Here is a 230,686-nt window from a genome sequence, read left to right on the forward strand (position 1 = left end):
AAATGAATAGGATGCAAAACAAAATGGTTCGAATGAACCCTACAACAGTACCGTCACCCGTAGGAAATTACTCCCATGTGACGATCATTCCTCCTGGAGCGACCTTCTATACTTTTTCGGGACAAATTGGCATTAACGAAGCCGGTGTTATTCCTGCGGATTTTAATGCACAGGTTGCGCTCACTTTTGATAATATTCAAGCAGTATTAACCAGTCAAGGCTTAACAGCTGATGAGGTTATTAAGGTGAATATTTGGTCTACACAACCTATTGATTGGATATATTTTGACCACGTATGGAAGGCCTTTTTTGGACCTGTAAACCCATCCATGACGATTGCCTATATTTCAGCCTTGGGACTTCCTGATATTGCCATCGAAATAGAAATCTGGGCTGCAAGCTAGAGGTTTATAGGTGAAAAAGGGTCTAAAAACGTTACCTAAAAATCATACAAGTAGATACGGCATGGGCATACACGACCCCGTGAGCATCAACGAGTCTTGCTTCAAGATAAGCTGTAGTACGCCCTTGGTGGATAATCGTGGTCGCAGTATGTAGGACTGGACTGTCTTTGGTTATTTTTTTCAAGAAGTTTACTTTTAAGTCTAAAGAAGTGAAACTTTCACCTGCTGCTAGCGTCGTAAGTAAGGTACAGCCGATAGCGGTATCTAAGACGGTACTAATCATCCCGCCGTGAATGGTGCCAATTAAATTGTACAAGAATTCTGAGGGTTGTAAGTTAAAAACGGCTTGTCCTTTTTCAACTGAAATTAAGGTACTTGCAATGGTATCCAATGTGGGGGCTTGGGGTAATGTACCTTCGAGAACACGTAAGAGAATTTCATATCCACTGAGATTTTTTGCTTCTTCTAAAACAGCTGTGGGGGCTTCCCAGGTATAGGTACGGGTATTTTTTGACATAATAATAGAGCTTTAGTAATCGAATTTAGTTGTGGCGTAATATAATCAATTTCGAATTTCCCTTCAAAGTTAAGGCGTTAAAATGAGTGTATGCAATAAAAATTAGTTGTAGCTTTACTTTGCAGTTTAGATTTTTTTACTTGAATACAATCAAGAAAAGAGCAAGAGAAGGCCTGTAAAGCATAAAATTAAGGAAGATGAAAAAGATGTTTTTCGTAGTTTTGCTTGTAGCAAGTGGTTTGGTACTAGCAAATACTACTTTGTTTCGACCAGGAGCGGATAGCGTTAAAAAAGAAGAAGTAATGGAACGAAAAAAAGATAAAAATAGTAAGGTTATCTATTTTGCTGGGGGCTGTTTTTGGGGAACAGAGCATTTCTTTCAGCAAGTACGAGGCGTCACTAAAACAGAAGTGGGCTACGCCAATGGAATGATTAAAAATCCAACGTATAAACAAGTGACTACGGGAGATACGGGATTTGCTGAAGCTGTAAAAGTAACCTATGACTCACAGGAGGTTGATTTGGAACTATTACTTGATTTGTTTTTTCAAACCATTGATCCCACAACCTTAAATCGACAAGCAAATGACGTAGGAACACAATATCGTTCGGGGGTCTATTATGTAGAGGAGGAAGATACGTTTAAGATAACACAGAAAATACATGCTTTAGCGGCACAATATAGCCAAGACATTGTAGTAGAAGTAGCGCCTTTGGACAACTTTTATACGGCGGAAACCTATCATCAAAAATACTTAGATAAAAATCCTGGTGGCTATTGTCATATTGGAGCTGATTTATTTGAGGTAGCGCGAAAAGCTAATCCGAAAAAAAAGCAAAACTATCAACGTCAAGATAAATCGGTGTTAAAGGAAAAACTAACACCCATTCAATATGAAGTAACGCAGCATAACGGAACGGAACGCGCGTATAGCAATGAGTTGTGGAAGGAGTTTCGCGAGGGAATTTATGTAGATATTACCACAGGTGAACCTTTGTTTGTTTCTACAGCTAAATATGATGCGGGATGTGGATGGCCGAGTTTTTCAAAACCCATTGCCCCCAACTTAATGGAAGAAAAAATAGATAGAAGTCACGGTATGACACGAGTTGAAGTGAGAAGCAAGACAGGAGATGCTCATTTGGGACATGTGTTTGATGATGGGCCAGCAGAAACAGGTGGTTTGCGGTATTGCATCAATGGAGCTGCTTTGCGCTTTATTCCTAAAGAAGAAATGCAAGCAGCAGGTTATGGGAGTTATCTCCATTTATTAGATAAAAAAATCAAAGAATAAATAGAAAAAAGTTCGCTATGACTTAGAAATGAGCGTATAACGAACTTTTTTATTTGAAAGACTAGTTAAATGATATCGTTTTCTACTTCTTTAATGATATGAGTTAGAATTTCTTTTATTGACGCTCCAGAATAAGGACCTCGCGATTGTCCCGTCCACAAGCTTAAAAAGGCTGTGTTTTCTTTCTGTTTGGCTATTTTTCGCAGCTCTAGTGTCAGTTTGTTTTGGAAGGGGTAGGGAAGAATATAGTCCGAATGATCGAGTTGTTGGGTGAACGTATTGCGCAATCCTCTTGCATAGCGTCCAGAAAAGCTTTTGGTTAAGACTAAATCACTTTCTTGGGCTTGTCTTAGGGCTTCTTTTTCAAATTCAGCCAGATTACTTTCCTGGGATCCCATTAATATGCTACCAAAGGCAAAGCCTTGAGCGCCTAGCGTTCTAGCGGCTAGAACTGTTTTCGCATTATACAGTCCACCCGCATAAATTAAGGGAACTTGTACAGCTTCGTATACTCGGGCCAATAAGGATAATCCTCCAATTTCAGGAAGTGTTTCAGTTAAAAAGGTCCCCTGATGACCACCTGCTTCAATACCTTGTACACAGATGATGTCAATGCCTTTTTCTTCTAATGCCTGAGCCTCCGCAACAGAAGTGCAGGTACCAATGAGCGTAATGTCCTTTTGTTTCATTTTGGCTATAGTCGCGTTATCAAATACTCCAAAAGTAAAACTGACAATTTTGCACCCTTCGGCAATAATAGCGTCTACTTGCTCGCGATAATCGGTATAGTGAACTTCTTCATATTCCGCTAAAGCAACCTCTAGATTGTATTGTTTCGCTAGATGCTCCACATAAGTTTTGCAACGCGCATAGCGTTGTTTTAGCTCCTCCGTTCGTTCAGGTAATGGATTTAAAAAGATATTGACTGCAAAGGGTTTATTTGTTAACTGTTTGGTTGTTTGAATGAGTTTTACGCATATAGCGGGGGGTAAATCTCCTAAAGGCAACGTACCTAAAACGCCAATTTCTCCTGCTGCAGCTACCATCTGTGGCGTAACTACACCAAACATAGGGGCTTGGATTATCGGGTATTGGGTGTGTAAATGTTGTGTAATTTGATTGTTCCAGGTAAAATTTTCGATACGCATTTTCCTTCGTTTTTGGGTTAAGACTCAAAAGTACAAGTAATTTGAAAAGGATAAGATGATAAATAACAGTCTTTTGAATAGAAGGAAATAAAAAAAGCCCAAGTGCATTCGCACTTGGGCTTCCTGATTTTTATAAGATTAAATTATCTTCTGCTTTTTTTCGCAGCATCAAATTTTTTGCCTTTGCTAGGCGATTTCTTTACCATTTTTGTTTGGTTTGCAGCTGCTCTACTTGCGTTATTTACCAAAGGTAATTGACCGGTATAGCTCGCTGTGATTTTGTTTTCTCTATCATCAATCGCATTTAATTCAATATGATAAGTATTGCCTGTTTTCTCGATTTTTACTGTACCTGTACGTGTAGGTGCGAAGTTTGTTGTTTCATCATCATCCATATTGAAATACCATGTTCCCCAGTCTAAACCCGGTTCAGAACCTCCTCCTAAACCAATATTTCCAACGTTTTCATCACCGATTGGAAACGTTCCAACAGGAATATCTGTTGTATGAGCTAAATCCGTATAAAGGGTTATACGCATCCAGTCTCCTGAACCTTCTGCCCAAAAGTATTCTCCAGGGTGAGGCGTTAAGGTTTCGCTGTATAAATACATATTCCAACGGTTTAATTCTTTACCCGTAATCGGAGATTTTCCCTTATACTCTAAGAATCCTTGCGTTAAAGGTTGTACTTCTTTATCTGCACGTAAGGTTGAAATCGTATATTGATCGCCTTGTTTTACTTTTCCAACATATTTTCCTAAATGTCTTGTTCCGTCTTCTAATAAAATATTGAAGCGGATTTCTTGTCCTTTTTGATGTTCCATTACTTTGATAGAACCATCTAGAATATACAATTCTTCTTTAATTCCATTCGCTTTGTCGTTGTGTTGGAAAGAAGCAAACGAATAATCGTAGTTTCCATTTTCTAAATCCTCTTTAGAACCTACTCTAAAAGCTCCAACTTCAAATTCCGTAGAAGCTTTGAACGTTTTATTAGGTACTTGAGCTTCCCAGGCTTTTGGAGCCATTTGGTCAAAGAAAGACAGAGAAATATGATGACCATCTCCTTCTAATTCTCCAAAACTATTGGCATCTCCTTGTGTAAAATACGTCATATATTCTGCTACATTGGGATGGTCAAATACATTATCTCCCCAATACCAACCATTTTGAACCTCATAAGTGGTATCATAAATAGGTTCCACATCAATTGCTTCCGTATAGTCAATGACATATTGTTCCCCTTCTTCATCTTGTAAACTACCTTTTAGGGTATAAATTCCATTGCTACTTGAAACTGTTAATTCTCCTTCGGTAATTTTGGAAGTAATTTCTTCCTGTGTTAAGGTGCTTTCCGCTGAAATCGTATATAGATCTCCCGTGTCAGCCACGGTGTATTTTTCAGCTTTTAGGACTGCTTCTAATAAAAGCTCATCTTTTACCACATCAGAGATAAACGTTAGATTGAATTCTCCTTTATTGGTTTGTAAAACGATGGCATAATTTCCTTTATCTTCCACTTTTCCTAAATAAGTACCTGTAGAATTATCAACAACAAGAGTGGTTGGAGTTGTCGGATCCGTAGGATCAGGTGGGTCTGTCGGTATCAAATAGTTGTGGTCATCACTACTACATGAGGTAATTGCTACACTACTAAGCAATACAAAGCTTATTACATACGATAGTCTTTTCATAATTGAATCGAATTAGTTTACAAATGCACAAAGGTGCTTGTGTTATTTTTGTTTAGGGAAGAATTCTATGATTTGATTTTTAGTCTTTTAGCTGTTTTATATTTGAAATTCATAAAATTCTTCTTAACGCAATTTAGATTTTATTTCGAATAAAAAAATAAAATCTAAATAAATTAACATAATTAGAAAAGATTGTTTCGCATAATGAGAATAATGTAATTGTTATAGTAAGTTAATAATTTGAATTAAATATATTTATGGTTGGATATTGTATTTATTTTTTCAAGTGGATTTGTGAAAATTAATACATGAAAAAGAATTGTCTTAAAATTTGCTTGCTTGTGACCTACAAAAAAAGTCCAATTTCAACTGAAATTAGACTTTTATCTCAAGATTATTTTTTATTTATTACATGCTTTCCACACAAAGGATGGCGCATTTTTCTCCGTCAATAGCAGCAGAAATAATTCCTCCCGCATAACCCGCTCCTTCTCCACAAGGATAAAGTCCTTTGATTTGTGGGTGTTCCAAGGATTTATCATCTCGGGGAATTCGCACAGGAGAAGAGGTTCTACTTTCTGGTGCATGCAGAATGGCTTCATTGGTGAAATATCCCTTCATAGATTGTCCAAAGACTTGAAATCCTTCGCGCATAATTTGCGTTAAGAATTCCGGAAATACGCTTCCGAGTTCGACGGAAGTTGTTCCTGGTAGGTAGGAGGTTTTGGGTATTGTAGTAGATACCTTTTTTTGGGCAAAGTCCACCATGCGTTGGGCTGGTACACGTTGGGTTTCACCTGCTAAGACAAAGGCCTTTTGTTCAATTGATTTTTGGAATTCCATTCCAGCTAAAGCGCCAAACTTTTCAAAGGGTTTGAAATCTTCCATGCGCAATTCAACGACAATACCCGAATTGGCGGTTGCCTGATCGCGTTTGGATGGAGACCAACCATTGGTTACGACCTCACCGGGTGCTGTAGCACAAGGGGCAATTACACCTCCAGGGCACATACAAAAAGAGTACATACCTCTTCCATTCACTTGTTTGACAATTGAATAGGGCGCAGGAGGAAGAAATTCACCTCTATAGTCGCACGAATATTGAATTTGATCAATGAGCGATTGGGGATGTTCTGCACGAACTCCCAAAGCAAAGGGTTTGGCCTCAATCAATATGTTTTTTCGATCGAGTAATTCATAGATATCACGAGCAGAATGTCCTGTAGCTAGAATTACTTTACTTGCTTCTACGGTATCTCCATTTTCCAAGAGTACACCTTGTATTTCATTACCCTGTAAGACAAAATCTACTACGCGCTTTTCAAATAGCACTTCTCCGCCAAATTCCTCAATCTTGTGGCGCATATCCTGCATAATTTTCGGTAATTTATTGGTGCCAATATGGGGATGTGCTTCCACTAAAATGTCGTGAGGAGCGCCAAAAGCAACTAAAAGTTCTAAAATGCGATTGATATCGCCGCGTTTTTTGGAACGCGTATATAATTTACCATCCGAATAGGTTCCTGCACCACCTTCGCCAAAACAGTAGTTGGAATCGGGGTTCACAACGTGCTCAATATTAATCGCTTTTAAGTCTCTTCGACGGCCACGAACATCTTTACCTCTTTCAATCACGATGGGTTTTACGCCTAACTCAATGAGCTGTAAAGCCGCAAAATATCCTGCAGGGCCCGCTCCAACCACAATCACGCGTTTGGCGTCTTTTACATTTTGGTAAGCAGGGAAATCAATGGGACGGTGCACTACTTCTTCGTCGGCAAAAAACACTTGCACTTTTAGGTTGATTTTTACCGCGCGCTGTCTGGCATCAATAGACCTTTTGAGGATAGTAATGTGCTGAATATCAGAAACAGTACTTCGGATATGTTGAGCAATATGTTGGGTTAATAATTCAACTGAAGCAGCAACTTCAGGAAGTACTTGTAACTGTAATTCTTGTGGCATTTTTCTATAAAGCAATAAAAATTAAAGCGCAAAAATACACTAAAAAATGTAAAAGTAAAGGTGGAATCAAACAGGGCAAAAAAAGAAAATAACGTTATTTTTTTGCGAATTGATGTATAGTTGACAAGCAGCTGTCATCAAGATGCCTTACATTTGTTCTAAAGTGTTTGTAAACAAGGTTGAGATACTCCTTTTTTTAGTAATTGATTAAATTTAGATACGATGTCCTATTGCGATACAATTGAACAATTGACGGGCGAGCGAAAAGCGCTCCACAAAAACTACCACGACAACCACTATGGATTTCCCATTCACGATGACAATGAATTGTTTGGAAGGCTAGTAATGGAGATTAATCAAGCTGGATTAAGTTGGGAAACGATACTAAAAAAAGAAGAAGCTTTCCGAGCGGCCTATAGTCAATTTGATATAAACACCGTTGCTGCCTATACCGAAGACGATCGCGCGCGATTGATGCAAGATGCAGGAATTATTCGAAATCGACTAAAAATCAATGCTGCCATTGAAAATGCTAAAGTAATTGTAACCTTGCAAAGTGAGTATGGATCCTTTGAAGCTTGGTTGAAGCATCATCATCCAAAGACCAAAGAAGAATGGGTGAAATTATTCAAAAAGCACTTTCGCTTTACAGGAGGAGAAATTGTCAATGAGTTTCTAATGAGTACAGGTTATCTAAAAGGAGCACATGCAGAAACTTGCCCTATGTATGAAGTAGTTTTACAGCATAAACCTCTTTGGATGGATGAGGAGTAAAATAGTTTTTTTAATAGCTATGTAGTTGATTTTTAGCAATATCGTTTGTATTTGTCTGTTAAGTTTTTCCTTATTCTTCTCTAGCTTCCTTGTGATTGCCATCTTTTTTCGCTATTTTTATAGAATCCTTAAAATCGAAAAGCGATGATTCTTACCAAAACGCGAATGATTTTAAGGTTTAGTATTCAATTAAACCAAAACATAACAGATGGAATTTAGAAAATTAGGAGCTTCTGCTATAGAAGTTTCCGCAATTACCTTTGGCGCATGGGCAGCGGGGGGATGGATGTGGGGAAGTACGGATAGAAAAGATGCTGTAGAAGCAATTGTTGCCGCACATCGAGAAGGAATGACCACAATTGACACGGCACCTATTTACGGACAAGGTGTAAGTGAAGAAATCGTTGGGGAAGCGATTAAGGGAATCGCGCGAGATCAAGTACAGCTTTTAACGAAGTTCGGTATGCGTTGGGACTTGGATCAACCGCAAGGTACTTTTGTCATGAATAGCCAAGACAACAAGGGAAAAGATATTGCTATTTATAAATATGCGAGTAAAGCAAGTGTAATACAAGAAGTAGAAGACAGCTTAAAACGCCTAGGAACCGATTATATTGATCTATTACAACTGCATTGGCCCGACGTGACAACGCCAATTGCTGAAACTATGGAAGCAATGGATTTATTGATTCAACAAGGAAAAATTCGCGCAGCAGGAGTAAGTAATTATACCGTAGAACAGGTGAAAGAAGCGAGAAATACACTTGGTATTGTAAGCAATCAAGTGCCTTATAGCATGCTTAATCGCGGTATTGAAACTGATTTAGTTCCCTATGCCTTAGACAATGATTTGAGTATTATCGCTTATAGTCCGATGGAAAGAGGACTTCTGACGGGTAAATACTTTAAAGCTAATGCCTTTGAATCAGGCGATCATCGTTCAGAATATTTTGAGCAGTTTGACTTGAAAAAAGTGGAGAACTTTTTAGAGGAAATCCGACCGTTAGCAGAAGAAAAAAGAGCGACATTTGCGCAATTGGTTTTGCGCTGGACCACTTTGCAACCCGCAATTACGGTTACGTTGGCAGGTGCGCGAAATGCTCAACAGGCCATCGCGAATGCACAAGCCATGCATATTGCTTTAAATCTAGATGAAATTGATTTTATTAATCGCGCTTTAGCGAAACTAACATAAAAAAGAGGGAAAGATTAGACAATCTTTCCCTCTTTTTTATTCCTTTTTTTTCCAGCGAATTAGTAAGTAAGAGGCTTGATTAAAAGGTGACATCACTCGTTCTTCACTAATTTCAAATCCCCAAACTTGAAAATAAGGCAACAAGGGATCATCTTGTAAAACCTCCAACCAAATCGCATCGTATTGACGAGTTAAGGATAGGGTTTTGTTCCACAGCGAAGCGCGTACGTCTTCTTCGTTGTGGTTGGGTAAAAGGTAAAATGAAGCGAGATTAATCACTTTTTTGTCTGCCAATGCGGGCTGATCCACCTGTTTAATCATCACATAACCAGCGGGAATGTCCGCTTGGTACACCGTCAACATTTGTGTACTCAAATCGTTGAGTTCTAAAATAGTTTCTTTGTGATCTAGCTGCTGGGTTAGGTACTTGTTTACCTGGGTTTCTTCTACTTTTGATGCGTACATGCCTTTTATTTGGGCTTCTCTTAATTGAAAAAGAATGCGCAATCCTTCTTCTGTAGCTATCGTAAATTTTGTTATAATGCTCATGCTTACTCGTGTTTATACACAAAGATAGCAGAACAAATGAAATACTTTTCGATACAGTAGGGGAGAAAGTTATCGGTACATTGTTATTTTCAATTGATCGCCTAATGCTTTAATCAACGCTAGATCGGCAGGAGTAATACGCTGAGCATAGACCGCTCTGAAGTTGGATTCGTAGGCGGTAGTAAAGGAAAATGTTTCGCCCGGGGTTAGGCTAATCCCTAGGGCTTTACAATGGTCATAGAAAGCATCCTTGTCTGTTGTAGCAGGTAATTGCCCCCAAATGCTATATCCGCCTTCTGGGGCTTGTGTAGTCAGCGCTTGAGGATAAGGAGAGGGAAAGGCAGCGTTGAATTGACGCACCAATTGCACAGCTTGTCGCTCTAGGTTTTTTCGAAAAATACGCAAGTGTTTATCATAGCTGGGAAGCTGTAATAATTTAATCATAACCTCTTGATTGATGGGAGATACTGATCGACCTAAGGTAAATTTTAGACGTTCTGCTTGGGCAAAGTATTTTCCTGCAGCGAGCCATCCTAAGCGCAAACCAGGCGCAACTGTTTTGGAATAGGAAGAAAAGGTTAGTACCAATCCACGGGTGTCAAAATTCTTAATATTAATCGGGCGTTCTCCTTGAAAATACAGGTCGCCGTAAATGTCGTTTTCCAAGATAGCCATCTGATGTCGTACCGCTAGTTGGTAGAGTTCTTCTTTTTTTTCGTCTCGCAAGAGAATCCCTGTCGGATTGTGGAAATTAGGTGTGAGTACAAGGGCCTTAACGGGGTGTTGCAGGCACATTTTTTTTAAGTAAGCTACATCCAACCCCTCTTTTGGTCGAACGGGAATTTCTAGTGCACGTAGACGCAAATTAGCAATGACTTCCAAAACGGAAAACACACACGGACTTTCAACGGCGATAATGTCTTGGGGAGAGGTCACGGCAGCTAAACCAATGTACAATGCTTGTAGAGCACCATCTGTTACGATTAGTTCGTCCGATTGCAATTGGGCTCCATGTAAAGCCGCTCTTTTGACAATAAGTGATTGGAGTTCTTCCGATCCTGTATTGGGGTAGTAGTGAAGCAAGGCGGTACTTTTGTCGCGAATCACCTTTTGCATGGTTTTTAGTACCAAGGCATGGGGAATAAACGTGGTTGCAGGTGCGGCCATATGCAAAGACGATTGTTCTGAATGTTCTAAACGAGAGGAGGTTTGCATCATCTTTTGAGTGAAAATGGCATCTCTTGGAATAGTCGGTAAATCAGGTGTTTGAATTTGATTTCTCTCCTCCAAAGCCGTGGCGACAACATAACCCGAACGAGGAATACTTGTTACTAACCCTTTGAATACAAGGTAATCATAACCACTCTGAACGGAACTTGTACTGAGTTGATATGCCGCTTTAATCGCTCGTACAGAGGGCAGAACATCTCCCGCTTGTAATTGCCCGCGTTGTATTGCTTCCTCTATTTTGACTGTGAAGATTTCATATTTATATTTTTTCACGAAAACTATAAGATTAGCTGTACAGAACAAATATAGTTTTTTTTGAAAAAATAAACAGTACAGTTGCGTTTAAAGTCAGGAAATAGAAGTAAATCCAGATAGGAATAGGAATAGGAATAGGAATAGGAATAAAAGAGGGCAACCTAGAAGTCACCCTCTTTTTTACTTTGTAGATACTTCTTCTGTTACTTCTGACGGAGCATCTGACACTTTTTGTTTAGGAGCTGCGGTATTCGCATTAGTTTCTCGTGTAGCTTCTTTGAACTCCCTAATTCCTGTTCCAAGTCCCTTCATTAATTCAGGTATTTTTTTTCCGCCGAATAATAATAAAGCTATTGCAACAACAACTATTAGCTCAGATGGAGCTACTCCTCCTAAAGGTAAGGTAGTCATCAACATGGTTAAAATGGTATTGGTTGAGGAAAACAAATGTAAATCAGAGGAAAGGTGTGATAATATGATTTAACATAACTTTATTATTGAATAATGTGGTTTATTTGTGTTTTATTTTGGTAATAATTTAAAAAAAAAATAAATATCTGTTAGAAATAAAATGGTTTTGAGAAAAACTCCTTAAGTGTTGAGGTTGTTTGGTTTAAAACCGTAACAATATCAAAAAAATAAAAAAAGTATGAGGTAGACTAAAATGCGAATAATTATCGAGTTCTATCGGATAAAAAGAGAATGAATGAGGAAAGAAGGTAACAGTAGAAAGTAAAAAAGCCGACATAGTTTCGGCTTTTTTTTTATTTTTTAGGTGCTTGATCGAGAAATAGTTGCTTCACTTTATCGAAGCTATACCCTTTACCTTCTTCTAATTCACCAGAAGATAGGATATTAGTTACGTTTCCATCGCCATCGAGTACAAAAAAGAACGGATACCCTAAATTACGTGCATTGGGAACATAGGCATTGAATACTGCTTTGTTTTTGTTCTTTTGGGAATAATTTAAGTGGTAATACACAAAGTTTTGGTCTACGATTTGTTTTAGTTCTGGTGTTTGCTGTACAAAGTCGTTAAAACGCAAGCACCAGATACACCAGTTTCCTCCCGCTTGGACAAAGACGTATTTTCCTTCTTTCTTTGCTTGAGCAATACGTTGATTTAACGCTGCTTGGGCGTCTTCTTCTTCGTTATAAGGTTTGCTCAAGGTTTCTTTTTCTTGTTGGATCTGTTTTTTTAAAGCTATTGTATCAACTTCCGTTTGAGATTGTGGGATAGCAGTTTGTTCCGTTGAAGGAACAACAGTATCGGTTTTTTTCTCCTGTTTGCAACTCATTAAAGATAGGGTTGTAAGCAGGATTGAACCAAGGAGCGCTTTTCTTTTCATGGTACTTCTATATTTGCTTTTGCACTACAAAGTAATGAAAATATAATTACATAGCTGTTGTTATCAACGGTTATTTACATCAAAGGGAATGCGATGCAGCTGATGGATCTACCATCAATTTCACCTAAGTAGAGAACAATATTTCAGTAATGTAAAGCGAATGTTTAGGCATAAGATATGGATTTATGAAATTGTTAAGGAATTGATTGACGGTATTTTATCTCCTTTTTTGATTGTATTTTCGATGAGTGAAATAGAAAAAGGAAGTCAAAAAACAAAGGTTACAACATACAAGAGCCAAAAGAGACCGATGCTGTCTTGAGCGATTTTGAGAAAACGGAAGACTACGGGTGTTCTTATTTTTTTCAAACTAAAGTTTATCTATTTATTGATCCCAATTTGTTACTATTTAAGGTCTGATGGGGATTGTTGTTGTAACTTTTTCATTTGTTTGGCCACTTCGTGTTAAAAGTAAAATAAGGATACTATGAAACCAGTACACAAACACATTATTGCGTTAGGTTTACAAGAAAACCATCAAAATCCCGTTGTTCGATCTTTGGGAAAAAAGAGAAGGGGACTGGAAATGATGCAAACGCCCAAAGCCTTTCCGCGTCCGAAAGGACATTGTATAAGTGATACGTTGTCTTTTGCCGCATTGCTTGTCGCTTTAACTTTAGTGGGTGCTATTATTTTGAATTTTGAACGTTTTGATTGGACGCCTCGTCAAGTGGCCTATTTTTTCTTGAATATGGTATTGAGTATACTACCACTTGTTTGGGTGTTTCACTTGCTTTATCCTTCTTTTGATCGCAAACGGGTACAAAAAGCAAAACGAAAAGCACAAGGACGCGTAATAGCCACGGACTATGCGGGGCAAATGATACAGAATGATGCGCAACAACGCGCTTTGGTGGAGGTTATCCATCAAAATAGACGCTATCTATTTGTTGCCAATCAAACGGGGCTCGCTGTAGCTTCTGATGAAACAGTAGAAGTGAGTTGGAGTAGCGTTTCTCAGTTGTGTTGGATTCACAACGCAAGTTGAAACTTTATCTTATACTGGCTCACAAATTAAAAATACCTTTTGATTGGATAGGGTTGTAGTGAAGAAGATATAGACCTCACCACCCTCTTTAATCTTCCATTTTTTGCGTAATTCTTCTACTTTTAGAGGGAAATTGCGCACGGTAATATTCGCTTTTTGTTGTTGTAAATATTCTTTGGCTGTAGCTTTATTATAAGGCAAATGTTGCTTTATTTTAAAGCGCCTGCCCGAGAAGTCTAGTAATTCTTCACTGGTATATAGTTGGCTGTGTTGGTGGAGTTTATCTACCTTAAAATGGGCGCTTATTGCATTGAATTTTCCCGTTTTTAACAAAGCACTAGTAGGTTCGTATAAGTAAGTTTTCGGTTCTGCGTACGTTGCTTCGGTTTCATCGGATAGGTTGATACGAGTAACTTGTTGATGATTTTTAGTCAAATTTACAGCCACTAATTCAATAGCTCCGCTATAGTCTTTTTCTACTATCCACAGCAATTCTTTAACCTCATTTTGTAGGGCAACAATATGAATTTCTTTAACAAATTTCAACTCATTCAGTCCCGCTTGAATATCTAAAAGCGGTGCTGTTTTAATCAACACAGTAGAAGTATGGGTTAATAGTACATCCAGGTGCTCGACAATATTTGGCGTACAGTCGCGTAAAAAGAATACTTTCTCTTTTTGTTGATTTCGTCGTGCAGGATCCAAATAAATATAGTCGAAGTGTTGATTGCTTTGAGCCAAATAGTCTAAACTATCCCCAGTAATACACTCGATGTTGGTTTGCCCAAGCTGATGGTAATTGTGTTGTACAAGGACACTAAGTTCTGGTTGTATTTCACAGTGGGTAACCGTTTGCATGTGTTGTGCAAAATAGTAGCAGTCAATACCAAATCCGCCCGTTAGATCAATTAAACTAGTGCCTTCCACCAAAGAAGCTTTGTAAGCCGCACAGGCTTCCGAGGACGTCTGTTCGATGGATAATTTGGCTGGAAATACAATATTCGCTGTTGAATACCATTTCGACAACTTGTGTTTGGCCTTTTGTTTACTCTCAATTTGCGTGAGTAATTCCGACATCGATACATCAGGAAAAGGGCTCTTTTTAAAGGCCAAATCTGCTATTGAATCTTCGAGGTGATCTTGTATATAGGCTTGAACGTCCGGCTGGAGGAGGAGTTGAATATCCACTTATAATTTTTTGGTGAGTACTTGTATAAATCGAACATTGGGAAAAAATTCCTTGCCAATTACTTTGAGGCAAGTATAGAGTGGAACTGCAGCAATCATCCCAAAAATACCACCAAACATTCCACTGGCTAAAATTACCACAAATATTTCCAACGGATGAGATTTCACACTGTTGGAGAAGATTAACGGTTGATTAACCACATTATCAATCAATTGCACCACTAAAAAGCCAATCATAACAGATAGCGCTTTTGGTAGGGTTACGCCGATAAAATCATCACCAATATAGGTGAGCATGGTAAATACAACGGCTAGGATGTTTCCAATTAATGGACCAATATAAGGGATAATGTTGAGGATTGCACATAAAAAGGCAATGGTTGCAGCTCCCTTTACTCCAAAGATTAACAAGACAGCCAGGCAAAGAATATAGATGACAAACATCTGTATACAAAGCCCTAAAAAATAACGTGAAAGCAAGTTGTTAATCTTATTGATAGAGTTCAATACTTTGTTTTCATGTCTCTTAGAAAACAATTTTTTAAACTGATATTCTAGGACGATTTGATCTTTCAGAAAGAAAAAGGCGATAAAAAGCACAGAGAATAGTCCGATACCAATATCACTCAACATTCCAATAAGTGTATTGAGTAAATTAGGTACAAAATCGAGGTTAAACTGTGATTTTAAGTGAGATTCTTCTACGATTTTATCCAAACTAATTCCTTTAGCATCGAGATAGAGGTCTATTTTTTGAATTAAACCATTAAAATCTTCTTGTAGATGTGCGGTATTTAACACCGATAAGTTTTGTGCTTGGGTAGTAAATAGCGGCACAAACATAAAAGAGAACCCAATAAAAATCGCAATGAAAAAGCCCATGGTGAGGCTGATGGCAAACATCTTTTTTAACCTGCATTTTTTATAGAGAAAATCAACCAAAGGCTTGCCAATTAAGGCTAAAACAAAAGCTAAGGCGATATAGATAAACAAGGTTCGGATTTGATATAATAACCCGGCACTCAACGCAATTCCACTCAAAATAAGGACCGCGCGAACAATACCTTTGGAAATTTCTTTAGATTTCAACATGTAATACGTTATTCGTTAGCGAATACAAAACTATGGCAAGCAACAAGAGCAGCCGTTTCTGTTCTCAATCTTGTATGACCTAAAGATACAGGTTTAAAACCTTTTTCTAAAGCTATTTTTATTTCTGTGGGAGAAAAATCACCTTCAGGGCCGACCAATAAAAGGTAATGTTGTGCTGGTTGAATGCTGTTTTTAAGGAGTTTTTTTTCTTTATCTTCTTCACAATGTGCAATATACAAGGCCCCTTGATGGTCTTGTTTTAAAAATTCTCTTAAGGTAATAGGATCATTTAACTTCGGTAAATGAAATTGAAGCGATTGCTTCATAGCTGATTGAATGATCTTTTCAAATCGTTCAATTTTCACCACTTTTCGCTCTGAATGATCACAGATAATAGGCGTAATTTCGTGAATACCAATTTCCGTTGCTTTTTCCAAGAACCACTCATAACGCTCATTCATTTTGGTTGGTGCCACAGCTAAATGCAAGCGAAATGGCGTTTGACTTTGATCGGTATAATTGACAATTTCAGTTGAACAATGACGATCAGACGCTAAGGTAATTCTCGTTTCAAATAAGGTACCACAGCCATTGGTTACAAAGAGAATATCTCCTTCTTTTTTGCGTAATACACGTATAATGTGCTTGCTTTCCTCTTTGTCAAAAGTGAAAGTTGTGTGTTCTTTTTCTAGGGTGGGGGAGTAAAATAACTGCATACAGTAAGACTTAAAATTCAATTCGAGCTTTAGATACTACGGAAGAATCAACAAATAGCGATTCTTTGAAGCGGTAGTATCCCACAATACCAATCATAGCTGCATTATCTGTGGTATACTCAAATTTGGGAATATAGGTTTTCCATTTATATTTTTGTTCTGCTTCTTGGAGTGTAGTGCGAATCCCTGAGTTTGCTGATACTCCGCCGCCAATGGCAATTTGGGTGATTCCTGTCATTTCTACCGCTAGTTTGAGCTTATCCATTAATATCTTAATGATGGTATGTTGAATGGAAGCACAAATATCGGCCTTGTTTTCTGCAATAAAGTTTGGGTTTTCAGCTACTTGTTTTTGGATAAAATACAAAAACTGAGTTTTTAATCCACTGAAACTGAAGTTTAATCCATCTACTTTAGGTTTGGTAAACGGGTAAGCTTTCGGATTTCCTTCCTTGGCGTATTTGTCAATTAGCGGACCTCCAGGATAAGGAAAACCGAGAATTTTAGCTGATTTATCAAAAGCTTCCCCCACAGCATCATCCGTTGTTTCTCCCAATACTTTTAAGTCAAAGAAACTATTGACTTGTACAATTTGCGTATGTCCTCCAGAGATAGTCAGCGCTAAAAAAGGAAATGTAGGCTGATCATAGCCATTTTCTTCAATAAAATGGCAAAGGATATGGGCGTGCATGTGATTTACTGCAATCAAGGGGATATTTAAGGCCAAGGCCAAGGATTTTGCAAAAGATCCGCCCACTAAAAGAGAACCCATTAACCCTGGCCCTTGTGTAAAGGCGATTCCATCCAATTGCTCCTTGGTAATTCCCGCTTTCTTTAAAGCAATATCAACCACAGGAACGATATTCTGTTGATGGGCACGAGAAGCCAGTTCAGGAACAACACCGCCGTATTCTTCGTGTATTTCCTGGCGAGCCACTACATTAGACAATACTTTGTTATCCGCTAAAACAGCGGCAGCAGTATCGTCACAAGAACTTTCAATGGCTAATATATGGATGGGTTTTGTGGACATGTATAATGAAATTTAAGGCTAATTTATATCTTCTTTTTTTTGGTCCATCACTCCTAAAAATTAATTAAATTTGTTGATTGTACCTCGGTATGAAAAAAAAGAAATTGTAAGGGCAAATTTAAAACATTAATAGTTATCAAAAAATTTAAAAAAATAGTTTTTCGCCTGTTTTTGGCGGTGTTCTGCTTGGTTGTTTTCCTTGTGGGATCCATGATGTTGCCCCCTGTCCAAAGCTTCTTAGCCCGCTATGCTACTGAAAAAGTAAATAAAAAATTTGGTACCGATTTCTATATCGATCGCTTGTCCATTGACATTTTTGGAGTAATTCACCTCAAAGGAGTAGAAGCGAGAGATAACCATGAAAATATCTTAATCAGTATCGATCATCTCCAAACGCGTTTGTCTGATTTAAAAGCGCTACAACAAGGAAAAGTGTATTTAGGAACGACGCGAATCAACGGCTTATACATGAATATTCACAAGTATGAGGGAGCTGAACTGACAAATTTAGATGAGCTCATCGCGGTTTTTGACGATGGACAACCTGGAGAAGGTAAATTTCGAATGAAAGTCTCGCGTATTTTTATAAAAAAATCACAACTTATTATCTCGGATGATAATACCAAAGCGAAAGTAGCCGTTGACTTTAGAAATATTCAAGGACGAGTAGATAATTTCTTCATCAAGGGACCCGATATTTACGGTTTAGTGAAGGAGGTAAGCTTTCAGGATCACTGGGGCATGAATGTACAAAATTTAACCGCCGATTTTTCTCATACGAAAACCAGTATTGGATTGAAAGATCTCAAATTGGTTACGGATCAATCGGATATCGAAGGCCAATTGAAATTGATCTTTGAGCCTGGAGATATGAAGTATTTTGTCGATAAGGTACAGTGGGATTTCAATATCGAAAAGGCGAAGATAAATTCTTCGGATATCAATGTATTTGCGCATGAGTTTGCTTCGAATAAAGAAGTGTTTTTTAAGGGATATATGAAAGGAGTCATGAATGACTTTCAACTCGAAGGGGCTAATTTAGTAGATGAAAATAATTCACAGATTATAGGGCATTTTGCCTTCCGCAATGTCTTTGATGATCACGAACCATTCTGGATGAGTGCAAATCTGTCCCGTTTGCAAACCACCCGCTACAATTTAACCGCTTTAATGCCAAACTTATTAGGAAAACTATTGCCCCTAGAATTAGAAGACTTAGGGTTGGTCAATATTGTGGGAAATATTGAATTGACCAAGCGAACCCTAGATACAGATATTGAACTCGTAACGTCTATTGGAAAAGGAAATGCTAAAATAGCCATTCAGCAGTTGAATGATCCCGACCATGCAACCTATAAGGGAAATATAAAGTTGGATCATTTCGATTTAGGGCATTTTATCAAAAATCAACAATTTGGATTGACATCTTTTGATTTGTATGTAGATGGACATGGGTTTAATCAAAAATCGTTAAATACATCTGTTAAAGGAGACATCTTCTCCTTTGTTTTTGGCAAGTATACGTATACCCAATTAGCAGTAGATGGATGGATGAAAATGCCGTACTATCGCGGGTTATTACACAGTGCAGATCCCAATGCAAAACTCGATTTTAACGGTACGATCGACTTGAGCACCAAAGAAAAAAATTACGACTTTGTTGCGCAAATTGACTATGCAGATTTATATGCACTGGGCTTTGTTAATGATACCTTATCTAAATTTACAGGAGATTTTGAATTTAAAGCCAAAGGAAATAATATCGAAGACCTCGAAGGGGTTTTTAAAGTACATAATGCGGTTTACGACAACAGTAAAGATCACTATGTTTTTGAGGAATTTTCTATTGAATCTAGTTTTACAGAAGATGGAGAACGCTTATTAAAATTAAATTCTCAAGAAGCAATTCAAGGATACATCAAAGGAAAATTCTTGTTTGGAGAGTCTAAGTTTTTGTTTACGAACGCATTGGGTAGTTTGTATACCAACTATTCGCCTTATAAAACGAAAAAAGGACAGTATGTTGATTTTGATATTACGGTACACAACCGCTTGATTGAGGTTTTCTTACCTCAATTGACGTTAAATGAACGCACCCATGTCGATGGGGAAATTGACAGTGATGAGAATTTGTTTAAACTCAATTTCGATTCACCGAGTATTGCCGTTAGTGGAGTGGAATTCTTTAATATCTTATTGAATGTCAATAATTCCAACCCTATTTATAATACCTATGTATCTATCGATAGTGTACATACTAATTTCTATGATATTTCGGATTTCAACCTGTTGAATTTAACGCATAATGATACCTTATTTGTGCGTTCAGAATTTAAAGGAGGAAAAAACCTCAAGGATAAGTATGAGCTAAACTTATATCACACCATTAACGAAGAAAAACTCTCTGTGGTTGGGTTCAAGAAATCGGATGTGTTTTTTAAGGATTTTCAATGGAGCATCAACGAGAATGATGATAAAGCGAATAAATTAGTCTTCAATAAAAAATTGATGGACTTTACCATTGATTCACTAGCTATTTCACACAACAAACAAATGGTGAATCTAAGTGGGGTGATGCGCGATTCGACCTATAAGAAATTGAATTTATCTTTCGGAAATGTAGATTTAAATAAGATTACGCCTGATATTGAAAATCTTTCTTTTGGTGGTAAAATTGACGGAGACGTTAAGTTTTCACAAATGAAAGATGTCTATCACCCGCAAGCGAATATTGCTATTGACTCCTTGTTGATTAATAAAGTGTATTTAGGAGATATGTTTTTCAAAGTAGATGGGGATAAGAAATTAGAAAAATTTACCGTTCAATCGAGCTTAATGGATGATGAGGATAAGGAGCGATTTTATTTGAATGGAGATATCAATGTGATCAATAGACAAACACATTTTAACTTAGAATCGGGATTAACGGATTTTCCGTTGAGTACGATTGCCCCTTTCTTGAATAGTGTGGCCAGTGATATGACAGGAACGGCTTTGGGGAAAATCTCCTTCCTAGGGACGGCTAAGAATCCAGATGTTAACGGGCGTTTGTATTTGAATGATACGAAATTCAAGTCGAAGTTTACGGGGGTTAGTTATGCCTTTGATCAGGAAACGCCGTTGGATATTACAACAAGACAGTTTATCCTGCGCAAGGCGGGTTTAATGGATACCAAATACAAAACCAGAGGATTGGTGGATGGGACGGTTTCTCATAAGATATTCAAAGATTGGGTGATGAATTTATCACTCTCTTCTACCAATTTATTGGCGTTGGATACCCAGTATGCGGAGGGAAGTCTATACTACGGAACGGCGTATATCAATGGAAAGGCAGACATCGTTGGACCAATTGAAATGTTGAGTATTAATATTAATGCTACATCGAATAGAGGAACCTCCATTAAAATTCCACTGAAAGAGGCCCAAAGCACAGGGGAAAATAATTTTATTCACTTCTTGTCTCCTCAAGAAAAGAAACTGCGCTTAACGGGAATGGATTACGATCCATACAAATACCGCAACAGTGGAATTGAATTGGATTTTGAGTTTTATGTTACTCCAGAGGCAGAAATTGAAATTATTCTCGATAGAGAATCTGGTCATGCGATGCGTGGAAAAGGAGCTGGATTTATTACGATGGAAATCAATACGCTAGGGAAATTTAATATGTGGGGGGATTTCCAGGCCTATGAAGGGGAATATAATTTCAAATACGGTGGATTAATCGACAAGAAGTTTGTGGTGAAGAAATATGGAACCATTCGCTGGGATGGCAATCCGATGAATGCTATCTTGGACTTACAGGCGATCTACCATACGGAAGCTAATCCAAGTGTCATTATTGATAACTCTATCATCAACCGAAAAGTACCTACGGATGTGGCCATTGTATTAAATGGAAGTTTGAGTAATCCCGAAGTGGATTTCGATATTAATTTCCCAACGGTGAGTTCGGTAGTTAAATCAGAGCTTGATTATAAATTGAGTGATCGAGATACACGTGAACGACAAGCGATGGCTTTATTAGCGACGGGATCCTTCTTCTCTTCGGACAACTCCTCTTCGGCTTTAGCAGGAAGTTTGTTTGAACGGGCGAGTAGTATTTTTGATGACCTATTCTCTGATGTGGATGATAAGTTTAAAGTGGGACTCAACTACGCGCAAGGAGAGCGAAATCCGTATACACAAACGGAAGGGCGACTAGGGGTAACCTTTACTACCAAAGTCAACGACCGCATTTCGGTAAACGGAAAACTTGGAGTACCTGTTGGGGGCGTAGAGCAATCGGTGATTGTAGGTGATGTAGAGGTGCTATTGCGCATTAATGAAGAGGGGACGCTAAATGCACGCTTCTTTAACCGAGAGAATGACATCAACTATATTGGAGAAGGAATTGGGTACACCCAAGGGGTAGGACTCACCTATGAGGTGGATTTTGATACCATGAAGGAGCTTATCGCTAAATTCTTGAACCAATCCGAGAAAAAGAAGAAGAAAAAAGAAGAAAAAGAATCGCAAAATAACCGAGCAGAAGATTTACCGGATTCCGATTATAGCCAAGAATTTATTCGCTTTTACGAAACAAGACGCAAGAGCGGAGGTGGGAATGGATGATAATGGCAAAGCGTGATGTGAAAACCCGATCGCGCGGATTTGCAATCCGTGCGTTAGATTACCCCCGATGCTTTGGCTGAACTGAACGAAGTTAAGTCTGTGTTATTGAATAGTATTTTAGGTTTATCAAGCATACAGGGACAGATATTGAATAAATAGTAAACATTATTCCTTTTGATAAGATGATTGTGCGGATTTTTAATCGTGATGAGATTGAAGTTGAGGTATTGTTTATGGGATAGATAAAGGGACGGATTGCAAACCCCGATCGCGCGGATTTGCAATCCGTGCGTTAGATTACCCCCGATGCTTTGGCTGAACTGAACGAAGTTAAGTCTGTGTTATTGAATAGTATTTTAGATTTATCAAGCATACAGGGACAGATATTGAATAAATAGTAAACATTATTCCTTTTGATAAGATGATTGTGCGGATTTTTAATCGTGATGAGATTGAAGTTGAGGTATTGTTTATGGGATAGATAAAGGCACGGATTGCAAATCCGCGCCATCGGATTCATTGCATACTTCATTCGATGTGGGAGGATTATCTGGGAACAAATATAATTATGATGGGTTTAATCGTTTGAAATCGGCTTCTGTTTATTGGGAAGGAAAGCGAGAGATTCATCGATCTAATGTAGAAATGAACTATAATAACACCCATGGAATTGTTTCTAAAAATCAAGAACACAATGTATTTAATGTGTATACAACTGATTCTCAAAATACAGATAATCAGTATGATGCTCTTTATCGATACAATACGGCTACACATCAAATTGAATCCATTTTCTACCAAAATTTTGGAAGTGAAAATCTTGTAGGTAGACAGGATCTACGCTATGATGCGAATGGAAATTTGATCAAGAGCAGAAAAATCTTTGGAAATGAGAATCAAGTGAGAGAGGAAAGAAACTTATATTGGGATGCTAAAGATCAATTACAAGCTGTTATTGTAGGCAACCAAGTATCCTATTATGATTATGATTATACCGGAAATCGAGTGATAAAAAGTTTAGGTGAAAGTCAAAGTTTTGCTGTGAACGGTGCTTTTAATGCTAATCTTTCTGTTGTGGATAGTTATATTTTATATCCAAATCAATACATCACCATAGAGCAATCGGGTAATTTTACCAAGCACTATTATTCAGGCAGTGAGAAGATAGCTAGTGCAATAGGGGCAGGAATTAGGTTTGATAGAGGTGATAGTGCGTATCGAACACAATTTGAACGAAATGTAAGAGGATTATTCGCCAATGTAAACTACGATGCACCACAATTCTTTGATAGAGCAAATCCAGATGAGCAATGTCAAAGAACGTTGTATTATTTGATAGAAAAGTATGAACGAGAGCGAAATAGAGAATGTATAAAGCAATTAGATAAGTTGAAAAATTCAGATTTAACTCCTTGTGAAATTCTTTTTGAATTAGAGAAGATTGGTTGTTATCGAAATTGCGACAAAGATTTAGAGGCTATTAAATACGATTTTGAGAAACAAAAAAATGAAGAATGTTTAAAATTAATTCAGGAGTTAGAAAAAAATGGGGTTCTATCTTGTGAAATTATAGACATTTTGTATGAAAAGGGTTGTTTAAAACAGGAGTGTTTGGAAGAATATAGGGGTTGGATTAATTTTTTAGAAGAACATAGACGTTATGATTGTTTGGGAATGCTATTAGATTATGTTCAAAAAAGTGGAATGGGGATGTGTGAAGCTGTTAAATACATGGAAGAACACAGTGATTGTTTTGACGTAGAAGTGATTGAAGATTGTTACAAAGAATTTCTATCTGCTTATCAGGATTGTCTTGAAATGTATGGTAGAGCGTGTGCGGAGTCTTTTGAAAAATACTATTTAGAAGCAATAGCAGCAGCAGAAATAACAGGAAGCATTGATTATTGTGACTTGATTAAGGTTATAATTCGACCACCAGTACGACCTACTCCTCCAGTTGTGTTACCTGAACCACCGACACCAGATGAAGGAAGTGCTGACTCAGAAATTGATCCAGTTGTTCCAGATCCACCTGTTATCCCAGAACTTCCGTATCGTCCAGGGAAAATTTGGTGGTACCATAGCGACCACTTGGGAAGTTCTTCTTACCTTACCGACATCAATGGAATACCAACGCATTACTATGGTTACCTACCATTCGGAGAACTGATGGTGGAACACAACAATAGTAATTATGACAATGTGTATAAGTTTAACGGTAAAGAAATAGATCCGCAAACGGGTTACTATTACTATGGTGCGCGTTATTACGATCCGACGATGAGTATATTTTTAAGTGTGGACCCGTTGGCGGAGAAAATGCCAAATTATAATCCTTATGTATATACTTTAAATAATCCAATTAATTACACAGATCCTGATGGAAGAGCACCTGAAAGTATTAAAATAACTAATATAAAAGGTAAAGATGGTAGTCAAACAATGAATGTTGTTATAACGGGAAAAATAATTGATTTGACTGCATCAGGAAATGTGCATTTACCGTCATATTCTAATAAAATTAAATCGAATTTAGAGAAATCTTTGAGTGGCGGTTTTACAGCAAATGATGGGGTGAAAATAAACGTTAATGTACAAATGGATTTGTCTATAGCTAATAAAGTATCTGATATAGGAGATAATGATCATGTTATTGGAATTGTTGATTCTTTCACACCAACCAATAGCGGAGGAATAATCTCTAATAAAGCAGGTATAGCCGAAATGGATGGGAATGTAACTCTATTAAAAAGTAGTTATTTGAATGGATTTAATACTGTAGAAGAACATGAGTTTGGACACTTAATGGGATTAGATCACAAAGGATCAACTTTTATGTCAGAAACTGTTTCTCAAAATAAGACTAAAACAGACGAACAACAATCTCAAATGTTTAGTAGGTATCGTTATTTAGAAAATGGTAATTTTAGAAATGCGAATAGAGATAAATTAAATTCTGATAGTAGCAAAAGTGGATTAAAAGATTTATTAAGAGTATCAAAAGCTAAGTATGATAATGGAAAATTATAGAATTATTGGACTTATAATATTATTTGTTGTGAGTTCATGTGGAACTCATAACCAAATTTATAAAGTTGATTATGTAGATATTAAAGATTATTTACTATTTAATGAATGCTTAATAGAGAAAGAAACAGTAGTTACTTTAAAAAAAGATAGTTTGGTTTTAAAAAATGGAGAAGAAGATTGTAAGTATGGTTTTTTCTATAAACAGAATAAAATAAGTGTAATTAATAATGATATGGTGATTCATTTTTATTTAAAAAAGGAAGATGATGGAAGTTTAACTCTTATTACAAAATGGTTGCCAAAAGATTATATGATTAATTGGAAAGAAGAATATATGAAGTATAAAGAAGATGGTGTTAAAATAAAGCTTACCAAATTCAAATAACACCACCCCAACCTTCCCAAACGGATCGTTGGGGTTTGTTTTTTAGTTGACAGTTTACTGTTAACGGTTTACGGAAGATTATTCGATACAAAGGGAATTAAAACTGTAAGCAGTAAACCGTCCACCGTAAACTAAATAAAACACCCTACCACCGTTACACTATTAAAAAAGGTTTCGACTATACAACGACAATGGTAAAGTGTTTCAAAAGGTAAAGTACAGCCTAAGACTACAAAAAAGCAACAGTGAAATTAGTTGACAGTTTACTGTTAACGGTTTACGGAAGATTATTCGATTAAAAGAGAAGTAAAACTGTTCGCTGTAAACTGTCCACCGTAAACTAAAAAGTAGTTGGGTTTTGGATAACTATTTACAATAAAAGAGAATTAAAACTGTTCGCTGTAAACTGTCCACAGTAAACTATTTTATCGTCGGTGGAGTAGTAAAGAGGAACGCAGTGAGTCGAAGGCTACGACATTGAGGATAAACAATAGTGTTTTTACAAAGACTACTTTTTTGCTTTGAAGACAAAGACTGCTACTACAAAGAAGAAAACAGTCAAATGAAAATAAAAAGATTGTATGCATTTATTTTTACAACATAGCAATTGGATCGTTCAATACTGAATATGTTTCAGATTTAATCTATTTTGCGAATGATTTATCTTTAAATCTTAGATATAAAGAAGTTTTAGCGCTAATCAATAGGTACGCTTCTGATGAGAATTATTTAGTATTAGCAGCTATTGTTTATGTCTCAAATAATATCAAATATTATTATATAGAAGATATTGTTAGTTCATTTACTAAAGTTGTAAATTCAAAGAATTATTTTCAATCAGAACAAATTGTAGCAAGCCTTACTTTGTATAGAATAACAAGAAAGAAACACTACTTAGACTTGATAGCTGAATTAATAGATTATGATAAAGAAAATTTAGTTTTTCTAACTAATTTATTAGGAGAAGAAAGCTACCAAGAAGCGTACTTTGATTTAACTGAAATAAATAGTAAAATTCTCAATGTAAAAATAGAAAAAAAAGACATCAGTGAAGGGCTGTAGGAACGAAAGACTATAAGCAGTAAAGTGTCAAAAATAAATGTTAATTTTTTTAGAAATAATAGTATCTTTCACTGAAGTAAAGATGACGTGCCTTCCCAATGAAAGAAGAAGGCTCGTTCTAAAAGGAGACATAATGAAACATAGTTTACTGCCTTTTTTACTGCTGGTGGTTTTTCTTCCGATAGGATGCGGAAAAGGAAAAGAACTAGTAGAAGCCTATCGATTTACAGCAAGAGAAACAATAGATACGCTTGCCGAAAAGAAAGGGATAGAGCGATATAAACAATATATCGAATCAGTAAAAGAGCGTATGCAAATGCTCGAATATGATCACTTTGATACAGCAGAAGGAGGCCGAACGAAATCCTATTATAACGGAAAGGATACAGTAAAAAAAGAAATAAAGTACTATGGGGAAATGGGGAGAAAACACCTGGATTGTTACTTGAAAAACAATAGTCCCCTGTTAATTGAAGAACAAACGTTTTTGTATGAAAAACCTTTAGGTAGCACAGAACCAGTGATGATACGAGACAGTATCTTACATATTTTCTATTTTAATGCACCGCTAAAACTCATCTATTGGCTGGAAGATGATAAAAAAGTTAACCCTTTATATTACGAAGAAAAAGAAGCAGAATGGAGGAGTTATTTCTAAAACAAGTCAAAAAGAACAGCATAGTACTCGTTGTTGGTTTTTATTCATTGCTTAGTTTTGCGCAAAAAGAGAAGCTGAATCTAGCAGAAACAAAATGGCAATGTGAAATAGAAAAAGATTGCATCAATACATACTATTTCAAACTTGATCATACGTATGTGTTTTATAGCTGTGAAATGGATACGACCTATTATGGAACGTATAAGCAGGAAGATGGTTTTTTGATGATACACGAAACAAATAGTATGGATACTCCTTCTACGTCTTTCGAACAAGCTTTATATAAAATGAAGAACGTAGACACCTGTCTGATTCATATCGAGCGAAGTGAATGGAATGCAGGGAAGTGGATTCCCTCTACCTTTGTTTTTGATGAACAATATAGATACTGTAAGGTAGAAAGCGTGAACGAAAGAGCAAGGGAATGAAAGAAATACAAAGTCGTAAATGAAAAGTAAGTATGAAACAGTGGGTTGTACTTTGTACGGTAGTTGTTTTATTCAGCTGTACCTCGAGCAAAAGAGTAGATCAAAAAGCCTGTCTTGATTTTGAACAGCGCTATGAGCGAATAGTCCATTATTACAAGGGTAAGAGCTCTCTAGAGGAAGATGAAATCACGAAAATGGTTCGGTTGACAGGTATTGAAGTGGACCATGAATTTTCCATTACTATAGATTACTATTTGACCAAGCGAAATATAAAAGATTGGAAAAGATGGTACCGTAAAAATAAACATCGTTTATATTGGGATGAAATAGATAAGGAAGTCAAAGTAAAAAATAGAGCGGATGTAGATCACAAAGAAACCAAGAAGATATCCCGTGATGGTTCAAGCCCTTCATTTGGGCGTAAAAAAGAACTTTTTTCTTATGCGTACCAGTTTCATCAGATGGAGATAGAAGTAATGGATATCAACAAAAGAAAAGGATATTATCTCATTCAGGGACGAAGTGAAGGAGATACGCTTTCGCTACTTTCAAAAAACACAAAAGTTTTGGTTCGAGTTAATAAAGGAAAAAGAAAATGGGAAGAGTTGAAGGTTAACGAAAAGTATGAATTTGATCTCTTAGCAATCTATAAAACCCGTGATTTTGGCGGAATTATTGATCCAGAAGAAGTAGATTCCTTAACGAAGGAGGGGTACAGTGTGAAAAAGGGGTGGGGACCTAAATATTATAGAATTCTAGGTCGATATGGTTTCGAAAAGTGAACGATAGGTAAGCGTGAGTATTGAAAAAGTTTGATCTAGTACAAGGAAAGAAAACGGACATTGTAATAATAAAGAAAGAGATGAAAAAAATAGTGTTTGTTTTTTGTTTAGTTCTTGTATTTGTGGGATGTCATAATCGAGAAAATATAGTGGATAAACAAGAATTGTTAGCAAGAGATTTTAGATTATTTCAACATACTCCTGCTTGGGAATTAGCCAAAGCAGTGCAAGATGAAGAGGTTGATGCTATAGAGGAAGAGGTCACAAAACAGGCCGTTGATCCTAATTTTCGAGAACCAAAATATGGAGGAACCTTATTGATGTTGGCTATTTATAATGCTAAATACCGAAGTACAAAAACACTCTTAGCATTAGGAGCAGACCCAAATCTTGGCGATACCTATAAAGGTGAAAGTGCAATGATAGATGCTGCAGAAAACAAAGATATTCGTTATCTACGATTACTTTTAGCGTATAAAGGAAATCCAAATGCAGTAGAAAACGCTTATAGTACAGGCAAAAACAGCGTTAGAAGTACGCCGTTAAATGCAGCTATTTCGAGTTTATCTTGTGATGGATTAGAAAAAGTTAGGTTATTAGTGGAGGCAGGAGCAAATGTAAATTATGCTAGGGATGATGATGAAGGTTTTACGCGTTTACCATTGGCAGAAGCATTACTTTTAAAAAGAATGGAGATCGTACTCTATTTGTTGGAAAATGGAGCAGATTATACTTCCGTTCTTTATACAACGGTAAATAATAAAAAGGTATATATCTTAGAAGACTTAAGAAAATGTAGGTTTGAGCTAGATTCAAAGGAACATACAACAAAAAAGAAAATAATCCTCTTTTTAAAAACAAGAAAACTATCCTATGAAAATGAACCTATCCCGGATTACATTTTAAAGGAAATACAACGAGAATACCCATTGGATTGGAAAGATTATATAAAAAAATATTAGTATTTACGTGAAAATGAGCTATAAAATTGGGATCTATGGCCTTGGATTACTCCTGTGTATGTCTTGTCAAAAAAACGTTTTTCAAGCGGATATTCTGGGTATTTTGAATACAAAGGAAACAGAAGTAAAGGTACTAGATACCTATAAGCAGTTTGGAGGATTTGGGGAGGGATTTGCATGGGAAGAATACAGTGTCTCTCCAGAGGTTGTTGCGGATTTTTTGTATCCAACAGCTAAAATTTTACCCAGTAAAAATACAACCAACTCAAACCGATGGCAAAAAGTAAATTGGATGCAAGGACCGCCAAGTGAAAGCTTAGAGGAACTGTTCCTATTGTGTTTAAGTTATGAAGATGGAAATGAAAAAATAGCAAAGAAGATAAAGGAGTTACGCGAACTTGTAACCAAGCAATGGGTGTACTATTCTTTTTACTATGTACCTTCCCTAGAGCGTCCTGAAGTAGTTCAAATGTTTATCTTGGATGCAAGAACAAAAAAAATATATGCCATAGAAAGTAGTGTTTAAGTAGTGTAATTCATAACTATATAGTAAAAGAGCAAACTGCAAACGATTCGTTTAAAAAATGAGAAATCAAATGTATATATCTTGTAGCTTTGCTTTACGCTAAATCTCATCAAACCTGCATCAAAAAATGAACATACAAAAACTACTAAAAAAACTGACAACCAAAGAGAAATCCCAAATAAAAGCCTTGCAAGTGCGCGAACTAGATGAAGAAGAGCCAGGGCATTTTGTAGCATTTGTCGATGAAGGAGAAGAAACCTATGATGTCCATATTCAGATAAAGGAAGAAAATGTAGTACAGATGACCTGTGATTGTGAACAAACTACTGCATACTGTACACATCAAGCAGCGGTATTGGTACAACTCACCCAAAAAGGAAGCAAAGTAGCTCCTACTCAAGAAGTTAAAAAAAGAAGAACCAAGGCCAAACAATCCATTAGCGGGGCATTGCTAGACGAACAGAGCAAAGAAACAATCGTCCAATGGCTAACTGAAGTGTTTAAAAAAAATAAAGCCTTAGAGCAACAGTTTGTCGTTACTTTTTCCCAAGAGAAAATTGATTATACTCCCGAATACGTCGCAGATATCCTCCAACAAACCTTCAAGGCGGTGGCAGGGAAACGCAAAACCCTAGAAGGGGTTAAGATTAAGAAAATACTAGATACGCTGGCGATTGCCTTTGAACCGGTTAATGATTTTATCACGGTCAATATTGATAAACCCATTGCTTACCAACTCTTTTCGAAGATTATGATGGAAATGCAAGCCTTTGATAAGCGTATTTCTCATCACAGTAAGAAATTTGCCGATTTCTATCAAGAATATAGCACTTGGTTTGCCTTGACCTTGAACAATATGCAGAACCAACAGCGTTGGCAAGTCCAATTACAACAAATAATGAAAGGAATATTTTTAGATGATAGTGCGACAAAAACCATTGATTGTGTATTGCTTAAGGCTAGTTATGACCATGCAAATACCGTTCAACAGCAAGTCTTTGCTCAGACTTTATCAGATTATATACTCAAAACATCCCATACCCGTTACGATTTTAAAATGGATTTTGTGAGTTTTGTTCGCGATGTCACGTTAACGCACGATTGCTATGACGAACTATATTCTTTTTTTAAAGTGAGCGCTTACGAATAGCAAAAACTGTAACCTTAGTTACTGTAGGATTGCAAGAGGGAGTTTATCTTCGCTTACAAAATAGAATAAAATGATACAGTGGTTCAAACGCCTTTTCGGTTCATTTGAAAACAAACCCTCTTTAACAGCGTTAATGCAAGAAGGAGCCATCCTCCTTGACGTACGCACTCCAGGCGAATACGCCAACGGTAGTGTGCCTAAAGCAGTAAATATACCCCTAGATCAATTGGTGAGCAAATGTGGTAGATATAGCAAGCAAACGCCCATCATCGTCTTCTGCAGAAGTGGCTGGCGAAGTCAACAAGCTAGAAGAATACTAGAACAGTTGGGGTATGAACGGATTTATAATGGAGGAGGGGTTCACACCGTACGCAAACAATTGAAAAAATAAAATAAAAACCCCAACAGGAAACTACTTCCTGTTGGGGTTTTTATTATTCCTCTTTCTCATCGGAGAAATATTGGTTGTAAATTTTGATACTGTCAATGGGATCTGGCATCCCCATGGGAGCGTTGTCTCGCTCATATTTTTCTATTAGAATTTGCAATACCTCTAGTTCATCTACAGTATCTTTGTTGGCTTGACTACCTTCTAATAGTTGTACTTTGATCATAGCCATGTGGTAATCTTCTTCCGTACGAATAGGTCTTAATTTCATAATACTACAATTTTGTGCACTTTTTTGGTTTATAAATAGGTCTGAATAGACAGACAATTACCCTAAAACTACGCCTTTTTTTTGATTAAAGCACTTGATTGCTTGCTAATTACTGTTAAGAACCATAAAAAAAGCCCTCATAAGGAGGGCTTTTTAGTATTGATATCGTGTATTATTTACTATTCGCTTCAATCCATTGACGGGCATTGACAAAAGCCTCCATCCATGGAGAAACTTCGTCTTGACGTCCTTCTGGGTAATTAGCCCAGTGCCATTGGAATAAAGAACGCTCAATATGTGGCATCATGACCAAGTGGCGACCCGTTGTATCACATAACATAGCGGTGTTGTAATCGGAACCATTTGGATTTGCTGGGTAGCTATCATAGGCATATTTCGCTACAATATGGTAGTTACTTTCTGCTTCTGGTAAGTTGAATTTACCCTCACCATGTGAGATCCAAACCCCTAAGGTACTACCTGCTAACGAAGATAACATAATCGAGTTGTTTTCTTGGATGGTCACAGAAGTAAAGTTACTTTCGTGTTTTTGAGAATCGTTGTGTAACATTTTTCCGTGAACGGCATGTTCTGGATTAATTAATTCTAATTCCATAAACAATTGACAACCATTACAAATACCAACAGATAAAGTATCTTGACGAGCAAAGAAATTTTTCAAGGCTGTATTGGCTTTCTCGTTGTACATAAAAGCACCCGCCCATCCTTTAGCTGATCCTAAAACGTCTGAGTTCGAGAAACCTCCAACTGCACCAATGAACTGAATATCTTCTAGGGTTTCTCTACCTGAGATTAAATCCGTCATGTGAACGTCTTTTACGTCAAATCCTGCTAAGAACATTGCATTGGCTACCTCGCGTTCTGAGTTACTTCCTTTTTCACGGATAATCGCTGCTTTTGGACGAGGTTTAGACGCGTCAAGCGCAGGTTTCTTACCGTCAAACTGTGCTGGGAAAGCAAATTGTAACGGTTGTTTTTTATAGTTGTTAAAACGATCGGTCGCTTTGTTGTTTTTTGTTTGTTTTTGATCCAATAAATACGAAGTTTTATACCACGTATCGCGGATAGCAGGAACACTGTATGCAAAAGCATCCGCTCCATTGGTAAAGGAAACTTGTTCTGTTGTAGTTACTGTACCAATTTTAGTAGCTTCTACACCTTGTGCGTTCAAAGCAGCTTCAAAACTAGCATCTTCTTTTGCTTGGATGACTAAACCGATGTTCTCATTGAACAATACTTTTACTGTATCTTTTTCATTCAAAGCAGTTAAGTCATAGTTCGCACCTAAGTTTATATCCGCAAACGTCATTTCTAATAAAGTGGTGATTAAACCTCCACTTCCAATATCGTGACCTGCTGCAATTTGTCCCTGCTCAACTAAGGTTTGAACCGCATTAAATGCCTTTTTGAAGTAAGCAGCATCTTGAATCGTCGGTACTTCCTGTCCAATTTTGTTTAAAATCTGAGCAAAAGAAGAACCACCTAACTTAAAGTTGTCTTGTGATAAATTGATATAGTAAATAGAACCTGCGCCTTTTTTCAACGTTGGTTCTACGATTTTCGTAATATCAGTACAGTTTGCAGCCGCAGAAATAATAACAGTACCAGGAGCAATTACCTCGTCATTCGGGTATTTTTGTTTCATGGATAGGGAGTCTTTTCCAGTTGGAATATTGATGCCCAATTCGATAGCGAAATCAGAACACGCTTGTACCGCTTCGTATAAACGAGCATCTTCACCAGGGTTATTACACGCCCACATCCAGTTGGCAGAAAGGGAAATTCCCTTCATTTGGTCTTTTAAGGGTGCCCAAACAATATTCGATAAGGCTTCAGCAATTGCATTTCTACTTCCAGCTGTTGGATTAACCAAAGCCACTACAGGTGCATGCCCTACAGTAGTTGCAATCCCTTCTTTTCCTTTGAAATCAAGAGCCATAGCCCCTAAGTTATTCAAGGGTAATTGCAATGGACCTGTACATTGTTGTTTAGCCACACGACCTCCCACACAACGGTCTACCTTATTTGTTAACCAATCCTTAGCAGCAACCGCTTCTAATTGTAAAACTTGGTTTAAATAATCGTCTACTTTTTCCACGCTATAAGCTAAATCAGCGTATACACGGTTAATCGTTTGATCATCCATGATGGTTTTTGGAGAACTACCAAACATTTCTTCAATTGCGAAATCCATTGGTTTTGCACCAGTTTTAGCTGATTCAATCGTAAAGCGGTGGTCATTAGTAATCTCTCCAACCGCATACATAGGTGCACGTTCTCTCTCTGCAATACGCGCTAAGGTATCCATGTCTTTTTGACCAATCACCAAGCCCATACGTTCTTGCGATTCGTTTCCAATGGTTTCTTTAGCAGAGAGTGTTGGATCTCCAATAGGCAATTGATCTAAATTGATGTGTCCTCCTGTTTCTTCTACTAATTCAGATAAACAGTTCAAGTGTCCACCAGCTCCGTGATCGTGAATCGATACAATTGGGTTGTGATCTGCTTCAACTAAACCGCGAATCGCATTAGCCGCGCGTTTTTGCATCTCTGGATTGGAACGCTGAATGGCGTTTAACTCAATACCAGAACCAAAAGCTCCTGTATTGGCAGAAGAAACCGCAGCTCCTCCCATACCAATGCGGTAGTTTTCACCACCCAAGATCACCACTTGGTCTCCTTGTTCCGGCTTGTGTTTTTTGGCTTGATCTAATTTTCCGTATCCGATACCACCCGCTTGCATAATCACTTTATCAAAACCAAGTTTGCGTGCGTCTTCTTCGTGTTCAAACGTTAAAATAGATCCCGTAATTAACGGTTGACCGAATTTATTTCCAAAATCAGATGCTCCATTCGAAGCTTTGATTAAAATATCAATAGGGGTTTGGTATAACCAGGCTCTTTCATCCATCGCTTGTTCCCAAGGACGGTTCTCTTCTAAACGAGAGTACGAAGTCATGTAAATTGCTGTTCCCGCTAAAGGTAAAGATCCTTGTCCACCCGCTAAACGGTCGCGAATTTCTCCTCCTGATCCTGTAGCTGCTCCATTAAAGGGCTCTACCGTAGTCGGGAAGTTGTGTGTCTCTGCTTTTAAGGAAATAACAGAATCAAATTCTTTTTCCGCGTAAAAATCAGGTTTGTCTGCAGATAAAGGTGCAAATTGAGTCACGCGTGGCCCTTTTACAAAGGCAACGTTATCTTTATAGGCAGATACAATAGCATTGGGGTGGGTTTCGGAAGTCTTTTTAATCAATTTGAATAATGAAGTCGGTTTTTCTTCTCCATCAATGACGAAAGTTCCATTAAATATTTTATGACGACAGTGTTCAGAGTTTACTTGAGAAAAACCAAATACTTCTGAATCGGTTAGTTTACGTCCTATTTTTTGAGCTAAGTTTTCTAAATACGCAATTTCTTCTTCGTTTAGCGCTAATCCTTCTTCTTGGTTGTATTTCGCAATATCCTCAATGTATAGGATTGGTTCCGGTTGAATGTGAATCGCGAAAATGTCTTGGTGAAGTGTTTCAAATACTTGAGACAACATCGGATCAAAGGCTTCTCCATTTGCTTCGAAAAATTCTTCAATGCGAACAATTCCATTGATGCCCATGTTTTGTGTGATTTCAACCGCATTGGTACTCCAAGGCGTAATCATCGTTGCACGTGGTCCAATAAAAGAACGGTCGATTATTTGTTGATCCAGGTGTTTAGCATTGCCAAAAAGCCAGTTTAGTTTTTGAATATCTTCAATAGATAAAGCGTTCTCCACCTGTACAGCGTAGAACTTTTTCGAAGGGTTTTCGAAGAAATAAATCATTGCGATAAGATTATTTTAGTTGTTGTTGTAAGATGCAAAAATATACTAAAAAAAGACAATTAAAAAATTATTCTTTTGTCGTTTCAATATGTTGATAGGCCCCTAAATCGGCAGCATTTCTGCGGTCTTTTCCAGCGATATCTAGTGGAATATGGTTTGCAATTGCTGGGGCTCCTTTGCCAATTAAGTGCGTCATCTCACTAGAATAGGTCCATATATTCTTTTTAGGATCTTGAAAATCTATAGTAGCTAATGCAGACGTATTTAGAACAATGGGTTGACTATACCTTGATGCATCGGCATAATTGTATAGGGGAGTAGAGCTGCTGCGCTTGCTCGTATCTTTGAATGCCGTGGATTCAAAGCGAATCGGTGCGCTTTCGTCATCGGATAGTATAAAACTCTGTGCGATAGCGCTATGTAAAAGACTATTCTGAATCGTCAGACGTCTCAAAGGAGTTTCCGTTGTATTGATTAGCAGTAAAGCGGCTTGGTCTGGACGTAGGCCCGAGTTGACAAAAGTGCAGTGCTGAAACAAATAGTCCCCACCTTGACGCAAAACAACAGTTGCATTTTGGGTCTGGGCAGCCACTACATTCTGTCCAACAACCGTAGAGTTTATCACAAATAGAGCTGAGTATAAATGATTGAATAATTGAGTGTTACGCAAGGTGAAATCCGAAGCATGGTCCAAGTATAAACCAATCTTAGCCTGGGTAATAGTCACGTAATCCAATACACTAGGTCCTGGTTCTTGCATGCGAATGCCTGACCATTGTCCTGCTGTGTAAGCATAGTCGGATTCTAAACGATCATTGCGCAAGAGAATCGGTTCTTCTATCGTACCTTTTGCTTGTATAGCACTACCAGGTAAACCAATGATTCCAGAATTTTGGTGAAAGTAAATTTCAGTTCCTGCTTCTAGGGTTAAGGTTTGGTTTTCAGGAATAATGGCATAGCCATAGACAACATAAGGCTTGGTATTATCCAAGGTTAGGGAATTCTTGGCGTGTACATTTGTGTCTCCAAGATAAAAGCCTTCTACAGTGGTTTGATTGTCCAATTGAACCGTTTGCAAGACCTGTTGTTCTGCCCGACCAGGATGTAAAAAATACGCATCCTTAATCACCGTGATAAGTTCAATGTGTTGAGGTTGAGCAGGGCCGAGTAGGCGGATCTGATCGGTATAAATAAATTCTTTGGCTTGAGGATCTGCTTTGCCCATTGTATGAACGAAAACATATAGACTATCTTTTGCTAAAAGTTCCACATTGGAAAACTGCTTTCCTGATACGCCTTCAATCAGTAAATTGAAATAGGACTGTTCGCCTTTACCCAACGTTAGTTGGGGAATCTTGATATTTTTATTGCTCGTGTTGTAGATTTTAACCAAGTAAGAACTCGACTGGGTTTCCGTAAAAACGGGATCTAAATACACGGTGTCAGTTGAAAGGAGCAAAGGTTGTGTATTAGGCTCAAAATCCATATCGGTTCGACAACTAATGACGCTGAATAAGACGATAAAGAATAGAGTAAACCGAAGTGTATTCATAAATGACGTTTAAGCGTAAAGATACTAAAAAAATACCTCGTTTTTACAGTTAATTTGGAATGTTGTTTCTTAACATCCAGAGCTTTACATAGCGTAAAAAGGTAGCATACGCATTGAGAGAGGATAAAATAACACCGGGAATACCATCTCGGAAACCTTGTTTGATAAAATAGTGTTTGATAAAACGCCATCCTGGTTTAAAAATAAAGTGATAGGCTGTTAATTTACCCGTTTTCTTGTTGTAATCTTCGGCTTGTAAGGTGGCGTAACTACTTAATTTTGCTAGGTGAAAATCGAAACCACGATAGGTATTATGGTATAGTTTGTTTTTTAAAAAACCAACCGTTCCGTTCACTTGTAAAGATTCGTGTACGCGATTGGTATAGCGACAGACGTCTTTTTTAAATAAGCGAATAACTTTATCGCCTTGATAACCCGAGTATCGAATCTCTTTGCCAAAAAATATATTATTTCGATAAACCCAATAGGCTTGGTGGTCCTCTAACGTATTACTCTCTAGTAAATAAACAATTTCTTGTCTTAGCTCTGCTGTTAATTGCTCATCTGCGTCAAGTAGGAGAATCCAATCGCCAGGAAGCTGATCAATCGCCCAGTTTTTTTGGTCAGAGTAGTTGTCAAATTTACGAGATATAATTTGAGCCCCGAGTTCTTGTGCAATTTGAACCGTATTATCTGTGCTATACGAGTCAACTACATAAACATGATCCACAAGATCTATAGCAGATTGAATGCAATCTTTTATATTAGATTCCTCATTTTTGGTCGGGACTAAAAGCGTAAGTTCTATCTTCATAACGGTACTAATTCAAGTTGATCGAAAGGGTCTTTTGAAAAAATAGTTTTAAATTTCACCTAGGTTGGTGGGGTAAAAACAAGCCTTAACTCAAAACTAGGTGATACAAAAGTAAGGTATCTACCGCATTAAAAATACCTTTTTTGAAAAATAAGAGGCAATTGAGGAGGTAGTTGGGGTGAAAATAGTGAAAAATAAACCATATATCTTGTTTTTTATACGGCGGTTAAAGCAAAAGTCCCTCTTTTATAAGGAAATCAAGGACGTATCAAAGGAGGACAAGCATTTTGATAAAGCGTATTTCTAGATTTAATTCCTTCTCTAAGAGGAGATAGAATACTATTTTAGGGGAATAGATAGTTAGATACTCACTTCTTTATCTCATGAAGGGGAAGAATGGGAGATATTGTTTTAGTTTTATTAAAAAAATAAAATTATTTTTATCAAAAAATAAGAACATGAATATTATATATCTTGTATTTGGTCAAGACATAAGTTATTACCAACAAGTATTTTTCTCTATTTATACAGCGTTGATTAATAAAAGTGAAGCGGATCGAATTATTGTTGTGGCTGAAAACCCTTCTTATTTTAAACAAATTGAACATTTGATTACGATCATTCCCTTAGATGCACAACGAGTAGAAGAATGGAAAGGAGGCTATGGTTACTTTTGGAGATTAAAAATAAAAGCCTTAGAGCATATTGCTAAAGAATACCCGAATGAGGATATTTTATACCTCGACGGGGACACTTTTATTTATAAACCTTTGCATGTATTGAAAGCTGAATTAGATCAAGGGTTCAATATTATGCATGTGAATGAGGGGCCTCTGCCAACCTTGAAGACAAAGTCGGAAAAGAAGATGTGGAGTAGCCTAAGAAATAAAAAGTTTGCAAACATACTAGTCGATGAGCAAACTTGTATGTGGAATTCTGGAGTTATTGGAATTTCAACCCAACATTTTGCGACTATAGAATTAGCTTTACAGGTTTGTGATGCGATGTGTGTAGCTCAAATTGCTTATTTTACAAAAGAGCAATTGGCCTTTGGTATAGCAGGTAGTCAGATTACAACTATTAAACCTTCTGACCATGTGGTTGGACATTATTGGGCTAATAAAGACCAATGGAATGAAGTTATTTCCGTATGGATGAAAAAGTCGTTGATGCGTAATTATTCCATAGAAGAAATGAAGGAAGAAGTCAAAAATATCCCTTTTGAAAAGATTCCATACTATTATAAACATTCCAATACATACAAGCGTCTTTCAAAGCGCTTAAAGCATATGTTTCCTCCCAAGTATCCACAGTATAGTAAAGAATAATAGAAAAGCCAAAATCAAGAGTGATTTTGGCTTTTCTTTTGTATTGAAATAAACAAAGTTAAGCTTCTGAAAGGAAAAGAGATTATAAGAACCTCCACTTGCTATTGTTCTTTCTTAATGGTTAATTGATTGTTTTTTACTCGAGCGTTAAAGGTTTGGATATAGGCTTTTAAAAAGCGTTCCATTTCTTCCAATTTCTTTGGTTCTTTTGTCAAAAGGTTGTCTTTTAATTCAGGATCCTTGTGCCAATTGTAAAGCCCTAAACTCTTATTTCCATCAAAGGCAAGGTAATATGCTCCTTCTTCGTAATTATAGATTGTATTCAAATAGCTAATAGCAAAATCCTGTTCCGATTGGTAGGATTTTCCAAAGGAAATTACTTGGGTGTTAATTTGTAAATAATCCATTAAACTTGGTAGAATATCAATTTGTTGGAAATTGCGTTCCACTTTAGTCGGAGGAAAGGCTTCTTCATCTCCAGGAGCAAAGAACAAAATGGGAATTCTGAATTTACCTACATTTGTTTTCCATTGTTCTGTTTGTGGTTCTGAAGAGGTATGATCTGCTACAATAACAAAGACCGTATTCTTGTACCAAGATTTGGTTTTTGCTGTTTTGAAGAATTGTTGAAGCGAATAGTCCGCATAGGCGATGGACTCGTGTATATCTGCAGTTCCTTTAGGAAATTTTCCCTTGTATTTTTCTGGAATTGTATAGGGATTGTGAGAAGAAATCGTAAAGAGGGTAGAGAAGAATGGGGCTTGAAAACCATCTAATTTACGCGCAAAAAATTGTAAAAACTCTTCGTCAAAAATTCCCCAAGCACCATCAAAAGCTTCAGGACCTTCGTATTCGTTCTTTCCATAATATTCTTTGAATCCCGCTACATTGGCATATTGGTCGAAATTCTGACTTCCGTTAAACGCACCGTGAAAAAAAGCAGTGTGGTATCCGTTGTCATTGAGGATTTTGGGTAAGGGGTAAACATCGTTGAGGGCATAGCTCGACGTAATATAGGTGCGATCCATTAGGCTGGGAATACTTGAAATAGAAGAAGGAACCGCATCAATCGATACCTTTCCATTAGCAAACCCATGCTCAAAGAAGTAACTTTTCTCAGCCAAAGAATCCATAAAAGGAGTTAACCCTAGCTGCATATTCTCTCGGCCAAAGCTCTCAAGAATCAATAAAATCACATTCTTTTTGTTGATGGAATCGTAGTTGAAAACCTGTACAGGATTGAAGATTTTTACCAATTCTTCTTCACTGTAGAAATTATAATCGGGTAAAGTTTCCTTTTTTCCCATGGTTTTCAGCACTGAAAAAGGAGTATTTAAAACCAAAGCTGTATTTTTTAATCCGCCATATCCCGCAGCATCTACTAAGCGAATGGGTTTGCGCTGAAAACCACCACGTCCAAGAATGAGTAATATACCCACAACCAAGACAGCAACAAGAGCCTGAGGGAAATTAAAACGAGAATCATATACTTTGGTATCTATTTTTCGGTAAATCAGCCAAAAAAGTACAAAAGAACCCAGCATAAATAGAGGAATCCACCAGTAGTCTACAATAAAGTTTTTCAGTAGTCCTGGTAGTTCTTGCTCCATACCCGAAGCAGTAATAAAGGCATAGGAACTGCGTCTGCCAATAAAGCGGAAGTATTCATAGTCCACAAAGTTTAAACACAGGATGAAAATATTGACCAGATAAAAACTGTAGAATAAAAACGTCTGATAACCTTTTTTCGTTTGAAATTTCCCAGGCCAAAGGTGCAAAAGAGCAAATAGTAAATTGATAAAGCCTAAAGCCGCTAAGTCAAAGCGAATACCTCCGATTAGGACCTCGGAATTAAAAGAATCTAGTAGGTGACCGTTATACCAATAAAAACCGACTCTACACAATTGATAGAAGGCAAAAATTAGCAAGAAGCGCAACGTAAAGATTTGAATGTTTTTAGAAAATAGTCGAGTCATAAAATAATCATGTGATTTTAAACGTAAATTACCACAGTCGATAAAGAGCTGTGGTAATTGTATGAGGAGTATAGCGGGAATTAAACCGCAACATTATATTCTCTTAACGCATCGTTTAACGAGGTTTTTAAATCTGTAGAAGGTTTGCGTTTTCCAATAATTAAAGCACAGGGCACTTGATAATCACCCGCTGGAAATTGCTTGGTATAGGAACCAGGAATAACAACAGAACGCTCAGGTACATATCCTTTGATTTCCACTGGAGTTTCTCCTGTTACGTCAATGATTTTAGTCGAAGCTGTCAGTACCACATTCGCACCTAAAACTGCTTCTTTGCCCACGCGAACACCCTCAACTACAATACAACGAGACCCTATAAAAGCATGGTCCTCAATTACAACAGGTGCTGCTTGCAGTGGTTCTAAAACCCCGCCTATACCAACACCCCCTGATAGGTGCACGTGTTTGCCTATTTGTGCACAAGAACCCACAGTAGCCCACGTATCAACCATTGTTCCTTCATCCACATAGGCACCAATATTCACGTAGGAAGGCATTAAAATTACCCCAGAAGAGATGTAAGCCCCATGACGAGCAACTGCATTGGGAACTACGCGAATTCCTTTGGCTGCGTAATTTTGCTTTAAGGGCATCTTATCGTGATACTCGAAAATACCCATTTCAAAGGTTTCCATCTTTTGAATGGGAAAATATAAAACAACCGCTTTTTTTACCCATTCATTAACCTGCCATCCTCCAGCTACGGGTTCTGCAACACGTAATTTTCCTTGATCAATCGCTTCGATAACTTCGCGAATGGCGTCTTGTGTTTCTTGTTGCTGGAGCAGGGAACGATCCTGCCATGCAGTTTCAATTAAGGGTTGTAAATGATTCATTATACGCTTGTTTTGAAATTAAAATTAGGGTGGAAAGCTCGAAATAGATACGCCAAGTCAATCCTTTGTTTTCCTATTACCTGCGCCTTGTTCAATAACGAAAGGTAATGACCTCACAACATGAAGATTGTATTCATGCGTAAGCCTTACTTTTACTATAAAAGTAGCTACAAATATACGTATAAATGTTTAGAAAAGAGGAGGGGAAATGGTGGAAATAAGGGGTACAAACGATAAAAAATAGCCCTACAATTAATACTAAATCTCCAATTGTTTTAAGGTATATGTGGTAAAAAAAGACAATTTAGCTTTTAAACTTGTACTTTTACAGCGATTAACTGAAATAGAAAACCACAAATGCAAATAAAAAAAATAGGTTGGACCATAAGCGCATTAGTGTTACTTAGTTATGGTTTTGTCTGGTGTAAATACCATTGGATGTACGAAGAATACAATCCCGAAAAAGTAGCACTGCTTTTTGAAAACAACCAACAAAGAGCGCCTATTTATGATACAATTGTAGTGAACAATTTTAAAATTGGCTATCTAAGTAATAAGCGATATGTTTATCTCGACGATTATAATTATCTAGGTGGTGTGAGAAATCCTTACTTAGTTTTGATTCCCCAAAATGGCGATAACGTTACTAGCCTATTGCCCTACTTCTTAGATAAGGAATTAAATGAGAAATTCCACTTGATTGCAATTGATCGTATCGGATTTGGGGGTAGTAAAGTCGGAAAGAACAGTCAAGGTGAACCTTACGGATACTATGATTCCAAAGAGGCTTTCGAAGAAAATGCCGTTTATGCCTTTCTATCGATGCTCGAACGAATTGCGGATCGCGAGGGGAAATACTTAGATGAAGGGCGATTTGTTTTAAGTGGACCCACTGCTGCAATGGGATTAGGGGCTGCTTATTCGACCTATTTATCGTCTGATAAATACTTGCTGATTGACGCCAATTTAACAGAGCGATTCAAAGGGAGTCAATGGTATAGCAAAGCCGTAGTGAGTAAAATTGGACGGCTTGTTTTTCCTGAAAATTACGTGAATAAACAAGGCGATTTACTGCTGAATGACCGCGTATTAGCCCGTTATAGAGACCCGTGGTTGGCTGGTGTCCAACAGACAGAAGAGAAGGAAAATACCAATGAGTACAGCATGTACAAAGGAGCTTCAGAAGCTGGTATGGGGAAACTCTTATTCTTTACTGGGCTAAACCAGGCAGATAAGGAAAAAATCAGCCACTTAACGAATGAAAAAGCATGGGAAAGTAAGGATTATCCTGTTGATCCTTATATTCCTCAAGAAGTCATGAAGGTATTGAAAAATATGGATGCCTATACGTTGGATTTTAATCGAATCAAATGAGGTGGAAATGGGAAAAGGGAGATGAGAGAAGAGAAAATTTTTCTGATTTGGATTATTACAACAAAAACGCAAAAAATCAACCAACAAAAAAAGCAAAGAACAAAAAAAGAACTTCCAATAATCAGAAGTTCTTTTTTTATTACTCAAAATATTCTATTTAGAAAATCTACTCATTTCCCATCTCCCTTTTCCCATAACTATCTCCCTGTTACGTTATCCTTATACACTTTACCATCTTTGATAATCAAAAGTAAATGAGTGTTAGGATCTCCAATTACTTCGATGTGCTCTAGTGGACTTTGGTCAAACAACAGAATATCCGCATAAGCCCCTTCTGTAAGGGTTCCTAATTCAGCAGGGTAGGGATTTCTAGGACCACTCATTTTCAATAATTGAGCATTGTCATAGGTAATCATTTTAAGAATCTCAAAATTGCTAAACCATTGTTTGAGGTTCACGACTAATTCATTTTGTCTCAATGGATTTTTTGGTGGAGCTACTAAATCGGTTCCAAAAGCTAGTTTTACCTTGTGTTTTTTTGCCCAAGTGTATACATTTTCTGTTCCCATTCCCACCGCTTTTTTATTCGCTGCTTGCTCTGGGTTTGTATAGGCGCTAGCATCTAAATCAAAAGGCTGCATACTGAGCCAAATGTCTTTTTCACCCAATAATTTAACTGTAGCTTCATCGAGTAAATGGCCATGATCGACACATTTAACCCCTGCATCCACAGCTTGTCTTACCGCTTTAGGAGTATAGGCATGTACGGTTACATAGGTTCCCCAATTCTCCGCAGCCTCAACAGCCGCTTTGATTTCTTTGGTAGTATATTGTGTTGCATCTAACGGATCGTAAATCGTCGCAACACCACCGCCAGCCATTACTTTGAGTTGAGAAGCACCTTTTCTCAATTGTTCCCTTGCGGCAACAGTTACTTCTTGTTCGCCATCGGCAATGATACTACCTCCTAAAACTTGGAAACGAGGCGGAGTATGATCTACCATTCTCGGTTCTGACCAAGGAAAGCTTGCGTCTCCATGTCCACCTGTCTGGGAAATCATCGCCTCACTGGGGTAAATACGAGGTCCTTTGTTGATACCATAGTCATTCGCCTGCTTAATTCCCATGACGTGTCCTCCCAAATCTCGAACTGTCGTGAAACCACGTTGTAGGGTTTTTTCTGATTCTTTGGCTGCATTAATGAATAAGAAACTCTCGTCTCCTAGCATAATCGCCTGATTGGAATTGGCCGCTAAAAAGGAATGCCAATGTGCATCAATCATCCCTGGCATCGCAAACTTCCCTTGGCCATCAATCACCTGAGCGTTTTCTAAATCTGTCGATGCAAGATCTCCCTCAACAATTTTTACAATTTTATTTTTCTCTACAACAATAGCTCCTGTGGTGGTTCGATTGTCTTTACCGTTAAAGATTTCTACGTTTTTCAGTACTAATTTGTTCTGTGCAACACTCAACGTCCCAACACAAAAAGCACCTAAAAGTAGACTAACTTTTAAAAAATAATGTATCATCTTAAATTTTTAAAGTAAATATACAGGTATTAAATTCTATTTTCGTTTAATTATGAATAAAAAATCAAATTTTTAAGTATATGTTGCGGATAATTTAATTCTTTCCTGAAAAGAGAGTATGTATTAAAAACTCCACTAGTTTTGTGGGTAAATTAAGAAGAAGATGACTAAAAAATATTTAATATACGGTTGTAGTAAAGGGTTAGGACGGGCAATTGCACAAGCCATTCCACAAGAACAAGATATAGTATTCGGGGTTTCCCGATCGAAGCCATTTGATGCCAAGAGTAATTTGGTGTGGATTCAGGCCGACTTATCCCAACCTACGGTTGCAGTGACTGCGGTCCAAGATCTACTCCAAGATACTCCCTTGGATTATATTATTTACAATGTTGGGATTTGGGAACAAGAAGCCTTCGAAGCTACCTACGATTTTGAACAATCGTCTACAGAAGAAATAATCCAAATCATTCAAACGAATATTACCTCTTGTGCGCTAGCCTTACATGCCTTTATGAAGAACGTAAAAGGCAGTGACAATGCCAAAATTATCCTCATTGGATCGACCTGGGGATTGGAAAATCACAAGGGGAAAGAGGTGGCTTTCTCTGCGTCTAAATTTGCATTGAGAGGAATAGTACATGCACTACGCGAAACCTTACGCGAACATCGTATCGGAATTAGTGTGCTGAATTTAGGGTACCTGGCCACAGAGTATGCGCATACTTTACCCGTAGAGGAGGTGCTGGAGCAAACGGAAGGAGCATTGATTCCCTTAACGGATGTGTTAGCCGCTATTCGATTTATTTTATCAACAACTAATGCCACTTGTGTCAAAGAAATTGATATGCCAGCGATGCAAGATTGTAATGTGTGATGGTGGTTAACGGTTCACAGTTCAGTTGATCAGTTGATGCGTGCAAACGCACAAATAACAAATAACAAAGCACAAAAGCCAAAGAACAAATAACAAAGAACAAATAACAAAGAAAGTTACCTTTTTTTTCGCTTTCTTTTTAATCCAATGCGTGTACTTCTGATTTGATCTACTGTATGATGGCGCAAATATTCGTGATGCAAGAGCCATCCGCCAAGTCCGCCAAGTAAACTACCAATGACAATATCGGTTAGTCGCGCTTGAATGAGTTCATTAGGCGAATGAATCAAGGGACTCCCTGCCTCTGCAAGTAGGACAGTTAAAGTGGTGATAAAAATGACCGCAAGGGCGTAGTTTCGCGAGATAAAAATTTCAATAATAAATTGCAAAAGCATAATACAAATACACAAGTATAGGGGATCTTGAGAGAAAGAAATTAAGACCCAACACAGTCCAATACCAATAAATGTGCCCGCAATACGATGCAAGACGCGTTGCCAAACATGGTAGAGTGAAATTCCCTGCATAATAGCTAAACAAGAAATGGGAATCCAATAGGGGTTATTGAAGTTCAATAGATTACCAATTAATAGCGATAATGACATAAAAGCGCCTACAATTACGGCACGAATGAAGTAATCGACTTGTGTTTTTAGGGGTACAGGTAGAATAATACGGACGGGTGTTTTTGAAATGTATTTTCGTCCCACAACAAAGCTATAGACTAAGGCTAGGGTACAAGCGAATACGGTTCCCAAGACGAAGTATCCGATTCGCGTGGCAATCGTATCAAAATCAAAAGGCGTATTGCTGGCCATCGAAGCAATCATAATAAAGAAAAAACTCCCAGGAGGCGGCATGGAAAAATACAAGGATAACCAATGGATGGCTGTCGCAAATAAACCAAAGACCACAGCAGAAACCACAAAGTTAAAGCTGAAAATAACCCCAACGACATAAGAAAACATAAAGCCGAAGGAACAGACTAGCATAATAAACATCCGTTGAGGAGTCGGCAGATTAGAAGGAAGGTAGAGGATAACCAAACCTGCTAAACAGGCCAATAATCCTGCTTGTAGATTATCAAAATACCAACCCACCAGTAAAGGAACTCCAATGGCAAACATCGCCATGAAAGGAATATGCCATAAGCGGTTACTCTCTTTGAGTTGAAATAAATTTTTACTTTCTTGTTTCAGGAGTTGAACAAAAAAATTATTTCTCATGATTCGTCCGGATGTTTTGCGACAGTTTATAAAAACTAAACCGTTTCATAAGCTACTACTTGTTGAAAGGAGAAAGAGCTAAATCTCCGTTAGATTAAGTGGTGCAAAGATACAAAAAATGCAAATGGTTAGGAGCTCTTTATAGAAAGAAATTAAGTAGAAAGTGAGGTATGAGAATCAAGGAGTAAAAGCAAAAAGGCTACCCGTTTTAGATAGCCTCTCTGTGTTGAAAAAGTAGGGTTAGTTTTGATGAAGAATCGATTTAAAATCGTTTATTTTCGCTTCAAATTCAAGCTGTAAAGCGTCATTGACAATCATTCCATCTTTAAAATTATCTTGAAAATTGGGCAATGAAAAATGGGCTTGAATGTTTCCTCCAAAAAAGGGAAAGATATTTTTTGCGGACTCCATAACGAATTGTCCTCCTCGAGGACCTGGAGAGGTTGAAAGCAAGAACATAGGCTTTTGCTGAAACAAAGCTTTATCAGCACGAGATCCCCAGTCAAAAATATTTTTAAAAGCCGTACTAAAAGTTCCGTTGTGCTCGGCTAAACCAATAATTAAGGCATCACTGTCTTTTAGTATCTGATTGAAGGTGAGCGCTTGTTCAGGAATACCGGCTTGGTTCCGTTCTGGAGAATAGATGGGCATTTCGTAATCGTTGAGATCTAAAATTTGTATGTCGTGTCCTTCTAAATTAGGTAAGACGCTTTTAACCAAAGTTAAGTTGATGGACTGTGTGCTATTGCTAGCAGCAAAGGCTGTAATTTTCATGGTTGAATTTTGTTTTGTTTTGTTACAAAGGTAGGAAGGGGAGGAAAAAAAAGACTTAATCTAGAATAAGAAAAGGAGGTATTGGAAAAGAGACTATTCAAACTGATAGCGAAATGCTCGAGCTAAAGAGAATAAAAAAAGGCCACAAAACATTGTTTTGTAGCCTTTGTATTGTAAAATAAGATTTATTTGTCAATGGACCCTAATACACGTTGCATAAAGTTGTTTAATGCTTCTTTTTGCGTAGCTCCTTCTTTCATTAATTTCTGAACTTCCAGTGCTCCGTACATATTGGAGATTAATTCACCAATAACGTCCAATTCTTCGTCTTTTAACGAGGGAACTTCCGTTAGGTTTTCCAATACTTCTAGGGTTTCAATGATATAATCTTGGTCATTTTGCTCAATAAATTGAGTTAAATGTTTAATTACAGGTAATTTCATGCGAGGTCGTATTTAAGATTAAGCGATTTCACCAACTAAATCGTGTAAAACTTCCGTTTTATTCGTTTGAGTTTGGTTCACTAATTTTCCATTTACGAAAGTAGCGAAGGTTGGTAGATTACTCACGTCAGCTAGTTTTCTAGATTCAGGGAATTTCTCCGCATCTGCAATAACAAAGGTGATATTCTCTTTTTCTGTTGAAAGCTTTTTAAACTTTGGCTTCATAATTCTACAGTTCCCACACCAAGTAGCTGAAAATTGAACAACTACTTTTTCATTTTGACCTACAATTTCTTGTAAATTATCTTGATCTAATTCTAAAAGCATTTTTTAAATTTTTTTTACGTTAGTATTTAATTAGTGTTTGCTTAAGTAATCAGCAACACCTTTTCTGTCTGCATTCATTGCATCTTTTCCTTCTTCCCAGTTTGCAGGACATACTTCACCATGTGTTTGAACGTGTGTGTAAGCGTCGATTAAACGAACATACTCGTTTACGTTTCTTCCTAATGGCATATCGTTTACAGACTCGTGGAAAATTTTTCCTGTCTCATCAATTAAGTAAGTAGCACGGTACGTTACGTTTGATCCTTCAATTTGAACTGAATCTAACTCTTCGTTGTATACTTCATTCTCTACGTCTAAGATACCTAATACAGAAGATAAGTTTCTTTGCGTATCAGCGATGATAGGGTATGTAACTCCTTCAATACCTCCGTTGTCTTTGGCTGTGTTTAACCAAGCAAAGTGTACTTCATTTGTATCACAAGATGCTCCAATTACCATCGTATTTCTTTTTTCAAATTCAGGAAGAGCCTCTTGGAAAGCATGTAATTCCGTAGGACATACGAAAGTGAAATCTTTTGGATACCAGAATAATAATACTTTTTTGTTATTTTTTGTTGCTTCTTCAAAAATGTTGATTCTTAAATTATCACCCATTTCTGAAATTGCATCTACTGTAATGTTTGGAAACTTTTTACCTACTAAAGACATAATGTTTATTTTTTTAAAAGTTAATATTTGTTTTTTCCTTTCTTATTTCTAGTACAAAAATAGCCCACAAAAGGGACTTGTACTATTATTTCTGATTATTGTTTTTTATTTTAGTATAAGTTTTATTTATACTTAGTATCAAATCAAACAATTGGGGTTGTCAGTAAAAACTTATTTCGACGAGTCTAAATATACGAATAAAAAATGAGTGTAGGTGTGAAGGTTTTGTTATAAAATGGTGGTGCGTGATGCATAAAGCGTAATGCGTTTTGAGATTTAGATTATTACAACAAAAAAGAAACCCACAACAAAAAGCCAAACTTACAATCAAGTTTGGCTTTTTGTTGAATTATAGTACATGAAAAATTGTTTCACTTAGCTATGGGAAATTTCATTCATCTCCCATTTCCAATCACCTAAATATGATACAACTGACTCAATGGTAACGATTGAGACGGTTGAATAGAAACGGGTTTTTGATCAATGAGAATTTCATAGGTTTGATGATTCATATCAATATGCGGTTGACTCGCATTGTGAAGCAAATCGGATTTTTTCACCTGGCGCGTATTTTTCACGGGTTTGAGTGCTTTTTGAACGCCTAATTCTTGTAAACCTCCGTGATCAATGGCTTGTTGCGCAACAAATAGAGCCGAAGTTTCGCCTACTACCTTGCCGAAGGTTCCCCACATTGGGCGGTACATATACGGTTGTGGGGTTGAAATCGAAGCGTTGGGATCTCCCATTCCAGCATAAGCAATCACCCCTCCCTTAAGCACCATTTCAGGTTTACTTCCAAAAGTAGCAGGGCGATAGAACACTAAATCTGCCATTTTTCCAACTTCAACAGAACCTACGTAGTCCGAAATTCCGTGCGTAATTGCAGGGTTGATGGTGTATTTTGCTACATAGCGTTTCGCTCTGAAGTTGTCATTTGTCGTATCCGGATGTAATGGACCAAAATCTTTTTTCATCTTATCCGCAATTTGCCATGTACGGGTAACAACCTCCCCAATTCGACCCATCGCTTGGGAGTCCGAACTCATCATGGAAATAGCGCCCATATCGTGTAAAATACCTTCTGCGGCAATAGTTTGCTCGCGGATACGCGATTTAGCAAAAGCAATATCTTCAGGAATATTCTTGTCTAAGTGATGGCAAATCATCATCATATCCAAGTGTTCATCAATGGTATTGATTGTAAAAGGATTGGTTGGTGTGGTAGAAGAAGGCAAGATATTGTCATATTCAACTACTTTTAATAAATCTGGAGCATGTCCACCACCAGCACCTTCCGTGTGATAGGTATGGATAGAGCGTCCGTTAAAAGATGCTAAGGAATCTTCCACAAACCCTGCTTCGTTTAAGGTATCCGTGTGAATACATACTTGAATATCAGCTTCATCCGCTACTTCCAAGCATTTATTTAGCACATAAGGCGTGCTTCCCCAATCTTCGTGAATCTTCATTCCTCCCGCACCCGCTGTTACAATTTCGTGCAAGGCAGTTGCACTTGAACTATTCCCTTTTGCTAAGAAGATAAAGTTCACTGGAATTTTATCGGTAGCTAAGGCCATGCGTTGTAAGTGCCAAGCCCCAGAAGTACAGTTGGTTGCTAGGGTGCCAGCTGCAGGACCTGTTCCTCCACCAACTACCGTGGTAGTACCCGATTGTAGGGCAACATCAAATTGCTGCGGGCAAATATAATGCACATGGGTATCAATTGTTCCCGCTGTAACAATCAAGTTTTCTCCTGCAATGTATTCCGTTCCTACACCCACAATCATATGAGGGGATACACCATCCATCGTGAAGGGATTTCCCGCTTTTCCAATGCCGACAATAATTCCATTTTTGATTCCAATATCGGCTTTTACAATCCCCCAATGGTCCAAAATAATTGCATTGGAAATGACTGTATCCAAGACTTGATCTTTCGTTGCTAACGGGTGTTGTCCCATTCCATCGCGGACTACTTTTCCTCCTCCAAAGATTAATTCATCTCCATAGGTCGTAAAGTCTTTTTCAATTTGAATCCATAAATCTGTGTCTGCTAAGCGTATTTTGTCTCCCGTTGTTGGACCAAAATAGCTCGCATATTCTTGACGTGATATTTTTTTCATTTTATTTCTCAATCGTAAAAATTAAATAGAACCGTTTATTTTTCCAGTAAAACCGTGGATAATCTGCTCACCTCCATAAGATACGAGGTCAATGGTTTCTTCTACACCAGGCATAAAGCGAACAGATAAACCCGAGGCAATATCCAAGTGATAGCCTTTGGTTGACTCTCGGTCAAAGGCCAACGCTGGGTTAGTTTCATAGAAGTGGAAGTGTGAGCCTACTTGTACGGGGCGATCAGCGGTATTGGTGACCGTAATAGTCAGGCGTTTTCTTCCTTCAGATAAAATAATATCGTCTTCAGCATAAGCGTATGCTCCTGGAATTAAGGAGGCTTCTGTAGCCCTTATCGGATTATTAAGGGATACTAACTTTGTTCCATCAACAAACATGGCTTCAACTTGCACCTGTTCTACTAATTGGGGAACACCAGGCATTACATCTTCACTTGTGAGTAATTGGTTGCATTCTTCGATTAGTGTTTGCACCGTTTTTCCCTCTCTCGCTCCCTCTATAATATGTCCAGATAGATAAGCAATGGTTTCCGGATAACTTAGTTTTAATCCTTTTTCCTTTCTATTTTTTGCAATAATAGCTGCAAATAAAAGAAGCATTTTCTCCTTTTCTTGATGCGTTAAATACATAGTTCTTAAAGTTTTGCACAAAAGTAACCTTCCAAAGTATAGGAGAACATAGCCATAACATGCCAATACTATCCCTTTTCGTGCTAGCGTAAAGTCTTGCTTTTTTGTTTACCTTTAACCGTATTTTTTATTGTAGTTTATATGAACGAAGTTTCTACGATTTTATCTAGTTACGATTATAAAAAGAGATATCTACCTTATCTTGATTTTACAATATTAAGCAACACGAATTCACTACAAGTGTATAAGATTGAGGAGTATCTCACGGGAATTATAAAGCCCGTAAGCCCTTACCGTACAGCCTTTAGCTTTATTATTTATCTAGTTCAGGGAGAATTTGAGCAGTTGATTAACTTTCAAAACTATCGCATCATAGCTGGAGAGTGCCTACACGTTAAACAAGGCGTGTGGACGGCCACTCAATATCTATCGGAAGATATTAGGGGATTTATTGTTTTTTACGAATCTGATATTTTTACCCAATATTTGTTGATGCACGACAAAAAAGAGGAGGTGAAATACGTGCCCTATTACAAACTTGATTATTATGATGAACAGGCAATAACGGCGAGTTTGCTGTTATTGTATGGCGAATTGGGCTTGGCTGAAAATAGGCCCGCTATTTATGTGCCTATTTTTTATTCAATTTTATCTCGATTAAACTATTATACGGATCATTATACTTTTAATTCCCGTGATTTAGAGGTGGCATTTAAATTTAAGGAATTGGTGATTGAAGCACATATTCGAGAAAAATCCGTACAGTATTATGCCAGTCAATTGTGCTTATCGGAAAATTACTTAAACCGATGCATTAAAAAAGTAATTGGACGTTCTGCTAAACAGTTTATTAATGAGGTCAATGTTGAATATGCCAAGCTTTTGTTGGTGAATACCACCCAAGATATAGCCGAGATTGCCTATGAATTGGGCTATCCATCGCCGAGTTATTTCTCAAAATTCTTTCGAAAAGAAATGGGAGTTTCGCCAAATGAGTATCGTATGAGAGAGCGATTGGCCATTGATAATCGCTTACATTAAACAATACAGGCTCTTCCAATTGGAAGAGCCTGTATTGTTTAATGTAAACTGTTACTTTTAGCATCATGACTGTATTGTGTCTCCATTATCAGTCTATAGAAAAGTCCTGTTTTACTGGACACACTATGGACGCACTATGGAGTCACTATGGACACATCACAAGGAAATGTGGTCTCGTCTTTAGTTTTGCTCTTTTACTAGGTGGTCTATTTGTTTTTCTTTGTTAACTAAACGTCTGATTTTGATGTCAAAAGCGGCATAAAGTAAAGTCACAAACGGACTGAGATAGTTGAAAAAAGCATAAGGTAAATAGGTGAGGGTAGGAATACCCAATACTCCTGCATGATAAGCTCCGCAGGTATTCCATGGGATTAGTACCGAGGTTACCGTTCCTGAATCTTCTAGTGTTCGACTTAAATTCTCTGGTGCAAGCCCTTTTTGTTTATAGGCTTCAGCAAACATTTTTCCAGGTACGACAATAGATAAATACTGATCAGATGTGGTGATATTAACGGCTAAACAGCTGGCAACCGTACTGGCAAATAGTCCAAATAAACTACTAGCAACGGATAGTAAAGCCGCTGATATTTTCTGTAATGCACCAATAGCTTCCATTGTTCCACCGAAAAACATGGCACATAGAATCAACCATACAGTATTTAGCATACTCGCCATTCCCCCAGCTTCAAAGAGTCCATTGAGACTTTCTAAAGGAGATAGGATACGAATATCCGTAGTCAAGGCTAACATTATTCCTTTATAGGCATAATAAAAATTAAAGGTTTCTCCACCCGCTACCGCTACTACAATATCGGGTTGAAAGATTAAGGCAAATACTGCACCTAATAAAGTTCCGATTAATAAAGCGGCAATAGGTTGTACTTTTTTTACAATCAATAGAATAACTACAATAGGGACAATAAATAAGAGCGGCGTAATGTGAAAGGTTTGACGAATTGCGTCCAGCGTTTCTGTTGTATTAACTTGACCTTCTGTACTATAAACAAAGCCCAAAATAATGAAAAGAATAAGGGTTACAATATAGGTGGGTACGGTGGTATACAACATATAGCGAATATGCGTAAATAAATCAGTACCTGCCATGACCGGAGCTAAGTTGGTTGTATCGGATAGGGGAGATAATTTATCCCCAAAATAAGCCCCTGATACGACAGCGCCACCAATGACACCAAGGGGCATACCCAAAGCATTTCCAATTCCCACTAAAGCAATCCCTACGGTTGCAGAAGTAGTCCAAGAGCTCCCTGTTGCAATGGAAATAATCGAAGTGATAATCACACAAGCAGGCAAATAAATGGAGGGATGTAGAATTTCCAACCCATAGTAAATCATACTGGGAATAATACCACTCAACAACCAAGTACCTGACAAGGCTCCCACAAGCAACAAAATATAGATTGCATTGGAGGTATCACGTACATTATTGACAATCTGCTGAAGAATGGTATCATAAGAAACGCGATTGTATAATCCTACGATTATAGCAATGGCTCCACCCAGTAGTAAGATAAATTGATTGGTGCCCGATAAAGCATCATCCCGGAATACATAAACATTGATAGCCAATAATACCACGAGTAATACGACAGGAATTAACGATTGTGTTAGTGAAATAGGCTTCTCTTGTTGTTTCTGCATTTCAAGATGGGTTTTAAAAGTGAATATAAAAAGTAAAAGTACTTAATTTAGCCGATTACTGTTCTTTTATGCACATAAACTGTACCAAAAATGGAAGAAATTTGTTTTTTTGTTTTTCGCTGTTTGTTCTTTGTTGTTTGTTGTTTGGCTTTTGATAAAACCATCAGTAGTAAAAACACCCCTCACCAAATCCTCACCAAATCCTCACCAAACCCTCACCAAATCCTCACCAAATCCTCACCAAATCCTCACCAAACCCTCACCAAACCCTCACCAAACCCTCACCAAACCCTCACCAAATCCTCACCAAACCCTCACCAAACCCTCACCAAACTCTCACCAAACCCTCACCAAACCCTCACTAAACTCTCACCAAACCCTCACCAAATCCTCAACAAATCTCCCCCAAAAAAATAAATCAACTACCACAAGACAAACACTCTGGATCATCCAAAGAGCAAGAAGGAGTGAGAGATACAGCTGAATCCAGTAGTGTGGAATCGACGGTGAATTTAATCGCATCCACAGCGGGTCTAGTTCTCAGGTAGTACATTCCAGTTTTCAATCCTTTTTTCCAGGCGTAAAAATGCATGGAAGTGAGTTTACTCGGAGTTGGTTCTGCCAAGAAGAGGTTGAGCGATTGGGATTGACAAATAAAGGCCCCGCGATCTGCAGCCATATCGATGAGGTTTTTCTGCTTGATTTCCCAAGCGGTTTTATATAAATCTTTTAATTCTTGTGGAATTCCCGTTAGTTGTTGAATCGAACCATTGGCCGCAATGAGTTGATTTTTCAAGGCTGGATTCCATAGGTTGAGCTGAATCAAATCTTGTAAGAGATGCTTGTTTACCACCACAAATTCTCCAGAGAGTACACGTCGGTTGTAAATATTACTTGTATAAGGTTCAAAACATTCATTATTTCCCAAAATTTGAGAGGTAGAAGCGGTGGGCATGGGAGCAAGTAAGAGTGAGTTTCGAACGCCGTGTTCTATAATAGCTGTTCGCAAGGTTGACCAATCCCAGCGGTCAGAAGGAGTAACCCCCCATAAATCAAATTGAAAGATTCCTTCTGATAAAGGAGATCCCGCAAAGGTTTCATAGCTTCCCTCTTGTTTTGCAAGTTCCATCGAAGCTTCTAGAGCTGCGAAGTAGATGGTTTCAAAGATCGCTCGGTTTAGCGCTTTGGCTTCTTCACTTTCAAAAGGAAGACGCAGTAACATAAAAACATCGGCTAGCCCTTGTACTCCTATACCAATGGGACGATTTTGTTTATTAGACGTTTGTGTTTCAGGCAAGGGATAATAATTACCATCAATAATTTTATTGAGATTGAGGGTGATAATTTTAGTAACCGCATAGAGCTTTTGAAAATCAAACTGATGCTCTACCACATAACGAGGCAGTGCTATAGAGGCTAAGTTGCAGACAGCTATTTCGGTGGGACTTGTGTACTCCATAATCTCCGTGCATAGATTTGAGCTGCGAATCGTACCTAAGTTTTTTTGATTGGATTTTTGATTCACGGCATCTTTGTAGCACATAAAAGGAGTTCCTGTTTCAATTTGTGTTTCCAAGATGGCCGTCCAGAGCGCTCGAGCCTGTATGGTTTTTCGGGCTTTTTTTTCTTGTTCATACTGGATATACTGCTCTTCAAAGGCAGCACCATACAAATCGCATAAGCCTTGTACTTCATTCGGATCAAAGAGAGACCAAGTGCTGTCTTCTTCCACGCGTTTCATAAATAAATCAGGAATCCACAAGGCAGGAAATAAATCCCTTGCTCGCATTTCTTCCTTCCCGTGATTCTTTCGTACATCGAGAAAATCGAAGATATCCGCATGCCAAGGCTCTAAATACACAGCAATCGCACCTTTTCGCTTACCACCGCCTTGATCTACATAACGGGCCGTTTCATTAAATACTTTGAGCATGGGTAAAATACCATTGGAAACCCCTCCAGTGCCTTTGATGTAGCTTCCCGTTGCGCGAATTGGGTGAATGCTCACGCCAATGCCTCCTGCTGATTGGGAAATTAAGGCACAGTCTTTCAATGTGTCGTATATCCCATTAATACTGTCTTCTTTTACTGTTAGTAAAAAGCAAGACGACATCTGAGGTTTGGGAGTACCTGCATTAAATAGAGTAGGTGTGGCGTGGATAAACCATTTGTTACTCATTAAATTATATGTTTCTATGGCGGCTTCAATATCGGTTTTGTGAATGCCTAAAGCCACCCGCATAAAGAGATGTTGAGGTCGCTCAACTACTTTATTATTGGTGCGTAATAAGTAGGATTTTTCCAAGGTCTTAAAACCAAAATAATCAAAAGTATAATCGCGCTCATAGATGATACTACTGTTTAGTCGATCCGCGTTTTTTTGAATAATTTCATACACATCTTCTGCCAGTAAAGGAGCGTGTGTTTGTGTAACGGGGTCAAGGTAATGGTAGAGTTTTTTGGCTGTTTCTGAAAAGGATTTAATCGTATTTTTATGGAGGTTACTTACTGAAATTCGGGCAGCCAGAATAGCAAAATCTGGATGTGTAGTAGTATAAGCCGCTACAGTCTCTGCCGCGAGGTTGTCGAGTTCTGTCGTTGTAACCTGATCGTATATGCCTTGAATTACTTTTTTGCTGATGTCTATGATGTGATTTTCTGTGATTTCTAGTCCATAGACTAATTTATGCAGTCGAGCAGTAATCTTATCAAAATGTACAGCTTCTTTTTTACCATTTCGTTTAATTACATACATGTTTTTGTGTTTTTATAAGTGAAAAGTAAGGACTAATGATGTTAAAAATCTTCATTTAAGGAGAAAGTAGTTGTGGTTCTATCTTGTTGTTTAACTCCTGTTTTTTGGTATTCCCCTACGCGTCGCTCAAAGAAATTCGTTTTGCCTTGAAGGGAGATTAATTCCATAAAGTCAAAAGGATTCGTAGCATTCCAAATTTTAGCACATCCTAAAGTAAGTAGCAAGCGATCCGCAACAAATTCAATGTATTGACACATGAGATCCGCGTTCATCCCGATGAGGCGAACAGGAAGTGCATCAGTGACAAATTCTTTTTCAATGGCTACTGCATCTTGAATAATGGCCTGAACGGTTGCTTCGGTTAATTTGTTTTTTAGATGATTGACATAAAGTAAACAGGCAAAATCACAGTGTAAACCCTCATCTCGGCTGATGAGCTCATTAGAGAAGGTTAATCCAGGCATTAATCCTCGTTTTTTCAACCAAAAAATAGAGCAAAAACTACCTGAAAAGAAAATACCTTCTACTGCGGCAAAGGCTACTAAGCGCTCTGCGAAATTCTCACTTTCAATCCAACGCAAAGCCCAATGTGCTTTTTTTTGGACACAGTCAATGGTGTCAATGGCACGTAATAGGTGGTCTTTTTCCTTGGGATCTTTGATGTAGGTATCAATGAGTAGGGAGTACATTTCGGAGTGAATATTCTCAATCATAATTTGAAAGCCGTAGAAACAGCGCGCTTCGGCATATTGTACTTCTTGAATGAAATTAAGGGCTAAGTTTTCATTGACAATTCCATCACTAGCCGCGAAAAAAGCCAAAACATGGGAGATGAAAAATCGTTCATTTTCGTTGAGTTTATGGGCCCAATCGTGTAGATCAGAAGAGAGGTCAACCTCTTCAGCTGTCCAAAAACTAGCTTCTGCCTTTTTGTAAAATTCCCAGATATCATAATGTTCAATGGGAAAGATAACAAAACGGTCCTTGTTTTCTCTTAAAATAGGTTCAGTGGTCATAGCATTTTTAGTGGTTAAGATTGGATAACGGTATTTACCAAATCATTGAATGTGGTATCTCGAGGAGTAGTGAATTGCGTGCGTTTTGTAAAATCAACATAGGTTAGTAGGGCTCGTTTTAACTCCCCTTGGATGTTCTGCCCAAGCAGTTGATCTTCTTCAATGAGGTGAATTAAAAAGTAAATGGCCCGTTTTAAAAACGCTTGTGCTTTTTCTAAATCTCCTAATTCTTCATAGGTATAAGCTACATTGTTACAAGAAATAAGGTATACCTGTATGACGGGAATTTTCAATCGAGAACATTGCTCCCAATGTTTGTTTAACACCTCCGCTCTATACAGTGCTTCTTTGTATCCTTCTAAAGCTTCCAAATAGTTTTGTTGGTTAAATTGTTCATTGCTAGACGTTGTTAATGTTTTCCAATAACGTTCCAGGTGGTTCATACAGGTATCACTCATTTTATTTTAAATTTTGATTAGCAAAATCCCAGTTTACGATTTCCCAAAAGTTTTCAATAAACTTCGGTCTCGCATTTCTATAGTCAATGTAGTAGGCATGTTCCCATACATCAAGAGTCAGAATTGGCTTTTTGTCAAGAGTTAAAGGCGTATTAGCCTCTTTCATCGGGATAATTTCCAATACCCCCGCTTCGTTTTGTGCCAACCAAGCCCAGCCACAACCAAATAGCTTTGCTGCGGTAGTTGAAAACTGCTGTTTAAACTGCTCGAAACTCCCAAAATCACGACGAATTAAATCAGCAATAGTCCCTTGAGGTGCTTTTCCTCCATTTGGAGATAAACAATGCCAAAAAAAGGTGTGATTCCAATGTTGTGCTGCATTGTTGAATAAACCCGCATCAGCCGTTTCATAACCATACAATAGAATCTCTTCAATCGATTGGCTAGATAGGTTCGTATCCTTTACTAGGTCATTGAGATTGTTGACATAAGAGGCATGGTGTTTACCATAGTGATAATCAAATGTTTCTTCCGTGATTAAAGGTGTTAACGCATCTTTAGCATACGGCAATTCAGGTAGTTGTAAGTTAATTTTCATTTTGTATAATTTAGTTTACTATTCATGTTTTACGGATTACACTTCACGCTTCACGTTTTACTGTCCCACAAAGGTAAAAGTTATTTAGTATTATAAAAATATAATTTTAGATAAGTCTAAAATTATAGTTAGATTTGTTTCGATTTACTTTTAAATCTTCCTTTAATCAAGGAATTAAAGAAAGTTATTTTGAATTAAGTTTTAGAATCAGTGGTTATTCTAGGGTTATCTCGTAATTTTGTAGGGATTTAAATCGTAAGCATATGATAGTTAGAGACAAAAAGCATATTGTTCAGATGCTTTTTATTTGGAAGGGGTCTGTACTAAAAAAAATCGCCCCAACCTTACTTGCCATATTTTTCTTTTCGTGGTTAGTGTACTGGAGTCATTATTTTTTCCCAGATGTGATTATTCCGTTGAACGTGGGCGCTTTTGCTTTAGTGGGGATTTCTTTGGCTATTTTCTTAGGATTTTGCAATAGTGCGGCGTATGATCGGTATTGGGAAGGTCGAAAACAATGGGGGAGTTTGGTTATCCACAGCCGTTCTTTGGCTTTTCAGCTGTTGCATTTCATCAAAGAGGAGGAAAATTTTACCCTTAAAGACAAGCAAAAGGGAATTCAATTGATTATTGCTTTTTGTTATGCCTTGAATAAACAATTGAGAAATAAAACGGATCTAGAAGTTATTCGTTCCTATGTATCAGAGGAGGTCTACCAAGAGATGTTAACCAAGCGATTTAAACCTGCTTTTTTGTTGAGTGAATTAACGAAGTGGGTCAGTGAACAGCAACAAGCAGGACGGTTGGATACGATCACCCTGGCGAGAATAGATCAGAATATCGAACAGCTGTCCATTGTACTAGGCGCTTGTGAACGCATTGTGCATACAAAGATTCCCTTTGTCTATTTTGTGATTCTACATCGCACCGTCTACGTATATAGTTTTTTGCTTCCTTTCGGTTTGATTGATTTGATTGTATGGACGATGCCATTTTTTGTGACTTTCGTCGCGTATACCTTTATTGCTTTAGATGCGGTAGTCGCAGAAATTGCGGAGCCGTTCGGAGAAGAAGAGAATGACTTGGCTCTGGATCAAATGTGTGGGAATATCGCATATTCCTTATCGGAAATCTCTGGATTAGCCCTTCCTGAATTAGTGGTTCCTGATGAAAATTATATTGTGAGATAAAAAAAATCATTTGATTCTATACAAGAAACACGCGAATTCAGCGTGTTTTTTTATATCTATAAGTCTTATTTATTAAGAAAAATTTAACGCAATAAGACCTAAAAAAAAGTGCCTTTATCACATTATTTTTTTTGTATTGTAAATTATTTTTGCTTAGTTTTTATCTAATGATATATGGGTGACTTTACGTTAAATTCATTTTATGAGTTAATAATACATGATTTAGTGAATCAAGGTTATGCGGTGGTTGATTGTTTTTTTACTGAAAGGGAAATCGACGTATTGCGTGCGAATTTTTTTATGAAGCAAGATTTACAAGTCTTTAAAAAAGCGGCGATCGGTCAAGCCAATGAAGAGCAAATAGTGGAAGAGGTTAGGGGGGATTTTATTCTGTGGCTCAATGAACAAACTCCAGATGAGGTAGAAGCCATGTACTTTCAAAAGATGAATGAGTTTATTGCCTATGTTAACCGCACTTGTTTTCTAGGTATTAAAGAGGGAGAGTTTCACTATGCGAGTTATCCTATAGGAACAGGCTATCAACGCCATTTGGATGTGTTTCACAAAGATACCCGTCGCACCTTATCTGTGGTTTTGTACCTGAATGAGAAAGATTGGACTCCTGCTAATGGAGGGGAATTAGTCCTATTCTTACCCGATGAAGAGGGGAACGAACGAGAGGAAATTGTCTATGCTTTACCAGGTCGATTGGTTATTTTTGACAGTAAATCCATTGAACATGAAGTGCGTACGGTACACAAACCCCGCTATAGTATTACGGGCTGGTTGAAAACGAGATAGGTTGGTGAGGTTGGTGAGGTTGGTGAGGTTGGTGAGGTTGGTGAGGTTGGTGAGGTTGGTGAGGTTGGTGAGATTGGTGAGGTTGGTGAGATTGGTGAGGTTGGTGAGGTTAGTGAGGTTGGTGAGATTGGTGAGATTGGTCTTGCTTTTTTGCTCTTTTGTGAAAACCATCGTTACTAATAGCAATTTTCTTATAAAAAAAGAGTAAAAAAACCACACCAAATCCTCAACAAATCCTCAACAAACCCAAACCAAACACCAAAAGCCAAACCCCAAAAGCCAAACCCCAATTATTTTCAGTATTTTTGTTTTTCCAATAGATAGTTCTATTCCAAGGAAATGTCTGCTAATTGAGGGAACTATGTTTGATTTTCGGTTGAAAGTTTTTTATACGGTGGCAAAAAGAGAAAGCTTTACAAAAGCGGCCAAAGAACTGTTGATTTCTCAACCAGCTGTATCTAAGCATATTCGAGAGATAGAGTCGCACTATCAAACCAAATTGTTTATGCGCGATGGAATTAACATCCGTCTGACGGAATCAGGTCAGTTGCTGTACACCTATGCAGAAGAAATTTTTTCTACCTACCGCAATTTGGAGTTTGATATGCATGCCCTCAATGCTAAAATGGATGGTAATCTGCGCATCGGAGCGAGTACAACGGTTTCTCAATACGTTTTACCGCCACTTTTAGCTGAATTTAGAGGTAAAGTACACGATATTCATCTCGATATTCTTTCAGAAAATTCAGCAGTTATTGAACAATTGCTACTCAGTAAAAACATAGATGTCGGCATTGTAGAAGGCTGTTCTAAAAATCCGCAAATTAAGTACATCGACTTTATTGATGATGAAATTGTCTTGGTTTGTCGTGCCGATAATCCTAAATTTAAAACTGGTATTATTGAACCACAAGAATTAAAAACGTATTCTTTCCTCTTGAGAGAGGCAGGTTCGGGAACCTTAGATGTGATCGAAAGAAATTTAAATCACGTGGGAATCTCCCTCAACCAATTGCGCAATGAGATGAATTTTTCTAGTACCGAAAGCATTAAGATGTACCTGAAACACTCCGATAGTTTTGCCTTTCTGTCTATTCACGCTATTCTCAAAGAATTAAAATACAATGAATTAGTGGTAGTTGATATCAATGGGTTAGATATTCGCCGAAAATTCAGTATTGTCCAACGCCAAGGACAAGAAAGTGCCTTAGTCGAATTATTTATCCGCTTTATTAAATCGTATAACCTAAAGTTATAGTCGATAACTATTATGTATTTTTTTCGCCTACTTGGATGATTGACCTTTGTAGGGTTGAAAATATAGATGTTATGACTACACACAATAGCAATACTGCCTTAGGAAGTAAAATTATCTTGATTGGCTTAGCTGTATTGAGTTTATTTCCTTTTATCTCCTCTGCAACCGCCTTGGTCTTGGGAATTATATACGCGCAAATTTTTGAAAATCCCTATAGCAGACAAACGAAGAAAGCTACGGGATTACTGCTCAAAGTAGCCGTTGTTGGTTTAGGGTTCGGCATGAATGTTTACAGTGCCTTAGCTGCGGGAAAAGAGGGTTTTGTGTTAACTGTTTTTTCCATTTTTTTGACGCTAGTTTTGGGATTTGGAATTGGTAAAATATTCAAAATAGATAAAAAAATATCCTATTTGATTTCGTCAGGAACAGCCATTTGTGGAGGAAGTGCCATTGCTGCAGTATCCCCTGTGATTGCAGCAGATGAAAAGCAAATCTCTGTGGCTTTGGGAATTGTATTTATCCTCAATTCAGTAGCCCTACTTATTTTTCCACCCATTGGCCATGCATTAGGGTTGAGTCAAGTGGACTTTGGACTCTGGTCAGCCATTGCGATTCACGATACGAGCTCTGTGGTAGGAGCTGCTGCTAAGTATGGAGATGAAGCCTTAGAGGTAGCTACAACAGTTAAATTAGCACGTGCTTTATGGGTAATTCCCATCGCATTCTTATCTACCATACTCTTTAAGAACAAAGGATCGAAAGTGAAAATCCCTTATTTTATTGGGTTGTTTGTCTTGGCCATGCTCGCTAATTCCTATATTCCTTTTATTCAGCCTTTAGAGCCTTATATTGTTGAATTATCTAAAGCTGCTTTGACGCTAACACTCTTTTTAATAGGAACTTCGCTATCTTTTAGAACGGTCAAAAATGTAGGTGCTAAACCGTTTATTGAAGGGGTATTGCTCTGGATCTTTATTTCGGTGAGTTCGTTGGCGTATATTTTGTATTTGTAAGTGGTAAGTGGTGATTGGTTAAAAGGAAAGAACAAAAGCAAAAAATGTGTGAAGGGTGATGAGTGAATAGAAATTTTTTTAAATAGATTAAGTCCTCAGAAAAACAACTCACAAAAAAGCACAAAAAAAAACGGCGATTTTACATCGCCGTTTTTTTTATAAGTTATACTTGAATAACGCCTAAGTTAAATGGTTTCTCGATTGGTGCATGGTTTGCGGCTTCGATTCCCATAGAAATCCATTTTCTGGTATCTAATGGATCAATAATAGCATCCGTCCAAATACGAGCAGCAGCGTAATAAGGCGACACTTGTTTGTCATATCTCGCTTTGATTTTATCGTATAATTTTTGTTCCTCTTCAGCAGATAAGGCTTCACCTTTTGCTTTTAAAGAAGAAGCTTCAATTTGCAAGAGTACTTTAGCTGCTTGCGCACCTCCCATAACGGCAAGTTCAGCACTTGGCCAAGCAAAGATTAAGCGAGGATCATACGCTTTTCCACACATAGCGTAGTTTCCAGCTCCATACGAGTTTCCAACTACAACCGTAAATTTAGGTACAACCGAATTGGATACGGCATTTACCATTTTTGCTCCATCTTTGATGATTCCACCATGTTCGGATTTAGAACCTACCATGAATCCTGTTACATCTTGTAAGAAGACCAAAGGAATTTTCTTTTGGTTACAGTTGGCAATAAAACGAGTGGCTTTATCTGCAGAATCTGAATAGATAACTCCTCCAAATTGCATTTCACCTTTTTTCGTTTTTACTACTTTACGTTGGTTAGCTACAATTCCAACCGCCCAACCATCAATACGCGCATAGCCCGTAATTAACGATTGACCATAACCTGCTTTATATTCTTCAAATTCAGATTCATCAACCAAACGCTTGATGATTTCCATCATATCATATTGCTCTGCACGTGATTTTGGCAAAATACCATAAATGTCATTTGGATCAGCCGCGGGTTTTTTAGCTGCAATTCGGTTATACCCCGCTTTGTCAAAATCGCCAATCTTATCCACAATGTTCTTAATGGTATCTAAGGCATCTTTATCGTCCTTTGCTTTGTAGTCTGTAACTCCTGAAATCTCACAGTGAGTCGTAGCACCACCTAAGGTTTCATTATCGATACTTTCTCCAATCGCCGCTTTTACTAAATAACTTCCCGCTAAGAAAATACTGCCTGTTTTATCCACGATTAAAGCTTCATCGCTCATAATGGGTAGGTAAGCACCTCCAGCCACACAGCTACCCATGACAGCTGCAATTTGCGTGATACCCATGCTACTCATGATGGCATTATTTCGAAAGATTCTTCCAAAGTGTTCTTTGTCTGGGAAAATCTCATCTTGTAGTGGTAAGTAAACACCAGCACTATCTACTAAATAAATAATAGGAAGTTTATTCTCAATCGCAATCTCTTGTGCGCGTAAATTTTTCTTTCCCGTAATCGGAAACCAAGCACCTGCTTTTACCGTAGCATCATTTGCTACGACGATACACTGTTTTCCTTTGATATAACCTATTTTGACTACAACACCCGCAGAAGGACATCCTCCGTGTTCTTCATACATCTCATCTCCAGCAAAAGCACCAATCTCAATACTATTTGTTTTTGGGTCTAATAGATAATCAATGCGTTCTCTGGCCGTCATTTTTCCTTGTTGGTGTAATTTTTCAATTCTTTTTTCACCTCCACCAAGTTTAACTTTTGCTAGTTTTCGTTTTAAATCTGAAAGCAATAACTTGTTGTGATCTTCGTTTTTATTGAAGTTAATATCCATAGTTATCTAGGTTGTTGTATAATATTATTAGTTTTCGCTAAAGTACAAAATAAAAATTTATAGGAATAGCAATCCAATTAATATTCACGAATGCTTAAATTTAAAGGGATTTGCAATAGAAAGTAAAGATTCCTAAAACACAGAACCTAGGAAATTGCTGTGATTTTGTTAAATTAGTTCGTTCATATAAAAAGTGAAGATATGCAAGTTCGAGATTTATTTGTGACTAATGCCCATCGGATAGCCCATGGGATGGTCAAGGGGCAAAATGAAAATTTAATTAATAAATAGTTGATATTCAGTTTGTTCTATTTATATGTAAGCATATGCGTTCCATGTATATTATTTTAATGTTACCTAATTGTTAAGTAGAAGTTGGGATATTTATCGTATGTTATATTTATAAGTTGTTGTTTATCAATATATAGAGGTGTAACTAGTAGGTAAAACAGGAGGAAAGGAGATTTTGACATAAAAATTAACGTTAAGGAAACATTAGCTTCATTTTATTGCGTAATTTTGTCGCTGTTTATAACATATATTTTATATAATGTCATTGAATAACATTTTTCAATTTTTAGTTCCCAAGGACAAAACATTTTATCCTTTATTTGAACAAGCAGCTGTAAAGCTTAAAAAATTATCAGAAACGCTGAATGAGGCTGTCCATACACCAGCCAAGGAAAGAGAGAAATTACTAAAAGATGTTGAGGTAATTAAGGTAGAAATCGAAGCGATTGCACAAAAAACAAGAATTGAATTAGGAAAGAACTTTATCACTCCTTTTGATAGAGAAGATATTCACAATTTGATTACAGCAGTTGATGACGTAGCGGATCATTTATCCGATGCGGCATCTCGTATGAGATTGTATCAAATTGATAAAATTACCAAACCTTTGCGTAAATTGACAGAAGCGAATTTAGAGGCTTGTAGTGAAGTGCACAAAGGACTATTGCATTTGAAAGATTTAAAAAAGCTAGAAGAGTTAGCAACTGTATGTAAAAATATTTCGCGCTTGGAACGAAAAGCGGATAAGGTTTTTGATAAGGCCGTAGCCGATATTTTCGAAAATGAAAATAACGCGATCGAAATTATAAAATACAAAGAGGTAATGGTGGCTTTAGAAACGGCTACAGATAGCTGTAGAGACGTAGCTAATGTTTTAGAAACTGTTATCGTTAAATACTCTTAATGATCTAGCGCACGTATATGGAATTTTTTACAGAAATATTGAGTAATCAGAGTGGGATATTGCTAATTGTCATTATTGTATTAGCCCTTGGATTTGATTATATCAATGGTTTTCACGATGCCGCAAACTCGATTGCTACGATTGTAACAACTCGAGTATTGACACCTTTTCAAGCGGTTTTGTGGGCAGCAGCATTTAACTTCGTGGCCTATTTTATTTCCCTCTATATCATTGGTGAATTTAAAATTGGTAATACTATTGCCAAATCTGTCAATGAGAACTTCATTACCTTAGAAGTTATTTTTGCTGGATTAATTGCTGCAATTATCTGGAATTTAGCTACCTGGAAATTAGGTATTCCTTCTTCTTCGTCTCATACCTTAATTGGAGGATTCATCGGTGCAGCGGTTGCGCATGCAGGTGGTTTCTCAATCGAAGGCGTGGATGTAGTGGTGTATTCAAAAGTAATCCCGATTTTCCTATTTATTTTTGGTGCTCCTTTACTTGGTTTACTATTGGCTTACTTTATTACAATAGGCATTATGTGGATTTGTAGAAACCAAAATCACTACAAATGTGAGAAGTGGTTTAAACGACTACAATTAGTTTCTTCAGCTCTATTTTCTTTGGGACATGGAGGAAATGATGCACAAAAAGTGATGGGTATTATCGGAGCAGCTGTAATTTTTTATCACATTAATGTAGATATGGATCCAGATTATCTAGTAGAAGGGGTAGATACGTTCAAAGTATTCGTAGAGCATTGGTGGTGGGTACCTTTAGCGTCTTTCTTATTCATTGGTTTAGGAACACTATCAGGAGGATGGAAAATTGTTAAAACCATGGGGAGTAAGATTACAAAAGTAACACCTTTAGAAGGTGTTGCAGCTGAAACTGCTGGGGCTGTTGCCTTATATGTAACGGAACATTTAGGAATCCCAGTTTCAACTACACATACAATTACTGGTTCAATTATTGGAGTAGGTGTAACTAAGCGAGTATCTGCCGTACGTTGGGGGGTTACGATTAACTTGTTATGGGCTTGGGTGTTAACCATACCTGTGTCAGCCATGATTGCCATGATTGTTTATTACATTGTATCAGCAGTGATTTAATTAGAAACAACTTTTATTATATAGTAAAAAGGAATGATTGAACGATCATTCCTTTTTTTTGTGCCAATCGGATTTTTTTTGACTCTTATTTTTGATAAATTTTTGCTGTGAAATACTAGGTTTAATAGAAGTAAATGGGGTGTTTTTGAAAAGTAAAAAACACTTGTTTTTTAAAAAAATGTACCTTTTTTACCTTGTAAAAACGTAAATCTAAATTTACTTTTATGTTTTTACGTTTTGTTATTCCCTACTTTCTTTTCTGTATTTATTTTGTATAAGGAAAATAAAGATATAGTGCGGTTGGTTTGTTGAGAACAATGAATGAAACAGCAGAGACTTATCTTTACTTTTCCACATATTATTAGCAATAAAAAATGAAAGAATGAGAACAAAGAGAATGGCTTTATTTCTACTATTCGGTTCGGTTGGTTTAGTTCAAGCCCAGCAAAATCTAGGTATTGGAACAGCGGAACCGCATGAAGCTACAATGTTAGAAATTAGGTCAATAAATAGAGGCGTGTTAATTCCGAGAATAGCGTTAAATGAAAATACGGTCCTAAAAGGAGGAAGAAATCCTTTAAGTGCCCTAGTTTTTAACAATGGATTAGGTGATATAAAGAAAAGGGGATTTTATTTTTGGACAGCTAGTCAGTGGGAATTATTAGCTTTAAATTCTGATGTTACTGCTGAGATTAGCAGAGTAGATCAGCGTATAGATGAGATTAAAATGCCTTCCTTAATTGTCAGCGAAGTAGCGGTACCTACAAACGAAGTAATCGATAATAAGCGAGTATATATTGGACGATATGCCATTGAAGTTGTATCACCTCAGCATACATCTTTACCCTATAATACTACATTCAAAGAGCCAATAGTGATTAACAATCTTTCAAAAGTGATTCAGGCCGATATTTACGATGTTACAGGAGAGTTAGTGTTGCAAAATATTACTGCTATTTCTACAACTTCCCAAGGGGTTTCTTTTTATTTCGGAATGAAACATATGTATACCACACTTCCTACGGGAAGGTATCAAGTTCAATTGAAATATCTCTCTACCATAGCTGCGAATTAAAAAAATCATAGTCATATAAGATGAAGAAAATTATAGTACTCGCTATGTTGTTTATAGTAACTGCACTTAGCGAAATTCATGGACAAACCGTAATTGGAGGGGCAACTTATCCAGTAGAAGGGGCTTTGTTGGATTTAAAAGAATATCAAGCAAATACAGAGAATACAACAGCGAATAAAGGATTGTTACTCCCTCGTGTCAAGTTGACAAGTTTAACTAGTTTAGTGCCGTTGATACAAACAGAGACTGTAGCAAATAAGAAGGAGCATATTGGTTTACAGGTGTATCATATTGGAAATGATGATATTCCAGCAGGAGTAAAAGTGTGGAATGGTGTGATGTGGACAGGAGGAGCTAGTAATGAGCCAGCTCCTTGGATTTATATGCCAGCGTTTCCTATTCAAATGCACCATACAACAGAACAAAAGATTGATCTCTATGCCGAATATAAAAGACAAATTGGAGATATCAGTGCCATGACGATTTGGGAAGAAAATGAAGTGAAGTTTGTAGTCACAGCCTATGACTCGTTGGCCTTTAGTACAGCTCCTATCATTAAAATAGAGAACGAAAAACAGTATTTGGTCTATAAAGCAGCTCCGAATAGACTGACAGCATCTAGTTATTTGAACATAATCATTGTGAAAATCTAATGAAAAAGAAAATCTGTATTTTGTTGTGCTCCCTGACTTTTTTTTCTGCATTCAACTTAGTGCATGCACAGTTGCCTTATACTAATACCGCTTTTTCCATCGATGAGTTTGGTCTGTTTTTATCTTCTGGAGAGGTTAAATTTCAAGGAAAAGGAGCTGAATTAACAACAAAGGCAAATGAAACCAATGGTATATTCCTCAGTGATTTAGTGTTGGTTTCTGAACGAGGGTTTATTCTTGGATTTGATTATTTAATGACAGGATCTGGAGGAAGCATGGTGGACAAGGGAGCTAATGGCCTTGCTCTGGTTGTTTTTGATGCAACAGAAGTTAACCCAACTATAGGATCCAAAACATCAGGTCTTGGGTATAGTTATAGCCAATCCTATTCCTCAAAATTTTCTGTTCTTGGATTATCTAAGGGGTTTTTGAGTGTGGGATTTGATTTATATGGAGATTCAAAAGAACGTTTAACGCTTGATCATGAGTTTAGAAACGGAATTTATACCCAAGGTAGACAACAAAATCACGTCACAGTTCGAGGCCAAGGAAATCGATTAGAAGGATATCCTGTTTATTTATCCCAAAGCGTAACGAATATAAATGAGCGCTACAAACTCAATATAGAAACAGGGGAATATTTAACTGCTTTTGAAGCTCCAGATCCTAAAGGTTTTTCTTTTAAATTAAGAGAAAATAATGCAAATAATGAAGTAGATAGTAATGCTGGTTTTGGACACCCTTCCTATCGAAGGGTCGTTGTGAGTTTATTACCCAGTAGTAAATTACGAGAAAACGGATTTTATTTAAATGTTGATATCACGCATGGTAGTGAAACAAGTCGAGTGGTGAATTCGCTTTTTATTCCTTCAAAGGGAAATATCACCTACAAGGAAGTAAGGTCAACAACAGGAGATGTATTAAAAACGTACAGAATAAATTGTCCCACACAATTTAAGATTGGATTTACAGCCACTACTGGAGCGATATATCAAAAGCATATTGTGAGAAATATATATTTAAGCCTCCCTTTTGCTCCTTTGGTAAAGGATGTACGGGTGTCAGCCGCTTGTAAAGATCATACCACAACTTTTGATGCCTTAATTAATAGTGTAGGGTTTGATACCAATAAATATGTGAGCGGACAGCAAATGGAGTCCTTGGGGGGCAAAGAACATTTAGACCTCTATAGTTTTCAATTTTTAACGCAAATAGATAATAAACAGATCAATACGTTAGAACCTTATGTTGCGACTACTGCTGCGGGACGATATGAGTATAATCCCAAAACAGGGGAAGTCGTTTTTACTCCTGTAAAAGGAATGCTAGCGACTAGTGATAAGGTATATTTTAGTATAAAAAACAAAAAGAAAGTAGTGGGCACGACAAATTTAGGTGGGGAACAATATCGTTCTGAAATAGCAGCGATTGAATTGGACTTTACGCTGAATTGCAATGATGTCCTTATGGTCAATGGAGGTGCCTTTTAAAAAGCAGAATATGAAAATAAATCGAAGAACCAAAATATACTTTTTACTAGGGCTGGTAGTAGGATTGAATAGCACATTGTTTTATGCTCAATATCCTTATTCTAATTCGGGACAGAAAGGAGACGATTTTAAGTTAATAGGGGAGAGTAGTCCTGGATTAATTACTTATACCTCAAAGGGAATAAAACTAGTAGATGGACAACATCAGTTTGTTGGTATCTATTTAGATCAATTGAGTTTTACTACAGAAAAAGGTTTTATTTTAGAATTTGAATTTGGGTTGGATCAAGGAAGGTTAGAAGGAAATAAGTATGGAGATGGTATCTCTGTGGTGTTGTTTGATGCCAATGAAATGCATCCTCAAACGGGAGATAAGGGAGGAGCTTTGGGATATGCCCATACACAGCGAAAAAATGGAAACCATACTGCAGGTTTTTCCAAAGGTATGTTTGGACTTGGTTTAGACCTTTATGGAAGTTATAAGCGAACGATGAATTACAATGATGAAGTAAGAAATGGAGTAGGAAATGCTAGAGAAAATGATGGGAACTTTGTTGTACTCAGAGGCCCCCATAATCCCAATAATTTATATGAAGGATACCCAGTTCTATTTGCTGTAAATACAGTACAAAACCTAAACTATTACCTAAATATAGATAATGGAAAGTTTATCAGTACACAAAGTGGAGTTGTTGGGAAACGCTTTTCGATTCGCAGTGGTCGGGAAGTGGCGAACCCCGGGGAAGAAGGCTATCGAAAAATAAGAGTTGCTTTTATTCCAGGATTTGATGAGGCTAGTAGAAAACAAGGTTTTTTTATCTCTGTTAATATTGTGAATGGAAGTTATGATTCTTCTATTGTTCGAAATTTCTTTGTACCCAAAACAGGAATAATTAAATATGGGGAGCAATTAGCAAATGAGACATTTCCTGATAGAAGATTGAATATCGCTATGCCTGCTTCAATGAAACTAGGGTTTACAGGTGGTACTGGAGCGGCTTCTATTCGGGCACATATTCGAAATATAGTACTCGTTTTGCCATTTTCGCCCGTGGTACAAGATATCAGTATCCCCAATGTTATTCGAACTAGGCCTTTTGTTTGTGAACCATTATATAGTGCCTTTGGATATGATACCAATGTATTTAAGCTTTTTGATCCACCAAGTCCGTCAACGGTGTTTTTAGATTTTGCATCTTTTCGCTTTAAAATTTTGGATGAAGCAACAAAAACCTATGTGGTGAATAGTGATCCTCACCAATTAGTGGTACCAAATGTGGGAACTTATAGTTATAACGTAAATAATGGAGAAGTAACCTTCAGCCCTGTGCCCAACTTTCAAGGAGATAGTCATACCTTTTACTATGATATTAAGAATAAAAAGCCAGCAGAAGGGGTAGATATTAGCACGGAGGAATACCGCTCAACAACTGCTTCGGTAACGTTGAGTTTTACCGATGATATTCCACTCTATCGCAATCCGCCTTTGATTGTAAATAAAGGAGTGAAGAAGATAAGAGAGGATTAGTATGGATCTCTCGGGGTGTAGAAACGACGCTTTGGTGTCTAATATGGAATAAGGTAGTTATAAAAAAAGCCAATCACTGCAGTGATTGGCTTTTTTTATGACTATTTATTGAAAAGGCTTACAAATGGAAGGCCTTTTTGATGTCTTCTACACGATCTAATTTCTCCCAAGTAAATAATTCTACTTCTACTTGTTTGGTCTCTCCACCAGGTCTTGTAAACGTTTTAGTAACTAGTTGTGGTTTGCGTCCCATATGCCCGTAAGCAGCAGTTTCACTGTAGATTGGATTACGTAATTTTAAACTTGTTTCAATAAAATAAGGACGTAAATCAAATAGTTCACTGACTTTTTTAGCAATTTCTCCATCTGTAAGATTTACTTTAGATGTTCCATAGGTGTTTACATAAATACCTGTTGGTTTTGCAATACCAATGGCATAAGAAACTTGTACTAATACTTCTTCTGCAACACCAGCAGCAACTAAGTTTTTTGCTATGTGACGCGTAGCATAAGCTGCACTGCGGTCTACTTTACTTGGGTCTTTTCCAGAAAAAGCCCCTCCACCATGTGCTCCTTTTCCTCCATAGGTATCAACAATAATTTTTCTTCCTGTTAATCCCGTATCTCCGTGAGGCCCTCCAATGATGAATACACCTGTCGGATTGATTAAGAATTCAATCTCTTCCTTTGATGCAAATAAGTACTGATATTGTGGGTATTTTGCTAATACTCGTGGAATTAAAATCTCAATAATATCCTTTTTAATTTGCGCTTGCATCGCTTGTTCTGCCGCTGCTTTTGCTTCTGCTGTATCATTTGCCGCTTGAATGAAATCATCGTGTTGGGTAGATAATACAATCGTTACAATACGAACTGGCTTATTATCGTCATTGTATTCTAATGTCACCTGACTTTTTGCATCTGGACGTAGATACGTTACTTCGCTATTTTCTCTGCGGATTACCGCTAATTCTTGTAGTAATTTATGCGATAAATCTAAAGCCAAAGGCATATAATCCTCCGTCTCCGTCGAGGCATAACCAAACATCATTCCTTGATCTCCCGCTCCTTGATCTTCTTTACTCGCGCGCTCAACTCCTTGGCTGATTTCCGCAGATTGCTCATGAATCGCAGATAAAATACCACATGAATTACCATCAAACATATACTCACTCTTCGTGTAACCAATCTTGTTGATTACATCACGAGCAATTTGCTGTACATCTAAATAGGTTTTTGATTTTACTTCTCCAGCAAGGATTACCTGTCCTGTAGTAACTAAGGTCTCACAAGCTACTTTCGATTCTAAATCAAAAGCTAAGAAATTGTCAATTAAAGCATCTGAAATTTGATCTGCAATTTTATCAGGATGTCCTTCACTTACAGATTCGGATGTGAAGTAATACGCCATATTATTTGTTTTTTTAATGTTTTAAAAAAAGAGGAAATGGCTAAAGTGAAGATACAATATATTCTGCTTTAGCATTTTTTACCGAGGTTGCAATCAGTACAAATTTTTCCTCCCGTGAAATTCACTGCAAATGTATTAACTATTTTTTAATCTAGACAAATTTTATCCTTTTTTATATTCCTCTTAACGATTATATGATTTTTATTAATCCCAGACAAATACCCCTTGATATGAATTAGATATGAAACAGTTAGGACTATAAAATCCTTAAAAAATGTTAGGTTTTTTTTAAATTGATAAAAATATAGAGGTTTATTGCTTTATTTACATTTTAAAAGCCATTTTTGGTTACATTTGTTTCGAATTATTATCGTATTAATCGCGTAAAAATGAGACTACATAATATAGACGATCAAAAGTCCATGACTCCGCAAATGGCGCTGTCTTTTTTAAAAGAAGGAAACAAACGATTTGTTGAAAACTTAAAAGCCCATGCGAATTTACTAGAACAAGTAAATGAAACCAAAGAAAGCCAATTCCCTTTTGCTATTGTATTGAGCTGTATTGATAGCCGTACTTCTGCTGAACTAATCTTTGACCAAGGATTGGGGGATGTGTTCAGCACGCGTATTGCCGGAAATGTATTGAACGAAGATATCATTGGATCCATGGAATTTGCCTGTAAATTAGCAGGTTCTAAATTAATTGTGGTACTTGGACATTCCCACTGTGGTGCAATTACGGGTGCTTGTAAAGAGGTCAAATTAGGACATTTGAGCAATTTGTTAGCAAAAGTAGAACCTGCAGTAGATCACGTAAAAAGATATTATCCCGACTTAGATATTAAATCGAAAGAAGGAGTGGATATGGTTGCTTTTTACAATGTAGAATACACCATCAATCATATCCTAACCAAGAGTAGCGTACTTTGTGAAATGTACGAAAAAGGAGAAATTGGTATTGTAGGCGCTTTCTATAAAGTGGAAACAGGAGAAGTAGATTTCGTGAAGGAAATGTTTGTTGAATAAAAGAAGAGGTTTTGAAACACAACGAATTTTACAAAAAAATACTGGAGAATAACAAAGCTTGGGTAGAAGAAAAACTAGCAATCAATCCAGAATATTTTAAACGCCTTTGTCACAGACAAACACCGCCTGTTTTATGGATTGGATGTTCAGATAGTCGAGTGCCAGCTAACGAAATTATTGGAGCTGAACCAGGTGATGTATTTGTACATCGAAATATCGCCAATATGGTAATTCACTCTGACATGAATATGCTCAGCGTACTCGATTATGCGGTGAATATTCTAAAAGTAACCAACATTATTGTATGTGGACATTACGGATGTGGAGGAGTGGAAGCAGCCATGAAGAACGAATCATATGGGTTAATCGACAATTGGATCAGACACATCAAAACTGTATATCGCTTGCACAACGTTGAATTAGACGGTATTGACGATACCACCGAACGATTTAATCGATTCGTGGAATTAAATGTACAAGAACAAGTATATGATTTAGCTAAAACCTCAATTGTACAAGGAGCTTGGGCTAGAAATCAAGACTTGAGTATTCACGGTTGGGTATATGGTTTAAACTCGGGTTATGTTACAGATCTTGAAGTAAATGTAACAAGTAACCAGGATTTAGATGAAGTATACCAACTTCGTTTTAAAAAAATTTAATCCTCTGAATCCAAATTCTCATTAAAGGAAGAGGGAAGAAGTGAAGGGATAAATTTTAATATAATAGGAAGTAAAATTGTACCGCCAGGTAATAAAAATATTGCAAGAGAAGGAATTGTTTTAATAACCTCTAAGGTTTGTTTCTTAATCAATTTCTTTTCTTGTATATCTAAATTTCGATGCGTCGAATCCATCAACAATTGCATTAATTGTTTGTTCTTTTGAATTTCTTTTATAATACGTCCTTTATTTCGCCCTACTAAAAACTCGACATAATTTGTCGAATTATTAATCATATTATTGAATAAGTTCGATGATTTTAAGTAGAAGTAATGGTAGTTGTTTTGCTGTAAAAATAACATAAAACAGCTGCGACTATCGTTAATTTGTTCTGGTGTAAAAGCTAATCTAGTAAAGGGCTCATCAGTAAAATCTGGCAAATCAAGAGTTTTTAGCTCATTGTTCCAAGAACTACACATAACAATATCCAGCAGTAAACTTGATTCCAAATAGGAAGATTGTACTTCCATAATTTCGTCAATCGAAAAATCGTTAGGGTTATCTAGGAAGTGAACTTCCGTATTTTTATGCCCTTGGGTGTGATTTAAGATAGACTGAATTAAATCCTCTAAATATACATGGTAGAGATTGGGATGAATCTTTTCTGTCAAATAGGTTTCAAAGGTCAACAGATAGATAGACAAAACCAGTAAATTCAATACAATGGTATTGCTTTTGGACTGCGAAAAGAAATGCTCTTTCCACTTGATAGCGAAGAGATGCTCTAAACGCGCATAGGTATTTTTATCTTCAAATAAACTGGAGAAAAAATTAGTTTTATGTGGAACAAATAGCTGATAAAAATCAAGCAAACGACTGATAAACTCATCCGTAGTATGTGTAGGATATTGGAAGAAATAGATTTTCTCTAACAGCTGTAAGAAACAAATCTTAGCAAACTCTTCTTGGGTATAATCAAAAGTTGTGTAAATCGCTGGAAATCCGCTGGGATTGATTTGACCAAAACTAAAACCAGTCGCTCTAATCTCATGGGCTAATTCCGTCGTATTAGTAGCCTTAAAAATAGCATATTTATCTTGCTCGGCGAAGTATTTTTTTATCCAGCCACTTGTTGATGGGTTCATAAATACAAAATGCGTTTATCGAAAAGGTTGGAAATAGCCTTATCGCTATTTCCTTACCATTTTACTTGTTTTTCAATTGCTTTAATCATCTCCATAGCAATATCTTTATTTGTTGCTCCTTCGATGCCCTCTAATCCAGGAGAAGAGTTTACTTCTAGTAGTAAAGGACCTTTGGCAGAGCGAATGATATCCACTCCTGCCACTTTTAAATTCATAGCCTTCGCAGCGCGAATTGCAATGCGCTTTTCCTCTGGAGTCACTTTAATAATTGAAGCAGTACCTCCTAAGTGGATATTGGCTCTAAATTCGCCTGGAACTGCTTCTCGTTGAATCGCTGCAACGACCTTGCCATCCACCACAAAACAACGAATGTCTTTTCCATTGGCTTCTTTGATGAATTCTTGAACTAAGATATTGGCATTAAGGCTCTTGAATGCGTTAATTACACTTTCTGCAGCTTTCTTCGTCTCTGCTAAAACGACGCCTTTTCCTTGGGTACCTTCTAATAGCTTAACAATCAACGGACTTCCACCAACCATTTTAATTAAATCATTCGTATCCAAAGGAGAATTGGCAAATCCCGTAGTAGGTATATCAATGCCATGATTGAGTAGTAATTGCAACGAAAATAATTTATCTCGTGATTGTGCAATAGCGGCAGCACTATTTAAGCTGTACACTTTTAAAGATTCAAAATGACGCGTTAAAGCACAACCATAATAGGTCATACTAGGGCGAATACGCGGAATAACAGCGTCAAAATCATTCAATACACGACCCCCTCTATAGTGAATTTCGGGTTGATTGGCGTCTAACTTCATATAGCAATACTTTAGATTTAAGAAGTGCATTTCATGTCCTCTTAATTCACCTGCCTCAATGATGCGTTTATTGCTGTAAAGTTCAGGATTGCTCGCTAATAACCCAATTCTTAGCCCATTTTTCGCTTCTTTGGGCTTGTTGTAGTATTCGTCTAACTTTTCAACTGTGGGTTGACCCAATAAAAAGTGTTTCTCTGGATCAACTAATATACGTCCACCCATCGCTTCTCTTCCCAAGAGCATGCGATACCCCATAGAGTCTCTATTGGTCAGGGTTAACTCGATATCCCACGCTGTTTCACCAAAACTGAGAATCGTTCGGATAACATAGCGAGATTCTCTAGTCCCACTAGAGCTCTTGACAATTCTTTTATCCACTACCTTAGCTTCACAATGTATAATTGTCTTGCCATTATTCTGTAAGGGATTTACATCAAACTTGACCCATTTTTCTCCTTCTTTTTCAAAAGCATGGATATTTACCGCATGTAAGGCAGAAGTCTTTGCTCCTGAGTCTACACGGGCTTTAATCGCTGGGATATTTAATGTAGAGAAAGAACACCATTCTTCACTACCAACAATGAGTTTATCTACCATTCTATTTAATTATTCAACCGCGAAAGTACTACTTAAAGCAATTGCTATGACGTAATAAAGATAAAAAAATAAAAAATAACGTTTAAATAACATGCCAGCTTTCTTTCGTCTAAAAACACGAAACGATAAAAAAGAAAAACCTGCTAATTAGCAGGTTTTTTTGTTTTTATTTTAATCTGTAAAACGTCTTCTTTTTCATCTTTAGGTGCGTCAAGCGTAATCGTATCACCTACAACTAATTTGGCATTTACAATTTCTTCGGCAATTGGATCTTCAATATACTTCTGAATGGCTCGCTTCAACGGTCGAGCTCCATATTGTTTGTCAAAACCTTTGTCTGCAATAAAGTTCTTCGCTTTGTCTGTGAGATTTAGTTTGTATCCTAAATCGTCAATGCGCTGGAACAATTTAGCCAATTCAATATCGATAATCGAGTGAATATGCTCCTTCTCTAACGAATTAAATACGACAATATCGTCAATTCTATTTAAGAATTCCGGTGCAAACGCTTTTTTCAATGCGCTTTCAATCACAGATTTGCTGTGCTGATCGGTTTGTTCTTTACGCGATTGCGTACCAAAACCAACCCCTTGACCAAAATCTTTTAACTGGCGAACCCCAATATTAGACGTCATGACGATAATTGTATTTCTAAAATCGACTTTGCGGCCTAAGCTGTCCGTTAAGTGTCCATCATCCAATACTTGTAATAACATATTGAAGATATCTGGATGTGCTTTTTCAATTTCGTCAAATAGAATAACACTATAAGGTTTTCTGCGTATTTTCTCCGTCAATTGTCCTCCTTCTTCATAACCAACATACCCTGGAGGCGCTCCAATCAAACGAGATAGGGCAAATTTTTCCATGTATTCACTCATGTCAATGCGAATTAACGCATCTTCAGAATCAAAGAGCTCTTTGGCAATTACTTTAGCTAGTTGGGTTTTACCCACTCCTGTTTGCCCTAAGAATATAAAAGATCCAATAGGTTTGTTCGGGTCTTTTAATCCCGCGCGATTACGTTGAATCGCTTTGGCAATTTTACCTACTGCTTCGTCTTGTCCGATTACCTTTCCTTTGATAATAGAAGGAAGGTTAGCCAACTTGGTAATCTCTTTTTCTGCAATTCGGTTCACTGGAATACCCGTCATCATAGACACGACATCGGCAACATCATCCTCGGAAATCATAATGCGATTGTCTTTCACTTCTTTTTCCCAAGCTTCTTGAGCAATCTCTAATTCCTTTTCAATGTTTTTCTCTTTGTCTCGTAGATTCGCTGCTTCCTCATACTTTTGCTTTTGAACCATCGCGTTTTTGTTCTCGCGAACTTCTTCTAACTCCTGTTCTAAATGCAGTATGTTTTGAGGCACATTGATATTCGTAATATGAACACGAGATCCTACTTCATCCAAAGCATCAATCGCTTTGTCTGGCAAGAAACGATCCGTCATATAGCGGTTTGTTAATTTGACACAAGCTTCAATCGCCTCGTCTGTATAACTCACGTTGTGGTGACTCTCGTATTTGTCTTTGATGTTGTGTAAAATAATAATCGTTTCCTCTACAGAAGTAGGTTCTACTAATACTTTTTGGAAACGTCGTTCTAAAGCTCCGTCTTTTTCAATGTGCTGTCTAAACTCATCTAGGGTAGTGGCACCAATACATTGAATTTCCCCTCTTGCAAGAGCGGGTTTAAACATATTGGAAGCATCAAGAGAACCTGTAGCTCCACCTGCACCTACAATAGTGTGAATCTCGTCGATGAATAAAATGATGTCGGTGTTCTTTTCTAATTCATTCATCACCGCTTTCATGCGCTCTTCAAACTGTCCCCTGTATTTTGTTCCTGCAACTAAACTGGCCAAATCTAATGTAACTACGCGCTTGTTGAATAAAACACGCGATACTTTTTTCTGAACAATTTTTAAAGCCAATCCCTCTGCTATAGCTGATTTTCCTACTCCAGGTTCACCAATTAACAAGGGGTTGTTCTTCTTTCTTCGACTCAAAATCTGAGAAACACGCTCAATTTCTTTCTCTCGTCCAACTACTGGATCTAACTTACCGTCAATCGCCATCTCTGTTAAATCTCGCCCAAAATTATCTAAAACAGGTGTTTTACTTTTTTTATTAGGCGCAGTAGATTGCGTGTCAGATTTTTTACCGCCAGAACTGTCATTTTGTCCGGATTCTTCAAAGGTTTCCGCTTTTGGACTGTGGAAGATATCTTCTTCGTCCGCTTTCGGTTTCTCTTCAGAAAGAAATTCAACATAATATTTCTTGATGTTCTCGTAGTCCACATTCATTTTGTTGAGTATCTGCGTAATCGGATCTTCGTTGTTCTTTAATATACACAAAAGTAAATGCGCAGAAGTAACTTCTACGTTCTTGAATACTTTAACTTCTAAGTAAGTGAGACGCAAGGCCCTCTCTGCCTGTTTAGTGAGATAAAGAGATCCCTTCTCGTTTACCGCTGTCTTTGTAGAAGAGTAAGGTGTTAAATTCTCAACTTTATGTCGTAAAAAATCAATGTCTACTTCTAAGTTTTGGAGAATTGTTGATGCTTCACCTTGCTCAATTCTCAATAAGGCTAATAAAAAGTGTTCAGTTCCTATAAAGTCATGACCTAGACGTAATGCCTCGTCCTTACTAAAGGAAATAACATCTTTTATTTCTTGTGAAAAATTTTCGTCCATATTAACTGAATTTAGGTGATTATTTGTTTGATACCTGTATGAAGGCAAAAAGCATACCTAGTTGCTAAACATTGCCCTTCTGTCATACGCTAATTGACAAAAAAAAAATGGTAAATAAAAATATTATAGATTCTTTTTTCGTAGAAGTAGTCGGTATGGAAGGAGAAAGAGAAAGGAATGACTATAAAAAGTACGCAAGCAAACGAAAGGTATGCCGAAAGTACGGGAGAGAAAAATAAATCGAAACAAGAAAAGGGAAAATAAAAAAAAGAATGAATGGCGTTTAATAGAAAGAGAAGTAAAGTTAAATAATGTTTTAAAATAAAAAATAAAGAATAAAGAATAAAGATAAGACTAAAAATAAAAAACTAAATATAGATATGATTTAGTTTAGGTGAATCTAAAATATAATAATTCGATATAGCTAAAATTATTTTTAGCTTGTGTTAAAATTAAAGTTACTTATTTTTTTATCTAGGTTTGTATGTTGTGAAAGTTCCGTCTTTATAAAAAACAACAATCTGTTCGATGTCTGAGGATGTGAAAAAATCGGGCATCGGTTTAGGTAATTCAACCTCTTTTTTGATTGCTTCAACGGAAGGAGAAGTAGGAGAATTTGGTGTTTCAATTTGACGTTCAGGTGAAAATAAATCCGTCGATGGAGGCGTGTAATCTCCTTGTTTTTTTTCACCAGAAAAGGAGCCAATTCCCTTAATTAACCACTCGAGATTAAGCTCGGGAAAAGTATCGTTTATCTTTAAAATAAAATCCAAACTCGCTTTGTTTCTTCCGGATAGAATATGAGATAAACTCGAGCGCTGAACGCCAATTTTATCCGCAAAAGCAGAGGCAGATAGTTCAAAATGTTCAAGCAAAAATTCTAATCTGTTTACAAAATTTTCCATGAATACAAATGTATATTTTTCTGACTAATAGTTTACAAATGTAATAAAAATAATGAATTAACAAATGTATACAAGTGGAATCGAATGTAAATGTATTGAATATAAGGTTTAGATGAATGACTATAATACATTGATTTTTAAATAATAACTTTGTATTTAATAATTTTGTAAAATCTTAGCGTATTGATTGAAAGGAGAGCAGGATGAGTTGTTGACAAATGTAAAATAAGAAACATAAAATTATGTTTACAAATGTAAAAGATGAAATGTTTACATTTGTAATATTGTAAACAGAAGCAAAATGATGAACGAATTAAAGCGAGCGAATACCTACAAAGTACCAACTATCACTGGACGCTATATAACCAACGAAAAAGTAATCGATTTTCTACAAGACTTAAACCATTACTTTAAGGTTAGGGTGATTGGAAAATCAGTGGAAAATCGCCCCATTTATACCGTGCAATTTGGACAAGGAAAAACGAAAGTTTTAATGTGGTCTCAGATGCATGGAAATGAATCGACCACAACAAAAGCAGTGTTAGATTTACTTCGTTATTTAAACGAAGCAGACGATGAACAGGTCGCTTTGTGGAAGGAGAAATTTACCTTGACAATTGTTCCTATTTTAAATCCAGATGGCGCGTTTTATTATACACGTGTCAATGCAAATCAGGTAGATTTAAATCGCGATTCTGTGGATTTGAGTCAGCCTGAAAGTAAAATTTTACGTCAGTTGTTAGAGGAAATACAACCTGATTATGCATTTAACTTGCACGATCAACGCAGTATTTTTGGGGTTGGTGAGACGGGAAAATCAGCGGCGATTTCATTTTTAGCTCCGGCTTTTAACGAACAAAGAGCGTTGAATGAGACGCGAAAAAAGGCAATTCGATTAATTGTAGCGATGAATAAAGCAGTGCAAGAAATCGCTCCCGGACACGTTGGTCGATTCGATGATGCGTTCAACCTCAATTGTATTGGAGATTATACTCAAGCAAGGGGGATTCCTACTATATTAATAGAGGCGGGACATCTTCATGGTGATTATCAAAGAGAAAATACCCGTACCTTAGTTGTTGTAAGTTTAGGACGCGCTTTAGCGACACTAGCTGCTAAGGAGGAGCAAGTGGATGATAATTTAACAAATTGTGATCAAGATCTCGCAACCTATTTTTCACTTCCTGCGAACGTTAAGAACTTTTGCGATGTCGAATTGAGAAGTGTCCGAATTCCTTCATCTGAAAGAAAATTTATAGTGAAAATTCAATATAAAGAGATATTAATGGAGGGAAGTGTTAAATTTTGTCCCATTATTGTGGATATTGATAAAAAAGGGAGTAAATTTGTGCATACATTAATAGAAAAGGAGTGTATATTAAAATCTTTCATTGACGAACCAAACCAGATTTTAGATCAGAATTTTGAGGATGTTGTAGCGTTATCAGTCGAAGAGGTTAATTATTTATTAAAAAAATAGGTAAAATTGCTATTTTTTGAATAAATAAGATTTTTTTTTATTATTATTGTACTGAAATATAGATTTAGAATTAACATAAATAATTGATTTATGAGTAAGTTTCGTTTAGATGAAATCGATCACCAGATCTTAGATATGCTGATCGATAATACGAGAGTGCCTTTTACAGATATCGCTAAGAAATTATTAATTTCAGCAGGTACGGTTCACGTACGTGTGAAAAAAATGGAAGATGCTGGAATTATCCAGGGGTCTTCATTAACCCTTGATTATGAAAAATTAGGATATGCATTTATTGCTTATATCGGTATATTTTTACATAATACTTCACAAACTAAATTTGTTTTAGAGCGTATTAATGAAATTCCATATGTGACAGTTGCTCACGTAACTACTGGAAAATTCAACGTATTCTGCAAAATTAGAGCAAAAAATACACGCCACGCGAAAGAAGTTATCTATATGATTGACGATATCGACGGAGTGTACAGAACAGAGTCAATGATTTCTTTGGAAGAAAGTATCAACGACAAAAAACGATTAATGCATACAATTTTTAAAGAATTGTAATCAATTTTTTTAAAAAGTAAATGAATAAAAAACTGCCTTTGTGCAGTTTTTTTTTATATTCGTTTTTTATATTTTAAAAAAATGGATTCGTTAACTCAAATTGTTTTAGGAGGTGCTGTAGGAAATGCGCTATTGGGAGAAAAGCTAAAAAACAAAGCAGTTTTATATGGTGCAATAGCAGGGACTATTCCTGATTTAGATGTGCTGGCTATTTTTTTTACTGATCCAATACGCGCCTTAGAATTCCATCGAGGCATTACTCATTCTATATTATTCGCTATTTTTGGAGCTTTCCTCTTCGGCTTTTTTCTCTATTGGATGGAAAAGAAAAGAGGAGTGACCTATGAGGAAGGGGTTTGGCTCTTTTTCTGGGGATTCTTTACCCATGCGGCACTTGATGTCTTTACGACTTGGGGAACCCGTGTTTTGTGGCCCTTAGACTACTCCTTTGCTTTTAAATCTATCTTTGTGATAGATCCTCTTTATACCTTGCCTTTTCTTTTTTTTCTCATTCGCTCGATGCGCGAAAAAACAGATATGAAACGCCGATTGCGCCTGAATCGTTTAGGACTCTATGTCAGTAGTGCTTATTTAGGACTTACGCTTTTGTTGAAAGCTATTGCCTTTTATAGCTTTACAGATGCTTTAGATCAGCAACAGGTTACGTATAAGGCTATGTCGGTGAAACCAACGGTGATGAATACCATCTTGTGGACAGCTATTGTGGAAACGGAAGAGGCTTTCTTAATTGGTGAACATTCGTTTTTTAGCTCGGCGCCTATTGTTTTTAAATCATACCCTAAGAATAAAGGGCTAATACGCGGCTTGGAAAAACACAATTTGATTCATCGTCTCGTTCGTCTATCAGAAGGATATTATACGTTTTCAGAAGTGAATAATGAAATTTACTTTAACGATTTGCGCTTCGGAGTATTAAAAGAGGAGGGAGGTGAAGTGCAGTTTGCCTTTAGTTATCAATTTTACTTGGATGATAAGGGAGAGTTAAATGCGAAAGAGGTCAAAAAGGATCGACGAGATGGGGTTAAATTGTTGAAGTCTATCGGACGAAAGATTGTTGGTTTAGAAGAAGATTAAGGGAGAATAGTTATATTTGAAGAAAAAATAAGATGAAGATCGTTGTGTCCCCTGCTAAGAGCTTGGATTATACTACTAAAGTACCTGTTACGGCTACTACCGAGCCTTTGTTTATAAAAGAAAGTAAAAGAATCCATGCGGTGTTGAAAGAAAAAACAACGGCTGAGTTGATGGAATTGATGAAGATTTCTTCAAATCTAGCGGAATTAAATTGGCAGCGTAATCAGGAACGTGTCTATAAGAAAAGTAAAAAGAATGAAGCGGATTTTAGGCAAGCAGTGTATGCATTTAGTGGGGATGTGTATGTAGGATTAGATGCGTATACCTTAACAGCACCTAAAGTGGAGCGCTTGCAAGATACCTTGCGCATCTTGTCAGGATTGTACGGAATTCTTCGTCCATTGGATGAGATTGAGCCTTATCGATTAGAAATGGGAACTAAGATGCCTATTGGTGATCAAACAAATCTTCCTGCTTTTTGGAAGCCTGTAATCGTTGATTACTTAAATAAGGAGATGAAAGAGGGAGAGCTCTTAGTTAATCTGGCAAGTAATGAATACTTCAGTGCGATCGATCAAAAGAAATTGAAAGCCACGCTTGTGGTACCTGAATTTAAAGAATTGAGAGATGGTAAGCTAAAAACGATTAGTTTTTATGCGAAAAAAGCAAGAGGAATGATGGTGCGCTATATTATCGATAATGATATCCAGGATATTCAGGGGTTAAAGCAGTTTAATCTAGAAGGATATGCTTGGTCTGAAGCAGCATCAACAGCGAATAATTTGATATTTACAAGATAATAAAAAAGTATAGAGCCAATAAATTATGGAAACAGTACATTATATCAGTTCAGATGTATTTACAATTGAAAAATTAAATGAGATTATTACCCAAAATCAAAAGTTGGACATCTCGGAAGAAGCACGTGCAAATATTGTAAATTGTCGTGCGTATCTGGACAATAAAATGGAAACACAAAAAGATCCAATCTACGGGATTAACACTGGATTTGGGTCGTTGTGTAATGTGAAGATTAACGATAGTGATTTAACCAAGTTACAAGAAAATTTAATGAAATCTCATGCTTGTGGTGCGGGTGAAATTGTGCCGAATGAGATTGTGAAAATCATGTTGTTGTTGAAGGTAAAATCATTGAGCTATGGAAATTCTGGTGTTCAACTAGAAACGGTAGAGCGTTTGGTTGATTTCTTTAATCACGATATTTTACCTGTGGTGTATACCCAAGGTTCCTTAGGGGCATCTGGAGATTTAGCGCCTTTGGCTCACTTGACTTTGCCGTTGATTGGTGAGGGAGAAGTAGTGTATGAAGGATTTAGACAACCTGCGAGTAAGGTATTGGAGAAAATGGGATGGGCGCCTATTCAGCTGAAATCGAAAGAAGGATTGGCTTTGCTGAATGGAACGCAATTCATGAGTGCTTATGGATGCTATGTCATGATTAAATCCAAGAAGATGTCTTACTTGGCTGATTTGATTGCTGCAGTTTCTCTAGAGGGATTCGATGGTAGAATTGAGCCTTTTAATGAGTTGATTCACCACGTAAGACCGCACCGCGGGCAAATTGAAACGGCTTCTTTCTTCAATGAAGTTCTAGAAGGATCAGAATTGATTTCACGTGACAAAGAACATGTGCAAGATCCGTATTCTTTTCGCTGTATTCCACAAGTACATGGAGCATCTAAGGATGCAATTGATTATGTGGCAAAAGTATTTAAAACGGAGATTAACTCTGTAACAGATAATCCAAACGTATTTTATAAGGATGATTTAGTCGTGTCTGGTGGAAACTTCCACGGACAACCATTAGCTTTGGCTTTTGATTTCTTGGGTATTGCCTTGGCTGAATTAGGGAATATCTCTGAAAGACGTACATATCAATTAATTTCTGGCTTGAGAGGGTTGCCAGCGTTCTTGGTTTCTAATCCAGGGTTAAATTCTGGTTTTATGATCCCTCAATATACCGCAGCGAGTATCGTAAGTCAAAACAAACACTTGGCGAATCCAACGAGTACAGATAGTATTGTGTCGAGTAACGGACAAGAGGATCACGTGAGTATGGGAGCAAATGGAGCAACAAAGACGTTGCGTATTATTGATAACTTAGAGCGTATCTTAGCAATTGAGTTGTTTAATGCGGCACAGGCGTTAGAATTTAGACGCCCAGCGAAATCAAGTGAATTTATCGAATCGTTCGTCAAGTCGTATCGCGAAGAGGTACCTTTTGTTTCAGAAGACCGCATCTTGCATTATGATATCGAGAAGACTATTGCGTTTTTAGGAAGTTTTCAAATCGATTTAGAAGAATAATCGCGTTTTTTTAAAACCACTCATATAAAAGCTGCATCTTTTTTTAAAAAAGAGATGCAGCTTTTTATTATATTGTTATCTTTGTTTTTATGTATTAAAAAATAATTGTTCATCGTTGATTACAAGCAATAAATTAAAAATACTGAACGATCCAATCTATGGATTTATCTCTATTCCCAATTCATTCGTTTATGATTTGATTGAGCATCCTTATTTTCAAAGATTAAGGAGGATTTCTCAAATGGGCGTGTCGTATCTGGTGTATCCAGGGGCACATCATACTCGTTTTCATCACGCTTTAGGCTGCATGCACTTGATGCAGAAAGCTGTGCAAGTACTTCGTTTTAAAAATATAGCCATTTCAGAGGAAGAGGAAACGGCATTGTATGTCGCCATTCTATTGCACGACATTGGACATGGTCCCTTTTCACACGCCATGGAAGAAAGTATTGTTGAAGGGGTGCATCACGAAGCAATTTCGCTTTACTTTATGCATCAGTTGAATAAAGAATTCCACGGAAAGCTTGACTTAGCCATTCAAATTTTTAAAGGAGAATATCACCGTCAATTTATGTTGCAATTGATTTCGGGTCAGTTGGATATGGATCGTATGGATTATCTGAAAAGAGATAGTTTTTACAGCGGTGTAGCAGAGGGAGATATTAATTCAGCACGTTTGATTCAGATGCTTAATGTAGTAGATGATCAATTGGTTGTGGAGGAAAAAGGAGTGTATTCAGTAGAGATGTTTTTAGTAGGACGTCGCTTGATGTATTGGCAAGCTTATCTCCATAAAACCAGTGTGTGTGCAGAATTGATTTTGGTACGTATCCTAAAGAGAGCCAAGGAATTGGTGCATAAAGGGGTATCATTATGGGGAAGTTCTGCTTTGTTATTTTTTTTAGAGCACCAAGGGGAATTTGAAGATTTCGAACAAATTGCCTTGGAGCAATTTGCCCTCTTAGATGATTCAGATATTGTAAGTGCATTGAAGTCGTGGCAGTTTCACGATGACTTCGTTTTGTCTCAATTGAGCCAGATGATTGTCAATCGAAAATTGTTGCGCATCGAAATGATAGAAAACAAGAAATTAGTTAAAGAAAAGTGGAAAAAATGTTTAGCGGACGTTCAGGCGAAAAATAATATTTCGGCGGAATGGGCAAGCTATTTTGTGTTTAAAGGAAAGGTTAGAAATCAGGCCTATAGCAAAGATAAGGAGCCAATTATGATTGTGAGAAAAGATGGACAAGTGGCGGATGTGTTAGCCGTTTCGGATCAATTAAATCTCAAAGCATTAACAAAACCAGTGACAAAGCACTTCGTTTGTTATCCAAAAAGCGTTTTTGAAAGTTAATTTTCAATTATATTTTATATTTTTGCGGTGATGAAAATAACAGCAGAACAAATAGCGTCAGTATTAGAGGGGGAAATAGTTGGGAATCCTCAAGAAGAGGTATCTACATTAGCGAAGATTGAAGAAGGGGCAAAAGGCTCTATTTCGTTTTTAGCTAATCCAAAGTATGTCCATTATATCTATACCACCAAAGCATCGGTTGTCATTGTAAATAAGACATTTGAACCTGAGAATGAAGTGGAAGCAACATTAATTAAAGTGGAGGATGCCTACAAAGCATTTTCTAAACTCTTGGAATATTATAATCAAGTGAAATTAATGAAATCTGGAATCGAGCAACCAAGTGTTATCTCGGACGGAGCTACTTATGGCACAGACTTATATTTAGGTAGTTTTTGCTATGTGGGTAAAAACACTAAAATAGGAAATAATGTAAAGATTTATCCTAATACCTTTATTGGAGATAATGTGGTGATTGGGGATAATACCGTCCTGTTTGCAGGTGTGCGTGTTTATTCAGAATCAATCATTGGAGCAGGTTGTACACTTCATGCAGGTACCATTATTGGATCTGATGGATTTGGTTTTGCACCAAATGGCGATGGAACATACAGTAAAGTACCACAAATTGGAAACGTGATTATTGAAGATAATGTAGAGATTGGAGCGGCAACAACCATTGACCGCGCTACTTTAGGGTCTACTATTATCCGCAAAGGCGTGAAATTAGATAATCAAATTCAAATTGCTCATAACGTTGAAATTGGTGAAAATACCGTAATTGCCTCTCAAACAGGAGTAGCAGGGTCAACGAAAATTGGCAAGAATTGCATGATTGGAGGACAAGTGGGAATCGTAGGACACCTAACTATAGGGGATAATGTAAAGATTCAGGCACAGTCTGGAGTAACAAAGAATTTAGAGTCGAATATTGCTGTTCAGGGATCACCAGCTATTGGTCATACGGATTTCCTGAAATCATACAGCCACTTTAGAAATCTACCGAAGATTGTAGATGATTTAGAAGGACTAAAGAACGAGAAATAGTATAACCTATCGAGATACAAAAAGATTTTATTATGGTTAAGCAAAAAACCATCCAAAGTGAAGTTACCCTAGAAGGAGTTGGATTACACACAGGGCAAAATGTTGTGATGACATTAAAACCTGCGCCAATTAACAATGGGTTTACTTTTGTCAGAGTGGATTTAGAAGGGCATCCTGTGATTGAGGCAGATGCAAATTATGTTGTTAATACACAACGCGGTACAAACTTAGAGAAAAAAGGAGTACGTGTTCAGACTACAGAGCATGTGTTAGCTGCTTTTATCGGTTGCGATTTAGATAACGTAATCGTAGAGTTAAACGCATCTGAACCACCAATTATGGATGGGTCATCCAAGTATTTTGTGGAAGCCGTTGAAAAAGCGGGTGTTGTAGAACAAGACGCAGAAAGAGAGGAGTACATCGTAAAAGAAGTAATTTCGTATGTGGATGAAACTACAGGTAGTGAAATCATTGTAATGCCAGCAGACAGTTACCAAGTAACAACGATGGTAGATTTCGGTACAAAGGTTTTAGGTACACAAAATGCTACTTTAAAAGATATGAATGATTTTAAAGTGGAGATTTCTGAGGCGCGTACTTTCAGCTTTTTACATGAATTAGAAGCTTTATTGGCCAATGGGTTAATTAAAGGTGGAGATTTAAATAATGCTATTGTGTATGTAGATAAAGAAATTTCTGCCGAAACGATGGGGCATTTGAAAAAGGCTTTCGGGAAAGATGAAATTAGTGTAAAATCTAATGGAGTTTTAGATAACTTAACGCTTCACTACCCAAATGAAGCAGCAAGGCATAAATTATTGGATGTGATTGGAGATTTAGCTTTGATTGGAACTCGTATTCGAGGAAAGGTTATCGCAAATAAACCAGGACATTCCGTTAATACGAATTTCGCTAAGAAAATGTCGAAGATTATTCGCAATGAAAAGCGCAATCAAGTTCCATCGTATGATTTAAACCAGGAGCCTTTGATGGATGTGAATAAAATCATGTCTTTACTTCCACACAGACCTCCGTTCTTGTTGGTGGACAAAATATTGGAGATGAGTGATAAACATGTGGTTGGGTTGAAAAACGTAACCATGAATGAACCTTTCTTTGTGGGGCACTTTCCTGGAGCTCCAGTTATGCCAGGGGTTCTTATCGTAGAGGCGATGGCACAAACAGGAGGGATCTTAATCTTAAGTTCTGTTCCAGATCCAGAGAATTATATTACGTTGTTTATGAAAATAGACAATGTTCGATTTAGAAATCAAGTACTTCCAGGAGATACCTTGGTGTTCAAGTTAGAACTTTTAACACCAATCCGAAGAGGTATCTGTCATATGCAGGCAACAGCTTATGCAAATGGTAAAATTACCACAGAAGCAGAGCTAATGGCTCAAATAGTAAAAAAACAAAATTAAACAAAAGAGTATGAATCAGCCTTTAGCATATGTGCATCCGGGTGCGAAAATTGCACGCAATGTTGTAATAGAACCATTTACTACGATTCATAATAATGTAGAAATTGGAGAAGGTAGTTGGATTGGATCTAACGTGACGATTATGGAGGGAGCTCGTATTGGTAAAAATTGTAAGATTTTTCCTGGAGCTGTGATTTCTGCTGAACCACAAGATTTAAAATTCGAAGGAGAAGTAACTACAGTTGAAATTGGTGATAACACAACTATTCGTGAATGTGTAACCATTAATAGAGGAACAAGAGATAGATACAAAACCGTGGTAGGAAAAAATTGCTTGATTCAAGCGTATAGCCATATTGCACACGATTGTATTATTGGTGATAATTGTATCTTCTCAAACTCAAGTACGTTAGCTGGACACGTAACCGTAGGAGACTATGTGGTATTAGCGGGTCTAGTAGCTGTACATCAATTCTGTACGATTGGATCTCATTCGTTTGTAACAGGTGGTACGCTTGTACGTAAAGATGTGCCTCCGTATATTAAAGCGGCGAGAGAGCCTATCTCTTATGCAGGAATCAACTCAGTTGGTTTGCGTAGAAGAGGATATGAACCAGAAAAAATAAGAGAAATTCAAGAAATCTATCGAATTTTATTTCAAAAGAACTATAATACTAGTCAAGCACTAGAGATTATAGAAACTGAAATGGAAGCAACTCCAGAACGAGATGAAATTATAATGTTTGTTCGCAATAGTTCAAGAGGAATTATGCGTGGATATTCAGGAATGTATTAATAATAAAATAAAGACGTAAAAAATGGCAACAACTTCAGATATTAGAAATGGTTTGTGTATCCGTCATAACAATGACATATACAAGATTACAGAATTCTTACACGTTAAACCAGGAAAAGGACCTGCATTTGTTAGAACAAAAATGAAAAGTTTAACAACGGGAAGAGTATTAGAAAATACGTTTTCTGCAGGCCATAAAATTGATCCTGTTCGCGTTGAAACACATAAATTCCAATACTTATACCCAGAAGGAGATCAGTTTCACTTCATGAACGTAGAATCTTATGAGCAAATTACGTTGTTAAAAGATATCTTAGACGCTCCAGATTTGTTGAAAGAAGGGGAGATGGTAATGGTTCAAATTAATACAGAAACAGATATGCCTTTGGCAGTAGATATGCCTGCTTCTGTAGTTTTGGAAGTAACCTATACTGAGCCAGGCGTAAAAGGAAATACAGCAACCAATGCAACGAAACCAGCAACGGTTGAAACAGGAGCTGCTGTAAACGTACCTTTATTTATCAACGAAGGAGATAAAATCAAAATTGATACGGCTACAGGTTCTTATATTGAGCGTATCAAAGAATAGTCTAAATAGAGAAAATGCGTTTTTCAAAAGTTCAAGATTTACAAACTATAGCCGAAATAATCGGTTGTAAATTTGTGGGATCAGGTGATTTTCCCGTGTATGGTATGAATGAAATTCACGTCGTACAAGAAGGAGAAATTGTATTTGTGGACCATCCCAAATACTATGATAAAGCTTTAAATTCGAATGCTACCATTATCTTGATTAACAAGGATGTGGAATGCCCAGAAGGAAAAGCGTTATTGATATCAGATGATCCATTTAGGGATTTCAATACCTTATCGAAGTATTTTAATCCGTTTAAACCTGCAACGCAATTACAGGCTAAAGATGCGCAAATTGGAGCGGGAACGATTATTCAACCAGGAGCTTTCATAGGAAGCAATGTGGTGATTGGAACGAATTGTTTGATTCATCCCAATGTAGTTATCTACGATGGAACCATAATTGGTAATAATGTTGTAATTCACGCAGGGACAGTCTTAGGAGCCGATGCTTTCTATTATAAAAAGAGACCTGAAGGATTTGATCCTTTAGTTTCTTGTGGTAGAGTGGTAATCGAAGATAACGTAGGAATTGGTGCGGCTTGTACAATTGACCGTGGAGTAACGGGAGATACCACCATCAAAGAAGGAGCTAAAATTGACAATCAAGTGCATATTGGACATGATACCGTAATTGGCGTGCGTTGTTTGATTGCTGCCCAAACGGGTATTGCAGGATGTGTAGTGATTGAAGATGAAGTAACGCTTTGGGGGCAGGTAGGTACAACCAGTGGAATTACCATTGGAACCAAGGCAGTTGTGTTAGCTCAATCAGGTGTGTCAAAAAGTTTAGAGGGCGGAAAAGTGTATTTTGGCTCTCCAGCAGAAGAGGCACGTGATAAGATGAAACAGTTAGCTAATGTAAAGAGAATACCAGCTATGTTAGAAGAACTGAAAAAATTGCAGCATAGCTAGTCTAGTCGGGTAAAAGAATAGATAATTAATCGTTAATTGTGAAGCTTATTTGACGAAGATTACACCTAAAAAGTTTTAAAGCTGATTAGAATTGTTTATTTTTGTAGGTAGTAAGTTTTAAAAATAAATAAAAACAAGATCATGAGTGTTTTAGTAAATAAAGATTCAAAAATAATCGTTCAAGGATTTACTGGAAGCGAAGGTACTTTTCATGCTTCTCAGATGATTGAATATGGTACAAATGTGGTAGGTGGTGTAACGCCTGGAAAAGGGGGAACTAGTCATTTAGATCGTCCAGTATTCAACACGGTTTCAGAAGCAGTTGAAAAAGCGGGTGCTGATACATCCATCATCTTCGTACCGCCTGCATTTGCTGCAGACGCTATTATGGAAGCTGCAGACGCTGGTATCAAAGTAATTATTTGTATTACTGAAGGTATTCCAGTTGCTGATATGATTAAAGCTTATGACTACATTAAAACAAGAGATTGTAGATTAGTAGGACCAAACTGTCCAGGAGTAATCACTCCAGGAGAAGCTAAAGTAGGTATTATGCCAGGTTTCGTATTCAAAAAAGGAACGGTAGGAATCGTTTCTAAATCAGGAACGTTAACTTATGAAGCAGCTGACCAAGTAGTGAAAGAAGGTTTAGGTATCACAACTGCAATTGGAATTGGTGGAGATCCAATCATCGGAACCACAACTAGAGAAGCAGTACAATTGTTAATGGCTGACCCAGAAACAGAAGCAATCATCATGATTGGTGAAATTGGAGGACAGTTAGAAGCTGACGCTGCAAGATGGATTAAAGAAAATGGAAATAAAAAACCAGTTATCGGATTCATCGCTGGAGAAACTGCACCGAAAGGAAGAACAATGGGACACGCAGGTGCTATTGTTGGTGGAGCAGATGATACAGCTGCTGCAAAGAAAAGAATCATGAGTGAATGTGGAATTCACGTGGTTGATTCTCCTGCTGAAATCGGAAAAAAAGTAAAAGAAGTTTTAGGATAATAAAAAAAACCACATCGTAGATGTGGTTTTTTGTTTACGGTTCAGCGTTAACTGTTTACAGTGTAATGAATACAATAAAAAAAGTGAGTTATAAAATTAATGACTCACTTTTTTATTTCAGTAATAGTAATTCTTACCGTCAACTGTAAACAGTCAACCGTCAACAAAAAAAGCTGTCGAAAGACAGCTTTTTTTTTATTATCTCAATTGAGCGCCAATATTGTTTTCTAACTGGTATTGGATTTTGCCCATAATCTTCTCAATTTGGCTTTCAGTCAATGTTTTTGTACTGTCTTCCATCAGGATTGAAATAGCATAGGATTTTTTGCCATCTTCAATCTTATCTCCTTGGTATACGTCGAATAAAGTAACGTCTTTAATGATGCTTTTATCTACTTGTTTAACCAAGTTAAAGATTTCGTCAAAGGTTACTTTTTCATCCAATAACAAAGCGTAATCTCGTTTTACTGTTGGGAATTTATTCAAATCCGTGAATTTGATTTTACCGCTTACTAGTTTTAAAATCGCATCCCATCGGAAATCGGCATAGCTTACTTCTTGTTTGATGTCAAAATGCTTGGTTACAGCCTTTTTAAGCACGCCAAAATCAACAATCGCTTCTTTACCTACAAAATAAGTAATACCCTCTGAAAACACGTCATTTTGTGTTGGTTGCGTTGTGAACTTCGAAATCCCCAAACGGTTTAAGATGCTGATGATATAACCTTTGAATTCAAAGAAGTCACTTGGTTTTTGTGCCGCATTCCACGAAGTGGGCGTACTATTGCCAGTTACGAATAAAGCGAAGTGTTTATTTTCTTCGAAGTTATTCAACATCTTGTGGTATGTTTTTCCGAATTCAAATAGGCGTAAATCGCTATTTTTTCTATTGATATTGTAAGAAATAGACTCTAATCCACCGAACAATAACGATTGTCTCATAGCAGATAAGTCAGCACTTAATGGGTTGACGATATCCACTTGATAGCTCTTGTTGATATTTTCAGATAATTCACTATATGTGGGAGTAGTCAAGGAGTTATTCATGATTTCATGGAACCCTTGTGCGACCAACTGATTAGCGATAATATTTTGAACGCGGTGATCTTCTGTTCGGGAACTATTAGAAATCGTCGCATTTAATTTAGACGAGAAACTGATATTGTTGTATCCGTACACGCGTAAAATCTCTTCGATTACGTCGATTTCTCTTGTTACATCCGCACGGTAAGCTGGAACTGTGATTCCTAGTCCTACATCAGACATGCTGTGTACTTTGATATCTAGCGATACTAAGATGGTTTTGATGGTTTCTTTAGAAATATCTTCCCCTAAGATGCGGTTGATGTTATTGAAATTTAAGAAAACTGAATGATCTTCTACTTTTTTCGGATATAAATCAACAATATCTGAGGTGATTTCTCCACCAGCAACACTTTGAATCAATAAAGCCGCATGTTTTAATGCGTATTCCGTAATTGAAGGGTCGATACCTCGTTCAAAACGGAAAGAAGAGTCGGTATTTAAGCTGTGTCTTTTTGCTGTTTTTCTAACACTAACAGGGTTGAAATACGCACTTTCTAAGAAAATAGTTGTAGTATTTTCTGAAACCGCAGATTTTAATCCACCGAATACCCCTGCGATACACATTGGTCCGTTTTCGTCGCAGATCATTAAATCATCTGCGTGTAAGCTGCGCTCGACTCCATCTAAAGTAACAAATTTTGTTCCTTCCGCTACGGTTTTTACAATTACTTTGCTTCCTTTGATTTTAGCTGCATCAAAAGCGTGTAACGGTTGACCTAAATCGTGTAATACGTAGTTGGTTACATCGACGATATTATTTTTAGGCGTAATTCCGATTGATTTTAAGCGATTTTGTAACCACTCTGGCGAAGGTTTTACTTCAATACCCGAGATGGTCACGCCACAATAACGTGGTGCTTTCTTGTAGTCTTCTACAACAACATCCATTTTCAGCGTACGGCGTTCTACTTTAAATTTACTTACGGCTGGTGTAATTAACTCTTTGTGTGGAGTCTCAATAGTAGGATTTTGCAATAGACCTGCACGCAAATCTCTTGCAACTCCCCAGTGACTCATTGCATCTGAACGGTTCGGTGTTAAGCCGATTTCAAAAACTTGATCGGTTGTAATATTGAAAATAGTTGCTGCAGGTGTACCTGGAGCGATAGATTCGTCTAAAACTAGGATTCCACTTCCGTCTGTTCCAATGCCTAATTCTACAGCAGAACAAATCATACCGAAGCTTTCTTCTCCTCTGATTTTACCTTTTTTAATTTGAAATGCATTTCCTTCGGCATCGTACAATTCAGTGCCAATAGTTGCAACAGGCACTTTTTGTCCCGCTGCTACGTTTGGAGCACCACAAACAATTTGTACTGGTTCTCCCGTTCCTAAATCAACTTTTGTAACATTTAATTTATCTGCATTGGGGTGTTTAGTGCAAGATAATACATGTCCAACAACAACTCCTTTTAAACCTCCTTTTAAGCTTTCATATTGAGTAACTCCCTCAACTTCAAGACCTAAATCCGTCAAAATCTCTGATGTCTGTTCTGGCGTGATGTCTAACTTAATGAATTGCTTTAACCAATTGTATGAAATATGCATTCGAAAATAATTTTATTGAAGGCAAATATACGGATTGCCTTAGTTTAAGTGAAATAATTTTGGTGTTAATATTTAAAATCTATCCTTCGTTTGTTTACAAGAACTTTTTGCGAATAGATGGACTGGGAATCATACAGGTGTCCTTTTTACCATACCATTTATAGCGGTTTTTTGCGATGTAATCGTAAAGCGAATCTGCTAGTTTAGTGGGTAAAATCATAAAAATAGACAAAAGAGAATACCAGCCTCCTAAATATTTAGCAATCATCAGCGCTGCTTGGGATTTAACGTAATACGCCTCGCCGGGAATATACAGGATAATACTGTCCGTTTGGGTGCGATCCACACCAATTTGCTGTAGAATTTTTTGCCCTATTTCCGAGTTCAACGAGGTGAAGCGGAATTGATCTCGTCGATCAGCGACGATAACCTTGTTGACTACATTGTCACAAAGATTACATACGCCGTCAAAAAGGACGATTTTCTTGTCTTTAGGAAGTTGTTCTATCATTTTTTGCGTTCTACCATTTCAAGTTGATCAATATGTACCTTTGACGTAAAGAAACCATAATTTACCGTGGCGGTTTTCTTTTCTATACTGTCAATCGTTCCAACAGCTCTTCCTTCTAACATTCTGACGCGATCACCCACCTTGAGCGGGAATTTTGTCTTGTTGCTTTCTTCTTGCTGTTTTTGTATTTCTTTTTTCTCTTTCTTTTCCTTGCGGATGACTTCTACCTTTTTTTCTACTTCTTGAAGGAGAACTTTTTGTGCTTCTTCTTTTTTCTTTTTCTCTTGTAGCGTGATTTTCTTGCGCTTGGAGTTCTCAATTTCGACGACCTTCAGAATCTCGCTAAACAAGGCTTTCTTGCTCTTGTTGTTGAAGTATTTTTCGGCTAAATCATCTAATTTATTTCCCAAATACACCAAACGTTGGTTGGAGTCGTATAGCTCTTGGTAACGCTCTAATTTGTCTTGTACTTTGGCGTTAATCCCTTCTAGCTTCTTGCTTTCTTCTCTTGCTTTTGTTTCTTCTTCTTTCAGGTTTTGAGAGGTGCGTTCCAGCTTGTGTCTTTCTTTCTGTAAGTTGGCAATGGTTTTGTCAAAGCGAACTTTTTCCGTTTCTACTTTCTTCTTGGCGCGGTTGATTAAGCTAAAAGGAATCCCGTTTTTTTGTGCTACCTCAAAGGTGAAGGAACTACCCGCCTGACCAATATTTAGTTTGTACAAGGGCTCTAGCGATTTTTCGTCGAAAAGCATATTTGCATTGGTTGCACTCGGCAATTGATCAGCTAAAATCTTCAGGTTCGTATAGTGAGTCGTAATAATACCATAGGCCTCTCTGTCGTAGAATTCCTCTAAAAAAACTTCAGCTAAGGCTCCCCCCAATTCAGGATCAGAACCCGTTCCAAATTCATCAATTAAAAATAAGGTATTTGAATTACATTTCTTGAGAAAATAATTCATATTTTTTAATCGATAGCTATATGTACTTAAATGGTTTTCAATTGATTGGTTGTCGCCAATGTCCGTTAAGATGCGATCAAATAAAAAGGTGTGGCTACGCTCGTGTACCGGAATTAACAAGCCCGATTGCAACATCAGTTGGAGTAATCCAACCGTTTTTAGGGTGATACTCTTTCCACCAGCATTGGGTCCTGAAATCACAATAATGCGACTGTCTTGATCCAATTGAATCGTTTGTGGATGCGTTACTTTTCTTTTTTCTTTGTTGCTCAACCATAAAATAGGGTGGTAGGCTTCTCGGAAATACACTGTTTTTTCCTCTCGAATCTCAGGCAATAAACCGTTAATTTTTAAGGCGTATTTTGCTTTTCCTGCGGTAATGTCCAGTAAGGTTAAGTATTGGGTGTACTCCAACAACAAGTCTCGAAATGGACGAATAGTATTGGTCAGGGTCTTTAAAATACGAACGATTTCCTCGCGTTCCTCGTATTCTAAGTTACCTAATTCTCTTGAAAAGTTTAAGGTTGCTTCGGGTTCAATATACACAATACTTCCCGTTTTAGATTGACCTAAAACGCTTCCCTTTACCTTGCGACGATGCATAGCTATAACGGCTAAAACACGGCGGTTATCCACAATAGTCTCTCGGATATCATCTAAATAACCTGCGCTATTGTATTGAGACAAAGCAAAACCAAAACTTTGATTAATCTTACCACGAACAAGGTTGATGCTCTTGCGGATGGAAAGTAAATCAACCGAGGCATTGTCCTTGATCTCCCCATACTTATCGACCACATGTTCAATTTCTTTTAAAATGCTTTTCTCTAACGTGAGGGTAGCAGTATCAGTGGAGAGGTGAGGGTAATAATCACTGAATTTTTTAAAATAAGCAATTAAATTACTCGTGGTCTCTGTAAGGTTGTATATTTTCTTGAAACTATTCAGTTCTAAGAAGCTGTCTTCAATACCCAAAAATTTGAGCTCATAGTCAATGCCATCAAAGTAGTGATTGGGAATGACGTTGTTATTTGTGAAGGACGCTAAATATTCTGACGTTTGTTGTAGGGCATGTAGGGTTTGTTCTTTGGTTTTGTAAGGAACAATCTCCATGGCCAATTCCTTCCCGCTTTCTGTTACGCATAGGTTAGAAACGAAGGATAAAACGGTGTTAAATTCTAAATCTTGTAAAGTCTTGTTATTAATCGATGTCATGTGTTATGATAAGATTATCAAGCAAAAATACTACTTATTTGTGGAAAACAAGAGAGAAGAGGGAGAAAGATATCTTGCATCGCGATAGAAAAAAAGAAGCTGTAAAGAAGAATAACGTATCTTTGTTAGAGGAGTCTGTATAAAGCGAAAAAAATGAAAAATAACAATTGGATTGAAGAAGTGATAGAGGCCTTAAGTGATGTTGTGGAATACAGAACACTTGCCAAAGGAGAAACTTTATTAGCGATTGGCGATGTCTGTAATTATGTGGGACGAGTAGACCAAGGAATTATGCGGATGTATTACTCCAATGAATCCAATCAAGACATTTCCTTTTCCTTTTATCTCCCTGGCGATGTGTTTACAAATTATGAAGGCTTGTTGAAAGAGCAGGTTTCTACTATGGAAATTCAAGCGATGACAGCAGTACGTGTTACCTTACTACCGAAAAAAGAATTATTTGCATTATATGAATCGTCTTTTCATTGGCAGAAAATTGGGCGATTGATGTCGGATGCTATGTTCTTACATGCTAAGGAACGCATTGATTTCTTGTTGTTTCTCACCCCTGAGCAGCGCTATCGATACCTGATGCGTGAACAACCGCAAATTATACAGCTACTTTCTCAAAAGGATATTGCCAGTTATTTAGGAATCCAGCCTCAATCTTTATCGCGTATAAAAAAGAGATTGGCTTTAACTAACTAGTTGGATTTAAGGGCAGTATTGAGGAAGTCAAAGATTCTTTTTGCTTCCCTGATTGAAACAGTAGTACAACAGAAAGGTTGTGTGTTTTATAGACGTATCTCTTGTAAATGGGGATCGAAATCTTGTTTTAGATTGCGTCTTTTAGGTGTGTTTAAAGGGGTGGGTTTTAGGTAAAAGGTAAAGAAAGAGCTTTTTGCTTGTAAAGATGCAGTCGTTTTTAATTCTTGGTAACTTTATTTGATTTTAAGTAGTGTTTTTTTGTTTTTTTGATAATTGTGTTCTTTTTTTAATAGGTATGATGATTATCAGTTCTTTTCTTTGTTAAAAATCAGTAATTTGTAGGGATTTTAAAAAAGAAGGTTTATTAACCCTAAAGAAAAGAAAAAGCTATGAAATATGTATCTGCTCAAGAAGCTGCAAAGGTTGTTCGATCAGGAGATCGCATCTATGTTCACGCTGCAGCGGCAACGCCTAATATTTTAACTAAAGCCATTAGCGATCGGGCGGATGAACTTCGCAATGTCGAATTTTGTCACATTCATACCGAAGGAGAAGCTCCTTATGCGGATCCTGCTTTGGCGGCTAGTTTTCATGTGAATTCTTTTTTTATTGGCAAAAACGTCCGCCATACTTTGGCGGCAGGCAATGGTTCGTATACGCCTGTTTTTTTAAGTGAAGTGCCTTTGCTATTTAGAAAAGGCGTACTACAAGTAGATGTGGTTTTGATTCAAGTTTCTCCACCAGATGAACATGGGTTTTGCTCATTAGGGGTGTCTGTAGAGGCTTGTGTGGCAGCGATGGAACGCGCGCGAATTGTCATTGCACAAGTAAACCCGCAAATGCCACGGACGTTTGGGGATAGCGTATTGCACAGTTCTAAAATTGATTTAGCTGTGGATTGTGATTGCCCAATTTACGCCTCAAAAGAGGTGATTATTTCAGAAAAAGAAGCGACAATTGGAAAATTTGTTGCCAATTTGATAGAGGATGAAAGTACCCTTCAAATGGGGATTGGTTCGATTCCCAATGCCGTTTTGGCACAATTGACTAACCATAAAAACTTAGGACTGCATACAGAGATGTTCTCCGATGGAGTAATTGAGCTGATTCAACGTGGAGTCATTGACTGTTCCAAAAAGAAAATTGCCAAGGGAAGAGCACTGGCGACATTTTTAATTGGCTCGAAAAAACTATACGATTTCGTTGATAATAATCCGTTTATCGTATTGAAAGAATCAAGCTATGTGAATGATACAGCAATTATTCGAAAAAACCCAAAAGTAGTAGCGATTAACTCCGCTATTGAGGTGGATTTAACTGGACAGATTTGTGCGGATTCTATTGGGCATAAGATGTATTCTGGTGTAGGAGGCCAGATGGATTTTGTTCGTGGGGCTTCTCTTAGTGAGGGGGGAAAAGCGATTATTGCGCTAGCCTCTACAAGTAATCAAGGACATAACCGCATTGTGCCTTTCTTACGCCAAGGCGCTGGCGTGGTAACAACACGTGCGCATGCGCAATATATCGTTACGGAATATGGCGTGGCTGATTTGTATGGAAAAACGTTGAAACAACGCGTGGCTGCTATGGCAGAAATTGCACATCCCGATTTTAGAGAAGAAATCCTAAAAGCGTATTTTGATAATATGAAAGCGTGATGCGTGATGCGGGTGAACGGAATAATTAATTTTATAAAAAGCTTGAGTTTTTACTTGAGCTTTTTTTTTTTAGGTGGGGTTTGATGGGGTGAGATTTGGTTAGGTTAGGTTAGGTTAGGTTAGGTTGGGTGAGATTAGGTTAGGTTGGGTGAGATTAGGTTAGGTTAGGTTAGGTTAGGTTAGGTTAGGTTAGGTTAGGTTAGGTTAGGTTAGGTGAGGTGAGGTGAGGTGAGGTGAGGTGAGATTAGGTGAGATTAGGTGAGGTTAGGTGAGGCTGATAAGGAGTATTTAGTTTTGTTAGAAAAGCAAAAGGACAAAAAGATAAAAAGCAAAAAGACAAAAAGCAAAGAACGAAAGCCGAAAGCCGAAAAACAAAGCCCCCTTTGGAAGAGGATTAGTTGAGATTTGTTGAGGGCTGATAAGGAGTATTTAGTTTTGTTAGAAAAGCAAAAAGACAAAAAGGCAAAAAGACAAAAAACCGCCAACAAAGCTGTCAGAAAAAGGGATAAATCGTTATATTTGACATTAAAATAAATAGAAAATCAATGCGTAGAATTAATAGGTTGGCTTGTATAGCTGCACTAGTGGGGAGTATGAGCCTTTATGCACAGCAAACGGCTGTATATACAGGCCCATATGCAACGTTTAATCAGGCTGTGGCCCTGTATAATGAACAAGAGTATTTGGCGGCCCAACTATTGTTTGATAAAATTAAAAAAGAAAATAGTTCTGAAAATAAAGATATAGAAGCCGATTGTGCGTATTATATTGCCAATTGTGCGATTCGATTGGACCAAAGTGGGGCGGAAAACAAAATCGATGATTTTGTGGCAAATTATCCAACGAGTTCCAAACAGAATATTGCGTATATAGAAGCAACGGATTACTACTTTACTCGTGGACAATTTGCTAAGGCAGCTCATTATGCGGCTAAAGTAAAAGATCAGGTAATTGAAACGGAAAAAGTAGCTGATCGTTTCTTTTTTGAAAAGGGATATAGCGCATTCTATATGAAAAATAGAAAAGAAGCTAAAAAATACTTGGAAAAAGTAAGTCAAAAAGGAGAGTGGAGCGAACAGGCAACCTATTACTTAGGGTATATCGCGTACGACACGGATAATTTTGACGATGCTAAAAAACTATTTGAAAAAGTAGAAAGCAAGGAGAAGTACAAGGAAAAAATGGGGTACTTCCAAGCGGATATGAATTTCAAGACAGGAAATTTTGAACAAGCCATTACCGATGGATTGGCTCAAATCGATAAGTCAAATCCTCAAGAAAAATCAGAATTGGCAAAAATTATTGGAGAGAGTTATTTCAACCTCAAGCAATATGATAAAGCTCTACCTTATCTCTTAGCGTACAAAGGGAAAAACGGCAAATGGAACAATACTGATTACTACCAATTGGGGTATGCGTATTATAAGTCCAAAGACTATGAAAAAGCCATTGAGCAATTCAATAAAATTATTGACGGAGATAATGCCATTGCTCAAAATGCGTATTACCACTTAGGGGAAAGTTATTTACACACCCATAAAAAGACACAAGCTTTGAATGCGTTTAAAAATGCGTCTGAAATGCGTTTTGATGCCAGCATTCAAGAAGATGCGTATTTAAACTACGGAAAGTTGAGTTATGATATCGGAAACGCTTATCAAAGTGCGCCCAAAGTAATCAGTGGATTCATGGAGAAATACCCGAGTTCACCTTATCGTGAGGAAATGGAAGGCTTGTTGATTGATTCGTACATCACGTCCAAAAACTTTGCTGAAGCCTTGGTACTTCTAGAGAAAAACAAGACGACGGCCAATAAAGAAGCGTATCAAAAGGTAACGTTTTACCGTGGGTTAGAATTGTTTGCAGAAGGAAAATATGAAGAAGCTTTGTCGATGTTTACTAAATCCTTAGTAGAACGTCAAGATGGGGTGTTTACTGCTCGCGCTTATTATTGGCAAGCCGAATCAAATTATGCTCTCAACAAATTCACAGAAGCCATTTCGTCTTATGTAAGCTTCTTGGGAAGTCCACAGGCAAAAAATACCAACGAATATAAAAATGTAAACTACGGGTTGGGGTATACCTACTTTAAGCAAAAAGAGTACAGTAACGCCGCTAAGCAATTTCAAAGCTTTATTGCAACTGCACCCAAAGATGAGGCGAGACGTATCGATGCGTATCTCCGATTGGGAGATAGTCAATTTGTGGAAGGGAGTTATTGGCCAGCAATGGAAGCATATAACAAGGTGATTGACGCAAATAAAGTAGATGTTGAATATGCGCGTTTTCAAAAAGCGTTGGCCTATGGATTTGTCGATCGTTTGCAGAAAAAAGCAGATGACTTACTTGCCTTTACGAAAGATTATCCAAAATCGAGCTTAGCAGACAATGCATTATATGAATTGGGGATGACTTATGTGGTCATGCAACAACCTCAAAAGGCAACGCCGGTTTTTGATCAGCTATTGAAAAATTATCCAAAGAGCTCGTATGCTTCAAAAGCATTGTTACGCCAAGGGTTGATTCACTATAATGCCAACCGCTCAGATGAAGCTTTGGCAAAATTCAAAGAAGTAGTGGCTCAATATCCAACAAGTGCAGAGGCGATTGAAGCGGTACAAAATGCGCGTTTAGTATATGTGGACCAAGGGAAAGTGGATGAATATGGTGTTTGGGTAAAAGGACTGTCTTTTGTAAGTGTGAGTGATCTAGAGTTAGATAAGGATACCTATGAATCCGCAGAGAAGCAGTATATGCAAAACAATGCGCAGGCAGCGATTGCTGGTTTTGAAAAATATTTAGCGACTTATCCAAAAGGATTAAAAGCGTTACAAGCTCATTTTTATTTGGGACAGCTGTACTATGCAGCTTCCAATGGCAAGAAGGCACAACCGCACTATGCGGCCGTAGTGGAAGGAAATAAAAATGAATACGTAGAGGTGAGTTTATCGCGTTTAGCTGAAATCTACCTCAAAGAAAAAGATACGGATCAAGCGTTGTTGATGTTGAGTCGATTAGAAAATGAGGCGGCACAAGAACAAAATAAAGTATTTGCAAAGTCAAACTTAATGAAGTTGTACTATCAGGAAGAAGATTATACCAATGCGTTGAGTTATGCTGAGCAAGTATTGAAATTGGCAAAAATTGATGATAAAGTGAAGAGTGATGCACAAATCATTATTGCGCGAACAGCTTTTGCTAATAAACAATACGACAAAGCGAAAAAAGGATATGCTGATGTAGCGAAGATTGCTAAAGGAGAATTGGCTGCAGAAGCCTTGTATTACGACGCATTCTTTAAGCGCATGGACAATAAATTTGATGCGTCAAATGAAAGTGTGCAAAAATTAGCCAAAGATTATTCGACCTATAAGTATTATGGCGCCAAGGGATTGGTGTTGATGGCTAAAAACTTCTATAGCTTAAAAGATGCGTACCAAGCGACGTATATCTTGGATAGCGTGATTAAGAATTTTGGAGAATTTGCCGATGTTGTGGCGGAAGCACAACAAGAGTTGAATGCTATTAAAGGGCAAGAGGCGAAAAGCAATTCATCGGTGATACAGTAAGGTTTAATTGAATTAGAAAGTAATTATGAAGCAGATAAAAATATTAACCTTTGTATCCAGTGTGTTGTTCGTTGGTACAGCGGTTGCTCAAGATAAAAATAAAAGCGATTTAGGAACAGAAGTTGTAGATGTGGTTAGACGATATGATGCTACGGTTTCAGAGGCATTCAAAGTAAGAGAAATGCCGAATTTAGACGAGGATATGAAGAACAAAAAGAAAGAAGTCGTATATACGATTACTTCTTTTCCTGTTGCTTCTACCTTCGTTCCAACTAAAGGTGAAGCGGCAAAAGTAGAAGCTAAACGCAATTTAGAGCGTTTTGATAACTATGCATTGTTTGGTTTCGGCAATTATACCAATATCAATGGAGAGTTGTTTTTAAGTACGCAAATTGATCCAGATAGCTATCTGTCTGGTTTTGTCAGTCACTTTTCTTCCCAAGGAGGAATTAAACACTTGCTCTTAGATGATGATTTTTCTAAAACAAAGGCGGGAATTAATTTTTCTGGTCAGAAAAAGAAAATTGGTTGGAATACGGCTATAGGAGGGTCGTATCAAACGCTGAATTGGTATGGATTACCGCAAGAGGAAATGGGAGATGGAATTCCACAGCATACCGTAGTTAGCATCAATCCAAAACAAAAATACAAGTCTTTTTACTTTGAGGGCGCTGTAACTTTTGAGGATTTGCCAATCAAAGGGGTAGAGGTGTATTACAACAATTTTAGTGACGATTTTGATCGTGCAGAAAATCACTTCGTTTTTAAACCGCGTATTGAAACTGCTTTAGACGAAGGAATCTTAGCTAAGTTAAATTTAGCGGTGGACTATGTGAGTTCGGATTACAAGCAGAGAAAAATTACCGATGCTGATGGGATGCTTGATTATACCAAAGAGTCGATGGATCGATACAAAGGAAGTGATCAACACTTTATTTTTGGGGCAGAACCAAGCGTGGTGTTTAAAGATGATGATTACTTTGTGGAATTAGGAGTAGGGTTGTTCTATGACAATGAAAAAGTAGAAGGTAAGTCAGGGGATAATTTTCACTTTTATCCACAAGTGAAGGCGTCTTATAATTTAGTTCCAAATATTGTTATTGCGTATGCAGGAATTGATGGCCGTTTAACGCAAAATACGTTTAAAAACTTAGTGGATCAAAATCCTTTTGTATCGCCAGAAGCGAGGCTGTACCCAACAGATAAAACTTATGACTTTTACGTGGGGATGAAAGGAAAGCTGGATCATACAATTTCGTATAATATCAAAGCTTCTTACAAGAAAGAAAACGACAAGACTTTATTTATGTCAACCCCTTATGCATCGAATGCAAATCGATTGAATTATTTGTATGGAAATGCATTTAATGTATGGTATGAGGATGTTGAAACATTGAGTTTGTTTGGAGAATTGCGTTTTGATCTTGACAATACCTTGTCGTTGGGAATTCGTGGAGAGTATAACAATTACGAGACGAATAGAGGAGAGGCCTGGGGCTTGCCAAAGATAAAAGTAGGAGCAGATGCACTGATTAACTTTACAGATCAATGGTTTGCTGGTATGGATGTGAACTATGTTGGTGAGCGAAAAGACTTGTTTATTAACGAAGATAATATGGTGCTTAGTGTTCCTGAACACAGTATTAGAAACGTAGAGAGTTATGTTGATATGAATGTCAAAGTAGGGTATCGACCAACAAACAATTGGACGGTTTTTCTCCAAGGGAATAACTTGTTGAATCAAACGTACAACCAGTGGGGGAGTTTTAAATCGCAAGGTGTACAGGTTATGGCAGGAGCTATTTGTAAATTCGACTTTTGAGAATAATTATAACCTAAATAGTGTTAAAAATCACATTTTTTTAGTTTAAAGCTGTTTTATTCCCATTTTTTAATTTTTTATCCTAGTTTATTGGTCTATTTTTGTCGTTCAAACAACAAAACAGATCCTACAGGGTATTTAAGAAATTAGAAATGACACTAAAACAAGAAGTAAAGACCATATTTTTACAGCGATTAGATGATAAGATTGATGCCCTTCGCGGTATTGTCGAAGATTTAGCGGTGGATGCTCAAACAGATGCGAAGAGCTCTGCGGGAGATAAGCACGAAACAGCTTTATCGATGATGCATTTAGAGCAAGAAAATATTACTAAAAAAATTAAAGAGAGCCTTGAGCTAAGAGAGATAGTCAAGCGAATTGATGAGAATAAAAACTCTGCCGTTGTAGAGTTTGGAAGTATTGTAAAAGTTAATACAGTTTATTTGTTTTTGGCGGCTGCCTTGCCAAAAGTAACTGTAGAAGAGATATCTGTTTTAGGTGTTTCTATGGATGCTCCTATTACAAAAGCACTTTTAGGACGTAAATTACACGATACATTTTCGTTTAATAATTGTGATTTTACGGTTAACTTTTTAGAGTAAAGTAGAATTAACGATTTAATGAATAAAAAAACAGGGATAAATGGAGTTTATCCCTGTTTTTTTTGGAAAGAAGTAAGTTAAAATTAAGTCAAACTTTTTTGTGAAAAGATGGAATATTATTGTAATTTGAGACCTTCTGTTTTCTACTGAAAATATTTAAAGTAAAGGGGAAAAACCTTGAGATAAGCAGTAGAGAAGTTGATAAATTGTTTTAAAAAAACTATATTTGTACGTTACTTATTTTAGAAAATTATTATGAGCCAAGAAGTAAATAAGGGAAATTATTCAGCCGATAGTATTCAGGCGCTAGAAGGAATGGAGCACGTAAGAATGCGTCCTTCCATGTATATTGGAGATGTAGGAGTGCGCGGATTACACCACCTTGTATATGAAGTAGTAGATAACTCTATTGATGAGGCCTTAGCTGGTCACTGTGATACCATCAACGTAATTATTAACGAAGATAATTCCATTTCTGTTGAAGATAACGGTCGTGGTATTCCTGTTGATATGCACAAAAAAGAAGGGGTGTCTGCTTTAGAGGTAGTAATGACCAAAATTGGTGCAGGAGGGAAGTTCGATAAGGATTCGTATAAAGTATCTGGAGGTTTGCACGGGGTAGGAGTATCGTGTGTGAATGCGCTATCTGATTTATTAAGAGCAACCGTGTACCGAGATGGTAAAATTTACGAACAAGAATATTCAAAAGGTAAAGCTTTATTTCCAGTAAAAGTTATTGGTGAAACGGAGAAAAGAGGAACAACAGTAATGTTTAAACCGGATCCGACAATCTTTACCCAAACGTTAGAGTATTCTTATGATACGTTAGCTTCTCGTTTACGTGAATTGGCATTCTTGAACAAAGGATTGACGATTACCTTAACCGATGCTCGTGAGGTAGATGAAAAAGGAGAAGCAAAAAACGAAGTGTTTTTCTCTAGAGAAGGTTTAAAAGAGTTTATCAAGTTTTTAGACGGTAATCGTACACCTATTATTAACGAGGTGATTTGGATGGAGTCGGACAAAGGAGATGTGCCTGTTGAGGTTGCTTTAGTGTATAACGATACCTATTCAGAAAATATTTATTCGTACGTGAATAATATTAATACACACGAAGGAGGAACGCATTTACAAGGGTTCCGTATGGGATTAACGCGTACGTTAAAAAAATATGCAGATGCTTCTGGACTATTGGATAAGTTGAAGTTTGAAATTAGTGGGGACGATTTCCGTGAAGGATTAACAGCGATTATCTCTGTTAAAGTGATGGAGCCTCAGTTTGAAGGACAAACGAAAACAAAATTGGGGAATAGAGAAGTTGTTTCTCCTGTGAGTCAGGCAGTTGCTGAGATGTTGGAAAACTACTTAGAAGAAAACCCAAATGATGCAAAAATCATTGTTCAAAAGGTAATTTTAGCTGCACAAGCGAGACATGCTGCGAAAAAAGCACGTGAGATGGTACAGCGTAAAACAGTCATGACTGGAGGAGGGCTACCTGGTAAGTTATCGGATTGTTCTGAGCAAGATCCAACGAAATGTGAGGTGTTCTTAGTCGAGGGAGACTCGGCGGGTGGAACGGCTAAGCAAGGACGTGATCGTAATTTCCAAGCTATTTTACCATTGCGTGGAAAGATTTTGAATGTGGAGAAAGCCATGGGACACAAAGTATTTGAGAGTGAAGAGATTAAAAATATTTTTACCGCTTTAGGGGTGACAATTGGTACGGAGGAAGATAGTAAAGCTTTGAACCTTGATAAACTGCGTTATCACAAAGTAGTAATTATGTGTGATGCCGACGTGGACGGTAGCCACATTGCAACACTTATTCTAACTTTCTTCTTCCGCTATATGAGAGGATTGATTGAAAATGGACACGTATTTATCGCAACCCCACCATTATATATGGTGAAAAAAGGGCAACGCAAAGTTTATGCGTGGAGCGATGAAGAGCGTATCAGTTTAATGGAAGAAATGGGGAATGGAACAAGTGTACAACGATACAAAGGTCTTGGAGAGATGAACGCGGAACAGTTATGGGAAACGACAATGAATCCAGAACACCGTATCTTGAGACAAGTGAGAATTGATGATTTAAAAGAAGCTGATTTGGTTTTCTCGATGTTAATGGGGGATGAAGTTCCACCACGTAGAGAATTTATTGAGAAAAATGCAACGTATGCAAAAATCGATGCTTAATTAAAAATATCTATATAAAAGGTCAAGCATAGTGCATTGACCTTTTTTGTTTAACGAAAACTTTAAAGCCATTTAATTATGAAAGTATCTGTAATTGGAGCAGGTAACGTTGGTGCAACTTGTGCCGAAGTTATCGCATTTAGGCAAATAGCAAGCGAGGTAGTCCTAGTGGACATTGCGGAAGGATTAGCTGAAGGTAAAGCGATGGATATCATGCAATGCGCAGCGAACTCTGGTTTTGACACGATTGTCAAAGGAGTAACAAAACAGTACGCCCGTACAGTGAACAGCGATGTTGTGGTAATTACGTCAGGAATTCCTAGAAAACCAGGAATGACACGAGAAGAATTAATTGGAACGAATACAGCTATTGTGAAAAGCGTGATAGAAAATGCTTTGACTGTATCGCCTAACGCCATTTTTGTTATTGTAACAAATCCAATGGATACCATGGCATTAGCTGCATTAAAAATATCAGGATTGCCAAAGAATAGAATTATTGGAATGGGGGGAGCATTAGACTCTGCACGTTTCAAATACTTCTTAAGTCAAAAACTAGACAAACCTGTGGCAGATATTGACGGAATGGTTATTGGTGGACATGGAGATACGACCATGATTCCGTTGATTCGTTTAGCTACTTATAAAGGAATTCCAGTTACCCAATTACTATCTGAAGCCGATCAACAAGAGGTCGTGAAGCAAACCATGGTTGGTGGGGCTACTTTGACCAAACTCTTGGGTACTTCCGCTTGGTATGCGCCAGGAGCAGCTGTTGCGCAATTAGTGGATAGTATCTTGCACGATCGCAAAAAATTAATTCCGTGTTCAACTTTGTTAGAAGGAGAGTATGGAGAACAAAATATCTTTATTGGTGTTCCTTGTATTATAGGAAAAAATGGAATCGAAACAATCGTTGACGTTAGCCTAAACAAGGAAGAAAAAGAGGAATTTAGTAAGAGTGCGGAAGCGATTAAGGAGGTAAATAAAGAACTTCACGCGATACTTTCTTAAAATAATTATAACAGGTCGAGCAAATAGAAGTGAAATTCCTTGTTTTTTTAGCGATAAACTTGCTAAAAGAATTGGTTAATCTATCATCATATTTTATATTTGCTCGTTTTAAAAAAATAATTAATTAATTTTTAGTAATAATGCAAAACAAGGGACTTGTTAAATTTTTTGCAATAATTTTTGCTCTGGTAAGTATTTATCAGTTGTCTTTCACCTTTGTTACAGGCCATTATGAGGACAAAGCGAAAGCTTTTGCTAACGGTGATTCTGAAAAAGAATTACAGTATTTAGACTCTATTGGTAATCAAACAGTTTTTTTAGGACAGACATTTAATGAAGTAAGAGCTAAACAAATCAACAAAGGATTAGATTTAGAAGGAGGTATTAACGTTACGTTGCAAATCTCTATCAAAGACATCCTGAAAGGATTAGCGAATAATTCAAAAAATGCTGTTTTTAACAAAGCATTGGCTGAGGCTGAGACAATGAGACAAGGTAATCAAAGTTACCTTGATGCGTTTTATACGGCTTTTGAAAAAGAATCAAAAGGCAATGTGAAATTAGCTTCGGGAGATATCTTTGCAAACAGAAATTTAAGTGAGATTACAGTAGGGATGTCAGATAACCAAGTAAAGGCTATCTTAGACAAAAAAGTAAAAGAATCTATTGAGAGTGCGTACCGCGTATTCAGAGAGCGTATTGACAAATTTGGTGTTTCACAACCCAATATTCAAATGCTTGGTGATACAGGTCGTATTTTGGTTGAATTGCCAGGCGCAAAAGATGTAGATCGTATCAAGAATCTTTTACAAAGTACTGCTCAATTAGAATTTTGGGAAACGTATAAAGTTGAGGAAATTGGTAACTACTTAGCATCTGCTAATGAGTATTTAAAATCAACTGAAAAAGCGGCTCAACCAGAAACAAAAGAAATTGAACAAGTTCAAGATTCAACAAAAACGGATGTTGATGCATTATTAGGTGGCATCAAAGCGGATTCTACTGAAGTAGATCAATTGCAAGATATTGGTCCTTTATTCAGCTTATTCGTAGGGGGTGGACAACAAGGAAGCCCTGTTTTAGGCTATGTTCAAACAAAAGATACCGTGAAGGTAAATAGTTTATTAAAACGTCAAGACGTTCGAAACTTATTGCCAGCGGATCAAAAATACGCGCGCTTTGTTTGGGGTAAACCAAGCAAAAAAGCATCAGATATCGTTGAATTGTATGCCTTAAAAACAAACCGTGAAGGAGTTCCTCCTTTAAGTGGAAGTGTGATTACAGGTGCACAAGATGAGTATGATAACTTTGGACGCCCAGTGGTTGGAATGACCATGAGTCCAAAAGGAGCAAAAATCTGGGAAGAGTTAACTGGAAAGGCATTTGCTGAGCGTTCAAATATTGCTATCGTTTTAGATAACGTAGTGTATTCTGCTCCAGGTGTAACAAACGGTGCTATTTCAGGAGGAAGATCATCTATTTCAGGTGATTTTACTGTTGCGGATGCAAAAGACTTAGCGAATATTTTACGTGCGGGTAAATTACCTGCAGGTGCAGATATCGTTCAATCAGAAATCGTAGGACCATCCTTAGGACAACAAGCAATTGATGCAGGTATGTTATCTGCTATTGCTGGTTTAATCGTAGTTTGGTTATGGATGGCGTTCTACTATGGTAGAGCAGGTTGGTATGCTAACATCGCGTTATTAGCAAACTTATTGTTCATGTTTGGTATCTTAGCAAGTTTAGGTGCTGTCTTAACATTACCTGGTATTGCTGGTATCGTATTGACGATGGGTACGGCTGTGGATGCGAATATCATTATCTCTGAACGTGCGAAAGAATGTTTGCGAAAGGGTATGAGCTTAGCGGATACCATCAAGGAATCTTATAGCTGGCACGGAGCAATGCGACCAATCGTGGATGCTAACGTGACGCATATCTTAACTGGGGTTATCTTATTCGCCTTCGGATCAGGACCTATTAAAGGATTCGCAACAACGTTGCTAATCGGTATCGCTACTTCTTTATTTACTTCTATCTTCATCGCTCGTATCTTTATGGATAGAGATGTGAAAGCAGGTAGATCATTAATGTTCGCTACCAATATCACGAAAAACTGGTTTACTGGATTCAACTTTGATTTCTTGAAAATGAAGAAAGCAACGTACGGTCTTTCAGCTGTAATCGTGGTAGTTTCTTTTGCTTCATTCTTTATCAATGGATTTGATGAAGGGACAGATTTTGTTGGAGGTAGAACTTTCCAAGTGAAATTTGACAAGCAAGTATCCGCAAATGAAGTAAGTGAGAAGTTAGGAGAAGTATTCGGTGTAAACGTAGAAGCTAAAGTATTTGGAAACAAAGAACAGCTGAAAATTACAACGAAATACAAAGTTGAAGAAGAAGGTGCTGCTGTTGACCAAGAAGTAAATGAGAAATTGTATAACGGATTAAAACCGTACTACTCGAATGATATTACATACGAAGAATTCGTAAATGCTACAGAAGGAAAAGTATACGGAGTAATTCAAGCGTCTAAAATCGGACCAAGTGTTGCGAAAGACGTAAAACAAAATGCATACTGGGCTGTTTTAGGATCTATGGCTGCTATCTTTGTTTACTTGGTTATTTCATTCCGCAAATGGCAATACTCTTTAGGAGCGATTGTATCCGTAGCACACGACGTTATTTTCGTATTGGGAGTGTACTCGTTGACGTACAAATTTATGCCTTGGCACATGGAAATCGACCAACACTTTATCGCTGCGATCTTAACTGTTATTGGTTATTCCATGAACGATACAGTAATTGTATTTGACCGTGTACGTGAGTTTATCGCTGGTAAGACAAAAGGAGATTTTAATAAGATTGTAAACGATTCAGTAAATACAACTTTATCAAGAACAATTAATACCTCGTTGACGTTAATCTTCGTATTATTAATTATGTTCATCTTCGGTGGAGATTCAATCCGTGGATTTATCTTTGCGATGTTAATTGGTATTATTGTAGGTACTTATTCGTCTTTATTCCTTGCTACGCCTGTATTAGTAGATACAATGCCTAGAAAGGACAAAGAAGAAATCGAAAGATTACATGAAGAAGCGCAAGAAGAATTAGCTGCAGAACAAGCATAATTCTTACTTATAATAGAAAAAAGGCACGCTGCATTTTGTAGCGTGCCTTTTTTTATGAGGTTTGAGGTTTGTTGAGGTTTGTTGGGGTTTGTTGGGGTTTGTTGGGGTTTGTTGGGGTTTGTTGGGGTTTGTTGAGGTTTGTTGGGGGTTTGGGGTTTGTTGAGGGTTTGGGATGAATTTTTCTATTTAGTATTAAATCCACAAAAGGCAAAGGACAAAGAGCAACGAACCAATCCGATTCAACCTAACTATTTATAGGGGTTTACCCAAAAAAAATGTGTTAATTATTTTTATTTTTTGTATTTTTGATACACGAAAAAGAAAGTCGGTTAGATAAGGGAAAATACGTTTCCTTAACCCATGAATGGAATTAGTAATAACATTGTAGATCCAACCAAGAATAAAAGTGAAAGATACTAGTAGTAAGGGCTATTTTCTTCGTTTCTTTTGAGGATACTACACTAAACCAATCGAAAAATAAAGTGCTAGAACATTCTTTACAACAAGCCATTAAGGTATACGAACATGCAGATGATGCATCTATATATGTAGCTGATAAAATTGCACAGATTATCAAAGCAAAGCAAGAAATGGGCGATCTTGCTATTTTAGGGTTAGCAACAGGTTCTACTCCCAAAGGAGTATATAGAGAATTGGTGCGTTTGCATCAGAATGAGGGATTGAGTTTCCAAAATGTTGTCACCTTTAACTTGGATGAATATTATCCCATGCACCCTGTTGAGGACCAGAGTTATGTGACATTTATGAAGCAAAATTTGTTTAATCATATTGATATACCTACTTCTCATATTCATATTCCTGATGGTACATTAACGCTGGATGCGATACAAGCCTATTGTCAAGTGTATGAGCAAAAAATTGCAGACTTTGGAGGATTGGATATGCAATTGTTGGGAATTGGACGTAGTGGTCATATCGGATTTAATGAACCAGGGTCTTTGCAGGACTCATTGACGCGATTAGTACAGCTCGATGCAATTACGCGTCAAGATGCTGCAGATGACTTCGGTGGGGCTGATAAAGTACCTACTCAGGCGATTACAATGGGAATTCAAACCATCGTACAAGCAAAGCAAATCTTTCTGTTAGCTTTGAGTGAACGCAAAGCAGAAATCATTCAAAAAGCATTAAAAGGAGCTATTTCTCCTACAGTTCCAGCTACTTTCTTACAGCAATTGGAACACGTAGAGTATATTCTTGATCAAAAAGCAGCTGCACTCTTATAGTGTAGTATGACGATATAAACAAAGAGGAGCGCTTTTAAGCGCTCCTCTTTATTGTATAAATAAAGACGAATTAGCTTCAACTAAGCGTTATTCTATTCTATAGCTATCCATAATGGAACGAAACAATGTTGCGTTGGAAGGAGGCGTTAAAACAACGGCATTAATTTTCTTATTTACCACCGTATGCAGGGCATCAAGAGTTTTACCACCTGTGGATATGATGGGGAAATGAGGAAAATTGCGTTGTAAATGCTCAACAATGGTTAAGGTATTTGTTCCTCCTGTAACATTAAAACAAGATACTCCCGCTTCAATTCGCGCTTTAAAATCAAAGTTTAAGGTAGAAACACTGGAGATAATAGGAATGGAGAGCTGTTCCTTAAGTTTAACAATATCTTCATTTTTAAAGGGTTGATTCACGATAACAGCAGCAGCACCATACTGCTGCGCCTGAAGCGCTATTTCAATGGCGTAGTCCCCTTGAGTCATGCCTCCACCAATGCCACAAATTACAGGTCGATTGGAAAATGCAATGAGTGTTTTTATTATTTGTATCGAAGGAGGAAAGGGGTAAACGGCTAATAAGGCATCTGCATCGTTGTTCTCAATCAAGGCTAAATCTGTCGAATAAAGGATGGTTTTTATTTGATTTTCCTTTAGTTTCAATCCCTTGCAATGGTCTGTGATATGCTTTGGCGTTGGAATTTTAGCTAGGTTTTTGTGCTTAATCTTCCAAAATAAGAACAGATTCCAAAAGCGTCTCTTGGGAGTTGTAACATTCCAGATGGAGTTTAGAGTTGGGCTTGTTGACATGGCTTTTCGTATTTAGTATTGCTATACAAAGATTCAATTTAGGGCGTGAATGGAGTCGAACTTGTAGTTAAACTAAGAGAAAATGAAACAAAACCTTGTTTTTCTGTAATAAAACTAGCAGTTAACGGTTAATTGGTTGACAACTTCACTCTTCCCCCTTTCAATTATTCACCATGCACAAAAAAATAACCATTTCATCATCAATAAATCTTTTGATTTTTTTTAGCTTTAATCCCAAATTAAACTCACTTTAAAAAATAGGTATGAAAAAAATTGTTGTAATAGGTGCGATGCTTGGTTTATTGCTAGCTTGTTCCAAAAAAAACAAGGATACTGAGGAAGTAAGTGTTCCAGAAAATCCCGTAGAACAAACGCAAGAAAGTTTAGCTAATGCTGAAAAACAAGAAGTTGAGGTATTGAACATCGAAGATATTCCCGTATCGACTGCAGATATTGGCGATTTTCCATTTTTTACCTTACCTGCAGGCTTACAATCACTAAATAAGCCATTTGAAAAGAAATTTGACGTGTGTTTTTTTCCTATTAATGGAGTTATGACACCGTTTGAAGGAAGGCTGTACAAAATTTTTGTTGCTGCAGAACAAGGGGAGCAGTTTTCTAAATTGTATTTTGAACGCAGTATGCAGGAGTATTTACTTTCTATTGGAGCAGTGAAAATATTTGATGGGGAAATTACAAGAGAAGAATACGATCGATACAATAAACAAGATCCGAATAAAGGAGATGATGGAGATATTGGATATGCCGATCAACAGATTCACTTCTATGTAATTCGACCCAAAGATCAAGGAGCCATCTATGTGCAATACGTAGCCACTAATGAAGGAGGTGCGTTGAATGTGTTACAAGAAGCTGATTTCAAGCAAACCATGACCAAGGTAACAGCCGATCATATTGCAAAGGAATTGACCCAACAGGGGAAATCCATCTTGTATATTCAGTTTGATGTAGATCAGTCCATCTTAAAGAAGGAAGCCATGGAGGTGGTTGGTGAAATTGCTAAGGCACTAAAAGCTACGCCAACCTTAACAATTAGTATTGAAGGGCATACAGATAATACAGGAGATGCAGTCCACAATCGAAAATTATCGGGCCAACGTGCAAATGCGGTGAAAGATGCTTTAGTTCAATTGGGTATCGAATCGAAAAGGGTAACTGCTAGCGGTTTCGGAGCAGATAAACCTTTGGTAGAAAATACTTCTGAAGCCAATAAAGCAAAAAATCGAAGAGTCGAACTCGTGCGAATCAACTAATAAAAAAAACTCCTTTTACCTCGTAAAAGGAGTTTTTTTTTATTCTCTTTGATAGTATCATTTGGTAGTATCAAGGAGAATAAAAGGACGAAGTCAAACTTCGGAAGAAGTTTGACTAAATCCATGCGTCAAACAAAGTAAAAAGAATAGGGAAAGTATTGCTTTCATGAGGTAAGGGGAATAAGGGAATCTAATGTAGAAAAAAAAGAAACGCTTTAGATAAGATGAAATTGTAAATTGAAAAAATAGATACTTGTTAAAGTGAGACTAATAATGTTGTTAAATTAATGGTATATTGTGACTTATTTTTGATTGTAATGAAAAAAGTGATTTTTCTATGTTTTGGGATAGTATCTTCGCTCTTTAGTAGCTGTGTGAGTTATAAAAATAAGCCTGATTTCTTGGAAATATCAGATTATATTGCTTGTGAGTTTTTAAATTTAAAAGTTTTAAATACCATTCCAAAATCAACCTATTATTTAATTCAAGCCGAAAATGAACAAAAGGAAATTTTGTATGTGGTTTCCTATAAAAGAAACGAAAATAGTTTAGTTGATCCTAAGTACCGAGAGAAAATCAAAATGAAAAGAGGAAAGGTGTATTCTTTTGTTGTTACGCCAGTGAGAGAAAACATCATGCAGAATTTTTCTCAATTTAGGTTTATTCGCATTGATAAAGATATACTTTGGGAAAATAGGGGTTCAAAGAAAAGGATGTTTCAATCTAAACCTCGTATCTATCAGGGAATCAATGTGGTTGGATTACAGGTTTATTAGTCATAAATGATAAAAGTGAAAGAGTAAAAAAAAATAAGATGTTTAGGTTTTGTGCTATTAGTTATCTCGTTGTTGTTGTGTTATTGATCACCTCTTGTCAAAAAAAAGAGCCAACGTATGATCTACAACTCGATTATATGTATCATATATACGGTAAAGAGATAGAAAAAGATTGTGGTTTTTTAAAAAAGAGTTTGCAAGTGAAGAAGGTGAACTGGAATTTAGAAACCCCTTCCAATTGGAATCAACTAGATCGAGAAATACAAGCGTATTATTTGTATTTGGAACGACTTGATTCACTGAGTAGACTTAAACAAGAGAACTTGTTTTATACCGCTGATGAGATAAATACAGAAGGAAAATTATTTGTAAAAAAGAGTAATGAGCTTATGCGCACTATAGAAGAGGTTGTGGATAAACATACAGTTTTATACGCTAGAATCGATTTATTATTGGGTGTACAAGATATAAGGAGTGAGGAAGAAAAGGGGTTGTATTTCAAGTATTTAGATTATAATTTTTTAGGAGTTCCTCCACATAGTTTTAATTATCTAGTAAAAATGCGCAAAAGAAATGTATTACTCGTTCAAAATGAATTGTGGAATGACTGGAGGTAGGGTAAACCGTAAACGGTCAACGCTCCATTATTTATCATAGGATAAATGTAATACCATTCCCGTACTGTACTTTTGTCTCGTTAATTAAACGTAAAAAATTAAAAAAAAATGAGAGCGAAAACGGTACATTTATCCGAAATTTTCCCAACAAAAACCAGACTACGACTAGTTGCTGTTTGGTTGATTGTGGTTTTATTTCTAGTTTTTGGACAAAAACTGTTCGGTGAGACACTTACAGGGACAATCGCCTTGGGAACCTTTTTAGTTTTACTCTTTACGATTATTGGCGCAGCCTTTGGTGTAGTCAAAGAAGCTGATGCGCTCGCTCATAAATTAGGCGAACCTTATGGAACGTTGATTTTAACCCTGTCGATTGTATCGATTGAGGTGATCTTGATTGCCGCTGTTCTACTCGGTCCAGGGGAAAATCCTACCATCGGGAAAGACTCTATCTTCTCTGTGATGATGATTATCATGAACTTGGTTATGGGGTTGTGTATTTTATTGGGCGGACTCAAGTTTGGCGAGCAGGAATACAATGCGCAAGGAACCTTATCTTATATGGCGATGATTATCCTCTTAGGGGGAATTGGACTGCTATTACCCAATTTTATACAAGGAGCAGGAGGAGGAGCGTTTACTACAACCCAAGCGGTAGTTTTGTCGGGATTGGTGATTGTACTGTATGGATTTTTCCTCTTGTTGCAAATGAAGAGCTATAAACACCTCTATCAACAACCCAAGGAAGGAAGTATGGGCATTCTTTTTACCCAACGTCAGACGGCTGAGGAACAACCAGCAACAGCAGAAGCAACCCCAATTGATAAAAAAGAAATAGGTGTGCGTACCCTTATTTTATTAGGGATGATTTTACCTATTGTCTTACTTTCTCACAACATGGCTGCCGTGGTGGATTACGGAATCAAAGCTGCAAATCTACCTTCTTTATTAGGTGGGGTGTTGATTGCGATTATCGTATTTACACCCGAATCTATGACAGCCATAAAAGCGGCTGTAAACAACGAATTTCAACGGGCCATTAACTTGTGTCATGGGGCATTTGTTTCTACAGTAGGATTGACGATTCCCGCTGTATTAATCGTTGGGTTAATCACTGGTAAAACGGTACTATTTGGTATGACAGCCACAGAAACGATTCTTTTTATTATTACTTTGCTATTGAGCTTGATGACTTTTATTGGTAAACGAACCACGCCTATTATGGGAATGATGCATTTGGTGCTCTTTGTAGTGTTTATGTTGTTAATTTTTAATCCTTAATATAAAACATAGTAACGGATAAAATATGAAACTGATTGCATCAGGGTAAAAGAAATTTCTTGCATTTTTTCTGACTTCAATGATTGATAGCACAAACTAGATGACTCTTCGTGAAGGTAAACAATTTAATTCTTTGCCAGTAGTTTGCCTATGTTGTCAAGCTACTGGCTTTTTTAGTGGTATTGTCTTGTCTTTTTCTCCAGTTGATGATGTGATTATCCCAAAAAAAAGGGGTACATTAGTTCTCTACCTTAAAGGAGAAAAAGGCATGGCTTTAAAGATTTACCCCGAGTACCCTCTCGACGAACTCGAACAACTCATTATCAACGGAAATAAAGTACCCTATGGGGAGTTTCTGATTTATGGAGACTTAGTGGAATCACTGAGTAAAAGTGAACACGATTGGTATGTGTGGTACAGTTTACGCCTTCCTTTTCATGATAATACACGCATACAACGGGCTAAGGCTGATGCAGAACTCGATTTTATCATCGTTTCGCGCTTCGGTATCATTGTCTTAGAAGTAAAAGGGGGAAATGTCTCTATTGATCAAGGGCGTTTCTGTTTTAAGGATGGCAATCGAAAGAAATGGTTACCTCAAAATCCCTTCGAACAGGTTAAAGGCTATAAATATACTTTGATGAATAAAGTATTTCCCAACTTTAAACAGGTGCAGTTTTGTGAAGCTGTTGCGTTTCCTACTACAAAAATAGCCATCGAAAACACCATTTATGACAAGAATCTAATCTACAGTGATTATACCCGAAAAAATGAGTATCACAACATAGAGAAGTTTCTTATGCACATTTATAGCTATACCCGAAAGAAATTACAAAGTGTACACCCAATTACGTTTAGAAGTTTAAAGACCAATGATTTAAACTATATAGTGAATACTTTTAGCCCGAAAGTACAAGATACTAATGTTTTTGCGTCTCGAAACTCCTTTCAATGGCTTAAAGAACGAAATTTAGACTATTTGTATTCGCTATCAGAGAATCCTCGTTTGATGATTGAAGGATCACCAGGTACAGGAAAAACTACGATGGCAATGGCATATGCGGAGATGCAAGTGGAGCGCATGGGGATTTACCTTTGTTGGAACTCTTTGCTGTGTGCCTACAATAAACAGCAATTTGAAGAGCGAGATGTGCGCATGGAATGTATGACGTTTAAGCAATTTATCGCTAAATACCATCCTGATGCCAAGGAGAAGGAAATTTTCTATTTAAAACCTTTGGCTTGTGCAAAACTTGTAGAAGAAACCTTAGCGTATTTGGAAGAGCAAAATCAGTTGCCAGAGTATGATTATATGATTGTTGATGATACACAAGATTTATTTGATCGTAATATAGCTTTGTTAATCGATAAACTCTGTGGGGATGGGCAAGGATTAACCCAAGGAAACGTGATGTTGCTGTATGATTTGGACCAAAGTTTCTCCCTCTTTGGGCGAGATGTGACGGAATATGCCTACTTTTTAAAAGACTATTTCACCCATTTCAAACTACATAAAATTAGGCGAAGTGCACAAAAATCACAAATTCGCCTTATTGCAGAACACATTGAGCAATTTCCAGAAGAGTGGGAAGAAGTAACCAATCATCAAACAGAATACGACGAAATTGAACTGCGTTCTTTTGAGGAGGTAGAGGAGTTAAAACAGGCTATAAAAACCGTTATTGATAATATTAATGATCCGCATTCTTCTTTGGAGGCGAAAGATGTTATCGTATTGGTGCAAAGTAAGGTTTGGCAACGTCGAAATAACGTAGCTGATTTAATTGCTACCTTGGAGATGGAGGAACTAACTCCCGTCAATTTAACCTTAGAACCTACCAAGTTACAATATACAACAGCGCTGAAATTCAAGGGGTTGGAGCGAAAAAATGTGATTTTAATTGTTGATAAACCCGATCAGTTTACTCCTTTTGAGTGGTATGTAGGCTGTACGAGAGCCATTGATAATTTAAATATTTGGCAATTACATACGTATCAAGAAAGAGAGGAAGATTAATTTGACCACACACTATTTACCCTTTGCTTTTTGACGAAGCATATACAAATACAAACTTTCTGTTTTTTCCCGAGCCCAAGGGGTTTTTCGCAAAAACTTTAGGGAAGAATTGATACTGGGATCATGGGTAAAACAACGAATGTTAATCTGTTTACCTAAGTCTTCAAATCCTTGGTAGTAATCCACTAATTCTGCCAAAATATCCGCGAGTTTTTTTCCGTGTAAAGGGTCTTTTGAAACATCCATTGTACTTGTTTTTTGACAAAGATAAGATATTATTCTGGCCTTAAAAGATGAGCTTTTTCTAAAAGAGCATAATAACATTATAAGATACGAAAAAAATAGAACAAAAAACCTGTTAACTATCATCTTTTTAGTAATTTAAAAAAGGGAACTTTATACTAGATAAAGAACAATAGTATGAAACAAAGAGTACCCATTTCGCAAATTATGGCAAAGGTATTGATTGCAGTACCTACAACCAAAAAGATTAGTGAAGTCAATCAATTATTTACTGATTATAATATTAGACATATTCCCGTGGTAGAAGGAGACAGGTTAGTAGGGATTATATCGAGTAATGATATCTTAAAAATTGGATATAGTACCGCCAATATGGATGTAGAAGCCATTAACGCCATCTACGATGCTTATAAATTGGAGGATATTATGACGGTTGACCCTGTTGTCGTAGACGAGGATGTAACTATACGAGAAGTAGCCGAATTATTAGTAGAACAACAGTTCCACTCCTTACCTGTGGTGGACAAAAACAAAGCCTTAGTGGGCATTGTAACAACAACAGACCTCATTAATTATTTAATCGCTCAGTACTAAGAGAGTGAGGAGATTTGCTTTTTTGCCTTCTATTCTTGGAGTAGAAGGCATTTTTTTGTGCTTTGTTATTTGCTATCCGCTATTTGTTATTTAGGCTTTGTTTCTTCTATTGTTAGAGGACTAGGCTTATAGAGTAATTTTATCAAAAGCCAAACAACAAAAGCCAAACAACGAAGCACAAACAACAAAAAACACTACATTTGCAACTAAACGAAGATTAGATAGTATGGATTCCTTTGTAGCTTTAGACTTTGAAACGGCCAACCAGCATAGAAGTAGTGTATGTAGTATTGGATTGGTCTTTGTTGAAAACAGACAGATTGTAGATAAATACTATGAGTTAATTAGACCTGTTCCCAACTTTTATAGCTATTGGAATACGAAGGTACATGGGCTCACTGAACGAGATACCGCTCAAGCAGTGGAATTCCCCGAAATATGGAAATATTTAGTAACGCGTATCCAAGATTTACCGTTAGTAGCGCATAATAGTGCTTTTGATCAAAGTTGTTTAAAGGCGGTATTAGCAACGTATAACCTTCCGATTCATCAAAATCCTTTCTATTGTACGTTTCGAAAATCGAAAAGTATATTTCCAAATTTACCCAATCACAAGCTAGATACGGTGTCTGCGTATTTGGGCTATCAACTAGCGAATCACCACCACGCCTTAGCGGATGCAGAGGCCTGCGCTCATATTGCTTTACAGGTGTTTTAAAGTAAAATAAAAGGAACAGCATGAACTATTTTATTGTTGGAGACATCCATGGTTGTTACTATACGCTTTGTCAACTATTGGGTCATTGGGATAGAGCGAATGAAGTTTTAATTTTCGTTGGGGATCTTATAGATCGCGGAAAACACAGTGCAAAAGTATTGCAGTTGTGTAAAGCCCTCAGTGATGGAGATAATCAAGTTGTCGTATTGAAAGGAAACCACGAGGCCGAACTCATCCAGTACGTTCTAGAGGGGAGTAATAACAATTGGACTGACCAAGGTGGAGATTTGACCTTGTTGAACTTTGAGCAAGAGAAGCTGTTGATACAAGAGTATGTGTCCTGGTTGCAAGCCTTGCCTTTATATTTTGAAACGCCCTATTTTTCGGTTACTCATGCAGGTATTACAGCAACAGCTAATCCTTTTCTTGAAGAGCACGAGGATAGCGTATTGTGGAATAGAAAACCCTTGCAGAATATTGGTAAATTACAAGTTCATGGACATACACCCTTACTTGCCTTCTCCGCCCAATATACCCCCGAATCAAATGCTTGGAATATTGATACGGGTGCCTTTTATGGGTATGGTTTAACGGGAATTAAAATAGCAAATAAATCACAGATGGGAACTCCCTTGTCAGTTCCCACCGATCCTCTAGATCAATAACAATCAACTAGTTAATCTGTATCGAGACTTCAGTTCCCTTTTGTGGAGTAGATAAAATGCGTAATTCTGCTTCAATCAATTGTGCCCTTTCTTTCATATTGACTAAACCAATTCCACGATGGGAAGTGCGTTTAATTCCCTTCCCATTATCCTGTACACGAAACATAATACTGTGTTCCTCAATACTGATTTTTAGTTTACATAAACTCGCATTGGCGTGTTTATTCACATTTTGAAAGGCTTCTTGAATGATTTGATAAATATTTACCTTTTGAACAGTAGTTAAATGTTCTAAACATAGATTGGGTTCAAAGTCAATAGAAAATGCTGTTTTGTCTTTGTTGGATTGTTTTCCAACGAGTTCAATGAGTAATTTTTCAAACGATTTATTTTGAAAGATATTTTTTTGTGCAAAGGAATGGGAAATGTCACGTACTTTATTTTCAAGATGAATCAGTTCATCGACTAGCATTCCCTTCAGTGTTTCATTGGGAATCTCCAAAAGTTGGGTATTAAAACGCAAGGTGAAAATACTATTAATTACACCATCGTGTAAGTCTTTAGCAATGCGATTGCGCTCCTTTAATATCGTGCTGTTTTCAATCGTATTATTCTCTACTAATAAATTTAGAATCTGTTCATTTTTAGATTTTTGACTATTAATATGTTCAAGTTCTTTATTTTTGCTTTTCAAGCGAATGAAAAGCAATAAAATAAGTAATCCCCCAACAGCTACTAGGGCGATTAAAGAAATGGTATAAACTTTTTGTTTCAGTGCTTCATTTTCTTTTGCTACCATCAAGGTTTTATACTCAATTTTAGCGAAACTTTCTTTGGTTTCTTTTTCTCCTTGTTCAATGGCGTAAGATAAATCGATGAGTTCGCGTATACGTTCAGATGTTTGTTCAGATGGAAAGGAGGTGAGTATTCTTTCGATAATATCTTTTTTCTGTTTGAGAAGATTGTTTTGATCAGCCAAGTGATAGCCTGTGTACAACCATTCCAAGGCAGCCTTTGGCTGTTGTAAGTCTAGTAAATTAGTTGCAATAAGGTTACATATATCAATGGTGTAAATGGGGTGACTCAACGCTGTTAAAATGTTATACGACTCGATGAGGTTAGGTAGGATATCGGTTTTTTTCCCTTGATGATATAACGTGAGGTAGTAATGAGCATTAATTAAGGCGTAGAGTTGAATAGGATTTTCTCCTTGGTTGTAATGTTCTAAGGCAGCTAAAAGGTAGTTTTCGGCTTTGTCGTATTGTTTTAGCTCTAAATAAGACATCGCTATATTACCCAAGAGATTGGATACGGCCATGTGATAGACTTCTTTAGGGATAATGCTATGCTTTCCTTCGTCTTCTTTGAGTGTCGCATAGGTCTCAAACAATAGGTCTAAGGCTTCTTCATGCTTCTGAGAATTTACTAGAAAAAATGATTGTAGTTGATTCGATTCAATGTAAATGGAACTATGGGGTGAGTTCTTTAATATCCGCAAAGATTCATACAATTTGGTTTCCGACTCATTGTCAAATCCTACGTTATACAATAAACGCGCTTGATAATAAATATTTTCCGCTAGGGCTAAGCTATCCTTACTTTCAGCATATAAGGATTCTGCTTTTAGATAATAGGAATAGACACTGTCTAGTTGTTGATTATCTTGATAAAAAACAGCAACATCTTCATATAAACGAGCAAGACGTATATAATCCTTGGATTTTTTTGCATCGCGTTCAGCTATTCGATACAAATCGAAAAAGGCAGTAGCATCACTCGTCCATCGCAATTGATCCAATACGCTATCAATATAGGAGGCGTGCGCTAGGGTATTCGGTAATTCGAGAATCTTGGTTACATCTGTTTCATATTTTTTGATGATCTCTTCTTTCTGTGCTTGCGTTCGTTTAATTGCATACAAATTATCAATATCTGTTTGATAAGTCGTTGGCTCGTGTTGACAGCTGCTAATCAGTACAAAAAATAAAAAAAAGACACAATAGCGATAGAATAAAGAAGACGTATTAAACATAAAATAAGTGGTTTATGGGACTGTTGTTTTTTTGAAGATAGAGGTGTATTAGGAGATTAGTTATCCTTTAGGCAATTGAATCTGAACCAAGGTGTACTGACCTAACTCGGATTCAATCTTGAGCTGTCCTTGGTGAATGGAAATGATTTTAAAAGCTAAAGACAAGCCCAATCCCGTTCCTTGAATACTAAATGCATTGGTAGAACGATAAAAAGGAAGGGTTAGTTTTTCGATATCTTCTGCTTTAATACCAATTCCTTGGTCTTTTACCTGAATCAAAATATCCGTAGAGGTTGTATCGAGGGTAACATCAATTTTTTGGTTAAAGGAAAACTTATCTGCATTCAAAATAATATTAGAAAGTGCTAGACGAATCAATTGAGCATTCCCATTAATGTGTAATTGATGAAATTCTTCTGTGGTATTAAAAACGAGATTGATTTTCAAATCTTTGTGGTGGAGCAGGAGATGATCCAGCGTATTCCACCATAACGTTTCAAAGTGAATCGGCGCTAATTGCTGATTGTCTTGATCTAATTTGGCTAATGTTAGTAGGTTATTGAGGATTTGATCAGTATATAGTGTATGTTGAATAATCGATTCTAATGCTTCTCGATAGGCTTCAGCTGGTCGCTCTTGGCTTAGGGTGATTTCGGCGGTTCCTAGAACTGCTGCAATAGGTGTTTTGAGTTCATGAGAAGCATGCGCAACAAAAGCTTTTTGGTTTTCAAAGGATTCGTGCAGGCGTTCAAATAGAGTATTGATGGCTTCACTCAAGGTTCGGATTTCATCTTTAGACATTTCAGTAGTAGAAATAGGTTCAGCCAAAGTATCTACATTTCTAGATTGAACGTGGTGAATAATTTTTTTAATGGGCTGTAGAAATGATTCTGCAAAGAGACGAGCAAGCATAAACGTGATGAGTAAGGCAATCAGTAAGCTGATTAACATGATAGAGCGGAGCTGCTTTAAGGCGTCTAAACCATTTTGATCCACGGCTTTAGCCATTACAATATAATCGCCAGAATTGTCCTTATACAATACGCCAAAAACATAATCATCCCCTTGTTTAAACCATACTTTGTTGTCGTCAATTACGGCTTGTAGAATGTTTTTATCCCATCGAAGTTCTTGTTCTGCAATGAAGATTGGATTAAAATCCAAGGTATAAATGCGAATTTGTTCTTTGGGTAACGTACGAGGAAATTTGCGCAATACTTCCTGAAATTCAGCATAGGTAAAGTTGTCTTCCGCTAAGTAATTGTGCCCCACAATATAGGCGCGATCTTCCAGTTGCTTAAAGAAGTTTTTCTGCCAATGACTGGCCACTACAAAGTAAATAGCAACAAGTACAATAGAAAGGAGGATGGCAAATAAACCTAAGAACTGAAGAGATAAGCGGGTGCGAATTTTCATTACAACTAGTTTTTATAAGCAATCTTGATCTGCCTCTTTTGATTCCCAGCATGCGAAGGTGTTCTACACCTCCTCCTGCTCTTGACAATCTCTTGAAATACAAAGTGATCGAATTGTGTCCATAAAGGTATTTTATTATTTAGAATAAAGAAAGGAAGTACGCCCTGTAATTTTCAATTGTTTTGTTGTACTATATAGGAAATAAACAATAAAAAAGCCACAGTAAAACGTACTGTGGCTTTCTATGGTTAACATTAGGTGTCTGATATGCAATTCTAACCTAAAGCAAATTTACTTTTTAATGCGCACTTCTTGTGCTTCATACTCATCTGAATCGGCAACAAAGATTTTGAATTTTACTTCATATTCTTCAGGAACATAAATAACGATTGGCATTCTACCGTTGTAACGGGTAATCTCTGGTTGAGAAGACACAAACAGATTTCGCTTTGGTAAATCAGGACAACCCATCAAAGTGGAAAAAGCATCTCCTTTGCTAGTGAACACATAGTAGTCATACCCCCAACCTTGTAAATCCTTTTTCTCTAAAGTTCCCATCAACCCATAGTTGTTGCAGCCGTCCACTTCCATCATTTTTCCTACGCGGAATTCAATTTTTTTATTTTCATCTTGTTTAGAATGAGGTACTTCAATAACCATTTGTTTGTACCCTTTTTCCGGTTTTGGAAAAATAGAAACATCTACTTTTTGTGCCATGGCCCCAGTAGTTAAACTTAAAAAAACAAGGAATAATCCGATTACTTTTTTCATACTAAATTTTTGTTATTAAGAATTAGTTCGATAAAGTTACTAATTAAATAGGGGATGACTGTGATTTTAATAAAAAATTAGGGTTTCATACTCCTTTGTTTTCTTTCAATTTGAATGAAGAAGAGATGGACAGTATTTAATTGCATTGGATACTCAAGACCATGTGGTTGTTAGCAATCCAATGTTGTAGGTTGTTGTTTAGTCGATTGAATTCCAATGTTTGTGTAGGTTCAAAAATAACTACATAGCCTTTTTCAAGATTGTAGTGTTCCAGTCGATTCAAGGTATGATAAAAAGGAGACCACAGTTTTTTGGCTAAGAATTTTTGGGTGAATACTGTTGATAAAAAGAAAATCAGGACGATTAATCCATATTCATATAGTAATGAAACCATTACATAAAAAACAACAAGTGGTGCTGGATTGATTACTGCAGGAACAGTTGTATTAACCTTGAAATAGAGTATTGTGAACAGTACAAAAGCCAAAAGCCCCAAAAAAAGCTAACTAATATAATTCCAAATACTCGTACTTTGATTCAAGCGCGTCAGTTTCTCTTTTATTTTAGCATGTTCAGGTTGTTCCAAGGTAGGATCCTCTTTGAGGAGTTGAATGGCTTGATGTCTAGCATAGTGTAGGATTTCTTGATCTTGTACAATATCAGCAATTTTTAGTGGAAGTGTTCCACTTTGTTGAGTACCCATGATATTACCCGGTCCGCGGAGTTTTAAATCAACTTCGGAGATTTCAAAACCATCGTTCGTTCGACACATAGTTTCCATGCGTATTTTGCTGTCATTACTCAACTTATCACCTGTCATCAGGATACAGAAACTCTGTTCTGCACCACGGCCAACACGCCCTCTTAGCTGATGCAATTGAGATAAACCAAAGCGCTCTGCACTTTCAATAATCATCACCGAAGCATTGGGTACGTTTACTCCAACCTCAATTACTGTAGTGGCCACCATAATATTAGTTTCTCCTTTGGCAAAGCGATCCATTTCTTTGTCTTTCTCAGCAGGTGTCATTTGCCCATGGACAATGCTAACACTGTATTGAGGAAGAGGAAAATCCCTCGAAATTCCTTCATACCCTTCCATGAGGTTTTTATAGTCTAAGGTTTCACTTTCTTCAATTAATGGATATACAATATACACCTGTCTTCCCTTCGCAATTTCCTGTTTGATAAAATGCCAAACAGCCAAGCGCTTACCTTCAAAATAATGCATGGTTTGAATAGCTTTACGCCCCGGAGGGAGCTCATCAATGACCGAAATATCCAAGTCGCCATACAAACTCATGGCTAAAGTACGCGGAATAGGCGTAGCCGTCATCACGAGAATATGCGGAGGGATGGTGTTTTTCTTCCAAAGCTTCGAACGCTGTTCTACACCAAATCGGTGTTGCTCATCAATAATAGCCAAGCCTAGGTTTTTAAAAATAACTTTATCTTCAAATATCGCATGGGTACCAATGAGAATATGCAAGCTACCCGCTTCCAAATCATGGTGAATCACCTTGCGTTCTGCTGTTTTCGTAGAACCTGTGAGCAACTTGACTTGAATCCCTAAAGGAGCCGCTAATTCAGTAATGCCAATAAAGTGTTGTGTAGCTAAAATTTCGGTAGGAGCTACAATACATGCCTGAAATCCATTGTCTAAGGCAAATAGTGTGCTGATAAAAGCTACAATGGTTTTTCCAGATCCCACATCCCCTTGTAAAAGACGATTCATTTGAGCAGGAGCCCCTACGTCATTGCGGATTTCCTTGATCACTCTTTTCTGTGCATTCGTTAATGGAAAAGGGAGGTGATGGTTGTAAAACGTATTGAAATACTCGCCCACTTGCGTAAAAGGAAATCCTTGAATCTTGCCTTTTCGCGCAATATTTTTGATTAATAGCTGCATTTGAATATAAAACAATTCCTCAAATTTCAATCGAAACTGCGCTTTGTTCAGTTCCTCTGGGTTCTTAGGAAAATGAATCATAATCATCGCTTGCTTCATCGGCATTAGTCCCAATTTAGTACGAAACTCTTCCGGTAGGGAATCGTTAAACAGCAAATGTGTTTCTTGAACCAATTGCTGCATCAGTTTATTCATTGCCTTATTGGAGATTCTCGCACCCAGTTTTTCCGTAGATGGATAGACCGCTTGCATGGTAGAGGCTATATTGTTTTGGTGTTCCTCAACAGTTTCCATCTCCGGATGAGGCATGGAATATAGATAGTTAAAGTGATTGAGCTTGCCAAAAATAACATAAGGCGTATTGAGTTTGAGGTTTTCTTTAATCCATTTGAATCCCTGAAACCAAACCAATTCTAACTGTCCCGTACCATCGGTAAAAGTAGCTACTAATCGCTTGCCTCGTTTTTGCTCTACTGTTTTGAGGTGTATAATTTTACCCACGAGTTGAACTTCTGCCAGCGTGGTGCTTAGTTCATTAATCTTGTAATAACGCGTGCGATCGATATATCGGTTGGGATATAGATGTAGTAAATCACTGTACTTAAAAATGCCTAATTCTTTCTTGAGTAAATCACCGCGTTGAGGACCAACGCCTTTCAAGTATTCAATAGGGGTGTCAAGTAAATTATTATACATGCTCGAGTAGAAGTCAAATTAAAACCTCTAAGATACAGGTTTTAAACAAAAAGATAAAGGAGTTTTGAAGAGAATCTATAGCAATTTCTTTCGTGCTTTTTCTCTTTTATTTATATTTTTATTTAGGTAGATTTAACAAAAGAATAAAATACTGGGTTTTCTTGAGATTTGTATGGAAATTAACCTCTTGCACAACTAGTTTGAATCAGAAAGAGTATTCGGTTTACTTCTATAGCAATAAAAATTATCTCAGCGTTGGGGTAGAAGCCTATTCAACTATGTAGGAGTAAGTTATAAGTCGTCGTTATACCGCGTGAATGTGCCTAAAATGAAGATAAATAACCATTTGCTGAATATAGAGTTTACATATAAATTAAACCTAAGAACAAAGTATAAAGAGCGCAGTTGTTCTGTTGGCTTGTTCACAAGAAGTTAACAAGCTACATTGGTCTATTTCGGTTATTTGGCGTATTTTAGAAGGATACTTAACGTAGGTTAAGCGAGGAGGTGAAAAAACAGCTGTATTTTTACCTTTAAATAAAAATAAACGTATAAAATCAGATCGATTATGTCAAATGTAGATTTAGTTATTGAAGAACGTGCGGCGAGTATTGGTAATTTTTTAGTGGGCCGATTACTGCCCTTTCGCCAAAAGAGAACAGTGGGGCCTTTTGCCTTTATTGATCACATGGGACCAGTAGCAGTCAAAGATCACGATAATTTAGATGTTGACCCCCATCCTCATATTGGTTTATCCACGTTAACCTACCTCTTTGAAGGGTCTATTATGCACCGAGATAGCTTGGGAAGTCATGTAGAGATTACTCCAGGAGCGGTGAATTGGATGACTGCAGGACGCGGGGTAGTACACTCCGAACGCATGCCTGTTAATGTACGCCAAGAGAGACCCGATATGGTGATGCACGGTTTGCAAATCTGGATTGCACTCCCCAAAGAATTAGAGGAAATTGAATCTTCGTTTGTGCATATTGAAGCTAAAGATTTGCCTAGTTGGCAAGAAAACGGCGTAGACTATAAGTTAATTGCAGGAAAAGCCTTAGGACATGAATCTCCAGTTCCCGTACACAGTCCTTTATACTATATTGAAATAAAATCCAAAGACGCAGCAAAGATTACTATTGGCGAAGGTCTATTTGGAGAATCAGCTCTTTATATTCTTGAAGGAGAAGTGAAAAGCGGTGAACATAGCTATGGCAATAAAAACATTTTAATTGCCAACGACAGTACCTTGTGTGAGTTTGAAATGGCACCCAATACAACGGTCTATATCTTTGGTGGTGACCCCTTACCAGAAGAGCGATACATTCTTTGGAACTTTGTTTCACATGATGTAGACCGTCTCGAAAAAGCCAAACAAGACTGGATTGATCAAAATTACGAAGCTTTTCCGCTGATTAAAGGGGATGATACCAGTTATGTTCCTTTTCCAGAAGGAATGAAGAATTTTAGAAATAAAACAACCGATTCATCAAAATAAAATTATGGAAGTAAAAGTAACAGCCACCTTAGGTCATATCCTATACCGAACTGAAGTAAGAGCTGGAAATAATACAATCATCAGCGATGAACCGACTGATTTAGGTGGTGGAGATACGGGCTTGAATCCGTTTGAATTATTAGCTTCTTCGTTAGCCACCTGTACAGCAGCTACCTTGCGCATGTATTTAAACATGAAGAAATGGGAGGTAGATGAAATCATCGTACACGTAGAGATGGAGGACGATAAGACTAATAAAGTGGGAGTTTTTAAGCGTGAAATACAGTTCATAGGAGGTCATTTAGATGAAGATCAAAAGAAGCGTCTATTGACCATCTCAGAAAAGTGCCCCGTACACCGTATTATTACAGGTAATGTAACTATTGAAACAACCCTAAATAACTAAACTGATGGAGATAAAACACGAACAAACCCCAACGAAAGGTACTTTTACTGCATGGATTGACGGAAAAAAAGCAGGAGAAATGACTTATAGCGTTGCAGGAACATCGATGATTATTGTTGATGCTACCCATGTCGATGAAGCATTCAAAGGGCAAGGAGTAGGTGGAAAGCTGTTGCAGGAGGGAGTTATTCCGTTTGCAAGAGAGAAAAAAGTCAAAGTAATGCCCTTGTGTCCATTTGCGAAAGCGATGTTTGACAGGCATCCAGAACTGGCAGATCTACGTGCATAACGAAAAAAGTAGTCGTAATAATTGTTAGAAAAGACTTAGTGGACAAAAAAGGAGATAGAGAATTCCTTTGTCTGCTAAGTTTTTTTACCTTTGTACTAACGTTTAACTGCTAATATCTTTGCGCTATGAAGGAACAAACATCATTCGGATTACTCTCAACATTAGAAGTGCCTTTTGCTATTCAAGCAATGGGAAGTTGTTGGGCTAAAAAAGGACTATTAGTAGCAAATTACGTATATACAGAAGCAGAGGATCCAACGGCTTTTGAATTGGTATACACGTTGATTGACGAGGAAGGAAATAAACGAGAAATTGTAGAGTCAGAAGGTATTTTACCAACGTTGTTTCTAAATCCACTAGCCGCTAACTATGTGGCTGTTGTTGGAGATAAAGACGAAAGCGAGTCACAACAAATCCTACCTGTTTTTAAACGCAATACCGTAGAGCAGTTTAGCTTTGATAAGGATTTAGCTGGACGTTTTGTCGGTTGTACGAAAGCATCCACTATTTTCTATGAAGTAGATATCTGGAAAGAAAGCAAACAAGACGTGATGACGTGTTTATCCTTTAATGAATACGCCATGGTCGGATGCAAACAAATTACGATTCCATTTCCAAAAGGGAACAAAGTATGTGTAGCACATCATGAAATTCATTTAATTACAGAAATAGAATCCGGTTGGTTACACCGCCAAATTAACGAAAGCGGACAAGAAATTCGCAGTCGTGTATTGGATTTTGATTTTCCTTTTGTACACGAAGCATTAAGCCTGTCTTTTGATAAAAAATCGTACCTACTGTGCGAAGAAAATGGAGAAATTGGTTTAGTCGAAATCGATGAAGACGGCAATTGTCTCTATGCTGAACTTTACAATCTAGGCGATGAGTTCTTCGGAACTTGGCATCCTCAACATCTTGATGAGGAAACCAGTGCGGTGCAATTTACTACAGAACACGGCAATGGTTGGTTGGTGGTACGCAACGATAGCTTGGTAGAGTTAGTTTACAACAAAAATAAAAGTGGGTACAAAAACTTGCTATCTCAAGAGGTTCTAAATCTAGATACCAATGATTTGGCTGTTTCTTCCATTAGCCCAATCACAGCAAATAAAATCGGAATTGTGTTCCATCCTCGTAAATCCCGTAAAGAAAAGTATCAACAGGTGTATGTCTTACAACATGAGGTTTAGTATTTAGTTTATGGTTAACGGTAAACGGTTTACGCTTCACAAAAAACCGTTAACTTTTCTGTTTTTTCTGTCAATTCCCCTACTTTTGGAAACTTGAGTTAAAAAAGACAAATACAAACAGATGAGTATAAGTTTAGCTACGTGGAACGTAGATCCAGAGATTTTTAGAATAGGGGATTTTGCGGTTCGCTATTATGGGGTATTATTTGCAATTGGAATGATTTTGAGCTATCAATTCATGAAGCGAATTTTCAATCGAGAGCAGATCGCCATTCATTATTTGGATAAACTCCTGATTTATATTGTGGTTGGAACGGTTGTAGGAGCCCGATTGGGACACTGTTTATTTTATGATTTTGATTATTATTCCCAACACCCTTTAGAAATTGTATTGCCTATTGCCAAAGTAGAGGGCAGTTATCACTTTGTTGGGTTTATGGGCTTGGCGAGTCATGGAGGAGCTATTGGTGTGCTCTTGAGTTTAGCTCTGTTTTGCAAAAGATACAAAACCAATTTGTTGCAACTCTTAGATCGATTGGTCATTGCCATTCCTATCACGGGAGCTTTTATTCGCTTTGGGAATTTTATGAACTCTGAAATCTACGGCAAACCTACAACTTCCATATTTGGGATTATCTTTCTGAGAGATGATGCGATTCCAAGACATCCCACTCAACTCTATGAAGCCTTTGCTTATTTAACCGTTACGATTATTTTGTATGTCTTATATCAAAATAAGTACAGCGGATATAAGGGATTGCTGTTTGGACTTTTCTTAATTTTTATGTTTACCGCTCGTTTTATTTTAGAATATTTCAAGGAAAATCAAGTGGCTTTCGAAAATCAGATGGTACTAAATATGGGACAAATCTTAAGTATCCCTTTTATGGTGTTCGGATTAATTCTCGTAGTCTGGAGCTTGCGTAAACCCAAAGATACCTCGAATTTGCATATTGTAGATCCTAAAAGAATGCAATCACAAACCGTAGAAAATGAAGGAGGAACTGCAGAGGAGACTGAAACGGATAACAATCAAGGAACGGTGGAATAACAATCAAGTTCCTAATACCTATACAAATTAAACCTTTTAACCCTTTCGTTAAAAGGTTTTTTTGTTTACTGAACTTAATGTAGATTAAGGGAGATATTGAAGGGGAAGTTGTACTTTTATATTGTACTAAAAAAGAAGAAGTTATGGAAATAGGAATCAGTATGTTTGGAGATTTGCGTTTGGATAAACAAACGAATACCTATCAAGCTCCACAACAACGTTTAGGCGAATTAATAGAAGAAATTAAATTGATGGATGAGGTAGGATTGGATGTATTTGGAATAGGAGAACACCATCGCCCAGATTATGCCGTTTCATCACCAGATATTATTTTGGCAGCTGCTGCGAGTGTAACGAAAAACATCAAATTGACCAGTGCAGTAACCGTTTTGAGCTCGAATGATTCCGTTCGCGTCTATCAATCGTTTTCTACCATTGATTTACTGTCCAAAGGAAGAGCGGAGATTACCGTAGGACGCGGTAGTTTTATTGAGTCTTTTCCGCTGTTTGGGTATAATTTAGAGGACTACAATGAATTGTTTACCGAGAAATTAAATCTGTTATTGAATATCAATGCCAGTGAAGAACCGTTGACTTGGACAGGAAAGCACAGAGCATCCTTACAAGCACAGCAGGTATTTCCCAGAGCCGAGAGACCCTTGGATGTATGGATTGCTGCAGGAGGTACGCCTGAGTCGGTCTTACGAGCGGCAAAACTGGGTTTACCTTTGGTGTTTGCCATTATTGGAGGCATGCCAGAGCAATACCAACCCTTCTTTGATTATTATAAAAAAGAGTACTTGGCAGCAGGACATGATCCAAAAGCCATGCAAATAGCTACCCATTCCCATGGTTTACTAGGAGCAGACGGCAGTCAATTATCCAAAGCCTACTTTGAGCTCTATAAGGATCAGATGGATCGCATTGGAGCTTCTAGAGGGTGGCAACCCTATACCTATGAGCAATATGAAGGAGGAAGAAGCAGAGAGGGAGCCTTGTTCATTGGAGATGCCAATCAAGTGATTGATAAAATTCTGTATCACCAAGAAATGTTTGGATTAACCCGTTGGTTGATGCACATGGATTTAGGGGCACCGGATCATCAAACGATGATGAAATCCATTGAATTGTTGGGTACAAAAGTAGCCCCAGCGGTAAAAAAAGCACTGAAACAGTAAAAAGAGACTCAGAAGAAGAAAAATACTAGCGTAAATAGTTAAATTTGTTTTTTATAGATTATTTGGTTCGAAGAGGTTGTAATCCAACCTCTTTTTCCATTTTAAACACATAGAAGTATGATATATATATATCGAAACAGAACGCTTACTACTCCGACAGTATAAACAGACAGATGAAACTGACTTTATTCGCCTGTTTCAGGACGCTGAAGTGATGCGCTATTTTCTAGAAACGAAGACAACAGCAGAGGCAGAAGCTGTAAACTGTAAACGGTCAACCGTGAACAGGATAAAAAACAAAAGAGCGCTTGTAGCGCTCTTTTGTTTTTTATCCTTATGCTTTCGTTTTAGAAATTTCTTTGACTAAGATATAGCGAACGGAGGGAGCATCGGCTGGTGGATTTGGAACATCCTCTCTGCGTACTTCCAACTTGTAGTTATACCCTTCTTCATATTCAAATCCTTGAATCGAAGAGTAGAACAACGTCCATTCACCATCCTCTGTTTCTCTTACTTGTAGACATTTCATTGATCCAACACCTGTACAATCCACTTTTTTAGGACCTACATACATGGTTACAATGTCTTGGGCTTCTTTTGTTTCAGGAGTATCGGTTTGATTCATTGTTTCTTCAACACTTACTTCTTCAACCGTTGCTTCTTTTGTGTCTTTCTTCTCTTGACAACTTACAAAAGCAAACATCCCTACTAAACTAGCAATTAAAAATCTTTTTTTCATAGTATTTAAATTTTAAATGTAAAAATACGCATTTTTATTCGTATAAATATGATTTAATTGTTAAAAATGAAGGGGAGCGGTGGTGGGGTTGGTGAGGTTGGGGGTGGTTGGGTGAGGGGTGCATGGTTTGTTAAACCACAGTTTTTATAAGATAATTACTCTTACTAACGATGGTTTTATCAAAAGCCAAAGAACAAACAGCGAAGAACAAAAAAAAACAGCAATTAGTGTTTATTTTTCCAAGGATTTAACGCCCTGTATAGAGAATCAATTAAAGTATTTAACCTACTAAAATGTTAGTTTTATTACTTATATTTGCGTTTATTTTAAAACTAAAACCGTATTAAAATCTAGATAATGAGTTTAGACGAAAAATTTCATGACGATATGGGAGATAACCACATTGCTTCAAGCGATGCGACTCCATTAAGAAGTGATGCGTTTGATCGCACAGATGAAGAAAAGATTGAATTGATTAAAAAGGACGTTGAGAATATTTTAAATACCTTAGGGTTAGATTTGACTGATGATAGCTTAAAAGGGACGCCGAATCGCGTAGCTAAGATGTTTGTCAAGGAAATCTTTGGTGGGTTGAATCCAGCTAAAAAACCAAGTTCTTCTACGTTTGATAATAAATACAAGTACAACGAAATGTTGGTAGAAAAAAACATCGTAGTTTATTCTACTTGTGAGCACCACTTACTACCTATCGTTGGCCGTGCACACGTGGCTTATATTTCAAATGGTACGGTTGTTGGTTTGTCTAAAATGAACCGTATTGTTGATTTTTATGCAAAAAGACCACAAGTACAAGAGCGTTTGACCATTCAGATTGTCAATGAATTAAAGCGCGTATTGAACACGGAAGATGTGGCGTGTGTGATGGATGCAAAACACTTATGTGTTAATTCACGCGGAATCAAAGACATCGAAAGTAGTACAGTAACGGCTGAATTCGGAGGACGCTTTAAAGAAGAAAGCGTAAGAAAAGAATTCTTAGATTATATTAAATTAGATACACAATTCTAATTTACCTTTTTTAATACACTAGAACTATGGCATTATATCAAGAGCAACAAGTAAAAGTTTACAACTCCCTTTCAGGAGAAAAAGAAGTTTTCGTACCCATTCACCAAGGAAAAGTAGGGATGTATGTTTGTGGACCTACGGTTTACAACTATGTGCATTTAGGAAACTGTCGAACTTTTATTTCTTTTGACTTGGTATTCCGCTATTTGAAACACTTGGGGTATCAAGTGCGCTATGTGCGTAATATTACCGATGTGGGACATATTGTTGATGATGCGGATGAAGGAGAGGATAAGATTGCCAAACGCGCGCGTATGGAGCAAATCGAACCGATGGAAATTGTACAAAAATACACGGTGAATTTCCACAATATCCTGAAGCAATTCAACAACTTGCCACCGAGTATTGAACCAACGGCTACAGGGCATATCATTGAGCAAATTGCCATTATTCAAGGCATTATTGACAATGGATTTGCCTATGAAGTAAACGGATCGGTATACTTTGATGTAGAAAAGTACAACAAAGACCATCACTATGGAATCTTAAGCGGACGCAAGATTGAAGATTTATTGTCGAATACGAGAGATTTAGACGGTCAATCAGACAAGCGCAATCCGTTGGATTTTGCCCTTTGGAAAAATGCAGAGCCTCAGCATATTATGCGTTGGCCTTCGCCATGGGGAGATGGATTCCCAGGATGGCATTTGGAATGTACGGCTATGAGTACGAAATACTTGGGTAACCACTTTGATATTCACGGGGGAGGAATGGATTTGAAATTCCCTCACCACGAATGTGAAATAGCGCAAAATGAAGCATGTACAGGGAATACACCTGTAAACTTCTGGATGCACGCGAATATGTTGACACTAAACGGCAAGAAAATGGCCAAATCAACCGGAAATAACATTTTACCCAATGAGTTGTTCTCTGGGGATAATGCTCTTTTGAGTAAAGCGTTTTCTCCAGCTGTGGTTCGCTTCTTTATGTTACAAGCCCATTATCGTAGCGTATTGGATTTTTCTGATGAGGCGATTTTAGCTTCTGAACGTGGATTCAACCGCTTGATGGAAGCAATCAAAAACAGCAGTGAATTGCCTGTTTCTGCCCAATCAACTGTTGATATTCAAGGGTGGAGACAACAGTGCTACGACGCAATGAATGACGATTTCAACAGTCCGATTTTAATCTCTCATTTGTTTGAAGGGGTGCGTTTAGTCAACGTAATTAAAGAAGGAAAAGAGCAAATTAACGCGGAAGATTTGATGTTGTTTACGTCTTTACTACATGCCTTTGTATTTGATGTATTGGGACTAGAGTCGACCAATACCTTGGCAGCTAATAACGATAAGTTAGAAGGCGTGGTAAGCATGTTAATCCAAATGCGAAATGAAGCCAGAGCGAATAAAGATTTTGCGATGTCAGATCACATTCGAGATGAACTAGCGAAGTTAGATATTCAATTAAAAGACGGCAAAGAAGGAACTTCCTTCTCTTTATAATATACAAAAAGCTATAGGAGTTCTCTTATAGCTTTTTTTTAGCTCTACAGCCTATGTTGCGAAAAATACTCATTGCACCTTTTATTTTATTGGTGCGCTTTTATCAAGGGGGCATTTCTCCCTTTTTTCCACCGACTTGTCGCTATACACCGACCTGTTCACACTATACGATTGAGGCGCTGAAAAAGCATGGCTTATTCAAAGGTGGTTGGTTGGCCATCAAGCGAATTGGCAGTTGTGGTCCCTGGGGCGGAAAAGGGTATGACCCCGTACCTTAGTGTATTTTCTCCCTTGATTGTTAAATAATTTTTCTATTTTTACGTATTGACAACGGCAGTACGCCTCAGTATTAATATAACAAATTCAAAAGAGTATGATTTGGAATCCTTCAGAAGGTTTTGATTTAGGTTTTATGCAATTGCGTTACTACAGCTTGATGTTCGTAGTGGCTTTTGGTTTAGGTTGGTTCGTAATGAAAAAAATATACGACCGCGAAGGATTAAGTGTAGATAAATTGGATAAGCTATTCATTTATACGGTATTGGCGACGTTAATTGGTGCGCGTTTGGGACACGTATTCTTCTACGATTGGGATTACTTTAAAGATCATTTACTCGAGATTATTTTACCTGTTCGCTTTTCACCAAAATTCGAAATCGTTGGATTTAGCGGTTTAGCGAGTCACGGTGCGGCGATTGGGATTATCCTAACGATGTATTTCTACAGCAAAAACGTGATTCAGAAGCCTATTCTGTGGATTTTAGACCGCGTGGTGATTCCTGTTACCTTAGGAGGAATTTTCGTTCGTTTAGGGAACTTCTTTAATTCAGAAATCGTTGGACACGAAACAACAAATGCGATGGGAATTCGCTTTATTCGCGATACCTATAGCCCTCGTCAAGCAATGGAAATTACGGGATTGAATAATCACAATGCAGCTTATGAGGCGATTCAAAATAACCCTCAATTTGCAGAAGTGTTAGCAGCGGTTCTACCGAAGCATCCTACGCAATTGTATGAAGCTTTTGGCTATGTGATTGTGTTCTTAATTCTGTATTTCATGTATTGGAAAACAGACGTTCGCAAATATGGAGGGTATATCTTCGGGGTATTCTTGGTGTTGCTGTGGATGGTGCGTTTTATCGTGGAATTCGTGAAAGAGAGCCAAGGTGGATTTGAATCTACGTTGGGATTACTATCAACCGGACAATGGTTGAGTATTCCGTTCATTATTGCAGGAGTGTACTTATGGGCAACAGCAAAAAAGAGAATTTATGCGTAATCAATGGCGCAAATCGATAGCAACTAGCATTTCTTCAAAAGAAATGCTAGTTTTTTTTATACCTAATTGTTTTGTTCTAAAAGACTTAGGTAAGTCACCCTAAAAAAGAGTAAAAAATAGTACTTGGATTGTTTGTCAAAGTCAGTAAATGCGCTATATTTGCACTCGCAATACAGAAGTAAAGCAGACTACTGGAGAAATGGCAGAGTGGTCGATTGCGGCAGTCTTGAAAACTGTTGACTGTAACAGGTCCGGGGGTTCGAATCCCTCTTTCTCCGCGAAGAAAACCGATAACACTCGTTATCGGTTTTTTTATTTCCAAAAAGTACCCAAAGCTCGCTTTGTGGGTACCTTTTGGAAATAAAAAAAGCACAAGACCGAATGCAATGAGGTATTGGTTTTTCTTTGTGTCTATATCCCCCTGTCTGGGATATCTAATCCCTTTATTTAGAGATGGGAAATGGGTAAAATTATCTAAACAAAAAAGTACAAAACCTATGATTCATAATGAATTATAGGTTTTTTATTTTTTAGGGGTATCGCATTTTGTTCAAAAGTGCACCTAAAAAGGTTATAGATTCGGTGCACAAAAAAACATTCAAGCGATGCGCACCTTTCAACACCGATCGCGCGGATTTGTAATCCGTGCGCTAAATTGTAAAAGAAAAGGTTGTTGTAAATACCTAATTACTATTTCAGATTGGTATGTAATTATTCAGATTTAAATAATAATCTTGAGGCTGTATTTAAAGGATAGATATAGATACAGATTGCATTCATAGCTTTAGCTAAATTGAACGAAGTTAAACCTGATTGTGTGGACTTGTAGCCTGTGTGTATAAATAAAGGCACGGATTACAAATCCGCGCCATCGAGTATTGAATTTACCTGAAAATAAAGATCTTTTAAATCTAATTAATATACCAGAGGATTATGAAGTAACAATTAATGTTGCTTTGGGATATCCTGTAGAAAACCCTACGGCACCTATTCGTTATGCGGATAAAATGAAAATTATCAAGTAGTTTTTGGTAATTGATCTTTAGAAATTTCTATTCAATTATAATGTTGAATAGTTTGATTACCTTTGTATACTAAAATTTACAAGGTTTTTATTAGCTACACCATTAATAATGAATAAGAGAGTGTTTAAAGATAAAGTATATACAGAATTGTCAAAGGTTGCGAAGGCAATGTCTAATCCCATTCGATTAGAGATTATTGATTTAGTGGCACAAGGACCATTCACAGTTGAGCAGATTGCCAATTATATAGGGCAGTCAATTGCAAATACTTCACAACATTTACAGCATTTAAAAAACGCTAGATTAGTACAAATGAGTAAGAAGGGCAACTATGTAAACTATTCTCTTAGTAGTGAGAATGTATATCATACCTGGATTTCTTTGAGAGAATTAGGAATTAATTCCAATGCAGAAGTAGAAAAAGTCATACAAGACTTTCGCCATGGACAAAGTGCAGATTTGCGAGCAATTGATGCAGAGACATTAAAAGGATTGATTGACAAGGATGAAGTTATTTTACTTGATGTAAGATCGGAAGAAGAATATGAGAGAGGTCATATCTATAAAGCTTTATCAAAACCTATTGATCAATTACCTGATTCATTACACGATTTATCTACTAAAAAAAGGGTAGTAGCCTATTGTAGAGGCCCATTTTGTGTTTATGCAGATGAGGCTGTCGCACTGCTTCAAAAAAATGGATATCAGGCCGTGAGATTAGAGGATGGATATCCTGAATGGGCATTAAAGGGATTACCGATCGATTCCTTATAAAAACATATTAATAACAAAATATAAAGCGTTTCATGAAAAAATGAAACGCTTTTTTATTTAAGTGAGTAGCAATCAATAGTGTGTGTAATTGACGGCCTATCTATTCAATAAATCTATTGAATAGTTGGGTAAAGTATGTATATTTGTATCCAAGTATAGAAAGTATGGAAAATATAAAGTTAGGTTTAAAAGAAAACTGGAAACAATTTACCTTATTGGTTCTAGTGAATATGATGGTTGGGGGAATGGTTGGATTAGAGCGAACTGTAGTTCCTTTAGTAGGAACAGATGAGTTCCACATTCAATCGGATGTTGTTGTTTTTTCTTTTATCATCGCCTTTGGAGTAGTAAAAGCATGTACTAATTTAATTTCTGGGGTTTTAGCAGATAAGTATACACGAAAAAAGGTATTGATTTGGGGGTGGTTCATCGGTTTACCCGTTCCGTTTTTATTAGCCTATGGTCCCTCATGGAATTGGATTTTATTTGCTAATATTTTATTGGGGGTTAGCCAAGGATTGGCTTGGTCTATGACAGTCAATATGAAAATTGACCTTGTGGGAAGTAAAAGTAGAGGGTTGGCGATGGGACTTAATGAGGCTGCAGGATATGGGGCAGTAGGGTTCACCGCTTTGGTAACTGGCTTTATTGCCTCTCGTTATGGGTTACGCCCAGAACCCTTTTATTTAGGAATAGCTTATACTATTATAGGGTTGTTACTTTCCATTTTTGTTGTTAGAGATACTCGAAAATATGCTCAATTAGAAGCTTCATTAATAAAACAAACCAATTCAGGTGAAGAATCACACCAGCCTAATTTGTGGTGGGTTTTTAAGGAAACATCCTTTAAAAATAAAAATCTATTTTCAATTTCTCAGGCTGGGCTAATCAACAATTTGAATGATGGAATGTCTTGGGGCGTGTTTCCTCTACTTTTTATGTCAATGGGAGTAGGATTGGAAGGAGTTGGGTGGATTAAGGCCGTTTATCCTGTTGTATGGGGGGTGGGGCAAATTGCAACAGGTCCTTTAACTGATAAGTGGGGAAGAAAACCGCTCATTGTTTGGGGAATGTTTGTTCAAGTACTAGGGCATATCGTTATTGGTTTAGAACTATTTGATCCTTTGACAGCAGGTTTGATCGGCTCTATATTATTAGGTATTGGTACAGCCATGGTTTACCCTGCTTTATTAGCAGCAGTGAGTGATGCTGCACATCCAACTTGGAGAGCTTCTTCTCTAGGGGTTTATCGATTTTGGCGTGATATGGGATATGCAGTAGGAGCATTAATGGCTGGAATTGTTGGAAACTATTTTGGCTTGATATGGGCCGTTCATCTTGCGGGAATTATCACGCTACTATCTGGTATCGTAGTTTGGATTAGGATGAAGGAGACTTTGAAGAAATAGGAATAATCAGAATGGTACATAGGATTTAATGCGAATGAAATATTTTTTACTCGCTTTGCTAGTGGTACTTGTAAAAAGTACCACATCAACGCCTTATGCCGCTTAATATCAACAGTAGTAAAACTAGAAAAAAGCTTTGATAATTGCAGAGTTGTAAACGATAATAGCTGCTTAAATGAATACTCACTTGCAGCAAAGAGTTGCATATAGGTAAAGTTGTTTAGGCTAAAGGATTCTTACTTTATGTTTTTTAGTGTTTTATTTATGGAGTTAAAACTAAATCTCCTCTTCATGCATTACTGATGGATTCGATTCAGGTTTTTTGTAATGTAAAATACTAACTGACTATAATTTCCAAATTTATCTGGCGATAGAATAAACGAGTTTTTATCCACTAAAACAAATTCACTGAGATGATACCCATCACTTATTTGACCCGCTTTTCCTTGTAAGAAGGTCTTATGTCGGTTAATTCTAACAATTTCGTGATACTTTACAATTTTTTTTCTCAGCCCTAAGAAATACTGAATTTCTATGCTATCATTTCGGGCGATTATTTTTGTGATTTTTAAAAAGTCGAAGGTTCCAGCGAGTACAAATAAAAGAATCACACCAATAAAAAATTGCGCTGTTTTTTCTTTGTAGGGATAGTAGTTTCCATTGCAGAATTTAAGGCATATCGCTATACAAAAAATAGCAGCTAAATAGCCGAAAATTAGTTTTACAAGATATAGATTTCTAAATTTAGAGGTTATCGTTTCCATCGTATTTGTTCGTGATTTACTGTATACATCCACTCTTTTATAGAGTAAATAAAGATAAGATTTTAATTGTGAATCATACGTTTTATTTTAGCCTACCTTTTTACATTTTCTCAAGCTAAGACCTGAATGAATGAACGCCTCGAATTAGTTTTATGATTAAATGGATCGTAAAAAAAATATAAATGTCTTGTACATCGAGTATCTTAGTCTGCTTAATTCCCTAGTGAAGATACAATCATGTCAAATGCTAGAACAACAGCGCATTCATTCTACCATATAATATAGCAGTTGCAGTGAAAATCAAAGAAGATCTGCAAGACCCGATCGCGCGGATTTGTAATCCGTGCGCTAAATTGAACGAATTTAAACCTGATTGTGTGGACTTGTAGCCTGTGTGTATAAATAAAGGCACGGATTGCAAATCCGCGCCATCGAGTTTGTACTCATAGCTTTAGTTAAAACCCAATCGCGCGGATTTGTAATCCGTGCGCTAAATTGAGCGAAGTTAAACCTGATTGTGTGGACTTGTAGCCTGTATGTATAAATAAAGGCACGGATTGCAAATCCGCGCATCGAGTTTGCACTCATAGCTTTAGTTAAATTGAACGAATTTAAACCTGATTGTGTGGACTTGTAGCCTGTGTATATGAATAAAGGCACGGATTGCAAATCCGCGCCATCGAGTACAACAAATGTTGATTGACAGATTGGTAAAGTGTGAGATTATAGGTAGATAGTAAAGGGATTGTAAGAGGTAAGATTGGTAAAAAGGCCTAAAACCCTTGTTGGTATTAACGATCCCCTTACAAACCCTTTACATGCTCTCTATTGCTGTTTTTTAAAAAGCTTAAATTCAGGGTTTTATGATTTTACAATTCGGAAAAGAAAGGAAAAAAACTCTTTTTTTATCCTTTTAGTGGAAGAGAGCGGAAGGGGGGATTGTCCTTGTTTCGCTGCTTTTTTAGTTTTGTATCGAGAGCCATAGTAAAGCTAGCTACTAGGTGCGACTCATAAAAAAGTACAAATCATGTAAAAGGCAAAATTATGGGAAAAATGAATAATGGATTAACAGGAGGTTTTAGCGGTAAAGTAGGAACACTTGTGGGATCAAACGTAAAGGGGCAAAGTATCATTCGCAATGCACCTAAAAAAAGTAGTAAAAAACCAACAGCTGGACAGCTGAGTCACCGCCAAAAATTTAAATTAGTGTCCAATTTTTTACGACCATTAAACGGTTTAATTAAACGCTATTTTGGTTCGGCTCAAGAATTAAAGTCTAATGTAAATGTAGCTTTAGGGTATCACCTTCAAGAAGCAGTAAATCAAGTAGAAGAAGGGTTTGTTGTAAATTTGAGTAAGGTTGTAATAAGCAAGGGAATTTTGCAAACGATCTTTGTGGATACTGTAACGATTGTAAACAAAGAGCTTACCATAACTTGGAGTGCAAATTTAGTTTTTGGTTCTGTAAATAAAGCAGATGTACTTACGGTGGTCATCTATCAAAAGGCAACGCAATCTATGTTTATTTTGGAGCAGGTAGCAGCACGTGGTGCGGGTGAATGTAAGGTTCAACTTCCGGCTAGTTTTGAAGATACGGGCTACGGTATTTGGGTTTTCTTGACTGATGTTGACCGGGTAGAATGTAGTACAAGTGTGTTTTTAGGAGAATTTTAATACAAACAAGGCATCGCATCTAGTTTCCCTTTCTATTGGAGGAAATAGCAGGCGATGCTTTTTTTAAGCCCTAAAAGTGTAAAGCTACTTTTACTGTTTTACCAATAGGGATATAAACTGTATTCATAGTATAAAATATAGTGAGACTAGGTTGAAAAAGTGACCGAAAAGCTAATCGCAAGTTAGATTTTGAGGCACTCGAAATTGAGATTCAATTCAAAACGACTTGCTCTTGTGGCGGGTTAAAAAACTACTAGGAAGCCGTTCGTTTTTGTTTTCTATTTCTTTTTGAAGGAAAAATCAGCTAAAGAATAGCGGGTAATTGACCATTTGCCCGTGCGGCTATTGCTTTTAATTCTGGACGTTGACGATAAGATAGGTTAATGTATTTATTGGTTGTTACTGAATAGTATGGCTTGATTCTATGGTTGTTTGAAAATTGTGATATTTGTATGTTTTTGTAAAAAAAATTGATATTATTTTTTAAATTTATAGAATAATAGTATATTTAAGATATTATTAATCATTTAATTTATGTTAATTATGAGAAAATTTATGTTTTTAATGTTTGTTTCTGCTTTATCACTGAGTTGTTCAAACGATGATAGCAAAAAAGAATCTTTTTCAAAAGATATATTAGAAGTCAATGAATCTGCTGGTAAAATGCATAATGATTTAGTAGAAATTCTTGAAAAAGAGGAACAAGAAGGTCGTTTAGTAATTGATCCGTCTACTAAAGAACTAACACCACAAATGATTGAAATTATTGATAACTACTTCCTTAGTAAAGGAGCGAATTCGAATTCATTTTCGGATGTATTAGTTAAAGTATCAGGGGTAAAAGAAAATATAAATACTTTAATTCGAATGACTGATGAAAATCAAGATTTAAATGTGTTTTTATCAGGGTATAATCATGCACTTGTTCCTGAAAGTGTCAAAGGTTATTCTTTAAGAATTTTAGATGCAACTCTTCTGAATGAAGGAACTGAGGAGCTTTCTACTTCTTTAAAGCTTATAGCCACTGAAATAAGTAGAAATGAAAGAATAATTCCTTTTTATAGAGAACAGCTACTTCATTCTGTTTCTATTGCTATGCATTCAAATGATTATTGGCATTCAGATGAGTTGCGAATTAGTAAAATTCGTTATGCTCATATAGCTGGAGCTGATACTGCAGGAGCCTTATTAATGATTCAAAGTGGAGCTGTTGCCGCAGGTGCTGCCTTTGGTGGATGGGGGGGTTTAGCTGTACTGGTTGGTGGTGCAGCTGTGAGTTCGTTTTTAGCATCTCGTTAAATTTTATTGTATGAAGACACTATATATCAAACTTTTATTTCCAAAAAACTGGTATCATTCAAGGTTTCTAAAGGTCTATTGTGAAAATAACCTTGTGACAACTTTAATGCATGGTGACTCTCAACAAATACAAGTAAACGATTCTACAACATCAATACATTGGAAACTTGATTATTTTAAAAATTCAATTTCTATACCAGATCATGAAAAAGAAGTCTATATCGTCTTATTTATGGATATAGGAAAAGGAATCATTCAGCCTTATTTAAAAACGTTGAAAGTTAACTGTATTCAAGGAAAAATTGTATCACAAACTGAATTTGAAAATACAACTAGTAGCTCCATTTATTTCAATAATCAAAACTGGATAAATAAAACTAGTTTAGATCAACCAACAGTAGCTCTTGGTTTAATGATCGGTATTATTAGTCTGGTCTATTCTATTTACAGTGAAACAGAATGGAGAGAACTCTTATTTTTATTAGGTGGAGGGACAATTTTATCTTTGCTCACAATTATCTTAGAAAAAAAGAAAATTGTATTAGGAGATTATAACGCTCGGATGTGGGCATCTATTGGTATTTTTATTTTTATTCTTCTGATGATTCCTTCTAGAGATTATGTTGTACAAATACTCATTTTTATTTTGACTATTGGGTTCACCATTCGTTTTATAAGCCATATGCAAAAACTAAAACAAAATATTTTAAAAGAATAAGAGATTATTTAAAAGCCTTAAAAATTAAACCCTGTCTTTTTAGACGGGGTTTTTTCAATTATTTATTTTAATCAAATGACCTTTTGCCCATTGAACTCTTGGTTTTAATTCTCGACATTTAACAAAGCAATAAAAATAAAACCAACACAACTGCTTCGTTCCTTTTAGTTGTAAATTAGCGTCCAAAGACGGTGTGCATTCCCACTGAAAAAGATAAAATACAGCAATAAAAAAATCAACTAATTTTAGCACCTAGTTATGAATTTATTATTCTCATACGGAACGTTACAGCAAGAAAACGTTCAATTGGAAACTTTCGGTAGAATCTTACAAGGGGAGAAAGATGTACTACTCGGGTATAAAGTAGACTACATCGAGATTTTTGATGCGGAAGTGTTACGAAAATCAGGGCAACAGTTTCATCCGATTCTTTCGCCTAGTGAAGACCCGAACGATAGGGTGGAAGGTGTACTTCTAGCCCTTACCGATGACGAATTGAAAGAAGCGGATGCTTACGAAGTGGATAGCTATACACGGATCAAAACATCGTTTTTATCAGGGAAAGAAGGGTTTATCTACATCGAAAAATAAGGATATTGGTAGGAAGGCGCTAGTTAACCACACTCTGGACAAATACCCGAAACAGTAAAATTAACGGCTTTTACTTTATAGTTTTTAGGTAAAGTAAAAGAAGGCTCGATGTCCGTCATACACGTCGTATTTTGACAACGCTCACAAGTGAAGTGAATGTGGTTGTGGTGGTGTTTTTCAATGGTGCACTGCTGGCAAATGGCGTATTTTATTACACCTTCTACCGTTGCTATTTTGTGAATAGCTCCTTCTTCTGTTAAGCGATCCAATACGCGATAAATCGTCACTCGGTCACAGAGTCCTTGCAGTGTGTCTAGTATTTCAGCAGGGGATAGGGCAACTTCAGCTTGTTCTAATAATTTGAATATTTCTGTTTTGGCTTGTGTATTTCTCGTTTGTTTCATGGATAAAAATAATAATGCAACAGTGTTGCAATTACAAATATAAGTAGTATTATTGCAACTTAGTTGCGTTAATAAAAAAAGACCATGATACATAAAAAGCAATACGATGTAATTATTGTTGGTGGAAGTTATGCAGGACTTTCGGCGGCAATGGCCTTAGGGCGTTTGACAAAATCTGTTTTAATCCTCGACAGTGGATTGCCTTGTAATAGACAAACCCCGCACTCACATAACTTTCTCACCCAAGATGGGCAAACGCCTTTTGAAATATCAACAAAAGCAAAAGATCAAGTTTTAGCTTATAAGACTGTAGCATTTTACCAAGGCTTAGCAGTATCAGGTAAAGAGGTAACAACTGGCTTTGAAATTAAAACAGATTCAAATGATGTTTTTAAAAGTAAGAAGTTAATCTTTGCTACAGGAGTTAAAGATATTATGCCTGATATTAAGGGTATAGCGGCTTGTTGGGGCATATCGGTTATTCATTGTCCATTCTGTCATGGTTATGAGTATAAAGGCCAAAAAACGGCTATTTTGGCAAATTCAGATAAGGCCGTTCACCTCGCTGCCTTGGTTCGTAATCTGAGTAAGGATATTGTTATTTTAACGAATGGGAAGGCTGATTTTACGTCGGAACAACAACGGAAATTAGCGCAAAATAAGATTGAGGTGATCGAAAGATCAATTAAAGCAATCAAGCAGGAGCAAGGGAATATAGAAGCTGTGGTATTTCAAGAGGGAGAAGCATTAGCGGTACAAGCGATGTATGCCGCTGTAGCCTTTGAGCAGTCTTGTTCGATTCCGATGGAGTTAGGTTGTGCGTTAACCGAAACGGGATACCTCCAAGTGGATGCTTTTCAAAAGACAACGGTTCCAGGTATTTACGCCTGTGGCGATAATACCAATATGTTTCGATCGGTATCGGCTGCAGTAGCCACTGGAGCTATGGCAGGAGCTATGGTGGTCAAAGAACTGACAGAGGAATGCTTTTAAAAAATAAAAACCGCAACAATTACGTCGCGGTTTTTTTATTCCTCCTGTTTTATTATTTCAATTGAACTAGGAGGTATACTATAGTGTGTATTATTGTAGTAAATTTCTTTGATTACAAAATCGTTATTCGGAGCATCCGCGATTACTTTAATTGTATCATAGGCATCGCTGTCATATTTAAATTTGTAATAAGACGTCACGGTATTGCCTTCCTTTAGATAAGTATACCCCATACCTAATTTCACTCCAATCGCTCGTCCTGATGGGTTGCGGATAACGGCTAAAACTAAAGCTGTTCCCTCTATATCTGCAATGCGATTTCCTTTGAAATCGAGTAAAGGTTCTCCTTGTTCATTCGTTACAATTAAGCTCAATTGATCTTCTTTATAAATGGATTTTTCAAAAAGATTTTCTCCCTTTTCATTTAACAGAATAAAATTAGGACTCCAAAATACAGTTCGATTTTCCCATTTTTCATCGTCCTTGTCGTGTTGGCAAGCCGTTAGTGTAAACAAGCTGCATAGTAGAAAAAGTATATAACGCATAGTATCTTGGTTTTTAATCGGTTGCTACATTTGTTTTTGCTACATTTTTTCTGCTACTTCAATCACAAAGTAAAAAACACCTGTAGCTGTCTGTTGATTTTTTACCTTGTAGTGCTCTGATACACTTGTAAGGGAAAGATCATCAATATAATAATAGGTACCCTGACACTCCACTTGTGTTTTCTTTTTGGTATAATCCAGTACCAAGATATCCTCTTTGTTATAGGCAATTTCAATGGTATTTACAGGAATATTTTTTTTGATGTGAAGGGAAAAACCAACAAAAGATGAAGCCGTTTGATATTCCAGTTGTTCACTTTGGTCTTTACTTGTGAAGGTCACTTGTTTGGTATCCAATGAAACATCATTTCCTTTTGGGTCTACGAAGTGCAAAGAGATGGTTTCATAGGGTGGAACAGAATTCGCTAACCCTGAACAATCGTCAGATTTACAGTTGGTTAAAAATAGTAGCGTTAGAAAGGAAAATACCAATGCATTATTTCTAAGGATAGTGTTAGTCATAGTTGAGTCTGTTATTTGTTCATAAAAGTAGCATTAATTTTTAAGTTCTTGTCGTTTCTTGCCTGCTACAAGCAAGACGCTACACAATATACTGATACTAAGGTAAGAGTATTTTTGTGTGTAATTGTAGTTCGTATTGTACTAATTCTACATAAGGACTACATAAAGACGTTTTTTATTGATTGGCCTTGATTTTAAAAGGATTTTTTACCTCCTCATTTTTTTGCATCCCCAAAGAAAATACTACCTTCGAACCTTGATTAGCAAGGTACATATGGACATCATACAATCGAAATACAGTTTTAAATTTTTCTTTCTTTATCCGCTATTCTTTATCTTGAATACGGTATTTCTGTGTGGATTGGTGTATCTGCTCTTTATGAAGGAAGGTATTGTGTTCAAAGGCTATTTTGACCAAGTCGTATTCGATCGAATGGCTCTTGTGTTTCTTCTCCTTTTGTTTGGGTGTACCCAGTATTATTTGATTTCCAATTGCAAAAGCCTTGCAATTTCGGATCGAGAAATAAAAATCACTCCTTTGTTTGGTCCACCCTGGCATATGACGAAGGAGGAGGTCTATATTCAAGAAGGACGAGAGAACATTCAACACAATCCTCAAACGCGAATCTTTATAGTGATCCATAAACAAACCCAAAGACAGCATAAGTTTCGCGAATTTGAATACCGAAACTACAATCAACTACGTTCTTTTTTGCAAGCTCAAACCTATGATTTTGAGCTGGAGCAAGGAGTATGAATCGAGTATAAAAGAGAATCAACTATAACATCACCTGATGCAAACGAAAACAGACGAACCAAATTACAGCCAACTATCAAAGGCTGAATTAGAAGCTGAAGAAAAAAAACTTCGAGAGGAATTGAGAAAACTACCCCGTAAAAAATGGCCAAGCCTACGTTCTATCGTGGTTGGGCTTATCTTTGTTTTTGGAAGCCCTTATTTTCCATTGAAAGGAGGCGCCTTAATAGAAAGGCAGAGCTATGCGGAAGCGGTATGGCCCATGGGGATTCTATTTTTATTTCTCCTTCCCATCTCGTATTATTGGAATATTAAACAAGTGAATGACGATATGATGGCAATTGAACACAAACTGATCCGATTGAAATACAGGAGTAAAGAAATCGAAGCGCAACATACTCAAGAAGCATAAATTACGATATTAAAGCAAACAAAGGCCTTAGCACGATGGAGTGTAAGGCCTTTTCTTTTTATTGTTGCAAGGAAGTAGCGTTGGAAGTTGGTGAGCGGTTAATCGGTGGTAATCACCAAGCGTTGTCCATTAGCTAGCGGTTTGTCCCAGATGGTGCTAATCTGCTGCCAAGAATGCGAAACCGTATCGAGGTGTAATTGTCCTTTTACGGCTAATTCAAAGGCTTCTGGTAGCAAGACCTGAAAGAAGTGCTCGGTTTCTTGGGGTGTCCAACTGCCAATTCCCGATCCCAATAGCATCAAATCTGTGCCACGTAAAATAGAGGAAGACAATTGAAGCAGATCGCCCGACATAGCGCCTACATTGACAAAACGCGTAGGGTGTTGGTAGTGTCCTTTTCCTTTTAGTGCGGATAGAATAGCAGCAGCACTGTTTCCCCAGAGGTAATCAATCACCACATCTAGGGGTGTTTCTCGGTGCACGCGGTGAAAGGCGTGGATTAAGGCCTCTTGATCTTCCTGAAGTGCGATAACCTCATCGGCGCCGAGTGTTTTTAACTGGTCTAAGGTAGGCGTATGTCGTCCGGTTACAATAACCTTGGATGCACCGTAATGCTTGGCCATTTGAACAGCAACTTGCCCCGTTACACCGGTGGCTCCATTAATGAGTACCACTTCTCCTGGTTTGAACTTGGCTCGCAACAGCAACGCCATAACAGACCCCATCAAGGCATTGGGTAGGGCAGCAGCTAAAGCCAGATCTATACCCGTAGGAAGTGGAACGAGTTGGGATTGATTGACAACCGCATATTCACTCAACATACCCTGTAATCCAAAACCATAGGCTAGGGTTCCATCTTCAAGTGCGCCAACTCCATCGGTTCCAATGACAAAAGGAGCAAAGGGCTTACTGCTCACTGAATAGTGCTGACTACTCGCGATGGCTCGATCTAAATTTTTAATGGATACGGCTTTCACCTGCAAGAGTACCCCTTGTGGGGTAGTTGTGTTTACGGATTGAAAATCAGTGGTGTAAATGGGTGTTTGTCCTTTTTCTTTGACGATAACGGCTTTCATATCTTTCTTTTTTTAGTTGAGGTAAAAGTAGGATAGTCGTTAGGGTGTGGGCGATAACATTTGTTATTAAATCAGCCTTTGACTAATTTGCTTTTTAGGCGACTCAGATGTACCTTGGACACGCCAATATAGGAAGCAATATAATGCTGTGGGATACGTTGAATCAGCGCGGGGCGAGTCTCATAAAGTTCAAGATAGCGCTGTTCGGGGGTAGATTGTACAAAAGAGAGGCTGCGATTGACATAGTCAAAGGTGCGTTGAAAGAGGACATCGATAAATAAATCTCGGTACGCGGGTTGAGCTAAGGATTCCTCGAGTAAGGGTTGAATGTCTTCTTTATGGGCAACCCAAACCTGTGTGGGTTCGATGGTTTCTAAGGTAAATTTACTCGGTATGCCCTTCCAAAAGCTCTCGATTGAAGACACTAGGCTGTTTTCTAAAAAGAATTGAAAGGTAATTTCTTGCCCATCTTTGTTCAGCCATACGCGCATACAGCCTTTCTCAATCCAAAAGACCTTTGTTGCCACTTCTCCCTCTTGTAAAAGTATGGTCTTAGCTGGATAAGAAGCGGGCGTAAAATAGGGTTTATACTGGCTGATAAATTCTTGGCTGATGCGAGCATCTCGATCTACTTTCTCAAACATAGGTTACTTTTTTGCTGTTGGATTAGCAAGGACTAAAATAGGGCAAAAACACGAGGTTTTGGATCGAAAAGCGTTAAAAATAAATGAAAGTTGTGCAAATTTGCTTATTTTTTATTGTCAATTCAATTCAATTGATGAAATTTGAATAAATCTCTTAGGTATGATAGACAATCAAATTAATGCAGATGAGTTTGTTTCCAAGTTCATGGACATGAGTAGGAACCATTTGACCTATATTCATACCCCGATTAAAATTTTTGCCTTAAAGGATATTGCCCCTTACCTTAAAATTCCAATTCCTCCTATTTTTTTTGGATACAATATGTTGATTCACCTGACCAAAGGGTATTTTACCCAACGCATTGATTCCACTATTTTTAAGGTAGAAGCCCCTGCTGTATTGCTGTGTAATTATGGCTATATCTCGGCGATTGAATCGGTAGACAAGTCTGCAGAAGGCTATTGTGTGTTGATTAAAGAACACGCTATGACCTCCATGTTTCGAGAAACGCAAATTTTAAATATTTTTACCATCTCTCCATTGCTCAATCTCAATGCACAGAACAGTGCTGCTTTGAGCAGTTTACTCGATTTGTTGTATAGTGAAATTCACAGTAAAACTCCTTATAAAGAACTGTACGAGAGTCTATTTAAAACTATTGCCTTGATGGTAATTAAATTGTCAGATTCCACCCGATCAATCGAGCGAAAACAAGAGATAGCCATCGCCTTTAAGCAACTTGTTCACTTGCATTTTAATAAACATAAGACGGTTGATTTTTATGCGGATCAGCTTAACGTATCGATTAACTACTTAAATCGCTGCGTTTCTGCGGTATATCAAAAATCATCCAAACAGCTTATTCTAGAAGTTGCTATTATTCACAGCCAACTTTTACTGCTAGAAACAAATAAGAGTATTGCGACCATTGCCTATGAACTCGACTTTGTCGATCCGTCTTATTTCGCGCGTCTTTTTAAAAAAAATGTGGGTATTACTCCTTCAGAGTACAGAAAAATGTAGCGGCTTTTGTGTTTTAATCATGCACGTTTTGTCCTATATTTAATCGAAACTATCATATTTGTTTCGTATTCAGCTTCTTATATTTGTTCAACTAGGGTTTGATTGTGATATTCTCTTGGGAGAAACAAATGGTTTATTGTTTTTTTATTTCCCAAAGGAAGTCATAGTCAAGCAAGTAAATATTTTTAATTGAAAAGGAGTATAGACATGAATGCAGTAATAGAACAGGTTGATTTTAGTATTTACATCGCAGAATTTAAGAAGCGATTAAAATATTTATTTCGCGAAAAGTACAACTATAATGATATGGGGTTGAACCGTGATTTCCCTGCTGAATTAGTAGAAGAGATTATGGATGAAAAGCCTTTGTCTGTGGCTATCCCAACGATGTTTGGCGGAAGAGGAGTAAAAGTAAAGGAATGCCTACAGATACTTTCGGCTGCTTCGTATGAATCGTTGCCCCTTTCGTTGATGTTTGGTATCAACATTGCACTTTTTTTGGAACCGTTGGCTAAGTATGGGCAACCAGCAGTGCAGCAACGTGTTTTTCAACAGTTTATGGAAAATAAAGCCATGGGAGGCTTGATGATTACGGAAAAAGCACATGGAAGCGATGCCTTGAATATGAAGACGGAATTTCATCAGAAAGACGGAATGTTTCACATTAAAGGACAAAAACACTGGCAAGGATTAAGTGGTGCCGCTGATTTTTGGTTGGTAACCGCGAGAGAAAGCAAAGCCAATGGAGAGCTATCTCGTGATATTGACTTTTTTGTTTCTGAAAACAACAGAGCCGATCAACATATTCCCATGACGCATCGCTATAATAATTTAGGATTATACGCCATTCCGTATGGCATCAACGAAATTGATATTGCGATTCCTGCAGAACAGAAATTGGTAACGGAAAGTACGGGAATTAAATTAATGCTCGATACGCTGCATCGCAGTCGATTGCAATTTCCAGGCATGGGCTTGGGCTTTATCCAACGCTTGTTAGACGAATCGTTGGCACATTGCCAAGAAAGACGAGTAGGTGGGGTTCCTTTATTGAGTATTGATTCAGTTAAGAATCAAATTGCGAAAATTCAAGCGGCGTATACGCTGTGTTCGGGTATGTGTATTTTTAGTGTAGAAACGAGTGGGATTGAGCACGACTTGGCAACAATGAGTATTGAGGCAAATGTGTTGAAGGCGGTAGTGACGGATTTGATGCAAGAATCGGCTCAAATTAGCTTGCAATTAGCAGGAGCCAACGGCTATCGATTGGACCATATTGCAGGGCGTTCGCTAGTAGATTGTAGACCCTTCCAAATTTTTGAAGGATCCAATGAAATGCTGTACACACAAATCGCAGAAGGAATACTGAAGTTGATGCGAAAAGAAAAAGAAACAAATCTATATCGTTTCTTGCAAGGCTATGAGCGTACCCATATGAGTGTAGAAGTATTTCGTACTTATTTCGATTTTACTGTAGATAATACAATCAAACAACGCAGTATGTTGTTAATTGGTCGAATGCTATCTCGCGTGATTGCGTTCCAGTTTGTGCAGGAAATGGAAGATTTTAATCCGCAATTAGTCGAAATTACCCGTCAACAGGTACAGGCAGATATGGCTGCCTTTTACGGTCAGTTTAGTGCGCAAAATGATGTAGATCCCATTGTGGATTATCAAGCAAATTCAGATTGGACTCGTTTTTAAAGGAGACCTTCAATAGATAAAAAAAGTCTAGTAGTTATACTGGACTTTTTTTTGTGGTTTATTTTTGGTGTTTGTTGAGGGTTTGTTGAGGGTTTGTTGAGGGTTTGTTGAGGTTTGGTGAGATTTGGTGAGATTTGGTGAGATTTGGTGAGATTTGGTGAGATTTGGTGAGATTTGGTGAGATTTGGTGAGATTTGGTGAGATTTGGTGAGGGTTTTTGGCAAATGATAAAGTGATCAAAATTGTTAACCGTTAAACCTAAACTGTAAAAAAAAAGCAAAGAACAACCAACAAAAAACTGATGTGTCCATAGTGAGTCCTCACCCAACCTCACTAACCCCACCCAATCCTCACCCAATCCTCACCAACCTCACCAACCTCACCCAACCCTCACCCAACCCTCACCCAATCCTCACCCAATCCTCACCCAATCCTCACCAACCCCACCCAATCCTCACCAATCTCACCCAACCTCACCAATCCTCACCAATCCCACCCAATCCTCACCCAATCCTCACCAACCCCACCCAATCCTCACCAATCTAACCCAACCTCACCCAACCTCACCAATCCCACCCAACCTCACCCAATCCTCACCCAATCCTCACCAACCCCACCCAATCCTCACCAACCTAACCTAACCTCACCAATCCCACCCAACCTCACCCATCTCACCAAACCTCAACAAATCCTCACCAACCTCACCCAATCCCCAAAAAACCATAATAATTCCCTAACAATTCAATAACCTTAAATTCTAGGTGTAAAATCAATTATTTCACTCCTTTACTAAACCAAACTACTGATTTGTTTTGAGTGAACAAGAACTAAATAAACACCGATGTATTCAGTATATCGCTAGAGAATATACAGAAGAAGAACGCATTACTTTTGAAATAGATTTGCTTTTTGACGAAGAGTTGAAAAGTACCTATGATGCGTATCGTTTGTTGTGGAAAGCGTATCCTACGAATCGTGAGATTTGGCAACAAGCCCAAGAAAACTCTTACAAACAACGCAAGAACCAGACCCAATATACCACCCGATATTTACAACTCGCTTGTACGATACTAGTATTAATCAGCAGTTTTATGTTGACCTATGTTTTGTTTTTACCCGATGGCTCAACTATGCCTGTGGAGTATCAGTTGTATACCAATACTGCAGGAGTACGCAAAACAATCACCTTAGCCGATGGCAGTGTGGTTAAGCTCAATGGACAGGCGCGTTTACAATTTGCACAAACAGACACGACGCGTTTAGTTTGGCTTGAAGGAGAGGCCTATTTTGATGTAGTCAAAAAGGTAGATCAGAAATTTTTGGTCAAACACGAAGACTTAGAAGTAGAAGTAGTAGGCACTCAATTCAGTGTCAATACGTTGGGTCAAGAAAAACGTGTCACCTTATTGTCAGGGAAAGTACTAGCTAAATTGAGTACGGGGGAACAGCTTTACCTCAAACCCAATGAGCAATTGTTGTGGAATACGACCTTGGGAGAAGTCAAGCGCTTTAAGGTTGATGCCGCTCAAGAAATGGGGTGGCGTCAAGAACAGTTAATCTTTGACAATATTCCTTTAGCTCAAGCCTTGGTACAAATCAACCAATTTTACGGTGTTTCTTTTGTGATTCAAGATCCTATTTTGGCACAGAAACGCATAACAGGTGTCTTTGATCAAACCACGTTAGAAGAATTCATCCAAGCCTTGGCTTTCGTTGCCAATTGCTCCATCACTTTTACTCATTCCCATTATTTAATCGAACCATATGCCCAAGATTCTCTATCCAAAAAGCAACCCTAAGCCAGAAGATGACCTGGTGTTGTTTCGCCAAATAGCGCAGGGAAATAGACTCGCTTTTGAACAATTTTACGTCAAGTATTACCAGTATTTATGTCGCTTTGCCCTCAGTTATGAAAAAGACCTGTATCTCGTCGAAGAAAAAGTATCCGATGTATTTTACTATATCTGGCAAAACAAAGAAACATTGGGCAGGATTGAAAACCCCAAGGTGTACATTTTCACGATGACCAAGAATATGCTGTTTCAACAAAAGAAAACCACTAGACGAACGCTGTTGGATTTAGAATTTGAAACCGTGGAGCACAAGCATTACGTCTCGACCATTGAAGATGAGATTATTCAATCCGAACAAGAAGCCGATTTGAGACAAGCGCTTTTACAGATTATCGACAAGATTCCACCCAAATCAAGGCGCATCTTTGAGATGAGTCGAGTAGATGGACTCAAATACCAGCAGATTGCTGACATATTAGATTTATCGGTCAAGACCATCGAAAGTCATATGCACATTGCCTTGAAGACGATTTCCCTACTACTAACCCAAACAAATAAAACTAAATAACAACACCATGATGAAAAAAAGCGTTTTACTGGCTAGTTTAACCTTAGCGAGTATAGCAACCCAAGCTTCCCCCTTAACTGTCGTCCCAAACGAGCAGATCCAAGGGCAAGTAAAGAAAACAACGAAACTAAAATTAACCCAAAATCAGGCGACACTTAAGCAAGTATTTGATCAAGTAGAAGCGCAAACGCAGCAACACTTTGTTTATATTACTGCGGATATTCCCGTAGATAAAACCTACGAATTTGACACCGCCTATGAGTCGCTCGAAACCTTGTTAAACCATATCGGAACCAAGGCTAATGTTTCTTTTCAAACGCAAGGCAACCAGATTTTAGTCAAGACGAAGGATCAAGTACAGCAACAGCAAATCTTGACGTTAAAAGGAAAAGTAGTGGATCAAGAGGGACTGCCACTCATTGGTGCGAATGTGCGCGACAAAGACAATGAATTTATTGCGGTCACTGATTTGGACGGGCAATTTACCTTGACCGTTACCAAAGCGCCGATTACCCTTTCCTTTTCGTCTATGGGGTATAAAACAAAAGACTTGAGTTTTGCAAAAAACAACCAAAATATCCTAGTCAAGTTAGAAGAAGACAACCAAATGTTGAGTGAGATTGTCGTGACGGGACAAGGAGCAGATGTACAGAAAAAGCGATTAGCTAATAACGTCACCGTAATTAAGGCGAGCGAACTAGAAAAGATTCCCGCACAACGTGTGGATCAATTATTAGCCACAAAATTGCCCAATGCACAGATTAACCTAACGGGCGGACAAGCGGGGTCTACATCTTTGATTCGCTCCCGTGGGGTAAACTCGGCCTTTTTGAGTAGTACACCCATTATTTACATTGATGGGGTACGTTTGGACAACAACAATACCCGTGCTTCACTAGGTGGAAGTGCACAAGGAGCATCCATGAGTTCGATTGCTGATATTCCGATGGACAATATTGAAAAGATTGAGTTTATCAACGGAGGAGCAGCCACTACCATGTATGGATCGGATGCAGCCAATGGGGTAATCCAGATCTTTACCAAGAAGAGAGGAATGCCTGGAACGTATGTCAATTTATATACCGAAATGGGAGTAGAAACCCCAACCACAGATTTCTTATACTTTGACCGCACCAAAGACTTACTATTTGAAAATGGGTTTTATCAGAAATATCGCTTAAACCTCAATGGTGAATCAGATAGTGGATTTGGGTACAACTTCTCTACGAGTTACCAAAACTCCTCAGGGGTCCAAATTTATAAGCAAAATGCCAATCAAAAGTTTGATTTAAGTTCTGGTTTTCACGCCAAACTGTCTGAAAACGTGACTTATGAAAGTTCCTTCCTCTATGTACACAATGCCTACAAGCGCAATAGAAATGGAAATCAAGGAGGCTATACGGGCTTGTGGTTCGCCGAAGATGGCGCTTCTAAAGTAACGGGACCTGGATTCAAAAATCGCCTAGATGAATTGACTGACGCAGAATTTGAAACGATGAAGGAGTTTGTCCATAACGCTGAACGATTACAAGACAACAACATTGTTGTGAATCGATTTACTACCTCTCAACAGTTTAAGTATAACCCGTTGGAAAATCTATCGTTTAAATTGGTCGGAGGGTTGGATTACCGCATTCAAGATCAGGAGAACATAGAAACGAATGAGTACTTAACAGCAACCAAAGGACAGCTGATTAAAGATCAGGGGAGTATTCAAAAAATACAGCGCAAGTATTTGGGATTGACGGTGGAGTTCAATGGACAACACAGTATGAATATCGATGATTTCTCCTTCATTACTACTGTTGGAGGGCAATTGTTCCGCAATTCAGATAACCAAACCCTGATAGAAGGACGCAATATTCGAGATGGTGCGTATTCTATTTCAGAAGCCGCTATTCGCACTAGTGATGAATACATCAGTGAAGTGCTGAACTACGGGTTTTATCTATCTGAAAATGTAGGATATAAAGACAAATTATTCTTGGATTTAGGGGTACGTGGAGATCGCAACCCGTCTTTTGGTAAGAATATTGGCGTACAATACTATCCAAAAGTAGGAGTGTCGTATATGCTGTCACAAGAAGGTTGGTTTGCCAATAAAACAGTTAATGCTTTGCGATTACGCGGAAGTTATGGGGTAGCGGGAAATTTACCTCCAGCTTATGCCAATGAAAAAACGGTGGCTTTTGATGGATACTTGGGCGAGCAAGCCACACGTTTCAGTCAACCTGGAAATGATGATTTGCGCCCGGAGAAAACACATACGTGGGAATCAGGTATTGATGCTTCTTTTTGGAATAATCGCTTAACGCTTTCTGTGGGGTACTACTACTCTAAAACAAAAGATGCCTTATTCTATGTGCCACCAGCACCGTCAAGTGGTTATACTAAGAGTCAATTGTACAACATAGGGGAAATTGAAAACAAAGGATTTGAGATGAACTTTGCCTTGGAAGTGGTACAAGCTCAGGATTGGAATGTTACCCTTACTGGATCAGTTAATACTTTGAAAAATAAAGTGTTAAGTACTGGTGGAGCCCCTGCTTTTAATATCAATGGATTCAGTTCTAGAACGTTACAAACGGTAGTAGAAGAAGGAAGATCTGTGGGGTTTATCCGTGGTAACTACGGAGTCATCGGTGAGGATGGTACCTTACAAGAGACGATTCCACAGGCGTATTTGGGTAATACAATTCCCGAAGTATTTGGAAATATTGGATTGAATTTGCGCTATAAAAATTGGAGTTTATTTGCCAATGCCAATTACCAAACAGGAGGGTATGCGGCCAATTGGGATGCCCAGTTTAGATATAATTATGGGGCTTCTGATGATTTTGTACCTCAAGAAGAAATCGAGAAAAACGGACGAACAAATTGGCTAAACTTGACCAATCGCTTCGTGGAAAAAACCGATTACCTGAAAATTAGAACAATCGGATTGTCTTACTATTTACGACCGTCAAATCCGAGCCTGTACCAATCGATTACGTTTGGATTTACCGTAGCCAATCCTTTCAATTTTACCGCTTCTTCTTTTGATCCGGAAGCCACGATTAGTGGAGCTGCTCAAGGACAAGGAGGAGCTTCTACAGGAGGAATTGCCTATGCAACGTACTCTGCACCTAGACAATTTTTAGGATCTATTAAAATTAATTTCTAATCGACTATCATGAAAAAAATAAGTATTGCTTTAAGTCTCGTTTTTACCTTAGCCTTAACGACGGTGAGCTGTGTGGATAATCCCTACGTAACCGAAGACAACTATTTAAATAAACCCAATGCTGGGCATAGCTGGATAATTGGACTGCAAAAACAATTAGCATTAACCACGAATATTATTGTGATTAATGCAGAAATTACCTCCGATAATTACTTCAATAATTACACCCAATATTCCAAAGTATTTGATCAACCACAGATTGATTATTTTGATCCAGATGTCAATAACCTACAAGCAAGTATTCAAGCCCTGCGCGAAATGGCAACCTATGGATTAGAAGTGGTACTGCCGAAAGATCCAACGCTGACAGAAACGGATATTGCTTTCCTCAATTTTTGTAAAGGATATGCGAATTTAGTAGGCGGAGAGTTATTTCTAGGTTTACCTGAATCGAATTTAGGAAAAGTGATTCCAGCAGAAGAAATGTTGAAAAGAGCAGTGGAAGGCCTTGAAAAAGCGTATGCATTGGAGACCAAAGCGGATAGTAAACATGCCTACGCCTTGTTTATCGCCCGTGCGCATTATCGTTTAGGAAATAAGGTAGAGGCGCAAGACTATGCAACAAAGGCCATTGCTACACCTAATTTGCTGTATAACATTCTGTTTGACGGCAAAAATAGCGTACCCAATGAAATGCAAAATGCCACCTATGACGCTCTGCCGAATCGCTTAGCGCCTTTACCGCGTTTGGATTACCTAGATCCGAAGTTTTTCTCCGTAGGAACACCACAAAACGATCAAAAAGCCTTAGCCTTAGCTAAAGGAGAAGAAGGGTATTTAATACTGGCTGAAATTGCCTTAGCCAATCAGGATATCGCAGGGAGTAAGCACTACCTCAACCAATTGTTGGATGTGGTAGCAGCTAGACCTACAGAATTAGTAGACGATAAAAAAGAAACGAGAAATGGGGGAATCCGTTCGGATTATCCACTGAAAGAAGTCAAGGTGCGTTTTGATGCGAATTCACCTGAAAAAGAAGGTTATGTCCTGGATCGTCAAAAAGGGAAAATACTGGTGAGTAAAGTATCGGGAACCAAAGTTACTAAGGCTGAAATCGAAGGTATTACTACTGCGGATGACTTGTTGTACACCATTTATTTGTTGCGTCAAGAAATCTTTATCAGTGAAGGACGTCGTTTGAGTGATTTGGGGATTAAGTATCCGATTTCGCAAATTGAAGAAGGCAATAATGCGCATGTGACAGCAGCCTATACCAAGGCGTTAATTCCCGATTTTATTCCAGCTAAAGCAGGAATGGACGATTTTACAACCGATGCAGCCACAGGAACCGTAACGATGAAGTACGACATGAATAAGGTGTTGGTAGCGCACAAGAATAGCCCTTATATCATGCCTTTATTTAATTAAGAAAAGAACGATGAAAAAAATAATCCTAGCAGTATGCTTGAGTTTGGTAGGGGGATCTACCAGCTGGGCACAGGAAATTAAACACGTGATTTTGGTGAGTATTGATGGATTTCGTCCAGAATTTTACCAAGAAGCGCAATGGGGTACGCCCAACTTAAAGCAAATGGCCAAAAATGGAGTATCCGCTAATGGGGTACGCACGATTTTTCCTTCGGTAACTTATCCTTCTCATACCACCCTGTCTACAGGTACTTTGCCACATAAACACGGGATACATTACAATACAACCGTAGGAGAAAATGGACAGCCTGGGGAGTGGATTTATGACAGTAAGGATATCCTGGTACCAACCATTTGGGAGAAGGCAAAGGCAAAGGGGTTGACTACAGCCTCGGTATCTTGGCCCATCACCCTACACAATGCCTTTATTGATTACAATATACCCGAAATATGGGATTTTAAACGCCCGATGGATCGTATTACCCCAACAAAGTTATATGCAACCCCTAAAGGCTTGTTTGATGAAATCTTGACGCAAGCCTTGGGGCAAATTCACTACAACCAGTTAAACTTGAGTAGCTTGGCGATGGATGAGAATTTAGGACGCAGTGCCGCTTACCTGATTAAGACCTACAAGCCTCATTTGTTAACGCTTCATTTGCCTAATACGGATGGAGCCCAACATAGCGAAGGAAGAGAAGGAGATGAGGTAGCCCGTGCCATTGCAGGGGCTGATAAAGCCTTGGGCAATATATGGGATGCAGTGAATCAAGCAGGATTAGCCGAGCAAACCCTCTTGATTGTAACAGGGGATCATGGATTTGTATCTACGGATTTTAGTATTGCACCAAATATTTGGTTGAAAGAAGCTGGACTCTTGGATCGAGCCTTTTTCTTTTCCACAGGTGGAAGTACTGTCTTGCAAGTGAAGAATCCCAAGGATCAAAAAATTGTAGCGGAAGTAATCAAGATGATTCGCCAGCTTCCTGAACGCTACCAAGCCATGTTTGAATTGATTGATGAACCTCTGATTCGCGCTAGAGGTGGAGAAACCAAGGCAAAAGTAGCCCTATCAGGCAAATTAGGGTATGCGTTTTCCAATCAAACAACTGGAGCGGTGCTATCACCTGCTAAAGGAGGAAAACACGGCTATTACCCCAATTTCCATGAAATTTACACCGGATTTGTCGCTTATGGCAAAGGAATCAAAGCAGGGCTAGTCATTGATCAACTTAATTTAGAAGATATTCCTGTCATCATTAGTAAGGTACTGAACTTTGACTTGGAAGAAGCAGAAGGGGTTTCCCTGCCGCTATTTGAATCAAAATAGGAAGTGAAGTGATTTTATTTTAACGGAAAAGGAGTGGAGACGTAGTCTTCGCTCTTTTTTTATGCTTTAGCCTAAAGTAATTAAGGCTTGTCTTTAATTTTTTTTCTGTGTTTTAAGCCAAATTCGAGCAATGAGGCTAAAACAGGTTGACTTTCCAATGCATGGGGAGTTAAGCGATAAGATACCGTAATGGGTTTGGTCGGATTGACCGTACGCGTAATCAATAAGTGATCTTCTAAGTCCTGCAATTCTTTCGCCAATACCTTGGGAGATATCGTTGTAGCCTTTTGTTGTAAATCTTTGAATCGAAGGGATTCTGAGGTACTCAAATGATGGAGGAGACAAAATTTCCATTTCCCACGAAACAATTCGATGGCGTCTTGTAAGGCCAATATCTCTTCTTTTGATACGGGAGTGTCTGTTTGCTTTGTCATACTTGTGGTTCCTTTCCTCGAGGTAAGTCATAGCAAAGATAACAGAAGTGTGCCGTAGTTTTGTACAAACCGTAAAAAAATACAAGATGAAAGTAACCGTAATTGCCAATGTATCAGCCAATGGAAGAGCGTTAGTGTCCAATGATCCCCGCTATCAAGTGCCCCAAGAAGCCTTTGATTTTTACCTTCATTATGCACAACAAGTAGGCAACCTCGTCATAGGGAGGCAAACATTTGACCATTTCCAAACGTTCTCGGCAGAGGTAAAAGCGCTTTTTCAAGGCATTGAGATCCTGGTGTTGTCTAAAGGGCCTGCTGTAGCGGGATATACCTTTGTTTCTAGTCCAGCAGAAGCCCTGTCTTATATGGAAGCAAAAGGAGCCAGTGAATTGGCTATTGGCGGAGGAGTAGGAACCTTTAACGCCTTTATTGATCAGGAATTAGTAACCGATTTATATCTCAATATCAATCCCATACTACTTGGGAATGAAGGAGTCGTAGGTACGAATCCTGCACTACATACTGCATTCCATATACAAGATGCACGAACCCAATATGGATTTGTTCAATTGCATTTGACTGCCGTAAAATAGAAAAGAGTGAGAGGAGTCTTTTCGGTACCTTAGCTGATGTTTCAAAAGAAGAAGATCGTTTAGGTTTTAATATTCAAAAAGAAAACTAGCTTCATCGCCAAGAAAGTACAACGCCTTCTCTTTACAGTTTCGTATTTAGAGGAATATTAAAGCGAATGGAGGTCGTAAACCCCTTGATTGGACGATAGCCTGTTTTATTTGCGATCGGAAATCCGTAACCCAAGTCTACTTCAAAAAAAGTAAAGAGCGAAAGCCCTACCTTAGGGCTTATCGTATAAGGAGTCAATTCGGCACGACCAAATGCCCCGACATAATACATTTCGGTATAGTAGGTAGTGGCCAGCTCGTGAACGACAGCAAACTGGTTTTATCGCCGTAATTTATCGAGGATTATTGAACTGTTCTTTTTTCCATTTGCGTATTCTACCTCTAGCATTGGCATAAGGAGAAGAGGTGTTAAACTGAATCATTCGTCCTAAGGTCCATTTGGTATACCAAGGCACTTCATAGAGTTCAGCATTGGATTTGCGTTCGATTAACAGCAAAAGCGCATCGACGGTTTGATCTAACTTTTCTTGCAATTGCAGATAATCCAGCGCTTCATAATCGCGGTAGAACTTTTGGGCTAGTTTCCCCAATTCATTCCACTTGTATCCCGTTTCAGGAAAATCAACAGGTAGATGGCGGTCTTTGTGGTCAACCCATTGGAGCACAAGTTCCCCCCAACCGATGAGGTAAGCCAGTAAATCACAGAGACTCATCTGGGTGTCTTTCGCATGCCCGTCAAAGGTTTGGGCTGTGGCAAGCGCTTGCGGAATCGAAACAAGCTCTTTTTTGAGCTTGGTATATTCCGTAACGATGGCGTGCTGAAGTGCTGCTTTTGTGGTGGGAACGGACATAGGGTGCTATTTTAAAAACTAAAGGTACAAAAGTTTTTACAACGGATGGTTGACGCTAAAAAGTAGTTAAAATAAGTTTGGTTCTTCGTAGAAATAGGTATTATTTTATCCGTATCTTTAAACACGACTAAACAAAAAAAGATGAAAATTGGAGACGATGCCTTAGGGGTAAGTAAAAAAGACGCGATTAAGATTGTAAGTCTCGTGATTGTTACCTATGCGATTTTGAGTGTACTGTTGGACTGGCTGTTTGACCGAAGCCTCGAAGCGTGGTACTACTATCTCGTAAAAGGCTTACTTTTTGGTTTATTTTTCTCCTTGGTTTTTTATTTCTTTATTAAGAAGATGACAAAGGGAATCCTACTGAAGTTGGATTTACCCTTAGAAGAAGACGAAACCTTAGAAGCCTATGGCGTGGCTAATTTATTTTTAAGCGGACAGGCGATTGGTGGAAAATTAGGCATCACCCAAGACTATCTGCTTTTTCATTCCCATAAATTTAATTTTACCAAGAAAACAGTGCGCATTGCCTTTGCTGATATGCAAAGCATTAAACCATGTAGAACCCTAGGCGTTATCGACAATGGCTTGAAGGTGAAATTGGCGGATCAAGAATGCCGTTTTGTGGTCAATGATCGAGCGAAGTGGTTAGAACTGTTACAAGTAAAACTAAAGTAAGATGAAAAATAAGCTGCATTGGAACTATGTACTTCGGCATTGCCTCAGTACTTTATTACTTGCTCCTAGTGTAGCCCAAGGATTGCTGTATCTTATTCGAGAAAATGCATATCAAGTTGTCGGATTGGTGGAAGTATACCCTATTACATTACTCGTAAGCGTGGTTTTTTCTTTTCCCACTTATCTCATTTATGGGGTAGCTGATTATTACTTAAAAAAACGAAGCGTACCCAATAAGACGATTAAATGGATCTTAAATAGTATTGCTTTAGTTGGTATTATCTTGACCTTTTCGTTTTTATTTCGATTGCCTCAAGTAGAAATTATGATCGGTTATGCACTAACTTCGTTGTTTTTTGGTGTGATTTATCGATTAAAATAAGCAATTGGACATTTCTTGATTTGGTCCCCTTATTTTTGTCAATCAAATAAAAAACACCCCCTATTTTTCCTAAATTATATCCGTGTTTGAAGGATGGAGTTTGTAGCTTTATCTCAATTTAAAACGCTATATTATGCCTTGGAATCCAACTGTATACAACCAGTTTAAATCGGTTCGATTTTTGCCTTTTTTTGATTTGAGTGCGATGATTCAGGAGACCACCCCTATGAAGTCTGTAGACCTAGGTTGTGGTACAGGAGAACAAACAGCCTTACTTGTCGAAAAGTTTAAACAGGCTACTTTTGTCGGAATGGATGCTTCTCAAGAGATGCTCGAGAAAGCCTATCCCTTAAGCACGGATCGATTGTCTTTTACCCAACAAACCATTGAAGCATTTGCTGCCACAGGTGAATCGTGGGATCTCATCTTTAGCAATGCCGCTTTACAGTGGTCAGATGACCATCGAACCTTGTTTCCCAAGTTGATTGAAAAACTAAACCCAGGGGGACAGTTTGTGGTTCAAATGCCTTGTCAGGCAGAGAATCTATTGAATCAATTACTCGACAGCTTAGCGGATACCGCTCCATTCAATGCACAACTAGGTGGATGGAACCGCAAGACAACGGTACTCCCTTTAGATGCGTATGCTCAATTGATGTTTGAAGCAGGATTGTCTGACTTACAGCTTTCCCAACGCATTTATCCCCTTATCGCCGATACACACGAGACCCTTTATTCGTTTATTGCGGGTTCTGCGTTGATTCCCTATATGGAGCGATTAAAAGAGGAAGACAAACCCTTATTTATCGAAGCGTTTAAAGCAAAAATAGCTGTTGCTTTTCCAACCTTACCTGCTTTATATGCCTTTAAACGCATCTTGCTCTATGGTAGAAAAACGGAAGCCCTGATTTGATAACAAATGTTATCGCCTAAGGAGGAGGGAAGTTTTCACCTTTGCAACAGATTATACTAAAGTTTTTAAAATGGAAAAAGTAGTAAAAGAAATGTTACAGCAGGTGATTGAAAGTAAAACGTATGAAGAAGAAGTGATTCTACAATTTTTCTCTCCAGCGTACGAGCAATTGGTTGACCACGCCAAACTTGATTTTGAAGGGTTTAAACAACACATTAAAAAGCTAAAACAACTGATTGAAACCGTAGAAGTACAGCTGGTAAATACCGCTGCACACGACAATATAGTATTTACCAAGCATTTGGTGCATTCGGTATTAAAAGATGGGTCTCAACACACCCACAAAGTATTGGCGGAGTTTACCTTTTCAGGGGATAAAATTATCCGTTGTGAAGAATTGACTTGTTTAGTATCAGGATCTGAAGAAGCAAAGAGTTTAGGTTCAATGACCTAAGGAGGTGAGCAACTAAAAAAGGAGAAAATCTCGGAAACTTTTTCTCCTTTCAATTAACTCACCTGCTATAGTAAAATATTCTCATGCTGTGTGAAATGAAATACAGATACCTTGCATGAAGAGAAAAAGAGAGGAAATACAGAGGATATATTCGTATTTTGAGATTTAATGTGTTGATTGTCAGTTGTTTATTGTTTTTATTTTTATTGTTTTTCAAATGAAAACCTCATTTTATTGCGTTTTTTAATAGTTATAGTAGAAAGTATTTCGAATAAAGCAGTTATTGTGTTATAAAATATTCGTTTCTCCTATTTATTTTGTGAATAATTCTTTGTTTTTGTGTATTGTTTGGTGATATTTTATTTAAATTCAATATTTATTGCTATATTTGCAAGGGTAATAATTTGTTAAAACTAAAAAAATGATTGATTCAATTGTCTTGCATTTAGAATCGTTGAAGCAGGATGACTATTTTGAGGAGTTTTTAGTTTTATTACACGAAGAAAAAAAACAAGGAAAAAACTACCTCATGCTGTCTTCAATTCCGACCGCTTTACATTATCGGTTGATTCTAGAAAATTTTACGATTAAACGCATTGAGAAAACAGTTAGGCGTTTGTTCTTTTTTAAAAAAAGAGTGTATTATTATAGGGTAGAATAGTGGAAGGAAAAAAGGGAGAGTATAAAAAACAACCCAATGGTATTAGAATAAGGAAGTTAGATGTAAAAACAAAATGCTTTATTCCTAAATAATACAGCTTAAATGAGAATATATAGTTGAAATTAAAATAAAAAGTTAATTGTAAAGCTTTTTTTTTCTGTTAAAGTAATGTTTTATAGTTTTGTTTGTTAAAATACGCGAAATGGTCGTATTCTTTAGTGAAAATGATTGTTTTTGTTGATTTATTTGATATATTTACAACATCTTACTTTAACGAAAATATTAATAAAATGTTAGAATCAGCATTTGAACAATTGAAATTGTCAGAATGTTCTGATGATTTTGAACAGTTTTTACTCTTACTAGAAAAAGAGAAAAAACAAGGACAGAATTATGTTGCTTTATCAACGTTACCTAAAGGTTTACACTACCGCTTAATTCAAGAGGATTTTGTTATCAAGAGAGAAGAGCGTACCATTAAGCGATTTCTTTTCTTTAAGAAAAGCGTGCTCTATTATGTAGTGAGACCTTCACAATAAAATTTGTTTTTGTTTACACCTTGATAAAGACGAGAAGGATAAAATTCGATGTATTTGAACGAAATTGTAGGTTATAAAAATTTATCACCGATCCTTACTAGAAAGATCTTATGAAATAAGATAGGTTGAATTATCATCTGTACCGTATTTATCGCACCTGCTCCAGTTTACTTTCCTTGAGCAGGTTTTTTTTGCGCGCAGTTTGTTGTTTGTATGATTTGAGCGGTTTGTTTATTCCGAAATAGCAAAGAACAAAAGCCAAACAACAAAAAATAAACAACAAAAAAAAACCTAAGTGTGAACTTAGGTTTTTTCTTACATGGCAATAATTTTGCCGTTTTCTTTTTCTGCTACTTCTTTGCGTAGTGAACTACTCGAAAAGCGGTGATCTCTGGAATTGTAATACAATTCGATTCCTTTTTCTTCACAGTATTTTCTTCCTGTGAAATTCTTTTCAGCATATTCATCACCTAAAATTCGTACGTGAATATGGAAAGCGCGTAGAATATCTTCTAAGTCTTGCTCTGTCGTATAGGGAACAATCTCATCAACAAATTTGCAACCTTTCAGTTGAATATAGCGTTCAACTACAGATTGAGTCGGTTTGTTTTTTTCAGGTCTGTCAATTGTAGGGTCAGTCTGTAAGCCTACAATTAAATAATCACACTGGCGTTTTGCTTCTTCTAACATTTTAATATGACCCGCATGGAGCAAATCAAAAGAACTAAATGTGATTCCAATTTTTTTTGTTGTCATAGCATTGGGGGTTAAAAGTTAATTATTGTATGAAGGGCATAAAAAAGTAAGATGCAATACAATACAAAAGAAACTTTTGATAGTAAGGGCAAATTTACAAGGTTTTTAACCTAACTTCCAAACGATTTAAGGGAATATTAGCTATATTTTAGCAAGAATGATTATAAATAACAAATAAAAAAGCGTTTTCATATTCCAATAGAAAACGCTTTTTCTTAAGTTATATTGTTTTTACATGCTAATCTAAGGAACTTTTTCCGCTATAGTAACATTTTCTCGCTTCTAGGAACAAGTAGTATTGTACACCAAATAAGATAGAGGCAAGTACTAAGTGAGCCGTTTGTGATCCAAAAGGGAAGTGCATATATTGCATGAGTATACCAGTTAGAATCTCTAAAAGAATGAGGATTGCTACCCATTTTACTTTGGAGAAGCCTAAATTTAATTTGTTGTTTAAGAAAAACAAGTAAAAGTTAAGCACAAAGACTAAAATAGAAAAGCTACGGTGGATATAGAAATCCAAAGTAGGGGTATTTAACCATAAATATTCGTTGGTAATACCTGCCTTTACTTGTTCGTCTACAAATTCGCGTACTTGCGTACCCAGAACTACTTGTACCAAAGTCAAGAGGAGGGTAATCACTGTTAGTGCGCGGAAAGTCGCATTGTATTTTTTGATTTCAGTTTTCTCTTTGGCGATTTTGATGATGTTGATTAAGAGAGCGACAATAACCAATGCCATGACCATGTGTACTGTAATTTTGATGGGATTTAGTAGGGAGTAGACCACAGTAGCGCCAAGCCAGGCTTGGAATCCCATTAAAAACACCACCAACCAAGAGGTGAAAACCAAACTCTTTTTCTTTTTCCAATAGCTAAAAGAAGCGATAGCTAACGCTAAACAGGCTAATCCAGCAAGTGCACCACACAAACGGTTAATATATTCCGTCCAGGTGTGTTTAGGATTAAATTTAGCGTAATCGTGTTTGGTGTATTTTTCCCAATGAGCCTCGTCATAAACCGCAGGTGTAGTGAAATTATCTTTGGCTTTCCAAAGGGCCTCATCGTGAATAATCATCTGTCCCTTTTTGTATTCTCGATGGGGTTGCCACGTTATTACTTCCTCATCGGTTGGAGGGATGTAGTAACCAAAGCACTTCGGCCAATCAGGACATCCCATTCCGGAACCCGTCATTCGAACCGCCGCACCCGCAAATATTACCAGGTATACTAAGACCAAGGATATTCTTGCTAAAGGTAAAAAAGAGCTTTTCATAGTATTATTTATTTACAATTGTTAGTCCTATTTTAGCTGCTTTTTCAAGCATGAAGTCGTAGGCTGCTTCGTATTCATTGGGGATTACTCCTTCTAGAATAGCCTCTTTAATCGCTTCTTTCAAAATGCCAATCTCACGACAAGGTTGTAGGTTAAACAACGTCATGATCTCCTCTCCTGTAATAGGAGGTTGAAAATTGCGCACGTGATCGCGCTCTTCTACTTCAACAATCTTCTGGCGTACCATCTGAAAGTTGTTGTGGTATTTTTTAAACTTATTTGGATTCTTCGTTGTTATATCTGCTTCACACAGCGTCATCAAGTCCTCCACATGCTCCCCTGCATCAAAAACCAAGCGGCGAACCGCAGAATCGGTCACTTCTTTCTGAGACAAAACAATGGGACGTGAGCTCATCATTACCATTTTTTGCACAAATTTCATCTTCTGATTCAACGGCATATGCAAGCGTGTAAAAATATTTTTCACCATTTTTCCACCTAGGAATTCATGCCCATGAAAGGTCCATCCTTGTTTTTTGGAAAATCGCTTTGTAGGGGCTTTGCCAATATCATGTAGTAAAGCAGCCCAACGCAACCATAAATCATCGGTATTGCGCGCAATATTATCCACAACCTCTAAGGTGTGGTAGAAGTTGTTTTTATGGGTATGTCCTTCGATCTCTTCTACTTGATTTAAAGCAATCAATTCAGGAAGAATCAAGTGGAGCAGCCCTGTTTTATACAGGAGTAAAAAGCCCTTGGACGGTTGGTCAGCTAGTAGTATTTTGTTTAGTTCGTCTACGATGCGCTCTCCTGAAATAATTTTCAGGCGTTCGCAATTGCGTGTAATCGAGGTTAAGGATGCTTCTTCAATGGTAAAATCCAGTTGTGTCGCAAATCGAATTGCGCGCATCATTCGCAACGGATCGTCTGAATAGGTAATATCTGGATCAAGTGGTGTGCGAATGATTTTATTTTGTAAATCTATGACGCCATTAAAAGGATCTATAAGCTGGCCATGGGTAGCAGGATTAAGCGAAAGTGCTAGCGCATTGATTGTAAAATCTCTTCGGTTTTGATCGTCTTCTAAGGTCCCATCTTCTACAACAGGTTTGCGGCTTTCGAAATGATAGGACTCTTTTCGGGCACCTACAAACTCAATATCAATGTCATCATAGCGCAACATAGCTGTACCGTAGTTTTTAAAAACTTGTACTTTAGGATGATGCGGTAATAAATTAGCTACTTCTAATGCCAAAGCAATGCCGCTGCCAACAGCAACAATATCAATGTCTTTTTTTGTATCTCTTTGCAGTAAAAAATCGCGTACAAAACCACCAATAACATAGGCGTCTATTTCTAGATTTGCTGCTGCTTGGGTGATTACCTCAAAAATGGGATGTTGTAGTGCTTCTTTATATGTTGGGTGTTCTAGAGTCATAATGTCAAATGGCACAGACTATTTACGTATAATCGTTACCTGTGCGTTTTCTTTTAATTTAATGATAGTCGAAGGTTTGTTGGGTTTGGTTTCCTGTTGTTTGAGGTTGACCACATAATCAACTCCTTCGAGAATGCGCAAATCAATATCCATAAAGTTTTGTGGAGATGGAAATCCACTAAGGTTTGCAGAGGTTGAAACCAAAGGAACTTTCATGCGTTCAATCAGATTGTAGCAAAAAGCATCTTTGACCAGTCGAACCCCTAAAGATTGGTCGGCAGAAATAATTTCTGGCGCTACAATTTTGGGGTTGTCTAAAATCAAGGTTGTCGGCTTGTCGCTAAATTCGAGAATCTCCCATGCTACTTCAGGAATATTGTGAAAAACGCGATGCAATAAGCGATCGCCATTCACCAAAACAATCATGCTCTTACTTTCTGCACGTTGTTTTAAGGCATATATTTTTTTAATAGCTTCCGAATTTGTTGCATCACAACCAATCCCCCAAATGGTGTCCGTTGGATACAAAATAATACCGCCATTCTTGATTACTTCAAAAGCGTTGTGAACTTCTTTTTGGATGTCTTCCATTTTCAGTCTCCTTACAATAAAATTGGTTCTTTATTTTAAGGGCTTAAAAATACTAAAAAAATAGGATACAGGGGAGACTTAGATCAGAAGAAATGCGCGCTCACTTTCAAAAAAGAAAGAATTATAATATTTTTAAGGGAAGTGCATCTTTTTTGGCTTACTTTTAAGACGCCTAAAATTAGTTATATTATGCATGTGAAAAGAAGGAAGGATTTTAATAAAGAAGAGGTATTGGCGATGTATGCCAAGGTGTGTAAAAACACGCTGATGGAGACATTGCAAATTGAATATATTGATGCTGGACCTGAGTTTTTAGTGGCTACAATGCCCGTAAATGAACGTGTACACCAACCTGCGGGTTTACTTCATGGTGGCGCAATGGTTGCACTAGCAGAAAGTTTAGGAAGTGGAGCATCGTTAATGCTCATTGATCCCAAACAACAAGAAATAAGAGGTATTGAAATTTCCGCTAATCACGTGCGAAGCAAACGAGCGGGAGTTGTTACAGGAACGGCACGCTTGGTGCATCGTGGACGTACGTTACACTTATGGGAAATCCGCATTACAGATGAGAATGAGGTTTTGTTATCGGTGTGTAAAATCACTAATATAGTAATCGAAAAAAACAAAGGGTAAATGAAGGTATATGAAACGTGGATCACGCATATAAGAGAAGACAAGCCTTTTGTAGTGTATAAAAAACCAAACCAAACACAAGTAAAAGGCTTATTTCAACAAGATTCAACCTTACATCTTGTTTCCAATTTTAAAGAGAAAGGATTTGTTCTTGCACCTTTTTACGAAGGCGTTCGTTTTTATATTCCCTTGGAGACATCGGTGGAAATTGAGGAGGATGTACAAGCAGATCAGTTTCAACTTGATGCATGTGAATCGGAGAATGGATTGGATTATGAGAAGCAACCTGAGAAAGGTCAATTTGAAGATTTAGTTCGTCGCTGTGTTGCTGCCATTAAACAAGGCAATTTTGGAAAAGTAGTGCCTTCTCGTAAAGAAGTAGTACCTTTACAAGTAGGGGAAATCCCGTCATTATTTACCAAATTGCTCGCTGCGTATCCCGAGGCTTTTTGTTATGTAATCTATCATCCCCAAGTGGGCTTGTGGATGGGAGCAACGCCTGAAACGCTCATTGCCTTAGAAGGACATACGCTGCAGACGATGGCTTTGGCGGGAACCCAAGTCAATCACGGTAGAGAAGAAGTATATTGGGGTGAAAAAGAAAAAGAAGAGCAAGCTTATGTCACGGATTTTATTGTAGATAAATTAAAACCGTTGAGTGATGCCATTCAAATATCGAAGCCTTTTACCAAGAGAGCGGCTAAAGTCATGCACATTTGCACGAGTATTGACGCACAATTGAAGCAAGGCGATGTGAAAACTCTTGTCGAAGCACTTCACCCGACACCTGCGGTTTGCGGTTTGCCCAAGTCGGCTGCCCGCGATTTTCTCATTCGAGAAGAAGGGTACTCCCGCAACTATTATGCAGGCTATTTGGGAGAGTTGAATTATAGCACACCGCAAAATAAATTAACGACTCAGTTGTTTGTCAATTTGCGTTGTATGGAAATAGAAAAAAGTCAAGTAAGTATATATATCGGATGTGGTGTGACAGCGGAGAGTGATCCAACGAGTGAATTTATCGAAACGGTCAACAAATCCACCACGATGAAAAAGATTTTATTTTAAGCATATGAAAGTAGATATAGTAGCTTTTGGCGCACATCCAGACGATGTCGAATTGGGATGTGGAGCAACCCTTGCAAAGGAAATTCACCTTGGTAAAAAGGTTGCTATTGTCGATTTAACCCGAGGCGAATTGGGAACAAGAGGAAGTGCGGAAATTCGAGCAAAAGAAGCCGCCGCCGCCGCCGCTATTTTAGGCGTTTCTGCTAGGGAAAATTTAGGTTTTCGCGATGGATTCTTTGTCAATGACGAATCCCATCAGCTTGAGATCATCAAAATGATCCGCAAATACAAACCTGAAATTGTATTGTGCAACGCAATAGACGATCGTCATATCGATCACGGCAAAGGAAGTAAATTGGTCTCTGACGCTTGTTTTTTATCGGGACTAAGACGCATTGAAACAGCAATTGATGGGGTAGAGCAGGAGGCTTGGCGTCCTAAATTGGTTTATCACTACATCCAGTGGAAAAATATCGAACCTGATTTTGTGGTGGATGTTACGGGATTTATCGATCAAAAGATGCAAGCAGTATTGGCGTATGGCACGCAATTTTACGATGTAAATTCCAAAGAACCTTCAACGCCTATTACGTCCAAAAATTTTATCGATAGCATTGTGTATCGCGCACAGGATCTAGGACGGCTGATCGACAAAGAACATGCAGAAGGATTTACAGTAGAAAGATATGTGGCAGTCAATCATTTAGGAGATTTGCTGTAAAATTTTTCAAAAAATGCTTGCAACGTAAGGAAATATGCCTACCTTTGCAAGCGTCAAAATAAGACATAAACGGTGGTTATAGCTCAGCTGGTTAGAGCGTCGGATTGTGGTTCCGAAGGTCGTGGGTTCGAAACCCATTAATCACCCCAAAAAAAAGCAAGTCGATCGCTATATCGATTGCAACTTAGCGATTAAAATAGATATGGTGGCTATAGCTCAGCTGGTTAGAGCGTCGGATTGTGGTTCCGAAGGTCGTGGGTTCGAAACCCATTAGTCACCCTAAATCGCACAAAAATGTACACGGTGGTTATAGCTCAGCTGGTTAGAGCGTCGGATTGTGGTTCCGAAGGTCGTGGGTTCGAACCCCATTAATCACCCCAGAAAAGAGAATGATTCTTAGAATCATTCTCTTTTTTTATGTCTTTTCCCAAGGAATGAACCTCAAATTCTCTTTTCCACTTTTGTCGTCCTGAGTAAGGTAAGAGAAAGGGCGCACCCTATGCATCATTTTCTACTTAAAGTATAGGATGTGAAAATTAGATCAAGTACAAAACTTGAAAGCTTTAACAAAGGTTTTTTTGTATCTCTACGCCGTTTTGAAGGAGTGAAAAACCTCCTCCAATATAGCTCAAATTCGCAAATAATTGGGTTGTTTTATTTTTGTCGTAAAAAAATCAATATTTGAGAATAATTACATGTTAATATGTGTTGATTATTGGGTTTATTTATGTGTATTTTTCATAAAATTAAGTATATTTTGTTTGTTTTATTTGGTAAATTTGCCATGTGAATCATTTAGCGTTTATAAGGTATAAAGATGTTCCCTTTATCGTATTCTTTCTGACCTGTAACGTTGTTGATCTATGTTTGAAAAAAACATAGATTTGATTTTAAACGCTTAGACGTAGGATTTGTTTAAGCGATTACAGCATATAAATATAGAAAGTCGATCATAGCAAAGACTTCCAAATTATTTAAAAATTGAATTATGAAAAATAGAAGAAGAAAAATAGTGATGTTTGTGCTTTTATTTAGCCTACCTGTTTTTGCACAAAAACAAGCAAATAACTGGTTTTTTGGAAGAAAAGCTGGATTAACCTGGAATACCACACAGACGGTAACTGGAACTGCAATCTATGGTACAACGGAGCCAAAACAATTGAGCAATATACCAACGAATCTGCCTGGTAGTCAGATGACTACTAGTGAAGGGTGTTTTAGCTTATCAGATGAAGAGGGCAACTTGCTTTTTTATTCGAGTGGAATGGCGATTTGGAATCGAAATCATCAAGTAATGCAAAATGGAACAGGTCTAACAGGACATGATTCGTCTGCCCAATCTGGAATTATTGTTCCCTATCCTGGGAGTAAAACCAAGTATATAGCGGTGTGTATTGGACAATATGGACAATCTACGAATCAAGGTGATAGAGCTGGGAGATTGACCTATAGCGTGATCGATATGACGCTAGACAATGGTTTAGGTGCTGTGATAGAAAAGAATATTCCTTTAATTAATTTTAATCCCACTATAGGCGAAAGCATAACGAGTATTCGCCATGCCAATGGTCGTGATTTTTGGATTGTAGCACCAGCTCGAGGAAGGAATCCATACCTTAATGCCTGGTTAGCTACGCCTGAGGGAATTGTTGCAGATACACCAGTTATTTCTGCCTTTCCACTTAATTCCGGTACTACAGGAGACGTTTTTACTGCTTCCGGTTATATAAAATTTTCACCTGATGGGAAACACTTTGCTTGGGCAACGAACTTTACGAGTCAACTCTTTGTCGGAAGTTTCGATACAAGAACAGGAAAAATGACTAAAAGCCAAACGCTAAGATGGAATCATGCGTATGGAGTCGAGTTTTCCAATTCAGGTAAATACCTATATGTTCGAGCAGTAAATGCTCTAAATTATATGAGGGTTTATGAATTTGAGGATTTGTTAGCCCATGGGGAAGCAGTAACCAAAAAACTTGAAATAAACAATACAGGAACAGGATCACTCCAAATGGGACCTGATGGAAGAATATACCTGAATATGGTTGGAAATAATTTTATGTATATCATTGATAACCCCGAAGAGATGAATAACTTGAGGATCTATAGAGTATCGTCTATGTTTACTGGTAGCTCTGAATTAGGATTGCCATCCTTTGCTGCTTCTTGGTTCGCCATTGACGATTTTAAAAGTACCATTTGTTTGGGTGAAGACGCTGTTTATCGTGTTTCCTCTAGTACAGGTAAGATTATGATTGATTTTGATGAAGGAGAAGGAAAACAAATCATGGATGTTCCCTTGAATGGAGAAATTCGACACCGATTTAAAAAACCAGGGGCGTACCTGGTTACAGTAGAATTGTATGGTGCCGCTACTCTAGAACCTCAAACGGCTTATACTACCGTATATAGTTGTTATGTACCAGTCAATCACAACCTGTCTAATTTGAGATAATCTACACCTATATCGATAGAATAAGAAAAGTGAGAACATCAGTTTTATAGAATGAATCATGAATATAAAAGAAAGAGAGCTAAAATTTTCTTTCTTTTTTTATGAGTACAATATGCATGTTTCGAATGTTTTAGTTTTTTTTAATTAGTTGATTTTTTTTTTTTTTTGAAAAAAAATATTTGATTCTTATACTTTGGTATGTTGTTTGTTTATCTACTTACAACACCTAAGTTGAGGAGGTTACTTGAACTAAAAGATCACAAAATAAATAAAAATTGTAAGAGATAGATTTATGAATAATAGTAGAACAAAGGTACTGATGCTTGTACTTTTACTTAGCCTACCTGTTTTTGCGCAGAAACAAGCAAATAACTGGTTTTTTGGGAATTACGGAGGATTAACTTGGAATACCACACAAACGGTAACAGCAACTGGAATTTATGGTACAACGGAACAAAAACAATTGAGTAATATACCTGATAAAGTACCTGGTAGTAGCATGAGTACAAATGAAGGGTGTTTTAGTTTGTCAGATGAAGAGGGGAACCTACTTTTTTATTCGAATGGTGTTACCATCTGGAATCGAAATCATGATGTGATGCGAAATGGAACAGGCCTAACAGGACACGATTCTTCTGCTCAATCTGGAATTGTTATTCCCTATCCAGGAAGTAAAACCAAGTATATAGCGGTGTGTATTGGATCTAATGGACAAACTACAAATGAAGGAACCTCGAATGGACGATTGACGTATAGTGTCATCGATATGACAGAAGCAAATGGGGTAGGTGCTGTGGTAGAAAAAAATATTCCTTTAATTAATTTTAATCCAACTATAGGCGAAAGCGTAAGTAGTATTCGCCACGCTAATGGTCGTGATTTTTGGATTGTTGCGCCAGCTCGAGGAATGAACTCATACCTTAACGCTTGGTTAGCTACGCCAGAGGGGGTTGTTGCAGATGCACCTGTTGTTTCTGCCTTTCCTCCTAATACGGGTAATGCTGAGACTTCTACTTCGGGGTATATGAAGTTTTCACCTGATGGAAAGTTCTTTGCTTGGGCAACGAACTATGCTAATCAACTTAAAGTGGGACGTTTCGATACAAAAACAGGAAAAATGAGTAACGGTCAATCGATAGAATGGCGTAATGCGTATGGAGTCGAGTTTTCCAATTCAGGTAAATATCTGTATGTTCAATCAGTAGATAGAGGAGATGTATTAATGGTTTATGAGTTTGAGGATTTGTTAGCCCATGGGGAAGCAGCAACTAAAAAGGTTAGAATACCCTATATGGAATCTGCAGCGATCCAAATGGGACCTGATGGAAGAATATACATGTCTCTTTCTAGAAAAGATTATATGAATGTTATTGATAATCCCGAAGAGATGTATAACTTGAAAATCTATAGATTACCCTCCATTATTGCTGGTACTGGCCGATTGGGATTGCCTTCCTTTTCTGCCACTTGGTTTGCTATTGACGATTTTAAAGGTACTATTTGTTTGGATGAAGACGCCGTTTATCGTGTTTCCTCTAGTACAGGTAAGATTGTGATTGATTTTGATGAAGGAGAAGGGAAACAAATCATGGATGTTCCAGCGAATGGAGAAATTCGACACAAGTTTAAAAAACCAGGAACCTACCTTGTTACAGTAGAACTGTATGGAGAAGCCGGTACGCACCCTCAAACAGCTTATACTACCGTATATAGTTGTTATTTACCTGTGAATCACAACCTGTCTAATCTGAAATAATAAACTGGTAAAATAGAGAACTTAAAGGAAAGAACTTGTGGGATGGATAAAAAAAAGAGGGGAGTCTTTTAGGCTACCCTCTTCTTGTCATTGTTTGTTTTTTTTATTAGAATTTATATCCAACAGAAAGTTGAAATACACCGTTTTTTATTGATTTTCCTTCCTTGTACACCTTGGTTAAACCTAAGTCATAACGAGCATCAAAGAAAACACCCATAGGTAATTCATACCCTGCACCGAAATTTAAACCAAAATCAACTGTGTTTATAAGATCTTTAACGTCAACATCACCTGCTTCAGCTTTTACATTAAAACCAATTTGTGGTCCTGCCTGTACGCTCAATCCATCCATAACATAGTATTTAGCCATGATTGGTACATTGATGTAATCTAAGTTAAATTTGGCACTATCACTTCCTTTGCCTTTTGCTCCTTGAGAAGAGTATAAAACCTCAGGTTGTACCGAGAATTTTTCATTGATAAAGATTTCAGCTAAGGCTCCTACATGGAATCCTGTTTTACTTTTTGTATTATCTGCACCAGATAAATTAGACATATTCAAACCTGCTTTTGCTCCTAATTTGATGTCTGGTGTTTGTGCTACTGTTACTGCACTAAAGGCGAAAATAGCCAAAAGACTCATCGTAATTTTTTTCATGTGAATTATAAATTAGTTAAGTTAAATTTTTGTATAAATATATTAAAAAAAAGAAGTGAGAAAGAAAAAATAAAAAGGCATTTGTGTCTTTTTGGGATAAATGGGTGTGATTAATTCGTTTGGTTGGTGGAGTAGCGTTCAATCTATGAAGAGGTTTGCTGAAAACTTCGTCCTGTGAGAAGTGAACTATTTCCACGCACACAGCGGACTTCAAAGTAGAAACGCGTATTAAATCTATTTTTTTAACGGGAAAGTAACAGGGTAGAGGGAGGTAAGTTTACATTTTAAATGCCATCTTTGTAAGACAAAGAAAAATAAAGCATGGTAAAACAAATCATTATAGACAAAGTTTGTCCTTTAGAATATGCTGTTAAAGCTATTAGTGGCAAGTGGAAGATTCCCATTATTTGGCGTATTAATGAAGGAGAGAAGAGACCAAGTGAGTTTCTACGAGGAATTGCTACTGTTGATCGGCGCGTGCTAAACCAGCAGCTAAAAGAACTAGAAGAGGTCGGTATTCTGACTAAACAGCGTTTTGATGAAGTTCCACCACGCGTGGAATATACCTTAACTCCTTTGGGATTGCAACTTGTAGAAGTCTTAAAACAATTGAATGCTTGGGGGGAAGTGCTATTGGACGCTCCGCAAGTGAAAGATTGAGTAATTATCTTTGTTGCGAAAAGAAGAAAGCATGAACGTGAAAAGTGCAGTTGTTCAGACTTATTTAATTGAAAAAAGAAGAAAAACGGATGCGAAAGTAAAAAAATGACCTAGGATGTCCTGTTAGTAGGGGATAAAAGAGTATTGAAAGCATCGCTTTTTTTTGTTTTTATTGTGTTATATCTAACATTATGGGCGTATGTAGCTATTTATTTGAGCTGTTTTTTCAGAGTATTAAATTAAAATTAAAAAATAAAATCCTTGCATTTTTTTCTTGCTTATTTCACTTAATGTTATTTCCTTTGTTGGGGAATTAAATAAATGAGTAGAAGTTCATTTCTAATAGCATCACTCCTTTTTTTTAGTAAGGCAGAAAAGAGGATAAAGGGATGGAATAGCAGTGAATTTCAAGTTTTGTAATTTGAAAAGAAAGAATAGGAGTTCTGTTTAATTGTTTGTTGTTTCGAAATGGTACCTAATATTTTCAAATTAAAAAATGGATACTAAAGAACAACTTGTTTCTGAGGTAGACAAGAAAATTTTATGAAAAAGAAAGAGCAGGAACAGTAATTGTCCTGCTTTTTCTTTTTATTTTAGGCCTTTCAAACAAGAAAAGCAAATTTTATCAGCCATGTTGACTCCTTCTATACTACAACTTACACCCGCTACGTCTCAAGATGTTGATTTGATTGTAGATTTTATGACACAAGCGGAAGCCTTCAGTTTTGTTGAAAAACAACAGATTCCATCCAAAAAAGAGCTACTTGCATTCCTCGATCAACAGGTATTGTATCTAGTCTATGAAGCGCAAACACTTTGTGGGTGTTTTGGTTTTCGTATGGCATATGGTAGTGCGCAATTGACCTATGTATATGTTGTCTCTGTTAATCAAAAACAAAGCGAAGCGTTAGCCGACCGACTCTTGGAGGAAGCAAAGAAACAAGCTTTCGCTTCTTCGATTAATTACTTAACGGTGGTAGCAACGCCTGTTATAGGGGCTTTTTATGAGAAACGAGGGGCTAAACCTGCTCAAGTGGAGAACGAGAATCCTGGAGTTGTGGAGTATTACCTCTCTGTGGTTAATCAACCGTGGATCGATCTACCTACAGCAGGGTTGGTTTGTGTCAAAGGCAATCAACTGCTGCTGGCTTTTAGCAAAAATAAACAGGCGTGGTATCTACCTGGTGGTAAAATTGATCCAGGTGAGCACAGTCAACAAGCTTTGATTCGAGAAATAGAAGAGGAGCTATCCCTCGTATTGCAAGAAGAACGACTAACTTTTCTTACGCATATTGTCGCCCCAGCATATGGAGAGAAAAAGAATATTCTGATGCAACAAGATTGTTATGCGTACGATTTAGCAAATGATACAATTACCATTGCGAACGAAATAGGAGGAGTACAGTACTTTACGAAGGAAGACTATATACGCAATCAAATTCCAGTTCCTGGTGTATTGAAAGTGTTTGATTTTTTGTAGGGGAATTTATTGGTTTTCGGCTTTTGAAGTTTGGTTTTTGAAGTTTGTTTGTTCTAAAACAATAAACAACAAAGAACAAAAAAAAGACCAACCAAAATAAATTGATTGATCTTTTAAATCTTCACGGTAATTCGTAAAAGGTGATTATCTAACGCGTCTTACTTCAACTGCGTTTAATCCTTTTTTACCTTTTTCAACTTCGTAAGTAACTACATCGTTTTCACGAATGCGGTCAACTAAACCTGAAGTGTGAACGAAAATGTCTGCTCCGTTATCGTCTGGTGTGATAAAACCAAATCCTTTAGTTTCATTAAAAAACTTTACTGTTCCTTGTTGCATAATGTATTAAAATTTATTATTCTTTTTTAACTGCGTTTATTGCGCGTATTCCGTTTTTACTTTGTTCTAGCTGAAAGCTTATCTTTAATCCCTTTTCAAGGGGAATATTCGATTCATTTTGGTGTAAGAAGATACTCTCTCTACTTTTAGAATCAATAACAAAGGCATATCCTTTATCAGTTACATAACTAATAATCCCTTCGTGTTCTTCTTGTGAAATTTTCTCCACTTTAAGTGATTCTTTCTTCTCTTGTGCCGCTTGTTCTTCAGGAGTAAGGTGAGTCAATTGTCCCATCTTATCTACGTAAACAAATAAATCCTCTAAATCCTTTCCTTTGTTGTTGTTTTGTTTACGTTCCTCTCGGCGTTTTAATTTTTCGTCTTGTTTTTGTTTTTTCTTTTTGTTGTTTTCTTTTTTAAAAAATGAGTCTGCCATTAATTGAATTATAAGTGAACAAATACACCGAGTATTCGTTTGATTTTTAATAAACATCGCCTACGAGTAAACGATACAGAAAAATATATTTATTGAGATTAGTAGCCGTTACGTCGAACATTTCTAATAGAACTGCACGGAGGGTGTGGAAAAGTTGTTTTGAAAAACCTACTTACTACAAATGAAAATAAAAAATATTTATCCTTGGTGATAAATGCAAAAACAGTAGTAAAGGTTTGAAAAAAATATACACAGGTTAGCGCTGTGCTAAAATTTACTAGGCTATACAATTTTGTTTAATTGCCAAAATCAGAGCAAAGGTAGAGTTTTTTTACTTAGGAATCGTTTTTTTAGTAAAAAGATTATTTTTTTTCTTGAAATAAGATCGTCAAAGAGAAGAAAGTAAGCCCATACGCCAATGAAATAGAAGTGAAAAAACCACTAAATGAGAATTTTATGCCTAAATAAATTGTTATTTGCGATTTTTTTGTATTTTTGAGTTTAGGTTTTAAATGTTAAATTACTGAATTAAGTGTATTTATTTAAAATATTGTCTCTTATTAGAGAATTATTTAGTATTAATATTTTGTCTTTACTTTATTTTTTGAGGTTTTGAAGGATGAACATAGTACGGTATAATTCTTGCTTTAGGTAGAAGTGTAAATCATGTTTAATTAATATAGGTATACGATGTTAGATGCAAATGACGTTATCAATAGATTAAAGCACTTGCTGGGGCTTAAAACAGACTTGGAATTGGCCAATTTGCTCAAAATTAAGCCCAATACCTTATCTTCTTGGAAGATACGCGATACGATGCGTTATGATAAGATTATTGAGGTGTGCAAGCAACAGAAAATCGATTTGAATGAGCTGTTTTTAGTTCATCCCAATGCGGTTTACAAGGTGGATTTAGAGAGCCGTGTGGTAAAAATGATTTCCGTAGATCACCATATCGAGTATTTTATTAATCCCGAAAAGTGTTTGGCCACCTCGCCTGCTTGTGTATTTCCGACGGAAGAGGAGGTTCATATTGGTTTTCAAATTGGGGTAGAGAATATGTACCCGACCATAAAAGTAAGTTCCTATGTTTTGTCCGCCAAGATTGAACCTGAAGAAATGAAACCGTGGCACATCTATGTGTTGGTGTTGGAAGATAGAGGTATTCTATTCTATCGCTTTAAGCGAGTGTTAGATAATGGAGAATTTCTATTTGTTAGTGATAATCCAGCTTTTGATCAGCTTATCTTTGGTATGAGTGAAATTCGCGAAGTCTTTTGCATTCGCGCAATCTTTGCCCCAAGTATTAAGAATATCATCGAATAGCAGCACATCAGTACAACGGGCAAAACCAACCCATTCTTATCTTGCCCAACTGCTAGGCGAAATGCCGTATTTCTTTTTGAAAGCGGTAGAGAAGTGTCGTTGATTTTTAAAGCCAATGGAGTCTGAAATTTCGCTAATATTCAATTCTTTCGCTGCGAGTAGTTCCTTGGCGCGTTCCATCTTTTCATGGGTCCAGAAAGAGATAACTGTTGTTCCAAACAGTTCTTTAAATCCTTTTTTCAATATAAATTCATTGGTGCCTACCTGGTGAGCTAAATCCACAAGGGAATAGGTACAATCTAAGTTTTGAAGCATAAAATCACGTACGGCGTAAATCTTGTCAATATCCTGTTTTTTTAAGGAGCCTTGGTAGGGAGATTCCCCGTAAAATTGCTCTAGTTGCAAAAGCAGAAGCTCAATAACCTTTGCCTCTAAAAATAAGCGCTTAAAAACACCTTTTTTGTCACACTGAAGAATTTGATCTAAAATTTGATACATCTGGTGATTAATCACGTAGTGTTCTGGATGAAGTAGACTTGACTTTCCCTTTTCTACGGCTTGGCGAAAGCGATCGAATAGTTGGTGGTCTTTGGGTAAAAAACGCTTGAAGAATTCCGGTCGCAGATTAATCTCACACAAGTAAAAATCTTCACTTTCCCATTGCATTTGTCCGCCCAGTCCATTGGTGTATAGAATATTGTGTGAATGCGCGCCAAAGCTGATTTGTTGGTCAAACTGACTTGTACGTGCCGTGCTTTTACCTTTGAGGGTAAAGTGCATCTCAATCGTTTCAAAATCACTTTCAAATCCCAGGACAACCTTTTGCGCTAATCGCACATTCCCTATGCCAATATGCACCCCATCAAAGTACATCTCTTTGTAATACCCACGTCCCATAAAGGAGTCAAGATGGGTAATATGTTCTTTTACCGCTTCCTCTTGGGTGTCAAAAAATGAGGTAGGGTATTCTTTTTCTACTAAGGTATGTTGGTGTTTTATATCATATAAGCGCAACGTCATAAGCCAAAAAGTGTCTTTTTTTATGCGGACTTTTTTATCCGTATTTGTGACATGAGGAGCCTTGGGGCCTCATATCTTTGCAAATATATCAATTATTTAGAATTAATCTTAATAAGATACGTGTTTTTACACGCCTACAGGAGAACAAGCTGATGATCGTAAGGGGATAAGGGGGGAGAAACAAGGTAGTATCAAAAGACATGGACAAACAAAAACAACTTATTTTAGAAGGAAACTTGCCTCGAGTGATGTGGCATTTGGCCTGGCCAGCGGTGATTGCCATGGTTTTGTATGGCTTAAATAATTTTTTGGATGGTTTATTTGTGGGCCACCTGATTAGTACTACGGCCTTGGCAGCCGTGGGAATTGCCTATCCTTTGGCACAATTTGCACAAGGTTTTGGAACCTTAATTGGAACAGGAATTGGTTCTGCCATTAGTATTTGGATTGGTAGGCAAGATACAGATAAGCTTGAAAAAGCCTTGGGAACGGTCAACTATTTAACCCTGCTTTTTTCTATAGTATTAACTTTGCCGTGTTACTTTTTTGCAGAAGAACTCGTCTACATGATGGGCGGAAGGGGAGAAATTTTAACCTTAGGGGTAGCCTATTTCCAAGCCACAATTTTGGGAAGTTTTTTCTGGATCCACGGATTGGCGTTAAATATGATGGTACGCGCGGAGGGAAGAATGAAAACAGCCGCTTGGATGATTGCTGTGGGGCTGTTGGTTGACCTCGCTTTAAAACCCGTTTTTATTGATGTCTTAGGCTGGGGTGTAGCGGGAGCGGCTTGGGCAACGAATATTGCCATGATGATTTATACACTATTAGGGGTGTGGTATTACGCTGGCGGAAAGGCCTCCTTTCGAACCAAGTTTTGGTCTATCCGACCAGATAAAGCTATCATCAAAGAAACGTTTTCACTAGGTATGCCTGGCTTTATTATGATGGTCATGATTGTCATTCAAAATATTGTGGTTTTTAACGCTCTAGCAGCCTATGGAACAGCAACCGATATTACCTTTTTTACGGCCGTTAATCGGTTTTATATTTTATTAAATACGCCTTTATGGGGATTGATGCGCGCCTTACAGCCTGTGACTGGTATGAACTACGGCGCCAAAAATTACAAGCGAAGTATCAAGGCATATCGTCTCTTTTCCCTTGTTGGGCTAGCTATCCTCTTGCCGTTTTGGCTCTTTGTTATGTTATATCCCGCCGGGGTTTTAGGCGTAATGATTCCACATACGACATTTTTAGCACAGCAGCTTTTTGATTTTCGAATCTACATGAGTGTCCTGCTAGTCTTGCCTTTTGTGTTTATGTCCATGGTGTGGTTTCCCGCTATTGAACAAGCCAAACCCGCCACAGTTATTAGCCTGCTTCGTCAAGTCGTATTTTATATTCCCATTATGCTATTGATTCCTCCTATTCTCGGAGTGCGTAGTATTTATTGGGCAAGTGCGGCTATTGATTGGGTGATTTTTGCCCTCATTCTCTATGCTGTTGCAAGAAGTACAGCGAAGTTAAGAAAAAAGGATATGCTGCATCAGCAAATTAAATTATAAATCAAATCAATTGTATCAATTCGTAAATTAAACTTTTAAACATGAAGTATTCAACAAAAATTAGGTGGTCTTTTTTATCCGCTATTCTAGCGTCAATCTTATGGGTTATCGGCGATATTCTCATTGTGGGATTTCACGTTGACCCTTCAAAATACCCTTTATTCACCACTACCTATGTCGATGAGTTAGATTCGACCTTAGCTCTTTTGATGATTGAGGGCTCTACCCAGCGTTTGATGTGGGGAGCTCTCCTTGCTTCAATGTCGGCCTTCTTATTCCTTCCTGCTGTTTGGCTCGCCTATCAATTTTTTAAAGATAAAACGAAACCCCATGCTTGGATTACGTATTTTATCTTGGTGCTAAGTGTAGTGCTTATGCCCTTAGGGCATGCGGACTTTTACTATAGTGGCGAATTGTTTAAGGCAATCTATCACACCGATCCTGTAGCACATCCTTACTTAATTGAAATGGCTGCTGGCTTTACAACGGTGCTTTACATTGCTTGGGGAACCGCAATTGCTGTTTTGCTCCTTGGATGGCTGTTGTTTTCTATTATGGTATTCGCTGGTAAAACGATACTTCCAAGATGGGCAGGCTTTATTTCTCCTGTTTTTATTACTCTATATCAACAACCGATTAAAATGATGCTTCCCGATTCTCTATTGAAATCGTGGATCAGTGCTGCAGGATTTAATCTTGCCTATCTGATTTTCTTTATTTTGTTGGTCATTCTATTTCGCAAGAAGTTTACAGCGTAAGGAAAAGGCTGTGTGAAAGGACAGCTGTTGACGATAAAACTAAAAGGTTTGGAACAAATATTTGTTTCAAACCTTTTAGTTTTATATAAACATAGGAAATGGAGGTAAAAGTACAGCCCTCTATCAAAAACCAAATCTTCCATTTGTAAGAAGAGTACCGTTTTCTGTTTCCTTAAAAAGAAGATAAATCAATGTTTGAAAAAGGGGTAAAAAATGTACCTTTGTGAGCTTAGGGTGTAGTAAATGACAAAAGTGTCTTTTTCATCTTTTTACCCTATCCTTCAGATAATGAAGAGAGAAAAAAAGAAAATAAAAAGTAACGGTACTAGCACAAGGCGGTGTTTGAGGGAGGTGATACGTGTAATGGCTTAAATTTGAATCGATTGAATTTGAATGATAGCCAGTAGAAAAGATCTGATAGATTGATATTCTAGCTAGTACGAGATAATGTAATGGTACACCAAACAAAATGAAAAAGAATTTAATTGTATTCGGTACAAGGCCAGAGGCTATTAAAATGGCGCCCCTGGTAAAAGCGTTTAAAAAGAATAAGCATCAGTTTGATACTCGTGTATGTGTAACTGCGCAACACAGAGAAATGTTAGATCAGGTTTTAGAATTCTTTGATATCGTGCCAGAATACGATTTGAATCTGATGAAACCTAATCAGAATTTGTATTCCTTAACAGGAGATATTATTGTTGGGTTAAAAGATATTTTAGAAGAGTTTAAGCCAGACTATGTGTATGTACATGGAGATACGACTACAACGATGGCGGCTAGTATTGCCGCTTTCTACAGCGGAGCAAAAGTATGCCATGTTGAAGCTGGTTTGCGAACACATCATAAAAGAGCGCCTTTCCCTGAAGAAATTAACCGCCAAATTACGGGTAGGGTAACAGATTATCATTTTGCACCAACAACAGCTTCTCAGGAAAATTTACTGAAAGAGAATATCAATCCAAACGATATTTTAATTACTGGAAATACGGTAATTGACGCTTTGTTGGAGAGTGTAGCGCGTGTAGAAGATTTACAACATGTTGAAATTGAGCGCCTCAAACAACTCGTCGATCCAGATAAAAAACTTCTTTTAGTTACAGGACATAGACGTGAAAATCACGGAGATGGTTTTATTCGGATCTGTGAAGCGTTAAAAGAAATTGCCTTGACACATGCAGATGTTCAAATTATTTATCCCGTACATTTGAATCCGAATGTAAAAAAACCAGTGTACGAAATATTATCTGGCATTAGTAATATCCAACTCATTGATCCGTTGGCGTATCCTTCTTTTGTGTGGCTCATGAACCAGAGCTATATGATTGTTACGGATAGTGGAGGTGTTCAGGAAGAAGCGCCAAGTTTAGGCAAACCGGTATTGGTTATGCGCGATACGACGGAACGCCCAGAAGCAGTAGCAGCAGGAACTGTTATTCTAGTTGGTACAGACAAAGAAAAGATTGTAAAGGAAGCTAATAGTTTATTGACGGATCAAACTCGTTATGCAAAGATGTCGGCTTTACACAATCCTTATGGAGATGGAAAAGCATGTCAACGTATTGTTGAATTTATTGGAGGATTGGATGGGTGATGGGTTAGAAGGTTGGGTGAGGGTTGTTGAGGGTTAGTTGAGGGTTAGTTGAGGTTTGTTGAGGGTGAGGTGAGGTTTGTTGAGGGTTTGTTGAGGGTTTGTTGAGGGTTAGTTGAGGGTTTGGTGAGGGTTTGGTGAGGGTTAGGTGAGGGTTAGGTGGGGTGAGGTGAGGTTTGTTGAGGTTTGTTGAGGGGAATCTCACCAATCTCACCCAATCTCACCCAATCTCACCAATCTCACCAATCTCACCCAATCTCACCAATCTCACCAACCTCACCCAATCTCACCCAATCTCACCCAATCTCACCGAACCCCACCAACCTCACCAACCCCCACCAACCCCCACCAAAAAAAGAATAGAAGAAAAAAAAGAAAAAGAGATGAATACAAAAGTAGTAACCATAGGATTAGGCTATATTGGTTTGCCGACCTCGGCTTTAATTGCTCAGAATAAAATAGGGGTTCATGGGGTTGATATTTCACAGCACGTGGTAGATACCATTAACGCGGGTAAAATTCACATCGTAGAACCCGATTTGGAACAGGCTGTTGCAGAAGCTGTACAAGCAGGTTATTTAAAAGCCGCAACTAAACCGATTCAAGCTAATACCTATTTAGTGGTGGTTCCAACCCCTTTTAAAGGAGGAAATCACGAACCTGATATTTCCTATGTAAAAGCAGCTACAGCCGCTATTTTACCTTTGTTAAAAGCGGGTGATTTATACATTATTGAATCCACTTCTCCTGTAGGTACAACAGAGAAAATGATGGAGTATATTTTTATGGAGCGTCCAGAATTAGAAGGAAAAATATACCTTGCCTATTGCCCAGAGCGCGTCCTACCTGGAAATGTAATGTACGAATTGGTGCACAATGATCGTGTAATTGGAGGAGTAAATGAAGCATCAACCCAAAAGGCAATCGCCTTTTATAGCCAGTTTGTGCAAGGGACTTTACACCCAACCAACGCACGTACGGCAGAAATGTGTAAGTTGACGGAGAACTCTTCTCGTGATGTGCAAATTGCTTTTGCGAATGAATTGTCACTAATCTGTGATAAAGCAGGAATTAATGTGTGGGAATTGATTGAATTAGCCAACAAACACCCTCGTGTAAATATCTTACAACCGGGGTGTGGAGTAGGAGGACATTGTATTGCGGTGGATCCGTATTTCATTGTATCAGAATTCCCAATGGAATCTCGAATTATTGCACAAGCTAGAGAAATCAATAACTATAAATCATTCTGGTGTGCGGAAAAAGTGAAATCAGCGCGTTTAGAATTCGAACTAAAAGAAGGACGTCAACCTGCAATTGCTGTGATGGGATTGGCTTTTAAACCCAATATTGACGATTTACGTGAATCTCCAGCAATCTATATCGCAGAGCGTATTTTACAAGATTCTGGCGATGCGGATATGTTTATTGTTGAACCCAATGTACAAGATCACAAAGTATTTAAACTAACAGCCTACCAAGAAGCCGTGGAAAAAGCTGATATTATCGTTTTCCTCGTTGCTCATACGGAATTTAAAACCCTTGCCATTTCAAATGATAAAGTTGTACTTGATTTTTGCGGGGTGAGGAAGTAGGTGAGGGTTTGGTGAGGTTTGGTGAGGTTAGGTTAGGTTTGGTGAGATTGGTTGAGGGTTTGGTGAGATTGGTTGAGGGTTTGGTGAGGTTTGGTGAGGTTAGGTTTGGTGAGATTGGTTGAGGGTTTGGTGAGGTTTGGTTAGATTGGTTAGATTGGTTGGATTGGTTAGATTGGTTAGATTGGTTAGATTGGGTTAGGTGAGGTTGGCTTAGACAGTTCATATAAAAACTAACTCGTGAAAAAGCAACCAACAAAAACATCTCATCTCCATAATTTATCACGTAGTAATACTAAAAAAACGCGAGCTATCGTAGATAGTCGCGTTTTTTTGTACTCCTTGTTTTAGGTTCTAGCACTTCCTAAACGTAAAGCTTCTTTTTCAGTATTTTTTTATTGTTTTTTTTTGTGAATGGTGGGGTTAGGTGAGATTGGTTGAGGGTTGGTGTGGGTTTGTTGAGGGTTAGGTGAGATTGGCTGAGGCTAAACTGTCAACCGTCAACTAAAGGTCAACCGTAAACTGTCAACCATCAATCAACCGCGTTTTAAATCCATTCTAATTCTCCGTTGTCTGAGACAACAAACGTAAACTCATAGTAATTGGTGTTTGTTTTACGTTTATACTGTCTTGCTTTTTCGCCTACTTTTTTGGCGTGAAGCGTCAGTACTTCCTTAATTTTGTTTGGAGCGGTTGCTTTGAATGAATAACGGTGTAAAACAAAGTTATCATACGTTTCCTCACTATCTTCTGGGTATTCTTCCATCACCAAAGTAACTGCTTGAATGAAATTCGCATAAGTATTTGAATAATCTACATCTTTTAGATTAAACACTAAATCTTTCGATTTGTGTGTGATGGCAGGTAGACGTTTGATATTTTGAGAAGCTAGGGTTTCTGATTTCTCTTGCATCCCTTCTTTTCGATCATATACTTGGTTAAATTCTTCCGCTCCTTCCCAATAGTCAATTGAAATATATTGTAATCGCGTATCTAATGGAGGAGTATATAAACTCAACTCACTCACTACTTTGTCCGCAGTAAAGGCTTTTTCTACTTCTGCTTGTAATACTTTTGCATTATTCTCTTCCTGTAGGTGGATAGCTGAAGCATCTCCGCCACATGAAAGCGTTAAAAAAGCAAAAATTGAACTCATAAAAAGAACTGATTTTCTCATCTTATATTTTTTAATAGTCATACACAACATGCGTTTGTAAGGGAATGTCGCGAAAAGTAGAGATGGAATAAGCCACTGAATCAACACCTAAAGAAAAACTTTATGTGGTAAACATTACAATCGTTCTGCTGCTCAATCCTCTACCTGTTCGCTTGTAAATGCAAAGGTAGGCCGATGAAAGAAGGAAGTAAGTGTATCTTTATTTTTGGGGGAATTGAATCAATATTCGCCCTTATTTAGGAATTTTTCGTTTCAAGAACTAAGAGAGGCGTTGGATAAAAGCTAAAATTACCTCTTTCTTGCGTTCAGAAACTGGGATTGTCGTGCGATCGAGGAGTTCTAAATATCCTTCTTTGTAGTATTTACTGATGTAGGTCGTATTGACTAAATACGATTGATGACAGCGAATAAAATGCTCTGGAATCAAGATGTCTTCGTATTCTTTAAGTACCTTGGAAACCATGAGTTTATCGCCGTTATTTAGATAAAAAGTAGTGTAGCCTTTATCACTTTGCGCATATAAAATATCGGCTATCTTGACAATTTGAGTAAAGTGAAAGGTCTTAAGTGCTATGCGAGAAGGCGCTGAAGGCTGATTTAGATGTTCTACGGCTACTTGCAGTTGTTCTTTTTCCGTATTTGGTGTCGCTTGCTTTTGGTAGCAACGATCAATGGCCTGTTTAAACGCTACCTCGTCAATGGGTTTGAGTAGGTAGCCTAAAGCACCTAAATTGAGGGCTTTGATGGCATATTGACTATAAGCCGTAATGAAAATAACTTGCCTATGGGGCTGATGAGTTTGTTGCAACAACTCAAAACTAGTCCCATCTTGTAGTTGAATATCCGCTAGAATTATATCTGGTTGCTGTACTGGAATTTCAGTATACGCTTTCGCTACGGTGTCTGAATAACCTACGAGTTGGAGGTAGGGAATATCCACCACAAGCGCGATAAGGTATTTTAAAATGGCAACTTCGTCTTCGAGAATATATACTTTCATGGGTGTAAATTAACTATAAATAAGTGGAATATACAATCGCACTTCTACCCCTGTTGCGGAGGAGGTATGTTGAAGATCATGTAGCTCAAAATGCGCGAGGTGTTTTTGATTGGGAAACAAAATATCCAAACGCTCTTGGGTAATTCGTTGAGAAAGCGATTGCTTTTTCATTGGCGTAGGCATATTTTGAAGGCCTCGACCATTGTCTTGAATGCAAATAAAAAGCTGTTCTTCCTGCTGTTCGATGGTCAGGGTTAATTCTCCTTGGTAATCCAATTGTTGAAAGCCGTGTTCAATGGCATTTTCGATAAAAGGCTGTAGAAGCATCGGTGGAATCAATACTTCGTCAACGGCTGTATGCTGTACATCAAGCGTAAAAGAAAATCGATGGTTATAGCGCATTTGTTGAATTTGTAAATAATTTTCTACCGCTTGTAAATCTTCGGATAGGGGAACCAAATCGCGTCGATTGAGTTCCAAAATATGGCGAATTAACTTAGATAGCGCCACCAAATACCGATTGGCAATTGCTTTGTTGTCCTGGTTGATAAGCCCTTGTAAATTGGCAATTGAATTGTAGATGAAATGTGGGTTTAATTGCAGTTGTAAGAGCCGTTGCTCCACTTGCATTTTCTTGTTTTCGAGCACTAACCGCTTGTTTTTTTCCTGCAACAACCGTTGGCGATATAAGATGATCCCATAGGAGAGTAGGCCAATAACAAATAGTACCACGAGCCAAGTAATCCAACGTTGCTGTGTAAAGTTTTGCTTCTGTAGAAGAAAGTTTTCCTTTAAGGTAGAAATCTCAAGATCCTTTTCTTTGGTTTGATATTGTAGCTCTAATTCTTTGATTTTATTCGTATTGATGCGTTCCTTCATGCGAGTAACATGAGCAAAGGACGAATCTAATGCAACGAGTGCTTTTTGATAATCTCCTTTCCGTTTATATACCTGACTCAATCCTCCGTAGAGTTGTTGTTGCTCTCGTATGTTCATGGTTTGAGCCAAGGCAATTCCTTTTTTATAGTATACAATAGCTGAATCGAGCTGGTTGTTGCGTTCAAAACTTGTGGCTACGTTATTGTAAACCACAGGGTGCATGTGGTTGATTTTTTTATTGATGGTCATATAGCGCTTGCTACTGCTCAGCGCCTGATCATAGCGCCCTACTAATGCAAAATAACGCGCTTCCATATCGTAATAACGCGCCAGTGTAATAGAATCAGAAGTGTTTTTTACGTGTTTTTTGAGCTGTAGTAAGGCTTGTTTTGCCTGTAGACTATCTTCTAATTCTGCAGCCAATAAAAAAGAAATATCGTAAAAACGCATTTGAATGTTGTTGTGTTCTTTCTGCGGATGATGTTCAAAATACAGATTGGTATAATGGAGCGCTTGTTGCAGGTTTCGATGCATAAAATAAGCGTTAGCTAGTACATCGTAGAGTTGATAATCTATGGGAGTCGGCTGTTTTTTGATGGAATCCAGTTGCGCATAGAGTAAGGCCATAAAATCAGGAGAAGCAGCACCTTGCTGAGCCAGCTGTAGGTTTAAGTCAGTAAAAGTGACTACACGTTGCCACGATTGATCTAAGGTAGAAGCCGCACGATGTATTGGGGCAAAATACCCTGCAAAACTATCCCGTGCTTTCATATAGTAGAAAGGCAGCCCTTTTAGAAAATGCCCATAAACCGAAGTGCTTACAGTGGTATCTTGTTGCTGTAAAAACGCCGTGATGTGGTGCTGACGGGCCAAGGTAGGAATGGTATCCAAACTCAGGTAAAAATCTAAACTGTGTGTTGCTCGTTCTGCCGTTGCTATACTGTGTTCATTAGAAGCAGGAGGGAGTGTCTGTTGCTTCATGCAACTCAAGAATAGGAGAAGTAGGATTAATGGGCTGTATTTGTACATGTTTTTTTGTGAGGGTTTGTTGAGGGTTTGTTGAGGGTTTGTTGAGGGTTAGGTGGGGGTTAGGTGGGGTTTGGTGGGGGGTGGTGAGGGTTAGGTGGGGTTAGGTGAGGTTGGTGAGAATTTCACGTTTTGTGCCTGATGATTGAACGACGAGCAAAGAGGCTCTCGTGTGGTTGTGGGAATACGCGCGATTTTTACCTTGATGTATAAACATGTAGAAAACTAATTTTTACACAAAGGTATGAAAATGTTTTTTTGGTTGGTGGGGGGTGTTGGGGTTTGGTGAGATTGGGTGAGGGTTAGGTGAGGGGGTTGAATAGGGTACACAAAAACGGAATAGAATTTGACACTTTAACTACTGTAATTTTAAACGTAAATCAATGTATACCTACTATTTTGAAAGAATGGATGTTTGGCAAAATGCGAGAGCATTAAATAAAACATTATATAAAGTAACGACAAAATACCCTAGTGAGGAAAAATTCGGATTAGTTTCACAAATAAGAAGAGCTACTGCTAGTATTGCAGCCAATATAGCTGAAGGTATCTCAAGATTAAGCGCTAAAGAAAAGTTATGGTTCTTAAATATTGCTTATTCTTCCGCTATAGAAGTGGTTAGTTTTTTGGTCCTAAGTTTTGATCTAACTTTTATTTCTGAAGAGGAATATCATACAATACGGGATAAAATAGCTGTTATTACAAGTCAGATAAAAAATCTATGTACTAAAATAAAGGGCAAATTGGATTAGATGCTGAGGGTTTGTTGAGGGTTAGGTGAGGGTTAGGTGAGGGGTAGGTGAGGGGAATCTCACCCAATCCCACCAATCTAACCAATCTCACCAATCTCACCAATCTCACCAATCTCACCAATCTCATCAATCTAACCCATCTAACCCATCTAACCAATCTAACCAATCTAACCAACCTCACCAATCCCACCAATCTCACCAATCTCACCAATCTAACCAACCTCACCAATCTCACCAACCTAACCCATCTCACCAAACCCTCACCAATCCCACCCCCCACCCAACCCCACCCATCTCACCAATCCCACCCAATCCCACCCAACCCCACCTTTTCTTAAAAATAATAAAAATCAATCTTTGAAAAAGCGTTAAAAAATGTACCTTTGTGAGCTTAGGGTATAGCTATTAGCTAAAACGCCTTACTTTTTTATCTAGTCCCTAAAGAAATAAGAAAGTAATAAAAAATGGAAAAGAAGATTAAAATTGCAGGTATTACACAAGGCTATGAGCATGAGCCTTTGGCGTTAGCATACGCGAGGATGAAACCCCACTTTTCCAACCTGTCCATGGGGAATGATGCAGTTAGCCTTTCTAGGTTTACGAAGAAAATTGCCCAGGTGACCCAATACCTTCAATACCCATCAGTAAATAGTACTACATTTGAACTACTAGCCCCTATCTATGCTTTAGGGGAGAGGTTTGATGCGTATAAGGTAGGGAACGTAAATAAAATAGAAAATAGAGTATAATAGAGGGTAAGATAAAAAATGAGAAGTATCACTAAGATTTGTTGCGTGGGCGCAGGCTATGTAGGAGGACCTACTATGGCAGTTATTGCCCAGAAAAATCCTTATATTCAAATCACCGTAGTGGATGTGAACGAAGCGCGTATCCAAGCGTGGAATAGTGCCGATTTAGATCAGCTGCCGATTTATGAACCTGGTTTAGATGCTATTGTAGCCGAAGCCAGAGGACGCAACCTGTTTTTTGATACCAATGTTGATCAAGCCATTGACGAAGCCGATATGATCTTTATTTCGGTTAATACGCCAACCAAAACCTATGGAAAAGGCAAGGGAATGGCGGCTGATTTAAAGTACATCGAACTTTGTGCTCGTCAAATTGCACGAGTAGCTAAAACCGATAAAATAGTAGTTGAGAAATCAACCTTACCTGTGCGTACAGCACAAGCCATTAAGCGTATCTTAGATCAAACGGGCAATGGTGTTGAATTCCAAATCTTGTCCAACCCCGAATTCTTAGCGGAAGGAACGGCGATAAGTGATTTAATGAACCCTGATCGCGTGTTGATTGGAGGAGAAGAAACCCCAGCAGGCAAAGAAGCCATCGAAGCCTTAGCGCATATTTATGCTGCTTGGGTACCTGAGGAGCGCATCTTGCGCACCAATGTATGGTCTTCCGAGCTATCTAAACTAACTGCTAACGCTTTTTTAGCCCAACGTGTATCGTCCATCAACGCTATTTCAGCCCTATGCGAAGCCTCAGGAGCCGATGTAAGCGAAGTAGCCCGTGCCATCGGTACGGATAGCCGCATTGGAGCGAAGTTTTTACAAGCCTCCGTGGGCTTTGGTGGATCCTGTTTTCAAAAAGACATTCTCAACTTGGTGTATATCGCCTCTTCCTATGGCTTACAAGAAGTAGCCGACTATTGGGAGCAGGTCATCATCATGAATGACTACCAAAAACGCCGTTTTGCAGAAAATATCGTGACGACTTTATTCAATACCGTCAACGACAAAAAAATAGCCTTTTTAGGATGGGCCTTTAAAAAAGACACGAATGATACCCGCGAATCAGCAGCAATCTATGTAGCGAACGAACTGATGGAAGAAGAGGCGCAGATTCACGTCTATGACCCGAAAGTAACCCAAATGCAGATGTTGTCCGATTTGGACTATCTCGCTACGCGAGCGCCCGAAGCCAACCGCAAACACTTAACCGTACACCAAGACCCGTACAAAGCCCTAGAAGGCGCACACGGTATTGCCGTACTCACCGAGTGGGATGCGTTTGCCACTTACGATTGGTCTCGCATTTACAACCACATGCAAAAACCCGCTTTTGTATTCGATGGACGTAACATCCTCGATAAAGAAGCCCTAGAAAAAATAGGATTTGAAGTCTATACCATTGGTAGAGGAAAATAAGAGTATGAAAAAAATATTAATCACTGGAGGAGCTGGTTTCATCGGTTCCAATTTAACAGAGTACTTCTTAAATCAAGGATACTTTGTACGTTGTTTAGATAACTTTGCCACAGGTTACCGACACAATATTGAAGAATTTTTAAACAATCCGAATTACGAATTACTAGAAGGGGATATTCGCGATTTAGCGACTTGTCAGCAAGCGGTAACAGGAGTAGACTATGTGTTGCATCAAGCAGCCTTAGGGTCTGTTCCTCGTTCAATTAACGACCCCATTACTTCGAATGAAGTGAACATCAACGGTTTTTTAAATATGTTGGTGGCTGTTCGTGATGGGGGAGTAAAACGCATGGTGTATGCGGCGAGTTCATCAACCTATGGGGACTCACCAGCCTTGCCTAAAGTAGAAGAGGTAATCGGAAAACCGTTGTCTCCTTATGCCGTAACCAAGTATGTGAACGAATTATATGCCGATGTATTTGCTAAAACGTATGGCATTGAAATCATTGGTTTGCGTTATTTCAACGTATTCGGACGTCGTCAAAATACAAGAGGAGCGTATGCGGCTGTCATTCCGTTGTTTACCAAACAGTTTATTCAGCATGAAAGCCCAACGATTAACGGTACAGGAGAGAATTCTCGTGATTTTACCTATATCGACAACGTCATTCAAATGAACGAACGCGCGATGTTGACAACCAATAAAGAAGCCGTGAATACGGTGTACAATACCGCAGTAGGTGATCGTACCAACTTAAATCAATTGGTGGGGTATCTAAAAGAATTCTTAACAGAATACGACGGAGCCATTGCTAATATTGAAGTAAAACACGGACCGAATCGTCAAGGTGATGTAGCTCATTCCTTAGCTTCTGTAGATAAAGCAAAAACATTGTTAGGCTATGAACCTACCCACGTGATCCGTGAAGGGCTAAAAGAAGCTGTAAAATGGTATTGGGAGCACAAAGAAATGCTGTAAACGCAAGAAATTAGAAAAAGAAAAAATAAAGAGATACAATACAACAATAAAAATTACATTATACATTTATGAGTACACAACATAAAATTGCAGTAATAGGACTAGGATACGTGGGATTACCGTTAGCGCGTTTATTCGCGACTAAATTTCCAACCGTGGGATTTGATATCAACCAAGGGCGTATTGCCGAGTTGAGAGAAGGAAAAGACAGTACATTAGAAGTAGAAAATGAAATTTTACAAGCTGTAACGGTAAAAACGAATCCTGTTTTAGCAAACGAAACAAAAGGCTTGTATTGTTCGTATGATTTAGGTGATATTACCGATTGTAATGTGTATGTAGTAACGGTTCCTACTCCAGTAGACAAGCATAATCGCCCAGACTTAACACCTTTGTACAAGGCGTCAGAGACGGTAGGGAAAGTACTGAAAAAAGGCGATATCGTGATCTATGAATCTACGGTATATCCAGGGGTAACTGAAGAAGAATGTGTACCCGTATTGGAGCGTGTATCTGGTTTGAAATTCAACGTAGACTTTTACGGAGGATACTCACCTGAGCGTATCAATCCCGGAGACAAAGAACATACGGTAGAAAAAATATTAAAAGTAACCTCAGGAAGCACACCAGAAATTGGAGTAGTGGTCAACGATATTTACAAAGCCGTTATTACGGCAGGTACGCATTTAGCACCAACTATTAAGGTAGCCGAGGCAGCCAAAGTAATTGAAAACTCACAACGCGACATCAATATTGCGTTTGTGAATGAGTTAGCCAAAATATTCAACCTGTTGGATATTGATACCCATGCCGTATTAGAAGCAGCAGGAACGAAGTGGAACTTCTTACCATTCAAACCCGGATTAGTAGGAGGACACTGTATTGGAGTAGATCCGTACTATTTAGCACAAAAGGCAATGGAGAAAGGCTATCACCCAGAGATTATCTTAGCGGGTCGTCGTTTAAATGATTCGATGGGGGAATATGTTGCATCTCAAGTAATCAAAACCATGATTAAAAAAGGAATTGATGTAAGCAAAGCCGAAGTGTTGATGCTAGGAGTTACCTTCAAAGAAAACTGCCCAGATGTCCGCAATACAAAAATTGTTGATGTTATTGCCGCTTTGGAAGACTATGGCGTACAAGTAACGACCTATGATCCATGGGCAAACCCTGCTGAAGTGATGCACGAATATGGCGTAACAAGTCATACTACTTTGCCTCAAGCCAAATATGATGCGGTAGTACTAGGGGTAGCTCACAAAGAATTGTTAGCTTTAGATATAGATAAGCTGAAAAAAGACACGGCTATCGTATACGATGTGAAAGGATTGTTGACAGCAGGCGTGGATAGTAGACTATAATTTTGTAAATAAGTGGATAAGAAATTACTGTCAAGCATTTTCTGGGCAATGACGAGTCAAGTAGGATATGTCTTAATAGGGCTTGCCGGAATGATAATTTTAGGAAGACTTCTTTCCCCTGAAGATTTTGGGGTTGTAGGCATAGGAATGTTTTTTGTTGGAATTTTTAATGTTCTAATAGAAAGCGGAATGGGTGGAGCATTAGTGCGAAAAGAAAATATTAGGGAGGAAGATTATTCAACCATCTTTATATTTAATCTGATTGTCAGTATAGTGCTAGGTGTTTTGCTTGTTCTAATATCGCCTTTTATTGCAGATTTCTATGATTTAGAAGGACTTAAGTTAGTTCTAATAGTATTATCGTCAATTTTACTTATCAATGCCTTTACAATAACTCAAAATGCTCGACTGGTTAGAGAGATGAAGTTTAAACAACGAGGATTATATAAGTTTATTTCTCTTCTATTAGCAGTTTTAATAGCTGTATATATTGCCTATATTGGAGGTGGTTATTGGGCAATTATAGCTATGCAGGTCTTATCTGCCTTTTTTTTAATGGTAATTTTATGGATTAAGGAAGGTCGACTAAAAACTATTGTGTTTTCTAAAGAATCATTTTTAGAAATGTCCTCATTTGGTCTATTTACGACATTAGCTTCTCTTTTAAATGCAATTTTTGATAATGTTTATCAGTTGATTTTAGGAAAATATTTTTCTGTTAGTCAGGTAGGATTCTATTATCAAGCAAAGAAGCTTCAAGAGGCTCCTGATACTGTATATAAATTAGTCATACTTCAAGTATTTTATTCACATTTAAGTAAATTTCAAAATACTATATCATTATTTAAACAGCATTATAATACTATCGCAAAGTTATGTGCAATTGTATTATCTCTGACGACTTGCTTAATTTACTTATATGCTGATGAAATTATATACACGGTGCTAGGGGAGAAATGGTTAGGATCTGTTTTTTATTTGCGTGTATTAATCATTTCTGGTTTTTTTACCTTGCAAGAAATGGTTAATAGAAATATTTTTAAAATTTTTGATCAAACTCATAAGATTTTGTATTTGGAACTTTTGAAAAAAAGTATTCAAATTATAACAATTATTCTTGGGGTATATTATCAAGATATAAAATTGCTGTTGTATGGGTTTATTTTTACATCAGTAGTGAGTTACTTTATTAATTTTTATTATTCTAGGAAAATTGTAGACGAAGTTTCTAAATATGAAATAATTAATTTTATAAAAATAGTAGTTGCTTCTATTCTAGCTTTGTTGTTCACTTTCTTTTTAATTGAAATATTTGAATTAAAACGTTATTTTACATTAGCTGTACTACCTGTTTTTCTAGTTGTGAATTTTGTGTTACTATACCTTTTTGGGGTTCAAAAGACATTATCTTTGTTTAATTTTAAAACACTTTTTAAGTAAAATGATAAAAAAAATATTTGAAGTTTATAGAAGAACATTTTGGTCATGTGAAAAGTATGCTCGTTATATAGGAGTGGAAATTGGGGAAAATTGCATGATTTCAACAAAAAACTTTAGTTCTGAACCATATTTGATAAAAATTGGTAGTAATTGTAGAATTGCTAGAGGTGTGAGTTTCTTTACTCATGGTGGTATTTGGGCCCAAAGACAAAGGATAAAAGAAGACTTAGATTTTTTTGGGAAGATTGAAATAGGAGATTATAGTTATGTTGGACAAGACTCAAAAATAATGGCGGGAATCACAATAGGTGATAATGTTATTATTGGAGCAGGGACTATAGTTACAAAATCTGTACCTGATGGAAAAGTTTGTGTAGGTAATCCAGGGAAAATTGTAGGAGATACTTTTGAGTTTGTAGAGAGAATTAAATTAGCTAGTTTACCTACAAAAAAAATGAATTATAATGAAAAGAAAGAATTTCTTCTAAGTCTATCAGATGATAAATTTATCAAGAAATAATATATGTATATGAAAAAAAAAGTAGGAATCTTTGCTATTAATTTATCATCAGGAGGTGCCGAAAAAGTGATTAGTTTGCTATTAAAGAAACTGCATGAAGATTATCATGTATATCTCATTTTGATGAATGATAAAATTCATTTTAATATACCTAAAGAGGTTGAAATAGTTTTTTTATCAAAAGGAAATACAAGCTTTTTTAAAAAAATTTTCAGCTTTTTTATTATGCTTTACAAATATTGGAAATTTTTAAATAAGAATAATATTGATGTTAGTATATCTTTTTTGACAAGACCTAATTTAATCAATGGGTGTATGAAGTATTTTAACCCAAAGCTAAAAGTAATTATTAGTGAAAGATGCTTTCCTTCAATTGCATATAGATCGAATATTCTTAGATTTAAACTATATAAGCTCTTGTTTCCAATATTTTATAATAAATCTGATTTATTGTTTTCTAATTCACAGTATATTAACAATGATTTAAAAAATAACTTCAAGGTATCTATACCTATGAAAGTAATTTATAATCCTATTGAACTTTCATCTGGAGTAGCTTATAATACTGATCTAGGAAATGATATTATATACGTTGGTAAATTAGTTGATATAAAAAATCCAATATTGTTATTAAAGGCGATTCAACGAGAGAATAATATTGATTTTAGCATTACTATTGTTGGAGATGGACCTCATAAAAATGTTTTAGAAGATTATATCAATCAATGTAATTTAAAAAATATTTATTTTACAGGGGTTGTTAGTAATGTAAATTTCTATTTGAGTAAGGCATCTTTCTTTGTTTTAACTTCAAATTCTGAGGGATTTCCAAATGTCATTTTGGAAGCTATGAACTGTGGTTTACCAATTGTATCTACTAACTGCATGTCTGGTCCATTGGAGATTTTAAATGAAAATATTAGTGTTGATATTCCTAATGGGGAGTTTTGTATAGTAAAATATGGAATTTTAATTAATGTTGATGATGATTTAGCATTAAGTAAGGCGATTAAAGAATTGTCGGAAAATCAAAATTTAAGAGCATTACTTTCTCAAAGGAGTTTAGAAAGAGTAAAAGCTTATTCATTAAATAGTATATATAACCAGTTGAATGAAGTTATAGAAAATGTTTAAATTATCTGAAATAAAAGAATTCAAATACGAAATATTAATTATTTTTTTTGGATCACTCTTAAGTTTTTATTTCCCATCTTTGGGGGGTATAAGAATTTTTGACTTTGTAAGTTTATTTTTATTATTTTTTTGCTTCAAGAAAAAGAGGCTTAGATTTGTAAGGAATTTAAATATAAATATATTTTTTCTTTTTTTTGGGATGTTTATTTCAATTTCATTTATTATTAGTATTCTAAATAATGCTGTTGATATACATATACCGAGAATTGTAGGTACTTATATTGCCATATTATATGCATTGTTGTTTTTTTCGTTTTTCTCAAATAATGTAAAAGGATTAGTTGTAGGTATAAAGTATACTGTCTATCTTCATGCAACCTTTTTTTATATACAGTTTTTATTATTCAATATTGCAGGTCATTATGTAGATTTAATCCAACCTATAACAGGGAATTCATCTAGGAATATGGGGGGGAAATTTAATATAGATACTGCTATTAGAGCGTCAGGATTATATTCAGAACCTGCATCCTATTCACTTTTTATATTGACTTTTATGAGTATCTATATCTACTTTAAAAAGAAAGTTAATACAATTGATGTTATAGTTTTAACTAGTGTACTATTATCTATGTCTTCTTCAGGTTTAGTTTATTTAATAGTTTTTATTTTAGTTTTCTTTTTTTACTATTCTAAATTTAATATTTGGCGTAAGCTTGGTATATTTTCATTAATAGCTTGCATGGGATTGTTTGTTATCAATAGTAAGATTATAGATTTTGACTATATTTTTAATAAAACTGTTAATTATGAGGAAAGTGGTTCATATCAGTATCGAGTAGGAAATACTAATAAAGTACAAGAGAGTTTAGATGATTGGCAAGTAGTTCTTGGAATTGGTTATGCTAATATGGATATTAAAGATAATAAAGGATCAACATATTCCGCTTTATTTATTGAGCAGGGATATTTATTAGGTTTCATGTTTTTATTCGCTTTATTTATATTATTATATAGTTTTAAAACTGATTTAGGTATTATTGCTTATATATTTTTATTGTTGTTAGGAACACATTCATTCTCTCAAATTCAATTTTGGATTTGGATATTATCTATATTAATAATTGCAAATTTTTTATCAAATGAAAGACAAGATATACAGCTTGCTTCCTAATTTTTTTCAAAATTGTTTAGTTTCTTTATTTAATATTCTTGCATATAAAAAAAGATATGGGAAAGAATATAAGAAATACTTATCTATTTTTAAGACAAATAGAAACCTCTCCTTGGAGGATTTAAAAGCTATTCAACAAGATAGATTTTCTAGTTTTATTAATTTTGCAATTGGTAATTCAGGTTTTTATAAAGACTATGAGTGTGTTAAGTTAGAAAATTTAGCTAAGTTGCCTATTATCAGTAAGGAAGATATTCGAAAAAATATTGCTGATTTATACACATTATCAAAAAAAGAAGGTACTATTTCAAAAACGGGAGGTACTACAGGAAAATCTTTAGAAGTAATTTATACTAAAAGAAATATGCAAGAACGATTTGCAATGCTAGATGATTTTAGAAATCGTTTCGATTATAAATTAGGAAAAAAAACAGCATGGTTTTCTGGGAAAAATTTATTAGTTAATCGTGATATTAGTAAGAGAAGATTCTGGAAAACAGATTTTTTTTATAAGGTACGCTATTATTCTACTTTTCATGTGAAAGAGGACTATCTCAAATATTATGTTGAAGATTTAATTAGATTTCAACCTGAGTTTATGGTAGGTTTTCCATCTACAATTCTAGAAATAGCTAAATTTGGTTTAAAAAACAAGTACGCTTATCCTGAAGGAATCACAAAAGCTATCTTTCCTACGGCTGAAACAATTACATCTGAAATGCGTCATACAATTGAGACTTTTTTTAAATGTAAGATGTATAATCAATATGCTTCATCAGAAGGTGCTCCTTTTATTTTTGAGTGCGTCATTGGAAATTTACATTTAGAATTGCAGAGCGGAATATTTGAAGTTTTAGATGAAGATAATAATTCTGTTAAATCAGGTAGATTAGTTGTAACAAGTTTTACAACGGAAGGAACTCCTTTAGTACGATATGATATTGGTGATACCTTAGTTTTAGAGGATGAATCAAAAAAATGTATGTGTGGTAATAATAACCCACTTGTTAGAGAGATTTTAGGAAGGATAGATGATTTTATATACTCTCCTATGAATGGAAAAATTAATTTAGGTAATGTATCTAATACGTTAAAGGACACACAAGGTATTATTCGTTTTCAAGCAATACAAAACGAATTAAATAGTATTCTTATTTTAATAGAAATTGACAACGCAATTTTCACTAAAGATATTGAAGCTAAGTTTATTCAGAATTGGAGAGATAGAGTTGGATATGAGATGGATATAAAAATTAAGTATGTTACGGAAATTTCTGTCGAAAGTAGTGGAAAGTTTAGAATAGTAAAAAATAATATAAAACATTTATTGTCTTAATGAGTAGAATAAAGTTGATTCGTATAACAACGGTTCCAATTTCTTTAAAAACCCTTTTAAAAGGGCAACACCGTTTTATGAGTCATAACGGTTTTGAAGTAGTTGGTGTATCTTCACAAGGAAATGAATTAAAAGAGATACAACTGGACGAAGGAATTCGTGTGGTGCCCTTAGAGATGACACGGACGATTTCTCCGATTAAAGATATAGAATCTTTAATCGCTTTTTATAAATTGTGCAAGAAAGAAAAACCACTTATTGTTCATTCCCATACACCAAAAGCGGGTATAGTGGGGATGTTAGGAGCGAAACTCGCAGGGGTACCAATTCGTTTACATACTGTAGCAGGCTTGCCATTAATGGAGGCAACAGGTACAAAACGCAGAGTTTTAAATTGGGTGGAAAAACTAACCTATGCTGCCGCTACAAAAGTATATCCTAATTCACAGGGGTTATATGATTTTATCATTCAAGAAAAATTTGTTGCTACTTCTAAATTAAAAGTGATTGCACAAGGAAGTTCAAATGGTATTGACACCGCTTTCTTTTCTAAAGAAGCAATAGATTCTAGTTTTGTTGAACAATTAAAAAATGAATTAGGCTTTAGTTCTAGTGATTTTATTTATGTATTTGTTGGTCGGTTAGTAGGAGATAAGGGAATCAATGAGTTGATAGAAGCTTTTATAATTATCTCAAAGCATAATGTACACGCTAAATTATTGTTAGTAGGACCACTAGAAACTAAATTAGATCCATTAAGTAAAAGAGCTTTATTAGAGATTGAACATAATGAAAATATTATTAGTGTAGGGTTTCAAAAAGATGTTCGCCCATATTTAGCACTGTCTCATGCTTTAGTTTTTCCTAGCTATCGTGAGGGATTTCCAAATGTTGTTATGCAGGCAGGTGCTATGGAATTGCCTTGTATTGTGTCTAATATTAATGGTTGTAATGAAATCATAGAGGAAGGAGTTAATGGGCTTATTATTCCTGTTAAAAATGTTGATGCTATTGTAAATGCAATGCTTACCGTTTTACGAGAAATTGAAGTTTATAATCGTTTAAAAAAGAATAGCCGTCGCATGATTGTAGAACGTTATGAACAAAAAGTGGTGTGGGAAGCTCTTTTAACTGAATATACAGATTTGATACAACAATATAAATCTTAATAGTAGTGATGTACAAACATTTTTTCAAAAGAGTATTCGATTTCTTAGCGGCCTTGATAGGATTGATTTTGTTGAGCCCTATTTTTATCTTTGTTGTGATTGGTTTATTTTTTGCCAATCAAGGAAAGCCTTTTTTCTTTCAGGCTCGTCCAGGAAAGGGAGAGCGCATCTTTAAAATCGTCAAGTTTAAGACGATGAATGACAAGAAGGATGCTAATGGAAATCTCTTAGCCGATGCGGAGCGTTTAACACCTATTGGGGCATTTGTACGAAAAACATCTTTAGATGAGATACCCCAGCTTATCAATGTACTGAAAGGTGATATGAGTTTAATTGGACCTCGTCCGCTTTTACCGCAATACCTTGCTTTGTATAATGCAGAACAGAAGCGTAGACACGATGTTCGACCAGGTATTACCGGATGGGCGCAAGTAAATGGACGTAATGCTATCTCTTGGAAAAAGAAATTTGAGTTGGATGTATATTATGTGGATCAGCTAAGTTTTAGTTTGGATGTGAAAATATTTTTTTTAACCATAAAAAAAGTTTTTGTACGAGAAGGAATCTCACAAGAAGGACAAGCAACGGTTGAAGCATTTAATGGAAAAAATTAAAAGAGAATAAGATGTATTTATATGGAGCAAGTGGCCATGGTAAAGTAATTGCCGAAATTGCAGAGGAACTTAATATTCCTATCGAAGGATTTATTGATGGTAATACTAGTATCAATGCTATTTTCAGCTATAGGATACTAGCAAATTCTGCTAGTGACATTCAGGGTGAGGCTGTAATTAGTATTGGAAATAACAAGGTAAGAAAAGATATAGTTCAAAAGAACTCGCATTTAAAATACGTCTCTTTAATTTCAAAAAAGGCTAACATTAGTAGTAGAGCAAGTATTGATGAAGGAAGTGTAGTAATGATGGGAGCTACCGTAAATAGTAGTGTATATATTGGTAAACATTGTATAGTGAATACCAATGCTTCAGTAGATCATGATTGCATAATAGAAGATTATGTTCATTTATCTCCTAATGTTGCATTAGCCGGTAATGTTAAGGTGGGGGAAGGTACGCATGTAGGAATTGGTGCATGTGTCATACAAGGAGTTAAGATTGGAAAGTGGTGTACAATCGGCGCAGGTGCTGTTGTAATTAAGGATGTTCCAGATAATGCCGTTGTGGTAGGAAATCCAGCGAAGATAATGAGATATAATACGGATTAGGTTGACTTCGGTTAAAAGTAAATGATTTAATGGGATGAAAATAAAAACGATTATATTTTTTTTGTGTTTCTTTTTTCTTTTTTCTTGTAATCAGTATAGACAAGAAAAAATAAATGAAACAGAAAATAGACTGAAAGAAAAGGAGATAGAACTTCGCGAGAGAGAGCTTAATCTAAAAGAGAAAGAATTAAGAATGTTAGACGAAGCTAAACGCTTTTCTAATACTACTGATGAAACTAGTAAAAAAGATTTAAAAGACTTATATACTGAGTTAAAAAAGAGTGTTTATATCATTTACGCCTATAATGAATCAAATGGATCACAGGGTAGTGCCTTTGTTATTGATAAGTATGGTTTAGCTATTAGTAACTATCATGTTTTTAAAAATGCTACAAATCTTTATGCTGAAAACTATCTAGGAAATCAATTTATGATTACTCAGATTTATGATTATGATGCAGAAAATGACTATGTCTTATTTCGCATCGGAGAGGAGAATACTATGAGTTACGCTGATATAGCAAGTATTCCAGCTGAAATCGGGAATGAATGCTTTACTATTGGTACACCAAGAGGTCTTTCATTTACTCTGTCAAAAGGTATTGTTTCAGGGTATCGCCGTAATAGTAGTTTGATACAAACAACGACAGATATCACCCATGGAAGTAGTGGAGGCCCTTTGTTAAATGAAAATGGTGAGGTAATAGGAATCACAACAAAAGGGGTTGGTGAAGGTAATTTGAACTTTGCAGTTAATATAAAGGAGTTACCTATCGAAAAATATAAAAATATAAAACCATATACGGTACAGTCTTCTATTGCTAGAAATTGGACAGAAAAAGAGCTTATGGATTTTGTATATAGGTATTATGAAACCTTGTCAGATAAAGATTATGCATCTTTGGCTACTTTTTATAAACCTCATATGTATCGATACTATTCAAAATATAATATTTCGGTTGATGAAGTCATTGATTTAGCTAAAGACTATAATAAAACATTTAATATTAGAAAGGTTAATCATAAGATTAGATGGGACACCTTTCGAGTAAAAAGAATTGACGGCTATTATGTATTAGATTATGTTATGGATTATAGTTTAGACCGATATGACAGAAATAAAGATTCATATTTTGTATTGCATATTGTGATGTTACTTGATGCTAATTCCAAAATTGTTAGTGTTTATGAAAATATTTTGGATAAAGCATAGGTAATTAGATTTAAATTGAGATGCCTTATTTTATAACAAAAAATCCACTCACTACGAGTGGATTTTTTGATTCGTATAATTACGTAAAAATTACATAAAAAATACCTAAACGTTAGGAATTACTCCTTACCTTTAACTCTTCCAAATTCGATAAAAAACAGCAGAATGAAAACAAAAATCTGGTTATCTTCTCCACATATGGGAGGAAACGAACAAAAATATGTAAACGAAGCCTTTGCTACGAATTGGGTGGCTCCCTTAGGGCCAAATGTAAACGGCTTTGAAAGTGATTTAGAACAATTTTTAGGGCAAGACGTTCAAGTAGCAGCCTTGAGTTCAGGAACAGCAGCTTTGCACTTAGGGTTAATTAACCTAGGCGTAGAAGCAGGAGACGAAGTAATTTGTCAAACCATGACGTTCTCTGCATCCGCAAATCCGATCGCTTATTTAGGCGCAAAACCCGTATTTGTAGATAGCGAAAAACAAACGTGGAACATGTGTCCCGTTGCTTTAGAAGAGGCTATTAAAGCCCGTACTATCGCAACAGGTAAAAAACCAAAAGCAATTATTCCGGTTCACTTATATGGTATGCCTGCGCAAATGGATGCTATTATGGAAGTAGCCAATCGCTATGAGATTCCTGTGTTAGAAGATGCGGCAGAAGGACTAGGAAGTACGTACAAAGGACAACAATGTGGTACATTTGGAACCATGGCAGGATTGAGTTTTAACGGAAACAAAATCATCACTACTTCTGGTGGAGGTGCTTTAGTTTGCAACACCAAAGAACAAAAAGATCATACTGTATTCTTGTCTACACAAGCAAGAGATAACGCACCACACTACCAACACTCCCATATCGGATACAACTACCGCATGAGTAATATTTTGGCAGGAGTAGGAAGAGGGCAAATGGAAGTATTAAACGACCGCATTGCCGCTCGTCGTGCAAATCATGCGTTCTACCAAGAACTATTCGCTTCTATTGAGGGCGTAACTGTATTTTCAGAACCTTCAGCAGATTACTTCTCCAACCACTGGTTGAGCTGTATTACAATAGATGAAGCCGTTTGTGGAAAAAATAGAGAACAATTGCGTTTAGCGTTGTTAGAAGAAGAAATCGAAACACGTCCGTTGTGGAAACCGATGCATAAACAACCTATTTTCGAAGATGCTCCTTACTACGGAGGAACTGTAGCGGAAGAGTTATTCGAAATTGGATTGTGCTTACCATCAGGAAGTAATATGACAGCAGAAGAACGCGAGCGAATTGCAACAGCGATACGCGCTTTCTTTAAAGCTTAATACAATATAAAAAAGGATGTTCGTTATGAGCATCCTTTTTTTTGTGATGAGTAGAAAAAGGAAATGCGTGACTCAACACCCTCACCAAATCTCACCAAATCTCACCAAACCTCACCAATCTCACCAAACCTCACCAAACCTCACCGATTTCACCAAATCTCACCAAACCTCACCAAACCTCACCCAACCCTCACCAACCTCACCGATCTCACCAAATCTCACCAATCTAATCCAAAGGCGCCTTCAGTTGTTGAAAAGTATGTACCACTTCTAGGATACTACTAATATCCGTAGACGTTAATAGCATATCATCTGTTCGTTCCGTACAGTTTTGCACGTAGTAGTAGAAGAGTTCATTAATACTTTGCGCATAATCGGACACAAATTAGTTGGAGTGATTTAGTGTTGATGATAGAGGGAATGGCGTATATGTTTTTTGCTAACTGCAAAAAGCACGATATTAATCCATACCAATGGCTTAAATATGTTCTTGAAAATATTCAATCTATCAATCATAAGAATATCGCTGATTTATATCCTCATAACTATAAAAAGTTAATCTCTGACGCTGTAGAAAAATAATTAGATTATACAAGATGTACTTGCTCGGGGGCATACGTTTTGCGGAAGGATTTGACTACAGAGTTTTTGTTTGATAAATAAGGAGTAATACGTTTTAAATTAGTTTGACGCGATAAACAAATATTTTGATTAACTGAAAGAGATATTTGTCACAAATATTGATTAAATTTGTGACAAATGTAAATCTTTTTTTATGAATGAATCTATTAGTAATCAGATAGTAGAGAAGATTTCTAAATCTAAGCGTGGAGAAATTTTTTTCGCTAATGATTTTGTTAAATATGGCACAGCTGACAATATTCGCCAAGTACTCTCTCGTTTAGAAAAAGAAAATCTTATTGAACGATTAGCCCATGGTATTTATATAAAACCAAAGCAAGATTCTTTATTAGGAACAATTTATCCTAGTATAGAGGAAATTGCAAATGAGATTGCAAAAAGAGATAAGGTGCGTATAGCGCCAACTGGTGTATTAGCGTTGTATCTATTAGGATTAACAACCCAGATCCCCTTAAAGACTGTTTATTTGACTGAAGGATCTCAAAGAGAAATTAAGATTGGAAATAGGAAGATTAATTTTAAGAGGACTGTCCCTAAAAATCTTATGATAAAAGATAATCTGTTACATTTAGTAGTACAGGCTTTTAAAGAGAAGGGGCAAAAAGAAATTACAGATTCTTTTTTAAATGTCATTAAATTAACTATTGACAAAATAGATCAACAGGTGGTAGAATCTCAATTGAAATTTGCTCCAGTTTGGATTCAAAAAGAAATTAAAAAACTTTATTATAAACAGGAGTATGTGGATTAATTTATCTAAAGTACAAAGAGTTGCTGTACTAAAAAAAGTTGAAGTTGTTTATGGACTACCAGCTTTTGTAATAGAGAAAGATTGGTGGGTTTGTATTCTTTTTTATGTCATTTTTCACAGAAAGGAATAAGATGAAATTCTTTTCTACTTGATCTCAAAGTAGAAAAAATCATATCAGAAATACGTTGATACGAGATTTGACTAAAAGACCATTTACCCGATTAGTAAAGCTAACAATTCTATTTGTGATTCGAGGTATTTCATATAAACGCATTTAAGTTATTTTTTTCTATTTTTTGTAACAGGATAAAATGACGTGTTACATTTCTGTCGTTTTTGTAACAGGATAAAATAACATGTTACATTTTTGCTGTTTTTGTAACATGATAAAATAACGTGTTACATTTTTGTCGTTTTTGTAACATGATAAAATTTAATCTTCATTCAATTTATGTAATTGTGTAGCTTCGTTTAAAAAGCGAAATAGTTCAATATTTCAGATGAAACAGGGGAGGTTGAATATACTTTTAATGAACATGGCAGTATAAATCCACAGCAATAAACTTCTTATTTCGGGCTTAGCATATACGTATTCATTGTCTGCTTGTTGTTACTGGTGGATTACTTTGCAATTCTAAGCTCATTCGATTCATCGACAATCTTTGTAACTTGTACTTCTTCATTTTCATACACAGTAACTCCCTATGAATCTTCATTCAATGCTTTAATACCCTGTGCTTTCCCAAGGTTGGGATTGTTCGTTATAGCGAAAAAATCAAATAAAATTTTCTTTCGAATAAGGGAAAATCAAGAGATTAAACAGATTTTCCTACTGTTATACCCTCAACAATCAGAACAAAATCACTGATTATAGGGGGTAAATGGTACAGGTTAAAAGCTTTAATTTGAAAAGGAAAAATCACAAAACACAATTTATGCAGAAGATAATAGATCAATTGGTGCAAACTGACCGATTTGAAAAAGGAAAAGGACTTGATTTAGAAGAAATCAAAGCGTTAAATGAGCATTTAGAACAAAATATACCTGACTTTTTTGCGTCCTATATCAACATTTTTGGATTTAATGACAATGTATTTTGGATAATCTTTAATGAGGAAGATGATTTTATAGCGCAAAATGAAATGATTCAGGAATTAGGATTTGCTGATTATATTGCAATAGGAGATGCATACAATGAAAATCTACTTGTTGCCCATATGGAAAATCAGCAGTTATTCCTACTAGAAGACGATCAGTTGATTGATATAAAAACGACTTTTTCTGACATGTTACTTCAAGCGGTTGAGGGAGTAGATTCTAATTTGTTTGAACGGATACAACAAATTAATGCTATTTATGAACGTATGCAAGCGTATAAAACGACCCTGAAAAACACTTTTATCGCGCATTTTAATCAAGTAAAAGCAACGGTGTCGAACAATAAGGATCACGTATACGGCCTAGTTATAGCAAAAGATAAAGTGAGTAATATATATCATTTATATGCGGGAAGTTTACAGACATTTAAATTAAAAATTAATGAAGAAACCATCGATTATGATGCATTGTGGACGCCTGAAAAAATGGACTATCAACAAGCGATTCCGCTAGATGAAATTTTGCTCAACAGTAAAACTGATATGGATTTTAAAGCCTTGGATTTACTATTTTTAGATGTCTTACGCGATTTAAAAGACGAAGGCTATTTCAGTGATCAAATGGATCATTTTTCAATTTCAATTCAATCCGATCAGGTAGATTTATTTCCCGAAGACTCTTATGATGAAGCTGTACGAAAGGAGAATAATTTGGAAACAAAAATCAGAAGGTTTTGGGAATCACCCTATGATCGTACTCGATTGTTAATGGAAATCGTGTAATACAATAAATTATACCTCTTAAAAAGTTTTTTTTTAAGAGGTATAATTTATTATTATGCAAAGTTTGCTACGTTGATATTCGTGCATAAAAGTTTTCCATTGGGTTAAAAAAAACAGTTTTCTTACTTCTTAAGGATATTCTTCGTCAGCAAAGTTTCGGTTTTTTTGCCCTGCTATTGCTTTTATTTTGCTAAAGTAGTCTCTGCTCTATGTTTCAATAGGACTGATATTTTGTTGAGGTGGCAATCCCTATTATCAGCTATTTTTTTTTGTATTCCTGTTTTTACTACTTGTAATTGTCCGATACAATAAATCAGACCCTAGCATTCATAGGGGTTTACACCGATTTTGAATGTTTTTGTACCACACTTTTTTCAAAGTAATTCAAACGAAAATCAACTGATAAATTTTAACAATTTTATCGGAAGGAATAGGGGAGTTTGGTGAGGAATTGGTAATTAGGGAATGAATAGAAGTTCTGGATATTTGACACTTCTTTTTTAAAGAAGTTTAGTTCTGAAAAGTAGATTTTTTTTTTCTAAACTAATAAAAATAAACAGTTTGCTAAATAATAGTAGTTATGTCTTAAAACTACAAATACTGTTCTATCCGTTGGTTTAATCTAATGCATTACAATCTAAGAAAATTTCAATTATTTTAGAATACAGATCGAAGAAAGAAGATCCATCATAGGGATTTGCGTTAGTTTCAAGAAGGTCTTGAATCATATCTTTTTTTTGACTTGTTGTTAGATTTTCAAATTCTTCGAAATCGCTTTTTAGATTCCAATAAGCTTCTGACGCTTCAATCGATTGAAACAATTCTAAAAGGTCCTCCTTCGATAATGTTTCGCAATACTGAAGAAGATTTGGGTAGTCTAAATTGAGTTTCTTACTCAGTTTATCACCTGTACGGTGATATTCCCATTCTTGTGGATCATAGTCTATAGAATTGAAAAATTGCTGTAAACCTGTGTAAAACAAAGCTACTAATTGTGTGCGGGTTATTGCTACTCTAAGTAGGATATCATCTTGTATATTCATACTTTGTGTAGGGTAAGCTAGTAGCTCTTCTTTGGTTGCATAGGTTCCATACTTATCATTTTGGTAAGCAGGATAGGATACCGTGAAAATTTCAATTGGATTAGCCCTGTATGCATTTGTTAAATCAGAAGAAACAGATTCAAAAGAAATACATCGTTCAAAATCGAATTTTATAATAGCGCCTTCATTATTATATGAAAAAGATGTTTGCTCAGCGCCAAGAACAATACTCTCGAGCCAAATTTTCAATTGAGGGAGTGGATCAAAACAATGTGAGATACGTTCTTTTACAACTGTATTGTTATAGCTAAACAATAGGTCAATCCAACCTGCTTCAGCATTAGAAAACTTCACTTGTAATTCATTAATTTCTTTCATATGCTGTCTGAAAATTTGTGTTTAGTTAAAAAGTAAATATCCACAGTCCTTTTATTTTCTATTCAAACCGTATCATTTTGTCGATTAGGTCTTAATTTTAGTCATAATCTCCTTTACTTTTGAAAATTCCTTTGCCTAAATATTCAATTCTATTTCGATGAAGATTATAAAATTGATCCATTTCTTTTTGAAACTCTTCTAGAAATTGAATCAAGTTAAAAAAATTGGTTTGAAAGGAGAGCTTTAAAGTGGAATACTCAGGGGTATCAAATATTTCGTGAGGAAATGTGATGATAAACTCTATATCTTCTTCAAAAAGAGAGGAAAACATACTGTTGATTTCATCATAGGGCAGATCGATAATTTCTCCATTTTCATTGCTCACTTTTATCGGTGTATTGCTTCGTGATTTTTGTTTTTCTTCTTTTTTTTCTTCCCAAGTGATGGCTTGAAATCTCCAGGTAGGAGGCTCTATTGTTTCATAACTACTCCCTTTTTTAGTTTTTAAAAGATCAAGAAAAAAAAGATGAAGCCAATCCCGATCATCGCAATCCGTAATTCTAAATTTATCTTTGCTAATTGCATACGTATCTTTGTTTAAAATGGCAGGATTAAATAGTGATTTTTCATTTAATAAGATGGCAAAGGAATATTCTATTTCATCACAATTATTTAAGTCATAATAACAGAATTCTAGATCAAAAACTTGTGCTTTGAGTGTTGCCATTTCTTATTTTTTTTAGGTTTTATATACATAATGCTATCGTCTTTATTTTTTATGATGCGCGTATGCTTCGTTATTCATGCTCTTTTTGTCCTAATACGGAATAAATAGATGCATTAATAAACTGAATATTTTGCTGTTTACTGCTTCCATAACCAGCATGATTATGACCAAATACGTGGTATTTTGGACGAAGCTTAAAGATAAAAGTACTAATATCTTGATGACCAAAACCATGGTCTAAAATGCCAGAGGGAGGATAATGGGATGCCACAATATCAACTTGATTCATTGGGTCAATAATAGTATAAAAAGGATAAGAACTGATTCCCATGATGCTTATATCATTGCATATAGTCAGTTGATTATTTAACCAAATAATAGAGTCAGGAATCAGTCTCTCACCCCAATCGGGTACTAAGTCAAAAGGTAAATCATGATTGCCATGTACAAAGATTTTATGGGGTATGTCTAATTGAGCATACCAATCAAAAAAGTCAGCAATTTCATCCATATCGCCTGCATTACAGATATCACCGCAATGAATTATGATTTGAATGTTTTCTGGAACTTCGATTAAACGATGTTTACCATGGGTATCAGATAATACTAAAATGTTATTGTTCTTAATTTTAATTCTTTGCACGGATTAATGATTTATTGTTTAAATAGCCTTAAGTAGTAGTAGCTGATTAGTATTAGGTATTTTTAATTAAGGAGTTAATAATATACTGTATCGTTGTATTGTTTTTCTCTATTTGTTCAACTGTTCTATTTGCTTCTTCAAAAGCCACCTCAGAAAAAGGAGTGTCAATAATAGTAGATTTACACCAATGCTCAATTGATGTATAATGAACATAATTACTTGGGTTTTTAACAGCAAATCCACAAATAGAATTACCAAGTGAAAATTCTTCCGTACTCATCAACCTATTGCGGTCTTTCTCTATATAGGCAGAAACTCCTGTATCATTTCCATCGTAAAAAGCCAATAATGTACCTTGTTCATTTGCATAAAATACTTTTAGCGTTAGCCATGCCTTGATAAATTTGTCAACTGTAAAAGCTTCAAGATTAAAAAGATCTTCTTCTCTTATTTTATTTTTAATGAAAGAAGTACAATAAACCAATAAATCAGAGGTTTTTAGCAATTTCATGAAATCAAGTTTGAATAAGTGCTCTCTGTTTAAAGTTGAAAATAATACGCCTTCAAAATCCCATGATGAATAATGTATGTGATCAACTGTATTGCAGTTTATATAGAAACGAAATAATCTAAACATATTTGCCAAAGAAGTATTCTCTTGAGCTGATTCTTCTGATTTTATTAAATCTATGGTGGCTTGGTAGTTCCTGAATTCTTCTTGTAGTTTTTCTAAGTTGAAAGAAAAATTACTATCGAGTTGTGGAATTTCGGTATTCCCCTCACTAGTTAAATTAGTTTGGAACAAAAAGGACAAATCACCCATGAAATTTTCATGATCTTCCCATTGCTCTATTTGATCTTGGTACGGCTTTAACTTTAGTTTTATTTTTTCTTCTTCATTAAACCATTTGTTTAAACTTACATTTTGAATGGAACGAATAGGAGCATCAAATTGTAAAAGTTGTTCTATAGAATCTGAAGCCTCAATCATTTGTAATATATAGCGCCAATCGACATAGTTGTTGTTTCGATCACTCCATTGTAAATCAAAATAATTTTTACGCAATCTCCTTAAAAAACGATAGGTATTTTCTTTTTCACCTTGAAATTTCGAAAGGAAAAAGAGCAAGGGAAGTAAAATATTATGTTGCTTATCCTTGTTGAGACTTCTTAGATTTTGTATGTTTTGTACTATAGTATCATTGACAAATTTAAATTGGGTTTGAAATCTATCATCAGTAAGATAGTCAATGAGTTGTTTTAAAGCATTGAATAAATGTTGTATTTCTACTAAATATCCTTCATTTTTTTTCTCCTTCAGTCTAAGCTTTGCTTGTTTGATAAGGTTAATATCCTGTTGTTGATCAATAATTTGAAAACACCAAGTCAAAAAATCATTTACCCCATGATCCGCTATTACTTCTTTGCTATCTCTATTATGCCAGAAGTAGGTTTCTCTATCTTCCCATTGATTTGCTAATTCAGGATTACTAACATTGGCTAATAATATAGGTTTGATGTTTTCTGATGCGGTTAGACTTTTACCAGTGGTATTGATAATTACAAATCGCTCTTCGCCATGTTCTTTGCTTTGTACATCATAGTATTGAATTTTAATTTTTTCTAGTAAAAAAGTTGAAAATCCTTCAGCTTGTAGCAACTCTTTTTTCTTTTGAATGGCACCTAAAGTTGATAACATACTTAGGATTGAAGGATCTTGATTATATTCATAAAAATACCAGGATTGATTTTTAATTGTATATGCAATTAGAGTTTCATCATTTTTAATTCGTTTTTCTTGTTTAGCCTGATTGTATTGATCCTCTAATAAGGCTTTGTTTTCTAAACAAAAATCAAGGATTAAATCATGTAAAAAGAACACCGTACTTTCTCTTACCGCATATTGTAAGCGAGATTCTTGATAAGCTGTGATTAAGCAGTCTTTGATTTTTTGTTTCTGTTGTTCCTTGTTTTCAACTCTGTAAAGTAGTCCAAGTAGCAGATATAAAGAAGTTAATCGCTGCTGTCCATCTGTCAAATAAATATAATTAGTTGGATGTTCGTAAACATCTATTTTTCCAAGTAATACGTCAGCGTCCCGATTAGTATCAAACTCTTCAATTAGGGTATCTAAAAAATTACTGATAATATCCGTTTTATTTTCACCATGTGTTTTATCACCCCAACAATAATCGCGTTGAAAATCGGGAATAATAATTTTACGCAAGGGGTTTGAAAATAGTTGTGAAAGAGAGTATTCTTGAGTATTAATTAAGTTCATAATAAATGTTTAGTTGTTTAATAATTGATTGTTTATTCTCAGTAATATTACTCTCAGCCCAATGTGATTTAGCAAAAACAGAAATAGTATGTAATAGATGCCTACTTTTAAACTTTTCAGAAGTATTAAAATAAGACATCTTCTTTTCATCGAATGTTTTAGGGCCAAATGATGAATTATCATCTCCATAAAGTAGAACTAAATTCCCTATACAATGGATACTAGCTTGGTTATAAATTACTTGCTCAAAATTAAGGTCACTTGCTTTTGATTTTGGGTAAATGTGTTCTAAAGAACGATTGTTCCAGATTGAAAAATCAAATTTTCTTTTTAGTTTAGTATCTTCAAGAATATTCAGTAAAAGCAAGAAACGAAAAGCATATTCTTTCCTACCATCAGGAAAATCAGTACTATCTGCATTACTATAAACATATTTCTCATTGATAAGATTTATATTCTTTTGAGCTTTTCTTTTTTTTGTTACAACCTCTTCTACTAATCCGTCTATTGTATCTATTTTCTCAGTAGTGTTATTTATGATTTCTAGATGAGTTGCTCCCACTAATGACCATTTGGCATAATCTTCTAAAGGTATTTTATTATCGATTAATGGGTTTAAAAAGTAATGTAAAGCATCTTCCCTTGAATCGCTTGTTTTTAATATAATACCTAAAAAGTTATGAGAATCAAAATTTTGATAAAGATCTTCGAAAGTTTTCTGTAATTTTCTTAAGCCTTCAAAATGCTTTTTAGCTTCTTGAGAATCAGCTAAAAATAGATGTTTGAAACTATCAAAACTGAAATCTTTAATTGTTCTTTTCGTTTTAGTATTGTGATGAATCTTGAAATATGTAATTAATAAATAATACATTGGATGATGACTTCCAGTGTTGAAGTAAGCTTTTACATTTGAATTATTCCACCAGTACAACCATTTATCCCAGTTTCTCGCAAGTATTCCTCTATCTTCATTGATTTTCCATTCTATTGATGAGGTTTCTATTTGAGTGTTTTGAAGGTCTATTCTAGACGATTTAATTAGTAAATCCGATTTAATAAGCTCTTCTTCTTTCATTACAGCTTTTAAGCCATTTAAAGAAATAAACGTATTGATTGCTTTATCCTTAGGAATAGGGTTGTACAATAGAAAAACGTTTTGTTTGACAAAATTTAAAAACTTTTGGCTATCCGTAATATGCTCCTTTAGTTTTAAAGTAATCAATTCTAAAGCTTTAATAAAATAGAATATGTCTTGTGTATCTATCCGTTGAAATTCTCCCTTATTAGCAATGATAAGGTTGTTTAACCACTTGTGAGAATCTTCTCTCACATCATATTTCAATTTGTTGGAGATAAAATCAAAATCTTCTAATACTGCAAAAATTAAAAATAATGAGGTTGTTCTTTGTTGTCCATCAACTAAAACGATATCTTGATTTTCTACGACCGTTACTGCTTCAATAAAATATTGATCGAGTCCATTGTTGTAAGCTGTAATTAAACTATCAATAAAAAACGCTAATGAACTTTGTTTCTCAGTATCTTCTACGGACCATTTATAGCCTCTTTGGTACTCTGGTATTACAAAAATACCTTTTTTGAAGTAGGCTTCTATATTTATTTTTTCACTCATAGGATGGGTCTATTTGTTCTGTTTATTGGTTGTATTTCAGTTTTAATCGATTAGCTAACGATTCAATATCCTCTTTTCGTTTCAAAGGTGCTACCCAATGCAAAGGAATACTATCATATCCATATAAAATTCCTGCTAAAGTCCCTGTTATAGCTGCATTGGTATCCGTGTCTTTACCTAATGAAATAGCTTGTAAAACAGCCTCTTCATAACTTGTTGTTGTGAGCAAGGTATGTAAAGCAATTTCTAGGCTTCCTACTACATAGCCACTAGGATTAAATATACTAGGATCTAATGATAGAAACTCCTCTGAAAAAAGTCGTTTAAATACAACATTGTTATTGTATTTCATGGCTAATTCTTCTTTTACCCTTACAAAAGCAAGTGTGGCGTCTTTGGTGTGATAAAGATGTTTAGCATACTGCAAGTAGATAAAACAACTATCTACTGAAATAGAATGTGCATGTGTTACACTACTGAAGTCACTAACATATTGATAGGAGTCTGTAATTGTTTTGTCATATAAAAGAGGTAGGAGTAAAGGAGCGATACGCATTAATGACCCATTGCCATTATCGCGTTCTGTGTTGAGTCCTGCTGTTCTCCAATTGTAGTCATTGGCAAAGTTTCCAATGGCCAGTAAAGTCGTTCTACCCACATCAAACGTATGCCCGTCTGTGGTCCAATAGCCTTGTTTTAGCCAATTTTTAAAAAGATCCATAAGATCGTTCAAATCGGTTTGACCAGCTGCTAAATATTCTGCTGTGCAAAAAGTAAGGGATGAATCATCACTAAAGGTACCAACAGGTTTATTCCAAGAACCAAAAGGAGCGAAGCGATTAGGTATATCTTGGTAATTGGATTGTACTGAAGTCATATTGATTTCTATAGGACTTTTAAATTCTACAGGAACGCCTAGTGCATCGGCTACCGCGACTCCAAATAAAAGATCAGAAGCTAAATTTGACATACATAGATTTGTTATTAGGTTGTCTTTCAAAAGTAGATTATATAATTAGATAGCTTTTGGTATCCTATTAAGAATTAAATGTTTTCTTCAAAAATCTTTTGATTTTTATAAAGAAAAAATCTTTTTTAAAAGACTTTAATTCAGCCTCAGACGTTGTAGTATTTATACTTTTAATTTGTTCTTCAAGCTTTATTTTTAGTACTTTAAATAAGTGGTCTGTGTGCTCATCACATTCTAAAGTATTTAGTTTTTTTAAATTACTAATGATTTTATTCGTAAATTCTTTAGAATATTCAATATCTCTTTCAAAAACCATTTGTTCAATATCATTTAAGAATCTAGTTTGGTATTCGTTATAATGTTGTTTTAAATAGGCCGATGTGTCAGAATTATTAGACGAAAATTCTTCTTCTATAAAATTGCTAACGGATTTCTTAACTGAATTCAAAATTGAAAAGTCTTTGCGTTCTTTTTTAGGATGTACAGTTTTTGAACGTTGTACGGTGTTAGCTTTTTTATTTGATTCTTTTTTCTTTTTTTCTATAATTTCAACTATGTTGACACTAAAGTTTTTAGGATCAAATTTTACCCCAGGGTAGTGCACTTTTACAAAATCTGTGATTACATCATATCTTTTAGCTCCAACAAAACTAAGTGCAATTCTATTGTCCATCTCAACTGTTTTATTAATAATTACTGGGCCATTTAATTGCCCAAAACCTTTTACTGTAACTTTATACATATTATTTATTATTGACGATAAATTTTAAAATATAAAACAGTATACTACCAAATGGCAAGATATTAACGATAGGCTCTAATTCAATTAAGGCTTGTTTGGCATCAATAGAATTATAAATATTCTTGAAGAAAATTTCTGTTTTATTATCAGCATCAGATAGTTTATATAAATTAGATTCGTCTTCTAAAATAATTAATGATGCTTTTAATGCGGAGGATTTTGGAACAATTTCGCTGTGTTTAGTTAAATAATATAAAGAGTCAGAGTAGTCAATAGCGGTTATTTTATCCATTATAGGTTCTTGAATATTCAAGTTGTTTTTAATTGCGTCAGATCCCTTTTGTATTGATTCACTAGCAACGGATTTTATTTTTTTAAAAAAAGACATAAGTTAAATAGTATTAGATTATTAATTTTTTTGGGGTGTTTAGTGTAATTGAAAGTATTCTTTAGGTGAGAATACAATTATATTTTTTTGAGTTTATAAATTGCAAGCTAATTTAACTACAATTTTGTTAAATTATAAAGTTTTAAAAATAAGGGATAGTTTATTAATTTAAAACATAGTGTTTTCTATTGGCCTATTTTATACATTTTCGCCAGCAACTCTACTCGGTCTCTTACTTGTTCTCTAAGCATAGCGGGTTCAATCACTTCACAAATAGGACCATGACGCATGATTTCTAATAAAAAATCATGGGTAGGATGTATAAAAAGTTCTAAGGTAAAGTAGTTTTTATCTTCTGAAATAATGCGTTGTGAATGATGAAAAGGCAGCGATTTTACATATTCTTTTTGTTGCATATCAAAGCGCAATACGATCTTTTCAGCTTCTTCATACCGCTCAATGCCAAAGGCGTGTTGATAAGCCTTTTCAATATTAATTTGAGGACTTGATTCCTTTTGCGTTGTGATAACCAAATTAGCCACGCGCTCTAAACCAAAGTTTCTAAAATCCTTTACATCCAAATCATAGGCAATTAGATAAAAACGGTTTTGTGTTTCTTTGATTGCTTTGGGGATGCAACGTCTAGCACTTGGTTCTTTGGAAAAACTAAGATGATCAAAGGTAATTACCAGGTTATTGTCAATGGCGTAAATAATTCCATTAAAGTGTTCACTTCCAGAAGATTTTCGTTTTTCTAGAAAAATGTTTTTTCCAACTTTTCTACTTTGTTTTAAGGCAGAAATTAGATCGAAAGATTCTAGCGTACGTTGAATGGTTTCATCTGCTGCGTATTCTTCACTTTCAATTTCATAAACCTGTTTACTTCGATTAAAACTAATCTCAATGCCCCAAATGGAATCAATTTCTTTCAACTCTCTTTGCAGGGTTCTTTTACTTATATCCAATTGATAACCAATCTGATCCTGATTGTTAATTAAGTAATTTAGAATATCATCATAGGTACTAGGTCTTTTTCGAAGTAATTCAATAATAAGTAAGTGTCGTTTAATAAAATCTCGTTTAGCCATTAGTAAAGTGTTAGTTAGGTACAATATCAGGTTAATACTACAATTTACCCATTAAATTGTTTGAATATATTCTTTTTCTGAGTGAAGTTTATTTTTATGCGTATCTAAATTCAAATAAACTCCACTGAACTCAAGTGTTATAGGGGTATGAATCAATAACTCATGTCTTAGAGGTGTTCTATTCCTTGTTTTTTTAGATTCTTAGACAAATATATATTTGATAAGCGACAATATGTGTCGTCTAAGTTTGTTTTTAGCAAGACATAGTTTGTCTGAGTCATTGGCTAGTTTTGGATCCGAACAATTTAAATAAGTCGTATGAAATTAGGCATTATTGAAAGTCGAAGTTTTGAAGATTATGAATTTGCTGTTGCGCAGCTTCACGAGTTAATTCAACAAGAAAAGTCAACACTAATAGTAAAGGGCAAAGGCCTCTTTTTCTGTCTTTACTCAAAAAAAGAGTGGCCTTGCCCTTTATTTATAGAAATAGTGAAAGTCCAATACTATTTTCGATCTAAATTTTAAAAGCATGGCTAGATATGTAGCAACGGTGATCCGAACTTTTACCAAGGAACAAGTATACTTAGAAAAGGGGATGCGTGTAGAATTTGTATCCTTTTCTCCACCTTGGATGGACAATGGAAAAGTGGTACAACAAGCCTTTATGAGGGTCTATGGTATTGATTTCTCAAAGGGAGGGGGATGTAGTCCTGCTTTTATAGAAGTAATTGAATTAAAATAATTTTTTTGACTTGTGCATTTTGACAGACAACCCTTCTATGTTTGCCCTGTCACTGTAATACAATGAAAGATGAAAGAACTACTAAGAATATACCATGTATTAGCTCTATTTGAGCGAAAAGAAGCCTGTACGCTAGATGAAATAAGAAAAGCGATAAGTCTAGATGAACCAGAACTAGTTAGCTATGAAACGTGGAATCGCTTGAGGAATAAAATGTTGAATCATTATGGTTTTGTGGTAACCTATGATAAAGAAAGTAACACCTCAAGGATCTCTTTTGATGCGAAAGTTGACAAAGATAAGTTGATGGGATTGATTCATCATTTTAAAACAATGGGACTTTTACAAGGGTATATTGATCATGATAAAGAGATGATCGAGCGCGTTGAATTTGAACAGGGGATGAGCTCTGGTAGTGAAGCTCATTTTAACGCCTTACAACACGCTATGATGCAAAACCACTCTATGTTAATTAGCCACCAAGGATATACTAAATCCGCACCTGTCGATTATGAAGTGAATCCACTCTACTTCAAACAATACCAGAACCGCTGGTATTTAATTGCTGAAATTACCAGTAAAGGCACCTTTAGAGCCTTTGGAATAGATCGAATCCAAAGAGTAAAACCCAAAGGGAAGGTGTTTAAAAATAGAATCAAAGAGGCGAAAAAACAGTTTAGTCAAGTTGTTGGTCTTGATTTAAAAGGCAATGGTCTTCAGGATGTAATTATCGCCTTTGACCCGAGTCAGAAGCCTTATGTGGAAAGTATAAAACTGCATCAAAGTCAAACCATTATATCAGATACACCTGAAAAATATATCATAAAAATTAGGGTGAGTCCCAATTATGAATTACAGCAACAAATCCAAAAGTTTGGAGGGTTAGCTGAGGTTTTAGAAGGGGATTGGATTTGTTTTTAAAGAATAATTCACCCAAACAAAGTGGAATACATAATAAAAGTTTAAAAGAAATGAATATACAATTAGATCCAAATCGCCCATATCGAAGAGAAGAAATTGATTTTGTCTTTAAGAGAGTAAAAGAAAAACTACACCAAGAGGCAAAGAAAAGAGGCGGCGGAGAACAAACACTTTTTGAAGATTGCTATACTGGATTGACTATTCGTGGAGGAGAACCCTATGATTATGAACATATTCGTTCAGCAGAGTCCATTTTTATGGAATATAGAGATCGTTTAAGCAATGAAGAAATTGCGGAAGTGGTTAACTGTGAGGAGAATGTGAAGGTAACCTTACGTATTATAAATCAATCAAAAGGAAAATACTCTTTTGAAATATGGTGTACGAGTGACCGAATTTCTCAGTATAATATCGATTTGAATCATGCCAATACTGCTGTAAAACTTGCTGATATTGGGATTTTAAGGGCGGCAAAAAGATTTATGTAAGACTCCAATTATTAATACAATGATTCACTTTAGTATGATGAGTAGGAGTGTTAGAAAGATACATAAGAATGTCAGAAAGAAGAAGTAAACAAATTAAAATATAAATAAAAAATATGGTAGTAATTCCGATGATTTTACCCCTGTTAGCTTGGGGGGTTGTTGCTGTTTTAGGAGGAGGTTTAATAGGTGGAGCGATTGGTTCACTATTTGATGATCCTCAAAAAAACAAACTAGGTATTTTGGGGATGCAAAAAGCTGGTAAAACGCGCTTTTTAAGTTTTTTACGGAATATTCCTTTTGAAGAAAAAGCTAGTGGTAGAGACTCTTACGTAGAGTTTAGGTACAAATTACAAAATAAAAAAGAGATTACAATATCAGCAGGTAGAGACATAGGTGGAGGAAATGCCTATCGGGTTGATTACAATAAGATTTTACAAAGCTCAAATGTTATATTATATTTCTTTGATATTAATCGTTATTTAAAAAATGAATTAGATCAAGATGGTATCCTTTATCAACGTTCTTGTAATAGTCGATTTGAACATATTTACTCGGAATTAAAAAAAAGTAATAAACCTATTATAATTGTTGCTACCCATAAAGACCATGTATTACTTTCAGAAAATGAGATAAAATTAAAATTTGACACACTAGTCCAAAATGCAAATAAATCATATAAAGAAATGCTTAAAAATATACACTATGTTAATTTAACTAGTGATGCAGAGATGAAGAATTTAATTGAGAAAATCTTTAATAGTTAATAAAATGAAAAGAGTTTTAATATCGCAAAATGAACGAAATAACGGAACGGATTATTTGATAGTAGATGGGAGTCTAATTCAAGATGAAGATAACGTTGCATATTATGGAAGAATTTTTTCTAATACAGACAAATGGAAAGAGTTTTTTAAAGATGATTTTATAGAGATACGAAAAGATAAAAATCAATTGTTAATCAAATCATTTTATGAAGATAAAGATATCGCAGGAAGGGTTATTTACTATATGTATTTAGTGGAAGACCAGGATAGTATAGAAACGATTTTAAACTATTTGGAACAAGATTCTAAAGTGATTGAAAGAAGCTTTGATCGTGAACGAGTACTAAAAATTATCGAGCGTATTAATACCAATGATAGATTAAAAAAAAGTATTATCAAGTATGTTGCAATTGCATTAGGGGCAGTGGCTTTGGTATATTTATTAACTAAAATAAAAAACTAAGAGATGACAAATAATAATTTACCAGAGGTTATTCTTTTTCAAGAGGACGAACAGGT

209 protein-coding genes, 4 tRNA genes and 1 pseudogene (1 of these 214 running past the window's edge) are annotated in these 230,686 nt (G+C 36.8%); 136 read left to right on the plus strand and 78 right to left on the minus strand.

Translation table 11 applies throughout. The features are described 5' to 3' along the window. The first annotated feature begins 11 nt into the window (after window positions 1-11). A complete protein-coding gene (locus tag ACLJX0_RS00250) occupies window positions 12-404 on the plus strand; it encodes a RidA family protein (RefSeq protein WP_410877583.1) in 393 nt (130 codons plus the stop codon). A gap of 31 nt (window positions 405-435) precedes the next feature. Here ACLJX0_RS00250 and ACLJX0_RS00255 read toward each other — a convergent pair whose 3' ends face one another. Continuing rightward, entirely contained in the window at window positions 436-921 is a 486-nt protein-coding gene (locus ACLJX0_RS00255; protein WP_410877584.1) for a PaaI family thioesterase, read from the minus strand. Window positions 922-1,118: 197 nt separating this feature from the next. On the opposite strand from ACLJX0_RS00255, the gene msrA reads away from it, so the two are divergent. Further along, window positions 1,119-2,216, plus strand: coding sequence for a peptide-methionine (S)-S-oxide reductase MsrA (gene msrA, locus ACLJX0_RS00260; protein WP_410877585.1), 1,098 nt, complete (start codon window positions 1,119-1,121; stop codon window positions 2,214-2,216). A gap of 65 nt (window positions 2,217-2,281) precedes the next feature. Here the strand turns inward: msrA and ACLJX0_RS00265 are convergent, their stop codons facing one another. The 3 genes from ACLJX0_RS00265 to ACLJX0_RS00275 all read right to left on the minus strand — a co-directional run bounded on the left by ACLJX0_RS00265 (window position 2,282) and on the right by ACLJX0_RS00275 (window position 7,023). Next, window positions 2,282-3,364 (minus strand): NAD(P)H-dependent flavin oxidoreductase, encoded by a 1,083-nt coding sequence (locus ACLJX0_RS00265; protein ID WP_410877586.1) that lies wholly within the window; start codon window positions 3,362-3,364, stop codon window positions 2,282-2,284. Between the two features lie 143 nt (window positions 3,365-3,507). Further along, a complete protein-coding gene (locus ACLJX0_RS00270) occupies window positions 3,508-5,058 on the minus strand; it encodes a hypothetical protein (RefSeq protein WP_410877587.1) in 1,551 nt (516 codons plus the stop codon). 408 nt (window positions 5,059-5,466) lie between these two features. Next, window positions 5,467-7,023, minus strand: coding sequence for an NAD(P)/FAD-dependent oxidoreductase (locus ACLJX0_RS00275; protein WP_410877588.1), 1,557 nt, complete (start codon window positions 7,021-7,023; stop codon window positions 5,467-5,469). Between the two features lie 222 nt (window positions 7,024-7,245). Between ACLJX0_RS00275 and ACLJX0_RS00280 the strand changes: the two genes are divergently transcribed. Both ACLJX0_RS00280 and ACLJX0_RS00285 read left to right on the plus strand, forming a co-directional pair. Next, window positions 7,246-7,797 carry a DNA-3-methyladenine glycosylase I gene (locus ACLJX0_RS00280; protein ID WP_410877589.1) on the plus strand — a complete coding sequence of 184 codons (552 nt, stop codon included), beginning with the start codon at window positions 7,246-7,248 and terminating at the stop codon, window positions 7,795-7,797. A 208-nt stretch (window positions 7,798-8,005) separates the two neighbouring features. Continuing rightward, the gene (locus tag ACLJX0_RS00285; RefSeq protein ID WP_410877590.1) at window positions 8,006-8,992 is read left to right on the plus strand and encodes an aldo/keto reductase; all 987 of its coding nucleotides are present in this window, start codon (window positions 8,006-8,008) and stop codon (window positions 8,990-8,992) included. A gap of 36 nt (window positions 8,993-9,028) precedes the next feature. On the opposite strand, the gene ACLJX0_RS00290 is transcribed toward ACLJX0_RS00285, so the two are convergent. The 4 genes from ACLJX0_RS00290 to ACLJX0_RS00305 form a co-directional block, all read right to left on the minus strand. Then, a complete protein-coding gene (locus tag ACLJX0_RS00290) occupies window positions 9,029-9,541 on the minus strand; it encodes a hypothetical protein (RefSeq protein ID WP_410877591.1) in 513 nt (170 codons plus the stop codon). A gap of 69 nt (window positions 9,542-9,610) precedes the next feature. Further along, window positions 9,611-11,044 (minus strand): PLP-dependent aminotransferase family protein, encoded by a 1,434-nt coding sequence (locus ACLJX0_RS00295; protein ID WP_410877592.1) that lies wholly within the window; start codon window positions 11,042-11,044, stop codon window positions 9,611-9,613. A 162-nt stretch (window positions 11,045-11,206) separates the two neighbouring features. Continuing rightward, window positions 11,207-11,443 (minus strand): twin-arginine translocase TatA/TatE family subunit, encoded by a 237-nt coding sequence (locus ACLJX0_RS00300; protein WP_410877593.1) that lies wholly within the window; start codon window positions 11,441-11,443, stop codon window positions 11,207-11,209. Window positions 11,444-11,790: 347 nt separating this feature from the next. Continuing rightward, window positions 11,791-12,375 carry a thioredoxin family protein gene (locus ACLJX0_RS00305; protein ID WP_410877594.1) on the minus strand — a complete coding sequence of 195 codons (585 nt, stop codon included), beginning with the start codon at window positions 12,373-12,375 and terminating at the stop codon, window positions 11,791-11,793. Window positions 12,376-12,862: 487 nt separating this feature from the next. Between ACLJX0_RS00305 and ACLJX0_RS00310 the strand changes: the two genes are divergently transcribed. Then, entirely contained in the window at window positions 12,863-13,423 is a 561-nt protein-coding gene (locus ACLJX0_RS00310) for a hypothetical protein (RefSeq protein WP_410877595.1), read from the plus strand. A 9-nt stretch (window positions 13,424-13,432) separates the two neighbouring features. On the opposite strand, the gene ACLJX0_RS00315 is transcribed toward ACLJX0_RS00310, so the two are convergent. Genes ACLJX0_RS00315 through tsaD form a run of 4 tightly spaced genes read right to left on the minus strand, consistent with a single transcriptional unit; the run spans window position 13,433 to window position 17,452 of the window. Then, window positions 13,433-14,611, minus strand: coding sequence for a class I SAM-dependent methyltransferase (locus ACLJX0_RS00315; protein WP_410877596.1), 1,179 nt, complete (start codon window positions 14,609-14,611; stop codon window positions 13,433-13,435). Continuing rightward, window positions 14,612-15,703, minus strand: coding sequence for an AI-2E family transporter (locus ACLJX0_RS00320; RefSeq protein ID WP_410877597.1), 1,092 nt, complete (start codon window positions 15,701-15,703; stop codon window positions 14,612-14,614). A gap of 8 nt (window positions 15,704-15,711) precedes the next feature. Beyond that, window positions 15,712-16,419, minus strand: a complete 708-nt coding sequence (locus ACLJX0_RS00325; RefSeq protein WP_410877598.1) for a 16S rRNA (uracil(1498)-N(3))-methyltransferase — start codon at window positions 16,417-16,419, stop codon at window positions 15,712-15,714. A gap of 10 nt (window positions 16,420-16,429) precedes the next feature. Next, window positions 16,430-17,452, minus strand: coding sequence for a tRNA (adenosine(37)-N6)-threonylcarbamoyltransferase complex transferase subunit TsaD (gene tsaD / locus ACLJX0_RS00330; RefSeq protein WP_410877599.1), 1,023 nt, complete (start codon window positions 17,450-17,452; stop codon window positions 16,430-16,432). 210 nt (window positions 17,453-17,662) lie between these two features. Between tsaD and ACLJX0_RS00335 the strand changes: the two genes are divergently transcribed. The 11 genes from ACLJX0_RS00335 to ACLJX0_RS00385 all read left to right on the plus strand — a co-directional run bounded on the left by ACLJX0_RS00335 (window position 17,663) and on the right by ACLJX0_RS00385 (window position 31,443). After that, window positions 17,663-22,069, plus strand: coding sequence for a translocation/assembly module TamB domain-containing protein (locus tag ACLJX0_RS00335; RefSeq protein ID WP_410877600.1), 4,407 nt, complete (start codon window positions 17,663-17,665; stop codon window positions 22,067-22,069). 537 nt (window positions 22,070-22,606) lie between these two features. Further along, window positions 22,607-25,099 (plus strand): RHS repeat-associated core domain-containing protein, encoded by a 2,493-nt coding sequence (locus ACLJX0_RS00340; protein WP_410877601.1) that lies wholly within the window; start codon window positions 22,607-22,609, stop codon window positions 25,097-25,099. Further along, entirely contained in the window at window positions 25,086-25,484 is a 399-nt protein-coding gene (locus tag ACLJX0_RS00345) for a hypothetical protein (protein WP_410877602.1), read from the plus strand. The genes ACLJX0_RS00340 and ACLJX0_RS00345 overlap by 14 nt, the downstream gene beginning before the upstream one ends. A gap of 900 nt (window positions 25,485-26,384) precedes the next feature. Further along, window positions 26,385-26,546 (plus strand): hypothetical protein, encoded by a 162-nt coding sequence (locus tag ACLJX0_RS00350; RefSeq protein WP_410877603.1) that lies wholly within the window; start codon window positions 26,385-26,387, stop codon window positions 26,544-26,546. 133 nt (window positions 26,547-26,679) lie between these two features. Then, window positions 26,680-27,204, plus strand: coding sequence for a hypothetical protein (locus ACLJX0_RS00355; RefSeq protein ID WP_410877604.1), 525 nt, complete (start codon window positions 26,680-26,682; stop codon window positions 27,202-27,204). Further along, a complete protein-coding gene (locus ACLJX0_RS00360) occupies window positions 27,186-27,632 on the plus strand; it encodes a hypothetical protein (protein ID WP_410877605.1) in 447 nt (148 codons plus the stop codon). The genes ACLJX0_RS00355 and ACLJX0_RS00360 overlap by 19 nt, the downstream gene beginning before the upstream one ends. A gap of 32 nt (window positions 27,633-27,664) precedes the next feature. Beyond that, window positions 27,665-28,414, plus strand: coding sequence for a hypothetical protein (locus ACLJX0_RS00365; protein ID WP_410877606.1), 750 nt, complete (start codon window positions 27,665-27,667; stop codon window positions 28,412-28,414). A gap of 80 nt (window positions 28,415-28,494) precedes the next feature. After that, on the plus strand, window positions 28,495-29,376 hold the full coding sequence (locus ACLJX0_RS00370; protein ID WP_410877607.1) for an ankyrin repeat domain-containing protein: 882 nt from the start codon (window positions 28,495-28,497) through the stop codon (window positions 29,374-29,376). A gap of 13 nt (window positions 29,377-29,389) precedes the next feature. Then, window positions 29,390-29,902, plus strand: coding sequence for a hypothetical protein (locus tag ACLJX0_RS00375; RefSeq protein ID WP_410877608.1), 513 nt, complete (start codon window positions 29,390-29,392; stop codon window positions 29,900-29,902). A 127-nt stretch (window positions 29,903-30,029) separates the two neighbouring features. Then, on the plus strand, window positions 30,030-31,052 hold the full coding sequence (locus tag ACLJX0_RS00380; protein ID WP_410877609.1) for an SWIM zinc finger domain-containing protein: 1,023 nt from the start codon (window positions 30,030-30,032) through the stop codon (window positions 31,050-31,052). A gap of 70 nt (window positions 31,053-31,122) precedes the next feature. Then, a complete protein-coding gene (locus ACLJX0_RS00385; protein ID WP_410877610.1) occupies window positions 31,123-31,443 on the plus strand; it encodes a rhodanese-like domain-containing protein in 321 nt (106 codons plus the stop codon). Window positions 31,444-31,486: 43 nt separating this feature from the next. Here the strand turns inward: ACLJX0_RS00385 and ACLJX0_RS00390 are convergent, their stop codons facing one another. From ACLJX0_RS00390 to ACLJX0_RS00405, 4 genes are all read right to left on the minus strand, one after another. Beyond that, a complete protein-coding gene (locus ACLJX0_RS00390; RefSeq protein ID WP_410877611.1) occupies window positions 31,487-31,711 on the minus strand; it encodes a hypothetical protein in 225 nt (74 codons plus the stop codon). A 172-nt stretch (window positions 31,712-31,883) separates the two neighbouring features. Next, the gene (gene purL, locus ACLJX0_RS00395; protein ID WP_410877612.1) at window positions 31,884-35,549 is read right to left on the minus strand and encodes a phosphoribosylformylglycinamidine synthase; all 3,666 of its coding nucleotides are present in this window, start codon (window positions 35,547-35,549) and stop codon (window positions 31,884-31,886) included. Window positions 35,550-35,616: 67 nt separating this feature from the next. Continuing rightward, a complete protein-coding gene (locus ACLJX0_RS00400; RefSeq protein ID WP_410877613.1) occupies window positions 35,617-37,101 on the minus strand; it encodes a hypothetical protein in 1,485 nt (494 codons plus the stop codon). A 49-nt stretch (window positions 37,102-37,150) separates the two neighbouring features. Next, a complete protein-coding gene (locus ACLJX0_RS00405; RefSeq protein ID WP_410877614.1) occupies window positions 37,151-37,915 on the minus strand; it encodes a glycosyltransferase family 2 protein in 765 nt (254 codons plus the stop codon). Window positions 37,916-38,373: 458 nt separating this feature from the next. On the opposite strand from ACLJX0_RS00405, the gene ACLJX0_RS00410 reads away from it, so the two are divergent. Further along, window positions 38,374-39,243, plus strand: coding sequence for a hypothetical protein (locus tag ACLJX0_RS00410; protein WP_410877615.1), 870 nt, complete (start codon window positions 38,374-38,376; stop codon window positions 39,241-39,243). Window positions 39,244-39,344: 101 nt separating this feature from the next. Here ACLJX0_RS00410 and ACLJX0_RS00415 read toward each other — a convergent pair whose 3' ends face one another. Then, window positions 39,345-41,219 (minus strand): LTA synthase family protein, encoded by a 1,875-nt coding sequence (locus ACLJX0_RS00415; protein WP_410877616.1) that lies wholly within the window; start codon window positions 41,217-41,219, stop codon window positions 39,345-39,347. Between the two features lie 80 nt (window positions 41,220-41,299). Then, the gene (locus ACLJX0_RS00420; protein ID WP_410877617.1) at window positions 41,300-42,115 is read right to left on the minus strand and encodes a 2,3,4,5-tetrahydropyridine-2,6-dicarboxylate N-succinyltransferase; all 816 of its coding nucleotides are present in this window, start codon (window positions 42,113-42,115) and stop codon (window positions 41,300-41,302) included. 357 nt (window positions 42,116-42,472) lie between these two features. On the opposite strand from ACLJX0_RS00420, the gene ACLJX0_RS00425 reads away from it, so the two are divergent. Next, the gene (locus ACLJX0_RS00425; protein WP_410877618.1) at window positions 42,473-43,489 is read left to right on the plus strand and encodes a hypothetical protein; all 1,017 of its coding nucleotides are present in this window, start codon (window positions 42,473-42,475) and stop codon (window positions 43,487-43,489) included. Between the two features lie 197 nt (window positions 43,490-43,686). Here the strand turns inward: ACLJX0_RS00425 and ACLJX0_RS00430 are convergent, their stop codons facing one another. Beyond that, a complete protein-coding gene (locus ACLJX0_RS00430) occupies window positions 43,687-45,021 on the minus strand; it encodes an amidohydrolase family protein (protein WP_410877619.1) in 1,335 nt (444 codons plus the stop codon). A 163-nt stretch (window positions 45,022-45,184) separates the two neighbouring features. Between ACLJX0_RS00430 and ACLJX0_RS00435 the strand changes: the two genes are divergently transcribed. Next, window positions 45,185-45,898, plus strand: a complete 714-nt coding sequence (locus tag ACLJX0_RS00435; RefSeq protein WP_410877620.1) for an SDR family oxidoreductase — start codon at window positions 45,185-45,187, stop codon at window positions 45,896-45,898. A gap of 116 nt (window positions 45,899-46,014) precedes the next feature. Here the strand turns inward: ACLJX0_RS00435 and ACLJX0_RS00440 are convergent, their stop codons facing one another. The 7 genes from ACLJX0_RS00440 to ACLJX0_RS00470 form a co-directional block, all read right to left on the minus strand. Further along, window positions 46,015-47,124, minus strand: a complete 1,110-nt coding sequence (locus tag ACLJX0_RS00440) for an FUSC family protein (protein WP_410877621.1) — start codon at window positions 47,122-47,124, stop codon at window positions 46,015-46,017. Between the two features lie 240 nt (window positions 47,125-47,364). Next, on the minus strand, window positions 47,365-47,898 hold the full coding sequence (locus ACLJX0_RS00445; RefSeq protein WP_410877622.1) for an NADPH-dependent FMN reductase: 534 nt from the start codon (window positions 47,896-47,898) through the stop codon (window positions 47,365-47,367). A 185-nt stretch (window positions 47,899-48,083) separates the two neighbouring features. Beyond that, window positions 48,084-48,341, minus strand: a complete 258-nt coding sequence (locus ACLJX0_RS00450) for a DUF6952 family protein (protein WP_410877623.1) — start codon at window positions 48,339-48,341, stop codon at window positions 48,084-48,086. A gap of 18 nt (window positions 48,342-48,359) precedes the next feature. Then, window positions 48,360-48,668, minus strand: a complete 309-nt coding sequence (locus ACLJX0_RS00455) for a thioredoxin family protein (RefSeq protein WP_410877624.1) — start codon at window positions 48,666-48,668, stop codon at window positions 48,360-48,362. A 30-nt stretch (window positions 48,669-48,698) separates the two neighbouring features. Beyond that, on the minus strand, window positions 48,699-49,337 hold the full coding sequence (locus tag ACLJX0_RS00460) for a peroxiredoxin (protein WP_410877625.1): 639 nt from the start codon (window positions 49,335-49,337) through the stop codon (window positions 48,699-48,701). A gap of 416 nt (window positions 49,338-49,753) precedes the next feature. Continuing rightward, complete coding sequence (gene ureC, locus ACLJX0_RS00465; RefSeq protein WP_410877627.1) at window positions 49,754-51,460, minus strand: urease subunit alpha; 1,707 nt, start codon at window positions 51,458-51,460, stop codon at window positions 49,754-49,756. Between the two features lie 21 nt (window positions 51,461-51,481). Beyond that, complete coding sequence (locus tag ACLJX0_RS00470; protein ID WP_410877628.1) at window positions 51,482-52,102, minus strand: urease subunit beta; 621 nt, start codon at window positions 52,100-52,102, stop codon at window positions 51,482-51,484. A 141-nt stretch (window positions 52,103-52,243) separates the two neighbouring features. On the opposite strand from ACLJX0_RS00470, the gene ACLJX0_RS00475 reads away from it, so the two are divergent. Next, window positions 52,244-53,143 carry a helix-turn-helix domain-containing protein gene (locus ACLJX0_RS00475; RefSeq protein ID WP_410877629.1) on the plus strand — a complete coding sequence of 300 codons (900 nt, stop codon included), beginning with the start codon at window positions 52,244-52,246 and terminating at the stop codon, window positions 53,141-53,143. Window positions 53,144-53,323: 180 nt separating this feature from the next. On the opposite strand, the gene nhaC is transcribed toward ACLJX0_RS00475, so the two are convergent. The 5 genes from nhaC to ACLJX0_RS00500 form a co-directional block, all read right to left on the minus strand. Beyond that, window positions 53,324-54,802 (minus strand): Na+/H+ antiporter NhaC, encoded by a 1,479-nt coding sequence (gene nhaC, locus ACLJX0_RS00480; protein WP_410877630.1) that lies wholly within the window; start codon window positions 54,800-54,802, stop codon window positions 53,324-53,326. 418 nt (window positions 54,803-55,220) lie between these two features. Continuing rightward, complete coding sequence (locus tag ACLJX0_RS00485; protein WP_410877632.1) at window positions 55,221-57,557, minus strand: ribonucleoside-diphosphate reductase subunit alpha; 2,337 nt, start codon at window positions 57,555-57,557, stop codon at window positions 55,221-55,223. Between the two features lie 41 nt (window positions 57,558-57,598). Beyond that, the gene (locus ACLJX0_RS00490) at window positions 57,599-58,573 is read right to left on the minus strand and encodes a ribonucleoside-diphosphate reductase small subunit (RefSeq protein ID WP_410877633.1); all 975 of its coding nucleotides are present in this window, start codon (window positions 58,571-58,573) and stop codon (window positions 57,599-57,601) included. A 14-nt stretch (window positions 58,574-58,587) separates the two neighbouring features. Next, window positions 58,588-59,031, minus strand: coding sequence for a tetratricopeptide repeat protein (locus ACLJX0_RS00495; RefSeq protein ID WP_410877634.1), 444 nt, complete (start codon window positions 59,029-59,031; stop codon window positions 58,588-58,590). Window position 59,032: 1 nt separating this feature from the next. Next, window positions 59,033-59,629, minus strand: a complete 597-nt coding sequence (locus ACLJX0_RS00500; RefSeq protein ID WP_410877635.1) for a superoxide dismutase — start codon at window positions 59,627-59,629, stop codon at window positions 59,033-59,035. A 263-nt stretch (window positions 59,630-59,892) separates the two neighbouring features. On the opposite strand from ACLJX0_RS00500, the gene ACLJX0_RS00505 reads away from it, so the two are divergent. The 4 genes from ACLJX0_RS00505 to ACLJX0_RS00520 all read left to right on the plus strand — a co-directional run bounded on the left by ACLJX0_RS00505 (window position 59,893) and on the right by ACLJX0_RS00520 (window position 63,891). After that, window positions 59,893-60,819: a bestrophin family protein gene (locus ACLJX0_RS00505; RefSeq protein ID WP_410877636.1), complete on the plus strand. Its 927-nt coding sequence runs from the start codon at window positions 59,893-59,895 to the stop codon at window positions 60,817-60,819. A 174-nt stretch (window positions 60,820-60,993) separates the two neighbouring features. Further along, the gene (locus ACLJX0_RS00510) at window positions 60,994-61,620 is read left to right on the plus strand and encodes a 2OG-Fe(II) oxygenase (RefSeq protein ID WP_410877638.1); all 627 of its coding nucleotides are present in this window, start codon (window positions 60,994-60,996) and stop codon (window positions 61,618-61,620) included. Between the two features lie 361 nt (window positions 61,621-61,981). Beyond that, the gene (locus ACLJX0_RS00515) at window positions 61,982-62,878 is read left to right on the plus strand and encodes a LysR family transcriptional regulator (protein ID WP_410877639.1); all 897 of its coding nucleotides are present in this window, start codon (window positions 61,982-61,984) and stop codon (window positions 62,876-62,878) included. Window positions 62,879-62,949: 71 nt separating this feature from the next. Further along, window positions 62,950-63,891 (plus strand): YeiH family protein, encoded by a 942-nt coding sequence (locus tag ACLJX0_RS00520; protein WP_410877640.1) that lies wholly within the window; start codon window positions 62,950-62,952, stop codon window positions 63,889-63,891. 163 nt (window positions 63,892-64,054) lie between these two features. Here the strand turns inward: ACLJX0_RS00520 and ACLJX0_RS00525 are convergent, their stop codons facing one another. Continuing rightward, window positions 64,055-65,683 (minus strand): acyl-CoA carboxylase subunit beta, encoded by a 1,629-nt coding sequence (locus tag ACLJX0_RS00525; protein ID WP_410877641.1) that lies wholly within the window; start codon window positions 65,681-65,683, stop codon window positions 64,055-64,057. A gap of 550 nt (window positions 65,684-66,233) precedes the next feature. Between ACLJX0_RS00525 and ACLJX0_RS00530 the strand changes: the two genes are divergently transcribed. The 6 genes from ACLJX0_RS00530 to ACLJX0_RS00555 all read left to right on the plus strand — a co-directional run bounded on the left by ACLJX0_RS00530 (window position 66,234) and on the right by ACLJX0_RS00555 (window position 72,739). After that, window positions 66,234-66,878, plus strand: a complete 645-nt coding sequence (locus ACLJX0_RS00530) for a DUF47 domain-containing protein (protein WP_182626090.1) — start codon at window positions 66,234-66,236, stop codon at window positions 66,876-66,878. Between the two features lie 17 nt (window positions 66,879-66,895). Continuing rightward, window positions 66,896-67,993: an anion permease gene (locus tag ACLJX0_RS00535; protein ID WP_410877642.1), complete on the plus strand. Its 1,098-nt coding sequence runs from the start codon at window positions 66,896-66,898 to the stop codon at window positions 67,991-67,993. 382 nt (window positions 67,994-68,375) lie between these two features. Further along, window positions 68,376-69,068 carry a hypothetical protein gene (locus ACLJX0_RS00540; RefSeq protein WP_410877643.1) on the plus strand — a complete coding sequence of 231 codons (693 nt, stop codon included), beginning with the start codon at window positions 68,376-68,378 and terminating at the stop codon, window positions 69,066-69,068. A 20-nt stretch (window positions 69,069-69,088) separates the two neighbouring features. After that, window positions 69,089-69,721: a hypothetical protein gene (locus ACLJX0_RS00545; RefSeq protein ID WP_410877644.1), complete on the plus strand. Its 633-nt coding sequence runs from the start codon at window positions 69,089-69,091 to the stop codon at window positions 69,719-69,721. After that, complete coding sequence (locus ACLJX0_RS00550) at window positions 69,721-71,211, plus strand: hypothetical protein (RefSeq protein ID WP_410877645.1); 1,491 nt, start codon at window positions 69,721-69,723, stop codon at window positions 71,209-71,211. Before ACLJX0_RS00545 ends, ACLJX0_RS00550 begins: the two co-directional genes overlap by 1 nt. A 10-nt stretch (window positions 71,212-71,221) precedes the next feature. Further along, window positions 71,222-72,739 carry a hypothetical protein gene (locus ACLJX0_RS00555; RefSeq protein WP_410877646.1) on the plus strand — a complete coding sequence of 506 codons (1,518 nt, stop codon included), beginning with the start codon at window positions 71,222-71,224 and terminating at the stop codon, window positions 72,737-72,739. 118 nt (window positions 72,740-72,857) lie between these two features. Here ACLJX0_RS00555 and metK read toward each other — a convergent pair whose 3' ends face one another. Continuing rightward, window positions 72,858-74,150 carry a methionine adenosyltransferase gene (gene metK / locus ACLJX0_RS00560; protein WP_410877647.1) on the minus strand — a complete coding sequence of 431 codons (1,293 nt, stop codon included), beginning with the start codon at window positions 74,148-74,150 and terminating at the stop codon, window positions 72,858-72,860. 389 nt (window positions 74,151-74,539) lie between these two features. Here metK and ACLJX0_RS00565 point away from each other — a divergent pair, with 389 nt between their 5' ends. Together ACLJX0_RS00565 and ACLJX0_RS00570 are read left to right on the plus strand one after the other, a co-directional pair. Next, the gene (locus ACLJX0_RS00565) at window positions 74,540-75,178 is read left to right on the plus strand and encodes a carbonic anhydrase family protein (RefSeq protein ID WP_410877648.1); all 639 of its coding nucleotides are present in this window, start codon (window positions 74,540-74,542) and stop codon (window positions 75,176-75,178) included. 11 nt (window positions 75,179-75,189) lie between these two features. Beyond that, window positions 75,190-75,840: a carbonic anhydrase gene (locus tag ACLJX0_RS00570; RefSeq protein WP_158963125.1), complete on the plus strand. Its 651-nt coding sequence runs from the start codon at window positions 75,190-75,192 to the stop codon at window positions 75,838-75,840. Here the strand turns inward: ACLJX0_RS00570 and ACLJX0_RS00575 are convergent. The 4 genes from ACLJX0_RS00575 to ACLJX0_RS00590 all read right to left on the minus strand — a co-directional run bounded on the left by ACLJX0_RS00575 (window position 75,837) and on the right by ACLJX0_RS00590 (window position 82,010). After that, entirely contained in the window at window positions 75,837-76,985 is a 1,149-nt protein-coding gene (locus ACLJX0_RS00575; protein WP_410877650.1) for an LETM1-related biofilm-associated protein, read from the minus strand. The genes ACLJX0_RS00570 and ACLJX0_RS00575 overlap by 4 nt on opposite strands. A 53-nt stretch (window positions 76,986-77,038) precedes the next feature. After that, on the minus strand, window positions 77,039-78,403 hold the full coding sequence (gene rimK / locus ACLJX0_RS00580) for a 30S ribosomal protein S6--L-glutamate ligase (protein WP_410877652.1): 1,365 nt from the start codon (window positions 78,401-78,403) through the stop codon (window positions 77,039-77,041). Between the two features lie 143 nt (window positions 78,404-78,546). Continuing rightward, window positions 78,547-81,105 carry an ATP-dependent Clp protease ATP-binding subunit gene (locus ACLJX0_RS00585; protein ID WP_410877654.1) on the minus strand — a complete coding sequence of 853 codons (2,559 nt, stop codon included), beginning with the start codon at window positions 81,103-81,105 and terminating at the stop codon, window positions 78,547-78,549. Window positions 81,106-81,575: 470 nt separating this feature from the next. Then, window positions 81,576-82,010, minus strand: coding sequence for a helix-turn-helix domain-containing protein (locus ACLJX0_RS00590; RefSeq protein ID WP_410877656.1), 435 nt, complete (start codon window positions 82,008-82,010; stop codon window positions 81,576-81,578). Window positions 82,011-82,311: 301 nt separating this feature from the next. On the opposite strand from ACLJX0_RS00590, the gene ACLJX0_RS00595 reads away from it, so the two are divergent. The 12 genes from ACLJX0_RS00595 (at window position 82,312) to sucD (ending at window position 94,666) form a co-directional block, all read left to right on the plus strand. Next, the gene (locus tag ACLJX0_RS00595; protein WP_410877658.1) at window positions 82,312-83,490 is read left to right on the plus strand and encodes a M14 metallopeptidase family protein; all 1,179 of its coding nucleotides are present in this window, start codon (window positions 82,312-82,314) and stop codon (window positions 83,488-83,490) included. 90 nt (window positions 83,491-83,580) lie between these two features. Next, window positions 83,581-84,060, plus strand: coding sequence for an Lrp/AsnC family transcriptional regulator (locus ACLJX0_RS00600; RefSeq protein ID WP_002985664.1), 480 nt, complete (start codon window positions 83,581-83,583; stop codon window positions 84,058-84,060). An 81-nt stretch (window positions 84,061-84,141) separates the two neighbouring features. Beyond that, the gene (locus tag ACLJX0_RS00605) at window positions 84,142-85,155 is read left to right on the plus strand and encodes a metal-dependent hydrolase (protein ID WP_410877660.1); all 1,014 of its coding nucleotides are present in this window, start codon (window positions 84,142-84,144) and stop codon (window positions 85,153-85,155) included. Between the two features lie 32 nt (window positions 85,156-85,187). After that, window positions 85,188-85,955, plus strand: coding sequence for a peroxide stress protein YaaA (gene yaaA / locus ACLJX0_RS00610; protein ID WP_410877662.1), 768 nt, complete (start codon window positions 85,188-85,190; stop codon window positions 85,953-85,955). A gap of 25 nt (window positions 85,956-85,980) precedes the next feature. Next, window positions 85,981-87,483 carry a histidine ammonia-lyase gene (hutH, locus tag ACLJX0_RS00615; protein ID WP_410877664.1) on the plus strand — a complete coding sequence of 501 codons (1,503 nt, stop codon included), beginning with the start codon at window positions 85,981-85,983 and terminating at the stop codon, window positions 87,481-87,483. Window positions 87,484-87,598: 115 nt separating this feature from the next. Beyond that, a complete protein-coding gene (locus ACLJX0_RS00620; RefSeq protein WP_410877666.1) occupies window positions 87,599-88,837 on the plus strand; it encodes an HD domain-containing protein in 1,239 nt (412 codons plus the stop codon). A gap of 30 nt (window positions 88,838-88,867) precedes the next feature. After that, window positions 88,868-89,884, plus strand: coding sequence for a UDP-3-O-(3-hydroxymyristoyl)glucosamine N-acyltransferase (lpxD, locus tag ACLJX0_RS00625; protein WP_410877668.1), 1,017 nt, complete (start codon window positions 88,868-88,870; stop codon window positions 89,882-89,884). A gap of 32 nt (window positions 89,885-89,916) precedes the next feature. Continuing rightward, the gene (locus tag ACLJX0_RS00630; protein WP_410877670.1) at window positions 89,917-91,308 is read left to right on the plus strand and encodes a bifunctional UDP-3-O-[3-hydroxymyristoyl] N-acetylglucosamine deacetylase/3-hydroxyacyl-ACP dehydratase; all 1,392 of its coding nucleotides are present in this window, start codon (window positions 89,917-89,919) and stop codon (window positions 91,306-91,308) included. A gap of 10 nt (window positions 91,309-91,318) precedes the next feature. Continuing rightward, complete coding sequence (gene lpxA / locus ACLJX0_RS00635) at window positions 91,319-92,104, plus strand: acyl-ACP--UDP-N-acetylglucosamine O-acyltransferase (protein ID WP_410877671.1); 786 nt, start codon at window positions 91,319-91,321, stop codon at window positions 92,102-92,104. 22 nt (window positions 92,105-92,126) lie between these two features. Next, complete coding sequence (gene efp, locus ACLJX0_RS00640) at window positions 92,127-92,693, plus strand: elongation factor P (RefSeq protein WP_410877673.1); 567 nt, start codon at window positions 92,127-92,129, stop codon at window positions 92,691-92,693. 14 nt (window positions 92,694-92,707) lie between these two features. After that, window positions 92,708-93,652: a UDP-3-O-(3-hydroxymyristoyl)glucosamine N-acyltransferase gene (locus ACLJX0_RS00645; protein WP_410877675.1), complete on the plus strand. Its 945-nt coding sequence runs from the start codon at window positions 92,708-92,710 to the stop codon at window positions 93,650-93,652. A gap of 141 nt (window positions 93,653-93,793) precedes the next feature. Beyond that, window positions 93,794-94,666: a succinate--CoA ligase subunit alpha gene (sucD, locus tag ACLJX0_RS00650; RefSeq protein ID WP_410877676.1), complete on the plus strand. Its 873-nt coding sequence runs from the start codon at window positions 93,794-93,796 to the stop codon at window positions 94,664-94,666. Window positions 94,667-94,864: 198 nt separating this feature from the next. Here sucD and pheT read toward each other — a convergent pair whose 3' ends face one another. The 3 genes from pheT to ACLJX0_RS00665 form a co-directional block, all read right to left on the minus strand. Further along, complete coding sequence (pheT, locus tag ACLJX0_RS00655; RefSeq protein WP_410877677.1) at window positions 94,865-97,300, minus strand: phenylalanine--tRNA ligase subunit beta; 2,436 nt, start codon at window positions 97,298-97,300, stop codon at window positions 94,865-94,867. A 94-nt stretch (window positions 97,301-97,394) separates the two neighbouring features. Further along, window positions 97,395-97,811, minus strand: coding sequence for a thiol-disulfide oxidoreductase DCC family protein (locus ACLJX0_RS00660; protein ID WP_410877679.1), 417 nt, complete (start codon window positions 97,809-97,811; stop codon window positions 97,395-97,397). Beyond that, window positions 97,808-99,982, minus strand: a complete 2,175-nt coding sequence (locus ACLJX0_RS00665) for an endonuclease MutS2 (RefSeq protein WP_410877681.1) — start codon at window positions 99,980-99,982, stop codon at window positions 97,808-97,810. The genes ACLJX0_RS00660 and ACLJX0_RS00665 overlap by 4 nt, the downstream gene beginning before the upstream one ends. Window positions 99,983-100,135: 153 nt before the next feature. Between ACLJX0_RS00665 and ACLJX0_RS00670 the strand changes: the two genes are divergently transcribed. From ACLJX0_RS00670 to nagB, 9 genes are all read left to right on the plus strand, one after another. Further along, window positions 100,136-100,690: a Crp/Fnr family transcriptional regulator gene (locus ACLJX0_RS00670; protein WP_410877683.1), complete on the plus strand. Its 555-nt coding sequence runs from the start codon at window positions 100,136-100,138 to the stop codon at window positions 100,688-100,690. Between the two features lie 389 nt (window positions 100,691-101,079). Next, window positions 101,080-102,348, plus strand: coding sequence for an acetyl-CoA hydrolase/transferase family protein (locus ACLJX0_RS00675; RefSeq protein ID WP_410877685.1), 1,269 nt, complete (start codon window positions 101,080-101,082; stop codon window positions 102,346-102,348). A 545-nt stretch (window positions 102,349-102,893) separates the two neighbouring features. After that, entirely contained in the window at window positions 102,894-105,917 is a 3,024-nt protein-coding gene (locus tag ACLJX0_RS00680) for a tetratricopeptide repeat protein (RefSeq protein WP_410877687.1), read from the plus strand. Window positions 105,918-105,942: 25 nt separating this feature from the next. Beyond that, window positions 105,943-107,739 (plus strand): TonB-dependent receptor, encoded by a 1,797-nt coding sequence (locus ACLJX0_RS00685; protein ID WP_410877689.1) that lies wholly within the window; start codon window positions 105,943-105,945, stop codon window positions 107,737-107,739. Window positions 107,740-107,891: 152 nt separating this feature from the next. Continuing rightward, entirely contained in the window at window positions 107,892-108,341 is a 450-nt protein-coding gene (locus ACLJX0_RS00690; protein ID WP_410877691.1) for a hypothetical protein, read from the plus strand. A 255-nt stretch (window positions 108,342-108,596) separates the two neighbouring features. Beyond that, window positions 108,597-110,537: a DNA topoisomerase (ATP-hydrolyzing) subunit B gene (gene gyrB / locus ACLJX0_RS00695; RefSeq protein ID WP_410877692.1), complete on the plus strand. Its 1,941-nt coding sequence runs from the start codon at window positions 108,597-108,599 to the stop codon at window positions 110,535-110,537. Between the two features lie 78 nt (window positions 110,538-110,615). Then, the gene (locus tag ACLJX0_RS00700; protein WP_410877694.1) at window positions 110,616-111,551 is read left to right on the plus strand and encodes a malate dehydrogenase; all 936 of its coding nucleotides are present in this window, start codon (window positions 110,616-110,618) and stop codon (window positions 111,549-111,551) included. A 140-nt stretch (window positions 111,552-111,691) separates the two neighbouring features. Next, window positions 111,692-114,688 carry a protein translocase subunit SecDF gene (gene secDF / locus ACLJX0_RS00705; RefSeq protein ID WP_410877696.1) on the plus strand — a complete coding sequence of 999 codons (2,997 nt, stop codon included), beginning with the start codon at window positions 111,692-111,694 and terminating at the stop codon, window positions 114,686-114,688. A gap of 482 nt (window positions 114,689-115,170) precedes the next feature. Further along, window positions 115,171-115,935 (plus strand): glucosamine-6-phosphate deaminase, encoded by a 765-nt coding sequence (gene nagB / locus ACLJX0_RS00710; RefSeq protein WP_410877697.1) that lies wholly within the window; start codon window positions 115,171-115,173, stop codon window positions 115,933-115,935. A gap of 87 nt (window positions 115,936-116,022) precedes the next feature. On the opposite strand, the gene ACLJX0_RS00715 is transcribed toward nagB, so the two are convergent. Then, window positions 116,023-116,748, minus strand: coding sequence for a hypothetical protein (locus tag ACLJX0_RS00715; protein WP_410877698.1), 726 nt, complete (start codon window positions 116,746-116,748; stop codon window positions 116,023-116,025). A gap of 263 nt (window positions 116,749-117,011) precedes the next feature. Here ACLJX0_RS00715 and ACLJX0_RS00720 point away from each other — a divergent pair, with 263 nt between their 5' ends. The 5 genes from ACLJX0_RS00720 (at window position 117,012) to ACLJX0_RS00740 (ending at window position 122,713) form a co-directional block, all read left to right on the plus strand. Beyond that, window positions 117,012-118,022: an OmpA family protein gene (locus tag ACLJX0_RS00720; protein ID WP_410877699.1), complete on the plus strand. Its 1,011-nt coding sequence runs from the start codon at window positions 117,012-117,014 to the stop codon at window positions 118,020-118,022. A 401-nt stretch (window positions 118,023-118,423) separates the two neighbouring features. Then, window positions 118,424-118,798 (plus strand): hypothetical protein, encoded by a 375-nt coding sequence (locus ACLJX0_RS00725; RefSeq protein ID WP_410877700.1) that lies wholly within the window; start codon window positions 118,424-118,426, stop codon window positions 118,796-118,798. A 38-nt stretch (window positions 118,799-118,836) separates the two neighbouring features. Further along, entirely contained in the window at window positions 118,837-119,415 is a 579-nt protein-coding gene (locus ACLJX0_RS00730; protein ID WP_410877702.1) for a hypothetical protein, read from the plus strand. A 108-nt stretch (window positions 119,416-119,523) separates the two neighbouring features. Next, window positions 119,524-120,696, plus strand: a complete 1,173-nt coding sequence (locus ACLJX0_RS00735) for a calcium:proton antiporter (RefSeq protein WP_410877704.1) — start codon at window positions 119,524-119,526, stop codon at window positions 120,694-120,696. A gap of 268 nt (window positions 120,697-120,964) precedes the next feature. Then, on the plus strand, window positions 120,965-122,713 hold the full coding sequence (locus tag ACLJX0_RS00740) for an NERD domain-containing protein (protein ID WP_410877901.1): 1,749 nt from the start codon (window positions 120,965-120,967) through the stop codon (window positions 122,711-122,713). Window positions 122,714-122,725: 12 nt separating this feature from the next. On the opposite strand, the gene ACLJX0_RS00745 is transcribed toward ACLJX0_RS00740, so the two are convergent. Further along, entirely contained in the window at window positions 122,726-122,959 is a 234-nt protein-coding gene (locus ACLJX0_RS00745; RefSeq protein ID WP_410877706.1) for a VF530 family DNA-binding protein, read from the minus strand. 174 nt (window positions 122,960-123,133) lie between these two features. Between ACLJX0_RS00745 and ACLJX0_RS00750 the strand changes: the two genes are divergently transcribed. The 3 genes from ACLJX0_RS00750 (at window position 123,134) to ACLJX0_RS00760 (ending at window position 124,933) form a co-directional block, all read left to right on the plus strand. Then, the gene (locus ACLJX0_RS00750) at window positions 123,134-123,550 is read left to right on the plus strand and encodes a CBS domain-containing protein (protein WP_410877708.1); all 417 of its coding nucleotides are present in this window, start codon (window positions 123,134-123,136) and stop codon (window positions 123,548-123,550) included. Between the two features lie 226 nt (window positions 123,551-123,776). Further along, complete coding sequence (locus tag ACLJX0_RS00755) at window positions 123,777-124,268, plus strand: 3'-5' exonuclease (RefSeq protein ID WP_410877710.1); 492 nt, start codon at window positions 123,777-123,779, stop codon at window positions 124,266-124,268. Between the two features lie 20 nt (window positions 124,269-124,288). Continuing rightward, the gene (locus ACLJX0_RS00760; RefSeq protein ID WP_410877711.1) at window positions 124,289-124,933 is read left to right on the plus strand and encodes a metallophosphoesterase; all 645 of its coding nucleotides are present in this window, start codon (window positions 124,289-124,291) and stop codon (window positions 124,931-124,933) included. 7 nt (window positions 124,934-124,940) lie between these two features. Here the strand turns inward: ACLJX0_RS00760 and ACLJX0_RS00765 are convergent, their stop codons facing one another. From ACLJX0_RS00765 to recG, 5 genes are all read right to left on the minus strand, one after another. Next, a complete protein-coding gene (locus ACLJX0_RS00765) occupies window positions 124,941-126,965 on the minus strand; it encodes a sensor histidine kinase (protein WP_410877712.1) in 2,025 nt (674 codons plus the stop codon). A gap of 60 nt (window positions 126,966-127,025) precedes the next feature. Beyond that, a complete protein-coding gene (locus ACLJX0_RS00770) occupies window positions 127,026-128,381 on the minus strand; it encodes a sensor histidine kinase (RefSeq protein ID WP_410877714.1) in 1,356 nt (451 codons plus the stop codon). 291 nt (window positions 128,382-128,672) lie between these two features. After that, window positions 128,673-129,152, minus strand: coding sequence for an ecotin (locus tag ACLJX0_RS00775; protein ID WP_410877716.1), 480 nt, complete (start codon window positions 129,150-129,152; stop codon window positions 128,673-128,675). Window positions 129,153-129,288: 136 nt separating this feature from the next. Next, the gene (locus tag ACLJX0_RS00780; RefSeq protein WP_410877717.1) at window positions 129,289-129,546 is read right to left on the minus strand and encodes a hypothetical protein; all 258 of its coding nucleotides are present in this window, start codon (window positions 129,544-129,546) and stop codon (window positions 129,289-129,291) included. A 108-nt stretch (window positions 129,547-129,654) separates the two neighbouring features. Continuing rightward, window positions 129,655-131,757, minus strand: coding sequence for an ATP-dependent DNA helicase RecG (gene recG, locus ACLJX0_RS00785; protein ID WP_410877718.1), 2,103 nt, complete (start codon window positions 131,755-131,757; stop codon window positions 129,655-129,657). Between the two features lie 568 nt (window positions 131,758-132,325). On the opposite strand from recG, the gene ACLJX0_RS00790 reads away from it, so the two are divergent. From ACLJX0_RS00790 to ACLJX0_RS00815, 6 genes are all read left to right on the plus strand, one after another. Beyond that, a complete protein-coding gene (locus ACLJX0_RS00790) occupies window positions 132,326-133,255 on the plus strand; it encodes a pirin family protein (protein ID WP_410877720.1) in 930 nt (309 codons plus the stop codon). A gap of 4 nt (window positions 133,256-133,259) precedes the next feature. Beyond that, on the plus strand, window positions 133,260-133,661 hold the full coding sequence (locus ACLJX0_RS00795) for an OsmC family protein (protein WP_410877722.1): 402 nt from the start codon (window positions 133,260-133,262) through the stop codon (window positions 133,659-133,661). A 4-nt stretch (window positions 133,662-133,665) separates the two neighbouring features. Then, the gene (locus tag ACLJX0_RS00800) at window positions 133,666-133,950 is read left to right on the plus strand and encodes a GNAT family N-acetyltransferase (protein ID WP_410877723.1); all 285 of its coding nucleotides are present in this window, start codon (window positions 133,666-133,668) and stop codon (window positions 133,948-133,950) included. 125 nt (window positions 133,951-134,075) lie between these two features. Further along, window positions 134,076-135,140 carry a hypothetical protein gene (locus ACLJX0_RS00805; protein ID WP_410877724.1) on the plus strand — a complete coding sequence of 355 codons (1,065 nt, stop codon included), beginning with the start codon at window positions 134,076-134,078 and terminating at the stop codon, window positions 135,138-135,140. A 121-nt stretch (window positions 135,141-135,261) separates the two neighbouring features. Continuing rightward, the gene (lgt, locus tag ACLJX0_RS00810) at window positions 135,262-136,191 is read left to right on the plus strand and encodes a prolipoprotein diacylglyceryl transferase (RefSeq protein ID WP_410877726.1); all 930 of its coding nucleotides are present in this window, start codon (window positions 135,262-135,264) and stop codon (window positions 136,189-136,191) included. A gap of 143 nt (window positions 136,192-136,334) precedes the next feature. Beyond that, complete coding sequence (locus tag ACLJX0_RS00815) at window positions 136,335-137,369, plus strand: LLM class flavin-dependent oxidoreductase (RefSeq protein WP_410877727.1); 1,035 nt, start codon at window positions 136,335-136,337, stop codon at window positions 137,367-137,369. Between the two features lie 334 nt (window positions 137,370-137,703). Here the strand turns inward: ACLJX0_RS00815 and ACLJX0_RS00820 are convergent, their stop codons facing one another. Then, window positions 137,704-138,108, minus strand: coding sequence for a DUF4377 domain-containing protein (locus tag ACLJX0_RS00820; protein ID WP_410877729.1), 405 nt, complete (start codon window positions 138,106-138,108; stop codon window positions 137,704-137,706). Between the two features lie 357 nt (window positions 138,109-138,465). Between ACLJX0_RS00820 and folE the strand changes: the two genes are divergently transcribed. From folE to ACLJX0_RS00855, 7 genes are all read left to right on the plus strand, one after another. After that, the gene (gene folE, locus ACLJX0_RS00825) at window positions 138,466-139,137 is read left to right on the plus strand and encodes a GTP cyclohydrolase I FolE (protein WP_002985547.1); all 672 of its coding nucleotides are present in this window, start codon (window positions 138,466-138,468) and stop codon (window positions 139,135-139,137) included. A 26-nt stretch (window positions 139,138-139,163) separates the two neighbouring features. After that, a complete protein-coding gene (gene cysS / locus ACLJX0_RS00830) occupies window positions 139,164-140,642 on the plus strand; it encodes a cysteine--tRNA ligase (protein ID WP_410877731.1) in 1,479 nt (492 codons plus the stop codon). 53 nt (window positions 140,643-140,695) lie between these two features. Further along, window positions 140,696-140,920 (plus strand): membrane protein insertion efficiency factor YidD, encoded by a 225-nt coding sequence (gene yidD, locus ACLJX0_RS00835; RefSeq protein ID WP_410877732.1) that lies wholly within the window; start codon window positions 140,696-140,698, stop codon window positions 140,918-140,920. 95 nt (window positions 140,921-141,015) lie between these two features. Beyond that, complete coding sequence (gene lgt / locus ACLJX0_RS00840) at window positions 141,016-141,924, plus strand: prolipoprotein diacylglyceryl transferase (RefSeq protein ID WP_410877733.1); 909 nt, start codon at window positions 141,016-141,018, stop codon at window positions 141,922-141,924. A 193-nt stretch (window positions 141,925-142,117) separates the two neighbouring features. Further along, window positions 142,118-142,202 (plus strand) — tRNA-Ser (locus tag ACLJX0_RS00845). An 855-nt stretch (window positions 142,203-143,057) separates the two neighbouring features. Continuing rightward, the gene (locus ACLJX0_RS00850) at window positions 143,058-143,723 is read left to right on the plus strand and encodes an ArsR/SmtB family transcription factor (protein WP_410877734.1); all 666 of its coding nucleotides are present in this window, start codon (window positions 143,058-143,060) and stop codon (window positions 143,721-143,723) included. 164 nt (window positions 143,724-143,887) lie between these two features. Further along, window positions 143,888-145,132 (plus strand): MFS transporter, encoded by a 1,245-nt coding sequence (locus ACLJX0_RS00855; RefSeq protein WP_410877736.1) that lies wholly within the window; start codon window positions 143,888-143,890, stop codon window positions 145,130-145,132. A 296-nt stretch (window positions 145,133-145,428) separates the two neighbouring features. Here the strand turns inward: ACLJX0_RS00855 and ACLJX0_RS00860 are convergent, their stop codons facing one another. Then, the gene (locus ACLJX0_RS00860; RefSeq protein ID WP_410877737.1) at window positions 145,429-145,896 is read right to left on the minus strand and encodes a hypothetical protein; all 468 of its coding nucleotides are present in this window, start codon (window positions 145,894-145,896) and stop codon (window positions 145,429-145,431) included. A 1,044-nt stretch (window positions 145,897-146,940) separates the two neighbouring features. Between ACLJX0_RS00860 and ACLJX0_RS00865 the strand changes: the two genes are divergently transcribed. The 4 genes from ACLJX0_RS00865 (at window position 146,941) to ACLJX0_RS00880 (ending at window position 150,178) form a co-directional block, all read left to right on the plus strand. Beyond that, on the plus strand, window positions 146,941-147,570 hold the full coding sequence (locus tag ACLJX0_RS00865) for a DUF6266 family protein (protein ID WP_410877739.1): 630 nt from the start codon (window positions 146,941-146,943) through the stop codon (window positions 147,568-147,570). 543 nt (window positions 147,571-148,113) lie between these two features. Next, on the plus strand, window positions 148,114-148,869 hold the full coding sequence (locus tag ACLJX0_RS00870) for a hypothetical protein (RefSeq protein WP_410877741.1): 756 nt from the start codon (window positions 148,114-148,116) through the stop codon (window positions 148,867-148,869). A 10-nt stretch (window positions 148,870-148,879) separates the two neighbouring features. Then, the gene (locus ACLJX0_RS00875) at window positions 148,880-149,587 is read left to right on the plus strand and encodes a hypothetical protein (protein ID WP_410877743.1); all 708 of its coding nucleotides are present in this window, start codon (window positions 148,880-148,882) and stop codon (window positions 149,585-149,587) included. Between the two features lie 258 nt (window positions 149,588-149,845). Then, a complete protein-coding gene (locus ACLJX0_RS00880) occupies window positions 149,846-150,178 on the plus strand; it encodes a gamma-glutamylcyclotransferase family protein (RefSeq protein WP_410877745.1) in 333 nt (110 codons plus the stop codon). 23 nt (window positions 150,179-150,201) lie between these two features. Here ACLJX0_RS00880 and ACLJX0_RS00885 read toward each other — a convergent pair whose 3' ends face one another. Next, window positions 150,202-150,582 (minus strand): Fur family transcriptional regulator, encoded by a 381-nt coding sequence (locus ACLJX0_RS00885; protein ID WP_410877746.1) that lies wholly within the window; start codon window positions 150,580-150,582, stop codon window positions 150,202-150,204. A gap of 84 nt (window positions 150,583-150,666) precedes the next feature. On the opposite strand from ACLJX0_RS00885, the gene ACLJX0_RS00890 reads away from it, so the two are divergent. Beyond that, window positions 150,667-151,575 (plus strand): NAD(P)/FAD-dependent oxidoreductase, encoded by a 909-nt coding sequence (locus ACLJX0_RS00890; protein ID WP_410877748.1) that lies wholly within the window; start codon window positions 150,667-150,669, stop codon window positions 151,573-151,575. Between the two features lie 35 nt (window positions 151,576-151,610). On the opposite strand, the gene ACLJX0_RS00895 is transcribed toward ACLJX0_RS00890, so the two are convergent. Both ACLJX0_RS00895 and ACLJX0_RS00900 read right to left on the minus strand, forming a co-directional pair. Next, window positions 151,611-152,120, minus strand: a complete 510-nt coding sequence (locus tag ACLJX0_RS00895; RefSeq protein WP_410877750.1) for a hypothetical protein — start codon at window positions 152,118-152,120, stop codon at window positions 151,611-151,613. Between the two features lie 39 nt (window positions 152,121-152,159). Continuing rightward, entirely contained in the window at window positions 152,160-152,642 is a 483-nt protein-coding gene (locus ACLJX0_RS00900) for a hypothetical protein (protein ID WP_410877752.1), read from the minus strand. Window positions 152,643-152,916: 274 nt separating this feature from the next. On the opposite strand from ACLJX0_RS00900, the gene ACLJX0_RS00905 reads away from it, so the two are divergent. Beyond that, window positions 152,917-153,399 carry a hypothetical protein gene (locus ACLJX0_RS00905; RefSeq protein WP_410877754.1) on the plus strand — a complete coding sequence of 161 codons (483 nt, stop codon included), beginning with the start codon at window positions 152,917-152,919 and terminating at the stop codon, window positions 153,397-153,399. Between the two features lie 37 nt (window positions 153,400-153,436). Next, window positions 153,437-153,811 (plus strand): hypothetical protein, encoded by a 375-nt coding sequence (locus tag ACLJX0_RS00910; protein ID WP_410877756.1) that lies wholly within the window; start codon window positions 153,437-153,439, stop codon window positions 153,809-153,811. A 98-nt stretch (window positions 153,812-153,909) separates the two neighbouring features. On the opposite strand, the gene ACLJX0_RS00915 is transcribed toward ACLJX0_RS00910, so the two are convergent. Both ACLJX0_RS00915 and ACLJX0_RS00920 read right to left on the minus strand, forming a co-directional pair. After that, on the minus strand, window positions 153,910-154,887 hold the full coding sequence (locus ACLJX0_RS00915) for a quinone oxidoreductase family protein (protein WP_410877758.1): 978 nt from the start codon (window positions 154,885-154,887) through the stop codon (window positions 153,910-153,912). A 71-nt stretch (window positions 154,888-154,958) separates the two neighbouring features. Beyond that, a complete protein-coding gene (locus tag ACLJX0_RS00920) occupies window positions 154,959-155,531 on the minus strand; it encodes a Crp/Fnr family transcriptional regulator (protein WP_410877760.1) in 573 nt (190 codons plus the stop codon). 160 nt (window positions 155,532-155,691) lie between these two features. On the opposite strand from ACLJX0_RS00920, the gene ACLJX0_RS00925 reads away from it, so the two are divergent. From ACLJX0_RS00925 to ACLJX0_RS00960, 8 genes are all read left to right on the plus strand, one after another. After that, the gene (locus ACLJX0_RS00925) at window positions 155,692-156,555 is read left to right on the plus strand and encodes a helix-turn-helix domain-containing protein (RefSeq protein WP_410877762.1); all 864 of its coding nucleotides are present in this window, start codon (window positions 155,692-155,694) and stop codon (window positions 156,553-156,555) included. Window positions 156,556-156,762: 207 nt separating this feature from the next. Further along, window positions 156,763-158,259 carry an acyl-CoA dehydrogenase family protein gene (locus ACLJX0_RS00930; protein WP_410877764.1) on the plus strand — a complete coding sequence of 499 codons (1,497 nt, stop codon included), beginning with the start codon at window positions 156,763-156,765 and terminating at the stop codon, window positions 158,257-158,259. Between the two features lie 303 nt (window positions 158,260-158,562). Continuing rightward, window positions 158,563-158,805: a hypothetical protein gene (locus tag ACLJX0_RS00935; protein ID WP_410877766.1), complete on the plus strand. Its 243-nt coding sequence runs from the start codon at window positions 158,563-158,565 to the stop codon at window positions 158,803-158,805. A gap of 266 nt (window positions 158,806-159,071) precedes the next feature. Beyond that, complete coding sequence (locus ACLJX0_RS00940) at window positions 159,072-160,058, plus strand: FecR family protein (RefSeq protein WP_410877767.1); 987 nt, start codon at window positions 159,072-159,074, stop codon at window positions 160,056-160,058. Further along, the gene (locus tag ACLJX0_RS00945; RefSeq protein ID WP_410877768.1) at window positions 160,024-160,620 is read left to right on the plus strand and encodes an RNA polymerase sigma factor; all 597 of its coding nucleotides are present in this window, start codon (window positions 160,024-160,026) and stop codon (window positions 160,618-160,620) included. The genes ACLJX0_RS00940 and ACLJX0_RS00945 overlap by 35 nt, the downstream gene beginning before the upstream one ends. A gap of 7 nt (window positions 160,621-160,627) precedes the next feature. Continuing rightward, window positions 160,628-163,783 carry a TonB-dependent receptor domain-containing protein gene (locus tag ACLJX0_RS00950; protein ID WP_410877769.1) on the plus strand — a complete coding sequence of 1,052 codons (3,156 nt, stop codon included), beginning with the start codon at window positions 160,628-160,630 and terminating at the stop codon, window positions 163,781-163,783. 9 nt (window positions 163,784-163,792) lie between these two features. Next, entirely contained in the window at window positions 163,793-165,211 is a 1,419-nt protein-coding gene (locus tag ACLJX0_RS00955) for a tetratricopeptide repeat protein (protein WP_410877770.1), read from the plus strand. A 10-nt stretch (window positions 165,212-165,221) separates the two neighbouring features. Further along, the gene (locus ACLJX0_RS00960; RefSeq protein WP_410877771.1) at window positions 165,222-166,541 is read left to right on the plus strand and encodes an alkaline phosphatase family protein; all 1,320 of its coding nucleotides are present in this window, start codon (window positions 165,222-165,224) and stop codon (window positions 166,539-166,541) included. An 80-nt stretch (window positions 166,542-166,621) separates the two neighbouring features. On the opposite strand, the gene ACLJX0_RS00965 is transcribed toward ACLJX0_RS00960, so the two are convergent. Beyond that, window positions 166,622-166,975: a winged helix-turn-helix transcriptional regulator gene (locus tag ACLJX0_RS00965; protein ID WP_410877772.1), complete on the minus strand. Its 354-nt coding sequence runs from the start codon at window positions 166,973-166,975 to the stop codon at window positions 166,622-166,624. An 86-nt stretch (window positions 166,976-167,061) separates the two neighbouring features. Here ACLJX0_RS00965 and ACLJX0_RS00970 point away from each other — a divergent pair, with 86 nt between their 5' ends. Continuing rightward, complete coding sequence (locus tag ACLJX0_RS00970; protein ID WP_410877773.1) at window positions 167,062-167,568, plus strand: dihydrofolate reductase family protein; 507 nt, start codon at window positions 167,062-167,064, stop codon at window positions 167,566-167,568. Window positions 167,569-167,689: 121 nt separating this feature from the next. On the opposite strand, the gene ACLJX0_RS00975 is transcribed toward ACLJX0_RS00970, so the two are convergent. Continuing rightward, window positions 167,690-167,887: a hypothetical protein gene (locus ACLJX0_RS00975; protein ID WP_410877774.1), complete on the minus strand. Its 198-nt coding sequence runs from the start codon at window positions 167,885-167,887 to the stop codon at window positions 167,690-167,692. A 61-nt stretch (window positions 167,888-167,948) separates the two neighbouring features. Beyond that, entirely contained in the window at window positions 167,949-168,467 is a 519-nt protein-coding gene (locus ACLJX0_RS00980) for a ClbS/DfsB family four-helix bundle protein (RefSeq protein ID WP_410877775.1), read from the minus strand. Window positions 168,468-168,608: 141 nt separating this feature from the next. Between ACLJX0_RS00980 and ACLJX0_RS00985 the strand changes: the two genes are divergently transcribed. The 6 genes from ACLJX0_RS00985 to ACLJX0_RS01010 all read left to right on the plus strand — a co-directional run bounded on the left by ACLJX0_RS00985 (window position 168,609) and on the right by ACLJX0_RS01010 (window position 172,094). After that, the gene (locus tag ACLJX0_RS00985) at window positions 168,609-169,145 is read left to right on the plus strand and encodes a hypothetical protein (protein WP_410877776.1); all 537 of its coding nucleotides are present in this window, start codon (window positions 168,609-168,611) and stop codon (window positions 169,143-169,145) included. A 1-nt stretch (window position 169,146) separates the two neighbouring features. Then, window positions 169,147-169,527 (plus strand): hypothetical protein, encoded by a 381-nt coding sequence (locus tag ACLJX0_RS00990; RefSeq protein WP_410877777.1) that lies wholly within the window; start codon window positions 169,147-169,149, stop codon window positions 169,525-169,527. A 133-nt stretch (window positions 169,528-169,660) separates the two neighbouring features. Next, window positions 169,661-170,440, plus strand: a complete 780-nt coding sequence (locus ACLJX0_RS00995; RefSeq protein WP_410877778.1) for a methyltransferase domain-containing protein — start codon at window positions 169,661-169,663, stop codon at window positions 170,438-170,440. Window positions 170,441-170,510: 70 nt separating this feature from the next. Continuing rightward, window positions 170,511-170,894: a hypothetical protein gene (locus ACLJX0_RS01000; protein WP_410877779.1), complete on the plus strand. Its 384-nt coding sequence runs from the start codon at window positions 170,511-170,513 to the stop codon at window positions 170,892-170,894. A 421-nt stretch (window positions 170,895-171,315) separates the two neighbouring features. Continuing rightward, on the plus strand, window positions 171,316-171,555 hold the full coding sequence (locus tag ACLJX0_RS01005; RefSeq protein ID WP_410877780.1) for a hypothetical protein: 240 nt from the start codon (window positions 171,316-171,318) through the stop codon (window positions 171,553-171,555). A 290-nt stretch (window positions 171,556-171,845) separates the two neighbouring features. Further along, window positions 171,846-172,094 carry a hypothetical protein gene (locus ACLJX0_RS01010; protein WP_410877781.1) on the plus strand — a complete coding sequence of 83 codons (249 nt, stop codon included), beginning with the start codon at window positions 171,846-171,848 and terminating at the stop codon, window positions 172,092-172,094. Between the two features lie 315 nt (window positions 172,095-172,409). On the opposite strand, the gene ACLJX0_RS01015 is transcribed toward ACLJX0_RS01010, so the two are convergent. From ACLJX0_RS01015 to ACLJX0_RS01030, 4 genes are all read right to left on the minus strand, one after another. Next, on the minus strand, window positions 172,410-172,850 hold the full coding sequence (locus ACLJX0_RS01015) for an adenylyltransferase/cytidyltransferase family protein (protein WP_410877782.1): 441 nt from the start codon (window positions 172,848-172,850) through the stop codon (window positions 172,410-172,412). A 238-nt stretch (window positions 172,851-173,088) separates the two neighbouring features. Continuing rightward, the gene (locus ACLJX0_RS01020) at window positions 173,089-174,126 is read right to left on the minus strand and encodes a COX15/CtaA family protein (protein ID WP_410877783.1); all 1,038 of its coding nucleotides are present in this window, start codon (window positions 174,124-174,126) and stop codon (window positions 173,089-173,091) included. Window positions 174,127-174,130: 4 nt separating this feature from the next. Beyond that, window positions 174,131-175,567, minus strand: coding sequence for a CCA tRNA nucleotidyltransferase (locus ACLJX0_RS01025; protein ID WP_410877784.1), 1,437 nt, complete (start codon window positions 175,565-175,567; stop codon window positions 174,131-174,133). An 18-nt stretch (window positions 175,568-175,585) separates the two neighbouring features. Continuing rightward, window positions 175,586-176,158: an L-threonylcarbamoyladenylate synthase gene (locus tag ACLJX0_RS01030; RefSeq protein ID WP_410877785.1), complete on the minus strand. Its 573-nt coding sequence runs from the start codon at window positions 176,156-176,158 to the stop codon at window positions 175,586-175,588. Window positions 176,159-176,347: 189 nt separating this feature from the next. Here ACLJX0_RS01030 and ACLJX0_RS01035 point away from each other — a divergent pair, with 189 nt between their 5' ends. The 8 genes from ACLJX0_RS01035 to ACLJX0_RS01070 all read left to right on the plus strand — a co-directional run bounded on the left by ACLJX0_RS01035 (window position 176,348) and on the right by ACLJX0_RS01070 (window position 182,797). Continuing rightward, window positions 176,348-176,794 (plus strand): PaaI family thioesterase, encoded by a 447-nt coding sequence (locus tag ACLJX0_RS01035; protein ID WP_410877786.1) that lies wholly within the window; start codon window positions 176,348-176,350, stop codon window positions 176,792-176,794. Further along, window positions 176,795-177,862, plus strand: coding sequence for a chorismate-binding protein (locus ACLJX0_RS01040; protein WP_410877787.1), 1,068 nt, complete (start codon window positions 176,795-176,797; stop codon window positions 177,860-177,862). It begins immediately after the preceding gene. A 4-nt stretch (window positions 177,863-177,866) separates the two neighbouring features. Beyond that, entirely contained in the window at window positions 177,867-178,583 is a 717-nt protein-coding gene (bshB1, locus tag ACLJX0_RS01045; protein WP_410877788.1) for a bacillithiol biosynthesis deacetylase BshB1, read from the plus strand. A 72-nt stretch (window positions 178,584-178,655) separates the two neighbouring features. After that, window positions 178,656-178,732: transfer RNA gene (locus ACLJX0_RS01050), tRNA-His, on the plus strand. 56 nt (window positions 178,733-178,788) lie between these two features. Next, window positions 178,789-178,862 (plus strand) — tRNA-His (locus ACLJX0_RS01055). Window positions 178,863-178,886: 24 nt separating this feature from the next. Then, a tRNA-His gene (locus ACLJX0_RS01060) sits at window positions 178,887-178,963 on the plus strand. A gap of 608 nt (window positions 178,964-179,571) precedes the next feature. Further along, window positions 179,572-181,041 carry a hypothetical protein gene (locus tag ACLJX0_RS01065; protein WP_410877789.1) on the plus strand — a complete coding sequence of 490 codons (1,470 nt, stop codon included), beginning with the start codon at window positions 179,572-179,574 and terminating at the stop codon, window positions 181,039-181,041. A gap of 292 nt (window positions 181,042-181,333) precedes the next feature. Further along, complete coding sequence (locus ACLJX0_RS01070; protein ID WP_410877790.1) at window positions 181,334-182,797, plus strand: hypothetical protein; 1,464 nt, start codon at window positions 181,334-181,336, stop codon at window positions 182,795-182,797. Between the two features lie 106 nt (window positions 182,798-182,903). Here ACLJX0_RS01070 and ACLJX0_RS01075 read toward each other — a convergent pair whose 3' ends face one another. Then, on the minus strand, window positions 182,904-183,455 hold the full coding sequence (locus ACLJX0_RS01075) for a porin family protein (RefSeq protein ID WP_410877791.1): 552 nt from the start codon (window positions 183,453-183,455) through the stop codon (window positions 182,904-182,906). Between the two features lie 321 nt (window positions 183,456-183,776). Here ACLJX0_RS01075 and ACLJX0_RS01080 point away from each other — a divergent pair, with 321 nt between their 5' ends. Both ACLJX0_RS01080 and ACLJX0_RS01085 read left to right on the plus strand, forming a co-directional pair. Beyond that, a complete protein-coding gene (locus ACLJX0_RS01080) occupies window positions 183,777-184,115 on the plus strand; it encodes a winged helix-turn-helix transcriptional regulator (protein WP_410877792.1) in 339 nt (112 codons plus the stop codon). 631 nt (window positions 184,116-184,746) lie between these two features. Continuing rightward, a complete protein-coding gene (locus ACLJX0_RS01085; RefSeq protein WP_410877793.1) occupies window positions 184,747-185,595 on the plus strand; it encodes an NUDIX domain-containing protein in 849 nt (282 codons plus the stop codon). 144 nt (window positions 185,596-185,739) lie between these two features. Here the strand turns inward: ACLJX0_RS01085 and ACLJX0_RS01090 are convergent, their stop codons facing one another. Next, window positions 185,740-185,934 carry a cold-shock protein gene (locus ACLJX0_RS01090; RefSeq protein WP_002991706.1) on the minus strand — a complete coding sequence of 65 codons (195 nt, stop codon included), beginning with the start codon at window positions 185,932-185,934 and terminating at the stop codon, window positions 185,740-185,742. Window positions 185,935-185,950: 16 nt separating this feature from the next. After that, entirely contained in the window at window positions 185,951-186,370 is a 420-nt protein-coding gene (locus ACLJX0_RS01095) for a cold-shock protein (RefSeq protein ID WP_410877794.1), read from the minus strand. A gap of 690 nt (window positions 186,371-187,060) precedes the next feature. Here ACLJX0_RS01095 and ACLJX0_RS01100 point away from each other — a divergent pair. Next, complete coding sequence (locus tag ACLJX0_RS01100; protein WP_410877795.1) at window positions 187,061-187,696, plus strand: helix-turn-helix domain-containing protein; 636 nt, start codon at window positions 187,061-187,063, stop codon at window positions 187,694-187,696. Window positions 187,697-187,732: 36 nt separating this feature from the next. Here ACLJX0_RS01100 and ACLJX0_RS01105 read toward each other — a convergent pair whose 3' ends face one another. Further along, on the minus strand, window positions 187,733-188,716 hold the full coding sequence (locus ACLJX0_RS01105; protein ID WP_410877796.1) for a helix-turn-helix transcriptional regulator: 984 nt from the start codon (window positions 188,714-188,716) through the stop codon (window positions 187,733-187,735). A 200-nt stretch (window positions 188,717-188,916) separates the two neighbouring features. On the opposite strand from ACLJX0_RS01105, the gene ACLJX0_RS01110 reads away from it, so the two are divergent. The 4 genes from ACLJX0_RS01110 (at window position 188,917) to wecC (ending at window position 194,228) form a co-directional block, all read left to right on the plus strand. Beyond that, window positions 188,917-190,284, plus strand: a complete 1,368-nt coding sequence (locus tag ACLJX0_RS01110; protein ID WP_410877797.1) for an MATE family efflux transporter — start codon at window positions 188,917-188,919, stop codon at window positions 190,282-190,284. Between the two features lie 41 nt (window positions 190,285-190,325). Continuing rightward, window positions 190,326-191,042: a DUF6796 family protein gene (locus tag ACLJX0_RS01115; protein WP_410877798.1), complete on the plus strand. Its 717-nt coding sequence runs from the start codon at window positions 190,326-190,328 to the stop codon at window positions 191,040-191,042. Between the two features lie 469 nt (window positions 191,043-191,511). Beyond that, a complete protein-coding gene (gene wecB, locus ACLJX0_RS01120; RefSeq protein ID WP_410877799.1) occupies window positions 191,512-192,636 on the plus strand; it encodes a non-hydrolyzing UDP-N-acetylglucosamine 2-epimerase in 1,125 nt (374 codons plus the stop codon). Between the two features lie 380 nt (window positions 192,637-193,016). Beyond that, window positions 193,017-194,228, plus strand: a complete 1,212-nt coding sequence (gene wecC / locus ACLJX0_RS01125; RefSeq protein WP_410877800.1) for a UDP-N-acetyl-D-mannosamine dehydrogenase — start codon at window positions 193,017-193,019, stop codon at window positions 194,226-194,228. Between the two features lie 544 nt (window positions 194,229-194,772). On the opposite strand, the gene ACLJX0_RS01130 is transcribed toward wecC, so the two are convergent. The 3 genes from ACLJX0_RS01130 to ACLJX0_RS01140 all read right to left on the minus strand — a co-directional run bounded on the left by ACLJX0_RS01130 (window position 194,773) and on the right by ACLJX0_RS01140 (window position 198,310). Further along, window positions 194,773-195,402 (minus strand): hypothetical protein, encoded by a 630-nt coding sequence (locus ACLJX0_RS01130; RefSeq protein ID WP_410877801.1) that lies wholly within the window; start codon window positions 195,400-195,402, stop codon window positions 194,773-194,775. A 259-nt stretch (window positions 195,403-195,661) separates the two neighbouring features. Further along, window positions 195,662-196,402, minus strand: a complete 741-nt coding sequence (locus tag ACLJX0_RS01135; protein ID WP_410877802.1) for a LytR/AlgR family response regulator transcription factor — start codon at window positions 196,400-196,402, stop codon at window positions 195,662-195,664. Between the two features lie 9 nt (window positions 196,403-196,411). Further along, complete coding sequence (locus tag ACLJX0_RS01140; RefSeq protein WP_410877803.1) at window positions 196,412-198,310, minus strand: histidine kinase; 1,899 nt, start codon at window positions 198,308-198,310, stop codon at window positions 196,412-196,414. Between the two features lie 380 nt (window positions 198,311-198,690). Between ACLJX0_RS01140 and ACLJX0_RS01145 the strand changes: the two genes are divergently transcribed. The 16 genes from ACLJX0_RS01145 to ACLJX0_RS01220 all read left to right on the plus strand — a co-directional run bounded on the left by ACLJX0_RS01145 (window position 198,691) and on the right by ACLJX0_RS01220 (window position 214,086). Next, on the plus strand, window positions 198,691-199,059 hold the full coding sequence (locus ACLJX0_RS01145) for a four helix bundle protein (protein WP_410877804.1): 369 nt from the start codon (window positions 198,691-198,693) through the stop codon (window positions 199,057-199,059). A gap of 47 nt (window positions 199,060-199,106) precedes the next feature. Continuing rightward, window positions 199,107-199,397: a hypothetical protein gene (locus tag ACLJX0_RS01150; protein ID WP_410877805.1), complete on the plus strand. Its 291-nt coding sequence runs from the start codon at window positions 199,107-199,109 to the stop codon at window positions 199,395-199,397. A gap of 126 nt (window positions 199,398-199,523) precedes the next feature. Continuing rightward, window positions 199,524-199,808, plus strand: coding sequence for a hypothetical protein (locus ACLJX0_RS01155; RefSeq protein ID WP_410877806.1), 285 nt, complete (start codon window positions 199,524-199,526; stop codon window positions 199,806-199,808). Window positions 199,809-199,826: 18 nt separating this feature from the next. Further along, complete coding sequence (locus ACLJX0_RS01160) at window positions 199,827-201,227, plus strand: UDP-glucose 6-dehydrogenase (RefSeq protein ID WP_410877807.1); 1,401 nt, start codon at window positions 199,827-199,829, stop codon at window positions 201,225-201,227. Window positions 201,228-201,231: 4 nt separating this feature from the next. Next, window positions 201,232-202,206 (plus strand): SDR family oxidoreductase, encoded by a 975-nt coding sequence (locus ACLJX0_RS01165; RefSeq protein WP_410877808.1) that lies wholly within the window; start codon window positions 201,232-201,234, stop codon window positions 202,204-202,206. Window positions 202,207-202,274: 68 nt separating this feature from the next. Beyond that, the gene (locus ACLJX0_RS01170; protein WP_410877809.1) at window positions 202,275-203,570 is read left to right on the plus strand and encodes a nucleotide sugar dehydrogenase; all 1,296 of its coding nucleotides are present in this window, start codon (window positions 202,275-202,277) and stop codon (window positions 203,568-203,570) included. Between the two features lie 12 nt (window positions 203,571-203,582). Continuing rightward, a complete protein-coding gene (locus tag ACLJX0_RS01175; protein ID WP_410877810.1) occupies window positions 203,583-205,010 on the plus strand; it encodes a lipopolysaccharide biosynthesis protein in 1,428 nt (475 codons plus the stop codon). 1 nt (window position 205,011) lies between these two features. After that, window positions 205,012-205,530: an acyltransferase gene (locus tag ACLJX0_RS01180; RefSeq protein WP_410877811.1), complete on the plus strand. Its 519-nt coding sequence runs from the start codon at window positions 205,012-205,014 to the stop codon at window positions 205,528-205,530. 9 nt (window positions 205,531-205,539) lie between these two features. Next, window positions 205,540-206,664 (plus strand): glycosyltransferase, encoded by a 1,125-nt coding sequence (locus ACLJX0_RS01185; RefSeq protein ID WP_410877812.1) that lies wholly within the window; start codon window positions 205,540-205,542, stop codon window positions 206,662-206,664. Then, window positions 206,657-207,838 carry a hypothetical protein gene (locus ACLJX0_RS01190; RefSeq protein ID WP_410877813.1) on the plus strand — a complete coding sequence of 394 codons (1,182 nt, stop codon included), beginning with the start codon at window positions 206,657-206,659 and terminating at the stop codon, window positions 207,836-207,838. The genes ACLJX0_RS01185 and ACLJX0_RS01190 overlap by 8 nt, the downstream gene beginning before the upstream one ends. Further along, entirely contained in the window at window positions 207,807-209,174 is a 1,368-nt protein-coding gene (locus ACLJX0_RS01195; RefSeq protein ID WP_410877814.1) for a phenylacetate--CoA ligase family protein, read from the plus strand. Before ACLJX0_RS01190 ends, ACLJX0_RS01195 begins: the two co-directional genes overlap by 32 nt. After that, window positions 209,174-210,343: a glycosyltransferase family 4 protein gene (locus ACLJX0_RS01200; protein ID WP_410877815.1), complete on the plus strand. Its 1,170-nt coding sequence runs from the start codon at window positions 209,174-209,176 to the stop codon at window positions 210,341-210,343. Before ACLJX0_RS01195 ends, ACLJX0_RS01200 begins: the two co-directional genes overlap by 1 nt. 8 nt (window positions 210,344-210,351) lie before the next feature. Continuing rightward, a complete protein-coding gene (locus ACLJX0_RS01205) occupies window positions 210,352-210,957 on the plus strand; it encodes a sugar transferase (RefSeq protein WP_410877903.1) in 606 nt (201 codons plus the stop codon). Between the two features lie 11 nt (window positions 210,958-210,968). Next, window positions 210,969-211,568 carry an acetyltransferase gene (locus tag ACLJX0_RS01210; RefSeq protein WP_410877816.1) on the plus strand — a complete coding sequence of 200 codons (600 nt, stop codon included), beginning with the start codon at window positions 210,969-210,971 and terminating at the stop codon, window positions 211,566-211,568. Between the two features lie 34 nt (window positions 211,569-211,602). Further along, window positions 211,603-212,781: a serine protease gene (locus ACLJX0_RS01215; RefSeq protein WP_410877817.1), complete on the plus strand. Its 1,179-nt coding sequence runs from the start codon at window positions 211,603-211,605 to the stop codon at window positions 212,779-212,781. A gap of 165 nt (window positions 212,782-212,946) precedes the next feature. Continuing rightward, a complete protein-coding gene (locus tag ACLJX0_RS01220) occupies window positions 212,947-214,086 on the plus strand; it encodes a DegT/DnrJ/EryC1/StrS family aminotransferase (RefSeq protein ID WP_410877818.1) in 1,140 nt (379 codons plus the stop codon). 226 nt (window positions 214,087-214,312) lie between these two features. Here ACLJX0_RS01220 and ACLJX0_RS01225 read toward each other — a convergent pair whose 3' ends face one another. After that, window positions 214,313-214,468, minus strand: a complete 156-nt coding sequence (locus ACLJX0_RS01225; protein WP_410877819.1) for a hypothetical protein — start codon at window positions 214,466-214,468, stop codon at window positions 214,313-214,315. Window positions 214,469-214,512: 44 nt separating this feature from the next. Here ACLJX0_RS01225 and ACLJX0_RS01230 point away from each other — a divergent pair. The 3 genes and pseudogenes from ACLJX0_RS01230 to ACLJX0_RS01240 form a co-directional block, all read left to right on the plus strand. Further along, window positions 214,513-214,668: pseudogene (locus ACLJX0_RS01230) on the plus strand (transposase domain-containing protein); the annotation flags it as partial. A 193-nt stretch (window positions 214,669-214,861) separates the two neighbouring features. Beyond that, window positions 214,862-215,479 (plus strand): DUF6088 family protein, encoded by a 618-nt coding sequence (locus tag ACLJX0_RS01235; RefSeq protein ID WP_410877820.1) that lies wholly within the window; start codon window positions 214,862-214,864, stop codon window positions 215,477-215,479. 935 nt (window positions 215,480-216,414) lie between these two features. Further along, entirely contained in the window at window positions 216,415-217,359 is a 945-nt protein-coding gene (locus tag ACLJX0_RS01240) for a hypothetical protein (protein WP_410877821.1), read from the plus strand. 617 nt (window positions 217,360-217,976) lie between these two features. Here ACLJX0_RS01240 and ACLJX0_RS01245 read toward each other — a convergent pair. From ACLJX0_RS01245 to ACLJX0_RS01285, 9 genes are all read right to left on the minus strand, one after another. Continuing rightward, entirely contained in the window at window positions 217,977-218,780 is an 804-nt protein-coding gene (locus ACLJX0_RS01245) for a hypothetical protein (protein WP_410877822.1), read from the minus strand. 97 nt (window positions 218,781-218,877) lie between these two features. Further along, window positions 218,878-219,507 carry a hypothetical protein gene (locus tag ACLJX0_RS01250; protein WP_410877823.1) on the minus strand — a complete coding sequence of 210 codons (630 nt, stop codon included), beginning with the start codon at window positions 219,505-219,507 and terminating at the stop codon, window positions 218,878-218,880. A 70-nt stretch (window positions 219,508-219,577) separates the two neighbouring features. Next, the gene (locus tag ACLJX0_RS01255; RefSeq protein WP_410877824.1) at window positions 219,578-220,150 is read right to left on the minus strand and encodes a metallophosphoesterase family protein; all 573 of its coding nucleotides are present in this window, start codon (window positions 220,148-220,150) and stop codon (window positions 219,578-219,580) included. 52 nt (window positions 220,151-220,202) lie between these two features. Beyond that, window positions 220,203-222,431, minus strand: a complete 2,229-nt coding sequence (locus ACLJX0_RS01260) for a DUF262 domain-containing protein (protein WP_410877825.1) — start codon at window positions 222,429-222,431, stop codon at window positions 220,203-220,205. Beyond that, window positions 222,418-224,064, minus strand: coding sequence for a DUF262 domain-containing protein (locus ACLJX0_RS01265; protein ID WP_410877826.1), 1,647 nt, complete (start codon window positions 224,062-224,064; stop codon window positions 222,418-222,420). Before ACLJX0_RS01265 ends, ACLJX0_RS01260 begins: the two co-directional genes overlap by 14 nt. A 22-nt stretch (window positions 224,065-224,086) precedes the next feature. Continuing rightward, window positions 224,087-225,034, minus strand: a complete 948-nt coding sequence (locus ACLJX0_RS01270; RefSeq protein WP_410877827.1) for an ADP-ribosylglycohydrolase family protein — start codon at window positions 225,032-225,034, stop codon at window positions 224,087-224,089. A 67-nt stretch (window positions 225,035-225,101) separates the two neighbouring features. Further along, complete coding sequence (locus ACLJX0_RS01275) at window positions 225,102-225,776, minus strand: hypothetical protein (RefSeq protein ID WP_410877828.1); 675 nt, start codon at window positions 225,774-225,776, stop codon at window positions 225,102-225,104. A 1-nt stretch (window position 225,777) separates the two neighbouring features. Further along, entirely contained in the window at window positions 225,778-226,164 is a 387-nt protein-coding gene (locus tag ACLJX0_RS01280) for a hypothetical protein (protein WP_410877829.1), read from the minus strand. 185 nt (window positions 226,165-226,349) lie between these two features. Next, complete coding sequence (locus tag ACLJX0_RS01285; RefSeq protein ID WP_410877830.1) at window positions 226,350-227,252, minus strand: helix-turn-helix transcriptional regulator; 903 nt, start codon at window positions 227,250-227,252, stop codon at window positions 226,350-226,352. Window positions 227,253-227,781: 529 nt separating this feature from the next. On the opposite strand from ACLJX0_RS01285, the gene ACLJX0_RS01290 reads away from it, so the two are divergent. From ACLJX0_RS01290 to ACLJX0_RS01315, 6 genes are all read left to right on the plus strand, one after another. Next, the gene (locus ACLJX0_RS01290) at window positions 227,782-227,994 is read left to right on the plus strand and encodes a DUF6140 family protein (protein ID WP_410877831.1); all 213 of its coding nucleotides are present in this window, start codon (window positions 227,782-227,784) and stop codon (window positions 227,992-227,994) included. A 69-nt stretch (window positions 227,995-228,063) separates the two neighbouring features. Beyond that, window positions 228,064-228,915, plus strand: coding sequence for a helix-turn-helix transcriptional regulator (locus ACLJX0_RS01295; RefSeq protein WP_410877832.1), 852 nt, complete (start codon window positions 228,064-228,066; stop codon window positions 228,913-228,915). A gap of 50 nt (window positions 228,916-228,965) precedes the next feature. Beyond that, window positions 228,966-229,403, plus strand: coding sequence for a hypothetical protein (locus tag ACLJX0_RS01300; protein WP_410877833.1), 438 nt, complete (start codon window positions 228,966-228,968; stop codon window positions 229,401-229,403). A 113-nt stretch (window positions 229,404-229,516) separates the two neighbouring features. Further along, window positions 229,517-230,167 (plus strand): GTPase domain-containing protein, encoded by a 651-nt coding sequence (locus ACLJX0_RS01305; RefSeq protein WP_410877834.1) that lies wholly within the window; start codon window positions 229,517-229,519, stop codon window positions 230,165-230,167. A gap of 4 nt (window positions 230,168-230,171) precedes the next feature. Further along, window positions 230,172-230,630 carry a hypothetical protein gene (locus tag ACLJX0_RS01310; protein WP_410877835.1) on the plus strand — a complete coding sequence of 153 codons (459 nt, stop codon included), beginning with the start codon at window positions 230,172-230,174 and terminating at the stop codon, window positions 230,628-230,630. 3 nt (window positions 230,631-230,633) lie between these two features. Beyond that, window positions 230,634-230,686, plus strand: partial view of a hypothetical protein gene (locus tag ACLJX0_RS01315; RefSeq protein WP_410877836.1) — the 5' end (the start) only. The gene runs 712 nt beyond the window's last position; only the first 53 of its 765 coding nucleotides appear in the window; it begins with the start codon at window positions 230,634-230,636; its stop codon lies off the right edge, out of view.

It is taken from the genome of Myroides sp. DW712, from assembly GCF_046557355.1.
Classification (GTDB): Bacteria; Bacteroidota; Bacteroidia; order Flavobacteriales; family Flavobacteriaceae; genus Flavobacterium.

Bases quoted from the DNA above. Each gene is read 5' to 3' on its own strand.
- ACLJX0_RS00250 (WP_410877583.1), top strand. From the start codon at position 12: ATGCAAAACAAAATGGTTCGAATGAACCCTACAACAGTACCGTCACCC.
- ACLJX0_RS00255 (WP_410877584.1), bottom strand. From the start codon at position 921: ATGTCAAAAAATACCCGTACCTATACCTGGGAAGCCCCCACAGCTGTT.
- msrA (WP_410877585.1), top strand. From the start codon at position 1,119: ATGAAAAAGATGTTTTTCGTAGTTTTGCTTGTAGCAAGTGGTTTGGTA.
- ACLJX0_RS00265 (WP_410877586.1), bottom strand. From the start codon at position 3,364: ATGCGTATCGAAAATTTTACCTGGAACAATCAAATTACACAACATTTA.
- ACLJX0_RS00270 (WP_410877587.1), bottom strand. From the start codon at position 5,058: ATGAAAAGACTATCGTATGTAATAAGCTTTGTATTGCTTAGTAGTGTA.
- ACLJX0_RS00275 (WP_410877588.1), bottom strand. From the start codon at position 7,023: ATGCCACAAGAATTACAGTTACAAGTACTTCCTGAAGTTGCTGCTTCA.
- ACLJX0_RS00280 (WP_410877589.1), top strand. From the start codon at position 7,246: ATGTCCTATTGCGATACAATTGAACAATTGACGGGCGAGCGAAAAGCG.
- ACLJX0_RS00285 (WP_410877590.1), top strand. From the start codon at position 8,006: ATGGAATTTAGAAAATTAGGAGCTTCTGCTATAGAAGTTTCCGCAATT.
- ACLJX0_RS00290 (WP_410877591.1), bottom strand. From the start codon at position 9,541: ATGAGCATTATAACAAAATTTACGATAGCTACAGAAGAAGGATTGCGC.
- ACLJX0_RS00300 (WP_410877593.1), bottom strand. From the start codon at position 11,443: ATGTTGATGACTACCTTACCTTTAGGAGGAGTAGCTCCATCTGAGCTA.
- ACLJX0_RS00305 (WP_410877594.1), bottom strand. From the start codon at position 12,375: ATGAAAAGAAAAGCGCTCCTTGGTTCAATCCTGCTTACAACCCTATCT.
- ACLJX0_RS00310 (WP_410877595.1), top strand. From the start codon at position 12,863: ATGAAACCAGTACACAAACACATTATTGCGTTAGGTTTACAAGAAAAC.
- ACLJX0_RS00320 (WP_410877597.1), bottom strand. From the start codon at position 15,703: ATGTTGAAATCTAAAGAAATTTCCAAAGGTATTGTTCGCGCGGTCCTT.
- ACLJX0_RS00325 (WP_410877598.1), bottom strand. From the start codon at position 16,419: ATGCAGTTATTTTACTCCCCCACCCTAGAAAAAGAACACACAACTTTC.
- tsaD (WP_410877599.1), bottom strand. From the start codon at position 17,452: ATGTCCACAAAACCCATCCATATATTAGCCATTGAAAGTTCTTGTGAC.
- ACLJX0_RS00335 (WP_410877600.1), top strand. From the start codon at position 17,663: ATGATGTTGCCCCCTGTCCAAAGCTTCTTAGCCCGCTATGCTACTGAA.
- ACLJX0_RS00345 (WP_410877602.1), top strand. From the start codon at position 25,086: ATGGAAAATTATAGAATTATTGGACTTATAATATTATTTGTTGTGAGT.
- ACLJX0_RS00355 (WP_410877604.1), top strand. From the start codon at position 26,680: ATGAAACATAGTTTACTGCCTTTTTTACTGCTGGTGGTTTTTCTTCCG.
- ACLJX0_RS00360 (WP_410877605.1), top strand. From the start codon at position 27,186: ATGGAGGAGTTATTTCTAAAACAAGTCAAAAAGAACAGCATAGTACTC.
- ACLJX0_RS00365 (WP_410877606.1), top strand. From the start codon at position 27,665: ATGAAACAGTGGGTTGTACTTTGTACGGTAGTTGTTTTATTCAGCTGT.
- ACLJX0_RS00370 (WP_410877607.1), top strand. From the start codon at position 28,495: ATGAAAAAAATAGTGTTTGTTTTTTGTTTAGTTCTTGTATTTGTGGGA.
- ACLJX0_RS00375 (WP_410877608.1), top strand. From the start codon at position 29,390: ATGAGCTATAAAATTGGGATCTATGGCCTTGGATTACTCCTGTGTATG.
- ACLJX0_RS00380 (WP_410877609.1), top strand. From the start codon at position 30,030: ATGAACATACAAAAACTACTAAAAAAACTGACAACCAAAGAGAAATCC.
- ACLJX0_RS00385 (WP_410877610.1), top strand. From the start codon at position 31,123: ATGATACAGTGGTTCAAACGCCTTTTCGGTTCATTTGAAAACAAACCC.
- ACLJX0_RS00390 (WP_410877611.1), bottom strand. From the start codon at position 31,711: ATGAAATTAAGACCTATTCGTACGGAAGAAGATTACCACATGGCTATG.
- purL (WP_410877612.1), bottom strand. From the start codon at position 35,549: ATGATTTATTTCTTCGAAAACCCTTCGAAAAAGTTCTACGCTGTACAG.
- ACLJX0_RS00400 (WP_410877613.1), bottom strand. From the start codon at position 37,101: ATGAATACACTTCGGTTTACTCTATTCTTTATCGTCTTATTCAGCGTC.
- ACLJX0_RS00405 (WP_410877614.1), bottom strand. From the start codon at position 37,915: ATGAAGATAGAACTTACGCTTTTAGTCCCGACCAAAAATGAGGAATCT.
- ACLJX0_RS00410 (WP_410877615.1), top strand. From the start codon at position 38,374: ATGAATATTATATATCTTGTATTTGGTCAAGACATAAGTTATTACCAA.
- ACLJX0_RS00415 (WP_410877616.1), bottom strand. From the start codon at position 41,219: ATGACTCGACTATTTTCTAAAAACATTCAAATCTTTACGTTGCGCTTC.
- ACLJX0_RS00420 (WP_410877617.1), bottom strand. From the start codon at position 42,115: ATGAATCATTTACAACCCTTAATTGAAACTGCATGGCAGGATCGTTCC.
- ACLJX0_RS00425 (WP_410877618.1), top strand. From the start codon at position 42,473: ATGCAAATAAAAAAAATAGGTTGGACCATAAGCGCATTAGTGTTACTT.
- ACLJX0_RS00430 (WP_410877619.1), bottom strand. From the start codon at position 45,021: ATGATACATTATTTTTTAAAAGTTAGTCTACTTTTAGGTGCTTTTTGT.
- ACLJX0_RS00435 (WP_410877620.1), top strand. From the start codon at position 45,185: ATGACTAAAAAATATTTAATATACGGTTGTAGTAAAGGGTTAGGACGG.
- ACLJX0_RS00440 (WP_410877621.1), bottom strand. From the start codon at position 47,124: ATGAGAAATAATTTTTTTGTTCAACTCCTGAAACAAGAAAGTAAAAAT.
- ACLJX0_RS00445 (WP_410877622.1), bottom strand. From the start codon at position 47,898: ATGAAAATTACAGCCTTTGCTGCTAGCAATAGCACACAGTCCATCAAC.
- ACLJX0_RS00450 (WP_410877623.1), bottom strand. From the start codon at position 48,341: ATGAAATTACCTGTAATTAAACATTTAACTCAATTTATTGAGCAAAAT.
- ACLJX0_RS00455 (WP_410877624.1), bottom strand. From the start codon at position 48,668: ATGCTTTTAGAATTAGATCAAGATAATTTACAAGAAATTGTAGGTCAA.
- ACLJX0_RS00460 (WP_410877625.1), bottom strand. From the start codon at position 49,337: ATGTCTTTAGTAGGTAAAAAGTTTCCAAACATTACAGTAGATGCAATT.
- ureC (WP_410877627.1), bottom strand. From the start codon at position 51,460: ATGAAAAAAATATCACGTCAAGAATATGCGAGCTATTTTGGTCCAACA.
- ACLJX0_RS00470 (WP_410877628.1), bottom strand. From the start codon at position 52,102: ATGTATTTAACGCATCAAGAAAAGGAGAAAATGCTTCTTTTATTTGCA.
- ACLJX0_RS00475 (WP_410877629.1), top strand. From the start codon at position 52,244: ATGAACGAAGTTTCTACGATTTTATCTAGTTACGATTATAAAAAGAGA.
- nhaC (WP_410877630.1), bottom strand. From the start codon at position 54,802: ATGCAGAAACAACAAGAGAAGCCTATTTCACTAACACAATCGTTAATT.
- ACLJX0_RS00485 (WP_410877632.1), bottom strand. From the start codon at position 57,557: ATGTATGTAATTAAACGAAATGGTAAAAAAGAAGCTGTACATTTTGAT.
- ACLJX0_RS00490 (WP_410877633.1), bottom strand. From the start codon at position 58,573: ATGACCACTGAACCTATTTTAAGAGAAAACAAGGACCGTTTTGTTATC.
- ACLJX0_RS00495 (WP_410877634.1), bottom strand. From the start codon at position 59,031: ATGAGTGATACCTGTATGAACCACCTGGAACGTTATTGGAAAACATTA.
- ACLJX0_RS00500 (WP_410877635.1), bottom strand. From the start codon at position 59,629: ATGAAAATTAACTTACAACTACCTGAATTGCCGTATGCTAAAGATGCG.
- ACLJX0_RS00505 (WP_410877636.1), top strand. From the start codon at position 59,893: ATGATAGTTAGAGACAAAAAGCATATTGTTCAGATGCTTTTTATTTGG.
- ACLJX0_RS00510 (WP_410877638.1), top strand. From the start codon at position 60,994: ATGGGTGACTTTACGTTAAATTCATTTTATGAGTTAATAATACATGAT.
- ACLJX0_RS00515 (WP_410877639.1), top strand. From the start codon at position 61,982: ATGTTTGATTTTCGGTTGAAAGTTTTTTATACGGTGGCAAAAAGAGAA.
- ACLJX0_RS00520 (WP_410877640.1), top strand. From the start codon at position 62,950: ATGACTACACACAATAGCAATACTGCCTTAGGAAGTAAAATTATCTTG.
- ACLJX0_RS00525 (WP_410877641.1), bottom strand. From the start codon at position 65,683: ATGGATATTAACTTCAATAAAAACGAAGATCACAACAAGTTATTGCTT.
- ACLJX0_RS00530 (WP_182626090.1), top strand. From the start codon at position 66,234: ATGTCATTGAATAACATTTTTCAATTTTTAGTTCCCAAGGACAAAACA.
- ACLJX0_RS00535 (WP_410877642.1), top strand. From the start codon at position 66,896: ATGGAATTTTTTACAGAAATATTGAGTAATCAGAGTGGGATATTGCTA.
- ACLJX0_RS00540 (WP_410877643.1), top strand. From the start codon at position 68,376: ATGAGAACAAAGAGAATGGCTTTATTTCTACTATTCGGTTCGGTTGGT.
- ACLJX0_RS00545 (WP_410877644.1), top strand. From the start codon at position 69,089: ATGAAGAAAATTATAGTACTCGCTATGTTGTTTATAGTAACTGCACTT.
- ACLJX0_RS00550 (WP_410877645.1), top strand. From the start codon at position 69,721: ATGAAAAAGAAAATCTGTATTTTGTTGTGCTCCCTGACTTTTTTTTCT.
- ACLJX0_RS00555 (WP_410877646.1), top strand. From the start codon at position 71,222: ATGAAAATAAATCGAAGAACCAAAATATACTTTTTACTAGGGCTGGTA.
- metK (WP_410877647.1), bottom strand. From the start codon at position 74,150: ATGGCGTATTACTTCACATCCGAATCTGTAAGTGAAGGACATCCTGAT.
- ACLJX0_RS00565 (WP_410877648.1), top strand. From the start codon at position 74,540: ATGAGACTACATAATATAGACGATCAAAAGTCCATGACTCCGCAAATG.
- ACLJX0_RS00575 (WP_410877650.1), bottom strand. From the start codon at position 76,985: ATGAACCCATCAACAAGTGGCTGGATAAAAAAATACTTCGCCGAGCAA.
- rimK (WP_410877652.1), bottom strand. From the start codon at position 78,403: ATGGTAGATAAACTCATTGTTGGTAGTGAAGAATGGTGTTCTTTCTCT.
- ACLJX0_RS00585 (WP_410877654.1), bottom strand. From the start codon at position 81,105: ATGGACGAAAATTTTTCACAAGAAATAAAAGATGTTATTTCCTTTAGT.
- ACLJX0_RS00590 (WP_410877656.1), bottom strand. From the start codon at position 82,010: ATGGAAAATTTTGTAAACAGATTAGAATTTTTGCTTGAACATTTTGAA.
- ACLJX0_RS00595 (WP_410877658.1), top strand. From the start codon at position 82,312: ATGATGAACGAATTAAAGCGAGCGAATACCTACAAAGTACCAACTATC.
- ACLJX0_RS00600 (WP_002985664.1), top strand. From the start codon at position 83,581: ATGAGTAAGTTTCGTTTAGATGAAATCGATCACCAGATCTTAGATATG.
- ACLJX0_RS00605 (WP_410877660.1), top strand. From the start codon at position 84,142: ATGGATTCGTTAACTCAAATTGTTTTAGGAGGTGCTGTAGGAAATGCG.
- yaaA (WP_410877662.1), top strand. From the start codon at position 85,188: ATGAAGATCGTTGTGTCCCCTGCTAAGAGCTTGGATTATACTACTAAA.
- hutH (WP_410877664.1), top strand. From the start codon at position 85,981: ATGGAAACAGTACATTATATCAGTTCAGATGTATTTACAATTGAAAAA.
- lpxD (WP_410877668.1), top strand. From the start codon at position 88,868: ATGAAAATAACAGCAGAACAAATAGCGTCAGTATTAGAGGGGGAAATA.
- ACLJX0_RS00630 (WP_410877670.1), top strand. From the start codon at position 89,917: ATGGTTAAGCAAAAAACCATCCAAAGTGAAGTTACCCTAGAAGGAGTT.
- lpxA (WP_410877671.1), top strand. From the start codon at position 91,319: ATGAATCAGCCTTTAGCATATGTGCATCCGGGTGCGAAAATTGCACGC.
- efp (WP_410877673.1), top strand. From the start codon at position 92,127: ATGGCAACAACTTCAGATATTAGAAATGGTTTGTGTATCCGTCATAAC.
- ACLJX0_RS00645 (WP_410877675.1), top strand. From the start codon at position 92,708: ATGCGTTTTTCAAAAGTTCAAGATTTACAAACTATAGCCGAAATAATC.
- sucD (WP_410877676.1), top strand. From the start codon at position 93,794: ATGAGTGTTTTAGTAAATAAAGATTCAAAAATAATCGTTCAAGGATTT.
- pheT (WP_410877677.1), bottom strand. From the start codon at position 97,300: ATGCATATTTCATACAATTGGTTAAAGCAATTCATTAAGTTAGACATC.
- ACLJX0_RS00660 (WP_410877679.1), bottom strand. From the start codon at position 97,811: ATGATAGAACAACTTCCTAAAGACAAGAAAATCGTCCTTTTTGACGGC.
- ACLJX0_RS00665 (WP_410877681.1), bottom strand. From the start codon at position 99,982: ATGACATCGATTAATAACAAGACTTTACAAGATTTAGAATTTAACACC.
- ACLJX0_RS00670 (WP_410877683.1), top strand. From the start codon at position 100,136: ATGAAAAATAACAATTGGATTGAAGAAGTGATAGAGGCCTTAAGTGAT.
- ACLJX0_RS00675 (WP_410877685.1), top strand. From the start codon at position 101,080: ATGAAATATGTATCTGCTCAAGAAGCTGCAAAGGTTGTTCGATCAGGA.
- ACLJX0_RS00680 (WP_410877687.1), top strand. From the start codon at position 102,894: ATGCGTAGAATTAATAGGTTGGCTTGTATAGCTGCACTAGTGGGGAGT.
- ACLJX0_RS00685 (WP_410877689.1), top strand. From the start codon at position 105,943: ATGAAGCAGATAAAAATATTAACCTTTGTATCCAGTGTGTTGTTCGTT.
- ACLJX0_RS00690 (WP_410877691.1), top strand. From the start codon at position 107,892: ATGACACTAAAACAAGAAGTAAAGACCATATTTTTACAGCGATTAGAT.
- gyrB (WP_410877692.1), top strand. From the start codon at position 108,597: ATGAGCCAAGAAGTAAATAAGGGAAATTATTCAGCCGATAGTATTCAG.
- ACLJX0_RS00700 (WP_410877694.1), top strand. From the start codon at position 110,616: ATGAAAGTATCTGTAATTGGAGCAGGTAACGTTGGTGCAACTTGTGCC.
- secDF (WP_410877696.1), top strand. From the start codon at position 111,692: ATGCAAAACAAGGGACTTGTTAAATTTTTTGCAATAATTTTTGCTCTG.
- ACLJX0_RS00715 (WP_410877698.1), bottom strand. From the start codon at position 116,748: ATGTCAACAAGCCCAACTCTAAACTCCATCTGGAATGTTACAACTCCC.
- ACLJX0_RS00720 (WP_410877699.1), top strand. From the start codon at position 117,012: ATGAAAAAAATTGTTGTAATAGGTGCGATGCTTGGTTTATTGCTAGCT.
- ACLJX0_RS00730 (WP_410877702.1), top strand. From the start codon at position 118,837: ATGTTTAGGTTTTGTGCTATTAGTTATCTCGTTGTTGTTGTGTTATTG.
- ACLJX0_RS00735 (WP_410877704.1), top strand. From the start codon at position 119,524: ATGAGAGCGAAAACGGTACATTTATCCGAAATTTTCCCAACAAAAACC.
- ACLJX0_RS00740 (WP_410877901.1), top strand. From the start codon at position 120,965: ATGGCTTTAAAGATTTACCCCGAGTACCCTCTCGACGAACTCGAACAA.
- ACLJX0_RS00745 (WP_410877706.1), bottom strand. From the start codon at position 122,959: ATGGATGTTTCAAAAGACCCTTTACACGGAAAAAAACTCGCGGATATT.
- ACLJX0_RS00750 (WP_410877708.1), top strand. From the start codon at position 123,134: ATGAAACAAAGAGTACCCATTTCGCAAATTATGGCAAAGGTATTGATT.
- ACLJX0_RS00755 (WP_410877710.1), top strand. From the start codon at position 123,777: ATGGATTCCTTTGTAGCTTTAGACTTTGAAACGGCCAACCAGCATAGA.
- ACLJX0_RS00760 (WP_410877711.1), top strand. From the start codon at position 124,289: ATGAACTATTTTATTGTTGGAGACATCCATGGTTGTTACTATACGCTT.
- ACLJX0_RS00765 (WP_410877712.1), bottom strand. From the start codon at position 126,965: ATGTTTAATACGTCTTCTTTATTCTATCGCTATTGTGTCTTTTTTTTA.
- ACLJX0_RS00770 (WP_410877714.1), bottom strand. From the start codon at position 128,381: ATGAAAATTCGCACCCGCTTATCTCTTCAGTTCTTAGGTTTATTTGCC.
- ACLJX0_RS00775 (WP_410877716.1), bottom strand. From the start codon at position 129,152: ATGAAAAAAGTAATCGGATTATTCCTTGTTTTTTTAAGTTTAACTACT.
- ACLJX0_RS00780 (WP_410877717.1), bottom strand. From the start codon at position 129,546: ATGGTTTCATTACTATATGAATATGGATTAATCGTCCTGATTTTCTTT.
- recG (WP_410877718.1), bottom strand. From the start codon at position 131,757: ATGTATAATAATTTACTTGACACCCCTATTGAATACTTGAAAGGCGTT.
- ACLJX0_RS00790 (WP_410877720.1), top strand. From the start codon at position 132,326: ATGTCAAATGTAGATTTAGTTATTGAAGAACGTGCGGCGAGTATTGGT.
- ACLJX0_RS00795 (WP_410877722.1), top strand. From the start codon at position 133,260: ATGGAAGTAAAAGTAACAGCCACCTTAGGTCATATCCTATACCGAACT.
- ACLJX0_RS00800 (WP_410877723.1), top strand. From the start codon at position 133,666: ATGGAGATAAAACACGAACAAACCCCAACGAAAGGTACTTTTACTGCA.
- ACLJX0_RS00805 (WP_410877724.1), top strand. From the start codon at position 134,076: ATGAAGGAACAAACATCATTCGGATTACTCTCAACATTAGAAGTGCCT.
- lgt (WP_410877726.1), top strand. From the start codon at position 135,262: ATGAGTATAAGTTTAGCTACGTGGAACGTAGATCCAGAGATTTTTAGA.
- ACLJX0_RS00815 (WP_410877727.1), top strand. From the start codon at position 136,335: ATGGAAATAGGAATCAGTATGTTTGGAGATTTGCGTTTGGATAAACAA.
- ACLJX0_RS00820 (WP_410877729.1), bottom strand. From the start codon at position 138,108: ATGAAAAAAAGATTTTTAATTGCTAGTTTAGTAGGGATGTTTGCTTTT.
- folE (WP_002985547.1), top strand. From the start codon at position 138,466: ATGAGTTTAGACGAAAAATTTCATGACGATATGGGAGATAACCACATT.
- cysS (WP_410877731.1), top strand. From the start codon at position 139,164: ATGGCATTATATCAAGAGCAACAAGTAAAAGTTTACAACTCCCTTTCA.
- yidD (WP_410877732.1), top strand. From the start codon at position 140,696: ATGTTGCGAAAAATACTCATTGCACCTTTTATTTTATTGGTGCGCTTT.
- lgt (WP_410877733.1), top strand. From the start codon at position 141,016: ATGATTTGGAATCCTTCAGAAGGTTTTGATTTAGGTTTTATGCAATTG.
- ACLJX0_RS00850 (WP_410877734.1), top strand. From the start codon at position 143,058: ATGAATAAGAGAGTGTTTAAAGATAAAGTATATACAGAATTGTCAAAG.
- ACLJX0_RS00855 (WP_410877736.1), top strand. From the start codon at position 143,888: ATGGAAAATATAAAGTTAGGTTTAAAAGAAAACTGGAAACAATTTACC.
- ACLJX0_RS00860 (WP_410877737.1), bottom strand. From the start codon at position 145,896: ATGGAAACGATAACCTCTAAATTTAGAAATCTATATCTTGTAAAACTA.
- ACLJX0_RS00865 (WP_410877739.1), top strand. From the start codon at position 146,941: ATGGGAAAAATGAATAATGGATTAACAGGAGGTTTTAGCGGTAAAGTA.
- ACLJX0_RS00870 (WP_410877741.1), top strand. From the start codon at position 148,114: ATGAGAAAATTTATGTTTTTAATGTTTGTTTCTGCTTTATCACTGAGT.
- ACLJX0_RS00875 (WP_410877743.1), top strand. From the start codon at position 148,880: ATGAAGACACTATATATCAAACTTTTATTTCCAAAAAACTGGTATCAT.
- ACLJX0_RS00880 (WP_410877745.1), top strand. From the start codon at position 149,846: ATGAATTTATTATTCTCATACGGAACGTTACAGCAAGAAAACGTTCAA.
- ACLJX0_RS00885 (WP_410877746.1), bottom strand. From the start codon at position 150,582: ATGAAACAAACGAGAAATACACAAGCCAAAACAGAAATATTCAAATTA.
- ACLJX0_RS00890 (WP_410877748.1), top strand. From the start codon at position 150,667: ATGATACATAAAAAGCAATACGATGTAATTATTGTTGGTGGAAGTTAT.
- ACLJX0_RS00895 (WP_410877750.1), bottom strand. From the start codon at position 152,120: ATGCGTTATATACTTTTTCTACTATGCAGCTTGTTTACACTAACGGCT.
- ACLJX0_RS00900 (WP_410877752.1), bottom strand. From the start codon at position 152,642: ATGACTAACACTATCCTTAGAAATAATGCATTGGTATTTTCCTTTCTA.
- ACLJX0_RS00905 (WP_410877754.1), top strand. From the start codon at position 152,917: ATGGACATCATACAATCGAAATACAGTTTTAAATTTTTCTTTCTTTAT.
- ACLJX0_RS00910 (WP_410877756.1), top strand. From the start codon at position 153,437: ATGCAAACGAAAACAGACGAACCAAATTACAGCCAACTATCAAAGGCT.
- ACLJX0_RS00915 (WP_410877758.1), bottom strand. From the start codon at position 154,887: ATGAAAGCCGTTATCGTCAAAGAAAAAGGACAAACACCCATTTACACC.
- ACLJX0_RS00920 (WP_410877760.1), bottom strand. From the start codon at position 155,531: ATGTTTGAGAAAGTAGATCGAGATGCTCGCATCAGCCAAGAATTTATC.
- ACLJX0_RS00925 (WP_410877762.1), top strand. From the start codon at position 155,692: ATGATAGACAATCAAATTAATGCAGATGAGTTTGTTTCCAAGTTCATG.
- ACLJX0_RS00930 (WP_410877764.1), top strand. From the start codon at position 156,763: ATGAATGCAGTAATAGAACAGGTTGATTTTAGTATTTACATCGCAGAA.
- ACLJX0_RS00945 (WP_410877768.1), top strand. From the start codon at position 160,024: ATGCCCAAGATTCTCTATCCAAAAAGCAACCCTAAGCCAGAAGATGAC.
- ACLJX0_RS00950 (WP_410877769.1), top strand. From the start codon at position 160,628: ATGATGAAAAAAAGCGTTTTACTGGCTAGTTTAACCTTAGCGAGTATA.
- ACLJX0_RS00955 (WP_410877770.1), top strand. From the start codon at position 163,793: ATGAAAAAAATAAGTATTGCTTTAAGTCTCGTTTTTACCTTAGCCTTA.
- ACLJX0_RS00960 (WP_410877771.1), top strand. From the start codon at position 165,222: ATGAAAAAAATAATCCTAGCAGTATGCTTGAGTTTGGTAGGGGGATCT.
- ACLJX0_RS00965 (WP_410877772.1), bottom strand. From the start codon at position 166,975: ATGACAAAGCAAACAGACACTCCCGTATCAAAAGAAGAGATATTGGCC.
- ACLJX0_RS00970 (WP_410877773.1), top strand. From the start codon at position 167,062: ATGAAAGTAACCGTAATTGCCAATGTATCAGCCAATGGAAGAGCGTTA.
- ACLJX0_RS00975 (WP_410877774.1), bottom strand. From the start codon at position 167,887: ATGTATTATGTCGGGGCATTTGGTCGTGCCGAATTGACTCCTTATACG.
- ACLJX0_RS00980 (WP_410877775.1), bottom strand. From the start codon at position 168,467: ATGTCCGTTCCCACCACAAAAGCAGCACTTCAGCACGCCATCGTTACG.
- ACLJX0_RS00985 (WP_410877776.1), top strand. From the start codon at position 168,609: ATGAAAATTGGAGACGATGCCTTAGGGGTAAGTAAAAAAGACGCGATT.
- ACLJX0_RS00990 (WP_410877777.1), top strand. From the start codon at position 169,147: ATGAAAAATAAGCTGCATTGGAACTATGTACTTCGGCATTGCCTCAGT.
- ACLJX0_RS00995 (WP_410877778.1), top strand. From the start codon at position 169,661: ATGCCTTGGAATCCAACTGTATACAACCAGTTTAAATCGGTTCGATTT.
- ACLJX0_RS01000 (WP_410877779.1), top strand. From the start codon at position 170,511: ATGGAAAAAGTAGTAAAAGAAATGTTACAGCAGGTGATTGAAAGTAAA.
- ACLJX0_RS01005 (WP_410877780.1), top strand. From the start codon at position 171,316: ATGATTGATTCAATTGTCTTGCATTTAGAATCGTTGAAGCAGGATGAC.
- ACLJX0_RS01010 (WP_410877781.1), top strand. From the start codon at position 171,846: ATGTTAGAATCAGCATTTGAACAATTGAAATTGTCAGAATGTTCTGAT.
- ACLJX0_RS01015 (WP_410877782.1), bottom strand. From the start codon at position 172,850: ATGACAACAAAAAAAATTGGAATCACATTTAGTTCTTTTGATTTGCTC.
- ACLJX0_RS01020 (WP_410877783.1), bottom strand. From the start codon at position 174,126: ATGAAAAGCTCTTTTTTACCTTTAGCAAGAATATCCTTGGTCTTAGTA.
- ACLJX0_RS01025 (WP_410877784.1), bottom strand. From the start codon at position 175,567: ATGACTCTAGAACACCCAACATATAAAGAAGCACTACAACATCCCATT.
- ACLJX0_RS01030 (WP_410877785.1), bottom strand. From the start codon at position 176,158: ATGGAAGACATCCAAAAAGAAGTTCACAACGCTTTTGAAGTAATCAAG.
- ACLJX0_RS01035 (WP_410877786.1), top strand. From the start codon at position 176,348: ATGCATGTGAAAAGAAGGAAGGATTTTAATAAAGAAGAGGTATTGGCG.
- ACLJX0_RS01040 (WP_410877787.1), top strand. From the start codon at position 176,795: ATGAAGGTATATGAAACGTGGATCACGCATATAAGAGAAGACAAGCCT.
- bshB1 (WP_410877788.1), top strand. From the start codon at position 177,867: ATGAAAGTAGATATAGTAGCTTTTGGCGCACATCCAGACGATGTCGAA.
- ACLJX0_RS01065 (WP_410877789.1), top strand. From the start codon at position 179,572: ATGAAAAATAGAAGAAGAAAAATAGTGATGTTTGTGCTTTTATTTAGC.
- ACLJX0_RS01070 (WP_410877790.1), top strand. From the start codon at position 181,334: ATGAATAATAGTAGAACAAAGGTACTGATGCTTGTACTTTTACTTAGC.
- ACLJX0_RS01075 (WP_410877791.1), bottom strand. From the start codon at position 183,455: ATGAAAAAAATTACGATGAGTCTTTTGGCTATTTTCGCCTTTAGTGCA.
- ACLJX0_RS01080 (WP_410877792.1), top strand. From the start codon at position 183,777: ATGGTAAAACAAATCATTATAGACAAAGTTTGTCCTTTAGAATATGCT.
- ACLJX0_RS01085 (WP_410877793.1), top strand. From the start codon at position 184,747: ATGTTGACTCCTTCTATACTACAACTTACACCCGCTACGTCTCAAGAT.
- ACLJX0_RS01090 (WP_002991706.1), bottom strand. From the start codon at position 185,934: ATGCAACAAGGAACAGTAAAGTTTTTTAATGAAACTAAAGGATTTGGT.
- ACLJX0_RS01095 (WP_410877794.1), bottom strand. From the start codon at position 186,370: ATGGCAGACTCATTTTTTAAAAAAGAAAACAACAAAAAGAAAAAACAA.
- ACLJX0_RS01100 (WP_410877795.1), top strand. From the start codon at position 187,061: ATGTTAGATGCAAATGACGTTATCAATAGATTAAAGCACTTGCTGGGG.
- ACLJX0_RS01105 (WP_410877796.1), bottom strand. From the start codon at position 188,716: ATGACGTTGCGCTTATATGATATAAAACACCAACATACCTTAGTAGAA.
- ACLJX0_RS01110 (WP_410877797.1), top strand. From the start codon at position 188,917: ATGGACAAACAAAAACAACTTATTTTAGAAGGAAACTTGCCTCGAGTG.
- ACLJX0_RS01115 (WP_410877798.1), top strand. From the start codon at position 190,326: ATGAAGTATTCAACAAAAATTAGGTGGTCTTTTTTATCCGCTATTCTA.
- wecB (WP_410877799.1), top strand. From the start codon at position 191,512: ATGAAAAAGAATTTAATTGTATTCGGTACAAGGCCAGAGGCTATTAAA.
- wecC (WP_410877800.1), top strand. From the start codon at position 193,017: ATGAATACAAAAGTAGTAACCATAGGATTAGGCTATATTGGTTTGCCG.
- ACLJX0_RS01130 (WP_410877801.1), bottom strand. From the start codon at position 195,402: ATGAGAAAATCAGTTCTTTTTATGAGTTCAATTTTTGCTTTTTTAACG.
- ACLJX0_RS01135 (WP_410877802.1), bottom strand. From the start codon at position 196,402: ATGAAAGTATATATTCTCGAAGACGAAGTTGCCATTTTAAAATACCTT.
- ACLJX0_RS01140 (WP_410877803.1), bottom strand. From the start codon at position 198,310: ATGTACAAATACAGCCCATTAATCCTACTTCTCCTATTCTTGAGTTGC.
- ACLJX0_RS01145 (WP_410877804.1), top strand. From the start codon at position 198,691: ATGTATACCTACTATTTTGAAAGAATGGATGTTTGGCAAAATGCGAGA.
- ACLJX0_RS01155 (WP_410877806.1), top strand. From the start codon at position 199,524: ATGGAAAAGAAGATTAAAATTGCAGGTATTACACAAGGCTATGAGCAT.
- ACLJX0_RS01160 (WP_410877807.1), top strand. From the start codon at position 199,827: ATGAGAAGTATCACTAAGATTTGTTGCGTGGGCGCAGGCTATGTAGGA.
- ACLJX0_RS01165 (WP_410877808.1), top strand. From the start codon at position 201,232: ATGAAAAAAATATTAATCACTGGAGGAGCTGGTTTCATCGGTTCCAAT.
- ACLJX0_RS01170 (WP_410877809.1), top strand. From the start codon at position 202,275: ATGAGTACACAACATAAAATTGCAGTAATAGGACTAGGATACGTGGGA.
- ACLJX0_RS01180 (WP_410877811.1), top strand. From the start codon at position 205,012: ATGATAAAAAAAATATTTGAAGTTTATAGAAGAACATTTTGGTCATGT.
- ACLJX0_RS01185 (WP_410877812.1), top strand. From the start codon at position 205,540: ATGAAAAAAAAAGTAGGAATCTTTGCTATTAATTTATCATCAGGAGGT.
- ACLJX0_RS01190 (WP_410877813.1), top strand. From the start codon at position 206,657: ATGTTTAAATTATCTGAAATAAAAGAATTCAAATACGAAATATTAATT.
- ACLJX0_RS01195 (WP_410877814.1), top strand. From the start codon at position 207,807: ATGAAAGACAAGATATACAGCTTGCTTCCTAATTTTTTTCAAAATTGT.
- ACLJX0_RS01200 (WP_410877815.1), top strand. From the start codon at position 209,174: ATGAGTAGAATAAAGTTGATTCGTATAACAACGGTTCCAATTTCTTTA.
- ACLJX0_RS01205 (WP_410877903.1), top strand. From the start codon at position 210,352: ATGTACAAACATTTTTTCAAAAGAGTATTCGATTTCTTAGCGGCCTTG.
- ACLJX0_RS01210 (WP_410877816.1), top strand. From the start codon at position 210,969: ATGTATTTATATGGAGCAAGTGGCCATGGTAAAGTAATTGCCGAAATT.
- ACLJX0_RS01215 (WP_410877817.1), top strand. From the start codon at position 211,603: ATGAAAATAAAAACGATTATATTTTTTTTGTGTTTCTTTTTTCTTTTT.
- ACLJX0_RS01220 (WP_410877818.1), top strand. From the start codon at position 212,947: ATGAAAACAAAAATCTGGTTATCTTCTCCACATATGGGAGGAAACGAA.
- ACLJX0_RS01235 (WP_410877820.1), top strand. From the start codon at position 214,862: ATGAATGAATCTATTAGTAATCAGATAGTAGAGAAGATTTCTAAATCT.
- ACLJX0_RS01240 (WP_410877821.1), top strand. From the start codon at position 216,415: ATGCAGAAGATAATAGATCAATTGGTGCAAACTGACCGATTTGAAAAA.
- ACLJX0_RS01245 (WP_410877822.1), bottom strand. From the start codon at position 218,780: ATGAAAGAAATTAATGAATTACAAGTGAAGTTTTCTAATGCTGAAGCA.
- ACLJX0_RS01250 (WP_410877823.1), bottom strand. From the start codon at position 219,507: ATGGCAACACTCAAAGCACAAGTTTTTGATCTAGAATTCTGTTATTAT.
- ACLJX0_RS01260 (WP_410877825.1), bottom strand. From the start codon at position 222,431: ATGAACTTAATTAATACTCAAGAATACTCTCTTTCACAACTATTTTCA.
- ACLJX0_RS01265 (WP_410877826.1), bottom strand. From the start codon at position 224,064: ATGAGTGAAAAAATAAATATAGAAGCCTACTTCAAAAAAGGTATTTTT.
- ACLJX0_RS01270 (WP_410877827.1), bottom strand. From the start codon at position 225,034: ATGTCAAATTTAGCTTCTGATCTTTTATTTGGAGTCGCGGTAGCCGAT.
- ACLJX0_RS01275 (WP_410877828.1), bottom strand. From the start codon at position 225,776: ATGTATAAAGTTACAGTAAAAGGTTTTGGGCAATTAAATGGCCCAGTA.
- ACLJX0_RS01280 (WP_410877829.1), bottom strand. From the start codon at position 226,164: ATGTCTTTTTTTAAAAAAATAAAATCCGTTGCTAGTGAATCAATACAA.
- ACLJX0_RS01285 (WP_410877830.1), bottom strand. From the start codon at position 227,252: ATGGCTAAACGAGATTTTATTAAACGACACTTACTTATTATTGAATTA.
- ACLJX0_RS01290 (WP_410877831.1), top strand. From the start codon at position 227,782: ATGGCTAGATATGTAGCAACGGTGATCCGAACTTTTACCAAGGAACAA.
- ACLJX0_RS01295 (WP_410877832.1), top strand. From the start codon at position 228,064: ATGAAAGAACTACTAAGAATATACCATGTATTAGCTCTATTTGAGCGA.
- ACLJX0_RS01300 (WP_410877833.1), top strand. From the start codon at position 228,966: ATGAATATACAATTAGATCCAAATCGCCCATATCGAAGAGAAGAAATT.
- ACLJX0_RS01305 (WP_410877834.1), top strand. From the start codon at position 229,517: ATGGTAGTAATTCCGATGATTTTACCCCTGTTAGCTTGGGGGGTTGTT.
- ACLJX0_RS01310 (WP_410877835.1), top strand. From the start codon at position 230,172: ATGAAAAGAGTTTTAATATCGCAAAATGAACGAAATAACGGAACGGAT.